Raw genomic sequence first — 172,724 nt, 5'->3', positions numbered from 1 at the left:
TGCCTATTCATTTCACACGGCTGCAGACCGCAATGGTTTTGTGCTAGGGTCGATTGTAACACCTGGAAATACGCATGCAAAAGAAAAGCATGGTATGCGTTGGACTACTTTAAGGGGACTTAAAAAATTGTCGATGCAGGCGATGCTTACTTTCAATGCCATGAATATAAAGAAGATGGCCAATTGGACATGGCAAGGTCCAAAAATGGCCTAACATAGTGGGTTCCAAGAAAATATCAAAAGGGGTTCGGAATTAATTCATTCCGAACCCCTTTTGTCGACAAACTGAAAAACAGCCCTAAGGCTGTTTTTCTGCTTACTTATATTAAGATTGAAGCGTCGGCAAAACCTCTTTAAACGCTTTTATGACTGTATCCACTTCATCCAAATGTATAGTCAATGACGGCTCGATCCTGATTGTTTTGGAGTTTATAAGCGTACCTGCCACCAAGATGCCTTTATCAAAGAGGGCTTTAGAAAATTCATAACCCACTTCGTCTTTATGGAACTCAATACCAATCATCAATCCTTGTCCGCGAATCTCCAATACCTTATCTTTGTGCTCTTTAGCCACTTCCTTTAACCCATTTAAGAAGTATTCACCAACTTCTGCAGCACGCTCCGGTAATTTTTCCTCCAAAAGCACGTCGATCGTAGCAATGGCAGCAGCACATGCGAGTGGATTTCCTCCAAATGTCGTAGTGTGCATGAATGGATTGTCGAACCAGCTTTTAAACACTTTCTCATTGGCTACAACGGCCCCTGCAGGCATTACTCCGCCGCCAAATGCTTTCGCTAAACAAAGAATGTCCGGTACCACATCATAAAGCTGGGATGCAAACATTTTACCTGTACGTCCCATTCCTGTTTGAACCTCATCCAATATCAATAACGCATCATATTCGTCACATAGTGCCCGAACCTGCTTTAAATAATCTTGCGGAGGGAGGATGACCCCTCCTTCACCCTGGATAGGCTCCAACAGCACAGCAGCAACGTCTTCACCGACCAACGCACAACTTTCAAACGTTTTTCTCATCATATCCACATCACCGAAAGGTACATGACGCACACCTGGAATCAGTGGAATGAACGGTTTTCGGAACATGCCCTTTGCTGTTGCTGATAAGGAACCAAGACTTTTACCATGGAATGATTTTGTCGTTGAAATAATCGTGTATTTGTCACTGTACATTTTGGCCAACTTAAGCGCAGCCTCCACGCTCTCCGTACCGCTGTTCGTAAAGAATGAGTATTTTAAATCTCCCGGCGTGATATCGGCTAGGATCTTTGCAAGCATTGCACGCAATGGATCAAGTAAGTCCTGGCTATGAAGGGCTTGTCTTTGCAATTGATCGGTTACGGCCTTTACTACTTTAGGGTTACGATGGCCAACATTATAAATGCCAAACCCACCTAAACAATCAATATATTTTTTTCCATTAACATCCGTAAAACATGAATCTTGATCAGACCACTCTACCGCAGCGAATTGTGTGTCTTTAGTGACCGTCTTCCGATATTCCAAAAACCCTGGGTTTACATGGTTACGGAAATTCTCGACCGTTTCTTTCGTTACCCATTGGGCATCTTCTTTTGAAATTTCTTTTTGCTCAATTAATTGAAGCACCTTTTTAATATAATCCTGGGTTTCTGATTGGTTGGCTTGAGTTTTACTTTCTACGTTAATTGACATTTTATACTCTCCCTTTTTTATAAATTTATTGGATGGTTAATTAAGGATGCTTTTGATGAATCTTTAATGCTTACCTCCCTTTTTTCTTATACTTACTTACCAAGCAAGTACCGTGCCAAGATAATTAACCAATAAAATCGCATTTTTTTTAATAAATACCACTAAACCTATGCAATTTTGCATATCATTATTTTACTTTGCATAATCTATCCTTGGAAAACCATTAAAAAAGCTTACCAAATTCCTTCATAAAAACAGCCGTTGATAAGTGAATAACATCACTCGTCAACGGCTTTTTTTCAATATGCATTTTTTTCGATCCTCTTACTCTGTTCAGCCAAGACTTTTTGATACTTCCTGCTCACTGATGATTGACTTATCCCCAGCGCTTTTGCCGCTTTCGTCGTAGTTTTATACTGTTTCATGGCCAGCATGATTAATTGCTCTTCAACATGATCCTGGGCTTCCTGCAGCGGAAGGATTCTCGTAATGATGGGTTTTGTTTGTTTAAAGTCACTGCCGACCGGAATGAACCTTTGAATGAAGCCGGCATCTATCATCTCTTCATCTGCAGAAACAACCAATCTTTCAATCATGTTCTGCAATTCACGAATGTTCCCCGGCCATGTATAGACTTCCAGTATATTCAAGGCATCAGGGGAAAAGTGGTAATTCCGCTGATACCTTTCATTCAGTTTTTGCAGAAAATGAAAGGCTAGCGGCGGTATATCCTCCGGCCTTTCCCTTAACGGGGGCACATGTATGGGAATGACGTTCAATCGATAGAATAAATCTTCTCTAAACGTCCCCATCTCGACCATTTTTTCCAGTCTCTTATTCGTTGCCGCAACAATTTGAACATCGATGGAGACAGGTGTCGTACTGCCTATCGGGATCACTTCCTGTTCCTGGAGGACTCGCAGTAGCTTGACTTGCAGATGTATAGGCATGTCACCCACTTCATCAAGGAATAAAACACCGTTATTGGCCTGTTGAAAGTATCCTACTTTCCCATTTTTATCCGCTCCTGTAAATGAACCCTTCGTATAACCAAACAATTCACTTTCGAGGAGGTTTTCCGGAATCGCCCCGCAATTTATCTTCAGGAAAGGTTGCTTGGAGCGCCTGCCCATTTTATGGATGGCTTCGGCTATCACTTCTTTACCCACTCCCGACTCCCCGTTGATTAATACAGTAGATGAAAAATGAGCGATTTTCTGGACTTGGCTGATTATCTGCTCCATTTTAGGACTGGCAAAAATCAACTCTTTATAAAATTGATCTTGCTTTTTGAATGAGTCCAGTTCTTTCTTCATTTCATTTAGTTCCGATTTCAATTGTGCCGTTTCCGTTATATCCCTAGATGCAATGACTATACGCTCTATATCCCCTTTTTCATTGAATACTGGAGTACCAACGGAAAGTACTTTTTTATTCATTTTCGTATCTTGGACAATCGATACTTTCTTTTTTTGTTCAAGGACTAACCGGGGGACCGAAGGATTGAAAATCCCTTCATCTTCTAATTGCAAGAGATTCTTTCCGATATAATCTTTTAAATCCTTTCCCCAGAAACCTGAGATGATGCTGTCACTATAGCGTAATAGCTCCCCTTTTTGATTGACGACCAGAATTTCATCATAGATATTCGCTAAAATGGCATTCAAGTCTTTATTCGAGCTTTTTATCAAATCTATTTCCATGGCCATTTCCTCAACCATCGGTAAATCCTGAACGATGATGATCAGGCCTTCGACTTCTTTTTCATGATTTAAAATCGGGCTATAATCGACAAGCACACTCATGACATCAGTAATCTCCAGCTGATTAAGAATACTGCTCCCGCTGGCAAACACGTTATGTATATGCTGCTTATCGAAGATGTTTGCAGCAGGTTCATTAAGGACTTGTTCTGAAGGTTTTTTTATCATTTTCAAGCCAGATTCATTGAAGTTCACGATATTTTTTTCTTTATCAGCCACAAAAATCCCCATAGGAATGGATGTTAAAATCACATTTAGCAGGTCTAAGTTTTGTTTGCTGTCCTGCTTGAATAATTCAGCTAAAACATCTTCCCTTTTTACATAACCGGTAAGCAGGCCTTCATCCGTTTTTATCAGTACGATAGGTTCACCGATAATTTGAAACAGGAGCGGCATGGAAATGTTTGGATGCAATTTACAAACATTTTCAATCGAGAAAGCATACTGTAAAAGCTGATCGACTGTCGTTACTCTTTCATTTAACGGGAGGTCATCCATGCGGATATAGGCAAATACTTGATTATCCTTCATAAGAAAAAAGAAAGGTTCCTGTATCTCATCAATTTTTTGCTCTGAAAATGTTGGCTGATCAATTTCTATAGATATGAATGGTCTAATTTTATCATCCGGAATAGATAACACAGTTTCACTCTCCTTTTGTAACCCAACCTATATTTTAACACAATTCTGAATTGCAAGATAAAAAATAAATATGTCCAGCTTCTTATACCCAACATTTACCTTTATTCGATCCATAATAAAAGGGGTTCCTTCTACATGTTAAAACAAAGTGATTGGAACGGGTGCGTGAGACTCCTGCGGGAAAAGCCCGTCCAAGGGGAGACCCCGCAGGCGCAAAGGGCCGAGGGCGGACCGTCCGTGGAAAGCGAGTGCCCTACGTTCCAATCAACGTTCTATTTTACAAACCCTCAAAAAGACTGTAGACAAACTCAATTATTATCGAGTTTGTCTACAGTCTGAAGAGTTCTTTATTGAACCCTTTTGACCTAAAGATCAGTTATACATCTTTTACTTATTTTTCATTGGACAAAGGGGCGTTCACCTTTTCGTATTTAATATCCTCCACAACATTGATAATCGTCGAAATAATCAGTAAACTCAAAGCCCGTACAGAAGGAAAGCTGCTGAAAAGAACGGCTGAACAACAAATAATTGACCATTGGAATGAATAAAACCCATTAGTATCGACCAACCCACCAGAAAACCGGCATATGGATTAATCGACTTTTGCGTAGGCATATGCTGAACCTGCCGATGGAATGACCTTCGCCATCTGTCCATAACTGTTTTCCGTGAAAAGCATCACCATTAAAGCGAGTATGTAGGCTCCAGGAACCACATGTGACATTTCTGCTGCGATGCCATATGTGCTGAACACCGTTGCTAAAGCCATGAATGAAAAACCGAATAGAATAACAGGCATGAAACCTCTCCATTTTCTCATCAGACTTATAACCCCCCCCTTCGTTACATCAATAGAGTGGATTCACTGGGCTTCTTTAAAATGAAATAGCGGAGGGGATTCCGTAAACCATTTTGTCCGGTACAGAAGATAACAAATTCCAATTAACGCCCAGACAACCCCTAGGATCAATGAACTCATATCGAGATTAAGCCACAGAATGAATACCGATGCCCCTCCAATAACCGGGGACAGAATAGTTGAAAGAAATCCTTTCATCGTTCGGAAACTTTTGTTTCTTATTGCATGGACGATTACACAAATATTCACGAAAGTAAAAGCAATTAGAGCCCCAAAGTTAATGAGGGAAGCGGCCGTAACCAAATCAAGGAATAAGGCAATCATTGATATGGCCCCGACAAAGATGACATTAAAAAATGGCGTATTGTATTTGGGGTGGACAAACCCAAAAAGTTTTTTTGAGATCATTTGGTCACGCCCCATGACATATAACAACCTAGAAACACTAGCATGGGATGCAAGACCGGAGGCAAGGGTACCGGATAAAGTTCCAGCGAGAAAGAAAGCTTGAAATAACTTCCCGCCCACAAAAAGGGCAATTTCCGGGGAAGCCGCCTCAGGATCGCCAAAACGGGAAACATCAGGGAAAAATAACTGTGTAAAGAATGCAGCCGTCACAAATAAAACCCCACCGATCAGGGCAGTCAAAAAGATGGCCCGGGGAATCGTTTTAGATGGATTTGGTGTTTCTTCCGATAATGTAGTGACAGCGTCAAACCCCAGAAACGAAAAACAAAGGATTGTAGCGCCTGTAATGAGTGTCGACATTTCCATATGAGGCCCGATGAATGGCTTAACTGAAAAAACGTCACCTGTTCCTTCTCCACCCATGACCCCTTTGACCACAAGAGCCACAAAAATAATGATGACCAACATTTGAAAGAAAACTAGAAAGCTATTAAAGTTGGCAGCAAAATTAACATTGAATAAGTTAATCCCTGTCATTAAAAGAACAAATGCCACTACCCATATCCACGGGTATACTTCAGGAAAAAGAGCTGTTAGGTATATTTTTGTTAAAATGGCGTTCACCATCGGTAAAAATAAATAATCAAGCATCGATGACCACCCGACAAGGAAGCCTAAATGTGGATTTATCGTTTTTTGAGTATAAGTATAGGATGAACCTGCCTGCGGATAAATTTTCACCATTTTTCCATAGCTGGCTGCAGTAAACAACATCGCCATAAGAGCAATGACATAAGCTGTTGGCACATGCCCCCCCGTTTCTTCTGAAACTATCCCGAAAGTATCAAAAACAACCATCGGCGTCATATAACCAACACCAAGCAATACGATATGCCATAAGTTTAAAGACCTTTTCAGTTGACCTGTTTGCATGTATCCTTCCCCTTCCTTGTTTAGCCAGAAAAGTTAACCAACTTTCCTGGCCTCCTTTATAATTTTTTTGTTATATTACACTTCGCAATTTTCATACCAAAAAAAAAAGTCGATTTTTAACAAAAAACAAGGAAATAAGTAGAATATTTCATGCAAATTTGAATAACTCATGCAATTATTCATAATCCCTAAAGTTAGCTAAAAGAGAATCAATGATTTTTGCCCATAAAAAAAGCAGAAGATATAAAGATACCTTCTGCTCATTTGACTAAATCCCCCGTGCCGAGGTCAAATTACTAGTTTACTTTCGTTGCATTGTATGCTGATACACGGCAAGGCGCATCATCGAATGCCTAATTTAATGAAATTCTTTTATTAAAATCAACAAACGCGAGGTTAATCCTGCTGTCTGCTATCCAATATGTTAAAAAGTTCTTCCATTTCATTCGTTTTTGAACGATTCATTAAAAGGTCAACTGCCTTTTTCACTTCTTCCCCATTGAATAAAACATCGTACAAGGCTTCTGTGATCGGCATGTTCACTTCGTACTTTTTAGCTAGTTGATAGGCGGCTTTAGTGGTTCTGACACCTTCAACGACCATACCCATGTTTTCCAAAACTTCTTCAAGCTTTTGCCCTTTACCAAGCATATTCCCAGCTCTCCAATTACGGGAATGGACGCTTGTACAAGTGACGATCAAGTCGCCAATCCCAGCTAAACCTGAAAACGTTAGTGGGTTGGCCCCCATGGCCACCCCCAGGCGGGATATTTCAGCCAATCCCCGTGTCATTAATGCAGCCTTGGCATTATCACCATAGCCTAAACCATCCGTAAGGCCGGCACCCAAAGCAATGATGTTCTTCAATGCCCCACCGATTTCAACACCAATCAAGTCGGGATTTGTATACACACGGAAATTATTATTGATAAAGATGTCCTGAACCCTTTCGGCTGCCTTCATATTCTTTGAAGAAACGGCAACTGTTGTCGGGTGACGCAGACTGACTTCTTCTGCATGACTCGGGCCTGAAAGAACCACTATATCTTTAAGCCAATCCGCCGAAGAGACTTCTTCAATCATTTCCGATATACGAAGCAGTGAATCAGGTTCAATTCCTTTACTCACATGAACGATCGTCAATGGTTTATCATGAGCCTCTTTAATCTGACCAAGCACTTCCCTGTAGGCTTTGGTCGGCACCGCCAAAATAATTATTTCAATCCCGGCCAACGCTTCTTTAATGGACGAATATCCTTTAATCCCCAAAGGCAATTCAATCCCAGGCAAGTATTTTTCATTCGTATGATTTTGATTCATTTCATCAATTTGTTTCTGATTGTGTCCCCATAATCTCACTTCATGCTGGTTATCAGCTATTACCATCGCTAAAGCAGTTCCCCAGCTCCCTGCACCAATCACAGCGATACTTTCTTTTGCTTTCACCATTGTATAACCACCTTTACTATTTCCTTTGGCGTCCAAAAATTCGTATCGGTGTTCCTTCAAAACCAAAGGCATCCCTAATTCGATTTTCTAAAAATCTCTCATATGAGAAATGCAATAACTCCGGATCGTTAACGAATACAACGAAAGTAGGCGGCTTAATCGCAACCTGAGTCGTATAATAGATTTTCAAACGGTTGCCATTATGAGTCGGTGTCGGATTCATCGCCACGGCATCCATGACCACTTCATTCAATACATTTGTCTGAACACGGATAGCATGATTCTCACTAGCCTGATCGATGACTGGTATTAAGGTATGTGTCCTTTTTCTAGTTAAGGCAGAAAGATAGATGATTGGCGCATAATCCAAGAATAGGAAATGGGCACGGATCTTTTCTTCAAAATCCTTCATCGTTTTTTCATCTTTCTCGATGGCATCCCACTTATTGACGACGATGATGACCGCTCTACCCGCTTCATGGGCATATCCGGCAATTTTTTTATCCTGCTCACGAATACCTTCTTCAGCGTTCAGGACCACAAGAACAACGTCTGAACGTTCAATTGCCCTTAATGCACGAAGAACGCTATATTTCTCCGTACTTTCATACACTTTCCCTTTTTTCCGCATCCCAGCAGTATCAATAATGACATATTCTTTACCATTATATTTATAAGGGGAGTCAATCGCATCGCGAGTCGTTCCTTCAATTTCACTTACAATGACACGATCTTCACCTAACAATGCATTGACCAGTGAAGATTTACCTACATTCGGTCGTCCAATCAAACTGAATTTAATGACATCATCAGCATAATCCTGGCCGCTGAATTTAGGGAAGTGTTTGGCCGCTTCATCCAGTAGGTCACCAAGACCAAGTCCATGAGACCCGGAGATCGGGAATGGATCGCCAAAACCTAACGCATAGAAATCATAGATTTGATCTCTCATTTCTGGGTTATCGACTTTATTTACCGCAAGGACAACTGGCTTTCTCGATTTAAAGAGAATCTTAGCGACCTCTTCATCTGCAGACGTTACCCCTTCACGACCATTCGTCATAAAAATTATCACATCGGCTTCATCGATGGCAATTTCAGCCTGCTGGCGAATTTGTTCTAGGAACGGCTCGTCACCGATATCAATTCCACCTGTATCAATAATGTTAAAATCATGTGTCAACCATTCACCTGAACTATAAATCCTGTCACGTGTTACTCCAGGAACGTCTTCGACAATCGAAACTCGTTCTCCCACTATTCTATTAAAGATTGTCGATTTTCCCACGTTCGGACGACCGACTATCGCAATTACCGGTTTTGGCATTGCTATTCACCCTTTCTGCTACTATATCTCTGTCAAAGTCACGAAATTCATGAATGCATTTATTAAGGTTGCTTTTTGCATTATTGATTTTCATTATTTCCTTTTAAAGGAAAAGGCTGTATCCATCATCATATAAAGGAAAATTTCATCAGTAAGAGAACTCCCTACTGATGTTCAGTTAAACGTATCAAGTATTTACAGGCAGTTTGTCCACTTTACTCCCCAGTTCCTCAGGTGACGTGAAGCTGAACCCTCAGCATGCTAAAACGTGATTATAAACAGCCCAAAAAAATGAAGAAGCTTTCGGCACACTGCTTCCTTTTAATTTTTTAGAGCATTTTACGATTTATCTACAGAACTCTAACTATCCTATAGTAACAAATTTCTCGCCAATCAACAATGATTGTATGCATAAAAGCCTTCCACTTCCAATTGATTCCATTTAAACCTGCAGCATTTTGGATAAAAACGGATAACACCCCATATCTTTTTTCCTTAATCTTTCCCAATACTCCTCATTGATTAAAATTCTCTTTTCTTTGTTTTGATAACAATCTCGATTGGGATGATGAATAAATGTATTGGCCAACAAGCTCCAACATTCTCCACAGTATGTTCGTGCCCAATATCAGCACTGCATTATCGTGCCATGCGTATGCAAGGGCCACATAAGACAAAGAGTGATAAACAAGCAATCCAGAATATATGATATCACCCATTATCAAACCGATTAAAAGGACGAACAATCGATGTTTCCAATTTTTAAAAAGTAATAGGATAAGATAATTCAGGAAAATACACAAAAGATAAGAGGGTTTCATGATGAGCCATATCGGATCAAGTAAAGAAAAAAGTTGAAAACTGGCATAGGCGAGAGTGATAATAAGACTTCCGCAGATCAGTTCCATCACCTTGATGATTGATTGTTTCCTAATATACACACATAGTATAAAGAAAAGATATGGACCGCTCAAATGCATGGAAAATAAGGAAACCTCCAGTTTATACCCCGTTAATACCATTACGGCTAATAGATGAAAAAGAAAATCAAAACGAAATGGGACCGTTTTTGGAATAAAATACATGACAATGACCCAAACTATCCATGACATCCAATAAAACAAAATTCCATCCATGCAGCATCCCCCTTTTAGGAACATTATGGCTTGTTTATTCAAAGAATAAACGTAAAGGCGGGGATTAAAATGAGGAACTGCAATATTCATCCATAAAACCGTCCCCCTATCATTTTAAAAAGGAGGTGTAAACATGGGTAAAGATCGACAAGAAAAGAAATTGAAAGAAAGTAGACGGGTGGAGTCCGATAGGGACCAATCCTTGGGTCATAAAGGGGCAACAAGAATGGAAAGTCCCGAAGAGGCACGAAAAAGGAATAGCTAAGTTATCCCGAACAAAAAGAAGCATCTCAATGGTTTCAATTGAGATGCTTCTTTTTGTGGAATTCATTTAGCATATGCCGAACAATTTATGCCTCTTTGAGATAACCAATGATAGGTGTTGCCTTTGATGACTATTTTCGCGTTCCTTAATTCTGAGATATTACCGCACCCTAGTGCAGTCATGATGATCTTTAAATCTTCATGTATGTAGTTTATTTCTTTAATCAATTGTACCAGGCCAAACTCTTTATGCAGCTTGAGGAAATGTCCGGCTAACCCGACACCTTTCGCTCCTAAGGCCAGGCTTTTTGTAATTTCCAAAGGGCTTTGAATGCCCCCCGATCCAATAACTGAAAGCTGAGGTGAAACATTAACGGCTTCGACTATCGAAGCAGCTGTCGGTATGCCCCATTCATTAAAATATCCGAGTATTTTCGCTCGTCTTTCATTTTCGATTTTAGCAAAATTCGTTCCGCCAAACCCGCCTACATCAATGATCGATACACCAACGGAATGTAATTGCTGCACCGTTTCCTTACTCATCCCAAATCCAACCTCTTTTACGATGACAGGAATTCCGATACTTCTGTTGATTTTCTCTATTCTCGAAAGGGTACCCGCAAAATTCCTATCCCCTTCAGGCATCGTCAATTCCTGAATGACGTTAAGATGAATCTGCAGGGCATTTGCCCCGATCATTTCGCTGGCTCGCTTTGCCTGTTCGACTGTTGCTTCACCGCCAAGATTACCAATCAGCACCCCATCAGGATTTTCCTGTCTTACCACTTTAAAGGAGTCTTGCTGACAAGAATCCTTGATGGCTGCCATTTGTGATCCAACCGCCATAGCGATTCCTGTTTCCCGGGCAGCAATGGCCAGGTCACCATTCAATTTTTCAGTTTCAGGGCCTCCGCCACCGGTCATGGCATTTATAAAAATTGGCGAACTTAATTCAAGTCCGCCAACTTCCGCTGATAGGTTCACATTATTCAAGGAAATTCCTGGTAAGCTTTGGTGAATAAACGAAATATCCTCTAGCCCGGTTTTATGCTGCTGACCTGTTTTTAACGCAAATTCTATATGATCTAATTTTCGTTGTTCTCTCTCCAAGGCCCTCACCATTATTATCTTATTTTAGTTTTTTCAATTGATCACCAATCATTTCACCTAGCTGAAAGCCCTTCGATTCTTCAGGAAGCTCATAATCCGATGTGTTGTATTTGGATTGAGGTTCTTCAAGTTCTTTAATGCTCAATGATAGACGTTGATCCGTTTCATTGACATCCAGGACCTTCACTTCGACAGACTGGCCTTCTTTAAGAATTTCTTGTGGTGTTGCAATATGCTTGTGCGAGATCTGTGAAATATGGACAAGACCTTCTACCCCTGGGAAAATCTCAACGAATGCACCAAAAGAAACAAGGCGTTTAACGATACCATCTTGTGTAGAGCCCTTTGCCGCTTTTTCTGCAATTCCTGACCATGGTCCTGGAAGAGTATCCTTTATGGAAAGTGAAATCCTTTCATTATCACGATCAATGGATAGCACTTTCACCTGCACATTATCCCCTTCGGAAACCACATCGGATGCCTTTTCGACATGCTGATGGGATAGCTGGGAAATGTGGACAAGACCATCTACGCCGCCAATATCCACGAATGCACCAAAATCGGTAATCCTTTGGACCACACCTTCAAGCACCTGCCCGCTTTCAATCTTATCCAAAACGTTTGCTTTTTGTTTTTCCTTTTGGTCTTGGACGACTGCCCGATGTGAGAGAATTAAGCGATTCTTGTCTTTCTCAAGCTCAACGATCTTGAATGTTAAAGTTTTGTTTTTGTAATCAGAAAAGTCTTCAACGAAATAGTCTTCTACTAGAGAAGCTGGAACAAAACCACGTACGCCTAGATCTACAACAAGCCCGCCTTTGACGACATCTTTAACTTCAGCCTCAAATACGTCTCCGTTTTCAAATTTCAATTCCAGGTCATCCCATGCTTTCAGAGCGTCAATCTTACGTTTAGATAGAATGAGAGCTTCTTCTTCTACTTTAATGATTTCCAGCTCCAATACATCACCTACCGAAACGGCATCTGACGCCTTTTCGACATGAAGGCTCGATAACTCACTGATAGGAATGATTCCATCTGTCTTGCTGTTTTCACAATCGACAATGACCTGTTTTTCTTCTACCTTTGAAACGGTACCTTTAACTTGATCCCCAACTTTGTAATTGTTCACTTCTACCTGGTTCATATCTTCTGTCATTACTAACTCCTCCTTAACCCATGACTGATCAGCAAACTTCCTCTTCATCGGCCACATATTTTATTTAAAGTGGTTCAATAAAAACACTTTCCTAATAAAGATAAAAACAGTTTTTTTAGAGTAATAAGGTTATATTCCTTTTCATCCCCAATAAGGAACAATACCCTTATTTTATAAATTCTAACAAAATCAGAAAATTGTCAAGTATCATGAACTATTTATGCTCGGAAATCAATTTTCCAATTTGTTCCATGATGATTTTAGTAGCTTCATCAGCTGATATTTTCCGTTCCCGATATTCGGTAAAATTTATAGGAGGTCCGTAAACCACCTTCAAAGGACGCAAAAGTTTATATGGGCCGATAATCGCACATGGTATGATCACGGCATCAGATCGCAGTGCGAAAAATCCGGCACCAGCCAAACCTTCTCCCAATTCACCTGTCTTACTCCTGGTTCCCTCGGGAAACAGCCCAATAGCCTTGCCCTCTTTCAATAGCTTTAAACCTTTTCTAAGGGATTCCCGATCGCTATTGCCCCGCTTCACGGGAAATGCATTTACTCTGGGTAATATCCCCTTTAAAATAGGTGCTTGAAACAACTCTTCTTTCGCCATGAAATGGATGTCCCTTGGAGATGTCATGCCAACTACAGGCGGATCAAAATTATCAATGTGATTGGCACAAATCAATACTCCGCCCTTTTTAGGGATATGTTCCTTTCCAAGCGTCTTAACCCTATACGCTGGCATTAACACGGCTTTTACGACGTTTTTGCCAAATGTGTAAAAATCCAATTTCATCTTTTCCTCTCTTCTATTAAAGACATGATACTTTCTGCCACTTCTTGAATCGATAATGAAGTCGTATCAATTTCGATGGCATCCACTGCCTTTTTCAGGGGCGATACCTCGCGTTCCGAGTCCAGCTTGTCCCTTGTTGCAATTTCTTCCCTTAACTTTTCGATATCGGATGGGAAACCTTTCAATATATTTTCCTGATGTCTCCGCTGTGCCCTTTCATCTACAGAGGCGACTAGAAATACTTTTACTTCGGCGTTGGGAAGAACGTGCGTTCCGATATCCCTGCCATCCATGACCACTCCGCCATTTTCACCAAAGATTTGCTGCCTGCAAACCATTTCTTCCCGGATGCTCCGGTGCTTTGCCACCTCCGAAACAGAACCAGTCACTTCATTGTTTCTGATTTGGGCTGTCACGTCCACATTATCCACGAACACCAACTGCCCATTTTCACTTGGTCTTAATTCGATATCTGTATTGATGAGAACTTCGGATAGTGCTTGTTCATCATTCAGTCGAATCTGTTGGTTAATGGCCTTATAGGTAAGGGCCCTGTACATTGCACCTGTATCCACATATATGTAATTGAACTTTTCTGCAACAATTTTAGCAACCGTGCTTTTTCCAGCAGCAGCTGGTCCATCGATTGCAACTGATAATTTTTTTTCCATAAATCCTCCCAAGAATCCTACAATCATGCTGATTATTTAGTACCCTTATATTTTATCACATCTAGCGGGAAAATCATTAATAAAAGGGAAGTGTACGTTCAAAATCACCTAGTTCATCTCTCGATCATACATCCATCAATCATTTCCCTTTACCCAAAATCTTCATACAAAAAAAAGCGGATCACCGCTTTTACTTTGAGGTCCCATTGAATGTTTCAATGATTTTCGTATAATTATTGCTAGTGACACCTTCATACCTCGAAAGCTTGGTCAAATCAAAGATTTGATCCTCCCTGCTCAAAAGGAACTGGAAAAAAAATAAGCAGGCTAATTGGATGATTATCACTTTAATTAATAGTCTTTCAAATGTTTTCATAAGCCGCACCTTCCATACTGTTTATATTAGCAGTATGGATGGAATAGCTGTTTTTCATTCAATCATGTCAAACTTACAAGCCTTTTTTTCTTTAAATCGACCTGCTTTTCAAAAATGAATCTCATTAGTGTCTGTACTTCATTTTTAGTCAGTCCAAGAAATTGACGGACAGTAGCTTATCTCCATGCTCTTTCTCCGTTACACGAGTGACTTTACTTTTAAACGTAAATAATGGATCTCCCTGATTTTAGTGTAAGCGCCATCCACAGGTATAATTGCGAAACCGTATGTATATGAGAAAGGAAGTACACCAGGAATGTTCTGGATATATGCCATATCAGGGCTACAACCATTCGCACGTATTTGAACATATCAGGAAACAACATAACATTACCAATGAATTTTCCCATATAATTCAAAAAACATTTAATTTATTATGTCATGAAATAAAAAAAGGGAAAGTGACTGAGCACATTTCCCTAAATGAATGAAACATCCTGACAGTTTAAATTAAATTCTCGTATACGGGTTCGGAGTTCTTTAATTTTTCCACCTTTTCTTCTTGACCAGTATCTGCATTAATGAAAATACGGTAGGTATCCTCTTTAATCGTGCCGAGAAATTCATAACAAAGTACTTCTTCACCAATATCATTGATGATTAACGCCTTTCCTTCTTCCATTATTTTCACATTCAAGTTGATTTTGTCCTTAGCTTCTTTCTCGGATATTTTCGGATTTCCTATTTCCCTGGTTTTATGTGATTTTAAATACTCGTCAGCTGAAAATCCTATAACGGATCCGTCATCCAATGCGATTTTGACCTTGACTGATTCAGGATAAATTTTGACTCCATTTTCAGATGATACGAAATTAAGTAAAGCGATATTATCGTACTGAGCACTTTCAAATAATTCAAGTGAACTGAAATCATGTTCCTTTAAAAAATCTATGGCTTTTGTATTGGCTTGATTCAAATCAATATTTGTTTTGTTCACGTCCCTATTATTGATATACCAAATAGGGTAACCGCCTTTTTTTGTTAAATCCATATTTAATTCGGTACCGGAGTCCTTATCGAGGATGCTCACACTATAAAATCCATAATTGGAACCTTTGCCGTTTTCTTCAACATTCACCTTCAAATTTTTGCTTTTTGAATGAGCATAGCTTTTTGCTGTCGCAATCGCTTCTTGTTTTGTAATCGTTGCACCTTGCAAATTTTTGAAGTTTTCATCCTTCTGTGGTGCAGTAGTAAACGTCGGATTCATCTCATTTGTTTCCCCATATCCAGAAACTTTTTTCTCTACAGTTTTTAATCCGTCGATGATCGTGTTATCTGAATTTTCTTTTCCAGATGCAAGAGCCATTTCGACATCCATCCATCTTAAATTGTTTTTAAGGACTAGATATTGGACTCTTCTTAACTCGTCCTGGATGTCCCCTGCCTGCGTGTACAAGGATTGCAAAGTCGAATATTCCTGATCATTCAATGGTTCTTTTTCAAGGTCACGTACAGCTGTTTTATAACTGAAGTCCGCAATTTTTGATAAAAATTCTTCTGTCTTATTAAAAGGAAGCAAGGTCAATGGCAATTGCCCTACATCACTTTGGGCTTCGGAAGTGATACGCCAAACATCTGTTAAAGCTGGACTTAATGAATATCTTGAATTCATCGCCAAAGTACCGCCGACCTTATCGTGCAATAAATCTACTTGGTAGCTTAAATCATGAAAGGCTCGCTGATACGTATTTTCCGCGTTGATTAATATGGCATTTTTTTCCTTATGTTCTTGATAGCCCCAGAATGCAGTTCCTGCAACAACTACAACAAGCAGGGCAATCACTATATTCCTGATCATTTTCCTTCACCTCTTTACTTACAAAAGATATGTTTTCCGATTCTTTTAATTTGTTGTCTTGACCAGATCCATTTACTTGTTGCCGTATCGGGATTAAAGTAATATTCTGCATTACTGCTTGGATCCCAACCATTGATGGCATCCACCACGGCTTCTTTTGCCCTTTCGTTTGGAGTCAGCCAAATCTGTCCATCCGCAACAGCCGTAAAGGCCCCAGGTTCAAAAATTACTCCTGAAATCGTATTCGGGAAAGCTGCACTTTCCACCCTATTCAGTATTACTGCTGCAACAGCAACCTGACCTGCATATGGCTCCCCTCGTGCCTCTCCATAAACGGCATTGGCCATCAGCTGTATATCGTTTTGAGAATATCCTCCCGGAAGATTGGCTGATGTCGCCGTTTTGGAAGGGGCATTTCCGGAAGTGGCATTGCCTCCACCTGACTTGGATCCATTTGCATTTCTTTTCACTTTCACCTGTTTTTCAATGGGAACCCCCCCATAATAGGTGAACTCGTTCCCTTTATTGATCTGTTCGTGAACAAATTTTTTATTGAAGTTAGAGGCATTGGTCAACTTCTGTTTTGTTGAAGTTCCTGCTAAACCATCGATAGGAAGCCCGAAATCTTGTTGAAAGTTTCGAAGTGCCCAATAAGTTCCCCATCCATAGGCTCCATCAATCTTTCCATTATAGTAACCGATGTTTTGTAATCGTGCCTGCATTTCAATTACATCATCACCAACCGCACCTTTTTGAATGACTTGGCTCGAAAAGGCATTTGTTTTTGTTTCCGGGTAAATTCCGAAACAAATAGTTATACACGAAAACAGCAATAGCCATTTCCATTTTGACGAAATTCCTTTCATCAAAAACACTCCTCTTTTTCTTGAATTAATGTAATACTATTTTCTTCTTAACTGGCTTTTTTATTCCATACCATAAAAAAACGGAGCGGGCAAAATATGCCAGCACTCCGTTTTCGAAGTATTTATCATTTGCTAATAAAATGTTTTTGAGAAAGTTTTTCTGCGTGAAAGTCAGACAACAAACGTGCTTTTTTTACTTTTTTCATACCTAACCACCATAGGTAAATCATAAATGGCATAATGAAGTATACCCAAAATTTTTGGGAAACTAAAATATAGTCATAAACCCCATGTAAAGCAATTGGGATGACCAATGCCAATAATAAATAGAACCTATTATTCGAAGCTGAAAATTTCGCCTTGCCCAAATAATACCCCATGAGCACACCGAACAAAGCATGACTGGATACAGGGAGAACCGCCCTGAGAAAAGCATGTTCCACCCCGTTGGCCAGCAGGTATAAAATATTCTCCATCGTAGCGAATCCAAGGGAGACTGCAGCGCCGTACACGATTCCATCATATGGCTCATCGAATGCTACGTGCTGATAAATAACATAAATGAGAATGAACCACTTGAAGAATTCCTCAAGCAGTGCAGCCCATAAAAATGCATTAGCTAAGTCGGTATTCAAGATATGTTCCGTTTCGAGCACATACTGTATGAACATTATCGGCAAAACCAGAAAGACACCGAATAAAAATGTTTTGACAACAACCGATATAGGCTCGGTTTCATATTGATCTTTCAAATAGAAATAGCTAAGTAGCGCCAACCCTGGCGCAATAGCCGCTGACAACATGACCAGCATTAGCTGACCCTCTTTTCCTCTTCTTTTCCTTAATCGTACCACGGAATGAAGAAAAACTGAATCCAAGAATCAAGTCTTCCAGCATTTATTTACTTAAAGAAGGTTTCATCTACAGAGTTTTCGCTTGCCAGCACGACAGCTAACTTAATTCTAGCCTTTTTGCTGTCATAATCAGCACCTAATATCACGCCGCGCTGTTTTAAATCAAATGCGCTGCCTACATAATCATATGCCGGGTAAACTTTACCTTCTTCGGCACTTGTTGTCATGACGACCGTAATGCCATTATCGATAACATTTTGTATGGAAGTTACCATTTCAGGGGTGCCTTGTCCCCTTCCTACACCCTCGAGCACGATGCCTTTTGCACCATTTGCAACCGCTGCATCAATAAAGATGCCATCAGCACCTGTGTGGCACTTGATGATATCCACTCTGGGAATGCAATTCTGAATCTCATAATACTCCCTATGTAAAGGTTTTTGATAAATGCTTACGACATCATTATCAATTATCCCCAAATATCCATATCCAAAGGATTCGAATCCCTGCAAATTGGAAGCATGGACTTTTTTAACATACTTTGCTGAATAGATCCGCTCATTAAAAACGACAACTACGCCAACATCCCTAAGCAAATCACTCGCAGCGCATAATATTGAATTCCTTAGATTGGAATATACATCGGTTCCCACGTCATGGGGAGACCGCTGGGAGCCGGTTAATACAATTGGACGTTGATCCTTATTCGTGACATCAAGGAAGTAAGCCGTTTCCTCTAGTGTGTCCGTACCGTGGGTCACAACGATTCCCGTAACTTCCGGATCTTCCAATTCCTTATGAATGGCTAATTTAAGCTGTTGCATTTTCTCAAAGGACATGGACATGCTTGAAATCTGGAAAACATCCACCACTTTAACCTCGATATCGTTGGGTAATTCGCAAAGTGATGCCAACTCCTGGCCAGTCAATGCACCTGAGGCCAACATACCATTAATGGTTTCTTTACTGGCAATAGTCCCGCCTGTCGTTATCAATGTTATTTTATCCATATTTACCCATCTCCTTTTCATTCCATTCACTTTTCTTTAACAGCCAAATGATAGGCAATCAAACCACCATGGAACCTGCCATTTTCAATGAAGATTTCGTTCGCATTATTTCCTGCTGCCAGAACTCCTGCAATATAAAGGCCCTTAACGTTCGTTTCCATCGTTTCCTCGTTATATTCGGGCCTTCCAGTCTCCTTATCAATATTTATGCCCATTGAAGCTAAAAAGGTATGATCAGGATGGTAGCCAGTCATGGCAAACACAAAATCATTTTTAACAACTTTTTCCTCTTCACCTACATGATATATGACACTATCTTCAGTTATCTTATCAACATTCGCATTAAACTCCATCTTGATCGTTCCATTGCGGACTAATGATTCAAATTCCGGAAGAATCCATGGTTTGACTTTTGAAGAGTAATCCGATCCTCTATAAAGGACTGTAACTCTTGCGCCTGATTTGACCAATTCCAGTGCCGCATCCACACTTGAGTTTTTACCACCGATGACTGCAACATCACAATTAAAGTAGGGGTGGCCCTCCTTGAAGTAATGAAACACTTTAGGAAGCTGTTCGCCTGGAATGCACATATAGTTAGGATGATCATAATATCCGGTCGATACGATCACATGTAGAGCAGTATAGTCACCTTTTGATGTCTTGACCAAAAATTTCCCATCTTCACGTTTTTCCACTTTTTCTACTTTTTCAAATTTATTGATCCGCAATTCTTTCCTTCTGACCACTTCCCTATAATAGGCTAGCGCCTGATTACGGACCGGTTTACGATTTTCGATAATAAAAGCGGTATCACCAATCTCCAGTTTTTCACTTGAACTGAAAAATGTTTGGTGAGTTGGATACCGGTAAATGGAATCCACCACATTACCTTTTTCAATGATCAGGGACTGTATTCCCACTTCTTTAAGAGCGATAGCAGCAGCCAATCCACAAGGCCCCCCGCCTATGATAATGACTTCTTCAACATTCATCTATACTCCACTGCCTTTCCATTCACTATATAATTCGTTCGTCTAAAAATAAAAACTCCTATCAATACATGATAGGAGTTTTTACAAATCATTTCAATGATAAAGCAATGAACATGATTTTAATTATAATCAATACATGATCTGAATCTTTTAGATCCAACCACGGAAGCGTGAAGCTTCAGCCATTTTTCTTACACCGATCATATAAGCCGCAAGACGCATATCAACACGTCTGGATTGTGCAAGTTCATATATATTATTAAAAGATTTGACAAGGATTTTTTCCAGCTTTTCGTCCACTTCTTCTTCAGACCAGTAATATCCTTGATTATTTTGTACCCATTCGAAGTAGGAAACCGTTACTCCACCAGCAGAAGCAAGAACATCAGGAACAAGAAGGATTCCACGATCCGTTAGGATTTGTGTCGCTTCAATTGTTGTAGGTCCGTTTGCTGCCTCGACAACGATCGATGCTTTGATATTAGCAGCATTTTCTTCAGTGATTTGGTTTTCAATTGCAGCCGGAACTAAAATATCACAATCTAATTCAAGCAGTTCCTTATTTGAAATTGTGCTTTTAAACAATTTCGTAACGGTTCCGAAACTATCTCTCCGATCGAGAAGATAATCGATATCCAAGCCTTCAGGATCATGAAGAGCACCATATGCATCTGAAATCCCAATAACTTTAGCACCTGCATCATGCATGAATTTAGCTAAGAAACTACCTGCGTTACCAAAACCTTGAATGACGACACGTGCACCTTTAATATCAATGCCGCGTTTCTTGGCAGCTTCATTGATACAAATCGTTACACCCTTGGCAGTGGCTGATTCACGGCCATGAGAACCACCAAGTACAAGCGGTTTACCCGTAATGAATCCTGGTGAGTTGAATTCATCCATACGGCTGTATTCATCCATCATCCAAGCCATGATCTGAGAATTTGTAAATACATCAGGTGCCGGGATATCTTTAGTCGGCCCAACGATTTGACTAATTGCGCGAACATAGCCACGGCTTAGCCTTTCCAGCTCACGGAAGGACATATTACGAGGATCACAAACGATACCGCCTTTACCCCCGCCATATGGTAAATCAACGATTCCGCATTTCAAACTCATCCAAATGGATAATGCCTTCACTTCACGTTCCGTTACATTTGGGTGAAAACGGATACCACCTTTTGTAGGCCCAACAGCATCGTTATGCTGTGCACGGTAACCAGTGAAAATTTTAACTGATCCATCATCCATGCGGATTGGCATCTTCACCGTTAATAAACGCAATGGTTCCTTCAAAAGCTCATAAACTTCTTCCGGGTAACCCAGCTTATCTAAAGCTTTATGTATTACTGTTTGGGTAGACCTCAGTACGTCGTGTTTTTCCTCTTCATTTACATGGCTATTGCCTTTTGCCGATTCCATTAAAAGTACCTCCTAGAAAATCTCATCCATATATCAAATTATAATCTTCAAATAGTCCTCTTCATGTGCTAGTATACACCTTCGTTATATTTATGCAAGAGTTAAAATGGGAATTTAAAAGTTGGAAATATTCTAAAAATGAAAACGTTATCATATCAACTGTTTTCTTACCCTTTTATCATATATTTTCTTCTGCAGGAAAGGTGAGACAAGTAAGGCAACCCGCATTGATTTTCCATTATGTGGCTGCCTTGTCTCTTTCGGTTTACATCTAACTAAAGTGTGAGATCAAAACATGTATCGCTTCATTTTCGATTATACATGTTCCATATTCATTGATGCGGCAGAGTGTCAGTGTTGATGCATGGCCATACTCAGCCGCTAAAGAGATGATCGTGTCATATGTCGCGTCTATAATATTTTCGATAAGTAAATAGTATCTTCCCTCATAATGATAAAGATTACTCTTTATCAAACCTTGAAAAGACAATCTTTGAGATAATTGGACGATATCTTCAAAATCATCGAAAACATACAGAATATGGGGATGGTCATCAATTTTCACCTGTAAATCCAAAAATTCCTCTTCGTCTGTCAATAACTCCTCTTCTTCCTTCGTTACAATAATTATTAACCCTTGAGCAGGCAGGGAAAAAATTTCGATTGCAATGGAACCACTCATTTTAAAGCTGAGTTCTTCGCACGCTTCTTCGACCATATCCTGAAATAACTTGTGGACCTTTAAGGAATTCCCTAAAATATCTTCTTTTGTTATACCTCTATCAATCAAATCATCAAGGGTCAAAAAAATCTTGATTTTATTATTAGTTAATCGCTCCAGCTTCATAAAAAAATGCCCCCTGGTTACCATCTTCATACATCATATGAAGCCTTGGTCTTAGAGTGCATATCCATTATTTCTCCAAAGCCTGCCGCTAACCTTTCAGCCATTCCTCCCATTCCGATTGTGTATCCCCCATTAAAACTCCGCTGAAGGAAGTACGGATTTCTTCGGATACAAGGCTCAGCGCCGCACCCCCAAGACCCACCTTCAAATCCGGAAAATCCTTTATTAAGGCTTCAACCAGCCTGAATGTTCCATCGAGATTCTCTATCAGTGAACATGACATGAATAAGTATGAGGGCCTTATGATGTTTAAAACAGTAAAAAGATCCTTATCGACGATGGATTCTCCCAAATAAATGGTTTCATATCCTTTCCGTTTCAAAAAAACGGTAAAGACCAACAGTCCGAATTCATGTTTTTCACCAGGGGCACAAACGGTAAGGGCTTTCGGAAGAAAACCGTTAGTCGGAATCGTATGCATGACTGAACTGATCCTGGATTTTAGGATGTTCGAAGCAAAGTGTTCATGGGCGGAAGTAATTTCTCCCCTTTCCCACTTATCCCCTACCTGAACCAATATGGAACCGAGTATATCAACTATGGTATGTTCGAGTGTATACATACTGAATGCTTGGCTTATCAGCATGTGTGCTTTATTTTCATTGAAATTCAATAGGGCCTCGATTAATTGATCCGATAACTTAATCGTTTGTTCGTCCTTACGGGTCATTTCAGGAACTTCAGTCGCTAGAGTGCCAGTACTTTCAAGAAGTGAAACGGCCTGGCTGATTGTGAAACCTTGCTCTGTTTTATTGATGAGCCATTTTAGGATTTGCAAATGTTTTTCTGTATACAGCCTGTGCCCTGATTCATTCCTGACAGGTTCGATAAATTTATAGCGCCTTTCCCATGCCCTCAAGGTTCCCGGCTGAATGTCTAGCAGTTTTGAAACTGCCTTTATATTATATTTACCTTCTTGCATGGTTTTACAAGGCCTCCAATAACTGTACGTTCATTTGTTGAAATTATAGTTGATTATTTTAAGTCTGTAAAATCCAGATATGCTAGATTAAAAGCAGCTTAATAGGTCTTCTCCACCGCAACGCCCACCTCCGTGCTCGTCCCCCTTTTCAGGTTGAATAGATGCGTTTCCGGCTTAGCCTCAAGCCTTAAAGGGACTGTGCTTGTCCCATAACCATTACTCGTCATAAACAAACACTCCCCCTCCTTTTTAATGCTGCCTATCTTATAGGGCCCTAATCCGAATATGCGGATCTGTCCGCCATGCGTGTGACCGGACAGGACGAGACCTATCTGGTGTTCCGGAATCAATTGTTTCATTATCAAAGGGTTATGACTCACCAAAATTCGAAAAGCCTCATTCCCGCAATCCGACAGAGCAAGGTCAAGCCTATCTCGTTCCTCCGTTATATCATCAATGCCCAGAAGAGCGATTTTGCTGCCATTTTGAGACTCAAAAGAAACAGCTGTATTATCAAGCATTTTTACTCCATGCTTCAGAAGAGTTGCATCAAGCTCATGGAAATCCCCTTCATAATCATTATTTCCCCAAACAAAATAAAGGGGACCAAGTTCTTTTAATTTTAATATATTTTTTTCCACACGTTCTATGGGGACCCCTCTTTCCCTTATGTCCCCGCCTATGATTACCAAATCTGCCTTGTCACGGGCACCCTCAATTAATTTATCCGATATGATCCGTCGATGAAGATCGGATATGAAGAAAATCCGCATATCGCCAAACCCTTCAGGAAAGTCTTTGAAATATAAATCTTGAAAAATCAGCCTATTTTGCTTAGCCGTACGCCACATATAAATGATCGTGGCAACTATCAGTAAAATGATGACTAATAGTAATCCAGATACCAATAACATCCTTTGTTAAACCTTCTTTCCATCCTAATCCCAAGAGTTACCTTCATATAACCATAAAACAAAATTACTCGCAATCAAATATGATTTTTAACGTGATCATTCATTTATTTTCATGATATAAGTTAATATCATAATTTTTTTTCATCATTTCAAATACTTTATGTCGATTTTTCCATTCTTCCTCTTTTTCCCATAACTGCTTGCTTTTATTAATAATTTCGCAGCGAAGAAGCTGAAACTCCTTTTCTGCTTTATCAAGCTTTTTTTTAATTAATACCATATATCCATATAGGCCAATGGCGGCCGCCAAAAAAAGGAAATGGCTAAAATGGTCGACGAAAACACTAAACATACTAAAAAAGGAATAGGAATAAGGTACAACGATATAAAAATAAAGATACACAAAAAAAAGGGCAGCAACAATCATGGTTGCCCACAAGCTTTGAAGATGCTTCTTTTTAAGAGCCTCGAACTTTTTTTTTCGACCCACAACATTCTGAAGCATTTGTTTTGTTGCTTGATCCGTTTTTTCATCCAATAAAATGATTGTCGATTCCATCGCATTTCCTCCTCTACTCTTACAAATCATGATATGAAGCTGTCCAGGAAAAAATGATAAAGTACCTGTCAAGTTTATATACTAAAAACAAGCCAAACATTTAACAAAAACACCCTGCCTCTAAAGACAGGGTGCCATCATTATTTCTTGATCGGTATTTTTAACACCTGACCCTTGGAGATTTCATTGCCATTCAGCCCATTCCACTCCCTGATAAGGGCAATGCCTTCCTGTGATTTGTAGTAGTTCATGGAAATGCGGAATAATGTTTCCTCACCTTGTACAGTATGTAAGAGAACCTTGTAATCATCTTTATTCGGTTTCGCGTCTTGAACGCGTTCGGCTGCCACTTTCTTTTCGGCTGCTTCCCTCTTTGCTTTTTCATCAGCTATTTGCTGTGCTTTTGCTTTTTCGTCAGCTATTTGCTGTGCTTTTGCCTTTTCTTCTGCTACTTGCTGTGCTTTTGCCTTTTCTTCTGCTACTTGCTGCGCTTTTGCCTTTTCTTCTGCCTTTTTCTTTGCTTGCTCCTCTTTTGCGACTTTCCGCTTTTCTTCTTCCTCTGCTTTAGCTTTAGCTTCTTCTTTTTCTTCTTTTTCTTTTTTTTCTTTCTCCGCTTCAGCCTTTGCCGACGCTTTCTCTTTCTTTTCCTTTAAATCAGCTGCAGTTGCTGTAGTTGGAATCGTTTCTTTATCCTCGTCTCCCTTGTTTTCATCAATGACGACTTGGTCACTTTTTGTATCATGTACAGGTCTATGCTGAAGATATGTATAAAGGCTGTAAAATCCAATTGGAAGCAAAATAAAAAATAACGCTAATAATTGTATCATTGGAAACTTAATCTTCACTTTACTTTTTTTCTTTTTATTCTGGTGGACTTTACTGCGCTTGGGCAATGATGACTTAGCCTTCTGACGTTCAATTCGCGAACGAAGTTCACCAGCCTGGTCGTTTTCTTTTTCATTCTTTTGGACTCGGCTCATTCAAGTCACCCCCTTTCTTGCTCAACCCTCTTTGCTTTTTGCTCCTGATTAGAACACCAAGGATAAAGTCAATCAAAAAGTGGGCCGTAATCGTCACGATGATATTATTAGTCATTTCAAATAGAAAACCGATAAAGAAGCTCAAAACCAAAACATTTAAAAATAAAAACCAATTAAAAAGGTAACGATAATGAACGGCTGCAAAAATCAGGCTCGTCCATAGCAATCCAAAATGTGTTTGCAACACTCCACGAAATAATAATTCTTCGCTTATAGCTACCACTAAAGCAACGACAAAAATCATCTGGTATGACAAGTTACTGAAAATGCGTTCGTTAATACCACCATCATCCTGATAGGAAGATGGTGTCACTCTCATCAATAAAATGTCAAATAACAAGACAATGACTCCAGCGGGAATTCCAATCAGCAAAATATTCAGGTCATCAAAGATAAATAAGTCGAAAAAAGCAGAACGGTCCTCAAATAAAATAATACCTAAAAAAGCGGCTAACGTTAAGAGAATAATTTGTGTAAGAAACAAATTATATAGCAACTGCTTGTCTGTTAGTTGTTTAATTAATTCAGCTTGCTTATTTTTCATTCCCATTTTCCTTCTTTAATAAGATTAAAGCCAATTCATTTTTCCACGTGGAAAAGGGATTAACTGGATCAACCTTAACTTCCGGCCATACATCAGCCATTTTTTCGGCATCCATCCCACAGATATCACAGCAAATGGGGTTCACTACTCGCTGCTTTTCTTCAAAGTAGTGCAGTATCCCTATACGGCGACATTCACGTGCATATAACCAATGAAGGAATTTATGCAGCTTTTCTTGATTACCGGATTTCCTCTTTTGGCAATACTCTTTCATTTCTGACATTTGGTCTAAAGGATTTTTAGTTCCATTAATCAGCTGGGTAAAAAAACGAAGTTGGATATCATTCAAAGAAAAAGATTGAGACAGCTGTTCTTTTTCTGATAGGGTGAAATTCGCCAAACCCTTTTGTGAAGCATTAAGGAAAGAACAAACACCCTCGATTTGCATATCCGTAGGTAACTGTTGTTCCATCAAATGCAAGGGAAGCCCTTCATCCCCTTCGCAATATAATAAGACAGCGACACTTTGCTTCCGATCTCGTCCCGCCCTGCCTATCTCCTGAAGATATGCTTCCATCGTGGATGGCATATGAAAATGGATAACGTATCTGACATCCGATTTATTTACACCCATGCCAAAAGCACTTGTTGCACATATAATTTTCAACTGACCAGAAATGAATTGCTGCTGAATGAGCATCCTTTGTTCCTGTTCCATGCCACCGTGATAATAATTGACACTGTCAATCCCGTTTTCCTGTAAAAACCCAGTGACCGATTCCGCAACCTTTTTAGATGAAAAATAAATAATACCGCTCCCTGTAAATTTCCTTACAAGCTCCAGTACACGGGATAGCTTTTCATCGTAACTGATCAGGCGCTCGACAATTATTGCAATATTTTCTCGATCAACAGATGAGACGATTTCTTCGGCTTGACCAATTTCGAGTTTACTTACGATGTCCCTTCGGACTTCAGTGGTTGCAGTTGCTGTCAGGGCAAGCGTCAACGGATTGTTCAACTCACGCCTCACTTCTCCTAAATTCAAATAATCCGGACGGAAATCGTAACCCCATTGTGAGATACAGTGTGCTTCATCTATGACGAACAAACCGATTTCTATCGATTTCAAGGATTTTAGTACACTCTCAAGACTTAGCATTTCAGGAGATAAAAAGATAAAACGATACCTATGTAAACGATCGAGAGCTTTCCTTTTTTGATTTAGCGTCAAAAAAGAATTGAGGGTCAATACGCTTTTTTCGCCACTCATCTTTAGCTGATCTGCCTGATCCTGCATTAATGATAATAATGGGGAGACAATTAGGACAGTCTTATTTAAAAGGTAAGCCGGCAGCTGATAACACAATGATTTACCGGATCCGGTAGGTAGCATCGCTAATGTATGACGTCCGGACATCAATGATTCGATCACTTCTTTTTGTCCAGGACGAAATTCATCAAATCCAAATTTTTCTTTTAGGACACGTTCTATATTCATCATCCATCACCTATTTTCGCAAGTACAAGCCTGATCTGGAAAAAGCTTATCTGTTTATTATCGACCATCTGCTTGATGGCCTTAAGCTTTTTCGTACCAAGTTCATTAATAGCGGCTGCAATTTCCCTCTCATCGTCGAGAGACACATAATCGGCAATCGGAAAACTTTTATCCGATAGGACAATTTCGACTAGGTGATCCTCAATGGTGTTGACTTTCAATCGGCGGACCTCAGCTATTTCCCCAAGGTTTTTCCCTTCTTGGATGTATCGTAAAGTAGTTTGTGTAGATTGTGTCAAATGAGGATTTTCACCCCTTTGCCAATCATAGATCAACGTTGACAAAAGGGGGTAATCCGTTCCCGTTTCCATTTCAGAAAGCATTTGATGCAACGAGTCAAGGAAAGTAAAGCGGATAAACTCTTCTTCTAGATCTTTCCTTTTTGCAATCTGTTCAAACGTAAGCCCAATCCTGTTTGTCCCAGTTAATTTCATAATGAAAACATCTCGTTTCAAATCACTTTGACTTTCTAAAAGGGATATCAGTTCTTCATATAGATGTTGCGCAATCAACTCTCGGTCCTGACGATTGGCATGTAAAAATTCCTTTACGAAAAATTGGATTTTGGGATTTCTTTGTATCGGATAAAAACGTCTTTCATTGTGGACAATATGGGATATGGTTTGAATGAGTAAGTTTAACCTTCCCCAGAAAACCGGGGTGATATTGTGATACTTCCAACCATTTATAAAATTCGGAAAAGGATTATTATTGAAGTAATCGACTAACATCCCCTCACCTTGCATACTAATTTCAAATGCATCTGATTTATCCGTTAGATTTATGTATTCATGGTCAAGGAACTGTTCAATGTTTTGATTTAACTGCTGACGGGTAAATCGTGGTATTGTCCCAAATATATTCGTCAACCCGAATAAATGGGCATCCTGGATTGTTTGTGACGACTTCTTCCCCTGAAGCATATGGTATATAGCATAAATGGAACGTTCACCTTGAAATTTTTTTATCGCATATAGAATGATTGCCTGTAGATAATTATTCATGGGACTCACATCCTTGTTTCATTTATCCAATAAACCTATTGTAACAAAAAACTGCAAAAACCGCCGTTATTATTGATGAATACAAGGAAAATTATGTGACTAAATGACGAATCATGGAAAGGGCCATGTTAATTATTTCGATGATTTTCGTTGACATCCTGCTACATGATAGTTATTATCAATACAATTTCTATTGAAAAGTTTGGCATTCGGTCTTACAATAAGAAAGAGATAATAATCTGAAATAAAAAGATTATCAGTTGTCTATCAACTTAGGAGGGGTTATATTCATGGCTAAATTTACTATTGTGGATAAAGAAACATGCATCGCTTGTGGCGCTTGCGGAGCAGCAGCACCAGATATATATGATTATGATGACGAAGGGATTGCATTTGTTACCCTTGACGATAACGAGGGAATCGTTGAAATTCCAGATGTACTTATAGATGACATGATGGATGCATTTGAAGGATGTCCAACGGATTCTATTAAAGTTGCTGATGAGGCATTTGACGGGGATGCACTAAAATTCGAATAAAGGTACAAGCCATTTTCAATCGGGAATGGCTTTTTTTTTGGACAATTTCATTGCATCTTCCCCTGCCAAATTAAACGGACATAAAAAACAACCGAATTTGGATATCGGTTGTTTTTATGTTTCTATCGTAAATGCCATTAAGCATTTTTATATAATGTTTGCTTATTGATCCATGCCTGTAATTTAATGAACAACAACATGAATACAGATGTTATAAGCACGCCTTTAATTACATTGAAAGGCAAGATTGCCGTCGTGATTAACTTTCTTGATTCGGGTGCCGACATTGCATCCCATCCCATAAAGAAGGTATAAGCCGGTAAAAAGACATAATAGTTTAAAACACTCATAAATACTGCCATGGAAACTGTTCCCGCAAGTAAAGCGAACGTCATCCCTTTTTTTGAATTGATTTTCTGAAATACATAATAAGTTGGCAAGACAAACAGTATTCCGGCTATAAAGTTAGCAATATGCCCCACAGGTACAGCTGTCAAGGTCCCTGTCATGACTAAATCCAATAGGTTTTTAAGGAATTCAACTAGAATTCCTGCCATAGGACCAAAAATCAATGCCGCCATCAATGCTGGTATGTCGCTAAAATCAACATTCAGAAAAGGTGGAAATCCTGGAAACGGAAAATTCAAAAGCATCAATAAATAAGAAATGCTTCCCATCATTGCCAGCGTGACCGTTTTTTTCACTTTATTCTTTTTCATAGTTCTCTCTCCTTCTTTTCCGATCTACCTGAAAAGAGGTTAGTGTTCCTTAATGATGTCGATGCTCAATAAAAAAACCTTTAATTCCAATAGAATTAAAGGGATAAATTAAAGGTTACATCAAACAAACGTATCAGCAAATGACTGTTGAAACGCACTCAGGAACCTCCATCTTCTCCCATCCAGACTATACTGTCGGCTTTGGAATCACACCAAATCCTGCCCCGTAAGGCTCGCGGGCTTAGAAGGAGAACTTCCTTCATCACCGCCGGTGGGGAATTGCACCCCGCCCCGAAGATAGACCTATAAATTTTTTAGTTTCCTTTCGTTTCCGAAAGGTGCGTTAAGTAGCTTTGTATCAGCAGTTTATTCGTATAGGCGATTTAATGTGTTTCCACTAATCCCCTTTGAAAACCCGCTTTTCCAACCAAGTTTCCTACCAAAAACCTACCGTTTCTCCACCACTTAATTTATTTGATTTTATCATGCAAATTTAAAAAAGCAAGAAATAAATTTCCGCCTTTAACCTTTGGTTTTAATTTAAGGATAATTTATCCAACGGATTTTAGTGTATGTTTTTTCAGCAATAGGTAATTGGAATTTAAAACAATACACGTTGCAATCAGTCAAATTTTCCGATTCCTCCTGCATGTATCTTTCTTTGATCAGAGGCCTTTTCTCTTAGGCAAACGGCTGACAACGCGTTTTAATCGCTCCAGAAGTTTTTTCTGTTTATCCTGTTGATCCGCATTATAAATCGCTATACTTCCTGTCTGGCCGCCAATTGATTAGTGGGACCAAAGATCTTACATTTCTCTTACGCAATGCCATGAGTTCACCTTGCCGCATTCGAAGCCAATATGAAGATCAGCTTGTTACGGTACTCAAATCCGCTAAGATTTACTTACTTTATCTTTGGTCCAGTAATCCACTTTGGGCTTACCAGAGCGTGGTTTTGAGCTTTTATCCAACAGGAAAAAAGGATTCTTTAGTATTCAGCTGAATCGTCAGAAGAGCAGAGGTCATAGTACTTGTCTACTCGAGAAGATAAGGAAGGTCCGAAAAGTATTTTTTCTCTGTTAAATACAGTTAGGATGAATATCTATCGTCATGGTGAATGTCCATTTATAGATTAAAAGGTTTAAAACAATAATTGGATATACAAAATGATAATTCGGAATAATGTAAATAATTTTTCTTTTTTAAGCAATCGATGAGGAAGCCATTATTATGGCGGCCTTCCACACACGATCAGGATGATAATTATTGTTTTAAGCGCTTACATCCATTTAAGTCAAATTGACATAATTACCATTTCAATTGTAAAATTAACTGAAATTTAAGATAATTACTCTCCCCTAGGAAGGTGTTTAGCATGTATCGGATTTTAGTGGCAGATGCCATCAAACCAGAAGGACTCGGACCGCTATCAGAGGCATCCCATATTCTTCTTATTCAGAAGACAGTAGAGGAAGCGGCAAATGAACTTGATCGGATTGATGCAATACTTGTAAGAAGTGCAACGAAGGTAACGGAAGATTTAATGAACCGTATGCCGCAGTTGAAAATCATAGCACGCGCTGGTGTCGGCGTCGATAACATAGACATCCCCGCAGCGACAAAACGCGGGATTGTCGTGGTTAATGCACCCGACGGAAATACCATTTCAACAGCAGAACATACATTTGCGATGATGGCTTCCATGATGCGCCACATTCCGCAAGCTTATGCTTCATTAAAGAATGGGGAGTGGAAACGTTCTTCATATACAGGAACGGAACTTCGCGGTAAAACATTGGGTATAGTCGGCTTTGGACGTATCGGAGGGGAAATTGCCAAACGTGCTAAAGTGTTTGGTATGGATGTCATTGTCTACGATCCGTTCCTTACTGCCGATCGTGCAAAGAAAATGTCCGTTACATCCCTGCCCTTAGATGAATTGCTTCCTAAAGCAGACATCATTACTGTGCATACTCCCCTAACGAATGAAACCAGAGGATTGATCAATAAAGAAAAACTGCTTACCTGTAAAAAAGGCATATATGTACTGAACTGCGCCCGTGGCGGTATTCTGGATGAAGATGACTTATATGAAGCGATAGTTGAAGGACATGTTGCGGGAGCGGCACTGGACGTTTTCGTCGAAGAACCTCCACTTGGCCATAAACTGCTTGAACTGGATAGCGTCATAGCTACACCTCATCTAGGTGCATCTACGAAAGAGGCCCAATTAAATGTGGCCGTACAGGTTGCCCAAGAAGTATTGACCTATTTCGAAGGAAATCCAGTCTCAAGTTCCATCAACCTTCCAGCCATTTCTAAAGAAGTCTTTGAAAAGGTACAACCATTCTATCAACTTGTTCAGCAAATGGGATCCATTGCTTCTCAGTGCATGAAAGAAGGAATTCAGGAAATCTCCGTTACGTATGCTGGAGAATCATTGGACTTCGATACAGCGATTCTGACAAAAAGTCTGATCTCAGGTTTCTTCAAATCAAGAGTTGATGCAGCCGTCAATGAAGTGAATGCCCTGCTGATCGCAAAAGAGCGTGGCATCACAGTTGGTGAAAAAATCTCTACGGACTCTTTAGGGTACTCTAACTTGATCAGCCTTAAAGTAAAAGGTGACAACCGTGAATTAACAATCAGTGGAACTTATATCGAAAATTACGGTTCTCGAATTGTTAGTTTGAATGATTTCAAAATCGACTTTCATCCGGAATCGAATTTACTTTATATCCAGCATACCGATAAACCTGGTGTTATTGGTAACGTAGGTAAGATCCTTGGTGACCACGGAGTGAATATCGCCACAATGCAGGTAGGTCGTAAAAAAGCTGGCGGGGAAGCCATCATGGTTCTGAGCTTTGATGAACCCTTAGAAGACAACATGAAACAATTTTTAATGGAAATAGATGATATTACGTTCATGGCCCGTATTTCATTATAAGAAGAAAAAAAGTGCCTTCATGCGCGGGCACTTTTCTTTTAGGGTGTTTATTATGTACGTTCTTTTCAGCACCATTACATGTACTTCTCCCCATCATTTAGCCTAACTCCCTGCATCAATTGACTTGGTTCGGTGCTTTGGGCACCACTATGTCTTCAGTTAAATTCAGCTGGCCTACCTCTTCAATAGGAGCATTTTCAAATTTCACTTTTTCAAAACCAAAATCCTTAGCAATGAAGAGAATGGCTTCTAAAGCTTGAAGGGATTCCTTGCTATTTTCAATAGCAGCTTGATCTGATAGATTAATGATCACAAGATCTCCTTTTGAACGTATACTTTCCCAATTCAGGTCATCCGGGATTGCAGGTGATATTCCCTCAATGTCCGGCTTCCCTTTTCCAGCTTGAAGCGCCTCTTCGAAGTCCTGATAATCCAGATTGCTTGGAACAAGAAACCTTGGAGAGGATTCATCTCTTTGGTAAAGAAGGTATGTGCGTTTTTTTTGATGAGGAATATCCGCCTCCTTTAAAAATCCTGCATGTGCAAACATTGCACCTTGCTTACCACCTGTAGAAAAAGTCATCTTCTCTATATTATTATAGGAAAGCGTTTCTTCCATCGAGTGGAGAAAAAGTGTATCATCATCCAATAGCCGGCTGTTTTTTCGAAAGTCAATATGAGCAGTGGTCATATCTTTTCCTTGGCTAATCTTTATATCAAGCGGAAAGTAGTCAAATAGCCCATATTGCTCTTCATCGATATCGGACATTTGGTTAACTAACCGATTCAGTGTATTCGATTCGTCATTATGTTTGAGTTTTATTGAGATGGGAACGATGAAATTCATTTGATCATCCGGTATACCCATGGTAATGAACGAAGCATTTTTCAGGTCGTCTTGATAAATCGCATGTACAAAAGTTTTTTCCTTTTCACCTTTTAATGGTTCTATTTCTGAAACCCCGTCGTTAGATTCAATTTCCACTCGCTTACCCAAAAACTCTTGATTATCCTGTTTATCTTCTGATGTATCTTCTTTGATACCCTGCCGTTCATGTTCTGTCATTTCCTTATTTTCAGAAATGGAAAATTTCCCATTACTGCCGGTCTCCTCTTGACTTGTAGTTCCTTTTTTCCCATTAATTAATGATGACGCAAAAGCAACCAATAAGAATAAGGAGGTAACACCCGCAATTAGAGGCATCCAGTGTTTCTTTCTCTTTTTATCATGTATTCCCGCAAACACCTCTGCCTTTGTTCGGTCATCTTTTAATTTTGGAAGTTCGCGCAGCATGTCTTCAATTTCGCTTTCTTTCCAACGGGATTTTCTCAATGCGGTGGCCCTCCTTCCCTGATGAATCTTCCATCAATTTTTTGATTGCCTTTAAAGCACGGTGCTGGGTCGTTTTCACCTTACTTTCACTCCAATTTAATACTTCAGCAGTTTCCGTAATGGACATGCTCTGAATATATCGTAAAATGATGACGGACCTTTGATTCGTGGTACACCGGTTTAAGCATTGATAAATATCTTGGATATCATCGTTCATGATAGCCACTTCTTCCGGAATGGGCTGTGAATCTTTAATCAATTGCCTATCCCAATCAAAGTTAGGGAAGATTTTGTCTTTCCACCCTTTTTGTTTCCGAAAAAAATCAATTGTCACATTTCTTGCAATCGAATAAATCCACGTTTTTTCACTGCTTTTTCCTTCGAAGCGTTCATAGGCCTTCAATACCCGGATATAGACCTCCTGAACAAGGTCCTCAGCCGTTTCACGATTTTTAGTCATATAATAAATGAATTGATAAATTTCCTGATGATATTTTTCATAAAGATCGTGGAAAACGGAATCCTTCATTTCCCCACATCCGTTCATAAATATAGTCGTCATTCCTAAATAAAAGTTACATACCTCGGCTTTAATCTTATTATAAAATTCCGTAAATTGCCACATATCCGAGGCTTCTCATCTTTCTCCTAAAAAAAAACAAAGACAAGTTGGAAATGAATCCAATTGCCTTTGTCTTCACAGTTTTGTATGAAACAAGATTTTTTGGCAAGCTACCCGTCATTCATTCAGCATTTTCCATAATTCGAGGCAGGATAAAACTGAACGTTGTCCCTTTATTAGGTAAACTGTTTACCGAAATGTAGCCGTCATGGGCATTGATTATATTTTTTACGATTGCCAAACCCAATCCGGTACCTGATCTGCCGCGGGTCCTTGCTTTATCCGCTTTATAAAACCTCTCGAATACAAAAGGTAAATCCTCTTCGGGAATACCTGATCCAGAGTCCCTCACATCAATGATCAGACCCCTTCGATCACTAGTCCTCTGGATGACATCAATGTTACCGCCTGAAGGAGTATGACGAATCGCATTATCAATTAAATTAGTCAAAACCTGTTCAATCCGGTCAGGGTCAAATTGCCATTCGATTTCATTGTCTTGAAGACTGGCTGATATTGTGATCCCCTTTTCTTTGGCAAGTCCGGAAAACTTACTTGTTATCCGCTTTAAATAAGGAGATATAGGCACACATTCAAAGCTAAGGTTCATTTTTCCCGATTCCAATTTAGCCAGATCAAGCAGGTCATTGACTAAACGTCCCATTCTCAAAGATTCATCATAGATGATTCGGGCCATTTCCACCTTTTCCTCTTCACTGCTCGCAATGTCATCTACGATCGCTTCAATATATCCTTGCAACATAGAAATTGGCGTTCTTAACTCATGGGAGACATTCGCTATGAAATCCGTCCTAAGTTTGTCCATACGTCTTTCATCACTCATATCCCGTATGATGGCCACCGCTCCCCGGATATTGTCGGCATTTGTATATAGCGGGCTGACAATCAAACCCCAATCACGGCCTTGCAAGGTAATTTCACCGACTCGCTCCTTATCGAAGGACTCTGATTCATCAAAAAGATTCATCAAAACCAAGGGGACATTCACGTTATCCTCCCGGTTATAGCCTTTCTCAAAGTACCAGGATTGCAGAAACCTTTCCGCTGGCGGATTCGTTTCAAGGATTGTGCCATCTTTATTGAAGGTAATGACCCCATCAGCCATACTGCTAAGAATGCTTGAGAGATGTTCTTTTTCCTGACTAAGTGCATTCATATTGAATTTCAGTTGCTTTCTCATCTGATTAAACGCTATGGCCAACTCACCAATCTCATCTTGAGTCAAGATAGGAACCTTTGTATCAAATTTTCCCCGGGCAATCGCTAGCGCGGCTTCCCTCATCTTCACCAATGGGGCATTGATTCTTGTAGATAAAAAGAAAGCAAAAATCGTTGTCAATATGATGGCGATGCCCGCTGCCAATAAAATGAACTGTGTAGTGGACTTTGTGGTTTCTTCCATGGATTCCAACGATTGAAATAAGAAAACTTCATCCTGTTCCCCATTCAATTCAAGTGGAATCCCTACAACAATTGCGGATAATTCCTCTTTACCCGCATCATCGGATAACGCGATTTCCTTTTTGACTGTCTTTCTATCCGTAAAAACCTTGAGCAATTCGGGATCATTCTTAATGAATTCCGCCGTGATTTCAAACTCCTTTTCTCCTCCGATGGATGAGAATACCATTTTTTCATCGTTAAGAATGATCATTTTCGTTTCGTTGCCTATTAATTCCGAAGCTATTTGTAAAACCTCATTGTTAGATCCTTGATGGTCATTGGTTACCTTAATGATTTGTTCAGCCGTTTTGGTTAAATTATTTTCAATATTTTCAATTTGGAAGTTCTGAAAGAATTCGACCAGCAGAACGGTTAAAACGATTAATACAAACGACACGAGCAATAGGATCGTTGCCCATAGCTTCCCAACAACACTGCCCCATAGCATCAGTCATTAATGACTTCGAACTTGTAACCTACACCCCAAACAGTGACAATCATCTTGGCTGCGTTTTCGGATATGCGGTTTAATTTTTCACGTAAGCGTTTAACATGCGTGTCTACAGTTCGAAGGTCTCCAAAGAATTCATAGTGCCACACTTCTTTTAACAATTGCTCTCTATCGAAAACTTTATCGGGGGATTTCGCTAAGAAATATAATAATTCATATTCTTTTGGTGTTAAAGAAACCTCTTTGCTATCAGCAAGTACACGGTGGGCATCATTATCGATCGTTAGATGTGAGAAGACGATCACATCTTTTGCCGTTGTTTCCGTCTGCATGTAACTCGTGCTTGAAGAGCGACGTAATAAAGCTTTTACCCTTAACACGACTTCACGAGGACTGAACGGCTTTACGATATAATCATCGGTACCCACTTCGAACCCTTGAACGCGGTTCACTTCTTCCCCTTTAGCAGTCAGCATGATAATAGGTGTCGTTTTCTTCTCCCTTAATTCACGGCAAACTTCGATTCCATCTTTACCAGGCATCATAATATCCAATAAAATTAAATCATAATCATTATCAAGGGCTTTTGATAAAGCCATATCTCCATTTTCAGCTTCATCGATTATGTATTCTTCTCTTTCCAAATACATCTTTAACAGCCGGCGGATTCTTTCTTCATCATCCACCACGAGAATTTTAATAGCATTATACATTATGTAATCAGCCTCCTATCATATATTCTACAAAATGAAAACTTCAATGACTAATACTTTTTCCTTTCAAAGTACGATAAGATACCATTTCGTATAGATTCTTTGGACTTTTTCACCATTTTGTCACAAAAAAAGACTTCAACCGCTCACATAGAATTCATGATGGCCATTTCACCGAAATATCCTTTTAAAGTGAGAGGCACGTAAAAAGGGATCATTCTCCAGAAAAATCGATTAGCCAACTCCTCGACGTTTCTATCAAAAGACCCCCTTCATCTAATTATTACAATACAGATTCAAGCATATGAATGCAAACCAGCAATTACAAGATTAACGAATATCAAGTTAAATATCATTATGGCAAAACCGATGACGGCAAGCCAAGCTGATTTTTCCCCTTGCCACCCCTTTGACATGCGCAGATGCAAGAAAGCCGCATAAAACAACCAGGTAACCAGTGCCCATACTTCTTTCGGATCCCAGCCCCAGAATCGTGTCCAGGCCACTTGAGCCCAGATCATTGCAAAAATGAGGGCACCGAGTGTAAAGACCGGAAAGCCGATAAGGACCGAACGATAACTAATCTCGTCCAATAAATTCAAATTCACGTTTTTAACGATCGGTTTAATCAATGCCGCCACTCTTTTGCGAGCAATCAGCCTTATTAGGCCATAGAGGACGAGCCCCATACCGATTGACCAAATGACTGTATTCAGTTTCTTAGCATTGATCAATGGAGGCATGTTGACCAGTGGTTCAAACCGATCCGCCTCGGTTAGTTTCCCTTCATTTGGACCCACTAACGCCGGGAGATTGAATTCCTGTTTAACCTCAGCACCATGTTTATCGACCCAATCAAAATTCGCCTTATAATCCATGGCCGCAAAAGTAGAAGTGATGATGACAAAACCGATAGTGCTGACTAATGTGAACATGATGACTTCAAGCCAGAACGTTCTTTTGCTTGATTTTGCCTGATCGACGAATTTGACTAAGTAAATGATGGCTGCAACGAAACTTATGGCTAGGATCGACTGTCCTGCCGCTGCAGTCGTTACATGGATATGGAGCCAATCGCTCTGCAATGCAGGAATGAGTGGCGAAATTTCTGTAGGGAACATACTTGCATATGCGATTATCAATAACGCAATCGGTAAAGCGAATAACCCAAGGGCGGGTGTTTTATAAAGGAAATAAATTAATATGAAAGCACCGACCAGCATCATTCCGAAAAAGGTCGTAAATTCAAACAGGTTACTTACCGGGGCATGGCCGGCAGCGATCCATCTAGTGATGAAATACCCAATTTGCGCAGTGAAACCGAGAATGGTAATGAAAATGCCCAGTTTAGCCCATTTATTTTGTTTCTTTTCCTCCGCTCCACTTTTATCCTTTATCGATCCCCCGAATAAAAAGGTAGCGAGCAGATATAATAAGAAAGCTGCATATAAAAAGTTACTGCTTAATTCAGCCATTTAAAACTTCCCCCTTAGTAGAAGATTTCTCCTCCTCAAGTTGATCCGTTGGTTCGCAAAGAGATGTTGATTCTATCGCTTGTTCTATATCTCTTTTAATACCGTGCCAGTTTTTGTTTGTATGGCCGGCCATTAATATTTCATCATCCTTCCTCTTGATCCATATACGCCGGTGATTCCAATAAGAGCCTTGGACAACGCCTATCATGAAAATGATTCCACCTGTGAATAGGATCCAAAGCGTTAAATCCTTCCTTACGGTCAAAGCCGTGACATCTTGGGTTTCCACACCATTAAAAGCCATTTTATAAGTGTTTTCCCCTAAAGGCTCCACAGTCTCTTTAATCGCAACGAAACTGACTTCACCCTCTGGCTTATCCGGAGTATGCATTTTAAAGATAAATGCTGGATTATTCGGAATCTTCGATATCGTTCTAGGTACACCTTTTTCATCGAATTCGAAATCAGGGAAGTAACTGATCAAATCAACAGAATATCCTTCCTTCAACTCGTATTTCTTTTGAGGATTATTCAAATCAACCTTTAAGCTGCCATATTTCTCCTCGGTTTTTTTATTTATTAAATTAAAAGCCATCGTACTGAGCTCATCAAGCTTATAATCTACTTGGTAAAGGGCATAATGATCATATTTCAGAGGTTCATTGACTTTGATTTTATAATCTTTTACCTTATCAAGATCCACCTTTTCCCCTGGTATTGATTCTCCCTTGCGCTCATAGAGCGTAACATCAGATTGATAGGTTTTGGCTATCGTACCGGTTTTATCTATTGCAGCACTGTATTGTTCATCTTCTTCATTTCCTTTGTCATACACCTCTAAGGTGAATTCATTATTCTGAAGATAGTATTCACCATTTGTACCCGGGATTTCTTTTCTCTCACCTTCCCGTAGCCAAAGTACTTTGTCGATATACATCCCGGGGACAGAACGCAATAATGCTCCAATTAAGAAAATGATAAGTCCAATATGATTTACATAGGGTCCCCAACGTGAAAAACGCCCCTTTTCGGCAAGTATATGACCGTTTTCCTCGCGAATATGATAACGCTGCCTTTTTAATCTATTCTTTACTTCTTCAAGGTTTATATCTTGGTCTTCAAGCTTTGTCACTCCATAAAGCCTCTGACGCTTCATGAAACCGTCATGACGTGTGACCCCTTGTTTTTTTAATGATCGATATAATGGAAAAAAACGATCGATACTGGCAATCAGGAGTGATGTGCCCAGCATGCCTATGATAATCAAATACCACCATGAACTATATAAATTATGGAACCCGAGTTCATAATACACCTTCCCGAACCAGCCGTATTCCAGTTCATAATGTTCTGCAGGCGTCGCGGTTGAAGGTATATACATTTCCTGGGGTAAGATCGTCCCGATAGCTGAAGCGACCAAGGCAATGACAATGAGCGTCACCCCTACTTTAACGGAAGAAAAGAAGTTCCATATTTTATCGATGATCGTTTTTTTATATGTTTGTGAACGCCTGGCAGTTCCTTCATATCGCATATCAATAAGCTTGTTTTCTTTTTCGTTACCAAGGACCATCCCGCATTTCCCACAAATCTTTGTGCCAAACGGATTTACATGACCGCAATCGCATTTTACTTCTTTCATGTCAAAAACTCCCCAATATTATGGTTTAATTCTCTCCATATGCTTTTGGATGCTCTCTTCTGTCAAAGCTCCGGTGATGATATCTACCACTTTCCCCTCTTTATCGACCAAAAAGGTGACTGGCAAAATATCCACGCGATAGGCATTTTCCACTTCCCTGCCTTTATCGATCATGACTGGAAAGGTAAGATTATGCTTTGTAATAAAATTATTGACAGCATAGTCAGATTCCCCGACATTGACCGCTAATATCTCAACGCCCTGGTCCTTAAAGTTTTTATATTGATTTTCCATATAAGGCATTTCATATTCACACGGCTTACAATATGTACCCCAAAAGTTCAGGAAGACGCCTTTTCCTTTGTATTCAGAAAGTTTATGCTCTTTGCCTTCCATATCAGTCAAAACGAAATTGGGTGCATCTGATCCTTTTCTCAGACTTTCATTCTTATCTTTAGTGAAGTTCGTATAAAGGGCAAACACTAAAGCTGCACCTAAAAGCAGAAGAATGATGGTCCTGCTTATTAGGCGTCGCTTCTTCTTATCCATAGAGATCCTCCTAATGCCACACTAAATTTAACCATACCATTATACCATTCAACACCATGCCCATTTTATTTACATTTCTGAAGGTTTTGTGACATTCATTCCCGATTCATGAAAGAAAAGGTATTTACAGGTTGTTTTCCACCACCCATTCTTCCAGAGGAAGAATGGGGTAGTGGTTTCAACCTATTAATAAAGGAAAAATTCTTTTTTACATTCTCCGCTGTTTAGGTTCGGTCGATGCTAAAGTCCTCATTAATTTAACTTCATGTGGAGTCAGCTCCCTGGAATCTCCTGCTGTTAAACCGTCCAAAGTCAAGAAACCATATTGTTCCCTCTTCAATTTTATGACGGGATGGCCGATTGCTTCAAACATCCTGCGGACTTGCCTGTTCCTGCCTTCATGTATTGTGATTTCAACAATGGCCGTTTCCTTTTTTTTGTCGGTAGACAATACCCTAGTCTTGGCTGGAGCAGTCTTCCCATCCTCCAATTTGATACCTTTATCCAACTTTTTCAAGCTTTCACGCAAAGGCATCCCTTTTACTTTTGCAACATACACTTTATCCACTTCATGCTTCGGATGCATTAACGTGTTTGCAAATTCTCCGTCATTGGTTAAAATCAACAAACCTGAAGTATCGTAATCCAAGCGGCCAACTGGATAAATCCGCTCATTGATGTAAGGGAAATAGTCCGTTACGACTTTTCTATTCTTATCATCCGAAACTGCCGAAATGACGCCGCGCGGTTTATAGAATAGGAAATAAACAGGAGCTTCTTTTTCAAGCGGGACTTCATTAACCTGAACCTTATCATTAGGACCCACCTTCACGCCTAATTCCTTCACTACTTTGCCGTTCACTTTTACCTTGCCTTCTAAAATCAACTCTTCTGCTTTACGGCGGGAAGCCAGTCCAGCATGTGCTATCACCTTTTGTAATCGTTCCATCTATCTTCACCCCATAGTATAATCATTCGTTTGTTATTGTCTATACATACACAATCATACAATTATTACATATAGAGAGGCAAAAACAAAAGGTTTTTCGCGATTAAGAGCTTTTCTTTTATCAATACACTAATAATGAGACTGTTAAATGGTCTGGTTTCCATAATGAGTGTAACATAGCTTATTTTTCCATACAAAAAAATGTTTCTTTTAGATGAAAGTTTGGACCCCATTTAAAATCGATAGCCCATCATAGCCGTTAGTTTAAGAAAAAGACAAAAAAAAAAGAAATGGGATGCCCATTTCCTTCCTTTTACTTCATTCCGAAAACTAGTGTGACAACGATAACGGCAGCTATGATTCCGATCAGGTCCGCCAAAAGACCGACCTTAAGGGCATCACCCATTTTTTTGATCCCGACCGCTCCAAAATAAACGGTCAATACGTAGAATGTGGTGTCTGTACTTCCCTGAATCGTGGCAGCCAGGCGTCCAACGAATGAATCCGGTCCATAAACCGATATAAGGTCGCTGGTCATGCCTAAAGCGGCTGTTCCGGATATTGGTCTAATAATCGCAAGGGGTAAAACCTCAGACGGAAAATGAAGAAAGGAAAGCAATGGGTTTAATAATTGTACAATGAAGTCCAATGCCCCTGATGCCCTAAATACCGAAATCGCCACAAGCATGCCTACCAGGAAAGGGATGAGGGAAAAGGACATGTTGATCCCTTCTTTCCCACCCTCGACGAAGGTCTCATAGGTGGGAATCCTTTTCAATGTACCGTACAGTAATATACAGAGGATCAAAATCGGTATCATCCAAATTGATATGGTGGTCATCCAGTGCAACATCCTATTCCCTCCCGCTTCTCTTTCTCCTGTAATAAAAATATCGGTCTATCGCTATTCCTCCAACGGCAGAAATGGCTGTTGCTATTATGGTCGGGAAAACGATGTCCGTCGGGGAGTGGGCATCGTAATTCATGCGGATTGCAATAACAGTCGTCGGAATCAACGTTACGCTTGAGGTATTGATCGCTAAAAAAGTGACCATCGAGCGGCTTACCGTTGCTTTTCCTCCATTTAGTTTCTTTAGCTGCTCCATGGCTTTAATACCAAGAGGTGTAGCTGCATTCCCTAAACCGAATGTGTTTGCCATCATATTCGAAAGGATATATCCCATAGCCGGATGATTAGGCGGTACTTCAGGGAACAGCCATCTCATGAATGGCTTGAACAAGTTGGATAGTTTATCAAGCAGTCCCGATTCTTCCGCTATTTTCATCAAACCCAGCCAAAAGACAAGAATGCTCATCAGTCCCAGACAAAGGGTTACCGCTTCCTTTGCACTGACAAAAAGAGCTTTATTCACCTGATCCATGGTCCCATTAATCATGCCAAATACAATACCGATCACAAACATCCCAACCCAAATGTAATTAACCATTTTGTTCGATTCCCAATACCGCTTCAAATACCTCGGCCCATGATGATTGGAACGATTGTTGCTTGAAGCTTTCTTTTGATTCCCCATAAAAAATTGAACGCGTACCTATTTTCTTTCCATCGAGATAGATGGATGCCCTGCCGACCACTTCCGGGATTTTCCTTTTATCTTTCCAAACCTTCTGAGGCTTCAACAATTTCATTTTCACATTGACCAACTTTGTCTCTTCTTTTGTTAGTGGGTATGAAAAATCCTTTTTAATGTAGACATGCCCTTTATATATTTTATTTTCCATATTCTTTACCATGCCTTCAGGTAAAATTTCTGTTGGCTTATAATCCTTAAAGGCAGATTCGTACATTTGAATATGATCATTCCAATCATCCGGACCATTCAATGTCACTGCAATCAGGTCATGCCCGTTTTTTGTTGCCGTCGTGACCAAGGTACGTTTTGCTAGTTTGGTATACCCCGTTTTCCCCCCTGTGCAATACTCATATAATTGTGTAAGTAGGCGATTTTTGTTTTTCCATACATAATCCCATTGTTCTGTGGAATTAGGTGCCCTATGTTCCTTTGTGCCGGCAATCTTGGCATACGTTTCATTTTGCATGGCATAACGAGTGAGTATGGCCATATCATATGCGGTTGAATAATGATTTTTCGTATTATCCAAACCATGTGGATTTGAAAAATGAGTATTTTTCATCCCGATTTCTTCCGCCTTTTGATTCATCATCCAGACGAATCCATCCAGGCTTCCGCCAACCTTTTCACTGATTGCGACTGCTGCATCATTGCCTGAACGAAGCATCAAGCCATAAACCAAATCTTCGAGCTTAATTCTTTCACCTTCTTTTAAATAAAGGGATGATCCCTCCGTCCCGAAGGCAGTACTGCTCACCTTCACTTTTTCATCCATTAGTCCCGATTCAATAGCCAAGATAGCCGTCATTATTTTCGTAATGCTTGCTATACGATTCTTTTCATGGGCATTCACTTCATAAATGACCCTTCCGCTATCCTCATCCATTAAAATCGCACTATGGGCACTTACGGAAACCTTTGCTTTGGCGCTTTGTAAGGGTGCCATAAAAGACAACAGGAGAATGACGATACACAAACTTGATAACCCTTTATATGAAAAACGCATAAGTGCCCCCTCGTCTCTTTACTTGTTTTTGTACAAGTTTATGCAAATGGACAAGGGTTATGAATAAAAAGAATGTAAACCTTCATGATATCTCCATATTTTCAAAGTTCATTTCCAATAAATAAAAAAATCGATAGGAGGACAGTCCCCTATCGATTTAGTGTTCTATCATACTAATAATGCAGCGATTTCATCTATTTTCTTAGCGCCGAATACCACTTCTTCATCATTGATGATCATAGCCGGCACGCTCATGACTTTATATTTCTTCTTAATTTCCTGGAAATTGCTTATATCGACCATTTCAGCTTCAACGTTAGGGTTTTCAATCGCTATGCGCTGTGCACCCACTACAACGTCTGGACAGTAGTGACATGCCAATGAAACCATAACCTTAATGTTCGCTTTTTTACTGATTCCCTTAATTGAATTCAATACGGCTGAATCCAATGCCTGACCTGGTCCGGCCAGGTTATAGATAGCCAAGATGAAGGAATTCAGCTCATGGCCGCCTGGTACACCGTGGTATTTGACGCCGCTGTATTCACCATTTGAATTTAAGAGGGAAACGACTGGGAACTTATCTGCATTGATTTTTGCTTCAATTTCCGTATTTTCCCCCTTGTTGTATAACTCAAGATGAAGATTTTCTCCTAATTCCGCAACATCCAACAAGAAGTCTCGCAATTCGACTGATTTTGGCAAACTTTCATCGACGATGGACACCAATGTAACGTCGCTCTCCATCTTGCCGAAGATTCCCTTCAGTTGGCCACGTAACGCATCACTTAATAAAGCGCTCTTTCCTGCTGGGACAGCGGCCTGTTCTTTTTTCGCCGGTTTTTCAACTTCAGGTTCATCTTTAATGCCTAAACGATCTTTTTCTTCAGCAATATATTTGCCGGCATCCGTTGCTGCAATCGCTCCGTCAGATACAGCGGTGATAATCTGGCGCAAAGATTTTGGCCTTAGGTCGCCCGCCGCATATACACCCTTCACATTAGTATTCATATCATCATCCGTGAGAATGTAACCAGCATGGTCCATTTCGATATGGCCAGTGAAAATCTCTGTTTTCGGCTCGTAACCAATGAAAACGAATACTCCAAACGTACTGTCTTCTTCCTTCGCCTTATATTCAAATTCTTCTTTAGTCTCGTTATTGATGAAGCGGGCACTTTGAATCATCCCGTCCCCATATACCCCAAGGATCTCCGTATTGAATTTCACTTCAATCTTATCATTTGCCATCACTTTATCAACGATGGACGGGGCACACGAGAAGCTTGATTCCCGGGCGATGATTGTAACCTTTGTAGCAAAGCGTGTCAGGAATATAGCTTCTTCAGCGGCTGCATACCCTGCCCCGATAACGAAAACTTCCAACCCTTCAAAGAATTCGCCATCACAAGTTGAACAATAAGCTACACCGCGTCCAGTGAATTCCTCTTCACCCGGAAAGCCCAATGTTCTTGGAGTAGCACCCGTTGCAATGATGACGGCGCGGGCCTGGTAGTCCCCACCAAGGGTTTTAACGACTTTTATCTCACCGGAGAAATCCACGCCCGTTACATCAGCTTTGGCGAATTCCACGCCAAAATCTTCATTTTGAAGCTTCATTTCTTCAACCAACCTTGGACCCGAAATATGGCGGATACCAGGATAATTGGCTATTTCCGATGTAGTTGCAGCTTGTCCGCCGCCAGTTCCTTTTTCAAGAATTATTGTCTTTAGTTTAGCTCTTCCTGCATAAACGCCCGCTGAGAGGCCTGCAGGACCGCCGCCAATAATTAATAAATCATATATTTTTTTCATATTTGTTCTCCTTGCTGAAAGAAAATGCGTGCTAAACTGATTATTTTGAAAAACAAAAGGCACTTATTTTAGGTAAGTGCCTTTTGTCATTAGATCTTGTCGGACGAATTGTCCCAGTAATCGTAATCAATTGCTGGATATATCCATTAATCAAAGAAATGGATCATCCCATTAAAAATTAAAGTTTACCTACAAGGTCTAGGCTTGGTTCAAGAGTAGCTTCACCTGGAGTCCATTTTGCAGGGCAAACTTTATCTCCGTGTTCTGCTACGAATTGTGCAGCTTGAACTTTTCTCACAAGTTCTTCTGCATTACGGCCAATCCCTAAGTCATTAACTTCGTATGCTTTAATTTGTCCTTCTGGATTTACGATGAAAGTTCCGCGTAGAGCCAATCCATCCTCTTCGATTAATACACCGAATTGACGGGATAAAACGTTTGCTGGGTCAGCTAACATTGGATATTGAATTTTACCGATTGTATCAGTAGCATCAGCCCAGCCTTTGTGGCTGAAATGAGTATCTGTTGAAACTGAGTAAACTTCACAACCAATTTCCTTGAATGTTTCATAGTTATCTTGAAGATCAGCTAATTCAGTTGGACATACGAATGAGAAGTCAGCTGGATAGAAAAAGAATACTGCCCATTTTCCTTTAACATCTTCAAGTGTAACTTCTTTGAATTCTCCTGCATGGTAAGCTTGTACTTTAAAATCTTCAACTTGTTTATTGATCAATGACATAATAAATTCCTCCAATAGCTATTTTTTTATATGCTCCTATTTATAATAATTATTAAATAGAAATTAGTCAATAAATATACCTTAATAATTTTCAAGTTCACAAATTAGTCACAGTTTTTATATTGATATAAATCAATTATTTTAAAAAACCCATGGCACTTCAAAATCGCCTCTTTAACACATTTTAAATGTTATTTCAAGGTTAAAAACAAGACACATGCTCATTATTTCGGAAATTGATATCATCCCCTTTCCAATCAAATAAAAATATTCAAATGAGAATCAATGGCCGTTTCAAATAAAATTGTCAGTCATTCCTTTATATCATTGCCATATTTTCCCTAAAAGATTCTTAATACAGGATTTTCTGACAAAAAAAACGAACCATCACGGCTCGTCTGCGAATTGGTTTTCCTTAGACATTTCTTTATTTTATCAATTATTGTTTTTTCCAAATAAGCTTCTTCGCTTCTGTGAACCTTACCGCTGTTTGCGGCCAGTTTACAACGTCCCACCATTTGTCCACATACCCTGCCCGATTATTTTTATATTGCAGGTAATAAGCATGTTCCCATACATCAAGAACAAGGATCGGGATCGTATCCCACTGGGTCAACACCATATGCAATTCCGATTGAAGTATTTCTAGCCGCCGCGCACGTGGAACCCAGACTAAAATCGCCCAGCCAACACCTACTACCTGTTTGGCCGCTTCACTAAAATGACTTTTAAACGCTGCAAAGCTTCCAAAATCCTTCTCAATCTGTTTAAGTAAATCTCCCTTTGGCTGTCCGCCTCCTCCTGGAATCATCACTTCCCAAAACAGCGTATGGAGATAATGGCCTGACCCATGAAAAGCTGCTTCCTTTTCCCAATGCTTCAACAAGGAAAAATCTTTCGTCTCCCTCGCTTTTTGCATCATCAATTCCGCTTTATTCAGCCCATCGACATATGCTTGATGATGCTTATCATGGTGCAGATACATGATTTCCCTTGAAATCGTCGGTTCCAACGCTTCATAGGCATAAGGTAATGGCGGAAGTGTATGCCTCCCAATCGGCACTGATTGCCTTTCCTGTATACTGAATTCTCTAGCGAGTTCTTCAATTTCTTCGTAGACCCGTGCCATCTCTTCCTCAATCAGGACCATATCCTCATCATCCATTTCTTCCTCATTCAAATCTTTTGTCAACTGGGAAAGTCGTTCAATATTTGACAACAATTGCGAATCGGTGATATCGATCTTCTCAAGATATTCCATGACTCCATCAACCCATTCACTTACGTCTTTTGCATACTCTTCTACATCAGACATCTTCGAACCTCCTCTTAACCTTCATGCACTTTTAATCATCAAAGTATTTTATGTTTCGATTAAGCGGAGATTCCATTTATAGCTAAAAAAACAGCTAGGCCTGTTAAGCCTAGCTGCTTCTCTATCTTGACTGTAACATTTTCGTCCGGTAATCCGTTTCATAAAACTCCAATTCTTCACGCATGGTCTGGAATCCACTTTCCACGGCCTTCAGAATGGAGATTATGCTGTCAGGTACACTTTGGTGAAATTTAATCGAGTTTTTGCCTGTATAGGCAGATCTGCTGTCCTCAAACCACCGATCTGATTTTGGGGAAAAGTATTCTTCGATACATTGATGATAAACTCTATAAAGCGTCTTTTCAGCTGCAGCTTTATTGAAAACATCATTTTTCAGAACGATTTGGCAAGCCTCCAAGCCCTCTTCACAACTTACAAGCATTCTTCTTAAACTAGAAAGGATCCCTTTATAATAGGTTTCATCCCCGCTTTTTTCCTCTTGCAGCTTAGAATAGGTCGTCTCATTTATAAATTCTTCTAGTTGAGCCACTGTCGTTTCTAAAAACCCTTTTACATCCTCAAGCTGAGATTTTACCAATGTATTCCCCAACCGTGAACCCTCCTCAAAATGATTAAGATTGAATATAATAGTCAACATGTGATTCTATATCATATGGTTTAGCTTGGTCAATAGATATAAACACTTTCTCCAATTTTTCAAAATCTATATTTTCGAAATAACCAGCCAGCTCTTTTTCTGCATTTATATATATACGTTTTCGGTTAACCAGGCTCGGGTCTTTGAGTAGACAGACCATGGCAATGATATCGGCCATATAAATATCCCGGTTAGGGCTTTTGAATAGAGGATTGGCGGGATATGGGGTCCAAAGAGTGACCATCTCATCAAAATAGCGAAGATACAGTACATTCAGCGTCTTTTCTTCTCCATCCTTTATGTATTGTATAACGGATCGATTAAAGAAGTCCTCAGGTGAATTTGACTTTTCCTTTTCAAGCCCAAATCCATTGCATGCCACAATTCGCACCCGCAATCCCCCCGCATTCATTTTTTTCTATATTATCACAATTCAGGAAAAAATGTTATTCGATTGTTTGCTGAAATTTTTCAAAAAACAGATCGGCTTCACCATTTTCAAAGCTATCATCCGAATTATCCGCGAGCGGCGGTAATTCATCTATGGAATTCAGGCCGAAGTAATCCAAAAACTCTTTTGTTGTCCCATATAAATAAGCCCGGCCGGATCCTTCAGCACGTCCGACCTCTTTTATTAAGACTTTCGTGACAAGTGTATGGATGGGGCGTTCCGTTTTGACCCCGCGAATTTCATCAATTTCAGCTCTAGTAATCGGCTGCTTATAGGCAATGATTGCGAGTGTTTCCAAAGCTGCCTGGGACAAACCTTGTGTGCTTGTCGTTTCCACCAGTCTTTTCAGGTAATCCGAGTGTGCTTTTTTTGTCGTCATTTGATAAACACCCGCTATTTCGATCACTTGAATCCCGCGTACATCCGATATATATTCTTCCTTTAAACTTTCAACGATGTCTCTTGCTTGATATTCCGTAATTTCAAGGACAGAGGCAATTTGTTTGACGGAGAGTCCTTCATCTCCTGTTGCAAACAATAATGCCTCAAGAATCCCTTTCCAATTAATAACTTCCAACTTGCTCTACACCTTCCTTAGCAGCAATCATAATTTCCGAAAAATTATCTTCCTGTTCAACGATGATTTCATTTAGTTTCATTAATTCCAGTACTGCCATAAAAGTGATGACGATATGCTCTTTAACCGGAAGCGAAAACAGTTCAAAAAAACTTTTCTTCCCTTTAATTGATTGTAACTCAATCATGATTTCATCCATTCGTTTTTCTATCGATATCTCTTGTTTCGTTACTTTCGTGTAAAGCGGCTTTTGTATTTTTTGCCTTCGGAGCAGTTTTTGCAGAGCTCCGAGCATATCGTATAGACTTATATTCAACTCTTGTTTATCACTTTCCGCTTCTTTAACATATACAGATAAATCACTTGGGGGTTTAGTGAACATCAGGCTGCGTTCTTCTTCCATCCCTTTAAACTCTTCAGCTGCATACTTATACTTTTTATATTCTAATAGTTTCTCCACAAGCTCATCCCGTGGATCTTCTTCAAATATTTCCCCATCTTCATCAATCAATTGTTCATCTTCATGCTTTGGAAGCAGCATTTTACTCTTGATGGCAAGCAGTGTTGCAGCCATCACCAAATATTCGCTGGCCACATCCAATTCCAGGTGCTGCATCGTATGGATGTATCCTAGGTATTGATCTGTAATATCAGCCATCGGAATATCGTAGATGTCTATTTCAAGGCGATTAATCAAATGCAGGAGTAAATCCATCGGACCTTCGAAAGCGTCAATTTTTATATTATAACCCATTAAATTACCCCATTTAAATCTAATTGGCCGATAATAGGCCTATTTCTTTTACTAATCAAGTATAGTGGATTGCCGCCCTTTATCCAATAATAATAATTTAGGACCTTAGAAAAGTTCTTAAAAGGGATTTGTGAAATTGGGTCAATGCCCAATCACATTCTCAAATCCTACATAGTCTAGAAATGTAAGAACAGCAGAACAAAGGAGGTACTTATTATGGGTGCAGGTGGTTTTGGGCACGGCGGCGGTTTCGCGTTTATTGTAGTATTGTTCATTTTATTAGTTATCGTCGGTGCTAGTTGGTGTTAATTGACTTATTAGTCAAGCTGATTGCCTTGCAATCGGCTTTCTTTATTTTCCAAGAAAAAATTCTATGCTAAACTTAGGGAGTATACATGGCGGATATTTAGCTATGGAAAATGGCTTTTAGCCTTACCTTGGATGATTTCATCAAACAAAAGGGGTGCTCTTATTGAATTACGCGGAAGACTACCTTTATTTCCTTGTCCATTTCCATGGAACAAGGGATTACTTCGAATGTCATGAAATTCTTGAAGAATATTGGAAGGAAACCGCTCCAAAAGAACGTGACTCCCACTGGGTCGGGCTCATCCAAATTGCGGTTGCCCTATACCATGATCGCAGGGAAAACAAAAAAGGGGCTGCAAGGACACTTGCTAAAGCCCTTGCAAATCTCCACTCTAAACAAGCCGAGCTCCTGAAATTGGGGCTCGATCCAGAAAAACTGTTCAAATTGCTCGAGGACACACATGAACGGATGTTATCCCAAAAGCCATATGAAAGCATTAATCTTCCAATAGCGGATCAAGGGTTGATCGAAAAATGCCAATCCATGTGTTTGCAGGAAGGGTACATATGGGGCGAAGGTAGCGACATGGCTAATTTATCAATTGTTGATAAACATTTATTGCGCGACCGTTCGGATGTCATTTCTGAAAGGGCTCGGCAGCTATCCCTTCGAAAAACAGGAATGGAGGACCGCCCTTAAAGGTGATCCTCCATTCCCACTTTCATATTAGACTTCTTCACACCTGTCAAGAAAGCTTTCCGTAAACTCATTTGCTTTTAGTTCTTTATCAGGATATTGCTCCTTGATGGCCCTTACCATCGTTTTACCGATACCTTGCTTCCGAAAGGATGGATTTACAGATATATGCTGTATCTCAATGTGGGTTGGAGAGACTTCTATTCCGATCAAGCCCGTAATCTCTTCATCTTTCCATAAGAACAGCTGTAGGTTTTCATCCGTTTCATAATTCTTCATCGTATTCCGAAGCGTTTTTATCTCTTTTTCATTTGGCATGAAAGATAATAATCCCATGGCAAACTTCTCATAACTTTTCTTATACTTAATCAACATAATATCCCTCGTTACTAAATAACGTTTTTATTATCTACCTGTTTCTAATTAATTCGCTTAGAATAATAAGCTCACATATAACATTTCCATCATACATAAAAAATTCGTTCGTTTCAACATCACTTTCAGCACTTGATTTATCGATGTGCTATGTGCTAAGCGATAAACAGCCAATATATGATTCCCCACATCAAAGCGATAATAAGCATCATAAGTAAAAGAGTTTTATTGCTTTTCCTCATCCCATACTCCTTTTATGAATGGTCCAAATATTTAAATAACGAATTCATTCTACTATAACTTAACACAATCTGACAAATATCCTTGCAATCTTGCTTCGATTTTACTACATTGGTAAAGTGACCTTAGATTCATAGAGTGCATAATAGGTATAAAAGACAAGATGCAATCACTTCCTCCTTTGAAAGAGCTATAGCTATTTTGTGCTATATAAATATTTTTCAGGAAAATATGTATCCTTTTTATCCTTTGTTTCGTCAAATACTATGAATCTTTATTTAAAACGCCGCTCTTTTAATGAAAGATCTCAATTCAGCAGGAAAAGTTAAGGAGGATTATCATGAAAAAAACGAATAAATGGGTCTTTTTAACCATTTTTTTATGTCTATTATTGCCATATAAAGCTTTTGCAGATGCAGCTGTTGGTGAAATGACCGTCACACTAGGAGAAAATTTGACAAGTGAACAAAAAAATATGGTTTTGTCAGAAATGAAAGCCCCTAATGATGTTGAGGTTCTAACGGTTACAAATGCGGAGGAACATGAATACTTAGGAGACTATATCGCCAGCCGGCTGATTGGTACAAAAGCTATTTCATCCTCTGCCATTACTTTGGAGGAAAAAGGCACTGGCCTTAAACTGGAGTCGAAAAACATTAACTGGGTCACAGACGAAATGTATATCAACGCATTGGCAACTGCTGGAGTAAAAGATGCTACCGTTTATGTCACCGCACCTATACCCGTTTCCGGTACAGCAGCTTTGACAGGGGTCATTAAAGCCTATGAAATCTCTTCAGACAAGAAGATTCCGGAAGATGTGAAGCAGGCAGCGAATGAAGAAATGGTAAAAACAGCTAAATTGGGTGATGAAATCGGTACAGAGGAAGCCTCTGCACTGGTAACGAAAATCAAAGAGGAAATGGCTGAAAATCCTCCGGCCAACACTGAAGAGGTCCGCGAGGTTGTCGAGTCTTCAGCAAAAGAACTGGGAATTGCCTTAAATGATAATCAAGTTCAAAGTTTAATTGATTTATTCAATAAACTAAAAGAATTGAATATTGATTGGAACTCTGTCGGGGATCAGCTTACTGCCGCTAAAGATAAGCTTTCCAATTTTCTTGAGTCCGAAGAGGGTCAATCATTCTTAGATAAATTGAAAGAAGTCTTCAGCAGTTTAATAGACGCGATCAAATCTTTTTTCAGCTGATTTGAATAAAAAAAGGATGGCACATGCCATCCTTTTTTTATTCTTTATTGACGACGGCCGCTTCATGAAGGGCCAAATCCAAATGGATAAGATCTTCGTACGTCTCACGTTTGATGACCAATCGGGCTTCTCCTTTTTCGGCAAAGACGACAGCCGGTCTCGGAATCCGATTGTAATTATTCGACATGGAATATCCATATGCCCCTGTACAAAAGACTGCCAAGACATCACCGCGTCCGGCTTTTGGCAATGGTAAATCCCAAATCAACATATCTCCGCTTTCGCAGCATTTCCCAGCAATGGACACTGTCTCTTCTACAGGGTCAAGTGGGCGGTTTGCAAGAATTGCGTCATACTTCGCTTCATAAAGAGCTGGACGTATGTTATCACTCATGCCCCCGTCAACGGCAATATATTTACGGACATTAGGCACTTCCTTTTCAGAACCGACCTTATACAAGGTCACCCCGGCGTCTCCGACTAAAGAACGGCCAGGTTCAATCCAGATTTCAGGCATCACTAAATCAGAGTCAGCAATCAGGTTCTGCACTTCCCTAACGATTTCTTCTACATATTGAGATGCCGGAAGCGGGTCGTCCTCTTGTGTATACCGAATTCCGAATCCCCCTCCAAGATTCAATACCTTTGGTTGAAACCCTATCGAACCATGCCATTCATTTAACTTGCCGATAATTTTTTGGGCCGCCAGAAGGAAACCGGTCGTTTGAAAGATCTGGGAACCGATATGGCAGTGGAGTCCAAGCACTTCCAGAAACTCACTTTTCAGCGCTTGTCGAAGGGCGCTTTCCGCCTGTCCGTTAATAAGATCAAAACCAAATTTCGAATCCTCTTGCCCTGTCAAGATATAATCATGCGTATGGGCTTCAATTCCTGGTGTTACACGAAGAAGGATTTTCACCTTTTGTTCACGGCTTGTACAAATTTCTTCCAAAAGTGCCAACTCTGAAAAATTATCGACTACTATACAGCCAATTTCATAATCCAAAGCCATATGAAGCTCTTCTTCACTTTTGTTATTTCCATGAAAGTGAATGCGTTCAGTTGGGAAATTTGCCTTAATTGCCGTATACAATTCCCCCGCTGAGACAACATCGAGAGAAAGTCCTTCTTGATCAGCCAACTGAATCATGGCAATCGAGGAGAAAGCCTTACTTGCGTATGCAACTTGTGCTGAGATCCCCAATTCTTCAAAAGTTCTCTTGAACCCTCTTGCCCGTTCACGAATTAGCTCTACATCATAAACATATAATGGAGTGCCAAATTGTTCGATCAGTTCGATCGTGTCCACTCCGCCAATCTCCAGATGTCCACGTTCATTGACACCACTGGTTCCGTACAAATGCATGATAGCCTCACCTTCCTGACTTAAAACTAAAGATTGATAAGAATGAGGCAGCCTCAAATAAAGCAACCTCATGCAAGTGAAAAAGGGGTGTCCATATGAACAAGCCTCATCCGAATCAATCGATATATCCCATTGGATATTGTTCTCTATGACTGCTTCGTAGTTCGAAGGGAAAGACAGATTGGTTTAACTTCAAAGAGCCATAAGCGCTCTATCTCTTTGTGAAGCCTTAACTTTACCGCTTTTTCCGAATAAAATTAAATTACCACAACTTTTCGACAACATCAACCTTAAGATTTTCTCGGCTGCCTATATTTATCCTGGGGATGCACAATACTAGGACGCTCCACAGCTCCTGGATAAGGTCTTCTTAATAGCATATGTGACATACCCTTTGGCTGAAAGGGGATAAGCGGCCATAAATAAGGTGTATTTAACGTTTTTATACTAGTAAGCAAAATAATGTAGAGTGTGATGCCTATGATTAAGCCAGGCACTTTAAAGATAGCAACCAATACTAGCAATACTAAACGGGAAATTTTATTCGCAACCCCCAATTCTAAACTTGGAGTGACAAAAGTGCCGATTGCCGCTACGGAAGCATAGAGAACCACTTCAGGAACAAATAGGCCAACATCTATCGCTATCTGTCCAATCAAAACTGCCGCAACCAAGCCCATAGCCGTAGAAAGCGGGGTCGGGGTATGAACGGCTGCCATCCTTAAGAATTCTATTCCTATATCGGAAATGAAGATTTGGACCACAATTGGTATATGCGTTTTATCATTTGGTCCGATAAACTCTAACTTATCCGGTAAAAGCGATGGTTCCAAAGCAAACAATAACCATATCGGCAACAAATATAACGAAACGAATATCCCTAGAAAACGTGTCCAGCGCACCAACGTTCCAACAGCAGGTGCCTGCCGATACTCCTCAGCGTGTTGCATGTGATGGAAAAGAGTGGACGGAGTAATGATGACACTCGGTGACGTATCCACATAAATCAGGACATGACCCTCAAGTAAATGTGTTGCCGCTACATCAGCCCGTTCCGTATACCTTACAAGCGGGTATGGGTTATATCCTTGCTTGACGATGAACTCTTCGATCGTTTTATCAGCCATCGTTATGCCATCAACCTCAATGCTATTCAATTCCTTACGAACGATATCTATTAAATCAGGATCGGCAATATCTTCTATGTAGCCGATGGATATATCCGTTTTCGAACGCTCCCCTACGTGCAGCATTTCAAATCGTAATCTTTCATCCCGGATTCTTCTTCTTGTTATCGCTGTATTAATGATGATGTTTTCGACAAAACCATCCCTGGATCCACGGACGACTTTTTCCGTATCGGGTTCTACTGGCTGTCTTCCGGGATAACTCCTGACATCAACAACCAATCCTATTGGTTTACCATCGACAACGATGACTATTAATCCTGATAATACCTTATCAACCAGCTCATCCATCGTCGCTAATTCTTCAACTGATTGGTGTACGAGCAAGCCTTTGATTACATCAAAAACTTTTCCACTCATGATATCAGAATTCTTATTATGGATTAGCGAGTCCAAGATTCCAATGATGTACTCGGTATCCGTCAGGCCGTTTATATAGTAAAGATGAACATCTTTTCTTAAGACCTTTACCCTTCTTACTCCTAAATCGAAGCTGACGCCCAGACCTACTTTCTCTTCCATATACGCGTCAACTTCCGCTACCCTATTCGGAATCGGTTTCATGTTTCGAGGTTTTTCTGAAGTCATCATGACCACTCCTTTCCAATATGATTTCGACCGCTAACTTCGTGATCGGTGCTCCTCTTTTAAAATCATCCTGATGGGACATTTTTCCGATATCCCCTATCCCTACAACTATGGGAACTTGTAATTGATCGATGCAATACACTGTATCTCCTGTAATCTTGCCCAGTTCAAATTCCTCAGCGCCGTATTTATCCACCCCGTTCGGTGTCAAATTACCATCCCGGTCAATACAGATATCCACCTTGGTCCATTCTTCCCTTCTAGTCTTTGAAGCGACCGCTATCACGCCAAGGACATTAATATCAGGATGTCCGGCAACTACCTTCATTGCCTGTTCGCCTGATCCTTCACCGATAAAACCGCTATCATCAAACATGACCAATACGGGATCATACTTTGCCTTTTTTATTAATTCAACAAGCTCCAAGCCAGTATATCGTGATGGATTACCTTGGGACATGGAGATACATCTTCCCCCAATTTCCTTGGCTACAAGCTCGACAGCCCGTTTAGCATACTCATCTCCATCCGTAATCAATATCACTTTTCGTTTGGTCACCATCTTGGGCCTACCTTTCATCATCAGGAATTGTTACCTCATAAACTTATAAATCGCCAAAATAAATCCATTGGAATAATGATCCGGCTATTTTCCCCAATACGAGTGCCATTAACAGATAAATGATTTTCTCTTGAATACCGATTCGCTTAGACAGAATCGGAAATACATTCAGGACTTCAGTTAAGGCAGCAGCAAGCATCCCATTAAAGATCCCGTCAGCCAAGCCGATCGGAATTAACAAAAGTTTCGGGAGGGAAAGTTCCGTTTCCTGTAATCCGAACCATGTTCCTGCGACAACGCCGGCAATGATGGCCCCTTCGTAGAAATGTATCATTTTCATTGTTTTTGTCAGCTGAGTCAGTCTCGGAATCACCCCAAGTACAGTTAAAAACGCTACAAAACCGGCACCTGTCGCGAAACCTCCAGCTAAACCGACAAAGATTCCGAAGATAATTTTACCTGTCATCAAGATGGCGCACGTTCTCCCTATTTTCATTCATGGTTACATAATTGTCCAAATCCTGCTGATAGTTGAACATTTCAACCTCGAGCGGACTAGGTTCCTCATTGAAGCGTTTTTTAAAAAAGTGATTAAAAAATAAGATCATGCCTATACCAAGGCCGAAACTATATGGGATTTGGATCAGCAACGGCTTTTCTTCCACTTTTCCCGTTATAATAGTAAAGATTTTTTGGTGTACTTCCCCCATACTTACATCCACATGAAAATTCATGATAGTCATCCCGCCGCCGACAAACAACAGGAACCAGACTAAGGCGAAAGTTAGGAATGACATTTTCTTTTTCGAGAGAATGACTTCGATGATCGTTTGGGAGGGCCCGAATGTCTCCACTTCAATAGTTGGATCCATTTTGCGAATGGCCATGATAACTTGAGCCAAATCAATGACAATAATATTCTTATCTTCCTTCTTGACCGTTAATAATATGATGTCCTCGATTATTTGAATTACTTCTTCAGGTCCGATTATCCTTGCAATATCTTTTATCCTCACCGTTTGATTTCCATTTACTTGTACACGGTTCCTCATCCTGATATATACAACTGCCACTTCCATCACATCCCGACCTTTTATTTCCTTATGCTAGTAGTATGGATTGGAAACAGATTGAAAATGCAGGAAGTGACCCATGTCCAGATATTACTAATTGAACAAAAAAAGACACGCTGCAATGACAGCGTGTCTTTTTGATTTTCATTCATAAATTAATGAGTGGGGAAGAAAATCAGCTGAACCAAAAATATCAATCCAAAAATATAAATGAGCGGATGTACCGATTTTCCTTTTCCACTGAATACCTTCATAAGTGGATATGTTATGAATCCGATCGCAATCCCTGTAGATATGCTTGAAGTAAGCGGCATCGTTAAAATGATCGCAAATGCCGGAAATGCTTCATCGAAAATTTTCCAATTGACTTTAGCCAGGCCTTCCATCATAAAACATCCTACGATGATCAATACGGGAGCTGTGATTGCTTGAACTGAAGAAATTGCCGATATTAATGGAGAAAAGAAAATCGATACAGCGAATAGGATTGCCACAACAGTAGCAGTTAACCCCGTTCGTCCGCCTGCGGCCACTCCTGTGCTCGATTCAACGTAAGCTGTTGAAGGACTTGTTCCAAACATCGAGCCGACTGTCGTCGCAATCGCATCACCTAAAAATGCTTTCTTTGCACGAGGGATTTTCCCATCCTTCGTTAATCCTGCCTGTTCCGTCACACCAATCAAGGTACCTGTCGTATCAAAGATCGTCACAAGTAAAAAGGCGAAAACAACTGAATATAAAGAATGCGTGAAGACCCCGGCAATATCGATATCGAAAAATACCGGTGTTGGAGGTACAGATAAGATTCCATCAAAGTTGAGCAAACCGATAAAGTAGCCAATGATTGCCGTAATGATCATACCAATAAAAATTGCCCCTTTAATATTACGGGCCATAAAAATCAAGGTAATGAATAAGCCTGCTAACGCTAAAACGGTTCCAGGCTGATGCAAATCGCCAAGAGTCACCATCGTTGATTCATTAGGTACAACGATTCCAGCGTTTTTCAATCCGATGAACGCAATGAATAAACCAATACCGGATGTGATTCCATATTTTAATGAGTTAGGAATCGCATCAATTATCATTTTACGCAAGCTTGTCACGCTAATTAATAGAAATAGCAAACCTGCTATGAAAACCGTACCGAATACGGTCTGATATGAGAGGCCCTGAGCCCCCACTACGCTGGCGAAATAAGCATTCAAACCCATCCCTGGCGCTATTGCAATCGGGTATTTTGCTACCAGCCCCATGATAAGGGTACCGATCACCGCTGATATGACTGTTGCCATGAAAACCTGTTCAAATGGAATTCCGATTGAAGACAATAAAGCCGGATTCACAATAAGGATATAAACCATAGTTAAAAATGTCGTAACACCCGCCATGACTTCTGTACGGACATCCGTCCCATTTTCTTTCAGGGAGAAAAACTTTTCCATAAACATATTTAGACCTCCAGATCTAAAGGAAACACCGACAACCGTTTGCACGTAAAGACAAGGTGTCCTAATATTGTACTGCATCAACGCTTTTCCTTATAAATTATTCGTTGAAAGAAGATAAAAAAACGAATGAAAAACGCGACCTTTACTATAATATTCGTTTTCAATTCTAAATTCAACTAAAAAATGAATCCACTCATATTTTCATTTTTATCTACCCGGATCACTGAGGGAATTACTATTACTTTTTCCTAAAAACAAGATTTATCTCCAGCCCCAAAAAAAACCACATGAATCACTGATTCATGTGGTTTTTCATTTGCTGAAGAATCTTCTTTTCCAGCCTTGACACCTGAACTTGGGAAATACCAAGCCTTGCCGCTACTTCCGATTGCGTCTGATCTTTGTAATACCTCAGGAAAACAATCAGCCTTTCGCGCTCATTCAATTCATGTATGGCTTCTTTCAAAGCGATTTGATCAAACCAAGATGTTTCGTTATGATCGGCAATCTGGTCAAGAAGAGTAATGGGATCTCCATCATTTTCGTAAACCGTTTCATGGATGGATGAAGGGCTTCTGCTAGCTTCTTGGGCCATGATGATCTCCTCTGGCGACAGCTCAAGGTGTTCCGCCAATTCATTGACAGTCGGAACGCGGCCATACGTCTTGGAAAGCTCCTCCTTGGCCCTGCGAATTTTATTCGCCATTTCCTTTAAAGACCGGCTTACTTTAACCGTTCCGTCATCACGGATAAAACGTTGGATTTCACCAATGATCATTGGTACAGCATACGTTGAGAATTTCACTTCAAACGATAAGTCAAATTTATCCACGGACTTCAACAAGCCTATACAGCCAATTTGATAAAGGTCGTCCGGTTCATAACCTCGATTGAGGAATCTTTGCACGACTGACCATACAAGCCTAAGATTGCTATTGACAATCAGGTTCCTTGCATCTTGGTCACCGCTCTGGCTGCGTTGGATTAAATTCCGTAATTCCTCATCTTTTAAATGGGGCTGGCCTTTCTTGCTCTTCTGGTTTTTAACCTCCACATCCATATGCAAGTCTCCCTTAATTGCACAAAGCTCTACTTGTAGTTAAGTGCTTTTTTAATCGAATGATCGTACCTTCGCCCTTATGGGAAATTATATTGATTTCATCCATGAAGTTTTCCATGATGGTAAATCCCATACCGGAACGTTCAAGTTCGGGTTTTGTCGTAAATAACGGCTGTTTAGCCTCCTCGACGTCCTCAATGCCCAGTCCTTCATCACGGATGGTCAATTCCACAGTATCGCCTTCGATGACCACTGAAATGTAGACCCAGCCTTCCGGGTCACTCTCATACCCATGGATAATCGAATTCGTAACGGCCTCTGACACGACAGTCTTGATCTCTGTCAATTCATCCATCGTCGGGTCCAATTGGGCAATGAAAGCCGCAACAGTTACCCTTGCAAATGATTCGTTTTGGCTTAGTGCAGAAAATTTTGTTTCCATTTTATTTTTCATCTTAGGCAACCCCCAGTCTTTGCAAAGCGTTTTTTTCGGATAGTTCCATTTTAACAATTTTAAACAACCCTGACATCTCAAATAACCGCTTTACCGCTGGAGAAATTGCACAGACCACCATTTCACCTTGCTTTTTGTTTACCTGCTTATACCGCCCTAAAATAACTCCGAGCCCTGAACTGTCCATAAAATGCAATTCTTCCATGTTAAGGATAATATGCTTGATGTTATGCTTTTGAATAGCTGCCTCTGCCTGGTTTTTCAATTTTTCTGCTGTATGATGATCTAAATCACCTTTGAGACGAATGCACAATACGCGATTTTTCGCCTCCATATTAATCGTAAGACTCACTATATACAGCCTCCTTCACTGTCTTATAAGGAGTCAAATTCTCTTTTTCACCTGCCAATTCCTTCTTACAGGCAAAACTAGTGGTGTTTCGCCTAAATTAGTACGATTAACAGGCATTGCGACAATTTATTCTATTTAGCTTGGGTAAACATGCCGAAAGCCCTTTTATACAATTGCCACCAACTGGCATTTTCAACAGTTTCCTTCGCGACAATCGGAGATTCGACATAAACCTTACCCTTTTTCTTCAATTCAAACGTACCAATTTGATCACCTTTTTTAATGGGGGCATTCAAATCTTTATCAATAGTGATTTTTTTTGTAAAATCCTTTGCCGTTCCGTTCTTGGCTGTCAAGACTGAAATAGGTTCACTTGTCACTCCCACCACGGATTTCTTGTGGCCTTTACTTACCTTTGCTTCACCTAACACCTCGCCGCGTTTGTAAATCGGATATGTGATGTAATGTGAAAATGCATAATCTAACATCTTAGTAACCTGAGCGTTTCGTTCCTTTGGAGAAACAGCTCCGAAAACGACGGCAATGACACGCATATTCCCTTTTTTTGCTGTTGCTGTCAAACAATACTTCGCTTCATTTGTGAATCCTGTCTTCAGTCCATCCACTCCAGGGTAAAATTTCACTAATCTGTTCGTGTTGACAAGCCAAAATTTCTTTTCGGTATTTTCACGGAGATAATCTTCATATGTACCCGTGAACCTTGTAATCGTATCGTATTTCAATAGTTCCTTCGCCATGATCGACATATCATGGGCCGAACTGTAATGATCTTTAACAGGAAGGCCTGTTGCGTTTTGGAACTTTGTATTTTTCAGCCCGAGGTCTTTCGCCTTTTTGTTCATTTTCCTAACAAACTCTTCTTCCGATCCAGCAAGACGTTCAGCCATCGCGACCGATGCATCATTCGCCGAACCAATCGAGATGCCCTTAAGCATGTGTTCTGTAGTCATCTCTTCACCTGGCTCGAGGAAAATCTGGGAACCGCCCATCGATGCCGCATACTCACTAGTCCTGATTTTCTCCTTCATGCTAAGTTCGCCTTTATCGACCGCTTCCATGATTAGCAGCATCGTCATAATTTTTGTCATGCTTGCCGGTGAAAGGCGAACATCTGCATTTTTGTCATATAGAACAGTACCTGTATCCCGTTCAATCAAAATAGCGGATTTAGCATTTGCCGCCAGCTCGACACCTTTTTCTTCAGCTGCCTCTGTATGCGGGATGCTAAAACCCATTGCTACTAATACGGTTAAAAATAGAGAAAGAATCCGCTTCATCTCCATACCCTCCAATCTTTATATGATTTATTTTTTCCATCAAACCCATTTTTATACAAATAAAGATGAATTTAAGATCATATAATGGATATCAAGTAATAAATTAACAAAAAAATAAAAGAGGCTGCGCATGGGCATCCTCTTTTAAACATTCATTGGGACAGACAAAAAGACCGCTCTAAATAATGAGCGGCCTTTTTTTGAAAAAATTTATTCCATAATCTCTTTATAGATCAAAGTAGGTTTTTCTACTTTCTCTTTTGAAATCGCAATGCTTTCATATAATTTTTCCTTTACCTTTGAAACATCTTCAAAATTACTGTAAATCGTCACAAGGGATTCACCTTTTACAACGGTTTCTCCGATTTTTTTACGGAGTACCAGCCCGACTGCCAAATCTATCTCTGATTCTTTTGTCGCCCGGCCTGCTCCTAAAAGCATAGCTGCCGTTCCTACTTCATCAGCGATGATTTCCGATACATACCCGTCCACTTTCGCTTCCAGCTCGAAAGTATGAGCAGCCTGAGGAAGTTTTTCCGGCTGATCTACAACCGAACCATCGCCTCCTTGCGCTTCTAGGAAGACCTTGAATGAGTTAAGTGCAGAACCATCTTTAATCGCATTTTCAAGCAGGGTTCTTGCTTCTTCCAGCGAGCTTGCCTTTTTGGCAAGGTATACCATATGGCTTCCTAGCGTTAAAGAAAGTTCCGTTAAATCTTCCGGCCCTTCCCCTTTAAGCGTATCGATGGCTTCTTTCACCTCTAAAGCATTTCCGATTGCGTAACCCAGCGGTTGGCTCATATCGGAAATGACAGCCATCGTATTTCGTCCCACATTGTTCCCAATGCTCACCATCGCGTGCGCTAACTCTTCGGAATCTTCGAGAGTTTTCATGAAAGCGCCTGCTCCCGTTTTAACATCGAGTACAATCGCATCTGCACCAGCAGCGATTTTCTTACTCATGATCGAGCCGGCAATCAAACCGATACTATTAACGGTAGCCGTAACATCGCGCAATGCATATAACTTTTTGTCAGCTGGGGTCAGGTTGCCACTTTGCCCAATGACAGCTATCTTATTTTTATTTACAAGTCGAATGAACTCGTCATTTTCTATTTCGACATGAAAGCCTTTTACAGACTCCAACTTATCGATCGTACCGCCTGTATGGCCGAGGCCGCGTCCTGACATCTTTGCCACTGGAACACCTACAGCAGCAACCAATGGTCCAAGTACTAGTGTTGTGGTATCACCCACACCGCCTGTTGAATGTTTATCGACCTTAATTCCTTCAATCATCGATAAATCAATTTGATCGCCCGACTCGACCATTGCCATGGTTAGATCAGCACGTTCCTGCTCATTCATCCCTTTGAAATAAACAGCCATCGACCAAGCACTCATTTGGTAATCCGGAATCGATCCATCGGTAAACCCTTTGATAATGAACTGTATTTCTTCAGTAGAAAGAGCCTTTCCATCACGCTTTTTCTCGATTAAATCTACCATTCTCATATTAGAATCCCCACTTTTAAAGACACCGCTTCTATAAAGGTGTACTTGTATTTTTTTGGATCGTTTTATATGTCTTTAACGATGTGCTTAACAAATTCCAGAAAACTGCTTTTCACTTTTTCCGTTGTTTCAATTACCTCTACATGCGACAAAGGCTGATCCAGAATGCCTGCGGCCATATTGGTAAGGCATGATATTCCTAGCACCTTCATATCGCTATGTCTAGCTACGATAACTTCAGGAACTGTTGACATTCCAACTGCATCCCCGCCAAGGATCCTTGCCATTTTCACTTCAGCAGGTGTCTCATAAGTCGGTCCTGAATTCCCGATATATACACCTTCTTTAATATCCAACCCGAGTGTTGATGCTATTTTTTTAGCTTGTGCCCGAAGGCCTTTATTATAAGCTTCTGACATATCAGGGAATCTAGGGCCGAAACGCTCTTCATTAGGACCAATCAATGGGTTTGCCCCCATTAAATTAATATGATCCGTAATGAGCATCAAGTCACCAGGTGCGTAGCTTTCATTAACGCTTCCCGCAGCATTCGTTACAATTAACTGCTCAACTCCAAGAAGTTTCATTACACGTACTGGAAATGTGACTTTCTCCATGGAGTATCCTTCATAAAAGTGAAAACGCCCCTGCATTGCTACAACTTTTTTGCCACTTAATTGACCAATGACAAGCTGTCCAGCGTGTCCTTCAACAGTCGATACCGGAAATTCCGGTATTTCGTGGTATGGGATCGTTATGGGATTTTCAATTTCATCTGCCAGTACTCCAAGTCCAGAACCAAGAATCAGTCCTATCTCCGGGGAGCCTTCAATCTTATTTTTTATAAATGACGCAGCTGTCTCTATTTTATTAAACATCTTTTTAATCTCCCCTTATTTTATATCGCCCAATATATTTTTCCCGAAGGCAGGCATTTTCACATCAAAATTGGCAGCGACCGTCGCCCCGATATCAGCAAATGTATCTCTAATTGGGAGCTCGGCACCTTCTGTAAATTGTTTGGAATAGACCAATAATGGCACATATTCACGTGTGTGATCGGTTCCTTCATGTACCGGATCATTCCCGTGATCGGCAGTGATGATCAATAAATCATCCTCTTTCAGTTTTTCAAGGACTTCCGGCATCCGGGCATCGAATTCTTCCAATGCCTTTCCGTATCCCTCTGGATCGCGGCGGTGGCCGTATAAAGCATCGAAGTCGACTAGGTTCAGGAAACTTAACCCTTTGAAGTCCTGTTCTATCGTTTGGATTAATTTATCCATTCCATCCATATTAGATACGGTCCTTAATGATTCAGTGACGCCTTCCCCATCAAAGATATCCGAGATTTTCCCGATTGCGAGAACATCATATCCAGAATCCTTCAATTCGTCCATTACTGTCCGGTTAAAAGGCTTCAATGCATAATCATGACGGTTAGGCGTTCTTTTGAAGCTGCCTGGTTCACCCGTGAAAGGTCTGGCAATCACTCGCCCAACCTTGAACTCATCAGCCATTGTCACCTCACGAGCAATTTCACAAATCTTGTATAATTCGTCTATCGGAACGATATCTTCATGTGCAGCAATCTGTAAAACGGAATCAGCTGATGTATATACGATCAACGCACCCGTTTTCATATGTTCCTCACCAAGTCTTTCAATGATTTCCGTTCCGCTTGCCGGGACGTTCCCAATTATTCCACGTCCCATTTTCGTCTCAAGTTCATTGACTAATAATTCCGGAAAACCATCGGGAAATACACGGAATGGGGTGGATATATTCAACCCCATTATTTCCCAATGTCCAGTCATCGTATCTTTCCCTGTAGATGCTTCTTTCATTTTCGTATAGTATGCGAGAGGTTGCTGAGCCTTATCAATCCCTTTTATTTCACGGATATTTCCTAAACCCAATTTTGCGAGAGTCGGCATTTTCAATCCATTCATTTTTTCAGCGATATGGCCGAGTGTATCCGCCCCTTTATCACCGAATAAATCGGCATCAGGTGCTTCGCCAATTCCAACTGAATCCATAACCACAACAAATATACGTTTAAACGCTGAATTTCCTTTCATGAGTCATTCCTCCTAAAATAGTAAATCACTTTTTATACTCCCTATAATACCCTTATTCTGCTCAGATACTCTTCAATTAAATGAAATCACAAGAACGTCAGAAGTCTGACCTCTCTACATTGTAAACGATTACCCTTGATTGAGACAAATAATATATTTCGAAATGAAACAAAGTGCCATCAGATGGCGCGAGAATCGTCAGCATCCATTTTGCAGCCCGGTCCATAAAAAAAAAGGCTGCTCCCTTTAACTGTCTCGCAGTTAAATTCACAACCTTTCTATCATTCTACTATTTTTTTAAGCTCGCGGATGGAATTTTGAATATACATCCTTGATCCGTACGTTCGTAATATGTGTATAAATTTGAGTTGTCGAAATATCCGCATGACCCAGCATTTCTTGGACGGCACGTAAATCAGCCCCATTCATCAATAGATGTGTCGCGAAAGAATGACGCAGTGTATGTGGTGTAATTTCTTTTTCTATTTGTGCCGATTTTACAAGTTTTTTTAGAATTTTCCAAAATCCCTGTCTTGTCAGCCTGTTGCCATGATGATTCAAAAAAAGTGAATCCGTCCTGTGCTTGGGGCTGGCCAATCTCCCTCGAGCCCCTTCCATATAATGTTCAATGGCACTCAATGCCGTTTGCCCAATCGGAATGATCCTCTCTTTTTTTCCTTTCCCTACGCAACGGACAAACCCCATCGATCCATGGACATCCCCCACATCCATGGATATCAATTCACTGACACGCATACCTGTCGCATACATCAGTTCCAGCATCGCCTTATCGCGTAATCCGAATTCATCCAATATCTTCGGGGCTTCCAATAATGCTTCAACCTCTTCCATGCTTAATACTTTTGGAAGGCTTCGTTCCGGCTTTGGCGTTTCTATATGTATGGACGGATCTTGATCGGTTACCTTTTCCCTTAGAAGAAATTGATGAAAAGATCGAATGGAGGCAATATGGCGCGCTACCGTCTTCGATGATTTCCCTTGATCCTTCAAATGGACGAGAAAATGCAAGATGTTCACCCGCCGTGAATCATTCCAGTCGTTAATGGTTTCAACATCTTTCAGATAGCTCCAATATGATCTTAAGTCGCGCTCATAGGAAACGAGCGTATTCTTGGCAAGTCCTTTTTCAATGGTTAAAAAATGAATGAAATCCCTAATTTGATTCTCCATATTCATTACTCCCCGTTTAAATAAAACAACATTAAGCGTTCAAGCCATGCATCATCACCCGTATCAACTGCCTTTGATACTTTTACAGCCATACCTTTGGGCTCATCATAACGATGATAACTTTGATATTCCTGATTCAACCATACCATTCCTATATAAAAAAGAACAGTGAAGCTAACAAAGAGAATCATCACTTTAGCCGTATGCAAAACAAGCGATAAGGATGTTTTCATCATCTTTCCCCTCCCATTCGATCCTTTGTATCAATCTATGCCCAACAGGACAAGTTTTATACGTGTTTCGGCAAGGAGAAAGCAAAAATAGCCTTTACATGAAAAAAATCATTCTTCATCCTGATATTTTTCTTGAGATGCCTCGCAATAGGTTTTTAGCCTTTTAAAAATGCAAAAAACCTTCTCCATCAAATGGAAAAGGTCCGACTTCATTCACCTTTATTTTCTTCTTTGCCATGACATCGATGGCAAATGCCATGAAAGGTTAATCTATGGTCTTTTATCTTGAAGTTCCAGTCGCGTTCCACAATGTCTTCTACGTCTTCAAGCAGGTCTTCTTGGATCTCATCTACCGCGCCACATTCCACACAAACAAGATGATGGTGGAAATGCGCAGCTCCTTCTTGTCTTAAATCATAACGGGAAACCCCGTCTCCAAAGTTAATTTTATCTACTATCTTCAATTCAGTCAGCAACTCTAGCGTACGGTAAACTGTTGCCAATCCAATTTCCGGCGACTTTTCTTTAACAAGGAGGTAAACGTCTTCTGCGCTTAAATGATCCTCTTCATGCTCAAGTAAAACGCGGACGGTCGCTTCTCGCTGAGGCGTTAATTTGTAGCTGGACGAGTGCAACTGCTTTTTTATCCTATCAATTCTATTTTCTATTTCCATACCTAATATTCCCTCCCGCGCCGCTATCTTATCCATTATATCAAAAGAGGGAAAACTGTCAAAATAGATTTCTTGTTAATGATAAAAAAAATTACGGGAAGGGCAATTTTCCATCAATTACCCAATAAGCTTACGACATTTTTCATTAAAGAAGGGGATAGGTACGCTTCAAATGCAGCAGCTGTTATCAAAAATAACCCCGACAAAACCAACGAGAAAATATACCGTGATATTATCGGCTTAAGCGGCTCACGGACCTGCTTAAGGAAAATCCGGCTGATCATTTTCATTGATAGTGAGACGGCAAGGACGGTTATCACGATGAATATCGGGACTATGAATATATTTTGGGGCAGAATGGCGACGAACGATAATAAGAACCCACTCCATCCCATTTGATTGACTAAAAAGCCGACTGTGAATCCAACAACCATTCCTTTTATAAATAACAAAACCAAGATGACCGGCAAACCTATGACCGATATTCCGAGAATCCAGATGACGCCGATATATTTTATATTATGCATAATACTTTGGCTGAACATATCATGCGAAGATGCAAATTCACCTTTGGAAACTTGTCCGAAAAATTGCGATAAATAATAGAACAAGTCCTCCTTTTGGGTAAAGCTCAAACTATTCACCAGTACTGCCCCAAAAATGACACCCATCAAAAAAAGCACGGTGATAAAGACATATAATGAGGAATGTTCGTTAATATGTTTCATTACGGCATTTTGTACGACAGATTTTTTTTTCATCTTTCATCCTCCCAACTCCGCTTACTAGAATCTATGTTTTCACTCTCTCATTTATGCTAAGAAAACTTTCCCATCAGCAGAACACCTTTAACTGTATTCGTGTTATAATTTTCCATATTAATTATATGGAGGCAGGATATGAAAGCTATATTAATGGATTTCCCAGAGAAGATTGAAACCCCTCGATTATATCTAAGGCCTTGTCAGCCTGGTGATGGCATTGACGTTTACGAAGCCATTGTCCATTCTAAATATGAATTGAAACAGTGGCTGCCCTTTGCCCATCAGGATGCCTCTTCGGAAACTTTAGAACGGAATGTTCTGAAGGCTTTTGCGGACTTTATTTTAAAAGAGGATATTAGACTTCATATTTATAGGAAAGAAGACGACCAATTCATCGGCTCCACTGGTCTGCATCGAATTAACTGGGATATCCCTAAATTTGAAATTGGCTATTGGATTGATACGAGGTACAGTAAACAAGGGTACATAACGGAAGCGATAGAGAAGTTAACCAAATTCGCTTTTTACCATTATGGTGCTAAGCGGGTCGAAATCCGCTGTGACCCTAAGAATATTGCCAGCAGACGGATTCCCGAGAAGCTAGGTTATACCTTTGAAGGAACTTTGCGGTATGACTGTCTTAGTGCAGATGGCAAGGAATTGCGGGACACCTCAATTTATGCAAAAACAACATACTAAAAAAAGTCCTGACAGTTAACCATCTCATCTGTCAGGACTTTTTTTCAGGTTAGCTTTCCTTTTTGACCTTTCCATACTTGCCTCCGCCCCCCACTTCAAAAGAAAGCGTCCCTTTCCTTGCAGAATCGATGTAGCCCGCCAATTTTTCAGGAACGATTTCCATGAGCTGTTCAAGCGTAACTTCATGAAGGATATTCATCTCGGTTCCAAATGCCACCAGCAGTCTTTCCATGGATTTAGGTCCAAGGCCTGGGATGAAATCAAGTGGTACTTGGTGGATATATGGCGGTCTTTCCCTCCCATATCTTCCGTTCATTTTGGAAATGGAGAGTTCTTTGATCCGGGATGACACCCCTTTTATAATGGACTTATTACCACACTCAGGACATTTTTCACTATCCCTCAATACCTGGTGTAAACACCCTGAACATACGGTTTGATGATACTTTCCCAATAAGGGGTTCAAACCATAATTGACGGTTACTTTTCGATTTTCCTTTCCTTGAAGGGCTTTTGCCAACTCATTGAAACTTGGTTCTTCAAGCTGGATTTTTTGATATTCACGAGCGATTTTCCCAAGCGAATGCGCATCAGAATTTGTCACGAATACATAGGATTCCAACTCTTCGATATCCTTGACCATTTCTGTATCTGAACTTAAACCAAGTTCGATGGCATCAATTAGCTCCTGGTCTAATACTTCAGTCAGACTGGATCGCACCCCTTTCCCGTATAAGCTTTTAAATGGGGTGAAAACATGTGCCGGGATAAACAGGCCGCCCAATGACTTCACCATCTTTTGTAACGTTCTTCCATCACAATAAATCCTTTGCGAGCTTAATGTGATATTTTTAACATGGCCGCTCATCCATGATGAGAATTCCTTCATCGCTTTTAAAGTGGGAAAATAGGCGAGGACATGGATTGGTCCATTACAATTCTGATCATAAATTTCTATCTCCGAGCCTGGAATGATGGTTGTATTCTTGTATTGAAGACCGCCTTCAATCTTTTCCGTGATTTTGCCATCCTGAATTCCCGCTTCGATCTCTTCGATAATTTCAGGAGAATGGCAATCGATTATCCCGATTAGATCAAGGCCCTTCCTTTCACTTGCCACTTGCAGCACATTGCTGAAGGTTAACGTTTTAGCACCTGTTATTTTCACGGCCCTTCCGCTTCTCGTTCTGCCAATATGGATATGGAGGTCAGCGTAAAACTCTTTCATTTATGATGTCGCCTTTTTCAACATCAGATACTGAACGGCATATGCCGTTTTGGCATCCTGGATCTTTCCTTCAGCCATATAAGTTTGGGCTTCCTCCAACGTGAGTTCCATCATCTCGACAAATTCATCTTCATCCAGCGGGGCCGCATTTTCTTTCTTTTTCAAATTGTGGGCCACATACAGGTGAACCAATTCATCGGCGAAACCTGGGGATGTATAGAAGGATATGATGTGCTCCATTTTTTCGCATTCATAACCTGTCTCCTCTTCAAGCTCCCGTTTTGCCGATAGGACCGGTTCTTCGCCTTTTTCCAGCTTTCCTGCAGGGATTTCCACCAAACTTCTCTCCAGCGCTTTACGGTACTGTTCAACCATGATGATTTTATTTTCTGCCGTAAGAGCTATGATGGCAACTGCTCCCGGATGTTTCACTATTTCACGTTTACCCGTTTTCCCATCAGGAAGCTCTACATCATCCACTTGCAGGCTGATTACCTTTCCTGTGAAGATTTTTTCCGAAGACAGCGTTTTTTCTTCAAATTTTTTCATCCTGACCACTCCTTGTTCTAATTTCAGCATGATTCCTCATACATTTTACCATAATAGAGAGGGAGGGCGATTTAATGAAGGTTTACGTATTGGAAAAAAGCGTTACTTTATCCGGAAAGAGTTGGGAAATCATTCAAAAACTAAAACAATTGCAAAATCAATATGTCTATATCAATGATTGGATTGCCGACATACACCATCAGGTGCCACCCACTCCTTTAAAACGGATCAAGTGAATTCTTTGAGTAGAATGGATTTCTCCTTTACAATGAATGTAAAGGGAGTGGATAACATGAAAAAACGCAAACTAGGGAATTCAGAAATGCTAGTATCTGAAATCGGGCTTGGATGCATGTCATTGGGGACTGTTGAAAATCAGGCATCCGAAATCATACAGGCCGCTTTAGATGAAGGAATCAATTATTTTGATACTGCTGACTTATATGATTTCGGTATGAATGAAGAAATCGTCGGAAAGAATTTAAAATCGGTCCGCGATAAGGTATACATAGCCACCAAGGTTGGAAACCGTTGGAATGAAAATAAGGATGCCTGGAGCTGGGATCCATCTGGCGCTTATATTAAAACGGCAGTAAAAGATAGCTTAAAACGATTGGGCACTGATTATATCGACCTTTATCAGTTACATGGAGGCACCACTTCAGACAATATCGAAGAAACGGCAGAAGCATTTGAAGAGCTAAAAAAAGAAGGATATATCCGATATTATGGAATTTCCTCAATTCGTCCGAATGTGATCAAGGAATTCACTGAAAAGTCTGAGCTTGATTCCGTTATGATGCAGTATAATCTACTCGATCGCCGCCCAGAAGAGTGGATATCCCTTTTGGCCAACAATCAGATAAGCATCATCGCCCGCGGGCCGCTTGCTAAAGGGCTGCTTAGTGAGAAAATGCTTAAAAAGGCAAACGAGGATGGATACCTTGACTATAGCTATCACGAACTTAAAGATTTGCTTCCGCAAATAAAGGACAAACTTTCTGATAGGAAGCTTAATGAAACGGCACTTCAATATGTTTTGTCCCATCAAAGCGTCGCTACCGTTGTACCAGGCGCAAGCTCGGTACAGCAACTCCGGGAAAACTGCCAGGCCGCTAACAGCTCCTCACTGTCCAAAACCGAGCTTGATATCTTGAAGCAGTTGACCAAAGCGAACAAATATGAAAGTCACCTGGAATAAAAAATGATGAACTGAACTGATTGTTTCAAAGGACGTTTTGTAGGCTGCCTTGCCTCGTTAAACCAACGGGAGGGGCAGCCTATTTCCGTTCCATCGTTTTATCGTTTACTTGGCCATACTGCTTCTGTACCGTTTTCAAGTTTCCCATCATTATTGTTTTTCAACTTTTTTCATTGCCATTCTATAAATGATGTTGTACAATTCAATTGTGCACAATCTAAGGATTAAATAGGGGGGAAAATGATGACAAAAACATTATTTACAACGTCTGTAACAGTTGATGGCGGAAGAGAAGGAACGGCAATTTCTGCTGACGGCAACTTCACGGTTGATATTGCGATGCCTGGAACACCTAGGGCTAAACAGATGCCTGAAGCATCTAATCCGGAACAGCTTTTTGCTGCTGGATATGCTGCATGTTTTGATAGTGCTTTGCAATCAGTTGGTAAAATCGAACACATTTCTTTCGATTCCAAAGTCACTGCAAGCGTCAGTCTTTTGATGGGTGAGATGCATCAGTACAGCTTGGCTGTAACTTTGGCTGTGAAGGGATCCGGGATTGATAAAGAGACATTTGAAACCCTTGTTCATAAAGCACATCAAATGTGTCCTTATTCAAAAGCAATCAATGGCAATGTGGACGTCGCCTTTGAAATAGATGTAGATTAAAATCCGACAAAAAGACGCTTGGGGTTCCCAAGCGTCTTTTTCCTACAATTCCTGTAATGTTTTCAATAGTTGGAGCAGCGAAGCTTTCAAATCTTCAACCACCCTCTTATCCTCACCCGATATAGCCGAAATGCGATCGGGAATGAAACAGGCCTCTTCCTGTAAACCAAGCCCCTTTTCCGTCAACTTAATCATGACAGACCGTTCATCTTCAATGGAACGTTCACGGACAATCAAGCCATTCTGCTCCATTCGTTTCAACATGGGGGTAAGCGTTCCTGAGTCGAGGGCAAGCAGCTCCCCTAGCTTTTTTACTGTAAGTGTATCCTGTTCCCATAGTAGAAGAAGAACGAGATATTGAGGATATGTCACTTCGAGTTTATCAAGCAGAGGTTTATATTTCTTCGTCATTTCCCTTGAACTTGCATAAAGAAGGAAACATAATTGATTTTCCAGCATTTTACTTTTCATCACATCACCAGCTAGTAGTAGTCCATCCGATATGAATGCATACCGAACTTACCTTAAATATAATCGTTATGCTTTATAAAATAAAGGAATATCAGTAAGGGATGTTCCCCTATCCGTTTAAAATGATTCTTCCTGTGGATGGGCTACACTGCCCCCTTTTTTCTTTATTTATAGTTCTTCCAGTTCATATCGCTTTCACCCAATAGCTCCTCGAATGATTTGTTCTTCTCCCGCTGCTTTCTTTCTTCGCGTTTTCTTTCTTCCTCCGCTGCCCTTTTCTCCTGTTCAGCCTCATTCAGTTCCTTTTGCTTTTGACGAAGCTGGGACATGATATCTTGATTGATCATATCACCAAGTTTCAATGATGATGAATCTTTATCTTGGTTTTTGCTTTGATTTTGATTTCGCGGCTGTTTCTTTTTCATCCTTAAAACCTCCTGGCCATTTATTTGAAATTATTATATCACGACTGCCGTTTTCCTCGTTATGGTTTTCAAACAGTGTTTTCCCATTTCCCTCATGGTAAAATAAAGAAAATCAACCGAGGAGGACCCTTCATGAAAAAATGGTGGTTTGCAATAGCTGGAATCCTAACCTATATCATCGGCGTCGGCATTTATTTTTCCAATCGGATCATGTACATGAAAAAGAAGGAAACCGATTATATCCAGAATCGTGAAATCATGGCTAAACGCCTGATCAGGGAGGATTTTGATAATCTGCCTAAAACGGAAATTTGGGTACCCTCACCATCCGGATATTCCTTGAAATGCTTGTTCATCGAACCGCATGACACCAATAAATGGGTGGTCATTTCTCATGGTGTGACGGAAAACAAAGTCAATTCGATTAAGTACATGAATATTTTTCTTAAGCGCGGATTCAACGCCGTCATTTATGACCACCGGCGGCACGGGGATTCTGGTGGCAAGACGAGCAGTTATGGACATTATGAAAAATTCGACCTGAAGGCCGTAATCGATGAATTGAAAAGACGTAAAGGTTCCGATCTTCATATTGGCATTCATGGAGAATCCATGGGGGCCGTAACCCTGCTTTTATATGCCGGAATGCTTGAAGATGGTGCTGATTTTTACATTGCCGACTGTCCATTTTCAAATTTCGAGGATCAGATCAAACACCAGCTCAAGCTTGAAATCCCATTTCCCTCTTGGACCGTGTTTCCGCTTGGGCGTACGTTCATCAAACTCCGTGATGGATATTGGACAAATGAAGTGTCCCCCATCGATTATATGAAAAACATCCGAAACCCTGTGCTCTTCATCCATAGTGAAAACGACAGCTTCATTCCCGCTTCCATGACAGCGGAATTATATGCAGCAAAAGAGGGCCCAAAGCAGCTGTACATCGCTAAAAAAGGGGCCCACGCTCAATCTTATAATGAAAATCCAAAAGAATATGAAGATCAAATCGATCAGTTTCTCAAACTTGTCTGAACAGAAAAAGAGAGGGTATCCACGATTCCCTCTTTTCTAGTTAGATTTTATTAAAATAGCTCATCCTCGGATTTAAGATTTGATTCGGACTTTTTAATTGAAAGCTGTTCGCTTCCGGAACAAAGTCTATTTTCATGACTTCATCCAGAAAAATCATTTTTGATTTCTCAACATATAGGGGAATTCCGTTCGTTTCCGCTTTTTCGGTACCTTCTTCAGGTTCGTTGACCAGCCATAGCGCGGTCACACCACTTACCACGCAGCCACAGCCATCAGTATCATATTTCAACTGTAAATATCCTTCTTTTCCCTGAACCTTATCGGCTATTTTCTCAGCGGCTCTTTCCGTCCATTCAATATACATGATCCATGCCTCCCGATATCTTTGCATTCCCCTATTATAAACGATAAAAATGTTTCTGTTAATGATACTGCTTCCTTCTGCAAGATCGCCCAGATTATCTTTTGCCCCGATGATCCCCTTTCACCAAGAAGAAAATACATTAAAAAGAACCGATATCGTTTCGAATATGAAAGGCTGTCCCTCGAGAACAGTCCTTCCGCTCATCATTCCATTATCCTTACATCCGCTATATCGGAAAGCTTGATATAGTGAGCCTGCTGAAAGCGATCGACGATATGAAGCTTTTGGGTGAGCTCATTATAATAATGGATCCTGCCGATTAACAGCTGATACCGGTTTCCTTCATAATGAGCGATCGTGACATCCTTTCTTTCCTCCATCGCTTCCCCCATTACCACATTCATTTCTTCCAGTTGCTGCTCATCAAGGATGCGCTTCGTTTCATGGCCATCCTCCACCACCCAATCCCGGAGCATCTTCACATGCTCCGGCAACATCATCGATGTCCATTTGATACGGCCGCGATCACGAATCATTCTTTTCCCTCCCTTCAAAGTCGACCTTACGCCTTATGCCCACCAAGCAGCCTGCTTCGGTAAACGGCTGTACCCGCTTCCGTATACGAAACTGCACGCAATAACGATTTGGGTCCATATTTATGGCGGATTCGATCAACCGTGTAACTCAATTCCCGCTTTTTCCAGCGCGAAGCATCAAATAAAGTCAGCTGCATTTCGTTATCATCCACAATATTCGAGAGTGTGACCGCTATGCTCCGAACCGTTTTTTGCTTATAGTTCTCATGAAAAAGCTCCAGGCAAACTTTATATAACTCCATCGTAATGTTAGTCGGTTCACTAATCGAACGCGAACGATGGAAACCTCCGCCAAACTCATCCTTGCTGTAACCAATGCTTAAGCTGACCGTCCTTCCTGCCTTGCGGTGGGTACGTGCCCTTCTTCCAACCTCTTCGCAAATTTCCAGCATGACCTGCTTGACCTCATGCTCCTCCTTATAATCCCTTAGCAGGATTTGACTTTTGCCAAAGCTGACTTGCCCTTCGATGATTGTTGCCCCCATATCCGATAAATCGATTCCCCACGCATGGTGGTAAAGCTGATTGCCCATAATTCCGAACTTCGCTTCAAGTAATTCAAGATCATAATTGGCAAGCTGCCCGACCGTGAATATGCCCATTCCATGAAGGGTTTTTTCTACGCGCCTGCCGATTCCCCACATTTCACGAAGCGGGGCAATCGGCCAAAGTTTGTTCGGCACATCCTCATACTTCCATTCCGCAATCCCTTTATGCTTGGCTTCCAAATCAAGGCAAAGTTTTGCCATAAGCATGTTCGGACCAATTCCAATGGCACAGGGGAGCTGTAATTCCCGTTCGATTTCATCTTTTATCTTTTCAGCTATCACCTGGGCATCTCCCCATAAAGAAGCGGCACCATCGACTTTCACAAAACTTTCGTCCACACTATACACGTGAATCGCTTCTTTGGGCACATAACGGTTGAACAAGCGGGTGATTTCCGTCGAGACCCTTAAATAGGTCGCCATTTTGGGTTCAACGACGACAATCCTTGGATCATTCGGAATCTCAAACCTCCGCGAACCTGTCTTGATGCCAAATTCCTTCTTCATCTTTGGGGAAGCCGCAAGCACAACGCTCCCCGTCCTCTTCAAATCACCAACCACCGCCAGATAACAATCGAGTGGGTCCAGACCAAGCATGACCGCTGAACAGCTTGCATAAAAACTTTTCATATCGATACACATAATTGATTGTTTCGGCATTGTCCCATAATCCATCATTTCTTCACCCTAACAAGAATATACGTTCGCTTTTATTATATTCATAACTTTAACCGAATATACGTTCTTGTTCAATGGAAGTTTTCATACAATTTTCTACTTTTTAATGCAATTTCCTTCAAAAATATAACGAACCCTAAAAACGGATTAAATACCAATTTTAAACTGATTATCCATATAGTTTTTTTAAAAACAGATCAATTAGGAGCTTGAATAATCTAGAATGAGTCAAAAGGCATAGTTTTTTAAATTCCCCTCACTGCTTTCAACAGTCTTTCGTCCATTTAATTTTAGTCTTACTACTCATTTTTTGTAATGAAACTGTAACCAAAATTATGTCTAATTGTCATAATGGTATTGTAGGATAATATTGTTAAGAATAAAAGAGAGATAGATAGAGAGGAAATGAACATTATGAAGAAATGGATCGCTTCAGCTGCTGTTGCATCTGCCATGATGCTAACCCCACTGCAAGCCTTTGCAAATATCGGAGATCAAACCCTCAGACCCGGAATGACACATAGCGATGTCAAACAACTACAACAACTTTTAAAAACCAAAGGTTATTTCACATATTCAGGTTCACTGACTACATATTACGGCACGTATTCCACATCTGCAGTAAAAAAATTCCAAAAAGCTAAAGGATTAACTGCCGACGGAATTGCTGGCCGAGGCACATTTAATGCGCTTGGTGTTTATAATGTCAATAATACAAGCCTAATCAGCTATGCAAAAACCTTAATCGGCAAGCCCTACAAATGGGGCGGGACAACACCAACTGGATTCGACTGTTCAGGCTACATTTATTATGTATTCCAGAAATCACAAGGAATTACCTTACCACGTACAACATCATTGCTCTATTCAAATACAGGGTTAAAAGTATCTTCACCATCTAAAGGTGATCTTGTATTCTTTGATACTTCTTCTGGAAGAACAGGAGTATCACATGTTGGGATCTATATCGGAAATGGTCAATTCATTAGTGCTACATCTTCAAAAGGAATAGCCATCGCGGATATGGATAATTCTTATTGGAAACCAAAGTATTTAGGTGCGAAAACTTTATAAAATCCAGGACGTGAGCTCATTCTTGTGAGCGGATTCCCATAAAATAACCGGACAGAATTCATAAATGATTCAGTCCGGTTTATTCATTTCTTTTATTTTATATATAGTATTTCATCCGTTAAATCCTCAACCGTCACCATGAATGAAGAATCTAAGTTGGAACGATTCATCATTTCGATATTATATACATGTTCTGAGGGCAAATGGCTGACCTCGAGAATCATGAATCGCTGACTTTCCGCTTTGCTGACATGATCGATGGCAGCAGTGACCGCCCTTTGTTCGGCTAAGCTTTTTGCATCCGTCAAAACAAGAATCAATTCCGCTTCCGCTTTCCCAGGAAATGTTTTCTTGACCCCGCCCCGGTGCCATGGTTTCACTTTCATCCCGATTTCCAGGTCAGCATAATCGAGATCATTCCCATGTTGATCTTGAATATATGTATCATTGGTCACCTTGTAGTACGTCCCTTTAACCAAAATCCTTTTATCGTCAAGATCCGTAATGAAACCTTTTTCCCCCTTATCAATGGCCTCATGCATATTCCTATCAGAAGATTGACAGCTAGCCAGAATAAAGGCAACAATTATATATATATAAAGGTTTACGATCATCTTCATGAAAATCCCTCCTAAAAAATAGACGGTTTTCCTAATGAAACGGTTACCAATTTATTCAAATTTTTTTCAAACAAAGGGGGAATGTCATTGGACATTCCCCTTTTGTTTTATCTATTGCTGACCTTATTCGCCTTGTAGCGCTATAGAAAGTCTGGCCTACTTTTTGAAGAATGCTTTTTTCCCTAAAGATTCGGTGATCTTTGGAAACATGTTATACCATTTCCCAGCTAAATTCATCCAGCCAGGGAGATTGATTTCCCTCTTATTGGTCAGCATCGCTGCTACGATTTTGGTCGCGACATCTTCAGGGTTAAGCATGAATTTTTCAACATTCTTTAAATATGTCCCTGATTCATCCGCAATGTTAAAGAAATTCGTTTCTATGGGCCCAGGATTGACGGTGGTCACAAAAACATGATCTTCCATTAGCTCGAGCCGAAGTGCGTTTGAATAGCCAAGAACTGCGAACTTGGTCGAAGAATACAATGTTGATTTAGGAGTGGCAATTTTACCGGCCTGTGAAGCGATATTGATGATATGCCCCGATTTTCTCCGCTTCATATACGGAAGAACCAGCTTTGTGCAGGCCATTAATCCAATGACGTTAACAGCAAACATTGCTTTCGTTTCATTTAATTCCGTATCCTGCGCTTCTTTAAACGTGCCGAAACCGGCATTATTGACCAATACATCCACTTCACCTATTTGTTCATGGATGTCATTGAATACCCTTGTCACCTGATCAGTATCTGCAACGTCAAGCTTATAGGCATATGCGTCAACCCCATATTGGTTGATTAGTTCATTCTTTAGCTGTTGTAATTTATCCAGGCTTCTGGCCAAGAGGACGAGACGGCCTCCCTGCTTTGCACTTTGGATTGCAACTTCCTTGCCAATCCCTCCGGAAGCACCGGTAATAACAATAACTTTCCCTTGTAACTTATTCAAAAAAGTGAGCCTCCTTGAGAACATTAAGCGATTGAATACAGAATGACCCCTGATTGGATTTCTGTTTCGACTTCACCCAAATCTTCTAAATAATCCAGCTGACCAACCGTTTCCGAAAGTGTCAGGCCCACTTCCTGAAGGTAAACTTTCGGAAAAAGCTGCTGACACACTTCAAAGACCGATAAAGGTTTATCTTGAAGCATGCTTTTCACCTGCATGGCTCGGTTATGCTGCCGCTCGAATCTATATTGAATCAAGTCAGCAACCGCATCTCCTTCCACTTCAGTTCCATGTCCGGAGTATACAGTGGATATGGAAAAATCCAATAATTTCTGAAGTGATGCATTATATTGCAGTAACGGACGAGGCCTCTTACCGCCCAGAAGTAAAGGCGGTTCCATTAAAGGATTAGGTGAAATCTTAGCAAGCAAGTGATCACCCGCGATCATGACACCGTCACTTTCCCTGTAAAAGGATAAATGGCTTTGCGCATGCCCTGGAGTCTCGATCGCTTTCCAGCCTGGAAGACCAGGAAGCTCATCCCCCTCGGCCAAATATCCATGCAGCTTCCGTTGACTAAGGAAGCTGATTTCATCGCGGTTATGGATCAGTTTATTTTTCAGCTCTTCTGCCACTCCAAACTTCGTGGCATAATCAAGAAAAAAACGATTATGGGTTTCAAGGAACTCATCACTGATAGTCAGCCAGCGCTGATTGTTTTTATGTCCATAAACAGGGATATCCTTTTCAAAGAAATCGAGTGCACCTGCATGATCAGGATGATGATGGGTTAAAATGATTTGTTCGATATCAGTCAATTCCAGACCCAAATCACCAAGTCCATTAGTCAAGGCTTCCTTTGATCGTTTTGTTTTAACTCCAGTATCAATTAGCGTTAAAGCATCCCCTTTAACAACATAAACATTTACATCGCCCACTGCAAATGGCGTGGGCAATGCAAGTTTTGCGATATCTCCATTCCAATTCGCCATAATCTTTTCCACCTTAGAAATTATATTTATATAAATCTTTTTATACGCTAGACAGGATTTTTAGTACACTTATCAATAAAATATAGGTATAATTACCATTTTACATGTATTTTTAATCACTGTCATTATTTTCACATAATTCATGTCTATTTTTTGTCGTCCATGCATATATTATCATTGACAGAGTACTGATATATCCTTCATAATCACAAGTAATTAAAGACGGATGGCTTTGATTAAGGCCAAGTAAATTTATTGATGGCGTAAAGAGAGTGAAGCTCGGAATGTGCTGAAAGGCTTCATCGCCCCCTCATTATTGAACCTACCTTATGAGCCTTCAGGAAAACCTGACGTAATTCCCGCGTTAGAGGAATCAAGTGCAGCTTTTCTGTTTATTTGTTATGGAAAAGTTGAACAAAGGTGGTACCACGGAAGCTAGACCTTTCGTCCTTTATTGGATGAGGGGTCTTTTTGTTTTTAAAAAAAGACCGAAAATTTAAAAGAAAAAGGAGCGAGAAATATGAAAAAAATCGCATTTATCGGGGCTGGATCGATGGCAGAAGCAATCATTTCGGGGCTGGTGACTCAACAGGTGATTGATCCAGCAAATATTTTTGTAACAAATAAATCCAATGATGACCGGTTAAATTATTTAAAGAAAGAATACGGGCTAACTGCCACAAGATCGCTGCAGCAATTAGTACAGAATGCAAACCTTGTCGTACTGGCGGTGAAACCGAAAGATATTTTAGAAACGATGCAATCAATAAAAGAATACATTCGCGAAGAAATGCTGTTCATTTCCGTGGTGGCCGGGGTTCATACAACAAGTTTGGAAGGAGTCGCCAACAAACAGTTCTCAATCGTCCGAGCCATGCCTAATACATCGGCAGCTGTAGGAAAATCAGCAACTGCCCTTGCGGCTAATGGTCACACGAAAGAATCGCAATTACAAACGGCGATTACCCTTTTTGAAACGGTAGGAACCGTAGCTGTCGTTGGCGAAGCCCAGCTAGATGCGGTAACAGGCTTATCAGGAAGCGGGCCGGCTTATATATATTACTTGGTCGAAGCATTGGAAAAATCAGCAGAAAAAATAGGTCTCGATTCCGAAACAGCGAAGCAATTGATTCTCCAGACACTGATGGGTGCGGCCGATATGTTACAGAAATCACCTAAAACGCCTGCCGTACTAAGAAAGGAAGTAACTTCACCAGGCGGAACGACTGAAGCAGGTCTGAAAGCACTTCAAGCACATCAAGTGCAAGAAGCATTCATTGCCTGTGTACAAGAGGCGACTGAGCAATCGAAGCGAATGGGCGATCAAATAAGTAAAGAACTTGCCAAGCATGTAGTTTCACAGTAAAAGGCACATGATGATTACCAGCTGTTGCCTAGCCACTCCCGTATAGGCAGTGGCTAGGCAACAGCCCTTTTTTTATGATCCAACTCCTGAAGGCATAGGGAAGGTCCAAGTCTTTTGATTTTCCAGCCCTTCCGCAGTGCGCGTTACTTTATAATGAGCATATCCGTTTCATCAAAACTCCAATCCTTCGAATACGCAACCTCCCAATAGTAACCATCGGGGTCTGAAAAATATCCGCTGTATCCTCCCCAAATAACATCTTGAGGTGATTTCTCGATCGTTCCCCCGGCCTTTTCAGCCTTGTTGATCACTTCATCCACTTCTTCTATTGATTTAGCATTATAAGCGAGCGTAAGCCCCGGGAAACCATGTTTCTTAGGCGGTGCTTTCTCATTGATGTCCTTTGCTAGCTCCTCTAAAGGATACAAAGCAAGTTTCGTTCCTGCATTATTAAAAAAAACGATTGCTGGTTCTTCCTCTTTTATCGATGTGCGGAATCCCAACCCATCCCGATAAAACCTTAAGGATTCATTGATATCCTTAACACCTAAAGTTATAAGGTTAATCCTGTTCATACTATTCCTCCTTTTTTCTTCTTCAAAGGGTAATTCGACATATGAATCATTTTCCCTTTATAGTTTTGATTGACCATCAAGCCACACCATCACAAATGCTTCTTCTTAAATCTCCTAACAAGGCTCACCATTTGCCAAAATCGGTTCCAAGAGTATTCCTTCTCGGATTGGTCCTCATGCAAATTACGTAGGAAATCCACTTTCTTTGCCGAATGAATACTTGTTTTGTCATCTGTAAAGGAATTGCCTCATACTTATCGAATTCAACAACAAAAGGGGGAATCTCGATGAATACAAGTGCAGTTGCCCGGTTACTGAATGTTTCCCATAGTACGATTCAACGCTGGGTCACCCAATTGAACATGGAGGTAGAACGGAATCAGCTTGGCCACTATCAGTTTTCAGATGAAGACATTGCATTATTGAGAAAAATCCAAGATCAGCTGAACGAGGGCATCATTCTCCAAAAGGTCAGTATATCAGAGAAAAAGATTAGAAAAGCAACCGGCCAGAAACACTCCGAAACGAATAAAGAACATGATCAACTGATAGAACGAGTCGTCAGGCTTGAAAATGGACTGAAAACAAAAGCGGACGATGTTGTATCCTATCAACTTTTACAGCACAGAAGTGAAATGGAAGAAATGCACAAGCTCGTTAAAAAGCTCGAAGCTCGTATCGAAGCGTTAGAAACACCAATTGTCCAGCCATTTGATTATTTCCTCGCGGCTGAAGAAGCTGCTGCCACTAAAAAGACGAAGAAAAGGCCATTCATAAAAATGATTTTTGGAAATAACAGAAGGAATGATAGTTCATCATGGAGCACAGCCGACAGCGATTAACATCGATTATATTCAAGATCGTTAATGAGCACCCCACCATAACCATTTTTCCTAGGCTCAAGTACTTCTTCGACATTCGTGCAGTAAATAAAGACCTGATCTGATTAATTACCCCAAAAATAAAAAGGCCAGGACCCAAGATTTATCTCACCTGGGTCGGGCCTTTTCATCATCTTAAATCAACACTGCACGGTCATTGAGCATTTTTTCGCCTTTAATGCGCTGGAATTCGTTAAGCAGTTTTTCAACGGTTAGCTTCTGCTTTTCAGCGCCTCTAGCTTCAAAAATGATCTGTCCCTTATCCATCATGATCAAGGAATTTCCAAGATCGATGGCCTGCTGCATATTATGGGTCACCATCAACGTCGTTAACTGGTTCTTTTCAACGATTTCCTTCGTCAGATTTGTCACAAGCTCTGCCCTGGAAGGATCAAGTGCTGCTGTATGTTCATCAAGAAGCAGGATTTTAGGATCGGTGAAGGTCGCCATCAGCAATGAAAGTGCCTGGCGCTCCCCACCTGATAATAACCCCACTTTTGCAGTCATCCGATTTTCCAAGCCTAAATGAAGGGTACCCAAACATTCTTTAAAAAGCTCTTTCCGTTTTTTTGTCACCCCGAAGCCCAAACCTCTTCTGTTGGTTCTGCCATATGCAATCGCCATATTTTCTTCAATCGTCATATGTGGTGCCGTCCCCAGCATCGGATCCTGAAAAACGCGGCCAATCATTTTAGCACGAGCATGTTCCTCAATGGCCGATACGTTTTCCCCATCAATGATGACTTCACCGGCATCAGGGAGAATCTTGCCGGATATCATGTTCATCAGCGTCGATTTACCTGCTCCATTACTCCCGATGACTGTTACAAATTCGCCTTTAGTCATCTGCAGTTCAAGATTCCCAAGGGCTAGCTTTTCATCTGGTGTCCCTTCATTGAAGACCTTATAAATCTGATTTAACTGAAGCATATCCTTCTCCCCCTTTCGATGAAGTCCCACCATGGCGCATCTGTATTTCTTTGAGCCGCCTTTTCTTTCGGCTTTTTTCCTTTTGTTTATCGGTAATTTTCGGAATGACAAGTGCCCCGACCACAATAAGTGCCGTAATTAATTTAACATCACCTGTATCAAGGAAATCTACGCGGAGTGCCAAAGTTACGACGATTCGGTAAATGATCGCTCCTCCAATGACCGCAAGTGTCGCACGTGCAATCGTTTTTGAGCCAAATAATGCTTCGCCAATTATAACGGATGCCAATCCGATGACGATGATTCCAATCCCCATGCCAATATCGCTAAACCCGTTATATTGGGCAACCAAGGATCCCGAGAAAGCCACAAGTGCATTTCCGATTGCAAGTCCCAGGATTTTCATGTTTCCTGTATGGGCGGAAAAACTCTTGACCATAGCTTCATTATCACCCGTCGCACGTAAAGCAAGACCGATTTCCGTTTTTAAAAAAGCTGACATTCCAGCTTGAATGATTAAAGCCACAATCAACATAACAATTAGTATGGCCCACGTTTTGGGCATGCTATCACCGAGGCCCACTATCGTTAAAAGACCATTCAACACATTGTCCACCCCTGTGCCAGCCCAGGCATCCTGAATATTCGTGATGATGGTTGTTTGGGAAAGCAACGGAATGTTGGATGCACCCATGATCCTTAGGTTGATGGAGTAAAGTGCGATCATCATTAAGATACCTGCAAGGAGTGGATTGATTTTCCCTTTCGTATGAAGGAAACCCGTTATTGTGCCAGCAATGAACCCGGCAACCATTGCACTCAACGTGGCTATGATCGGCGAGAAACCGTTAACGATCATAATGGCGGCAACAGAGGCCCCTGTCACAAAACTGCCTTCCACTGTCATATCCGGGAAGTCGAGAATCCTGAATGTTAAATATACACCGAGTGCCATGATCGCATAAATCATTCCCGACTCAAAAGAGTTGAATAAGGCTGAGAACATATTTTTCTTCCTTCCCCGAACAAAAGCAGAGTTTATTTTACAAACTCAGCATCTGCTTTCCATTCTTCTTTTATTTCAACACCCATATCTTTTGCTGCCTTTTGGTTGATGACCAATTTTAGTTTTTGTGGATATTGAACCGGGATATCTCCGGGTTTTTTGCCATCCTTCAGGATTTCAACCGCTTTTTGCCCCGCTTCATAACCAATATCATAGTAACTGAAGCCATAGGCTGCAAAACCACCCGCATTCACGGAATCCAGCTCGCCAACAAACAAAGGGATATCTTTATCATCTGCCACAGAAATGACCGATTCCAGTGCCGAAACAACTGTATTATCAGTAAAGATATAGAAAGCATCCGCTTTTCCGATTAATGATTCCGCTGCCTGTTTAACATCTGCAGAAGTTGAGACAGATGCCTCCACAACTTTCAATCCCGCTTTTTTCGCTTCCGCTTTCACATTTTTTATTTGGACGACGGAATTTTGCTCCCCTGTATTATAAACGGTTCCAATTGTCTTGGCGCCAAGTTCATCTGCTAGGAATTTCATTGACTTGGCAATTGCTTCAGGATGGGAATCCGTCGTACCCGTCACATTTCCGCCTGGCTTATCCAAAGATGTAACAAGCTCCGCCGCAACAGGATCGGTAACCGATGTAAAAACGATTGGAATATCCTTGGTCGCATTTAAAGCGCTTAGGGCACTAGGAGTGGAATTCGCAAAAATCAAATCCACTTTATCCCCAACAAAGTTATTGGCGATCGTTTGACTGTTATTTTGGTCACCCTGTGCAATTTGAAGATCATATTTGGCATTGATGTCGCTATCCTTCAATGCCGCCTGGAATCCTTTATATGCTTGATCCAGGGAATCATGCTGTACGAATTGTGATACCCCAATGTTGAATGTATCTTTTCCGCCTTCATCCTTCGCCGCATCTTTTTCCTTGTCATTTCCACACCCAGCCAATAATAACCCTGCGACCAATGTCATAGCTGCAGTTGAATATAATTTCTTTTTCATATTTTCCCCCGCCTTTTTTCTTATTTAAGACTATGTCTTTCTAACGAAGCCAGCATTTTCGCTTTTATGTCCTAAATTATAATCGTTTAGTCCCAATTATCCAATATATATTTTAACTTTTTAGAATTTTTCGAGTTTTTAATGTAAAACATCAAAAAAAGCTGCTGTGAAAGGTATGATAACTTTCACAGCAGCTTAATGGAATATCAGTGTTCGACTACTTGATTAACAATTTCGGTAACTGTAGCACGATCAATTTTTTCTTTGCCTTCTTTTAAGGCCTTCAATGTGGCTTTTGCCAATTCCAAAGGTATTTTACAGAATTGGATGATCTCTTTCGTTTCAATTTCCCCAATGTACGCATCGGCTAATGCAAGATTATGTTCCGTATGGGCAAGCATCTCATCGAAACCCCAGCCATCCGGATAAAAGTTCACACCACGTTCTGCATCCTCCTCACGGTTACGCAGGATATTGACCGTTTGGAGTCCACGGCCAAATGCGATGGCAAGTTCACGGTCCGTTTCCGTTCCATCGTACCAGTTCCACATATCGGACAGCATGACGCCAACTAAACCCGCAACATAATATGTGTAATCATCGAGCTCTTCTTCATTATGAATTTGCCAGTCCTTAGTAACCCATTTTGCCATGCCTTCGGCCATTTCCTTTGTCGATTCCAAGACTTTGGCTTTTGCACCGGGAGGACAAAATTGAATCCAGTCCGAAAGAAGCAGGGTCACTTCGGGCAGAAAATCCTTATATGGTTCAAATAACGATTGAAGTTCTTCTTCCCTATGATCCGCCCCAAGCAGCTCGCTTAGAGCATGTAACAGGGTAACCTTAGTATCTGCAGGCAGATCGGGGTGGTCTTCGATCTCATCGATGGCGCGCATGCAAAGGTATGCAGCTCCAATTGCCTCCTGTAATCCCTTCGGAAGATAGCTGATTGGAATGAAAAAAGTCCGGCTTGTTTTTAAGAGAAAATCCATTGCTTTAGTATGTAGGTTACTTTGGTCAGTCATATTTACACTCCTTTAAATATCCAATGAACAATTGATTAATTATATCAAACATTCTCTTTGATTTCAGCTACCCTATTCCTTTGAATATAAAGGAACTTTAATGGCCATTAGATCTTCAGCCATGATCGTGTTTGCGAAGATAGCTTCGCTTTCCTTCCTTAACCTCTCCGAATCCTCTGGAGTATACCGTGAGCTGATATGGGTAAGGATTAGATGCTTAGCTCCCGCTTTCAAAGCCGTTTCTGCAGCCTGAACGGTGGTCGAATGATAATAGGCGGATGCCATTTCAGATTCTTCTGCTGAAAATGTAGCTTCATGAACAAGGTAGTCCGCTGAATCAGCAAGAATGAGAGCATTGCTGCACACACGCGTATCACCCAGAATCGTGATGATCCGGCCTTCTTGCGGAGCACTTAGATAATTCTTCCCATTTAAGATACGGCCGTCATCAAGACTGACCGTTTGTCCATTTTTCAATGCTTTAAAAAGCGGCCCCGGCTTCACACCTTCTTGCAGCAGCCGATCGACGAGCAAGCTTCCCTGGCGATCCTTTTCTACAATCCGGTAACCGATACTGTAGATGCCATGATCCAGCGCCATGGCCGTCACGGTGAATTGTTCGTCCTCAAATGCCACGCCTTCCTCTATTTCAATGATTTCCAATGGATATTTTAAATGAGTGCCACTCACCTGTAAGCTCGTCTTAATAAATGCATCAATGCCATGCGGACCATATACGGTCAATTTATCCACTCCGCCCTGAAAAGATCTGCTGCTTAAAAACCCAGGGAGTCCGAAGATGTGATCACCATGCAAATGGGTGATGAAAATTTTTTCAATCTTTCGCGGTTTGACTGCCGTTTTTAAAATTTGATGCTGTGTTGCTTCACCACAATCGAATAACCAAACCGTCCCGCGCTCTTCCAATAATTGAAGAGCGATTGATGTCACATTACGCGCTTTAGCCGGAACGCCAGCGCCTGTACCTAAAAAAACAAAATCCACGATACTACCTCCGTTGCAAATACTTTATGACTTAACTATAGCATAATCAAAGGTGCTCTTTCATTTATGACTCATTAAAACCGAAACAACATTAAACTTTTAATGAAATATGAGAAAAAAAATGCGCAAATTGATTGCTTTGAGGGAAAGCTAAACGTAAAATTAGAAATTGGTACACAATCGGGAATTCCAACTTTATAGACAGATTTAACGGAAAGTTGAGGTTTTAACATGACAGAAAACAATAAACCCACAGCATTGATTATGATTTTTGGTGCTACCGGAGATTTAGCGAAAAGGAAATTGTTTCCTTCCATATATCGACTATTTCAAAAAGAGAAAATCAATAAATTCGCCGTCGTTGGAGTAGCAAGGAGATCATTGACGAACGAAGAGTTTCAAACAAGTGTCAAGGACTCCATACTTAAGTTTGGACATGCGGAAGAAAAGGTAGACGAATTCATTTCCCATTTCCATTATCACTCCCATGACGTAACTAGCTCGGAATCATACCTGCAGTTAAAAGACATTGCCGAAAATTTAGACGGGCAGTACCATTTAGAAGGAAATCGGATCTTCTATTTAGCGATGGCACCTGAGTTTTTCGGAACGATTGCCGAACAGATTAAAGCTCAAGGCCTGACTGATTCGACTGGATATAAGCGCTTGGTCATCGAAAAGCCATTTGGGCACAGTTTCGAAACTGCCCAAAAATTGAATGAGCAGATTCGAACTGCATTCGCTGAAGATGAAATCTACCGTATCGATCATTATTTAGGAAAAGAAATGGTTCAAAATATTGAGGTCATACGTTTTTCAAATGCCCTATTCGAGCCGCTTTGGAATAACAGATATATATCTAACATCCAGGTTACTTCAAGTGAAACACTTGGCGTTGAAGAACGTGGGCGTTATTATGAAACTAGCGGTGCCCTAAGGGATATGGTCCAAAACCATCTGCTGCAAATGGTTGCCTTGCTTGCCATGGAACCCCCGATCGCTTTGACAACCGAAGAGATCAGAAGCGAAAAAGTGCGGGCATTGCGTTCACTTCGACCTATGAAGGTGGACGAAGTCAATCAATACTTCGTCCGTGGCCAATATGGTGAAGGAACGATAGGCGGTCAAGCACTTCCGGCATACCGCAATGAACATAACGTAAATCCCGAATCCAACACAGAGACCTATGTTGCGGGTAAATTGATGATAGATAACTTCCGTTGGGCCGGTGTACCTTTTTATATCCGTACCGGTAAGAGAATGGATGTCAAATCAACGAATATCGTTGTACAATTCAAAGATATCCCAATGAATCTATATTATAAAACAGAAGAAACGTTGAACCCAAATCTTCTCGTTATCCATATCCAGCCAGACGAAGGTATCACACTGTACTTAAATGTTAAGAAATCCGGGACGACATCCAATACAAAGCAAATGAAGCTGACCGTATCCAACAAAGGGATCGAACACATAAATTCTCCTGAGGCATATGAAAAGCTATTGTTTGACAGCATGCGCGGAGATGCTACAAACTTCACTCACTGGGACGAGGTTGCCCTCTCATGGAAGTTCGTCGATACCATTTCCGATGCATGGGAAAATACTAAAGAAGAATCTTTCCCTAATTATGAAGCAGGATCCACAGGTCCACTTGCATCCGATGAACTCCTGGCAGAAGATGGACATATTTGGTGGCAAATCAAGAAAAGCGAAAATAATGATGATTGATAGGATATCAAGAAGGGATGCAGATTTGAATTCTGCATCCCCTTCTTCATTCATGAAACATTCTTCCTGACCAATTTCTCCCGGATAATATGAAACATTTCCTTGGGCTTTGACATTTCTTCATCTCTTTCTAAATTAAGCCAAAATGAAACACCCAGTTCTAAGACAATGAATAATAAAAAAATGGCTACAGCCAACCAGATGATGAACATTAGTCATCCGCTCCTTCTCTCTTATCTGCCTACTGTATCCTATGGTCCGTCCATGGCTTTCAATGTTTATGTTTCCTTTTCCGCAGGTGTTTAAACCTAAAAAGATGGATGAATGACATACATCATACTACATTTCCATAAAAAAGGAAATAAACCAGCACTATTTACACCTAGTTCATTTTTACCCTTTCCAACCTTTTGGACTCTTTATAGAAAAAGAATGGTAAGGTCTTGCTGAGGTTACACTAGAAAAGGTGCCAGTAATGGCACCACTAACTTCGATGTGGGGGGATTATCGAATGGACATTCGTGAAGGACTAATTCCAACAGCGTTGGGCACAGCCGTGACAGCTGCTGGTTATGCAATGAAGCAGAACCGGCGCTCAAACAAAATGGTGGCTAATACGGTATTTGGTTTCGGTTTGGCACATATTGTATTAGGGGTCATTGACCTTGTGGAGCATCGGAGATAGTTTTTTTAAAAAAGCCGGCTTAAAAGGGAATTCCCTTTTAGCCGGCTTGAACTTATTATTTTTCCATCCATTCGGTATGGAATGTTCCTTCTTTATCAATGCGTTGATACGTATGAGCTCCAAAATAGTCACGTTGGGCTTGAATAAGGTTAGCTGGCAGCGTTTCTGTACGATAGCTGTCGAAATAGGCAAGTGCCGATGACAAGCAAGGAACCGGAATTCCGTTCATCACTGCCGTTGACACTACCTCACGTAGAGCTCCTTGATAGCTTTCGGCAATCCCTTGGAAATAAGGATCAAGAAGCAGGTTGTTCAAGTTCGCTTTACGATCGTACGCTTCCTTGATTTTTTGAAGGAATTGTGCACGAATGATACAGCCGCCACGGAAAATCATTGCGATTTCGCCATATTGCAAGTTCCAGTCATTTTCTTCTGATGCTGCTTTCATTTGTGCAAATCCTTGTGCATATGAACAGATTTTGCTCATATAAAGTGCTTTTCGGATACTTTCAATCAAAGCCTTTTTGTCGCCTGTAAATGATTCGGCTTTTGGACCACGAAGGATTTTACTCGCTTCAACACGCTCGTCCTTGATTGCTGAGATAAACCGGGCGAATACGGATTCCGTAATGATTGGAAGCGGAACACCAAGATCAAGCGCACTTTGACTTGTCCATTTCCCTGTTCCTTTTTGGCCCGCTTTATCTAAAATGATATCGACCATCGGCTTGCCAGTTTCTTCATCATATTTTTTGAAAATATCAGCAGTAATTTCAATTAGATAACTATCAAGTTCCCCTTCATTCCATTCAGTAAAGACTTCATGGAATTCTTCAGCGGACAGTCCAAGAAGATTTTTCAAAAGGAAATAAGATTCGGAAATCAACTGCATGTCCCCATATTCAATACCATTATGTACCATTTTCACATAATGACCTGCTCCATCCGGTCCGATATACGTACAGCAAGCATCACCATCGACCTTAGCTGAAATATCCTTCAAGATCGGTGCAACCAGTTCATATGCTTCTTTTTGACCCCCAGGCATGATGGATGGACCTGTTAGAGCCCCTTCTTCCCCTCCTGAGACGCCTGTACCGATGAAATGGATGCCAAGCTTGCTTAATTCGTCATTACGGCGCTGAGTGTCCTTGAAGAAGGTATTTCCTCCATCAATAACGATATCCCCTTTTTCAAGTAACGGTTTTAATTGCTCGATTGTCGCATCTGTTGCAGCACCAGCTTTAACCATCAATAAAATTTTGCGTGGTGTTTCCAAAGAATGGACGAATTCCTCAAGCGTGTAAGCGGCCGTTACGTTTTTACCTTCCGCTTCCTTCATCATTTCGTCCGTTTTTGATCCTGAGCGATTATAGACGGAAATTGAATATCCTCTGCTTTCAATATTAAATGCAAGGTTCTTGCCCATTACCGCTAGTCCGATAACGCCAATCTGTTGTTTTGTCATGATCATCTTTCCCTTCTCTATATCTTTACACAGCTTATACGCTATTCTTTTTCAAAAGAAGGATCATTCCTCCTGGATTGCTCAAAGAAATCTTTGCTGAAGCTAGTGTCTGTTCCAATCGAACGGTTCTTCAAGGGTAATCCCTTTTTAATAATATTTTCTCCGTACTTATTTTGCAAGTGTTCCATCGCTTCATACAGAGGTTCTTTTGCTGCATCCTCTTGAAAGGAGAAAATATCCAGCTGTTTGAAGGCTGACTCTTTCTCTATGACATCATAGGCAGTGACACCAAGGAGTCTGATCCCTTCCCCATTCCAATTTTTCATAAAGAGATCTGTAGCTCCATCCAGGATATCCTTTTTTTCAAAAACAGGATTAGGAACCGTCCTGCTTCTCGTTATAGTGCGGCGGTCTTTGTAACGGATCGTCACACCTATTTTTTGACCAAGCAGGCGTTTATTTTTCAAACGGATGGCTACCCTCTCAGAAAGCTTTTCCAATACACCGATCAGTTCTTTTTGATTTGTGGAGTCATGTGGCAGAGTTGTTGAGTTCCCAATGCTTTTATGATCAAAAATCGCTTCGGGATCCACAATCCTGGGGTCAATTCCATTAGCCCTATCTTTCAAACGGATGCCATTGATCCCAAGAAGCTGTTTCAGTTGACTATCATTGGCAATTGCAAGGTCCCTGATCGTCATTATGCCGATGGTTTTAAGCTTTTCCGAGGTCTTATCCCCGATTCCATGCATTTCGTTCACTTGTAAAGGCCAGAGCTTTTCCGAAATATCCCTTTTCCTTAATATGGTGATTCCCATTGGCTTCTTCATATCAGAGGCAGTTTTGGCCAAAAATTTATTAGGGGCAATCCCGATGCTGCAAGGGAGATCCATCGTATTCAAAATTCTTTCCTGAATGCTATTGGCTATATCTAAAGGTGAACCCAATTCGGCGCATTCACTAATATCCAGATACCCCTCATCTATCGAAACCGGTTCAACCATCTCTGTATATTGCCTCAATACATCGAAAATAGCCAGTGATGCCTTTCGATAACGCTCGAAATTCGGTTTCTGAATGACTAATTGAGGACATAGTTTTTTCGCCTGCCAAATTGGCATGGTCGTTTTAACCCCGAACTTCCTCGCCTCATAGCTGCAGGTGACGATTATGCCTCTTCTCTCTTCAACATTGCCTGCAATCGCAAGCGGTTTGCCTTTCAATGAAACATCATATGACATTTCAACTGAAGCATAGAAACTATTCATGTCTACATGGAGAATGACCCTGCCATTTTTGGGATACATGTCCTTCATGTTTGACCGTCACATCCTTGTAAAAATAAAAAACACCGGATAATAGGGCCAATAAAAAACCATTTCTTTTAAGATACCCCTATTTATCTTTGGTAACCACAGTGAAAGATGATGCAAATCCAAGAAAAACAGCCATCATGTCATTGATGACTGTACATAAATTCCAGCAATACTTGAACAAAGATGATACGAGTTTTTGAGGATCAATGATTGTAATCAAACGGCTACCCCATTGGCAACACCCTGCATATATTCAGTTTATTGATTGCCTGGCTGGACTATGTGTCCGGCGGGGAGGACATCCGTCCATATTGCAATCCACCTCTGTTCATCATTGCCGAGAGCTGATTTACCTGGATATTACCTCATTCATATCTATCAGTGGTAACAATTCATTCCTGACCTTGCCCATTCCAGCAACAAATCCTTGCTAGGGGGAATCAATTATATGGCATCAGATTTCTCGATGGAAATCACGGATTAAAATCGGTAAAGCACATTCCTCATTTCCAACAAGAAATACGGCCACCTTCTTTAGATTTACTCAGGAAACTCTCTTCCGGATCTATTTTTCGATTTAATTATTCCCCGGATACTTCTTTGATGATACTGACAACCATTTCAGCAAGCTTCGTTAATTCCTCAACGGGTATTCTTTCATTCGTAGTATGGATATCTTCATACCCCACTGCGAGATTGACAGTAGGAATCCCAAAACCTGCAATGACATTGGCATCGCTTCCGCCGCCGCTTTTAACCAACTCGCATGGACGACCGATTTTCTCTGCTGCCTTTCTTGCGACTTCGACTACATGATCGCCAGCCCCATATTTAAAACCAGGATACATGACGTTAACTTCAACTTCAGCACGTCCGCCCATTTCAATGGCGGCAGTCTCGAATGCCTCTTTCATTCTCGCCACTTGTTTTTCCATTTTTTCAGGAATCAAGGATCTTGCTTCCGCAAGGATTTCAACATGGTCACAAACAATATTGGTTTGCTGTCCACCTTGGAAACGTCCGATGTTGGCTGTCGTTTCCTCGTCGATCCGGCCTAACGGCATTCTTGAGATCGCTTTGGAAGCGATCGTAATTGCCGAAACTCCTTTTTCAGGAGCGACACCAGCGTGAGCAGTCTTGCCTAAAATTATCGCAGACACTTTCGCCTGAGTAGGTGCAGCAACGACGATATTGCCAACTTTTCCATCACTATCAAGAGCAAAACCGAATTTTGCCGTTACAAGTGAGCGATCCAATGCCTTTGCCCCTATCAAGCCAGATTCTTCACCGACTGTTATGATAAATTCGATTGTCCCATGCTCGATATTCTGTTCTTTCAACACTTTAAGCGTTTCTAACATGACCGCTAATCCAGCTTTGTCATCCGCTCCTAAAATGGTCGTTCCGTCTGACACTATGTATCCATCTTTGATGGAAGGCTTGATTCCACTACCTGGTACAACCGTATCCATATGGGAGGTGAAATAAATGGTATCTACGCCTTCTTTCATTCCTTTTAAAGTACATACTAAATTGCCTGCACCATGACCAGTAACTGCTGTTGTATCATCTTCAAAAACCTCTACACCCAGTGCCTCGAATTTTTCTGTCAGCACTTTGGCGATGGCTGCTTCATTTTTCGTTTCGGAATCAATCTGGACCAATTCCATAAATTCACTAACTAAACGTTCTTCATTAATCATAAAATAAAACCTCCAAAAAAGTTTTCCTCTTTAATTATACTTCTAAAAGCGGCGCCCCGGCAAATAATGTGAAATTGAGGAACCGTGCTTAAATGGAATGCTGGTCATCCCCCGTCCAAAGTTCCCCTTAAAAAGGGTGAATGATAACATATAAATGGTTTTCGAATTCTTCCCAGTATGGAAAAGAGCCCAAAATAGATATATTTCGGGCTCCTTGCAGTTGGATCATAACGGGATATTGCCGTGTTTTTTCCATGGACGTTTTTCTTTTTTGTTGCGAAGCATTTCAAGTGATTGAATGATCTTAATCCTTGTTTCCCGGGGATCAATTACATCATCTACCATTCCAAGACTTGCAGCAACATATGGATTAGCGAATTTATCACGGTATTCTTCTATTTTAGCTGCACGAGTCGCTTCAGGGTCTTCACTATTTTGAATTTCACGGGCAAAAATGATATTTGCCGCTCCAGCAGAACCCATTACCGCGATTTCCGCATTTGGCCATGCAAATGTTAGATCAGCACCGATGGATTTACTATTAAGGGCCACATAAGCTCCTCCGTATGCTTTACGCAGGATGATCGTCAATTTTGGTACTGTTGCTTCTGAATAAGCGTATAGCAGCTTTGCACCGTGACGGATTATCCCGCCATGCTCTTGTTTAACGCCCGGGAAGAAGCCTGAAACATCTTCAAACGTAATTAACGGAATGTTAAACGAGTCACAAAAACGAATAAAACGGGCAGCCTTATCAGATGAATCAATATCCAGTCCCCCTGCCAATACTTTTGGCTGGTTACAGACAAGTCCCACTGATTTCCCTTTGATTCGGGCTAAGCCGACCACTATGTTTTTCGCAAAGCCCTCTTGCACCTCCATGAAGGAACCCTCATCGACAATTTGCTCCAATACTTTCCGAACATCATATGGACGGATCCCTTCATAAGGGACTACATCCGTTAAGTCCGGACGGTAGTCATCTCCATCGTCCGTTTCCAAAACAGGCGGCTTCTCTTCATTGTTTTGTGGAAGATAGCTCAGGAGACGTCTAACGTCGGCCAATACTTGTTCTTCTGTCGCTCCCTTGAAATGCGCATTACCGCTTATGGTATTATGTACAGTCGCTCCACCCAACCCTTCAGATGAAATCTTTTCACCCGTAACCGTTTCAATGACTTTAGGTCCTGTTATGAACATTTGGCTCGTTTTTTCAACCATGAAGACAAAGTCGGTTATGGCTGGAGAATAAACGGCTCCGCCTGCACAAGGTCCCATAATAACGGAAATTTGTGGAATGACGCCTGAATAAATGGAGTTCCGATAAAATATTTGTCCATAACCGTCAAGGGAAACAACACCTTCTTGAATACGCGCTCCACCAGAATCGTTCAAACCTATGAAGGGGGCCCCATTTTCCGCTGCCAAATCCATAACATTGGCAATTTTCAGAGCATGCATTTCCCCTAGTGCACCGCCAAATACAGTAAAGTCCTGGGAAAACAGATAAATGTCGCGGCCGTTTACCTTTCCATAACCGGTGACAACCCCTTCTCCCGGTCCTTCTTCCTTTTCCATGCCAAAATTAGTATTACGGTGTTTGATGAAAGGATTAAGTTCAATGAAAGTTCCCGGATCAACTAAAAGCTCGATTCTTTCCCTTGCAGTAAGTTTGCCCTTTTCATGCTGCTTATCGATTCTTTCTTCACCGCCGCCCATTTCCACTTTGCGGCGTCTGTCATATAAGTCATTGATCGTTTCATATATGTCTGTCATTCCTGCTCCTCCTTTGATCCGGCTCGTTCACAAAGCTCAAACAATACACCTGAAGTAGACTTGGGATGAACGAAAGCAACATCTGCTTTGTGTGCTCCCTTTCTTGATGAATCATCAATCATGCGCAATCCTGATTCTTTAATTTCTTTAATTCGATCTTCGATACTATCGACACCAAGGGCCACATGATGAATCCCTTCACCGCGTTTATCAATGAATTTGGCGATTGGACTTGACGGTGACAACGCTTCCAATAACTCCAAACGGGTATTGCCTGCCAAGATAAAGGCCACTTTTACGCCTTGGCTCTCCACTGTCTCTATTCCTTCAAGTTCCAAGTTCAGCGTTTCCGTGTAAAGTGGTAAGGTTTCATCAAGTGACTTGACGGCAATACCAATATGATCGATATTTTTAATCATCATTCATCCCCCCATGTTATGTATTATGGATGACTCTATTAAAATACTATTAATCTTCCATTGAAGCCTTTCAAGATTCGGAATAATATGAACATTGTACTTTTACTTGTTTCTACTAAACGTTCAAGTTAAAATAAAACCAATTAAACTGTTTGAGGGAGAGAGAGCATATGGGAAATAAAAAAATAAGAAAGATCGTCGTGTATTTAATGCTTATCTCGATGTTGATGACGACCTTATTATCAGGTATCGCATTTCTTTTATAATAAATATCGGAATGAGAGGGAAGCAAAGACTTCCCTCTCTTTTTTATTTTATCGCTCCGTTTTTCTTTGCCAAAGTTTTGAAATCATCATTCGACTTGGTGATTAACACCTTTGTGCCGATAGGGACTTTTTCATACAAACGCTCTACATCGGCTTTATGCATCCGTACACAGCCATTTGAAATGAATTTACCGACTGACGACGGTTGATTCGTACCATGTATCCCGTAAATCCTGCCATCGGTATTTCGTGCATCAAATCCAATCCACCTCGATCCCAAAGGGTTCCTGGGATCGCCGCCCGGAATATTCTTTTTTCGATAATAGGGATTGACCGCTTTTATTTTAACCGTGAAAATCCCTTCAGGTGTCAATTCCTGACTCTTCCCAGTGCCGACCGGCAGAATCTCCTTGACCTCGTTATCATCAATGAACGCCAATTTATTGTTGGCTTTATTGATGATGATAAAAGGATCTCCCGGCTTAACCGATTGAGGTTGAGCTTGTACCTGTAGCGGCCACAAAGATAGCATAAGCAACAAAGAAAGGATCCATTTCATTTATATCAATTCCTTTACTTTTTTGCTTAGTTTAAGCCATGTGCCTCTTTTTCATTCGGTTATTGGCCAGCTTGGGTAGCCCCTTGAAGGAATGCTTCAACAATAAATAGCGTTCCATTTCCTTCATGAGCTGCAGTAATGCGGCCCTTGATTCAAACTCTTCCCGTGTCTGTGGAAGTGCCATTCCCCTAAAATGCATCTCCATTTCTTCAAGCTTCTTCAGATAAAGAATGGCCGTATTTTGTGGATGGACGTTTTCTGCCAGGTCCTCAATAAAATCAGCCACTATCCCGCTTTGCTTGACGACCAATGGAATATTCGTGACTAGAGGAAGAATGCGTTCAATTATTTCAAATTGCTTTTCACGCATTTTGAAATAATGGTAATACAGGTCTTCTTCCCTTAAGAAATGATTTTCCACGTCCCTGAAGGCAAGGCTTTTGGCTTGGTTAAGAAGATTGGCTGTTTCAGTAATTTCCTTACCATCCCATGTGTGGTCATTATCCCTTAAATAGCGGACAATCCCCATTAAGATCGCACTAAAGTTAGTTTCGATACTTTCCTGATAGGCAAGCAGTTTTTCTTCGACACTGGGCATGTACAGATTCATGACAAGTGCAACTCCAACTCCAACGGCAATTAATATCGTTTCATTGATCAGCAGGGAAAAAGTGATGTTGCCAGCTCCATAAAGATGCATGATGATGACACTGCTCGTTACAATTCCCTCATTAATCTTCAAGGCAACTGTCGTAGGAATGAAAATCAAAAGGATCAACCCTATTGTCAGCGGATGGAACCCGATGAAATGAAAAAATAGGGATGCATAGACCATTGCGATCAAACAAGCTAAAAACCGGTGCCAGGAGGCATCCACCGACTTCTTTTTTGTAACTTGAATGCATAAGATCGTTATGATTCCCGCAGCCGAAAAATATTCCAGGTTAAGCATTTGTGCAATAATAATTGCCAGGGTAACCCCCAAAGCAGTTTTAATCGTCCTGTATCCGATTTTAAACATTGTTATGTATCACCTGGCTCTTTCGCTATCTATTATAATACTATCAGGATTTCTGATGTTTTTACAGTCCTTTGTGAATGAAATTTCCAATTTTTCAAAATCCATTCACTCAAAAATACATTATAGGAATAAAATAAAAAAAGGTAACCTAGTCGTTACCTTTTTTTTATAATTATATACTATTTGCCTTGGCTTATAAAACTTTTTCCAAGAAGTCTTTTGCACGCTGGCTTTTCGGATTGGAAAAGAATTCTTCCGGAGCACTTTCTTCGACGAGAAGACCCCCGTCCAAGAAAAGTACACGATCGGCCACTTCTTTGGCAAATCCCATTTCATGCGTTACGATAAGCATGGTCATCCCAGTATGTGCCAGTGACTTCATTACCTCGAGCACTTCTTTTACCATCTCAGGATCAAGAGCTGAGGTCGGCTCATCGAAAAGCATCACTTCCGGATTCATTGCCAATGCCCGCGCAATGGCGACCCGTTGTTTTTGTCCGCCTGATAGACGATTCGGATATGACGATTCTTTATCGGCCAAACCGACTTTAGTCAAGAGCTCCCGGGCTTGTTTTACTGCTTCAGCTTTTGATAATTTTTTCACCTTCATCGGTGCATATGTCAGATTCTCCAGGACAGTTTTATGAGGAAATAAATGAAAATGTTGAAAAACCATTCCGACATTTTCACGCACTTTCATGATATTGGTCTTTTTTTCAGTGATGTTTTGATCTTTAAACCAAATTTGACCATCAGTTGGAGTCTCAAGCATATTGATGCAACGCAAGAAAGTTGATTTTCCCGAACCGGATGGGCCGATGATCGCTAACACTTCACCCTGCCCTATCTCGGTGCTGATGCCTTTTAATACCTCGAGCTTACCATAATTTTTTTTGAGCTCATCAATTTTAATCACTGCGTCTCATTCTCCTTTCAATCACCTTGCCTAAGATGGTAAGAACCATAACCATCACATAATAAATGAGACCGGCAAATAAAATCGGCTCGAAGAATTTATATGTCTCACCGCCGACAATATAAGAACGGCGCATGATATCCCCCAACCCAATAATTGTGACAACGGCTGATTCCTTCGTTAAGGAAATCACTTCGTTCACAAGGGACGGCAGGATATTCTTGATGGCCTGCGGAAGTATTATATTAAGCATCATCCCTGAATAGGGTACCCCAAGTGCAAGTGCAGCCTCACGTTGCCCTTTATCTACCGCTAGAATGCCTCCCCTGATAATCTCAGAGATGTATGCGGCAGAGTTTAGCCCGAATGCTAAAAATGCTGCTTGGAATGCTTCGATTTGAATCCCTAATATTTGTGGTGAACCAAAATAAATCAGCATTAATTGCAGCACTAAAGGGGTACCGCGGAAAATGGATGTATAAAAGTCAGCAATCCAATTTAAGGGCTTGATTCTACTGATTTTAAGTATAGATAATAATATTCCCAAAACAAAACCGATTACAGCCGCAACCGCTACAACCTTTAATGTAGTCGGTATTCCCTCCAGGATATATGGAAGGGAGGGTATAATCCTATCAAATTCCAGATTCACTCCATTCATCCTCTCTTATGAAGGCCGTTCTCATGGGCCTTCCTCCTGCTTCATTTAATGTCAATAAAGCGCGGAAAAACGTTCAGAAGGCATATTGCATCTCTTCTGAACGCTTTTCCTCTCTTGTATTATTCAGTTTCGCTGCCACCGAACCATTTTATTATTAATTTTTCCATTTCACCATTCTCTAACATTTTTTTCAATTCGGCATTGAATTCGTCAGTTAACTTGCTTCCTTTTTGGAAAGCGATTGCCGAACCGGCATCTTCTTCACCAGATTTGATCACATAGCCCACCAAATCTTTATTATCTTTCAAATAGCCTTTTGCCACAGTATCTTCCATGATTGCGGCGTCAAAACGTCCTGTGGACATTTCTTGAACAACCTCTGGAATACGATTCCGTTTTTCAATTTTCATCCCGGTCTTTTTGGATTTATTCAAGTCGTTTGCCAATGTCTCCTGAATGGATGCAAGCTGTACCCCTACCGTTTTCCCTTTTAAATCTTCAACAGTTTTGATCTTACTGTCCTTTGTCGTGATGATCATGTTTTTAGCTGTATAGTATATATCACTGAAATCAACGGATTGTTCACGTTTTTCTGTTGGAGTCATTCCAGAGATAACGAAATCGACCGATTTATTTTCCAGAGCCGGAACAAGACTATTAAAGTCAATGTCCTTCACTTGAACCTCATAACCTAATTTTTTACCGATTGCTTTAGCGATATCAATGTCAAATCCTTTTATTTGATCACTTTTAGATGTTTCAACATATTCAAATGGCGGATAATCCGCAGATGTTCCCATTACCAGGACCTTTTTGTCTTCTTTGCCAGCTGTGTTTTTATCTTTTTTCTCAGATGTTCCGCATGCTGCTAAAATACCTACTAATAACACAGAAGTAAGCAACAATGCTAACTGCTTTTTCAACTTCATTATTATTCCTCCAAAATGATATTTTCAATTCTCTTGTTATTAAATTTGGTTTTAGGTTACATAAATTAATTAATTCGCATAACTAATATTCATACACTAATGTGTATTTTAACACACTCTAATAATTATTCAATAACGTAAAAAATAGATTTACTTTTCGAAATATTCACTCAATTAACCTTCCCCATTTCGCACTTTTTCTCCAGAGGGGATATATCTGGCTTCCTTATCTATCTTCTTTCCTAAATGTTCCTTATTTATGCAAGTTCATGAATAAAAAAAAACCCGTCGATTGGCGGGTTTTTTTGCTTATGGCTATAGCTTACACTTCTTCGCAATATTGATCGAAGTAGTCTTGTAATTTTTCAACTACGGACATCGGGTGGTGCCCTTCAATTTCATGGCGTTCTATCATAGTGATGATTTTTCCATCTTTCAGCAATGCAAATGATGGGGATGACGGTGGATACCCTTCGAAGTAATCACGGGCTTTTTCCGTCGCCTCCTTATCTTGCCCAGCAAAAACAGTTACAAGCTGATCAGGGCGTTTATCATTATGAATCGCATGAGCTGCTGCAGGTCTAGCTATTCCCCCAGCGCAGCCACAAACGGAGTTGACCATAACAAGTGTCGTTCCTTTTTGTGCAAATACCTCTGCTACTTCCTCGGGAGTAGTCAATTCTGTATATCCAGCAGTCTTAATCTCATCGCGAGCCTGTTTGACTACGTCGTTCATTAAAAAATTAAAATCCATATTCATGGTATGTGCCCCTTCCAAGTTTTCTCTTCAATCCTATCATAACAATTGCCACTTCGTGATTCAATAAATTTACCTGCTAAAGGTGGATAAAGGGATCTGAAACATGTTTAAAACGAAAAGGAAGCGGGAACCATGTGTGTAACAACAAGAAAACTTCTTACAAAGGGATGGGGCATGAGAAACAATTCAAGCCCCACCCCTTTCCTGTTTAATTTGACTTAAACGTATCAGTAAAAAATTGAAAGACTTGCTTAACAGCAGTGGTGACCGTTTTATTCCCTGACATCACTTCATTCTCCAGAATAGGGAGAAGACCTTTGACGGTTTCATTTTTATAGAACATCGTTTTAAGCTGGTGATCCATTAATGAATAAAGCCATTCCTTAGATTGCATTCTTCTCCGTTCTTGAAAAACACCAGATTCCTTGGTCATAGCGGAAAATTCATTCAATACATCCCAAAGCTCTGGAATTCCTTTACCGGTTATGGCAGAACAAGTATATGCCTTTCCTGCCCATCCCTTTGTTGCCGGCTGAAGGAAGTGCAAGATTCTACTATATTCGGACTTTGTCCTAATCGCCAACGGAATGTTCTCCCCGTCCGCTTTATTGACCACAATTCCGTCCACAAGTTCCATGATCCCTTTTTTCATCCCCTGTAATTCATCCCCGGCACCGGTTAGGACAAGGAGCATGAAGAAGTCGACCATACTTCGTACTATAGCTTCACTCTGGCCGACACCAACAGTTTCTATCAGGATGACATCAAATCCTGCCGCTTCACAAAGCAACATCGTTTCCCTTGTTTTGCGGTGAACTCCTCCTAAGGTGCCTTCGGATGGTGAGGGCCTTATGAAGGCACGGGGGTTTCTTGCCAGCTCCTCCATCCTCGTCTTATCACCTAGGATACTTCCCCCGTTGATAGAAGAGCTTGGGTCGACGGCTAGAACAGCAACCTTATGGCCCCTTGCACATAAGTAGGATCCAAACGTCTCGATAAACGAGCTTTTCCCTGCACCTGGCACTCCGGAAATCCCGATTCGAATCGAGTTCCCTGTATGAGAAAGGATGGAATGTAATAATTCCTGTGCAGGATCGAAGTGGTGGGGTGCATTGCTTTCAATCAGTGTAATCCCTTTAGCAAGATTGGCCCTATCCCCTTTTATGATTCCCTCTTTAAGTTCATGGATCGGTATGCTTACATTTTGTTTTTTGACGAATTTGCTTTTTGAAGCTTTGTTATGACTGGCTGTTAATTCTACACCTGGCTTTAATGAAGAAGCAAAACCTTCCTGATTGTTAAGATCGACCCATTCCGGCTTCTTGTCTTCACTCATTATTGGACCACTTCCTCATATCCGAGGCGATTGTATATTTCCTGAAGCACTTTTTTCGCTGCCTGTGGAATGACTGTACCAGGTCCAAAAATGGCTGAAGCGCCATTTTCCATTAAGTAATCATAATCCTGTGCAGGGATGACGCCGCCGACGATCACTATGATGTCTTCACGGCCCAATTTCTTCAGTTCCGACATTAGCTGCGGTAACAATGTTTTATGACCGGCAGCAAGCGAACTCATTCCGACAACATGCACATCATTTTCCACGGCCTGTAAGGCGGTTTCTTCCGGTGTTTGGAATAATGGACCGATATCGACATCATAGCCTAAATCCGCAAACCCCGTTCCTACTACTTTAGCTCCACGATCATGACCGTCCTGACCCATTTTAGCCATTAACAAACGCGGTCTTCTTCCTTCATTTTCAAGGAACTCTTCCGTCATGCGGACGACTTCCTCAATTTCCGCTTCTTTTGAGTATGCCGAGCTATATACACCGCTGATAGAACGGATCGTTGCTTTATGACGTCCAGCCACCTCTTCGACCGCATCGGAGATTTCACCTAGTGAAGCCCGTACTCTTGTAGCTTGCACAGCCAGTTCAAGCAGGTTACCTTCGCCTGTTCTAGCAGCCCTGGATAGCGCCTGAAGAGCTTCATCCACCTTTGCCTGATCACGCTTCGCTTTTAATTCGCCCAAACGCTTTAGCTGACTTTCTCGAACTGCGGTATTATCAATCTCCAGTATTTCAATCGGATCTTCTTTTTTCAAACGATATTTATTGACGCCGACAATCGTTTCATCCTGAGAATCGATTTTAGCTTGACGCTTTGCAGCCGCTTCCTCGATCCTCATTTTTGGAAGGCCGGTTTCGATTGCCTTTGCCATTCCTCCAAGACCTTCGATTTCTTCTATGTGAGCCCAAGCCCTTTCGATTAATTCATTAGTGAGCGATTCTACATAATATGAACCCGCCCATGGATCGATTACCTTTGTGATACCGGTTTCCTCCTGCAGATAAAGCTGTGTGTTACGTGCAATGCGGGCCGAGAAATCAGTTGGCAGTGCAATGGCCTCATCCAGTGCGTTCGTATGCAGGGACTGTGTATGTCCCAGTGCGGCCGCATGAGCTTCAATCAGGGTCCTTGCGACATTATTAAACGGATCCTGCTCGGAGAGGCTCCAGCCGGAGGTTTGGGAATGAGTCCTTAATGCCATCGCTTTATTATTTTTCGGTTCGAACTGTTTCATCAGTTTTGACCAAATGAAACGAGCCGCCCTCATTTTCGCCACCTCCATGAAATAGTTCAATCCTACAGCCCAGAAGAATGACAGGCGTGGTGCAAACTTATCGATATCAATACCTGCCTTCATGCCGGTACGTGCGTACTCAAGACCATCAGCCAATGTATAGGCCAGTTCGATATCCGCCGGCGCCCCCGCTTCTTGGAGATGATAACCCGAGATGGAAATGGAATTGAATTTCGGCATATATTTGGAGGTATACTCAAAAATATCAGCTATGATTTTCATGGACATTTCAGGTGGGTAGATATACGTATTCCGAACCATATATTCCTTTAAGATGTCATTTTGAATCGTGCCCGAAAGCTTATCCTGTGTAACGCCTTGTTCTTCAGCTGTCACGATATAAAAAGCCAGGATAGGTAATACTGCACCGTTCATAGTCATTGATACGGACATCTGATCTAGCGGAATCCCGTTGAAAAGGATTTTCATGTCAAGGATGGAATCAATGGCAACTCCCGCTTTCCCCACATCACCGACAACGCGTGGATGATCGGAGTCATAACCACGGTGTGTGGCTAAATCAAAGGCAACTGAGAGCCCTTTTTGCCCCATCGCCAGATTACGTCTGTAGAACGCATTGGATTCCTCAGCAGTCGAAAAACCTGCATACTGGCGTACCGTCCAAGGACGATTGACATACATCGAAGGATAGGGCCCCCTTGTAAACGGAGCGATGCCTGGGACACTTTCCATATGCTCCAATTCGCGATTATCTTCTTTAACATAAAGCGGTTTGACTTTTATTTGTTCATTGGTTTCAAACAGAAGGCTATCGATATTTTGCCCAACGGCTTTTTCGGCTTCTTTTTTCCATGCTTCTACCGTCCCTTTAATCTTAGCCTTGGCAGGATTTATAGCAGAAAAATTCGGTTTTTTCATTTCAGTTCACCCCTAGCTCATGCAATAATTCCAATAAAATTGCTATTACGTTCGTTTTAACATGGATAGAATCTTTCATTCCGGCTTCACTTAGTGTGATTTCCAATTCTTCTTGCTGCTTGCCAGCCAAATAAATATTGATTTCAGGGAATTGCTTTTTAATTTCTTTAATTGTGATTGGGGCTAATTCCGCGTAGTCACCATCACTGCCGCAAATACAATAGATAGGGAAATTGGTCGAAGCTACGTAATCGACTGCTTCCTGAATGGTTTGACACCCCTTACTACCTACTGTTTCAATACCTCCTGCTGCAGCCAGACTTTTAACGAAATCTGCACGGGGTTTATAGGATTTAAGGTTTTTCAAATTAATCAAACCGATTGTTGGAGCTGTTCCATTTATTTCTTTATAACTTTCACTGCGCAGTCTTATTTGTTCGAACTGAATGGATACCCGTTCCAAGGCGATTGGCGTAATGCCAACCGGCTTCTCAACTTTCATGTATGACACATGTTTATCCAGTGTCGGGGTTTTAATCTTATCAGCTGGATTCGGATAAACATTCGTTCCGATAATACTATCTTTTCTGAAAGCCGCATTTTGAACTCTTCCTAGGTATACTTCAGCTATGTCTTTCTGTAGGGTGCCTTGCTTAATCAGCTCTAAAATCCCCCCGGCTTCATCGATTTCAAGGAATTTCGCCCAAGCCTTTTCAGCCAATTCATCCGTTAATTGTTCAACATACCAAGAACCGCCAGCAGGATCGACCACGGTGGTGATATTTGTTTCCTCTTTTAAAATCAAATGAGTGTTACGGGCGATTCTTTCTGAAAAATCATCAGATTCACCAGTTGCATGAGTAAATGGATGAATTTGAAGATATTGAATGCCACCGATAGCTGCAGCAAAAGCTTGGTTTGTGGTCCGAAGAATATTGACGTGCTGGTCATATAGCGTTTCTGTCAGTTCGGAAGTAACAGCATGTATGGCCATTTTAAAATGATCCGGAGCTGTATCGAAGGCTTCAGCAAGACCTGCCCAAAGCCTCCTGGCAGCCCGCAGTTTGGCGATGGACATGAAGTAATTGGAATCGACTGCAAACGAAAATACTATTCTTTCGGAAACTGAAGAAATGGAAAGCCCTTGTTTTTGCCCTTCCAATAGATATTGGACGGCTGCCGATAATCCGTACGCGATTTCTTGAACGGCATTGGCTCCTCCATTATGATAGACTGCCGTATTAATCAGGACTGTCTTTAAATCCCGGCCTACCTTCTGATAATCTTGGATCGTCTTAAGCCATTCTGCAAAATAATGATCCGTATCCTCTGGCAGCTGACCGCCAATGAGCCATTCTGCAATGGGATCTTCTGCAACTACGCCTGTCAATTGGGCATTTTGCGATTCAGCAACGGCTTTGAATTGCGGGAATAATCCTTTTTGTTTTCCCTTAAGGTCAATGAAAACCGGGATTTCCCTTAATGGGATATCTTTAAACAATTTTTCAGCCCTTGCTCCCTCAGCAAGCAAACTTGCAGGGTATGCCACGACATTTTGACCGCGCTTGAATGACACCTTCATCTTTTCATTTGCCTCTTCAGCCGTGACACCGCTTACAGGTTGAACGACCAGCCAAGGTTTTTCATAATAACCCGTTGGAAACGTTCCTCGGGTATAAGGGAAGAACCCTGGCAATTCAGCTACATTTGCCGTTGAATCCGCCGTTTCTGTATAAAGTGGATATAAAGTGATGCCCTCATATGTATTCGTTTTTAATTTTTCTATACTTTTTCCTTTTAAACTGACTTCCGCAGCTTCTTTCCACTCTTCCAAAGAAGGCTTAGGAAAGGTTATGTTTTTTACATCTTTCAGTTCCATCTGTAATCGCTTTCTTATCGTCTGCCGCCTCAATCGCCATATCCATTCTTCGGGAGAACGAACGCTCAGTCAGTTCAGATAAGAAAACCACCCTCCCATCAATTTGATCTGGATTATACTAACATTCTATCATAATTTTCTTGAAATTTAAGCCAATAGAAATTAGCAAAGGAGTTCTAAGAGAAGCTGATAGCCTTTTTCGTCTCTTTGAAATAAAGTACAGCCCTGTTCTGTGCTAGAACAGCTCTCAATAAAATAATAGCAAAAATAAAATTTTTGTCGATGTTTTTCTAAAAAGAAGTACAAAAAAAGGAAGGAACCTACTGTCCTTCCTTTTTCTTCATTTTAGTATATGGAAGTGTTTTCTTTGGAAATCTTTTCGATGATTTCTTTAACTCTTGCGAGGAATCGTCCACATACCAGGCCGTCCAAAACACGATGATCTAGGGATAAACAGAGATTAACCATATCCCGTACTGCAATCATGTCATTTATGACCACTGGCCGTTTCACAATTGTTTCAACTTGTAAAATGGCTGCCTGTGGATAATTGATGATTCCCATGGATTGGACAGAACCGAATGAACCAGTGTTATTAACAGTGAACGTGCCACCTTGCATATCCTCTGCTTTTAACTTACCCGCCTTCACTTTGGATGCGAGTTCCTGTATCTCCCTTGCAATACCTTTGATTGATTTTTCATCTGCATTTTTTATGACCGGTACAAATAAGGCATCTTCAGTTGCAACGGCTATTGATATATTGATTTCTTTCTTTTGTATGATTTTTTCGCCTGCCCACATCGAATTGAGCTCTGGAAATTCCGTAAGGGCTTGAGCAACCGCTTTTACGAAAAAGGCAAAGTACGTTAAATTATAACCTTCTTTTTGTTTAAAGTCGGATTTTAGATTATCACGCAACTTCACCATATTGCTTGCGTCAACTTCCACCATCGTCCAAGCATGCGGAATTTCGTGCTTACTTTTCAACATATTGGACGCAATTGCCTTACGGATGCCGGTAACAGGTATTTCCTTGTCACCAGCCGCAGTCGTAGCGTTTGTTACTGGGCTGGTTTGACGATCAACTTGAGGAGCGAGCACTTTAGGAGCCGAATCGGGCATTGCCGAAGGCTCATCCGCCTTAGGAAGATTCCCTGATTCAACAAGTTTAAGTAAATCTTTACGGGTGATCCGTCCCTCATTCCCCGTTCCTTTCACTTTTGAAAGATCGATTCCATGCTCCTGGGAAAGTTTTAACACTGCTGGCGAATAGCGAGCTTTCCTTGATGGTTCGGCCGCTTGCTGTACATTTCTTGTAACAGGTGCATCAACTTTTTCTACGCTATGAGAAACAGCTTGCCCTACATTATCGTTATCCGTCTTTGCCGTTTCAACTTCAATCGAGCAAATGACTTCCCCGACTGCTAACGTTTGATTCTCATCCGCTTTCAATTCCTTGATGATGCCGGTGAAGGAAGAAGGAACCTCAGCATTTACTTTATCCGTCATCACTTCAGCTAACGGGTCGTATTTCGTGACATGATCCCCAGGCTTTACAAGCCATTTACTGATGGTTCCCTCTGTGACACTTTCGCCTAGTTGAGGCATCTTCATTAATTCCATAGCCATAAATCGTTCCTCCTTCTTAACAGTCATTAATACTCAGCCAATTCCCTCATAGCTTTTTCCACCTTATCTGGATTCACCATAAAATGTTTTTCCATCGTAGGCGCATATGGCATGGCAGGTACATCAGGTCCGGCCAACCGTTTTACAGGAGCATCCAAATCAAAAAGGCAATGCTCGGCAATGATGGCTGCGACCTCACTCATAATGCTTCCTTCTTTATTGTCCTCCGTAACCAGTAAAACTTTCCCCGTTTTAGATGCCGCTTCTATGATAGCATCTTTATCTAAAGGGTAGACGGTGCGCAAGTCAAGAACATGTGCAGAGATTCCATCTGCAGCTAATTTTTCTGCTGCCTGAAGGGCAAAATGCACACAAAGGCCATAGGAGATGACAGTAATGTCTTCCCCTTCCCTTTTCACATCCGCCTTACCGATTGGAAGTACATAATCTTCAGTGGGTACCTCACCCTTGATCAAGCGATATGCGCGTTTATGTTCAAAGAAAAGCACTGGATCTTCATCGCGAATGGCAGCTTTAAGCAAACCCTTTACATCATACGGAGTGGAAGGCATCACAATTTTCAAACCCGGCTGATTGGCAAAGATTGCTTCAACCGATTGTGAATGATAAAGGGCTCCATGAATTCCTCCTCCATATGGGGCACGGATCACCATAGGACAGCTCCAGTCATTATTGGAACGGTATCTAATCTTGGCTGCCTCTGAAACAATTTGGTTAATGGCAGGCATGATGAAATCAGCAAATTGCATCTCAGCTATCGGCCGAAGCCCATACATGGCGGCTCCAATTCCCACTCCTGCAATTGCAGATTCAGCGAGCGGTGTATCGATGACCCTGGCTTCACCGAATTGGTCATATAAACCATGAGTCGCTTTAAAGACCCCACCTTTTTTTCCAACATCCTCTCCCAATACGAATACACGGGAATCACGTTCCATCTCTTCCCTCATTGCCATTGTTACAGCATCTATATAAGAAATCACTGGCATTCTATTACCCCCTTACTTTTGTGCATACACATGATTCATTGCACTTTCAGCCTTCGGATATGGAGCATTTTCAGCATAATCAGTAGCTTCGTTGACTATCTTCATGACTTCATCATTCATTTGTTTCTCAAGATCCTCATCCATGATTCCCACTTCTTTTAAATACGCTCCAAATGTCTTTATGGAATCCTTTGTTTTAGCTTCGGCCACTTCATCCGCTGTCCGGTAGCTTCTGTCATCATCATCACTTGAATGTGGAGTGAGCCTATATGAAACGGTTTCTACAAGGGAAGGCCCCTCTCCCCTTCGTGCACGGTCAGCCGCTTCTTTCACTGCTGCATACACTTCCAATGGGTCATTGCCATCCACCGTTATTCCAGGCATCCCATAGCCAATCGCCCTATCGGAAACATTTTCACACGATAGCTGTTTCTCAATAGGAACGGAAATCGCATATTTATTATTTTCACACATGAAAATGACCGGTAGCTTATGCACACCTGCAAAGTTGGCCCCTTCATGAAAATCGCCCTGATTTGATGAACCTTCCCCAAACGTTACGAATGTTACTAAATCCTTACCTTCCATCTTCCCAGCAAGGGCAATTCCAACTGCATGCGGGACCTGTGTCGTTACAGGTGACGAACCGGTGACGATTCTATTTTCCTTTTGACCAAAATGTCCAGGCATTTGACGTCCCCCGGAATTGGGATCTTCCTCTTTCGCAAAACCTGAAAGCATCAAGTCTTTTGCGGTCATTCCGAAGGTAAGAACCACACCAACATCCCGATAATAAGGCAGTACATAATCCTTTTGCCTATCCAGCGCAAAAGCTGCTCCAACCTGTGCAGCTTCTTGCCCCTGGCAGGAAATTACGAAGGGAATTTTCCCGGACCGGTTTAAAAGCCACATACGCTCATCAATCCTGCGGGACAAAAGCATTGTCCTGTACATATCTAAAACCTTTTCCTCAGTTAAGCCTAATTGTTCATGACGTTTTTCTACCATCATAAAACCTCCTGACCTTATTCTTATGAATGAATGGCAAGTCCATCGATAGCAAGCGCCGCCTCGCCGATTGCTTCAGAAAGACTTGGATGTGGATGAATTGTCTTGGCTACCTCCCAAGGTGTCGCATCAAGTACTTTTGCAAGTCCAGCTTCTGAAATCATATCCGTAACATGTGGTCCGATCATATGAACGCCAAGTATATCATCCGTTTTCTTATCTGCAATGATTTTGACAAAACCATCTGCTTCCCCGAATACAAGGGCCTTACCAACTGCACGGAATGGGAATTTCCCAATTTTAAGTTCATAGCCTTCCTTGTTTGCCTGCTCTTCCGTCAAACCTACGCTGGCAGCTTCAGGGCTAGAATACACACATTTTGAAATTAGCGAATAATCCAACCGTTCTGGTTTTTGGCCTGCCATATGCTCAACGGCTGTAATACCTTCATGGGAGGCAACATGAGCCAATTGAAGACCGCCGATACAATCACCGATCGCATAGATATGTGTTTCCTTCGTTTGGAAGAATTCATTGGTTTCAATAAAGCCTTTTTCTTTCACAATTTCCGTATTTTCAAGGCCGATCCCTTCAACATTTGCTGATCTGCCCACGGAAACCAGCATTTTTTCAGCTGTGAATTCCTCTACCGATCCATTTACTTCAGCAGAAATAGTTACTGAAACATCCGTTTTCAGGGTTTCAGGCAATACCTTGGCACCTGTAACGAATTTGACGCCTTTTTTAGTTAGGAGACGAAGCATCTCACTAGAAATATCATGATCTTCTGTCGGGATGATTCTATCCGCATATTCAAGTACTGTTACTTCAACACCAAAATCATTCAGCATCGAGGCCCATTCAATTCCGATAACTCCCCCGCCTACAATAATCAATGATTTTGGCAGGCTCTCAAGCTTTAGGGCTTCATCCGATGTTAAGACCAATTCCCCATCAATTGGTAAACCTGGCAGTGTCCTCGGACGCGAACCGGTAGCTATGATAATATTCTGAGGAATAAGCATTTCATTTTCACTGCCATTATTCATTTCCACGGAAATTGTCCCAGGCATCGGTGAAAATATAGATGGACCAAGTATACGTCCTAATCCTTCATAAACGGTTATCTTCCCTTGTTTCATCAAGTGCTGAACACCTTTATAGAGTTGATCAACCACTTTATTTTTTCTTTCCTGTACCTTAAGGAAATCCAACTTTACATCCCCGGTAATAATACCGAATTCCTCGCTCTTCACTGCAGTCTGATAAACTTCTGCACTTCTTAAAAGTGCTTTTGAAGGGATACAGCCTTTATGTAGACACGTTCCGCCGAGCTTGCCTTTTTCCACGACAGCCGTTTTCAATCCTAATTGTGCAGCCCTTATTGCTGCCACATACCCACCTGTTCCTCCTCCGAGGATAACGAGGTCAAATTCTTCAGCCAAAACCACTCCTCCTCATAATTACAGATTGTCACCTTTTTACTTGCACTATGTTTATTACGTTATCCATGTTGAAAATTCCTGTGTTTATTTAAAAAAAACACAGGAATCTATAACTTGTATAACTACATTCATTTTCTTCCATTCAAGATATGCTTTTCATTTTGTAAAAATTGACTTCTTGAATTCCTCATACGAGCAATGCGCTCCTCTGCCATCCTGTCCGCTGCTTTGTAAGTTGGAATTTGATCACGTTTTGCAATCTCCATGACTCGTTCAATGGTATCATAAACCGTTTCCACTTTCTTAAGCGCTCTTTCCCGATTATACCCTAAAAGCTCATCAGCCACGTTTATGACTCCACCTGCGTTAATTACATAATCAGGAGCATATATAATACCTTTTTCATGAATTTGATCGCCATGAACAGGATCCTTCAATTGATTATTGGCTGCACCTGCAATGACTTTCGCCTTGATTTTATTGATTGTTTGATCATTTATGACAGCCCCTAATGCACAAGGAGCATAGATATCACATTCAACCCCATAAATTTCATCTGGATCCACTGCTGTCGCCCCAAAGGATTCAACTGCACGGGCCACGCTTTCTTTATTGATATCAGTCACGATCAGTTTAGCGCCCTCCTCATGAAGGTGGCGGCATAAGTTATAAGCTACATTCCCGACGCCTTGGACTGCAATTACCTTGCCTTCTAAAGAATCATTGCCGAATGCTTCTTTTGCAGCAGCTTTCATACCGCGGTATACCCCATAAGCAGTTACAGGGGAAGGGTTACCTGAAGAACCGAATGCAGGGGAAATCCCAGTGACAAAATCCGTTTCCTCGTGGATGAGATCCATGTCTTCAACTGTCGTCCCTACATCTTCAGCTGTTATATAACGCCCATTCAGCCCTTGGATATACCTTCCGAACGCACGGAACATTTCTTCATTTTTATCCTTGCGCGGATCGCCGATGATGACGGTTTTTCCCCCGCCTAAATTCAAGCCGGCTGCTGCATTCTTATATGTCATTCCTTTCGAAAGCCTTAAAGCGTCTTCTATGGCATCTTCTTCAGAAGCATACGTCCACATCCTTGTGCCACCAAGTGCAGGTCCCAATGTCGTATCATGAATGGCAATAATCGCTTTCAAACCCGATTGTTTATCCTGACAGAATAGCAGTTGTTCGTAATCATACTTCTCAAGATATTTAAAAATTTCCATAAAGGAATCCTCCCTAGATGTTTTAATCGTTTGTGTCAGATATGAGGATGCTAAATTACTCCTCATTCTTACTGGTTACTACGTTCATTTTAAATAAATTCCGCTAAACACATGATATTTTTCCCATTTGGAATGGTTCCCTTGAAAAATCCATTCACTTTTAAATATGCAAATAACATGCCAATAAACTGAAAAGTGAGAGCCTTTTTAACCAAAAAAAGGAGATGCTGGTTCATAAGTTGGACAACTATAGCCTATAACAAATTTAAAAAAATTTCATGTTAGAAGTGGACTCTCACTCAAATTAAAATAAATCAGAAAATTCCGTGCAGTTTTTTTCATAGTGCGCAAATTTTAACGTGCAAAGAATTTCATAGTTCGAATTTTTCCATTTTGTAATACAGATTTCTAACTGATATCCCCAGCGCTTTTGCTGTAAGTGTTTTATTTCCATTGTGTGTATAGATCGCTTGCTGAATGATTTCGGCTTCATACTGGTCTATTATCTCCGAGAGCGGTTTACCCGATACGTAGCCAGAAGAAGGCCTCATTAATTTCTCCTGTTTTAATGGAACCTCTTCGATAAAATCGGGAATATGCTGTATATCAATGATCGTCTCGTTCAATTTCATGAAAATGATCGCCCGTCCTAAAATATTCTCCAGTTCCCTCACATTCCCTGGCCAGTTATAGATTTGCATCTTATGTATAGCATCTGCAGTGATTCCCTCTATGCTCCGTCCATACTCCTGATTGATTTTATGAATTAAATGCTCCGCCAATTCTTTCAAATCTTCTTTTCGCTTTCGTAAAGGAGCAATGAAAATGGGCATGCGGTTCAGCCTGAAATATAAATCTTCCCTGAATGATCCGCTTGATATTGCCTGTTCAAGGTTGATATTCGTAGCTGCTATGACACGGACATTGATGGGAATCGGCTTTGTTCCCCCCACTCTGATGATTTCCCGTTCTTGTAAAACCCGTAGTAATTTTGCTTGGATGTTGGCTGGTAATTCACCAATTTCGTCCAAAAAGATACTCCCTTGATTTGCCTCTTCGAAAAAACCGACCTTTCCGCCTCTGCTTGCCCCTGTAAAGGCTCCCTCATCATAACCAAACAGTTCACTTTCAAGTAATGATTCTGAGATGGCCGCGCAATTTACACGTACGAATTTATTGAATTTCCTATCGCTCGCATTATGGATGGCGTGGGCAAACAACTCTTTTCCTGTCCCTGATTCCCCTCTCAATAAGACAGTAGCGGGTGTCCTTGCCGATAATTTCGCCTGTTCAATCGGAAGCTTCATCTCTTCGGAAGCTCCTATTATATCATCAAAGGAATATTTAGCCTGCAATGTCCGGATAATTTGTCTCGCCCGATTCAATTCGTGAGTCAATGCTTGAATTTCGGATACATCATGAATGACGCCAACACTGCCTTTCAAGCACCCGTCCACAATGATTGGAGCTACATTCACAATCACTTCCTTATGTTTTGGGCCGACACGCATATTGACACCCCGAACAGGCTTTTTTGTCTGGAGCACTTTCATATGCATACTATCACCTTCGTAAATATCGATGGAAGCCGGCTTACCAATCACTTGGTTCTTTGTTAAGCCAGTGATTCTTGTATATGCCGGATTGATCAATAGTCCCCTCCCTTGATCATCCACGACCGATATGGCTTCATCACTGGATTGAATGATTGCCTGGAGCATCGTCTGTATCTCTTTTAAATCAGTGATCTGCTCCGCCAATTGCACAGCTTCCGTTTTATTCCTAAACACAGAAAAAGCCCCTATGATTTCCTTATCGGCATTTACCAGAGGAATCCTTGTCGTTATAAGCTCCATCCCATTAGTAAGCGTGATCTCCTGATTTACTTCTTTTTTGTTCATTTCCATCACTCGAAGTAATCCAGTTGAAGGGAAGAGATCTTTGATATGTCTGCCAATCACATCCTCGCGCTTTGTGTCAGATGCTCGTTCCGCACTATCATTGAACATGATGATGAATCCCTCATGATCAATCACCACCATCCCTTCACTGGTCGTATTCAGGATCAAATCCATTTTTGCCGAGGCATTCTCCAATTTATTTATTAAACGATTTTTCTCTTCAAACAGCTTAGTCATAATGAGGGCGACACTTCCAGGAATGAGTATCGTTTGATCATCCATATCCCTTTTTATCTTTTTATAGACGGACGGGTCTCCAGTCGTATCAAAAATGATGTCCAAATCCCAATCCAATCCCTTGCTCCAATTAGTCACTGTAGGAATCCTTCGCTCTTTTGCAGCAAGCATTCCTTCAGCCGATTCATTTGTATCAGCCATACAAACAATTGAGAATACTTCACTTTCCGAAAGGAGTTTCAACACGGTTGTCCCTCCCACTCCTCCCCCCACTATCATGACTTTTTGCATGAGCCATCCCCCTTAAATAATTACCCATTTATTATATCTATCTCTGCAATTTTTTTCATACTCCACATCTCATCTTACCATATTGGTATCCTTTAAAAAAAGCCACCAACTTCCAGTCATTTTCTAGATTCCCGAAACTTGACAAATATTTTATATCTATTATCATTTTTAAAAGATGGAATTTTCGGAAGGGATTTGACAGCATGAAACGTTTAATCGCTTTTTTGATTCTTTTTATACCCGGGGCCTTCGCTGCCTATGGCATAAAAATAATGAGGGACATGGTGTTCGGTATTTTACAGCCTCCCTATCCAGTCCTTTGGCTGCAATTTTTAATCGGACTGCTTTTAGCGATTGCCGGGATAGCCTTTATCGCAGGCTTCGTCCTTCATCGAGATCGAAAACAAAATAAGGTCCAAAGCAGGTTCAATAAATTTTAAACACTAAAAAGAACACAAAAAAAGAAGGTGCCATATAATTATGACACCTTCTCAGGCTGTCGACAAAGTCGACAGCTGTTTTTTATAAAAAGTTTAGCAACAATATATTGTGTCCTTCTTTCAAATTTACAACTAAATATGCTAATTAAAAGATAAAAAAACCCCTTTTTCTCCAACAATTCTTTTGGAAAAGGGGTTTGTCTACACTCTGAGAAGGTGCCATATAATTATGGCACCTTCTTTCTTTATCTCGATTTAAGTCCTTCTCTGGCCCGTACGGCTGCCTCAGGAAAATCGGTTATGATGGCACTGCACCCCAATTTGAATAATCTTTTCATCTCGGCTTCCTCATTGATGGTATATGGCCGTACAGCAACACCCATGCTCAACGATGCTTGAATAACAAAATCAGGGGCAGCCCGGAAATTTGGATGGATTGCGCTCCCGCCTATTGCTTTGGCATATATCCACGGCATGTACAGACCATCCCTATAAAGCGGTGCCGTCTCCAGTTCCGGTGCCAATTGATGGCATTTAACCAAACTGTAATGATTGAATGATGAAAGGATAATCCTTTCATCCATTTCATAGGCACGGGTGAGCTGTATGACTTTCTCTTCTAAACCTGGATACAGAAAAAGCGTGTTTTTCAGTTCAATATTGCAATAAAGCTGATTGTCGTTAAGCCAGATAAATAGTTCTTCAAGCGTCGGAATGTTTTCTTTACTCAATTTCCCCTTAAAGTTTGGGGACGCATTAAGTGTTTTCAACTCCATCAAGGTCCTGTCTTTTACATACCCTGAGGCATTCGTGGTCCGATCGAGCTTTTCATCGTGAATGATGACCACTTCTCCATCTTTCGAGAGCTGGACATCCGTTTCGATTCCGTCAGCCCCCACACGTGCAGCTTCTTTGAACGCAGACATCGTATTTTCCGGATGTGTTCCTGACGAGCCTCGATGTGCAAAGATTAAGGTCATGATGAAATCTGCCACCTCTCCCAAAAATCGTTATATCCCAATTTTATGAACAGACACAGCAAATTATTTTCATCTAGATCAATCATTTATCGGAAACTTTCAAAATGCAGGTGATTATTTTCGGCATAGAAGGTTCCTTTCGTCAAACAACTCAATTTCTTTTCCAAACTTTTGATTTGCCAGCAGGTATCCGGAAAGGCCATTTGACCAATCGTTATTTCACCTTCCCCTTTTGATTCAAGCATATCTATGATTGACTTCCGTTTCTCATCCAATTGAAGTATTGCGCCATCAATTTCTTCAATCAACATTTTGTTTGTTCATATTCCTTTATTGATTCGAGTTCCTTTATTTTTGATTCATATAAAAGCAAAGTATCATTCAATCCTTTTTTTAAAAGATTACGGTCAAACCCCTTGCCATTAATTATCGTTTTCCCTCCATACGAATCCCGATAACTGCCGCTCTAACTTTTCCATCCGCCTCAATAACGACGCCGATTAATTTTCCATCTTTTCATCCGTGAAGATATTCTTGGCTTTTTAGGAAACTCCCCGGCGAATATGTCGCTAAACTAAAAAAAATTAATGATTCAGATAATGAATCCCGCTTTTTCCACCAAACAAAAACGCCTTTTATTTATTGGATTCTTCCTGCAAAATCCAATAAATAAAAGGCGTTTAATTTTTTTTAATCGGCAGCGTAAAAAATTGAAGTTGCCGATTATAAAAAATCACAAAGCAACTTCTTCCTGTCCCCTTACCACCAGACGGAGAGTTCTTATTTATATTTAGCGGCTCTAGCCTTTATATGGTCAATGGTTACCCTGAATCTTAACAACCGTTTCCCCCTACCCCTGTCAAGATGCTTTATGCTCGAGACGGAGCTTATCGGCCACCATAGCAATGAATTCGGAATTTGTAGGTTTTGCCTTAGTCATGCTGACGGTATAACCGAAAAGGGATGAAATGGATTCTATATTGCCACGGCTCCAAGCCACTTCAATCGCATGTCGGATAGCACGTTCCACACGGCTTGCTGTAGTATTGTACTTTTTTGCAATATCCGGATATAAAACTTTGGTGATCGATCCCAATAGTTCAATATCATTATATACCATGGATATGGCTTCCCTTAAATACAAATAGCCCTTGATATGTGCAGGCACTCCAATTTCGTGAATGATGCTTGTGATGCTGGCATCGAGGTTTTTAGGCTTGGGTTCATTTTGGGGACGATAGCTAAACTGACTATGATTTTTTAAAACCGCCTGCCCTTTACCGCTTACCTGACGAATATGATTGGCTAGATTTTCCATATCAAAAGGTTTTAGGATAAAGTAAGACGCGCCCAAATCAACTGCTTTTTTCGTGACATCTTCTTGACCAAAGGCAGTAAGCATAATTACATTAGGCATAGCACCCCGTTTTAACTCACGAAGTTTTTCAAGTACACCTAACCCATCTAAATGAGGCATGATAATATCGAGGATCAATATATCCGGATCAACGCTTTCAAGCATCCCCAGGCAATCTTGACCGTTATGTGCCACCCCAATTACTTCCATGTCTTCCTGTGCAGAAATGTATTCTTCCAGAAGGCCAACAAGTTCTCTATTATCATCTACAACGCACACCTTAATTTTTTTCACGCTTGATTTCCTCCTCAACTACAATTGGTCTTTTTTTCTATATGACTAAATTCTATTGTAATTGAACTTTTCGACAATGGAAACTAAATTCCTTTTATTTTTGAAAAAATATAAGGAATTCAATATTATTCTCCGGATATCTCTTGTTTTCGACTTCGTTTGCTATTCGAATGAACCGATTGTCGAAAAATCTTCATTTCGTTTTCATTTTATCACATCGTTTTAAAAAAACATCTATTTTTTGAAGAAATCATATTTAATTCCTACCCATGACCTGCGTTTTATAAAAAAAGGGCATCCAAAAGGATACCCGGTTTCATTAGCTTGCCTTTTCATAATTATCTTTGTCATATATATTTATACCGGCTTCGTTTAACATCCATTCGATATGAACTCCATACCCACTTGTAGGATCATTAACAAATACATGGGTGACTGCACCGATTAATTTCCCATTTTGTATGATGGGACTGCCGCTCATTCCCTGAACGATCCCACCCGTTTTTTGAAGCAATTCTTTATCCGTCACTTTTAAGACCATTCCTTTAATCGCAGGAAACTTCTGTGGTATGGAACTGACGATTTCCACATCGAATTCCTCTACTTTGGAACCATCCACCACCGTCAGGATTTTAGCTGGTCCTTCCTTTACCTCATGGGAAAGGGTGATGGGGAGCGCCTTGTCATTTATCCCATTTTTAAAATCTTGATTTAATTTCCCAAAGATCCCAAAGGGACTATTGCGATTGATATTTCCTATTTTTTCTTTATTAGAAGAAAAGCGTGCCAATTTTTCTCCCGGATCACCATTGCTTCCCTTTTCGATGGACGTGACAGTCGATTGAACGATCTGTCCGTCCTTTACAACAATCGGCTTTTTTGTATCCATATCGGAAATGACATGTCCCAATGCCCCATATTTTTTCGAGTCCGGGTGATAAAACGTCATCGTTCCGATGCCGGCTGCTGAATCACGGATATACAAACCTAATTTGTAAGTTCCTTCATTCTTATCTTTCAAAGGTAAAAGGGTACTATGAAGCACTTTATTCTCTCGGTTAATGACCAAATTCAACGCCTGACCCTTTTCACCTGCCTGTTGAACAAAAGGGGTTACATCCCCCATCTTCTTTATCGTCTGACCATTGATTTCTGTAATAATATCACCTATTTCAATTTTCGCTTTTTCTCCTGGTGATTTTTTTCCCTGCGCAGTATCAATAAGATGATGACCTACTACGAGCACCCCAAGAGTATTAAGCTTCACTCCAATGGATTGGCCTCCAGGCATGACTTTAAAGTCTTTTATCACTCTAATGTCGACCTTTTTGGCAGGCAGGCCTGCTACATCGAGTAACACTTCATTCGTCCCTGGTTTCTCAGCACCAAGCGTAATTGAAGTTTGCTCATCATGAAGCGAAATCCCATCACTGGATCCCGAAGCTTTTGCAGAAACAGGCAATGATTTGGAAATACTATATTGACTTCCTTCAAATAGTACAAGATGATTTGGAATTAAAAAATATTCACGAGATGGCTGGTATAACCCTAATGTTAATAGCGAAACAAGGAGAATTCCACCGATGATTCTGTTTATCCATACAAATTTCAATCCATTCACTCTCCTCGCTCTCTGAAACTTTATGGCTACACCTTTAATTTAGCCCTCAGGACAGTCATTTATAACAGGTACACAAAATAAAAGCTATCCGTTTTTGGATAGCTTTACAATGAATGCTTATGATAAAAGTTTAAATAATCTTCTTACTGGCCCATCAAGATGTAATCTTCAGCCTTTTGGCCAGCTGAATTAATTCATTGGCATGCTGCTTCGTCAAATCCGTAATCTCGACTCCTGAAATCATCCTGCCGATTTCTTTTATTTTTTCAGTTTCAATTAGAGGCTTTACCGAGGTATTCGTACGTCCAGCCCTTACATTTTTCGCTATGAAAAGGTGGATATCCGCCATAGCTGCCACCTGTGGTAAATGGGATATGCACAGCACTTGAGACCCCGTTGCCACTTTATAGATCTTTTCAGCAATCGATTGTGCAACCCGTCCGCTCACACCCGTGTCCACTTCATCAAATATAATCGACGTTATGCCTTGGTGCTTTGAAAAAATGCTTTTCAAAGCCAGCATGATCCTCGACAGCTCTCCACCCGATGCAATTTTAGAAAGGGGTTTTAACGGTTCCCCCGGATTGGTGGAAATATAAAATTCCATCGAATCCAGCCCCGATTGATTAATGCCCCTATCTGATAACTCATCGAAAGTATAAGCCGTTTGAAGGAAATGGGGTTCGAAAATTGTCTTTTCCATGTATAAATCTTTTAATTCCTGATGGATCTTTTTGGTTAACTGCTGAGCGAATGTCTGACGAAGGTCAGACAAATTCTTTGCTTCAACAATTAAATCAGCCTTTATTGATTTCATTTCCTTTTCAAGCTTTGCTATGTGTGTTTCCCTATTTTGCAGTTTTTCGACTTCTTCTTCTATGCCTGCACCATATTCCAGGATTTCCTCGATGGACCGCCCGTATTTACGTTTTAATTGATTTATTTCATTTAGGCGACTTTCAATGAATTCAACACGTTCTGTATCAAAATCCAAAGAGTCTAATTGATCTCGGATGTTCGATACGGCCTCTTCAAGAAGGAAGTAACTATTTGATACGGTCTCGGAGCTGTTTTTTAAACCTTCATCAAGCCCTGCCGCCTCTTCCAGGTTATTCATGGCTACGGAAAGCCAATCAATTGCATGCTGCTCACCATTTAAAGCATTATAACTCGTTTGCAGCGCTTCATGAATTTTTTCGAAATTATTAATTTTCTTCCGCTCTTCCATCAATTCTTCATCTTCGCGAAGTTTTAAATCAGCTTTTTGGATTTCATCGAATTGAAATTGGATCAAGTCAAGGCGATGGACCATTTGCTGTTCATTTTGACTCAAACTATTTAATTGTTTAGAAGCGGTTTCATAACGTTTATATAGCTTTTGGTATTCCGTGAGTGCCGATGCGATTTTTTCTCCGCCGAATTGATCCAGCAGAGGAAGGTGGAGCCGTTCATCCATTAATTCCTGATGTTCATGCTGACCATGAATATCTATCAATGTCCGTCCTATCTCGCGTAAAATGGCAATCGTTACAAGTTTTCCATTTACCCTGCAAACGCTTTTGCCGCTCAGTGAAATATCCCTACGAAGAATGGCCATACCGTCATTCATATCCAGGCCAAACTCCTCTGCCTTGGCAAAGACCGGGTGTTTCTCATCTTCAATTTGAAATAATCCTTCTATTTCGGCCTTCGACTCACCATGCCGTATGAACTCGGCAGAACCACGTCCTCCAACCAAAAGGTGAACGGCATCTATAATAATTGATTTCCCTGCCCCTGTTTCTCCGGTCAAGACAGTCAAGCCTTTCTCAAATGAAACGGACAGGCTGTCTATGATCGCAAAATTCCTAATCGATAGTTCTGTTAACAAACTAGGTCACCTCACAAAATTATTAGAGCATGTCCAAGAATTTGCCGGAAATGATCTTTGCATCTTCCTCAGAACGGCAGATAATTAAACAAGTGTCATCGCCGCCGATCGTCCCGAGTATTTCTTGCCAATTTAAATTATCAATCAATGCACAGATTGCCTGGGCATTACCCGGGAGCATCTTCATTACCAGTAAATTATTGGCTGCGTCAATGCGTACAAAAGCATCAACCAGGATTCTCTTTAATTTTTGAAGTGGATTGAAACGTTGATCGGCTGGCAGGCTATATTTATACCTTCCATCAGTTAAAGGGACCTTAACAAGGTGAAGCTCTTTAATATCCCTTGAAACAGTGGCCTGAGTTACATTGTATCCAGCTAATTTCAGTTCTTCAACTAGCTCATCCTGGGTTTCTATATCATTATTCGTTATAATGTCCCTTATTTTTATATGTCGTTGTCCTTTATTCATAAGTAGAAGCACCTCTTCTCAACTGTTGCTCATTTAATGGAGTATCACTTTTATATCATACTTAAGCAAGCTGCCCAAAATGGGATTGTTTCAAGTATCATCCGTACGTGCAAATAGACCGCTTTCTAAAGTGGCTAATATTAATGTTATCGGATTTTTATGCAATTGTACAACTTTTTCTCTAAAAAGCATAACAACTCTATTTTTTGTTCATACCTATTTTATGTATTCCCCTTAAATGATTCAAGTGCATTACAGGACCATTTAAAATTAAAAAGCTCCTTTTAGCCAACCATCCAGCCAAAGGAGCCATACAAAAAGTTCTAGCTATTCTTTTTTAAATTGGGCATGGGCTTCCCTAACGATGTCATCAACCGTTTTCGAAAGCAATATCGCTCCATCGTCTTTTGACCCTTGCCAGTATAAATGAAGTAAAAATTCAATATTTCCATCACCGCCGGTAATCGGTGAGAAAGAAGCATCCTTAATATCGTAGCCTTCCTTTTTTGCAAAAGAAATGATCTTATCCAACACTTGTTTATGGATTTTGGGATCACGAACAATCCCCTTTTTACCCACTTGATCCTTCCCAGCTTCGAATTGCGGTTTAACTAAAGCAACGACGTCGCTATCCGGAACGAGGAGCGTCTTTAACACCGGTAAAATTAACGTTAACGAGATGAAAGAAACATCAATGCTTGCAAAGTTTGGCATCTCCCCATCGAGATCGGCGGGTGTAACATAACGGAAGTTCGTCCGTTCCATTACTTTTACCCGTTCATCCTGCCTAAGCTTCCATGCAAGTTGATTATAGCCTACATCAAGTGCATAAGACATTGTGGCTCCATTTTGCAGGGCACAATCGGTGAACCCTCCAGTTGATGATCCGATATCAAGCAGGATTTTTCCGTTCATTTGTAAATCGAATTCCTTTAAGGCCTTTTCAAGTTTAAGTCCGCCTCTTGAAACGTAAGGCATTACTTTTCCTTTGATCGTAAATTCAAGATCGACCGGCACTTTTTCACCCGGTTTTTCGTACCTCTCTTCATTCGCGTAGACAAGACCAGCCATAACCATACGCTTCGCTTTTTCACGTGTATCGGCCAAACCTTGTTCTACAAGTAATATATCTACTCTTTCTTTCATCACTTTCATATTGTCAGGCCCTTTTTTCTTTTTTTGGTGTTATCATTTTAATCTTTTTGATGGCTGTCTCTGTCGTTAAACCGATTTCTTCAAGAAGTTCATCGACACTGCCATGTTCAATGAAATAATCAGGTATTCCCATTCGATCTATAATTGCCCCATAAAAACCTTGATCATGAGCATATTCAAGTACAGAACTACCAAAACCACCTTGTAGAACCGCTTCTTCTATAGTCAAGATAGGCATTTTTTCACCAAGAAGACTGCTTAGCATGTTCTCATCCAAAGGCTTAATGAAACGGGCATTGATCACCTTAACTGAATAATCCTCTTTCTCAAGCAGTTCTGCAGCTTTAAGAGCCATGGGGATGGTTGTACCGAACGTTAAGATGGCAGCATCCGTTCCTTCTTTAAGAACTTCCCACGTACCGATTGGAATCTGCTGTAAGTCAGTATCCATTTCAACTCCCGAACCATTCCCACGAGGGAAACGCATAGCGATCGGACCATCATTATAGCTTAAGGCCGTATTGACCATATGTTGGCCTTCGTTTTCATCTTTCGGCATCATCAACACCATATTTGGAATGTGGCGTAAGAAAGCAATATCGAAAACCCCTTGATGTGTTTCACCATCGGAACCAACCAATCCGGCACGATCGATCCCTATGAATACGTTTAGATTCTGTCGGCAGATATCATGGACCACCTGATCGTAAGCCCTTTGCAGGAAGGTTGAATAAATAGCCAGGAATGGTTTCATTTTTTGCGTTGCCAATCCAGCTGCAAAAGTTGCTGCATGCTGCTCGGCAATCCCTACATCATAGAAACGTTCTGGGAACTCTCGGGAAAACCCCACCAATTTCGAACCTACAGGCATTGCAGGTGTAATCGCGACAATCCGTTCATCTTCACGAGCGAGCCTGCTGACAGTATCGCTTACGAGGGCACTCCAAGCAGGAGCTTTACTAGTGGATTTCACGAAATCGCCTGTCTCGATCTTGTATGGGCCTGTCCCATGCCAATTTCCTGTTGTATCCAACTCGGCAGGTGAATAACCCTTGCCTTTTTTCGTGATAACATGAAGCAGTACGGGTCCTTTCGTTTTCTTGGCATATCTTAAATTCTCCAGCAATTCTTCATAATTATGACCATCAACTGGTCCAAGGTATGTGAACCCGAGTTCTTCAAAAAAGATTCCTGAGACCAATAAGTACTTCATGCTATCCTTCAAGCGTTCAGCGGTAGCCGCAAGTTTACCACCGACTGCAGGAATTTTTTTCAAAAGCAATTCCAATTCATCTTTTGCCCAGTTATATTTACCTGCTGTCCGCAATCTTCCCAATATCGTGTGTAAAGCACCTACGTTAGGGGCTATCGACATTTCATTATCATTCAGGATAACGATCATGTCCTTTTTTTCATCACCGATATGATTCAAAGCTTCAAGCGCCATTCCGCCTGTTAGGGCCCCGTCCCCGATGACAGGTAAAATAAAACTTTTTTCACCTTTGATATCACGGGCAGCCGCCATTCCCATTGCAGCTGAAAGAGAAGTCGAACTGTGACCGGTTTCCCAAACATCATGAGGGCTTTCAATCATTTTAGGAAAGCCGCAAAGACCTTTATATTTCTTTAAGGTATTGAACTCTCCAGCTCTGCCAGTCAGGATTTTATGGACATAGGATTGGTGACCGACATCCCATAAAATTTTATCGTTCGGACTGTCGAATTCTTTATGCAAGGCTATAGTCAACTCGACTACACCTAAATTGGGACCAATATGCCCACCGGTCACCGATAATTTTTCCACAAGAAATTTTCGTATTTCCATACTTAACTCAACTAGTTCTTCATTATTCATATTCTTCAAAAAAGAAGGGTCTTTTATAGATAGAAGATCCAAACAGGACCACTCACTTTCTGTCATTTTCGGTTGTAAGCAAAAACAAAGCCTCATAAAAGAGGTCTATATGGAAGACTTGACCGAAAAATTGGTTTTAAGTTAAAAAATAGCCGCCAACACCCAGGTGATTTCGGCGGCTTAATATACCTATTTATCACGTATCTCAATTAAAAATCCCATTTGGGTTTTCACATATTTTTGCACAATGAGTATACCATAAAACCTCATTTGATAACAAATTTAGCCACAATCAATGGTTACGGTTCGCTATTAAATCAGTTAGATCATTCAACAGACCCGTTTGTAATGTTGTTTTTCCTAAAGCGGCATGAGCAAGTTCAATATGATGTTCCAACTTTTCCTTTGCCCCTTGAAGAGTAAGTAAAGAGGGGTATGTGCTTTTGTGATTTCCCACATCACTGCCAACCGGCTTGCCGATCAACTCTACTGATCCTTCAATATCCAGAATATCATCCCGAATCTGAAAAGCAAGCCCCAGATGGTATGCAAAGTCACGTAAATGCAGTCGCTGTTCTTCATTCGCCCCGGCCAATATAGCTCCGGAAAGGATGCTAGCAGTCAATAATTTCCCTGTTTTATGTTCATGGATATACTCCAATTCCTGGAGCGTCAACTGTTTATTTTCACCTTCCATATCGGCAACTTGACCGCCAACCATCCCTTCGGCTCCGGCGGACCTGGCAATTTCACATACAAGGTTCAGCTTCATTTCAGCCGTCACCTCGGGATCGATCATTTCCGTCACCAATTGAAAACTATATGTAAGGAGGGCATCACCTGCCAGTACTGCTACCGCCTCACCGAATACTTTATGGTTCGTCGGTTTTCCCCGGCGAAGATCATCATCATCCATCGCCGGGAGATCATCATGGATCAATGAATATGTATGTATCATTTCAATGGCAGCGGCTGCAGGTATCCCCATCCTCAAGTTTTTCCCAAAGGCCTCTAGAACCGCAAAGACCAATAAAGGGCGAATCCGTTTACCGCCTGCTTCCAATGAATAGATCATGGATTCTTTGACCACAGCCGGAGCTTTCAACTTATTGACATATTCAACGATTTCTCTTTCTATAATCGCCTTATATTCTTTAGAAAACATATCAAAGGACGCCGTACCCATGTTATTCTTCCTCCTGGACAGCGAAGTTTTCAAGTTCCCCATCTTCGCGTAAAATTTGAGTCAATTGATCTTCAACTGCCTTAAGTTTTGAGTGACAAAGCCTGGATAAATCCATTCCTTGTTTATATATGGAGAGGGCTTCTTCTAAGGGCACATCCCCCTCTTCCAACTGTTCCACAATTTTCTCGAGATTCTCCATCGCTTCTTCAAATGTAGCTTCCTGTTTTTTTGTCATGGTTCCATTCGCTCCTTTATTTCTTTAATTTCACATTCAAGGGTTCCATCTTTTATGGAAACGGCTATTCTATCCCCTTCGGTTACTTGCTGTGTACTTTTCACTAATGTCTCATCCTCAGCAAAAACCAATCCATAGCCCCGTTCCATGATTTTTAATGGGCTGAGGGCAGACAACGTGGCTGTAATATGAACGAACTGCTGTGATTTTTGCCGATAGATGGCTTCCATGGCCCTCCGTAATACTTTTGCATGCTGCCGCAATTCATCTTTGGATTTTTTCACAGCTTGTTCAGGATGCTGCTTTTTCAGAATATCGTTGATCTGATTAAGCTCATCTCTCTTTTTCATGAAATAACGCGTGCTGGACCTCCCTAGCCTGTCCATCGTCTTGTCTAGCTGTTCAAGCTTCTGTTCATACATTTTATGTGGATAACGAAAAGCATAAGACCTCTCCATCCTGGTCAATCGGGTGCGTTCAAAATTCACCGCTTCACGAATGGATCGGGTCAAGCGATTCTTACGGTTCATCAGACGTTCGTGTATTTCATTAAGATGGGGAACTGCTAACTCTGCTGCACCAGTCGGCGTAGGGGCCCTCATATCGGCGACAAAATCAGCGATTGTAAAATCGGTTTCATGACCGACAGCAGAAATTATCGGTATATCAGAATCATAGATCGATTCAGCCACTATCTCCTCATTAAAGGCCCATAGCTCCTCGATCGACCCGCCACCCCTTCCGACAATGAGCACATCGCTTTCCGCCCTTGCGTTAGCCATGGAAATTGCCTTGGCAATCGATTTAGCGGCATTATTCCCTTGCACAAGTGCAGGGTAAACGATAATTCTGGCAATTGGATATCTTCGCTTGATTGTTGTCAGGATATCTCTTAGTGCGGCTCCGGTCGGTGAAGTTATGACTCCCACAGACTTAGGGTACTGTGGAATCGGTTTCTTATGTTCGGCCAAAAACAAACCTGCCGCCTCCAGCTTTTTCTTCAGCTGTTCATAAGCAAGATACAAATCCCCAACGCCATCAGGTGCCATGCTTTTCACATATAGCTGATACTGTCCGCCAGCTTCATATAATGATATATCGCCCTTAACAAGTACCTTCATTCCATTTTCGGGGAGGAATTTCATCCCTTTGTTATTGGCGGCGAACATAACGGATAGGAGTCGGGCCTTCTCGTCCTTTAGAGTAAAATACATATGTCCGCTTGTATGTTGTTTAAAATTCGAAATTTCGCCTTTTATGTATACATTTTGCAAATGGGGATCGGCATCGAACTTCCTTTTGATATATTTCGTTAAAGCCGATACACTCAAATATTGTTGGTTGCTCATATAATGTCTCCTTCCGATGGAAATCGGATATAAAGAAAACTTACCTATAGGTTACACTTAAAACTTGATTAAATCTATGAATGGAAAAAAGCGGTCTCCCGTTATTATAAAACAAGAGGTCCGCTTCTTTAAAATAATTTAACGCTTTTTTCAGCTTTTCAATGCTTGCTTGTTCTGTTCAAGTGCTTTTTGAGCAGATTTGACCGTATTCTTCATAAGCATCGTAATCGTCATGGGACCAACGCCTTTAGGAACAGGTGTAATGAATGAAGCCTTATTTTTCACTTCATCAAACGCCACATCACCGCAAAGCTTCCCTTCTTCATTCCTGTTCATTCCGACGTCAATGACGACTGCACCTTCTTTGATATGTTCACTCGTGATCGTGTCCCTCTTGCCGACAGCGGCCACAACGACATCAGCTTGCTTGGTATAATACGCAAGGTCCTTTGTCTTTGAATGACAGTAAGTAACGGTTGCATTCGCATTTAAAAACATTTGTCCGGCTGGTTTTCCAACGATATTACTTCTCCCTACGATGACAACATGCTTACCTTCAAGGTCATAGTCGATATACTCAAGCATCACCATGACACCGTATGGCGTACAAGGTAAAAAGGCATCCTGCCCCGTCATCATCCGCCCAATATTAATCGGATGAAATCCATCTACATCCTTCTCGGGGGAAATCGCTTCAATGATCGCTTTTTCCTGAATATGTCCAGGCAACGGCAGCTGCACCAATATACCGTGAATACTGTTATCCTGGTTTAATTCATCAATGCTCTGAATTAATTCCTCCTGAGATAGTTCCGCAGGCTTTTTAATTAACACAGAATGCATGCCCAAATCTTCACAGGCCTTTTGCTTATGGCGTACATAGGTTTGTGAAGCTTGATTGTCGCCCACCAGGATTACAGCCAAACCCGGAACGATATTTTTTTCACGTAACTGCTGCACTTCCTTACTCATTTCCTGCCTAACTGACTCTGCAATTTCTTTACCATTAATGATTTGAGCTGACATGTGTATATTCCTCCCAAGATAATTTGCTAAAGAAATTGCTGAGAAAATCCTCGTTCAAGACTGCAGCTTTAGCTGCCGCTTTTCACCTTTACTTTGGATAAAACGGCATTTACAAAGCTGCTTGATTGATCATCACCGAATTTCTTAGCAATTTCAATAGCTTCATTCATTGCAACACTTACAGGAACATCTTCACTGTGAATCATTTCATAAACCGCGATCCGCAGTAAATTCCGATCAATGTTCGCCAGTCTTTCCAACGTCCAGTTCTCTAAATTGTCCCTGATCATTGCATCAAGTTGTTCACGATTTTCCGTTATTCCCATTACTAATTTCTTGAAATATTCATCAGTAGGAGCACCATCCAGTACGCTTTCCATTGCTTCTTCTGCATTCGACTTGGCAATATCTATCTGATATAGTGCTTGAAGGGATTTTTCACGGGCTACTCTTCTTTTCATAATCTTACTCCTTTAACATCTACTATTATATATGAAAATGCTAGAACAAACGAACATTAAATAATATTTTTTGAAAAATATTAAGATTTTCGCTGTTTTTTTTATCAATTAAGCTAATCTCACTAAAATTAAGGCCAAAAGACTCAAACACCTTGATTCAAGACAACATCTCAAGATTCATTTCCAGTTAAACGGCCAACAAAGTCCCATACTTTTTTTAAGTGTCAAAAAGCTCTTGCCTAGCTTTCATGCTCATATTTCACCTTTTACACTCTAACAGAAATCACCCTTGAATTAAAGGGAAACTTCCAGACACCGCCTTATTATGTTCATTTTACGTAATATTATAAGCGGGGTATCATCAAGTCAAAAATTCCAAAAACAAAAACCCGGCTTTTTGCCGGGTTTTTGCAGGTGTGAATCGAATGAAGCCACTTACACTTCTTGTTCGTGGTCCGCTTCTTGTTTAGCGTTTTCAAACGCAATGCCTACTACATGAATGTTCACTTCGCCCGCGTCGATAGCGGTCATATTCAACAAAGCTTCACGAATGTTATCTTGAACTTCCTGAGCAACTTTCGGAATCGAAACACCAAATTTCATGACACAATAAAGTTCGACTTTGATGGATTCTCCCGATAAGTCCACTTTAACACCTTTACCGTGATTCTTTTTACCAAGCTTTTCAACAACACCTGTAGCGAAATTCCCGCGCATATGTGCAACACCTTCAACTTCCGATGCAGCGATACCCGCAATTACCTCTATCACCTCAGGTGCAATCTCCACTTTACCCAGCCCATTATAATCATTCATTTCGAGTAATTGGCCTTCCATTTCATTCATTCAAAAGCACCTCCTGTCTTCCTTTACATTATGAGTTCATTACATCATATATTTCAAGGAATTTGGTATTAAATTCTCCGGAAACAAATTGTTCATGCTGAAGTAACTTAATATGGAAAGGAATTGTCGTATTGATCCCCTCAATGACAAACTCTCCTAAAGCGCGTTTCATCTTCTCAATCGCCTCGTCCCTCGTCGGTGCATGGACAATCAATTTAGCGATCATGGAATCGTAATACGGCGGTATCGAGTACCCAGGGTATGCCGCAGAATCCACACGCACTCCGTAGCCGCCTGGGGGTAAATACATGTGAATTTTACCTGCGGAAGGCATAAAATTCTTTTCTGGATTTTCTGCATTGATCCGGCATTCGATAGACCATCCGTTAAAAGTCACATCTTCTTGTGAAAGTGATAGTTTGTCACCTGAAGCAACTTTGATCTGTTCCTTAATCAAATCCACGCCCGTTACCATTTCTGTAACTGGGTGCTCAACCTGGATACGTGTATTCATTTCCATAAAGTAGTATCTTCTATTCACATAGTCATAAATAAATTCAACTGTACCTGCACCTGAATAGTTAACGGCAAGAGCAGCCGTAACTGCAGCCTGCCCCATTTCCGCCCGTGTTTCACCATCAAGGGCTGGAGATGGAGTTTCTTCAACAAGTTTTTGCAAACGACGCTGAACCGTACAATCACGCTCGCCTAAATGTATGGCGTTGCCATGATTATCTGCCATGACCTGGATTTCAACGTGACGGAAGTCCTCAATGAACTTTTCAATATACACGCCTGGATTCCCAAATGCCGTCGCGGCTTCCTGTTGCGTGATGTTTATGCCTTTGATGAGATCCTCTTCGGTCCTTGCAACGCGGATACCTTTACCGCCACCGCCGGCAGTAGCTTTGATGATGACTGGATAGCCCATTTCGTTAGCTAGGGCTACACCCTCATCCGTATCTTTAATTATGCCTTTAGAACCGGGAACGATCGGTACACCAGCTTTGCGCATGGTTTCCCTTGCTACGTCCTTTGTTCCCATTTTATTGATGGCTTCTGGGCTAGGACCGATGAAAATGATATTACATTCACGGCATAGCTCAGCAAAGTCGGCATTTTCAGCAAGGAATCCATATCCAGGGTGAATCGCATCAGATCCCGTTTTCTTGGCTGTACTGATTATGTTCGTTGTATTTAAATAACTGTCTTTTGATAATTTAGGACCGATGCAATATGCTTCATCAGCAATTTGAACATGTAATGCTTCTTTATCCGCTTCTGAATAGACCGCTACAGTCTCGATCCCTAACTCTTTGCATGCCCGGATGATTCGGACTGCAATTTCCCCACGATTGGCAATCAATACCTTTTTAATCATTTAGAAACAGCTCCTCATTCCGGCTTTACTAAAAATAATGGTTGGCCATATTCTACAAGTTGACCTTCTTTTACAAGGACTTCAACGATTTCACCGGTTACTTCGGCCTCGATTTCATTGAAAAGTTTCATAGCTTCCACGATGCAGACAATGGAATCCCCTGTTACTTTATCGCCTGCTTTTACGTATGCAGGAGAATCCGGTGCAGGAGATTGGTAGAAGGTCCCTACCATCGGAGAAGTGATTTTATGTAAATTTTCCTGTTCCGTGACGGCAGCAGCCGGTTTTGCAGGTTCAACAGCTTTTGGCACTACAGGGGCAGGGGCCGCTGCGGGCTTGACCTCTACAGCTCCATTGGCTTGAACAACTTCTGGAGCAGCTGCTGGGTGTAATACTGTACCCGTTTCAGTTTTTTTCAATTTAATTTTCGTTCCTTCATTTTCAAAAACGAATTCACTGATATTTGATTGATCGACTAGCTTAATTATTTCACGAATTTCTTGCACTTTCATTTTGTGGCACCCCTTGTCTAATTTAATATGAGTTTGTGAGGCAATAATATTTTATGTAACCTTTTACCTTTAGCTTATCCTACCTTGTCCATTTATGCACAAAGTAGTCGCTTTCTCCATGCGAAAGCGAATAAACTGAATACACACCTCATCTGTATTATAACAGATATTTCACTTTCTCAAAATATTGTTTCCTTTAGAAAATTGAAAAGTTTATGACCAGCTTCTAACATCATACAATATTAGCTTATACAAATTCAATGATAGATTAGTTGCAGCTTGAAATCCATACTTCTATATTACACCTTTATTATAATATTGTGAATAATTTTAAACTGGATCCCCTCAGCGTTTTCACCTGATTTTTGCGAATTACCCCTGAAATACCAGCTATAAATTTTAGTATAATTACTTTTCTAGAATATTACTGAGAATTATAGTCACCATTTCTATTTGAGTTCTTGATATAAATAGACATAAAAAAAACTTTTCCTCTAAAGTTTCCCGATTGGATGATCGCGAAAAAAGCTTAATAAAAAAAGCCACCCTTTTTTTATTAAGGGGGACTTTCACATTTTCATGATTATGAACTGTTGTGTATCAGCTCTTTCATCTGTATGTGAGATTACTTTTCCGGTTGAAAATCGACCACTACATTTTGTGCATCGCTCACTTCTTTCCTTACGAGGCGGATAATGTTATTGGCCTCTGTTTTCGTCTGTTTATCGGCCTTGACACTCACCTTTACATCCGTTCCATCCACACGGACAAGTGCGGCATTGTAATCCATGGCCACTATTAAGTTTTCGATGATATTTTCTTTTACCTTCGTTTCACTTAATTGTTCGATTTTCGCATAGGCCTCGTCTCTTTCCTCAGAGGAAAGCTCTGTGTTGCCCATCTTTGCAGTCAATTCTTCATTCAGCTTCGCCCGTTCATCTTCAATCTGCAACCTTAACGATTCAAATTCATCCCCTGATGCAATGGTTACAGAAGAACCTTCTGTATTTTTGGCCGTTTCTTTTTCACTTTTATTTTCCCCTTTTGTATCAGCTTTGCTTTCTGTTTTATTTTCTGCCTTTTCCATTTGTTCTGTTGCCGTCATATCGGCGGCATTTTCCTCAGGAGCGGTTAAATAATAGACTGAAAGTACAACGACCAGACTTAGCATAGTCAATAACCAAACGGTTTGTTTTTTTAATAACATGTAGATTTTCCCCCTTATTTTTTAGGCATGACAGAAACCCGGTGACTCGGTACATCCAGTGAACGTGTGACAGCTTCGATGATCCACTTCTTTATTTGAATGTTTTCGGCTCCTTTAGCGACTACGAGGACTCCTCGTACACTAGGCTTTTTCGTTTCCGAAATGATCGGTCCTTCTTTTTCACCGCTTTTGACCAAAACGAGCTGTTCATCAACCGATGTGTCTTCGACCGTCCTTTTGCCGCCTTCCTTGTCGGTTTCTTGTGTGACTTGTTTTTGGGTGACTTTGTTTCTTTCATATACTTTTTTCTCGGATGCATCCACATAGATTACGACTTTTACATCCTGGACGCCTGCGATGGATTCAAGCGCTTCCTTCATTTCATTCTGAAGATATATTTCATAATCTTTTGTCGTCTTGAATTCGGATTTCTTCTGGCCGAATGTTTCAACCTCCCCTTCATCGTCCTGTTTATCATTATTGAATACAGTCTTCACTTCAGGTGTTTGTCCCGTCTGGTTGGTGGTTAACAAATTCCCGGCCATCATAATTCCCGCTCCCAAAAGGACAACTATTAGTGCATAGACATACAGGGAAGGTTTTTTTTCCTTAGGTTCTTTTTGGTCAGGGTCTTTATTTAATAGTTTTTGCAGCCAGGATAACGGACCTTTGTCTTTGTTCAATACTCAGTCACTTCCTTTCCCCGGCGATTTCAATGATCTCTTCATCAACGGACCAACTTGTTGCCAGAAACCTTTTCACAGCATCAAGATTGGCATCATTCGAAGAGGATAGTTTCTCTGCATTGATATCAACCTTCGCTACTGCCTCTATCCCCGAGTCTTCTTTCCCTTCTGCCTTTTCCAATGATATCGTTATGTTTTGCAAATCATCAGCGCTCGGTTCTTCCTCATTTTTGACCCCTACATCAATTGAACTAATCTTCATGTTATAATCCACCATCAGCTCCTCTTCCACTTCTGCCTGTAAGTCAACAGCCATTTGTTTTAAAATATATGCACCCTGGGTAGCTTGTATTTCTTTTTTCTTCATTTCTGTCAAATTTCCTAAATCTTTTTTTTTCTGATCTTGAAATTCACTTGTAGCCGCAGAGAGGATTTCGTCGAAATCCTTATTGAATAATCCCAATATAGGAGTGATGATGATCGCAATCAGTAAAAGTCCGATTACCATTTTGGCATACTTCTGTAAAGCTGAATTCGGAAGAAGCATATCGATCACAGTAGCCAGCAATACAAATATGATGATGTTAGATACCCAGCCAGCTAAAAAACTCACCAAAGCCCTCCTCCTTTCTTAACGAACCATCAGTGTAATGTTTCCAGAAGCGATAATTACAGTGATACTTAAAAAGAACATGAGTGAGACAATGGCCAGTGCTGCGAAAATATAGATCATGCTTTTACTTATAACGTCAAGACATTTTATTACAGGCCCTCCGCCCAGCGGCTGCAAAAGACTCGCTGCCAACTTATAGACAAAAGAAATCATCAAGATTTTTATTGCTGGAAATGTGGTTATGAGCAAGAGAATTATGACACCTGACAAGCCCACTGTATTTTTCAGCAGAACGGAGGCACTAATGACCGTATCCGTTGCATCAGTAAACATGCGCCCTATTACCGGTATAAAGTTACCTGTCACGAATTTGGCCGTCCTGATCGTCACTCCGTCTGCTACAGCGGAGGATGCTCCTTGAACGGATATGACACCAAGGAATATGGTCATGAATGCACCTAGTATCCCGATAGCAAAATTTCGGAGAAGTTGTGCCATCTGTGTCACTTTGTAATGTTCGGTCAATGTGCTGACAATGCTTAAAATCGCTGCAAAGAATAAAAGAGGGAGGACGACAAACTGGATCAAGATTCCGCTTGTATTCATTAAAAACATTAAGACCGGGTGAAAAAAAGCTGCTGATACAAGTCCTCCTGAAGCGGCAATTAAGGCCAAGAGTAAAGGGATGAGCGCCATTAAAAAGGAAATCATCAAATCTATCGTATCCTTTGTATATTCAATCGCCACATGAAAACTGTTAAGTGCCAAAATGATCAGCACCATATAAACGATTGCATAAGCGACCTTACTAACGGAGCTTTGTTCGAACGCGTTCTGCAAAGACTGCAGGAACATGCTGAAAACGGTTAATAAAATGAGTGAGCCCAGCAGCTTACCATTCACAAGCAGTTCATGAAAAATGAATTTTGTAATTCCCTTTATCCATTGGTCAAAGGAGAATTTCTTATCACCGCTTACAAAATCCATGAAGCTCCCCTTCTGGCTTTCCGGTAAGAACCCTCCATATTCCGTAACGATGTCATCCCAATATTGTTTGAGCTCATCGACACCCAGCCTGTCTATTTGGGCTTGTACCAATTCGGTCTGCATGATCGGCTCTTGATCGATTTCACCATTTTCAGGATTTTCGGCGGCTTGTCCAATAGATGTATGCAAAAAAAAGAGTAAAACGAATAGAATGGATAAGTAAGGCATCCGCTGCTTCATACATTCACCTCATTGACTAGTAGGAGTGATCCGTTAACTTGGGAGCATCTGTAAAATCGTTTCGATAATGACCGTCAAAATCGGAATCGCCATGGCAAGAATCAAGATTTTCCCGCTCAATTCTATTTTGGAAGCGAGCGACCCTTGCCCTGCATCTTTTGTAATTTGAGAAGCGAATTCAGCAATATAGGCAATTCCGATTATTTTTAAGATGGTCTCTAGATACACGCTATTTACATGTGCATTCACTGCAATTTTTTCTAACATTAAAATAATTTCGTATATTTTATCCGCTAAAAAAAGAAAAATGGAGCAGCCTACAAAAATGACGAGCAGGAATGCGAAATTTGGTTTTTGCTCTTTGACGATCAAGGCCAAAAAGGTGGCAACTAGGGCAATGGCCACGATTTTTATGATTTCAATCGCGAATCCCTCCCTTACTGAAATAGGAATACAGATTTAATTTTTTGAAATAAATCCTCCACTACAGAAGCTACCATGAATAAAATATAGATAAATCCGAAAAGTGTCACCCACTGGGCATATTCCTTCTTCCCAACCTGATCGAGTATTGTGTGAAGAAATGCCACAACTAGCCCCACACCTGCTATTTTAAATATGATGTCCACATCAATGCCCATTTTCATTCCCCCCACATATTCCTACATCAGCAAAATGATCAATAATAGCCCTGATAAAAAACCAAGACTTTTCATCATTTTTTCATACTTTACCTGTCGGTCGAGCGCATCGCTCTCTTCTCTTTCCAAGTGTGCCATCGTTAGCATGATTTGCTTTTGCTGATGATATTTATCGCTTCTTCCAAGCGTCTCCCCAAACTGTGAAAGTATCTCGAATTCCCCCTGTTTTAAAGCAAGGGATTGCCATATTTTCTTCAAACTATCAACCCATGCTTCTTTGACGGTGGTCTCACCTGACTCGAGTCGAGTTGCAAAGGTCTCGAAAAAGATGGATAAAGGTTTGGCCATCTGCTTAGACAGTTTCCTCGCTGCCTCTTTCAAAGGTGTATGACCATACATGATTTCAGCTTCGAGCGATTGCATGGCGACTTTCAGCTGTCTCAGTTGACGAGGCCTCATACTTAATTTTTTCGCAGCTTCGAAACCCGCCCATGTCGTTGCTATAATGATTATCGCTGCTCCAATTATCTTAAACATGCGGGTTCACACCTTCTCCCAAGAAAATAGGAACCCCCGCTGCATCAAGGACTTTATAGCTCCTTTTTCCGGATTTGCTTCTCTGTAATTCTATAAAACGTTCAAAGATGTTTTGCTTTAATATTTCGGCGATAAAAGGCCGCTTCTTAATTTCATCCAAAGTATGGCCATGTGTAGTTATCATGAGTTTAATACCTGCATTAACTGCTTCGAGCACAGCTTGTGTATCCTCAGCGCGGCCTATTTCATCCACGATCAATACATCCGGGGACATCGAACGGATCATCATCATCATCCCTTCCGCTTTAGGACATCCATCGAGCACATCCACCCTTGTTCCAAATTCAAGCTGCGGCACGCCATGAACACATCCGGCAATTTCTGAGCGCTCGTCCACTATTCCCACCTTTTGAGGGGGAATTCCCCGTTTTTCATTTCCACTGGATATCATTCTTGCAATATCACGCAATACGGTCGTTTTTCCTGTTTGCGGAGCACCGATCAACATTGTATGCTGCCATTCCCCATTATATAAATAAGATGTTAGCGGTTCAGCAGCACCTATTTTTTCACGTGCAATCCGAATATTGAATGAGGAAATGTCCCTGATCGCTTTGACCGACCCATTTTCCAGGATCACCTTGCCAGCAAGACCCACCCGGTGTCCGCCCGCTATAGTTATATATCCCCGCTTTAATTCTTCCTCAAGTGTATATAACGAAAATTGACCGATTTGATTCAATAATTGATCTGCATCCGAATGGGTCACTTCATAGGAAAAGAAGAAAGGTTCCCCACCCACAATGACCTCAAGCGGCCTTCCAACGCGAATCCGCAGCTCTTCCATCTTCTCGATCATCATCGGTGTCATGCTCCGGAGTTGCTCGTATAATTTTTTCGGTAAAAATGAAAGAATCGTTTCCATTTTGACAATCCTCCTGTATACACCACTTTCAATAAAATATATGCCGACCAGACCGTAATGATGACAGGCTAATAAAGAAACAGACCATTTATTGAACTTTTTTATATCCTTCGGAATCTAAAAAAAACCAAAAAAAGACCGAGAAATTAATCTCGATCTCAAGCTGTAGACAAATTCGAAGAAAGCGAGTTTGTCTAAGTTTTTTATGGCTTGTACAATTTGGACGTTGATTGGAAAGTAGGGCACTCTCTTTCCGCGGGCGGTCCGCCCTCGGCGCCATTGCTCCTGCGGGGTCTCCCTTGAACACACTTTTCCCGCAGGAGTCTCGTACCTTCCGTTACCAATCAACTTTGGTTTAACATTAAGATAGACCTACAGTCTTTTAAAATAGAAAAAAACTTGAGGTGATAAGGATTCTTTTTAAAACATGATTCTATTCAGCGGCATAAGCTTGAAATGATTACTTTAGACCGGCTGGTGCCAGCTTGTAAAATGGAGATTAAAGAGGGCTATCGTGAGTACAAATCACATATCCTTTTGTACAACTTGTTCATTTTTATCACAGTGTACAGAAAGTAAAGACCATCAGAAAGTAGTGACACGCCATATTTGGCAAGAAGAAGCAGATCATCTGCGTCATCATGAAGTCAAATCCAATAAAAAATCAAAAAGGTTTCGGAATGAGACCATTCCGAAACCTTTTTGTCTACAACTGAAACCGAGATATTAATCTCGGCCTTCTTTCATTTATGCACGTGATACGTAAGAGCCTTCATTTGTATTGATCAATAATTTGTCACCTTGGTTGATGAAGAATGGAACTTGAACCGAAAGGCCCGTCTCAAGTACGGCTGATTTCGTTCCGCCTGAAGATGTATCGCCTTTTATTCCCGGCTCAGTTTCCGCCACTTCCAGTTCTACAGTGTTTGGAAGCTCTACCCCAAGTGTTTCGGCTTGGAAAGTCATGATATGGACTTCCATATTTTCTTTAAGGAATTTCAATTCACGTTCAATGCTTGAAGCTGGCAGCTCGATTTGGTCATATGTTTCGTTATCCATGAATACATGGCTATCACCACTTGCATAAAGGTACTGCATCTTGCGGTTTTCGATATGTGCTTTAGCGACTTTTTCACCAGCACGGAATGTTTTCTCTTGGATTGAACCTGTACGAAGATTACGAAGTTTAGAACGTACAAAAGCTGCACCTTTACCAGGTTTAACATGTTGGAACTCAATAACCTGCCAAATTCCATTATCTACTTCAATCGTAACACCCGTGCGAAAATCGTTTACAGAAATCATAAATTTGTCCTCCTACATGTACATGTTTACAGAATGATTAACTCTTTCGTTGAATGAGTAAGTGCTTCGTTACCTTCAATTGTAACGATTGTATCATCTTCAATCCGAACTCCGCCAACACCCGGTAGGTAAATGCCCGGCTCGACGGTTACGGCCATACCTGGTTCTAAAATGATATCAGACCTTAAGGATAATGCAGGACCTTCATGGACTTCCAGACCGATTCCATGTCCAGTCGAATGTCCAAAATACTGCCCGAATCCCTTTTCTTCAATTAAATTACGAGTTAGTGCATCCGCTTCCCTGCCCGTCATCCCAGGTTTAATCCCAGCCATTCCGCGCAGTTGCGCTTCTAAAACAATGTCATAAATGTTAATAAGTTCTTCACTCGGCTTGCCAACTGCTAATGTCCGAGTTATGTCAGACACATACCCGTTATAGTATGCTCCGTAATCCAATGTGACAAAATCGCCTTTTTCAATGATTTTATCCGTAGCAACTCCATGCGGGAGAGCTGACCTTACGCCAGATGCTACGATAATATCAAAGGAAGAGGAAGTTGCCCCCTGTTTCCTCATAAAGAATTCAAGTTCATTGGATACATCCAGTTCTGAAATCCCTGGACGCATGTAATCCAGAATATGTGTAAAGGCAGCGTCAGCAATAGCAGCCGCTTCCTTTAATATCTTAATCTCTGATGAAGTCTTTATCAAGCGTAAATTCTCAATAACTCCAGACACCGGCAAAAGTTGTCCTTCAATGGCCGCTTCGTATGCCTTATATGTGGCAAAAGTCAGATGATCTTGCTCAAAGCCCAGTGTGCCGATCTTCATTTCTTTTACTTGCTTACCGACCTCTTCGGTGATGGTTCCTTTGTGCTGGACGATTTCATAGCCCGTAGCCTGCTTTCCTGCTTGTTCCACGTATCTGAAATCAGTGATGAATTTAGCTTCATTTTGGGAAATCAGGACGACGCCTGCACTTCCGGTAAAATTGGTCATGAATCGGCGGTTATATGTACTGGTGATCAATAAACCATCAATGCCCACCTTTTCCATTGAGGCTCTTAAGCGCATTAGTTTATTCATTTACTTTCTCCCCTTTGCAATCTTTGTGATCGCCTGCAACGCCAATTCATATCCGTGTATCCCCAAGCCGACAATCTGTCCCGCCGATACCGGCGCGGTCACCGATTCATGCCGAAAGCTTTCACGGGCATGTATGTTCGAAATATGCACTTCCACAACTGGAACATCAATTCCGGCTATTGCATCACGAATCGCATAGCTATAATGAGTAAAAGCTCCAGGATTAATGATAATCCCGTCGATCCCCTGATCCTCTGACCAATGGAGCTTGTCGATAATCGCCCCTTCATGGTTAGTTTGAAATGAGGTTAGTTCCACATTTAACCCTTGAGCTTGCTGATGTAATAGAGCTTCCACATCCGCAAGTGTCAAGGATCCATAATGCGCAGGTTCCCGCTTCCCCAAGCGATTTAAATTCGGACCATTGATTAGTAAGATTTTTGTCATCATCAAACACCTGCTCATCATTAAAAGAATGCTTTCCATGAACATTCTATCATAATTACAAATTGTCTTACTACTTTTTTACAACCAAGAAGCAATCAGCTTTCCGATTGCTTCTCGGCCTTGTTTTTTTGACGTAGATATTCCTGATGATCATATGATATGGAATACCCTACAAAAAGACCGTATAAAATAAAAATGCAGACACTGGTTATAATCGTATTTGACGACATTTTTGAAATGGTTGGCAAATCGGCGAACATCGGTTTCAGGACAAATACCAGCAAAACCCAGCAAACCACTCCAAAAAAAATACCCGAAAAGATACTCTTCATCCTTTTAAAAAGACTATAGTAGATAAAAGCGATCCCCACGGATAAAATTCCGAACAAAAGTATGGTCATTACCGTACCAAGCCAGTGATCGATCCAGACCATATTCGACCACGACGTAAGTATGAATTTTGGGCTAAACCCCATAAAATTAACATAATGGGCTATGATTCCAATTAAACTGGCTACAGCCCCCCCAACAAAACCGATAGCTAGTACATTGTAGATCGCACCTTGATTTTCCTGTTGAATTTGTCCATTTACATTAGAAGACATATCAAGCACCTCCGCTACGTAGTATGCCCTTTGTTAAATAGAACTATTTTTTTTTATTCTTAGGGAGGAGAATCACTAGAGGTTTTGTGATTTATTCTGTATGATTAAATCATAAATAATGTACTTTTTTCAGAGGAAAATACCCATCCTCTGTTGAAGTTTATAATGTACACAGGATACTACCTTCCTGTGATTCAACATTCATAAAGTAATTGCAGGGATAAAGCCGCCATTTAAATTTTGGAGACCGACTTTATCCCTTGTGATACTTGATAATAAACATGTTAGCACCCAAGAGAGAGCTACGTGAATAACTATTAGGTTGGTGTAGAAATGTCTGAGGTCCAAAAACCCGTTTATGGAGGGCAGGCTGTTGTGGAAGGCGTCATGTTTGGCGGTAAACATCACACAGTCACTGCGGTACGCCGCAAAGATTCAACGATTGTATATTATCATCTGCCGCGTGAAACGAAACCTGTTGTCAACCGCTTAAAAAAAGTACCGTTTCTAAGGGGTCTCGTATCACTGATACAGTCAAGTGCCATCGGTTCAAAACATCTGAACTTTTCCACTGAACAGTATGAAGAAGAAGAAGGGGAAAAGCGGGACGAAAAGAAAAAAGAAACTAAAGAATCTTCTAAATTAAGTGTATGGCTTGGAGTTGCCGTAATCGGTGTCCTTTCCTTCCTATTCGGGAAGCTGCTTTTCACTTTGATTCCCGTATTTCTTGCCGAATTGACAAGACCCATCTTCAGCGGCCATATGGCCCAGGTTTTAATCGAAAGCTTGTTCAAGTTGATATTATTGCTGGTATACATTTACTTAGTATCCATGACTCCATTGATCAAGCGGGTCTTTCAGTATCACGGTGCAGAGCATAAGGTGATCAATTGCTTTGAAAGCGGAAAAGAATTGACCGTAGCAAATGTGCAGGCAAGTTCACGCCTTCATTATCGCTGTGGCAGCAGCTTTATTTTATTTACAGTCATTGTTGGCATGTTTGTCTATATGCTTGTTCCAATCGATCCATTATGGCTCCGTGTCGTGGATCGCGTTTTGCTTATCCCCGTAGTGCTTGGCATAGCCTTCGAGGTATTGCAGTTGACCAACAAAGTAAGAGATATTCCAATTCTGCGTTACCTTGGCTATCCTGGCCTTTGGCTTCAGTTATTGACAACCAAAGCCCCTACCGACGATCAAGTCGAAGTTGCATTGGCATCCTTCCATGAACTGTTGAGGATGGAAAAAAAGACCGAAAAAGGTTTAGAATCCGATGTTATTGTGTAAAACACCTATACACATTTTGATGATGAAAAGTCATATACTAAATTAAGGGAATAATCTTCATTAATTTCTAGTATTTTACATGGGTAATGTTTAAAATAAGCAAAAAATGCTTATGATGCTCTTAAGGAGGTGTCTTTGTTGAAACGTTTCATATCTTTCATGATATACGGAATCATTGCCCTCGGAGTCCTCGGACTAATGAGCCGACTATTTAATGACCCGATTGGCTTTTTTAGAAACATTCTCATAATAGCCATTGTCGCAGGGATTATTTATATGATTTATACCGGATTAACAAAGGGAAAACCAGTAAAAAAAGAGCAGCAAGCATTCCGAAAGGCTGCACGCCAATCGAAAAAAAGGCTAAAAAACCGAACTTCGAAAAAGGATAATGTGGCTAGCTTTTCTGCAGCAAAATCATCAAAAAAAATAAAAGTGAGAAAGAAAACGGATAGTCACTTAACCGTCATTGAAGGAAAAAAGAATAAAAAGAAAAATCGGGCTTCTTTTTAAGAGCCCGATTTTTTATGATTATTAATATGACCATCTCTTAAGGAATTCTTTCGTACACTGTCTGCCCTGATTCATCAATTCTCCCTTTTTTTCATCATTCAGATTGAAATCCATTGCAGATATTCCCCTCATCGGGATAAATACAATATTCTGGACGTGTTTCTTGGAAATATAACGTGCATCATGGGCATCTTTCATCGTTTTGAATAGTGCGGAGAACAATTCAAGCGCATTATCCACCACATGCGGTTTCCATATCTCATCGACACTTAGTCGCAAGCCTATGACCGGCCGTTCCTTTCTTACATGATCTGAATTGAATAACCACATTGGAAAATTGCTTAACACACCTCCATCAACAAAAAGGACCCTGCTTTTTCCGACATCAAGTTTGACTGGCTCAAAGAAATAGGGGATGCTACAACTCATTCTTACTGCCTTTGCCACTGGAAAAGTCATCGGATCAATTCCATAGTTAGATAAATCATCAGGCAGTACCACCAATTTCCCATGTGTAATGTCAGAGGTTATGATACGGAGAGATTTCGGCCGAACATCCTTAAAGGTGACTACATTCCTTTCGGCAAGTTTAGCGGCAATCCATGCTTCCAAAGCGTCACCTTTATAAAGGCCCAGTTTCCAGTATAAAAGGAGCCACTTGGCAAGCGGGATAGGCAAAAGACCACGCCTTTTATCCAGCATGCCGATTAAATCTATATCAAGAAAAAGCTGTTCCATTTCTTTTCCTGTGTACCCAGCGGCTACGAAAGCTGCAATTATGGAACCTGCACTTGTACCGGCTGTCCTATGGAATACAAATCCTCGCTCCTCTAATTCCTGCAGGGCACCCACTAAACCGTAGCCTTTTATCCCACCTCCGGAAAAAACGCCGTCAATAATCATAGCTGCCCTCCCCTAATCCGGTCTTTACATTTCTAAGCAGGATTAGAGCGATTTATGACAGTTTTATATGGAAAATGCCTTCATCAGGTAAAATACTGAATTTCCGCTTTAGGGAAAAATTCCGCTATATACCCACGAATGGTCGTTTCCAGTTCTGCGGCTTCTTCGGTTTGGTAAACATATTTGCCAATTCCATATCGGCCCCATTTATATTTGCGCTTCGTTTCGTCCAGTTCCAATTTTGTTTTCGGATAGTTTTTTTGAATTACTTTTTTAGCAGGGCCCGTAAATCGATGCTGGATTAGTTCAAAAGTCAAGTCAGGGATATCCACCCCTTTTAACGCCTCACTTAACCGTTCGAATAATTCATGGTAGCCCTCCTTCCATGCTTCATGACGATATATTGGAGCTACGATAAAACCTAAGGGATACCCGGCACCTGCCACTTTACGTGCCGCTTCCATTCTTTCCTCGAAACTCGAAGTTCCGGGCTCGAAATTCTTTATTACGTAACGTGAATTTATACTGAACCGAAATCTCGTTTTTCCATTATGTTCAGCATCCAACAGGTGGTCGACATGATGAAATTTAGTTACGAACCTTAAAACCCCATATTCACTTTTTCCAAAATACTCTATAGCCCTTTTTAACGAATGTGTCAAATGATCAATTCCAACGATATCTGACGTACAGGCCGCCTCAAAACGAGTAATATCAGGCTTTCTCTCATTGATATATTTTTCAGCTGCCTCAAAAATCTCCTCGAGATTCACATATGTCCTAATGTATGGCTTTGTTCCGAGTGTCGTCTGTAAATAACAATAATGACAATGCCCCATACATCCGGTAGCAAGAGGGATGGCATATTCAGCAGATGGCTTTGAAGAATCGAATTTCAATGTTTTTCTGATGCCCACCACAAGCGTCGACTTGGCGACACGATATTTTTGCTGATCATTTTCTCCAGGAAGATCCCTAATTTGGTTATGTGATGTTGTCTCACGGATTTCAATATTCAAATCCTCGAATTTCTTTTTCAATTCCCGGCCAAGCGGGTATTCCAATGCCCTAGGCTCGATATATACTAACTGTGGCATAAATGGTTTCATTTCGTTCTCCATTCTTTTATGGATTTGTTCATACTTTCAATCGAACTAGACAATCTTATTAATAAGGATAGTTTTTCTTTATTCTGTTATCCTCATGATTGTTTTTAATTGGAAATCCAAATGAAGGAGATGCAAAATGGCTAATAAACGAGAATTCTTGACAAACGGGATGGGGAAACAAACGATTACCGTCCAAACAGATAATAAATATCCTAATCCTAGGAATATCCCTGGAGACTCGGTCGATGAATTTTCGGTATTGAAGGATGGAAACCAATACCTGGCCGAAAAGGAAATAGGCCAACAAAATGAAAATGGTTGAATGAACTTAAAAGAGAAAGCCGGATTCGGCTTTCTCTTTTAATAAGTTTAAAATCTACTCGCCCGATCTATTTAAAAAAAAGCCGTTAAGATTAGCTTTTCAGCACACTTAACGACTTCCCTTCTAATAGCTTATAGCCCACATTTTAATTGTGCTCCGCAATTCGTGCAAGTATTACATCCGCCCATTTCCTGGACTTCGCCTTTACGGCAGACCGGGCAAGTATTGCCCACTTCCGACCCAATCGTAACATTCGTCGAACGCAGTTCATTTATCGTATCGACCAATACGACTTTTTTCTTTACTTCCACATCTGTCAATTCGTCCATTTCAAGCTGCTCGTCCATTTGGTTTTCTTCCGCTTTGAGCGTGAGAACCTGACTGTCACGGCTGCCATCCACATATACTGTACCGCCTTTTGCTCCGCCTTTATATAGACGTTCATATACTTTTTCAACTTGTTCGACAGTATATCCTTTTGGAGCATTGACCGTTTTACTGATCGAGCTGTCAATCCAGCGTTGAATGATACATTGAACATCTGCATGGGCTTCAGGAGCTAATTCCATAGCGGAAATGAACCATTTTGGAAGCTCTTCTGGATCAGCTTCTGGATGACGGTCCAAGTATTCCTGAACAATATCAGCCTTAACTTCAATGAATTTGCCAAGACGGCCACTGCGGAAATACGTGAAGGAAAAATATGGTTCAAGACCTGTTGATACCCCAACCATCGTTCCTGTGCTTCCTGTAGGAGCCACTGTCAATAAATGAGAGTTACGGATGCCATATGCAGCAACGCTTTCCCTGATATCTTCCGGCATTTTTTCCATAAATCCAGTTTGTGTGAAACGTGTTCTAAGCTCATCGGTTTCTTTATCCGTTGATCCGATCAGGAACGGGAAACTGCCTTTTTCTTTAGCAAGTTCCACGGATGCCTTATAAGCTGTAGTCGCAATCGTTTCAAACACCTTGTCAACCAGAATATTTCCTTCTTCAGATCCGTATTCCGTTTCACAGTAGATCAACAGGTCATGCAGACCCATTACACCAAGTCCAACCCGTCGCTCGCCCAGTGCCTGTTTTTTGTTTTCATCCAAGAAATAAGGAGTTGCGTCAATGACATTGTCCTGCATACGCACACCGACTTCGACGGTCTGCTTAAGTTTCTCGAAATTAACGGTTTTGCTATCTTTATCAGCCATTTCAGCCAAATTGACAGCAGCAAGGTTACATACTGAATATGGGGCCAATGGCTGTTCGCCACATGGGTTCGTAGCTACGACCTGTTGACCGTAGGCTTTGGCGTTTGTCATTTCATTAGCATTATCGATAAAGAAAATACCTGGTTCTGCAGAGTATGTTGCACAAATGTTTATTAAGTTCCAAAGTTCTTTAGCTCGGATTTTACGGTAAACACGGACTTTGTGCCCCATTTCCTCCCATTTACGAACATCACCGACTTTATGCCATTCTTGATTATAAGTAGCCATTTCTTCGGCATCATAGCTTTCAACATCAGGAAAACGCAATTCGTATTCCGCATCTTGTTCTGCCGCTTCCATAAATTCCTTTGTCAAGCATATCGAGATGTTGGCGCCCGTAAGAAATTCAGAATTATGGACACTGTACGTTCCGCCTGTACGGATCTTTTCCTCTGCATCCCTAATGATTTTTTCGCTAAATCCACCTAGACCGGGAATTTCCTTATAGTTGATGATTCCTTGATACATAGCCGTTTCCTGTTCGGTGTGCGGCGTGAATTTCAATTTATCCGTTGCATATTTCTTGATTGCTTCATCTTTAGTGTTTTCCACTAGGTATCGAAGGATCCTTGGATTTTGCATTTTAGAAATGATGAATTCTGCAATATCCGGATGCCAATCAGCCAGCATGATCATTTGTGCACCTCGTCTGCTACCGCCCTGTTCAACAAGATGCGTCAATTTCGCGATATCATCAAGCCATGATACTGAACCAGAGGATTTTCCATTAACCCCTTTGGCCAAAGTGTTTCTTGGACGCAGTGTCGATCCGTTCGTACCCACTCCGCCTCCGCGGCTCATGATTTCCATCACTTGTTTCCTATGTTCTGAAATCCCCTCACGTGAATCCGGTACGAATGGCATCACATAGCAGTTGAAATAAGTAACATCCGTATTGGAACCCGCACCATATAATACGCGTCCTGCCGGAACAAAATTAAGGTTCTTTAGTTCTTCATAGAATTTATTGAACCATTCCGTTCTTTTTTCTTCCGTGGTTTCCACTGAAGCCAAGCCCGTTGCATTACGTTTCGCAATTTGTTCATAGTATATTTCAAGCGGCTTTTCGATAATATCCAGCGGACGGTTTACAATCCCCGTCTCCACTTCTTCCGGATTATCCAATACGCCACGGAATTCTTCATCCACCAATACTTTGGCTTTTTTCGTTTCCCAATCTATTTCAACGATGTAACCGAGACCCCTTGCCGGGAATTTCGGATCTTCCTTAATCGTCAACACTACGAAATCGCCTGCCGAGAGTGTGATTTTTTCAGTATCCTTAAAAGAATAGCGGTCAAGCATGACTAGACGGGACACGCCCTTATGCGCCATTTTCATATCAGCAGTTACAGGGTGAACCTGGGGAAATAAAGAAATATCCTTATTCAACCTTTCTAGATCAACCTTTAAAGCTTCTTTTATTACAACCGACATAATTCCCTCTCCTTTATATGTTTCAAGATCCGTTCTTGCTGCCGCAAATCTATATGTAGCCTTACATGTCCGTTTCGCTTAACAAGTACCCTAAATTTATCATAGCGAAACCCAAAAATCAACATATAGTGTCGCATTAAATATTTCAACTACTATATATTGTGTTTGTTTTGAATAACATTTAATTTTGTCAAACGATAAATCAATTAATATAGTTAGCAAAAGGGAGGAAAATGTCGATTTATAATAATTTTTCATCAGATTTCAATTAATTTGGACCTTGCTTTTTCCCCATGCCTTTTAGGGCTTATCCCTGCAAGGAATAGCTTATTTGGTCAAACAAATCTGAAAAAACTTTTTTATTATCCACTTTAATTATCCTGCTTTTTCTATCTCATGAAATTCCATTCATCGCTTTCATATTTGCTTTCTGCAATGGCCTTCACTTCCTGCAATTGCTTTTCAGTTAGGACGTATGGCTCTAACTCGATCGAAAGTCCTTCGGCAAAACCTTTTTCAAAAGCTTCTTTCGCTTCAGGGATGGTAACCTTTCTTCCGGCAATGTCATTTATGGCCACAGCTTTATTTTTTAAGCTTTTTTGCATTCTCTCCTTAACCCTGTCATTTGAGAATTTAAATACGCTAAAGAGCTTATCATCATCAAGTTCAAGCAAAATGGAACCGTGCTGAAGGATGACGCCCTTTTGCCTGGTTTGAGCGCTGCCAGCGACCTTCCTGCCCTCGACGACCAGTTCATACCAGCTTGGAGCATCAAAGCAGACGGAAGACCTGGGCGTTTTTAAAGCTGCTTTTTCCTGATCGGTTCTAGGCACGGCAAAATAAGCATCCAATCCCAGATTCCTGAACCCCATTAATATTCCTTCAGAAATGACACGATATGCTTCAGTAACGGTAGTTGGCATCCCCGGATAGGATTCTGGAACGATTACACTATAAGTCAATTCATGCTCGTGCAGTACCGCTCGTCCTCCTGTTGGTCTGCGAACAAAACCAAGGCCCTGCCTTTTGACCTCTTCCATATCGATTTCCGCTTCTGCCTTTTGAAAATAACCAATCGACAATGTCGCTGGGTCCCAACCGTAAAAGCGTATGATTGGCGGAATTTCCCCTTTGCTTTGCCAGTTTAGCAGTGCTTCGTCCAGCGCCATATTAAACGCCGGTGAACAATATCCAGAATCTATAAAACCCCATTTTTCTTTAGTCATCCTTACCCCTCGTTTCAATAGACTGTTTTTCAATACCCCACAAAAAACTCACATGTAGTAGTTTAACAGACTTTAACACTCTAAAAAAGAAAGTGCTATCAAGTCGATGAAGAATTTGATGAAAATTCTTTTTGATTATTGGGTAAAGCAATTATATAATAAAGATTGTCTGTATTCGTTAAGGTAGAAGGGAGTTTTTATGTTTGGAAATATTATATACACTGCTCATCATCTTAGGAGTGGTTATTGCGTATTCACTTTTTAATTGGTACCGCCAGCGTAAAATCGTTAAAACATTAACACAGGACGAATTTATCGCTAACTACAGAAAAGTGCAGCTAATCGATGTGCGGGAACCGAATGATTTCGATAATGGTCATATCTTAGGCGCAAGAAACATCCCTATGACGCAAATGAAAACCCGCTTGGTCGAAATTAGGCCGGACAAGCCTGTATATTTGTACGCTCAAAGCGAAATCATCAGCGGAAGAGCTGCAGCCATGCTATACAAAAAGGGCTACAGGGAACTTTTTCACTTAAAGGGCGGTTTCAAGATGTGGACCGGGAAAATCAAAGCAAAGAAATAAGACCCCATCTCCGCATGGGCTCTTTTAAATTAAAAAGCCTTCATATGCATCATGCGGGCTCTAGGAAAATGAAAGTTAACTGTTCGACTTTAATGAATTCTTACATAAACATGAAAAATCCCCGCCGGCAGGCAGGGATTTTTTTCGTGTAAGCTATCAGTCTATGCTTGATAACGCAGAATAGGTTTTCTTGCAGCAAGAGTTTCATCAAGCCGCTTAATAACGGTTGTATGCGGAGCTTCCTGAACGATTTCCGGGGTTTCTTCCGCTTCCTTGGCAATCTGGATCATTGCATCGATGAATGCATCCAGCGTTTCTTTTGACTCGGTTTCAGTCGGTTCTATCATCATTCCTTCTTCCACGTTCAACGGGAAGTAAATGGTTGGAGGATGATACCCGAAATCCAGCAATCTTTTTGCTATATCGAGGGTCCTTACCCCTAATTTCTTTTGCCTGCGTCCGCTTAATACGAATTCATGCTTACAATGACGATTATATGGTAAGTCAAAAAATGGTTCCAACCTACGCATCATATAATTGGCATTGATGACCGCATTCTCTGTGACGGCTTTAAGGCCATCAGGACCCATTGAACGAATGTACGTATAAGCTCTAACATTTATCCCGAAGTTCCCATAGTATGGTTTTACCCTGCCAATGGATTGCGGGCGATCATAATCAAGAACGAATTGCTCATCTTGTTTAACAACAAGCGGTTTAGGCAAGTAGGGAATCAAATCCGACTTTACCCCTACAGGGCCGGAACCCGGACCGCCGCCGCCATGCGGACCTGTGAATGTTTTATGGAGATTTAAGTGAACCACATCAAAGCCCATATCACCCGGGCGTGCTTTTGATAGGACTGCATTCAGATTGGCTCCGTCATAGTAAAGCTTCCCACCGGCATCATGGACAAGTTGTGCCATTTCCAAAATGTTCTCTTCAAACAATCCCAATGTATTGGGGTTCGTCAGCATCAAGGCCGCCGTATCCGGTCCGACAACACGCTTTAAATCTTCAAGGTCGACTAACCCATTTTCATCGGACTTCACTGTAATCGTTTCAAGTCCGGCAACAGTCGCAGATGCAGGATTCGTACCGTGTGCAGAATCAGGTACAATCACTTTCGTCCGTTCTGTATCGCCATTCGCTTCGTGAAAAGCGCGAATCATCATCAACCCTGTCCATTCACCGTGTGCACCTGCTGCAGGTTGTAATGTCACTAGATCCATCCCTGTGATTTCCGTTAAATGTTCCTGCAAATCAAATAATAGTTCCAAGGCTCCCTGGACTGTAGTCGGGTCTTGATATGGATGGATATGGGCGAAACCGTTAAAGCGTGCCACATTTTCATTTATTTTCGGATTATATTTCATCGTGCATGAACCCAGCGGATAAAAACCCGAATCCACCCCATGATTCCGTTTGGAAAGTGCTGTATAGTGACGCATGATATCCAGTTCGGACACCTCAGGAAGCTCTGCCTCTACTTCACGGATGTAGTCGGCAGGAAGAATTTCTTCGAGCGGAATAGTTGCAACATCCATTTCTGGCAGACTGTACCCGATTCGACCGGAAGTGCTGATTTCAAAAATGAGTGATTGATCTTGATTATTCATGTTGATCCCCCAATTCCTGCGCAAGTGCATCGATTTCTTCTTTTGTTCTAAGTTCCGTTACCGCAACCAGCATATGGTCTTTCAGCTCAGGATAAACCGTCCCTAAATCGAAGCCGCCAATCATCCCTTTTTCAAAAAGGTTTTTATTGATTTCTGAAAACGAAGCAGGCAGTTTAATGACAAATTCATTAAACGAAGGACCGTCGAACATCACTTCTATCCCTTTTGCCTTTATAGCTTTTTTCGCATAGTGCGCTTTTTGAATATTTTGCACGGCCATTTCTTTGACACCCTTTTTCCCAAGCGCCGTCATTGCAACAGAAGCTGCCAAGGCATTCAACGCTTGATTGGAACAAATGTTGGATGTGGCCTTATCACGGCGAATGTGCTGCTCACGAGCTTGAAGTGTCAACACAAACCCCCTTTTTCCATTTTCATCCACCGTTTGACCGACGAGCCGGCCCGGAACTTTCCGAACAAGTTTATTAGTAACGGCAAAATATCCACAATGAGGTCCCCCAAATGCCGCTGGAATGCCGAATGGCTGAGCATCTCCCGTTACGATATCTGCACCGAGTGAACCTGGGGGTGTCAAAGCCCCCAGTGCAAGCGGATTACTGGAAACGATAAACATGGACTTGACGCCATGAATGATTTCTTCCATTTCTTTCAATGGCTCTATCCGGCCAAAAAAATTCGGATATTGCACAATCACTCCTGCAATGTCATCTTTCATTAATTCCTTTAAAGCAGCCATGTCCGTCACACCGTCTTTATAAGGAATTTCAATCACTTCCACGCGTTGCCCTTTGGCATATGTCTTCACAACTTCTCTTGATTCAGGATGAACTGCTCCTGAAATGAGAATCTTCTTGCGCCGTGTCTGACCTGAAGCAAGCATGGCCGCCTCAGCCAGCGAAGTCCCGCCGTCATACATGGAGGAGTTAGCTACATCCATACCCGTCAATTCACAAATCATCGTTTGATATTCAAAGATGGCTTGCAGCTCACCCTGTGAAATTTCGGGCTGATAGGGAGTATAAGCCGTATAAAATTCAGAACGGGAAAGAACGTGATCGACGATGACCGGTGCATAATGGTCATAGACACCCGCACCAAGGAAGGAAGCATAATTTTTAAGATCCGCATTCTTGGCAGCAAGCCTTGATAATTCTTTCATTAATGCAGGTTCCGATTTAGCAGGCTTGATATCGTATTCTCCTTGAAAGCGAACACTTTCAGGGATATCATTGAAAAGTTCTTCAACAGCAGGTACCCCTATAACTTCCAGCATTTCTTGTTTATCTTGCTCTGTCATGGGTAAATAACGATGTTTCATCTAATGACCATTCCCCTCTATTTACGTGGTTTTTTATAAAAAGGTGTTTGTATTATAACGGCTTTCAAACGTTTGGAACGGATTTCCACTTCAATTTCCGCATCCAGCACCGAATATTCCTTATCGATAAGTACCAATCCTACGTTTTTCTTCAACGTTGGTGATTGGGTACCAGTCGTGACCTCCCCAATGACTTTGTCCCCGCTGTAGACCTTATACCCATGACGAGGAATGCCACGGTCAATCATTTCAATTCCCACAAGCTTCCGGGGTGCCCCTTTCTCCTTTTGTTCAGCAAGAACGGCTTTCCCGAAAAAATCGGCTTCCTTATCCACTTTTACCGCAAAACCAATCCCGGCTTCTATTGGAGTAATGTCCGCTGAAAGCTCCTGCCCATACAGCGGCAGTTTCGCTTCAAAACGCAGGGTATCACGAGCACCTAAACCAATCGGCTGTATCCCTTCTTCCTTTCCGGCATCCATTATCGCCTTCCAAAGGGCAGGGCCGTTTTCACTGTCGCTATATATTTCAAAACCATCTTCACCAGTATATCCAGTACGGGATACCAACGTGGAGATACCATTTATCATGACATTCTCCTTGAACTTGAAAAATCCAATTTCACTTAAGGCAGTATTTTCTGAAAGTTTTTGCAATATCTTCTCTGCAGATGGTCCTTGAAGTGCAAGCTGTATATAGTCACTCGATACATTCGTAATTTGGGCATCTTCCGTTAGATTAGCTTGCAGCCAATCGAAATCTTTTTCTGTATTCGCTGCATTGACCACGAGCAGATAGTCGTCTTCCGCCCTTTTATAAACGATGAGATCATCAACCGTCCCGCCGTTTTCATAACACATGGCCGAATATTGGGCACCGCCCGTTTGCAGCTTTGATATATCATTAGTCAGCATCTTCTGTAAAAAGGAAAGGCTCCCAGGACCCTTAACATCAACTTCCCCCATATGCGATACATCGAACAGACCCGCTTTTGTACGTACGGCTTCATGTTCGTCCTTTATACCCGAAAATTGGACAGGAAGTTCCCAGCCGCCAAAATCAATCGTTTTCCCTCCGTATTCACGATAAACCTCAAATAGTGGTGTTCTTTTTAAATTGGTCAAAAAATGACCCCCCTCAGATTTTTTAAAATTAAATTGGCTTCATTATCAAAGCTTTTTGACCTTACGCATCAGATATTCTGATTCATGATGTGAAAAAAGCACAAAAAAGGACAGAGAAAGCCCGTTTGAGCTTTTTCTCTGTCCTGAAACCTGAAAGTTTACCTATATAATAGGTTTTCCCCTTTGGTGGCCGTCCCAAACGGGCGGCGCTCTCCAGAGTTGCGTCCAATAAGAGTTCTTTTGCCTGAGAGATTCACTGCTAAGTTTGCTCCTTCGGCGCTACATCCGTAGTCTCTCCCCTTATCTTCACCCGCATATTATGGTCTACCAATGAAATTAAGCGAATAAGCCCCACCCATTAGTAAAACCTTTGAGCATCATAGAATGCATTCTCTGCCAAATCTCCAAAAACTCCAGAAAAACGTTTAAATGATCTCCTTCGGTAATCATGGATAAAGCAGGTACCTATAGCCCATACTAAGAAAACGCGAACTGCAAAATCGATACAAAAATTCTTTTTAGCGTTTGGAAATTGGAATTTTCTAAATATACTTATATCCTACCCTAAGAAACTTATCTCTGCAATATCTTTTGAAGAGAAATATTTTTCTTACTTCACATATGAAATGTTCGGTTTTTGACCTTATATTAAGGAATTTATGATTTAAGAGGGAGTTATTTCTATGAAAATCAATATATCCTTCAATTCTGAATGGAATGACGAGTTTTTACAAAAAGTGGAAAATGATGGTCCATGGGGAAATTGGGAGCTTTATAAGTTGGCGGTTAAAATGGAGGAAAATCTCATCATTCCTGATTTTGAAGGTTTACAGGCACCCAAGCACCTTCCTCAGTTAACCCCGCTTCCCCATCAATTGGAAGCTGCAAAGCAAGTGGTGGAAAAGATGAATGGAAAGGCCATTTTAGCAGATGAAGTAGGTCTCGGAAAAACAATTGAAGCCGGCTTGATCCTAAAGGAGTATATGATCAGAGGCCTTGTAAAGAAGGTATTGATCCTTGTACCAGCTTCCCTTGTAACACAATGGGCTTTTGAATTGAATACGAAGTTTCATATTCCGGCAGTCGTTCAGAGAAAAAGTTATGTATGGGACTCCTGTGATGTGGTCATTTCATCCATTGATACAGCGAAACGCGCTCCACATCGTGATATCATTTTCAATCAGGAATATGACTTCATCATCATTGATGAAGCTCATAAACTTAAAAATAATAAGACGAAGAACTATGAATTCGTCCAAAATCTGAAAAAGAAATTTTGTTTACTCCTGACAGCTACTCCCATTCAAAATAAAGTCGAGGAAATTTTTCACCTCGTTTCGTTATTAAAACCAGGCCACTTGGGAAATGCCTCACTCTTTTCGGAAAAATATAAAGGGAAAGGCCGGAACATAATTGAAGATGAACACCTAAAGGAATTGGTCAACACTGTGATGATTCGAAACCGGCGGGCCGATACTGGTATTGAATGGACAAAAAGGCATGTGGAAACCATCACCATTGAATTTTCTCCAACCGAGCAGGCATTGTACGATGCAGTTTCAAAATTCAAACCTATTTCTGATGGAACAAAAGGAAGCGCCTTTTCAGCTCTCACTCTCCAAAGAGAAGCCTGCAGCAGCAGAGAGGCGGTCTTTTATACTTTAAAAAACATGAAAGCCAAATACGACCAGCCTACCCCTGACTTTTTGGCAAAGCTTGATGATTTATTTACAAAAGTGAATGAAACGGTTCAGAATTCAAAAGCTGAAAAAGCTTTGGAACTGATCAAGAAAATTGATGACAAAGTGATTATCTTTACCGAATACCGAGCTACTCAGCTTTATCTACAATGGTACCTTCAACAGAATGGAATTTCTTCAGTCCCATTCCGAGGCGGATTTAAACGTGGAAAGAAAGACTGGATGCGAGAATTATTCCAAAAGAAAATTCAGGTATTAATTGCAACAGAAGCTGGCGGGGAAGGGATAAACCTTCAGTTCTGCCATCACTTGATTAATTTTGACCTGCCATGGAACCCCATGAGGCTTGAACAAAGAATTGGGCGGATTCACCGCCTTGGACAGGAAGAGGATGTCAGGATTTATAACTTTGCCACGAAAAATACTGTTGAAGAACATATTCTAAAGTTACTATACGAAAAAATTAATTTATTTGAAAAAGTAATTGGTGAATTGGATGATATTCTAACCAAACTGGATATTAACAACATTGAAGAATATTTAATTGATGTGGTCGGGGAGTCCAAAACAGAGGGCGAAATGAAAATCAAGATGGATAATTTTTCATCGATGATTCAATTCGCTCAATCCATGAAGGAAGGTGAGGTTCATGCAGCAACAGGAAATTCATGATTTTTTAATAACTTACTTTAAAGCCAATGAATGTGAAATATTGGATAATAAACCAACCCACCTTACAGTTCAACTAACGATAGAAATGGATAAAGAATTAATGAACCGGCCCTTTTATTGGCACTACCTGGAAAAAACGGGTGGCATTCCGAACCCAGCCCAGATGACTTTCATTACCGATCCGGAACAAGCCCCACCCGACCTAAAGGGAGAAATGATTCATTTTGGCTCCCCTCGGCTCCATCAGATTATTCAATCAACAAAAAAGCTGGCAGGGTATACTAGACTTTTTGAGGATACTCCTCCATTAATGGGCGGGAATAATCCATTGTTTCCATGGCTTACCCTGAATGTGAAAATATCCTACCAATGCGATCGTAAAAAAGATACTTTTATGTCCATCGGATTGAATTTAATTTCGGGCGAGATCATGGAAGGATTTCACCATCGGGTTTTACCAATTAAGGTCACCCCAAAAATACCGGATTACTCGTTTACGCTTTCACCGCTCATCATGCCGAAAAGTGGATTGGCAAGACTGGATACATACATTAGAACGAGTTTCGAGAATGATGACCATTCTTGGGCGGAAGAAGCCATGCTGCGCTGGCAGAATGACTTGAACTTATTGGAGCATTTTTACAAGGACATGGACGAAAAAAGTGAGAGTTATTTTACCGAAAAAGAAGCATTAAAAGCTCAATACGAACCGAATATCCGAATATCCATCATCAACGGAGGTTTGTTTTACCTTTCAGATAGGGCGTTGGGATAGTAAAAACGATACTTAAAAAAACAGATGTCCTAAGTTTAGGACATCTGTTTTATTTTTTGATATTTTTCCTTACGAACATCGACAAAGCAAAAGGGACAATGCCAAACCAATGGGATATACCATGATTTTTATCCTCTTTTCTATGACGGCGCTTTTCTTTTCGTTCTTTTTTGGTCAAATTAAAATACTCGACAAGCTGTTGCGTCAGATATTTAATATAAGCGTTTGTAGACATTTAAAATCACCCTATGCAAAGTATGCCCGGCTAGCGCTTCTTTTAATCCTTCACTTGTTAGTTAAACACGTAAAATCGTTGAAAATGGGTCAGCGTTTTAAAAAGAGAGTTGATCTTTGAGTATTACATAGCCTGCTTTTCTATCCATTCTATCACTCTCCCCGCTTCTTTATCATATTGAATGATGACCCTGCCAACGCGGCCATTTTTAGTTGTGGAAGAAAATTCGAGATAGACGTAAGGACCGTCTTGCTTTGTTAAGGAATACCTCACCACACCATTTGGGTATGAGATTTCCCCCTGAATGATGTCCGGGATCACCTCCCCCAGCTCTTCCGTCACATCCTTAACGGCGAGATGTACAAGATGGTCGGCCACAAGCGATTCTTCCACTTCTTTATAAAACCTTTTATCGAGGATAAATTGATCGATCATCAATATCGTCAACATGATGAAAACACTTGCTACAATCATTACCATCGGGAAAACGACTCCTTTTTGATTATTCATCGACTTTCTTCACATTTTTAAAGAAAGGATGAAATCTTCGACTGAAAGTAGTCCCTGCTTTATCCGTTATATTTAAAACAATGACACCGCCATCCTTCTCGACCTGGAATTCCGAAATGTTCTGCAAGATGACCTCATGCCCCATACCATTCACTCGCCTTCGGACCTTATCCTCATATTGTTCAATGGATGATAATTGCTCACCTGAAAGCAAATATAATTTATTTCCCATTACATCCTGATCTATTGAACTCCGGACCTCCTGCTGCATTTGCATAGTAAAGACCTCCCACTCTTTAGGATGTAACTTGTCAATGGACCTCACCTGGGTATGAATGGTTGAAAAAAGTTCTAATACAAAAAGAGACGTCGTCATTAAGATCATTAAAGAAAAAAGCATTTCGATCATCGTAAAACCATCATTTTTTCGCAGCATCACAAATGGATTCATATTTACCAGATTCATCTTCATAACATACACACCCTTCAATCATCCCAGGGAAATCGCCATGGTCCCTCCATATCAATTCATAGGATTTTCTTCGGTAAATGATATCCTGTCCAACAGCTTGTATCTCCCCATCGATGAACGCCGTCAATCTTTCATATAATAAATGGTGGGCTTCTGTCCTTATGACAATATTTTTACGATGTGTCATCAACTCTTCAAGAATCGGTAAAATGGAAAGGACCACGAAAATACAAATGGAAAATGCGGCAATAATCTCAAGGTAGACGTAACCCTTACAATTTCTCAATCCTGAACCTCCCTTTACCGATATTGAGGACCAATTTGTACTTTCCTTTTGAAGTGTCAAGCATCATCGTTCCAGCTTTTGAAGCATTTCCATACTGATTAAAATGAAAGCTGAACCCTAATGTTCCACTTAAGAACTGTATATCCTCTGGTATGCTTCTCTCTAGAAGAGTTCCCTCCTTATAAGACGAAACACTATAAAACTTATTGGTATTATCAATATGGAGGTAAATCAAGCCCTCATGACTGATGGCATACTGTTGTGCGTAGAAAAGATCTTCATGGAATTGAGAAAGAAATAACCTGATTTCCATCCCTTTAGTGAAGCTTGGATATAAATTTGGGCTGATGGAAATCAGGAGTATAAAAATAACAAGGACAATAAGGGTTTCAGACAGGGTATACCCCCCATTGGAATGCCGTATATTAACTTCTCTCCTACTCAACGACCGTTACCTTTCCTTTGTTATCCAAACTAATATCATTCCCATTAGGGCATGATGTCTGTTTGAGATAGCCTTGACTTTCCAATTCATCGATACTTGCGGGCAATTTAGCATTGTCGATCTCATATGCCTGAACCTGTGCTTGAGCCATCTTGTCAGTAAAACACAGTTCATCCTTCATTAAATAAACAGCTCTGACCTGTCACAGTTTTAGAAAACACTCTTAATGTTAATAAGAGAGGACTATAAATCAGAGCATTAATGGAGGAGAAATCAAGATGGTACAAACAGCAACAAAATTAAAGGTAGCTCTTTATGTGAGAAAATCTAGAGAGGAAGAAGGAGGAGCAGAGGAAACCCTCCATAATCAAAGGGAAACATTAGTTAGAATAGCTAAGCAAAAAGAATACAGCTATGACCTGTTTCAAGAGGTTGAAAGCTCAATTAATTGGAATAGACCTGAGTTAGCTAAGATGCTTGAGGGTATATTACAAGGTAAATACAGCAGAGTCCTTGTTACTCATACTGACAGACTTAGCAGAGATGAAAGAGACTCAGCAGAGCTAAAGGAAATCTTTATAGAAAATGACATCATTATTGAGACACCAGACAGCACAATAGACCTTTCAGATGAAAATCAAGAGCTAATGTTTGGCTTTACCTCTGTCCTTTCAGCTTATGAATATAAGAGGATTAGACACAGATTAACTAAAGGAAAGTATGATGCTGTTGCAATTAAAAATAGATGGATTGGCTCTACTCCTCCATTAGGTTATACATGGGATAAAAACACTAAGCAGTTATATGTAAATCCTGAGGAAAAGAAAGTAGTAAGAAAAATGGTTGAATTAGCTTTGTTAGGCTATTCCTCAAGACTTATTGCAGATAAAATAAACAAGTTAGGATACAGTTCTAGAAAAGGCAACCAATTTAAAACTGACAGAGTATTAGGCATCTTACAAAATAGAGTGTACCTTGGAGAGTCAAAGTATAATTCTAAAAGGCTGAAAAAGACTGCTGTAGCAAAGGATACTCATGAGGCAATAATAACTGAGCAGGAATTTAATCAGATACAGGCTCTTTTTAAATCTAGAAAGTCAAAAGAAAATCTGCAATCCTTAGGTATTAAATCTCCTGTCAATAAGCTTTTAGTTTGTGGGGTTTGTGGAAAAGGGATGACAATACAGCTCAATAATAAAGTCAGAAAGACAGGGAGAAATTACTCCTTTTATCAGATTAGACCTTGTAGGCATCAGATTGACTTTGATACTAAATGCCATAATGGAGGAGTATCCATTTATAAAGTTGAAAATGCAGTCCTAGATGCATTAAATCTGTACAAACAAGAGTTACAGCAGTCCTTAGTAAGTCTGTTAGCTGAGGATACATCAGGCTTAGAAAATAACCTAACCTCTACTTTAGAAAGTCTAGAGACTGACCTTGCTAAGCAGGAGAGAAAAGCTAAAAGGCTTTTAGACCTTTATCTAGATGAGGAATTAGACAAGCAATCATATCAGCAGAAAAAACAGGCCTTAGAGGATACTATCTCAGCTCTTAAAAATGAGATAAACATTGTAAAACATAAATTAGAGAGTATGGATGCCTCTGTTCAATTAGGCAAGGTAACAGGAATTTTAGAAATGATTGATAATTTTGAGGAGATGGAATTAGAGGAGCAAAATGCTACATTAAAGCTCATAATTTCAGGGATTGTCTTTACTAAGACTGCTGAGACAAACAATGAGCCAAAATTAGATATTCACTGGAGAGAGTTGTAAGGGAGAGCTGTAAAAGCATCTCCTTTTTTGTCCTTTCTTAAAAGAATAACAATTGGTTTTAAAGTGAAATAATGTTAGGATAAAATTGTTGAAAAATTCTAAATAGGGATGATAATATGAGTTTTTTTAAAAGGTTATTTTCAAGTGAAAAAGACACTGAAAACAAACAGGATAATCAAAATGTTAATAAAATTGTTAAACAGGCAAGAGATTATAATAAATGGACTAATGATGTTTTTGAATTATCACAAAAAGCAAGTGAGTTACATAAAGCCAATAGAAATCAAGAAGCAATAAGTATTTTAGAAAAAGCTATATATGAATTAGATTCTGACATCCCTTATAGCTACTCTCTCTTAATTGAGATATATGAAAAGGATAATAATAAGGATGGATTAACAAAGTTATTAACAAAAATAACAAAAGAGATTAATAGAAGTAGAAATGAAATTAATGGTAGCAGTGTAAAATTCCAAAGATTATCAAATGAAATACAGTTAATTCTTAATATGGAGAAATATGCAGAGGAAATATCAGAGTATCTTAATAAAAATAATGAGCTTAACAAAACAGAGGTAATATCAAAGATTCAAGACCTTGTTGATTTAGACCCTTCCCAAGCAAACCAAATTTATAAATATTGTTTAGAAAATAAATATATCACAAGAGAGAAAATAAAAGGTGTTTATAGGCATAAAGGAGCATAAAAAAGGAAAAGCTTCATTGCTCCTCCTTTTAACTTGCTGTTTTATTTTGCTTTGAATTGTACAACTCTATCATTTTCTTTGCCCACATATCAAAGCTTGGCTTACCATGTACATTAACTGTAACCTTATCCTTAGTCTTAAATGCAATAACCTCTATATTTTTTTCCTGCTTGCTAAATTGATCCATTCTTTATCTTCTCCCTATTGTTTTTTGTTGGTTTCACATAACTTTCATTAGATGTTAATATTAAAACTGTGACAGCTCAGCTAATAGTTCTGCTCTCTCCTGTAAAGCCTCTTTACTCCCTTTATGCTCATCTAGCATTTTCTGCATCTTTGCTAAATCCTTAACATATCTGCTTTTCTTCTGTACCATCTGCTCCAATGTAGATACAAACTTTATATACTCATCTAGCTCCTTAATCAATGCCTCTAGCTTTTTAATAGTTGCTGTTTTCATCCTTCAGTCTCCTCTTTGTTTTATTGGCTTACATCTCTATTGTTAGATGCTGTTTCTCTATCTGTGACTGCTTAGCTCCTAACCTGCTGACATAACTAACATTAGAGGTTGTTGCTGATACTGTGACATCCAGAGTTATTCCTGCTACATAACTATATTTAGAGGAGTTTTCTAAACTGAGACAGATAGACAAAAATAAAAGAGGAGACAGCCTCAGCCATCTCCTGTTATCTCATATTAATTTTATCTTTATTTCTCTTAACTTGTTCCTGAGCTTTCTTTAATCCCTTGCTTATTTTCCATAGGGATGAGGCTTGGTTACCCTTGCTCTTACTGTAGTCATGCTCTGCCTTAAAATCTTTCCTACTCATTATCCTTGTCCTCCTTTTGTTGCTCAGCCTCTGACATCTTTTTAAATGCTTGAGACAATGCTATCAATCCTGAGCCTTTTGCTTTTGGAGTAGTAGCCTCTACATGCTTTACTCTTAGACCTGACTTAATAAACCCTGCCATTTGCTCATTATTAAACTCTGCCATTATATAGCCTCCCTTGTTATATTAGCTTTCCCTCTAGGTTTAGGATGGATTGTCCTCTCTTTTCTGTACTCAAGTACATACTGCTTTACTACAAACATGGGTACATTGTAAACATCTGCAATAGCCTGATAGGAGTTACCTGTATCCCTTAATGTATTCCACTCTTTAATTAGCTGAGGAGAGTGTGACCTAAGCTCTGCCCACTCCCTAATAAGCTCTTTATGCTGTCTGATGTACTTAGTTACTGTAGGCTTTGATACTCCTACCCTCTCAGCTATTTCAGCAGTAGAGTCTCCTCTGTTATAGAGCCTTATAATCCTTTTTTTCATATCCTCAGTAACTTTTACAGGTTGCTTTCTAATATACTTTTTTCTTATTTTACAACCTTTTGCATTATCAATATCCTGCTGTAGCTGATAGTACCTCTCCAGTAATGCCTTAGGTAGCTGTTGCTCTACATTGTACTTGTAAGGCTTGTAAACAATCTTACTAACCCTGTGCCAAGTGTCTAGGATTGGATGGGGGTATACATCTACAATACCTCCTGTCTGAACATCTATAGATTATTTCTCAGGCTTTTTAACTGCCTCCATAACTGCATAGAGCTTATTGTCTAGATCATCCTCAATACTCATTTGCTTTTCTCTCTCTGCTTTTACATTTGCTTTTGTCATCTACAATCTCCTCCTCTGTATAAAAGAAAAAGAGCAGGTCTAAGACCTACCCTTATTTCTCTATTGAAAATACTTTGTTAGCAATGCTCACCATTAAAACTGCTCCCAAAACTTCTAAAACAATCATTATGCATTTACCTCCTTAGTAAGTTATCTGTGCTAAAGTCTCCCTACTAAATCAGGCTCTCTCTGTACCTGTACTGCTTAAATACTTAATCTCCTTTGTAGCTGAACCATTTCCCTCTTTAATGCTCCACCTTTAGACACTAGGATTGATTGTCCTAAATGTACTTTGCCATAAAACTTAGCTCCCTGAGGTACAAGACCTGCATCAATCAATAAGCTGTTAGCTACTCCAAAAGATGTATTAAGTTTACATGCATATCCTTCTACCTTAGCTGTATCCTCATCTACAGACCTAATAGACATTGTTTCAACATATTCCTTATCTAGTACATTAAAGATTGTTCTAGCTCCTGCATGTACTGCAAAGAAAGCCTTAAACAGCTCATCCATCTCTCCTGCTTTTCTTACAGCTTGTCCATTGTTAATGGCTGTCTGCAATCCTTCTTTTCTCTCAATGTCCTCCACTTGCTGTAACAATAGCTCAGCCTCTCCCAAGTCTGTAGCTAACTGCATTTCCTCTTGAATCTGAGCTTTCTTAGCCTGTAGTCCTGCTACTGCCTCTGCTCCTGATCCCTTAACATCCTCTAGCTCTACAAACTTAGCTTGAATAGCCTGTAATGCTGTCTCCATATCTTTAATCTTGCTTTCCATTCCTTTTGTCATTTCTACTCTTTTGTTTTCCATTTGTAATCAATCTCCCTTTTATGTGTTTTAGTTTTTATTAGTCCTCATTAATTTCATTTACAAATTGCTTGTACTTATCTTTAAACTGCTTATCCTGCTGAGCATCTAACTTAGCTAACAATACTCTGAATGGCATGGCTGTCATCTCAGGATATACCTTTAAATGAGCCTGATAATCAAGAGTTACATCCTCATATCTAGGCATTTTAACAGCAGTATTTTTATCTACATTCTTTTTCATGTTGTTAAACTTAGAAAACAACTCTTTACCTTCCTCAGCTCCAAAAGTGTCAATCAGGTCTTTCTCTGCAATAGGCTTTCTAGGAGGTACTTTACCATCCATTCTGTCAAAGTCCTTATGAGCCTTTTCCATATCCTTAACAGACTTACCTGATGCAAGTTTTAACAGCCTTAAAGCCTCAGCATGATTAACATAAGCCTCTGTTACCTGACCATTAAACAAGCTGACAAACAATAAACCTAAAGTTTGTACCTCAAGTCTTACTAAAGGATGATCTAAATCCATTGTCATAGCATTGTAAGTGTTACCTGCTGTTTTCTCTGTACCCTGATACAAGAAAGGACTCTCAGCAATGATTGCTTTAATCAATAAAACCTTATCCTCCTCAGGTACAATATTAGTCAAATTATCAGACATAAAGCCTCTCATAGTAGAATTTCTGAAGTCTGTAAACCTCTTAAACTCCTCTTTAGAAATACCAAAATACTCAAGGATAATAGCTAAGTCCTTTGTAGATGTTTTAGGACTCTTTAGCCTTGCTAGTAAGTTCTCATAAACAGCCTCTAATGCTGACTCATCTAGCTCTCCCTCTACATCCATTAGCTCAGCAGTACCTGAGTACCTCTCAAAAGCTGATACATACAGGTCTAGATATTCTTTCTTGTAAGTCCTTACCTGCCTTGTACTGATGGATACCTCAGGATGATTAGAGAATTCTTCTTGAGTACAGTCTAGGATTGCCTGAGCATGTCCAAGAGCTTGCACTAATTCATTTCTATTACTGACAATATATTTACTGATAATCTCTGAGAGCATTTCCTGCTTTCTCTCAGGAGTAGAATCTTTAAATTCATATTTTAATACTGACATTGTGTTACCTCCTTTTGATATGGGATGAGGATATACTGCCTATTTCACTTCCTCCTCCTTCTACTTATATATACTTCTGTACTGAGCCATCTAAAGTACCTGGGAGGAAGTAATTTAGGAAGTAGGCATTTATTTTTAAAGGACAGTAAAACTCAATACACTTGTGAGGTTTTTTACCTGTTTTGAGTAGATATGTGACCTTTTTTACCTTTTTCAATATCAGCTACTGCATCAATAATCCAAGAAAGGCCAACAAAAACTACTCTAACACTTGAGCATTTTTCACTCTTTTTGTTCTAACACTTGAGCAAAATTCACTTTTTTACCTAAGGCTAAAAATTGCTATATCCCTTGCAGGAGTAAGGATCATACCACTTTTTAAGCAAAAGCTATCCCTCTTATATCTTTAGAAACAAAGACCCTTAGGCTTATCAGCCTTAGTCCTTCCTTACAGTCAGTCCTACCTACAATAATTAAGAAATCCTAAGTAATCCTTTTATGTCTACAATAGCTCAGCCTTATCCTCAGCTAGAGCATTTAGGACAGTTGGGAGGCTCTTAATCCTGTCCTGTTGTATAAATCCTTAAAAATCCCTCTAGTCCTTTAAGTTTTTGTAGGGAGCTTTGCTCCAAGCCTCTAGGCTTTAGCTCTTTTAGGCTCCTAGCATCAGTTGAGGAAACTATTCTAAATAAGTTAGGCAGCCATATTGAAAAAATAAAACAGAATATGATCCAGATTACTTTAATCCCTATTACACAGTCAGACATATAGGAGAGAAAGGCTGATGACTCAGCTTTAATACTTAAATAATCAGGGGGAAAAGAAAATGGCACAGGAGTTTATGAATGTTGAGACAGGAGATGTAGTAAAGATTGCATCATATAGGACAGAGGCACAGCAGGAAGCTTATCAGAAACATCAAAAGGCAAAGGCAGTTATTAAAAAGTCAGGTAGTCCTTTTGTATTCTCAGAAATGGAAGCATTTAAGGGAGGCTTATCAATGTTGAATAATAAAGAGCTAGGATACTTTCTATTGTTACAGACATATGTAGACTATAAAAACATGGTTAAAGCTAATGCAGATGCTAAGACTCCAATGAAAACAAAGGAAATAGCTGAGGCTTTAGGGGTAACTGCTCAGACTACTAATACTGTATTGAAAAAGTTTGAAAAGCTAAGCCTAATCTACAGGGACAAGGTAGAGGTAGCAGGTAAAAGCTATAAGGCTGTATTTATTAGCTCAGACTACTGCTTTAGAAAGGGAGTAGGAGCTGAGTACAGTAATAAGAAAACAGATAAGGCTGTAAAAGTATTCATTAATAGCTTACAGGAGGCTTTTAAAGAAGGATTACAACCTGCTGACATTGGCTTTATTTATAAATCAATTCAATTTATCCATTATGAGACTAACTTGCTAGTAGCTAATCCTACTGAGAGAGACTTGCATCAGGTACAGACTTTAAGCCTTGAGGCATTGGCTGAGGTTATGGGATTATCTGTAGAGGAGACAAGCAGAAAGCTAGGAAACTTACAATGGACTAATATGTATGTGTATGGAAAAATTAGAGTAGGTAGGGAGTTAATTATTAAAGCTAATCCTAATCTATTGTACAGAAAAGCAGGAGAATTTGATGAGACTCTAGGAGCTGAGTTTGTAGTAAACAGCAGTAAGTAAGCCTTTAAAACAGTAGCAAGAGATGACTAATAAGGGAGTCCTCTTTAAGTAGCAATACTTTAGAGGCTAAATCTCCTTTTCTCAGTTATGGAGTGAGACAATCATTCTGCTAATTCTGTGCTATGAGCCTTATTATCAGTAGGTAGACCTCTATTATTGTAGAGCTTTATCTGTTGGTAGTAAGACTCTCCTTTTTTGTCCTTTTTCAAGTATAGGGGGTACTGTTTTAAAGGGAGGGGTAGGGTACTACTTTTGGGGTACTCTTTATAAGTACAGTAAGGATACTGATAGGATTAACAGTATTAACAGTTAGGAAATAGAGAGTAATTTTGTAGGCAGTTATAGGAGGGATAACAAGGCAGTAGGAATACAGTTAGAGGACAGACAATGATACCAAATAGAGTAACATTAAAGGACAGTAAGGAGGCTTAAACCCTTGCTGTATAAGCATTTACAAGGGATACAGATAGGATACTGTACCAGTAGAGTAAAGAGTAAAAAGTCCATGACTCAGCCCCTACTCCTCCCTCCTTCCTCTAGTACTTTGTAGAATTACAGACAAGAGGCAGTATATTGCAGTAAATGAGCTTTTTCTTCCCCCTTCTCCTGCTCTCCCTTTGTAATTGAGAGGATAATAGAGCAGTATAAGAGCAGAAATAAGGCTGACTGTGACTGATTCCATTGGACAGAAAGTTTGTACAGGCTTATCTGTATTTATGCAGGATATTGTATAGATAGACAAAGCCTTGATACTACTGCATTTCTAGAGGTATTGACATACTAATCAATTTATGTTCAGTAGTCTACTGATGCTCCTGCTGTTGCTGTGTAAGATGTAGTTGAGACTGCTGAGAGCTGAGCCAAAGAGTAAAAAGAATTAAATGATAAAGCATACAGTAACAGAGCTATCAGCTTTCAATGGTAAATACCCCCATCCATAGGGGGAGTACCCCACAGAATAGTATGCAAGTAGCTACTCTAAAATACATAACCTATTTTTTGCAGTTCGAGAGGAAATGGACTCAACATGATACTGTACTGATACTGAGCTTATTTTAGAGATACCCTATCTGTAAAATGGGCAAAGCCTTTTAAAATTTTATTAGCCTATTTTTAGAAACTAAGTAGGAAATCTAATTGATCCATTTTCAGACAATTAAAAAGGAGCAAAGCCATCAGCTCTCCTCCATATATTTAATGCTACAATTTATTGAAAGACTCATACACATTAAATTAAATTTTCTTTATAATACATCCTTAAACAGTAGCTTACCCACTCCCCTAAATTTTTTAAAGGTATTTTAAAAGGAAAATCACAACCATTTATTCCATCAGGGTCTAAAAGGGGAATACTACTTATTGTAGGTGTCTCAGTAACAAGTTTTTGACCTGCATGTAGATATTTTGACCTTTTATTATAATAATCTACAAATTCTTTAACTAGGTCAGAAGGTAGGTATCTAGAGGTAAGCTCCTTTACCCTTCTACCAATTTGAAACTTTGGCTGTCCACATGAATCACATTTATCCTCTGTAAAGCCAATTAATGTTACTACCTCTAATGCTGATAAATAGAGAGTTGTGGCTATCTCTGTTTTGTTCCCTCCATGCATTGAAACAAGTTTTCCATCAGGTCTAATATATATCTGTTCCTCTAAAGCTCTTGCACTATGATAATGACTACAAGCCTTTAGAAATAATTCTAACTCTGGACTCATTTCCTCATTACTAGCTATCTGTTCTATTAGCTGTTTACCCTCTTTAGATATTACTAGGTAATCATCTACTAGAGATAAATCATCCATAAACTCCCTATCATCCTGGTATATCTCTTTTTCTAATGTGATAGTCTCCTCACCAGGTCTAGTGTTTGGTCTCCTAAAAACAGCATTAGTTTCAACAGATAAAAAATCCATAACTTGATTAACTTTTCTAGCAAAATAACCTGAGGCTTGGTTAACATCATATGCTTTAATAATGCAGGAAAACTGACTATCCCCATCAACCATAGGAAGAATTACAAAGCTCTCACCAATATAAGACATGATAGGAAAATATGCTTTTATTGTAGCTTGCATAAGGATAGCTTGATACTTACCAACACTTTCTTTTGTTACATTAATTACCTTTTTTAGTCTGTTATATAGCTCTGTACCCTTTTGAATATCTTCCTTACCATTATTCTGTAAAAAATAGATATTGTTTATAGAACCTTTCTCTTTATATGTAATACCAACCTCTAAAGCTGTTCCTTGATTGATATTCATAAAGCCAAAAGTAATTTTATTCTTTGAGCCATCTTTAATAGGAATGTACTGCCAACCACATGTCCCAAACTCCTTAGCCATTTCAGACCATAAACATCTTAGAAATTCATTAGAATCTTTTACATCACTTATGGACAGGTTACACTTAGTTGGACAATAAAAATAAGGGCATGTAGAATCATACACAATAAGTGAGGAGAATCTACTATGTCTAGAAAAA

The 172,724-nt window shown here is 40.6% G+C and carries 177 protein-coding genes and 3 riboswitches; of the genes, 28 read left to right on the top strand and 149 right to left on the bottom strand.

Features of this window, described 5'->3' with window-relative positions:
• Positions 1–214 (top strand): transposase (locus ACFX4L_RS03795; protein WP_377383016.1); only part of this gene is annotated, 214 nt, incomplete at its 5' end.
• A 111-nt stretch (positions 215–325) separates the two neighbouring features.
• On the opposite strand, the gene ACFX4L_RS03790 is transcribed toward ACFX4L_RS03795, so the two are convergent.
• From ACFX4L_RS03790 to ACFX4L_RS03760, 7 genes are all read right to left on the bottom strand, one after another.
• On the bottom strand, positions 326–1,696 hold the full coding sequence (locus ACFX4L_RS03790) for a putrescine aminotransferase (protein ID WP_284470310.1): 1,371 nt from the start codon (positions 1,694–1,696) through the stop codon (positions 326–328).
• A 299-nt stretch (positions 1,697–1,995) separates the two neighbouring features.
• Positions 1,996–4,101 (bottom strand): sigma 54-interacting transcriptional regulator, encoded by a 2,106-nt coding sequence (locus ACFX4L_RS03785; RefSeq protein ID WP_377383014.1) that lies wholly within the window; start codon positions 4,099–4,101, stop codon positions 1,996–1,998.
• 595 nt (positions 4,102–4,696) lie between these two features.
• Entirely contained in the window at positions 4,697–4,924 is a 228-nt protein-coding gene (locus ACFX4L_RS03780; protein ID WP_061463887.1) for an APC family permease, read from the bottom strand.
• A gap of 42 nt (positions 4,925–4,966) precedes the next feature.
• Positions 4,967–6,304 (bottom strand): APC family permease, encoded by a 1,338-nt coding sequence (locus tag ACFX4L_RS03775; protein WP_377403950.1) that lies wholly within the window; start codon positions 6,302–6,304, stop codon positions 4,967–4,969.
• 396 nt (positions 6,305–6,700) lie between these two features.
• Positions 6,701–7,753, bottom strand: coding sequence for an NAD(P)H-dependent glycerol-3-phosphate dehydrogenase (locus tag ACFX4L_RS03770; RefSeq protein WP_089364787.1), 1,053 nt, complete (start codon positions 7,751–7,753; stop codon positions 6,701–6,703).
• 16 nt (positions 7,754–7,769) lie between these two features.
• A complete protein-coding gene (gene der / locus ACFX4L_RS03765) occupies positions 7,770–9,080 on the bottom strand; it encodes a ribosome biogenesis GTPase Der (RefSeq protein ID WP_089364788.1) in 1,311 nt (436 codons plus the stop codon).
• A 515-nt stretch (positions 9,081–9,595) separates the two neighbouring features.
• Positions 9,596–10,216 (bottom strand): YphA family membrane protein, encoded by a 621-nt coding sequence (locus ACFX4L_RS03760; protein ID WP_089364789.1) that lies wholly within the window; start codon positions 10,214–10,216, stop codon positions 9,596–9,598.
• Positions 10,217–10,349: 133 nt separating this feature from the next.
• Between ACFX4L_RS03760 and ACFX4L_RS03755 the strand changes: the two genes are divergently transcribed.
• Positions 10,350–10,481, top strand: coding sequence for a YpzI family protein (locus tag ACFX4L_RS03755; RefSeq protein WP_284470308.1), 132 nt, complete (start codon positions 10,350–10,352; stop codon positions 10,479–10,481).
• 62 nt (positions 10,482–10,543) lie between these two features.
• On the opposite strand, the gene fni is transcribed toward ACFX4L_RS03755, so the two are convergent.
• The 19 genes from fni to ACFX4L_RS03660 form a co-directional block, all read right to left on the bottom strand.
• Complete coding sequence (gene fni / locus ACFX4L_RS03750; RefSeq protein WP_377383008.1) at positions 10,544–11,590, bottom strand: type 2 isopentenyl-diphosphate Delta-isomerase; 1,047 nt, start codon at positions 11,588–11,590, stop codon at positions 10,544–10,546.
• A 19-nt stretch (positions 11,591–11,609) separates the two neighbouring features.
• Positions 11,610–12,749 carry a 30S ribosomal protein S1 gene (gene rpsA / locus ACFX4L_RS03745; RefSeq protein WP_061463893.1) on the bottom strand — a complete coding sequence of 380 codons (1,140 nt, stop codon included), beginning with the start codon at positions 12,747–12,749 and terminating at the stop codon, positions 11,610–11,612.
• A gap of 214 nt (positions 12,750–12,963) precedes the next feature.
• Entirely contained in the window at positions 12,964–13,545 is a 582-nt protein-coding gene (locus ACFX4L_RS03740) for a lysophospholipid acyltransferase family protein (protein ID WP_284472035.1), read from the bottom strand.
• Between the two features lie 2 nt (positions 13,546–13,547).
• Positions 13,548–14,222 (bottom strand): (d)CMP kinase, encoded by a 675-nt coding sequence (gene cmk / locus ACFX4L_RS03735; RefSeq protein WP_061463894.1) that lies wholly within the window; start codon positions 14,220–14,222, stop codon positions 13,548–13,550.
• A 190-nt stretch (positions 14,223–14,412) separates the two neighbouring features.
• Entirely contained in the window at positions 14,413–14,598 is a 186-nt protein-coding gene (locus ACFX4L_RS03730; protein ID WP_061463895.1) for a YpfB family protein, read from the bottom strand.
• Positions 14,599–15,103: 505 nt separating this feature from the next.
• Positions 15,104–16,459, bottom strand: coding sequence for a germination protein YpeB (gene ypeB, locus ACFX4L_RS03725; protein ID WP_377383006.1), 1,356 nt, complete (start codon positions 16,457–16,459; stop codon positions 15,104–15,106).
• Between the two features lie 14 nt (positions 16,460–16,473).
• Positions 16,474–17,325, bottom strand: a complete 852-nt coding sequence (gene sleB, locus ACFX4L_RS03720; RefSeq protein WP_284470304.1) for a spore cortex-lytic enzyme — start codon at positions 17,323–17,325, stop codon at positions 16,474–16,476.
• A gap of 125 nt (positions 17,326–17,450) precedes the next feature.
• A complete protein-coding gene (prsW, locus tag ACFX4L_RS03715) occupies positions 17,451–18,137 on the bottom strand; it encodes a glutamic-type intramembrane protease PrsW (protein WP_089364793.1) in 687 nt (228 codons plus the stop codon).
• 89 nt (positions 18,138–18,226) lie between these two features.
• Positions 18,227–19,189 (bottom strand): asparaginase, encoded by a 963-nt coding sequence (locus ACFX4L_RS03710; protein ID WP_061463899.1) that lies wholly within the window; start codon positions 19,187–19,189, stop codon positions 18,227–18,229.
• 26 nt (positions 19,190–19,215) lie between these two features.
• Positions 19,216–20,184: a YpdA family putative bacillithiol disulfide reductase gene (locus ACFX4L_RS03705; protein WP_061463900.1), complete on the bottom strand. Its 969-nt coding sequence runs from the start codon at positions 20,182–20,184 to the stop codon at positions 19,216–19,218.
• A gap of 150 nt (positions 20,185–20,334) precedes the next feature.
• Positions 20,335–21,612 (bottom strand): Glu/Leu/Phe/Val family dehydrogenase, encoded by a 1,278-nt coding sequence (locus tag ACFX4L_RS03700; protein ID WP_061463901.1) that lies wholly within the window; start codon positions 21,610–21,612, stop codon positions 20,335–20,337.
• Between the two features lie 271 nt (positions 21,613–21,883).
• Positions 21,884–22,459, bottom strand: coding sequence for a genetic competence negative regulator (locus ACFX4L_RS03695; RefSeq protein ID WP_284470302.1), 576 nt, complete (start codon positions 22,457–22,459; stop codon positions 21,884–21,886).
• Positions 22,460–22,547: 88 nt separating this feature from the next.
• On the bottom strand, positions 22,548–23,441 hold the full coding sequence (locus ACFX4L_RS03690) for a MerR family transcriptional regulator (RefSeq protein WP_377383000.1): 894 nt from the start codon (positions 23,439–23,441) through the stop codon (positions 22,548–22,550).
• A 98-nt stretch (positions 23,442–23,539) separates the two neighbouring features.
• Positions 23,540–24,355: a metallophosphoesterase gene (locus ACFX4L_RS03685; protein WP_284470300.1), complete on the bottom strand. Its 816-nt coding sequence runs from the start codon at positions 24,353–24,355 to the stop codon at positions 23,540–23,542.
• 100 nt (positions 24,356–24,455) lie between these two features.
• Positions 24,456–24,914 carry a YpbF family protein gene (locus ACFX4L_RS03680; RefSeq protein WP_284470299.1) on the bottom strand — a complete coding sequence of 153 codons (459 nt, stop codon included), beginning with the start codon at positions 24,912–24,914 and terminating at the stop codon, positions 24,456–24,458.
• A 140-nt stretch (positions 24,915–25,054) separates the two neighbouring features.
• A complete protein-coding gene (locus tag ACFX4L_RS03675) occupies positions 25,055–25,894 on the bottom strand; it encodes a LysM peptidoglycan-binding domain-containing protein (protein WP_377403946.1) in 840 nt (279 codons plus the stop codon).
• Entirely contained in the window at positions 25,872–26,498 is a 627-nt protein-coding gene (locus ACFX4L_RS03670; protein WP_377403943.1) for a CPBP family intramembrane glutamic endopeptidase, read from the bottom strand. Before ACFX4L_RS03670 ends, ACFX4L_RS03675 begins: the two co-directional genes overlap by 23 nt.
• A complete protein-coding gene (locus ACFX4L_RS03665; RefSeq protein ID WP_284470297.1) occupies positions 26,488–27,999 on the bottom strand; it encodes a RecQ family ATP-dependent DNA helicase in 1,512 nt (503 codons plus the stop codon). The genes ACFX4L_RS03670 and ACFX4L_RS03665 overlap by 11 nt, the downstream gene beginning before the upstream one ends.
• Positions 27,999–29,063 carry a YpbB family protein gene (locus ACFX4L_RS03660; protein WP_284470296.1) on the bottom strand — a complete coding sequence of 355 codons (1,065 nt, stop codon included), beginning with the start codon at positions 29,061–29,063 and terminating at the stop codon, positions 27,999–28,001. The genes ACFX4L_RS03665 and ACFX4L_RS03660 overlap by 1 nt, the downstream gene beginning before the upstream one ends.
• 290 nt (positions 29,064–29,353) lie before the next feature.
• Here ACFX4L_RS03660 and ACFX4L_RS03655 point away from each other — a divergent pair, with 290 nt between their 5' ends.
• Positions 29,354–29,602: a ferredoxin gene (locus tag ACFX4L_RS03655; RefSeq protein WP_034308087.1), complete on the top strand. Its 249-nt coding sequence runs from the start codon at positions 29,354–29,356 to the stop codon at positions 29,600–29,602.
• A 137-nt stretch (positions 29,603–29,739) separates the two neighbouring features.
• Here the strand turns inward: ACFX4L_RS03655 and ACFX4L_RS03650 are convergent, their stop codons facing one another.
• Positions 29,740–30,321, bottom strand: coding sequence for an ECF transporter S component (locus tag ACFX4L_RS03650; protein WP_061463910.1), 582 nt, complete (start codon positions 30,319–30,321; stop codon positions 29,740–29,742).
• Between the two features lie 166 nt (positions 30,322–30,487).
• Positions 30,488–30,624: riboswitch (FMN riboswitch) on the bottom strand.
• Between the two features lie 1,072 nt (positions 30,625–31,696).
• Here ACFX4L_RS03650 and serA point away from each other — a divergent pair.
• Complete coding sequence (serA, locus tag ACFX4L_RS03645; RefSeq protein WP_061463911.1) at positions 31,697–33,271, top strand: phosphoglycerate dehydrogenase; 1,575 nt, start codon at positions 31,697–31,699, stop codon at positions 33,269–33,271.
• A 115-nt stretch (positions 33,272–33,386) separates the two neighbouring features.
• On the opposite strand, the gene ACFX4L_RS03640 is transcribed toward serA, so the two are convergent.
• The 18 genes from ACFX4L_RS03640 to ACFX4L_RS03555 form a co-directional block, all read right to left on the bottom strand.
• Positions 33,387–34,604: a hypothetical protein gene (locus tag ACFX4L_RS03640; protein WP_377403940.1), complete on the bottom strand. Its 1,218-nt coding sequence runs from the start codon at positions 34,602–34,604 to the stop codon at positions 33,387–33,389.
• The gene (gene sigX, locus ACFX4L_RS03635) at positions 34,570–35,151 is read right to left on the bottom strand and encodes an RNA polymerase sigma factor SigX (RefSeq protein ID WP_377383022.1); all 582 of its coding nucleotides are present in this window, start codon (positions 35,149–35,151) and stop codon (positions 34,570–34,572) included. The genes ACFX4L_RS03640 and sigX overlap by 35 nt, the downstream gene beginning before the upstream one ends.
• A gap of 196 nt (positions 35,152–35,347) precedes the next feature.
• Positions 35,348–37,141 (bottom strand): ATP-binding protein, encoded by a 1,794-nt coding sequence (locus ACFX4L_RS03630; RefSeq protein ID WP_377403956.1) that lies wholly within the window; start codon positions 37,139–37,141, stop codon positions 35,348–35,350.
• The gene (locus ACFX4L_RS03625) at positions 37,138–37,854 is read right to left on the bottom strand and encodes a response regulator (protein ID WP_089361435.1); all 717 of its coding nucleotides are present in this window, start codon (positions 37,852–37,854) and stop codon (positions 37,138–37,140) included. Before ACFX4L_RS03625 ends, ACFX4L_RS03630 begins: the two co-directional genes overlap by 4 nt.
• A gap of 296 nt (positions 37,855–38,150) precedes the next feature.
• Positions 38,151–39,329: a c-type cytochrome biogenesis protein CcsB gene (gene ccsB / locus ACFX4L_RS03620; protein WP_284470293.1), complete on the bottom strand. Its 1,179-nt coding sequence runs from the start codon at positions 39,327–39,329 to the stop codon at positions 38,151–38,153.
• Positions 39,322–40,971, bottom strand: coding sequence for a cytochrome c biogenesis protein ResB (gene resB, locus ACFX4L_RS03615; RefSeq protein ID WP_377382993.1), 1,650 nt, complete (start codon positions 40,969–40,971; stop codon positions 39,322–39,324). Before resB ends, ccsB begins: the two co-directional genes overlap by 8 nt.
• An 18-nt stretch (positions 40,972–40,989) precedes the next feature.
• The gene (resA, locus tag ACFX4L_RS03610) at positions 40,990–41,520 is read right to left on the bottom strand and encodes a thiol-disulfide oxidoreductase ResA (RefSeq protein ID WP_061463917.1); all 531 of its coding nucleotides are present in this window, start codon (positions 41,518–41,520) and stop codon (positions 40,990–40,992) included.
• Positions 41,521–41,728: 208 nt separating this feature from the next.
• Positions 41,729–42,469, bottom strand: a complete 741-nt coding sequence (gene rluB, locus ACFX4L_RS03605; RefSeq protein ID WP_061463918.1) for a 23S rRNA pseudouridine(2605) synthase RluB — start codon at positions 42,467–42,469, stop codon at positions 41,729–41,731.
• A 313-nt stretch (positions 42,470–42,782) separates the two neighbouring features.
• On the bottom strand, positions 42,783–43,310 hold the full coding sequence (locus ACFX4L_RS03600; protein WP_375166287.1) for a spore maturation protein: 528 nt from the start codon (positions 43,308–43,310) through the stop codon (positions 42,783–42,785).
• A gap of 13 nt (positions 43,311–43,323) precedes the next feature.
• Entirely contained in the window at positions 43,324–43,917 is a 594-nt protein-coding gene (locus tag ACFX4L_RS03595; protein ID WP_061463920.1) for a nucleoside recognition domain-containing protein, read from the bottom strand.
• Positions 43,910–45,070, bottom strand: a complete 1,161-nt coding sequence (locus ACFX4L_RS03590) for a D-alanyl-D-alanine carboxypeptidase family protein (RefSeq protein WP_377382990.1) — start codon at positions 45,068–45,070, stop codon at positions 43,910–43,912. The genes ACFX4L_RS03595 and ACFX4L_RS03590 overlap by 8 nt, the downstream gene beginning before the upstream one ends.
• Before the next feature lie 168 nt (positions 45,071–45,238).
• On the bottom strand, positions 45,239–46,885 hold the full coding sequence (locus ACFX4L_RS03585) for an FAD-dependent oxidoreductase (RefSeq protein ID WP_284470290.1): 1,647 nt from the start codon (positions 46,883–46,885) through the stop codon (positions 45,239–45,241).
• 178 nt (positions 46,886–47,063) lie between these two features.
• Positions 47,064–47,627, bottom strand: coding sequence for an alkyl hydroperoxide reductase subunit C (gene ahpC / locus ACFX4L_RS03580; RefSeq protein ID WP_057217417.1), 564 nt, complete (start codon positions 47,625–47,627; stop codon positions 47,064–47,066).
• Positions 47,628–48,066: 439 nt separating this feature from the next.
• Positions 48,067–48,942, bottom strand: coding sequence for a superoxide dismutase (locus ACFX4L_RS03575; protein WP_284470289.1), 876 nt, complete (start codon positions 48,940–48,942; stop codon positions 48,067–48,069).
• Between the two features lie 121 nt (positions 48,943–49,063).
• The gene (locus ACFX4L_RS03570; RefSeq protein WP_034308117.1) at positions 49,064–49,552 is read right to left on the bottom strand and encodes a YpuI family protein; all 489 of its coding nucleotides are present in this window, start codon (positions 49,550–49,552) and stop codon (positions 49,064–49,066) included.
• 22 nt (positions 49,553–49,574) lie between these two features.
• Positions 49,575–49,991, bottom strand: a complete 417-nt coding sequence (locus ACFX4L_RS03565; RefSeq protein ID WP_061463924.1) for a hypothetical protein — start codon at positions 49,989–49,991, stop codon at positions 49,575–49,577.
• A 55-nt stretch (positions 49,992–50,046) separates the two neighbouring features.
• The gene (scpB, locus tag ACFX4L_RS03560; protein ID WP_061463925.1) at positions 50,047–50,628 is read right to left on the bottom strand and encodes an SMC-Scp complex subunit ScpB; all 582 of its coding nucleotides are present in this window, start codon (positions 50,626–50,628) and stop codon (positions 50,047–50,049) included.
• A complete protein-coding gene (locus ACFX4L_RS03555) occupies positions 50,615–51,382 on the bottom strand; it encodes a segregation/condensation protein A (protein ID WP_061463926.1) in 768 nt (255 codons plus the stop codon). Before ACFX4L_RS03555 ends, scpB begins: the two co-directional genes overlap by 14 nt.
• A gap of 216 nt (positions 51,383–51,598) precedes the next feature.
• Here ACFX4L_RS03555 and ACFX4L_RS03550 point away from each other — a divergent pair, with 216 nt between their 5' ends.
• The gene (locus ACFX4L_RS03550; RefSeq protein ID WP_081108854.1) at positions 51,599–51,691 is read left to right on the top strand and encodes a YjcZ family sporulation protein; all 93 of its coding nucleotides are present in this window, start codon (positions 51,599–51,601) and stop codon (positions 51,689–51,691) included.
• A 163-nt stretch (positions 51,692–51,854) separates the two neighbouring features.
• Positions 51,855–52,391: a DUF309 domain-containing protein gene (locus tag ACFX4L_RS03545; protein ID WP_377382983.1), complete on the top strand. Its 537-nt coding sequence runs from the start codon at positions 51,855–51,857 to the stop codon at positions 52,389–52,391.
• A 27-nt stretch (positions 52,392–52,418) separates the two neighbouring features.
• Here the strand turns inward: ACFX4L_RS03545 and ACFX4L_RS03540 are convergent, their stop codons facing one another.
• Positions 52,419–52,763 carry a GNAT family N-acetyltransferase gene (locus ACFX4L_RS03540; RefSeq protein ID WP_061463928.1) on the bottom strand — a complete coding sequence of 115 codons (345 nt, stop codon included), beginning with the start codon at positions 52,761–52,763 and terminating at the stop codon, positions 52,419–52,421.
• Between the two features lie 580 nt (positions 52,764–53,343).
• Here ACFX4L_RS03540 and ACFX4L_RS03535 point away from each other — a divergent pair.
• On the top strand, positions 53,344–54,213 hold the full coding sequence (locus ACFX4L_RS03535) for a DUF1002 domain-containing protein (RefSeq protein ID WP_377382981.1): 870 nt from the start codon (positions 53,344–53,346) through the stop codon (positions 54,211–54,213).
• Between the two features lie 37 nt (positions 54,214–54,250).
• On the opposite strand, the gene lysA is transcribed toward ACFX4L_RS03535, so the two are convergent.
• The 17 genes from lysA to spoIIM form a co-directional block, all read right to left on the bottom strand.
• Entirely contained in the window at positions 54,251–55,579 is a 1,329-nt protein-coding gene (gene lysA / locus ACFX4L_RS03530; protein ID WP_317777349.1) for a diaminopimelate decarboxylase, read from the bottom strand.
• Between the two features lie 290 nt (positions 55,580–55,869).
• A complete protein-coding gene (locus tag ACFX4L_RS03525) occupies positions 55,870–57,354 on the bottom strand; it encodes a spore germination protein (RefSeq protein WP_377382977.1) in 1,485 nt (494 codons plus the stop codon).
• Positions 57,311–57,916 carry a stage V sporulation protein SpoVABEA gene (gene spoVAEA / locus ACFX4L_RS03520; protein WP_377382975.1) on the bottom strand — a complete coding sequence of 202 codons (606 nt, stop codon included), beginning with the start codon at positions 57,914–57,916 and terminating at the stop codon, positions 57,311–57,313. The genes ACFX4L_RS03525 and spoVAEA overlap by 44 nt, the downstream gene beginning before the upstream one ends.
• Positions 57,917–57,959: 43 nt before the next feature.
• Positions 57,960–58,382, bottom strand: coding sequence for a stage V sporulation protein AB (locus ACFX4L_RS03515; protein ID WP_377383020.1), 423 nt, complete (start codon positions 58,380–58,382; stop codon positions 57,960–57,962).
• The gene (locus ACFX4L_RS03510; protein ID WP_061463934.1) at positions 58,372–58,995 is read right to left on the bottom strand and encodes a stage V sporulation protein AA; all 624 of its coding nucleotides are present in this window, start codon (positions 58,993–58,995) and stop codon (positions 58,372–58,374) included. Before ACFX4L_RS03510 ends, ACFX4L_RS03515 begins: the two co-directional genes overlap by 11 nt.
• Before the next feature lie 149 nt (positions 58,996–59,144).
• Positions 59,145–60,434 (bottom strand): NCS2 family permease, encoded by a 1,290-nt coding sequence (locus ACFX4L_RS03505; protein ID WP_377403953.1) that lies wholly within the window; start codon positions 60,432–60,434, stop codon positions 59,145–59,147.
• Positions 60,435–60,732: 298 nt separating this feature from the next.
• Positions 60,733–61,500: an RNA polymerase sporulation sigma factor SigF gene (gene sigF, locus ACFX4L_RS03500; protein ID WP_061463935.1), complete on the bottom strand. Its 768-nt coding sequence runs from the start codon at positions 61,498–61,500 to the stop codon at positions 60,733–60,735.
• A 13-nt stretch (positions 61,501–61,513) separates the two neighbouring features.
• Positions 61,514–61,954: an anti-sigma F factor gene (gene spoIIAB / locus ACFX4L_RS03495; RefSeq protein ID WP_034308139.1), complete on the bottom strand. Its 441-nt coding sequence runs from the start codon at positions 61,952–61,954 to the stop codon at positions 61,514–61,516.
• Between the two features lies 1 nt (position 61,955).
• Positions 61,956–62,306, bottom strand: a complete 351-nt coding sequence (spoIIAA, locus tag ACFX4L_RS03490) for an anti-sigma F factor antagonist (protein ID WP_061463936.1) — start codon at positions 62,304–62,306, stop codon at positions 61,956–61,958.
• Between the two features lie 131 nt (positions 62,307–62,437).
• A complete protein-coding gene (locus ACFX4L_RS03485; protein ID WP_377382972.1) occupies positions 62,438–63,604 on the bottom strand; it encodes a D-alanyl-D-alanine carboxypeptidase family protein in 1,167 nt (388 codons plus the stop codon).
• Between the two features lie 210 nt (positions 63,605–63,814).
• Complete coding sequence (locus ACFX4L_RS03480; protein ID WP_061463938.1) at positions 63,815–65,119, bottom strand: pyrimidine-nucleoside phosphorylase; 1,305 nt, start codon at positions 65,117–65,119, stop codon at positions 63,815–63,817.
• A 65-nt stretch (positions 65,120–65,184) separates the two neighbouring features.
• Positions 65,185–65,997 carry a purine-nucleoside phosphorylase gene (locus ACFX4L_RS03475; RefSeq protein WP_377403936.1) on the bottom strand — a complete coding sequence of 271 codons (813 nt, stop codon included), beginning with the start codon at positions 65,995–65,997 and terminating at the stop codon, positions 65,185–65,187.
• Positions 65,998–66,012: 15 nt separating this feature from the next.
• Positions 66,013–67,200 (bottom strand): phosphopentomutase, encoded by a 1,188-nt coding sequence (gene deoB, locus ACFX4L_RS03470; protein ID WP_284470280.1) that lies wholly within the window; start codon positions 67,198–67,200, stop codon positions 66,013–66,015.
• 297 nt (positions 67,201–67,497) lie between these two features.
• A complete protein-coding gene (gene xerD, locus ACFX4L_RS03465) occupies positions 67,498–68,391 on the bottom strand; it encodes a site-specific tyrosine recombinase XerD (protein WP_089361449.1) in 894 nt (297 codons plus the stop codon).
• A gap of 5 nt (positions 68,392–68,396) precedes the next feature.
• Positions 68,397–68,627 (bottom strand): YqzK family protein, encoded by a 231-nt coding sequence (locus ACFX4L_RS03460; RefSeq protein WP_375166215.1) that lies wholly within the window; start codon positions 68,625–68,627, stop codon positions 68,397–68,399.
• Between the two features lie 206 nt (positions 68,628–68,833).
• Complete coding sequence (fur, locus tag ACFX4L_RS03455; protein ID WP_061466137.1) at positions 68,834–69,292, bottom strand: ferric iron uptake transcriptional regulator; 459 nt, start codon at positions 69,290–69,292, stop codon at positions 68,834–68,836.
• A 119-nt stretch (positions 69,293–69,411) separates the two neighbouring features.
• Complete coding sequence (gene spoIIM / locus ACFX4L_RS03450) at positions 69,412–70,059, bottom strand: stage II sporulation protein M (protein WP_061463942.1); 648 nt, start codon at positions 70,057–70,059, stop codon at positions 69,412–69,414.
• 138 nt (positions 70,060–70,197) lie between these two features.
• Here spoIIM and ACFX4L_RS03445 point away from each other — a divergent pair, with 138 nt between their 5' ends.
• Positions 70,198–70,761 (top strand): GNAT family N-acetyltransferase, encoded by a 564-nt coding sequence (locus ACFX4L_RS03445; RefSeq protein WP_089361450.1) that lies wholly within the window; start codon positions 70,198–70,200, stop codon positions 70,759–70,761.
• Positions 70,762–70,810: 49 nt separating this feature from the next.
• Here the strand turns inward: ACFX4L_RS03445 and ACFX4L_RS03440 are convergent, their stop codons facing one another.
• Both ACFX4L_RS03440 and ACFX4L_RS03435 read right to left on the bottom strand, forming a co-directional pair.
• Positions 70,811–71,989 carry an endonuclease Q family protein gene (locus ACFX4L_RS03440; RefSeq protein ID WP_377382966.1) on the bottom strand — a complete coding sequence of 393 codons (1,179 nt, stop codon included), beginning with the start codon at positions 71,987–71,989 and terminating at the stop codon, positions 70,811–70,813.
• Positions 71,990–72,538, bottom strand: a complete 549-nt coding sequence (locus ACFX4L_RS03435; RefSeq protein WP_061463945.1) for an NUDIX hydrolase — start codon at positions 72,536–72,538, stop codon at positions 71,990–71,992.
• A 74-nt stretch (positions 72,539–72,612) separates the two neighbouring features.
• Between ACFX4L_RS03435 and mciZ the strand changes: the two genes are divergently transcribed.
• The 3 genes from mciZ (at position 72,613) to ACFX4L_RS03420 (ending at position 74,408) form a co-directional block, all read left to right on the top strand.
• A complete protein-coding gene (mciZ, locus tag ACFX4L_RS03430; RefSeq protein ID WP_089361452.1) occupies positions 72,613–72,774 on the top strand; it encodes a Z-ring formation inhibitor MciZ in 162 nt (53 codons plus the stop codon).
• Positions 72,775–72,830: 56 nt separating this feature from the next.
• A complete protein-coding gene (locus ACFX4L_RS03425; RefSeq protein ID WP_284470276.1) occupies positions 72,831–73,739 on the top strand; it encodes an aldo/keto reductase in 909 nt (302 codons plus the stop codon).
• 243 nt (positions 73,740–73,982) lie between these two features.
• Positions 73,983–74,408, top strand: coding sequence for an Ohr family peroxiredoxin (locus tag ACFX4L_RS03420; RefSeq protein WP_061463947.1), 426 nt, complete (start codon positions 73,983–73,985; stop codon positions 74,406–74,408).
• 42 nt (positions 74,409–74,450) lie between these two features.
• Here ACFX4L_RS03420 and ACFX4L_RS03415 read toward each other — a convergent pair whose 3' ends face one another.
• Together ACFX4L_RS03415 and ACFX4L_RS03410 are read right to left on the bottom strand one after the other, a co-directional pair.
• Positions 74,451–74,879 (bottom strand): MarR family winged helix-turn-helix transcriptional regulator, encoded by a 429-nt coding sequence (locus tag ACFX4L_RS03415; RefSeq protein ID WP_061463948.1) that lies wholly within the window; start codon positions 74,877–74,879, stop codon positions 74,451–74,453.
• 164 nt (positions 74,880–75,043) lie between these two features.
• Positions 75,044–75,304: a YqkE family protein gene (locus ACFX4L_RS03410; RefSeq protein WP_061463949.1), complete on the bottom strand. Its 261-nt coding sequence runs from the start codon at positions 75,302–75,304 to the stop codon at positions 75,044–75,046.
• A 132-nt stretch (positions 75,305–75,436) separates the two neighbouring features.
• On the opposite strand from ACFX4L_RS03410, the gene ACFX4L_RS03405 reads away from it, so the two are divergent.
• Positions 75,437–76,336 (top strand): alpha/beta hydrolase, encoded by a 900-nt coding sequence (locus ACFX4L_RS03405; protein ID WP_284470274.1) that lies wholly within the window; start codon positions 75,437–75,439, stop codon positions 76,334–76,336.
• Between the two features lie 40 nt (positions 76,337–76,376).
• Here the strand turns inward: ACFX4L_RS03405 and ACFX4L_RS03400 are convergent, their stop codons facing one another.
• From ACFX4L_RS03400 to ACFX4L_RS03390, 3 genes are all read right to left on the bottom strand, one after another.
• Entirely contained in the window at positions 76,377–76,700 is a 324-nt protein-coding gene (locus ACFX4L_RS03400; protein WP_089361456.1) for an iron-sulfur cluster biosynthesis family protein, read from the bottom strand.
• 203 nt (positions 76,701–76,903) lie between these two features.
• Complete coding sequence (locus ACFX4L_RS03395) at positions 76,904–77,236, bottom strand: YolD-like family protein (RefSeq protein WP_284470273.1); 333 nt, start codon at positions 77,234–77,236, stop codon at positions 76,904–76,906.
• A gap of 26 nt (positions 77,237–77,262) precedes the next feature.
• Positions 77,263–78,522, bottom strand: a complete 1,260-nt coding sequence (locus ACFX4L_RS03390) for a Y-family DNA polymerase (protein WP_377382961.1) — start codon at positions 78,520–78,522, stop codon at positions 77,263–77,265.
• Positions 78,523–78,936: 414 nt separating this feature from the next.
• Between ACFX4L_RS03390 and ACFX4L_RS03385 the strand changes: the two genes are divergently transcribed.
• Positions 78,937–79,596, top strand: coding sequence for a C40 family peptidase (locus ACFX4L_RS03385; RefSeq protein ID WP_061463954.1), 660 nt, complete (start codon positions 78,937–78,939; stop codon positions 79,594–79,596).
• 92 nt (positions 79,597–79,688) lie between these two features.
• Here the strand turns inward: ACFX4L_RS03385 and ACFX4L_RS03380 are convergent, their stop codons facing one another.
• The 3 genes from ACFX4L_RS03380 to ACFX4L_RS03370 all read right to left on the bottom strand — a co-directional run bounded on the left by ACFX4L_RS03380 (position 79,689) and on the right by ACFX4L_RS03370 (position 82,156).
• On the bottom strand, positions 79,689–80,216 hold the full coding sequence (locus ACFX4L_RS03380; protein ID WP_284470271.1) for a hypothetical protein: 528 nt from the start codon (positions 80,214–80,216) through the stop codon (positions 79,689–79,691).
• Between the two features lie 156 nt (positions 80,217–80,372).
• Positions 80,373–81,188 (bottom strand): SDR family NAD(P)-dependent oxidoreductase, encoded by an 816-nt coding sequence (locus ACFX4L_RS03375; protein WP_377382959.1) that lies wholly within the window; start codon positions 81,186–81,188, stop codon positions 80,373–80,375.
• Positions 81,188–82,156, bottom strand: a complete 969-nt coding sequence (locus tag ACFX4L_RS03370) for an MBL fold metallo-hydrolase (RefSeq protein WP_061463957.1) — start codon at positions 82,154–82,156, stop codon at positions 81,188–81,190. Before ACFX4L_RS03370 ends, ACFX4L_RS03375 begins: the two co-directional genes overlap by 1 nt.
• A gap of 520 nt (positions 82,157–82,676) precedes the next feature.
• Here ACFX4L_RS03370 and proC point away from each other — a divergent pair.
• Positions 82,677–83,522, top strand: coding sequence for a pyrroline-5-carboxylate reductase (gene proC / locus ACFX4L_RS03365; RefSeq protein WP_377382957.1), 846 nt, complete (start codon positions 82,677–82,679; stop codon positions 83,520–83,522).
• Between the two features lie 143 nt (positions 83,523–83,665).
• Here proC and ACFX4L_RS03360 read toward each other — a convergent pair whose 3' ends face one another.
• Complete coding sequence (locus tag ACFX4L_RS03360; protein ID WP_377382955.1) at positions 83,666–84,097, bottom strand: VOC family protein; 432 nt, start codon at positions 84,095–84,097, stop codon at positions 83,666–83,668.
• A gap of 287 nt (positions 84,098–84,384) precedes the next feature.
• On the opposite strand from ACFX4L_RS03360, the gene ACFX4L_RS03355 reads away from it, so the two are divergent.
• Positions 84,385–84,939, top strand: coding sequence for a MerR family transcriptional regulator (locus ACFX4L_RS03355; protein ID WP_284470268.1), 555 nt, complete (start codon positions 84,385–84,387; stop codon positions 84,937–84,939).
• Positions 84,940–85,113: 174 nt separating this feature from the next.
• Here ACFX4L_RS03355 and ACFX4L_RS03350 read toward each other — a convergent pair whose 3' ends face one another.
• From ACFX4L_RS03350 to rnz, 5 genes are all read right to left on the bottom strand, one after another.
• Entirely contained in the window at positions 85,114–85,908 is a 795-nt protein-coding gene (locus ACFX4L_RS03350; protein ID WP_061463961.1) for an ABC transporter ATP-binding protein, read from the bottom strand.
• Entirely contained in the window at positions 85,883–86,914 is a 1,032-nt protein-coding gene (locus ACFX4L_RS03345) for an ABC transporter permease (protein ID WP_377382952.1), read from the bottom strand. Before ACFX4L_RS03345 ends, ACFX4L_RS03350 begins: the two co-directional genes overlap by 26 nt.
• A 32-nt stretch (positions 86,915–86,946) precedes the next feature.
• A complete protein-coding gene (locus ACFX4L_RS03340; RefSeq protein ID WP_377382951.1) occupies positions 86,947–87,942 on the bottom strand; it encodes an ABC transporter substrate-binding protein in 996 nt (331 codons plus the stop codon).
• 206 nt (positions 87,943–88,148) lie between these two features.
• A complete protein-coding gene (locus tag ACFX4L_RS03335; RefSeq protein WP_284470265.1) occupies positions 88,149–88,967 on the bottom strand; it encodes a squalene/phytoene synthase family protein in 819 nt (272 codons plus the stop codon).
• A 72-nt stretch (positions 88,968–89,039) separates the two neighbouring features.
• Complete coding sequence (rnz, locus tag ACFX4L_RS03330; RefSeq protein ID WP_284470264.1) at positions 89,040–89,972, bottom strand: ribonuclease Z; 933 nt, start codon at positions 89,970–89,972, stop codon at positions 89,040–89,042.
• A gap of 231 nt (positions 89,973–90,203) precedes the next feature.
• Here rnz and zwf point away from each other — a divergent pair, with 231 nt between their 5' ends.
• A complete protein-coding gene (gene zwf, locus ACFX4L_RS03325) occupies positions 90,204–91,703 on the top strand; it encodes a glucose-6-phosphate dehydrogenase (protein WP_284470263.1) in 1,500 nt (499 codons plus the stop codon).
• A gap of 50 nt (positions 91,704–91,753) precedes the next feature.
• On the opposite strand, the gene ACFX4L_RS03320 is transcribed toward zwf, so the two are convergent.
• The gene (locus ACFX4L_RS03320; protein WP_155727338.1) at positions 91,754–91,915 is read right to left on the bottom strand and encodes a hypothetical protein; all 162 of its coding nucleotides are present in this window, start codon (positions 91,913–91,915) and stop codon (positions 91,754–91,756) included.
• Between the two features lie 299 nt (positions 91,916–92,214).
• On the opposite strand from ACFX4L_RS03320, the gene ACFX4L_RS03315 reads away from it, so the two are divergent.
• Positions 92,215–92,388, top strand: coding sequence for an asparagine synthase (locus ACFX4L_RS03315; RefSeq protein WP_089361468.1), 174 nt, complete (start codon positions 92,215–92,217; stop codon positions 92,386–92,388).
• A 55-nt stretch (positions 92,389–92,443) separates the two neighbouring features.
• Here the strand turns inward: ACFX4L_RS03315 and gndA are convergent, their stop codons facing one another.
• The 5 genes from gndA to mce form a co-directional block, all read right to left on the bottom strand.
• Positions 92,444–93,856, bottom strand: coding sequence for an NADP-dependent phosphogluconate dehydrogenase (gene gndA, locus ACFX4L_RS03310; protein ID WP_317778486.1), 1,413 nt, complete (start codon positions 93,854–93,856; stop codon positions 92,444–92,446).
• Positions 93,857–93,897: 41 nt separating this feature from the next.
• Positions 93,898–95,172, bottom strand: a complete 1,275-nt coding sequence (locus ACFX4L_RS03305) for a DNA polymerase IV (RefSeq protein WP_061463968.1) — start codon at positions 95,170–95,172, stop codon at positions 93,898–93,900.
• A gap of 581 nt (positions 95,173–95,753) precedes the next feature.
• Positions 95,754–96,875 (bottom strand): tripeptidase T, encoded by a 1,122-nt coding sequence (locus tag ACFX4L_RS03300; protein WP_377403932.1) that lies wholly within the window; start codon positions 96,873–96,875, stop codon positions 95,754–95,756.
• Positions 96,876–97,100: 225 nt separating this feature from the next.
• Positions 97,101–98,651, bottom strand: coding sequence for an acyl-CoA carboxylase subunit beta (locus tag ACFX4L_RS03295; protein WP_061463970.1), 1,551 nt, complete (start codon positions 98,649–98,651; stop codon positions 97,101–97,103).
• Positions 98,648–99,070 carry a methylmalonyl-CoA epimerase gene (mce, locus tag ACFX4L_RS03290; protein ID WP_284470260.1) on the bottom strand — a complete coding sequence of 141 codons (423 nt, stop codon included), beginning with the start codon at positions 99,068–99,070 and terminating at the stop codon, positions 98,648–98,650. Before mce ends, ACFX4L_RS03295 begins: the two co-directional genes overlap by 4 nt.
• Positions 99,071–99,240: 170 nt before the next feature.
• Between mce and prli42 the strand changes: the two genes are divergently transcribed.
• On the top strand, positions 99,241–99,336 hold the full coding sequence (gene prli42 / locus ACFX4L_RS03285; RefSeq protein ID WP_284470259.1) for a stressosome-associated protein Prli42: 96 nt from the start codon (positions 99,241–99,243) through the stop codon (positions 99,334–99,336).
• Positions 99,337–99,379: 43 nt separating this feature from the next.
• Here the strand turns inward: prli42 and ACFX4L_RS03280 are convergent, their stop codons facing one another.
• The 15 genes from ACFX4L_RS03280 to ACFX4L_RS03210 form a co-directional block, all read right to left on the bottom strand.
• Entirely contained in the window at positions 99,380–99,895 is a 516-nt protein-coding gene (locus tag ACFX4L_RS03280) for a L,D-transpeptidase (RefSeq protein ID WP_061463972.1), read from the bottom strand.
• Positions 99,896–99,926: 31 nt separating this feature from the next.
• Positions 99,927–100,916 carry an aromatic acid exporter family protein gene (locus ACFX4L_RS03275; protein ID WP_377382943.1) on the bottom strand — a complete coding sequence of 330 codons (990 nt, stop codon included), beginning with the start codon at positions 100,914–100,916 and terminating at the stop codon, positions 99,927–99,929.
• A 193-nt stretch (positions 100,917–101,109) separates the two neighbouring features.
• The gene (locus tag ACFX4L_RS03270; RefSeq protein WP_061463974.1) at positions 101,110–101,832 is read right to left on the bottom strand and encodes an amino acid ABC transporter ATP-binding protein; all 723 of its coding nucleotides are present in this window, start codon (positions 101,830–101,832) and stop codon (positions 101,110–101,112) included.
• Positions 101,825–102,484 carry an amino acid ABC transporter permease gene (locus ACFX4L_RS03265; protein ID WP_061466139.1) on the bottom strand — a complete coding sequence of 220 codons (660 nt, stop codon included), beginning with the start codon at positions 102,482–102,484 and terminating at the stop codon, positions 101,825–101,827. The genes ACFX4L_RS03270 and ACFX4L_RS03265 overlap by 8 nt, the downstream gene beginning before the upstream one ends.
• A gap of 128 nt (positions 102,485–102,612) precedes the next feature.
• The gene (locus ACFX4L_RS03260) at positions 102,613–103,416 is read right to left on the bottom strand and encodes a transporter substrate-binding domain-containing protein (RefSeq protein WP_445744651.1); all 804 of its coding nucleotides are present in this window, start codon (positions 103,414–103,416) and stop codon (positions 102,613–102,615) included.
• 328 nt (positions 103,417–103,744) lie between these two features.
• Entirely contained in the window at positions 103,745–104,182 is a 438-nt protein-coding gene (locus ACFX4L_RS03255; RefSeq protein WP_061463976.1) for a BrxA/BrxB family bacilliredoxin, read from the bottom strand.
• A gap of 208 nt (positions 104,183–104,390) precedes the next feature.
• Complete coding sequence (gene meaB / locus ACFX4L_RS03250; protein WP_061463977.1) at positions 104,391–105,518, bottom strand: methylmalonyl Co-A mutase-associated GTPase MeaB; 1,128 nt, start codon at positions 105,516–105,518, stop codon at positions 104,391–104,393.
• On the bottom strand, positions 105,518–107,710 hold the full coding sequence (gene scpA, locus ACFX4L_RS03245) for a methylmalonyl-CoA mutase (protein WP_061463978.1): 2,193 nt from the start codon (positions 107,708–107,710) through the stop codon (positions 105,518–105,520). Before scpA ends, meaB begins: the two co-directional genes overlap by 1 nt.
• 1 nt (position 107,711) lies before the next feature.
• Positions 107,712–109,589: a methylmalonyl-CoA mutase family protein gene (locus tag ACFX4L_RS03240; protein ID WP_377403929.1), complete on the bottom strand. Its 1,878-nt coding sequence runs from the start codon at positions 109,587–109,589 to the stop codon at positions 107,712–107,714.
• Positions 109,590–109,934: 345 nt separating this feature from the next.
• Positions 109,935–111,221, bottom strand: coding sequence for a dihydrolipoamide acetyltransferase family protein (locus tag ACFX4L_RS03235; RefSeq protein WP_377403926.1), 1,287 nt, complete (start codon positions 111,219–111,221; stop codon positions 109,935–109,937).
• Positions 111,222–111,247: 26 nt separating this feature from the next.
• Positions 111,248–112,231 carry an alpha-ketoacid dehydrogenase subunit beta gene (locus tag ACFX4L_RS03230; RefSeq protein WP_061463982.1) on the bottom strand — a complete coding sequence of 328 codons (984 nt, stop codon included), beginning with the start codon at positions 112,229–112,231 and terminating at the stop codon, positions 111,248–111,250.
• Positions 112,232–112,243: 12 nt separating this feature from the next.
• On the bottom strand, positions 112,244–113,239 hold the full coding sequence (locus ACFX4L_RS03225) for a thiamine pyrophosphate-dependent dehydrogenase E1 component subunit alpha (protein ID WP_377403923.1): 996 nt from the start codon (positions 113,237–113,239) through the stop codon (positions 112,244–112,246).
• A 23-nt stretch (positions 113,240–113,262) separates the two neighbouring features.
• Positions 113,263–114,684, bottom strand: coding sequence for a dihydrolipoyl dehydrogenase (lpdA, locus tag ACFX4L_RS03220; protein ID WP_125160628.1), 1,422 nt, complete (start codon positions 114,682–114,684; stop codon positions 113,263–113,265).
• Positions 114,685–114,812: 128 nt separating this feature from the next.
• Positions 114,813–115,910, bottom strand: coding sequence for a branched-chain amino acid dehydrogenase (bcd, locus tag ACFX4L_RS03215; protein WP_061463985.1), 1,098 nt, complete (start codon positions 115,908–115,910; stop codon positions 114,813–114,815).
• Positions 115,911–116,281: 371 nt separating this feature from the next.
• Positions 116,282–118,339: a sigma-54 interaction domain-containing protein gene (locus ACFX4L_RS03210; protein ID WP_284470252.1), complete on the bottom strand. Its 2,058-nt coding sequence runs from the start codon at positions 118,337–118,339 to the stop codon at positions 116,282–116,284.
• A gap of 203 nt (positions 118,340–118,542) precedes the next feature.
• Here ACFX4L_RS03210 and ACFX4L_RS03205 point away from each other — a divergent pair, with 203 nt between their 5' ends.
• Complete coding sequence (locus ACFX4L_RS03205; RefSeq protein WP_061463986.1) at positions 118,543–118,779, top strand: DUF2627 domain-containing protein; 237 nt, start codon at positions 118,543–118,545, stop codon at positions 118,777–118,779.
• Between the two features lie 245 nt (positions 118,780–119,024).
• Here the strand turns inward: ACFX4L_RS03205 and ACFX4L_RS03200 are convergent, their stop codons facing one another.
• The 28 genes from ACFX4L_RS03200 to ACFX4L_RS03065 all read right to left on the bottom strand — a co-directional run bounded on the left by ACFX4L_RS03200 (position 119,025) and on the right by ACFX4L_RS03065 (position 144,660).
• Entirely contained in the window at positions 119,025–119,759 is a 735-nt protein-coding gene (locus tag ACFX4L_RS03200) for a glycerophosphodiester phosphodiesterase (RefSeq protein ID WP_284470251.1), read from the bottom strand.
• Between the two features lie 86 nt (positions 119,760–119,845).
• The gene (locus ACFX4L_RS03195) at positions 119,846–120,070 is read right to left on the bottom strand and encodes a hypothetical protein (RefSeq protein ID WP_377381845.1); all 225 of its coding nucleotides are present in this window, start codon (positions 120,068–120,070) and stop codon (positions 119,846–119,848) included.
• A gap of 548 nt (positions 120,071–120,618) precedes the next feature.
• Complete coding sequence (spo0A, locus tag ACFX4L_RS03190; RefSeq protein WP_061463989.1) at positions 120,619–121,410, bottom strand: sporulation transcription factor Spo0A; 792 nt, start codon at positions 121,408–121,410, stop codon at positions 120,619–120,621.
• A 319-nt stretch (positions 121,411–121,729) separates the two neighbouring features.
• A complete protein-coding gene (gene spoIVB, locus ACFX4L_RS03185) occupies positions 121,730–123,022 on the bottom strand; it encodes a SpoIVB peptidase (RefSeq protein ID WP_061463990.1) in 1,293 nt (430 codons plus the stop codon).
• Between the two features lie 163 nt (positions 123,023–123,185).
• Positions 123,186–124,901: a DNA repair protein RecN gene (gene recN / locus ACFX4L_RS03180; protein WP_377403920.1), complete on the bottom strand. Its 1,716-nt coding sequence runs from the start codon at positions 124,899–124,901 to the stop codon at positions 123,186–123,188.
• A gap of 22 nt (positions 124,902–124,923) precedes the next feature.
• The gene (gene ahrC / locus ACFX4L_RS03175; RefSeq protein ID WP_061144401.1) at positions 124,924–125,373 is read right to left on the bottom strand and encodes a transcriptional regulator AhrC/ArgR; all 450 of its coding nucleotides are present in this window, start codon (positions 125,371–125,373) and stop codon (positions 124,924–124,926) included.
• Positions 125,374–125,700: 327 nt separating this feature from the next.
• Positions 125,701–126,528 carry a TlyA family RNA methyltransferase gene (locus ACFX4L_RS03170; RefSeq protein WP_061463992.1) on the bottom strand — a complete coding sequence of 276 codons (828 nt, stop codon included), beginning with the start codon at positions 126,526–126,528 and terminating at the stop codon, positions 125,701–125,703.
• Positions 126,529–126,532: 4 nt separating this feature from the next.
• Positions 126,533–128,425: a 1-deoxy-D-xylulose-5-phosphate synthase gene (gene dxs / locus ACFX4L_RS03165; RefSeq protein WP_061466140.1), complete on the bottom strand. Its 1,893-nt coding sequence runs from the start codon at positions 128,423–128,425 to the stop codon at positions 126,533–126,535.
• Between the two features lie 250 nt (positions 128,426–128,675).
• Positions 128,676–129,569: a polyprenyl synthetase family protein gene (locus ACFX4L_RS03160; RefSeq protein WP_284470247.1), complete on the bottom strand. Its 894-nt coding sequence runs from the start codon at positions 129,567–129,569 to the stop codon at positions 128,676–128,678.
• A gap of 1 nt (position 129,570) precedes the next feature.
• Positions 129,571–129,804, bottom strand: coding sequence for an exodeoxyribonuclease VII small subunit (gene xseB, locus ACFX4L_RS03155; RefSeq protein ID WP_377403917.1), 234 nt, complete (start codon positions 129,802–129,804; stop codon positions 129,571–129,573).
• Positions 129,801–131,153, bottom strand: a complete 1,353-nt coding sequence (xseA, locus tag ACFX4L_RS03150) for an exodeoxyribonuclease VII large subunit (RefSeq protein WP_089361485.1) — start codon at positions 131,151–131,153, stop codon at positions 129,801–129,803. Before xseA ends, xseB begins: the two co-directional genes overlap by 4 nt.
• Positions 131,154–131,303: 150 nt before the next feature.
• A complete protein-coding gene (gene folD, locus ACFX4L_RS03145; protein ID WP_377403913.1) occupies positions 131,304–132,179 on the bottom strand; it encodes a bifunctional methylenetetrahydrofolate dehydrogenase/methenyltetrahydrofolate cyclohydrolase FolD in 876 nt (291 codons plus the stop codon).
• Between the two features lie 68 nt (positions 132,180–132,247).
• A complete protein-coding gene (gene nusB / locus ACFX4L_RS03140) occupies positions 132,248–132,640 on the bottom strand; it encodes a transcription antitermination factor NusB (RefSeq protein WP_061463996.1) in 393 nt (130 codons plus the stop codon).
• A 435-nt stretch (positions 132,641–133,075) separates the two neighbouring features.
• The gene (locus tag ACFX4L_RS03135) at positions 133,076–133,477 is read right to left on the bottom strand and encodes an Asp23/Gls24 family envelope stress response protein (protein WP_375166286.1); all 402 of its coding nucleotides are present in this window, start codon (positions 133,475–133,477) and stop codon (positions 133,076–133,078) included.
• A gap of 37 nt (positions 133,478–133,514) precedes the next feature.
• Positions 133,515–134,867, bottom strand: a complete 1,353-nt coding sequence (accC, locus tag ACFX4L_RS03130; RefSeq protein ID WP_284470244.1) for an acetyl-CoA carboxylase biotin carboxylase subunit — start codon at positions 134,865–134,867, stop codon at positions 133,515–133,517.
• Between the two features lie 14 nt (positions 134,868–134,881).
• Complete coding sequence (gene accB / locus ACFX4L_RS03125) at positions 134,882–135,379, bottom strand: acetyl-CoA carboxylase biotin carboxyl carrier protein (protein WP_061463999.1); 498 nt, start codon at positions 135,377–135,379, stop codon at positions 134,882–134,884.
• 625 nt (positions 135,380–136,004) lie between these two features.
• Positions 136,005–136,586 carry a SpoIIIAH-like family protein gene (locus ACFX4L_RS03120; RefSeq protein WP_377381752.1) on the bottom strand — a complete coding sequence of 194 codons (582 nt, stop codon included), beginning with the start codon at positions 136,584–136,586 and terminating at the stop codon, positions 136,005–136,007.
• A 14-nt stretch (positions 136,587–136,600) separates the two neighbouring features.
• On the bottom strand, positions 136,601–137,269 hold the full coding sequence (spoIIIAG, locus tag ACFX4L_RS03115; RefSeq protein ID WP_061464001.1) for a stage III sporulation protein AG: 669 nt from the start codon (positions 137,267–137,269) through the stop codon (positions 136,601–136,603).
• A 7-nt stretch (positions 137,270–137,276) separates the two neighbouring features.
• Complete coding sequence (spoIIIAF, locus tag ACFX4L_RS03110; protein WP_089361761.1) at positions 137,277–137,885, bottom strand: stage III sporulation protein AF; 609 nt, start codon at positions 137,883–137,885, stop codon at positions 137,277–137,279.
• 18 nt (positions 137,886–137,903) lie between these two features.
• The gene (gene spoIIIAE, locus ACFX4L_RS03105; protein WP_061464002.1) at positions 137,904–139,112 is read right to left on the bottom strand and encodes a stage III sporulation protein AE; all 1,209 of its coding nucleotides are present in this window, start codon (positions 139,110–139,112) and stop codon (positions 137,904–137,906) included.
• Positions 139,113–139,145: 33 nt separating this feature from the next.
• Positions 139,146–139,526, bottom strand: a complete 381-nt coding sequence (gene spoIIIAD / locus ACFX4L_RS03100) for a stage III sporulation protein AD (RefSeq protein ID WP_089361491.1) — start codon at positions 139,524–139,526, stop codon at positions 139,146–139,148.
• A 23-nt stretch (positions 139,527–139,549) separates the two neighbouring features.
• Positions 139,550–139,753, bottom strand: coding sequence for a stage III sporulation protein AC (spoIIIAC, locus tag ACFX4L_RS03095; RefSeq protein ID WP_034308319.1), 204 nt, complete (start codon positions 139,751–139,753; stop codon positions 139,550–139,552).
• A gap of 21 nt (positions 139,754–139,774) precedes the next feature.
• A complete protein-coding gene (gene spoIIIAB, locus ACFX4L_RS03090; RefSeq protein WP_284470243.1) occupies positions 139,775–140,290 on the bottom strand; it encodes a stage III sporulation protein SpoIIIAB in 516 nt (171 codons plus the stop codon).
• A complete protein-coding gene (gene spoIIIAA, locus ACFX4L_RS03085; RefSeq protein ID WP_377403910.1) occupies positions 140,283–141,215 on the bottom strand; it encodes a stage III sporulation protein AA in 933 nt (310 codons plus the stop codon). The genes spoIIIAB and spoIIIAA overlap by 8 nt, the downstream gene beginning before the upstream one ends.
• Before the next feature lie 747 nt (positions 141,216–141,962).
• Entirely contained in the window at positions 141,963–142,520 is a 558-nt protein-coding gene (gene efp, locus ACFX4L_RS03080; protein WP_034308328.1) for an elongation factor P, read from the bottom strand.
• Between the two features lie 26 nt (positions 142,521–142,546).
• Positions 142,547–143,608, bottom strand: a complete 1,062-nt coding sequence (locus tag ACFX4L_RS03075) for a M24 family metallopeptidase (protein ID WP_061464006.1) — start codon at positions 143,606–143,608, stop codon at positions 142,547–142,549.
• On the bottom strand, positions 143,609–144,055 hold the full coding sequence (aroQ, locus tag ACFX4L_RS03070; RefSeq protein ID WP_284472033.1) for a type II 3-dehydroquinate dehydratase: 447 nt from the start codon (positions 144,053–144,055) through the stop codon (positions 143,609–143,611).
• Between the two features lie 95 nt (positions 144,056–144,150).
• Positions 144,151–144,660 carry a YqhR family membrane protein gene (locus tag ACFX4L_RS03065; protein WP_377381742.1) on the bottom strand — a complete coding sequence of 170 codons (510 nt, stop codon included), beginning with the start codon at positions 144,658–144,660 and terminating at the stop codon, positions 144,151–144,153.
• A 333-nt stretch (positions 144,661–144,993) separates the two neighbouring features.
• Here ACFX4L_RS03065 and ACFX4L_RS03060 point away from each other — a divergent pair, with 333 nt between their 5' ends.
• Both ACFX4L_RS03060 and ACFX4L_RS03055 read left to right on the top strand, forming a co-directional pair.
• Positions 144,994–145,947, top strand: a complete 954-nt coding sequence (locus ACFX4L_RS03060) for a DUF1385 domain-containing protein (RefSeq protein WP_377381739.1) — start codon at positions 144,994–144,996, stop codon at positions 145,945–145,947.
• 138 nt (positions 145,948–146,085) lie between these two features.
• Entirely contained in the window at positions 146,086–146,460 is a 375-nt protein-coding gene (locus ACFX4L_RS03055; protein ID WP_061464010.1) for an SA1362 family protein, read from the top strand.
• A gap of 21 nt (positions 146,461–146,481) precedes the next feature.
• Here the strand turns inward: ACFX4L_RS03055 and ACFX4L_RS03050 are convergent, their stop codons facing one another.
• Positions 146,482–147,363, bottom strand: a complete 882-nt coding sequence (locus ACFX4L_RS03050) for a patatin-like phospholipase family protein (protein ID WP_061464011.1) — start codon at positions 147,361–147,363, stop codon at positions 146,482–146,484.
• Between the two features lie 83 nt (positions 147,364–147,446).
• Positions 147,447–148,472, bottom strand: a complete 1,026-nt coding sequence (gene splB, locus ACFX4L_RS03045; protein WP_377381736.1) for a spore photoproduct lyase — start codon at positions 148,470–148,472, stop codon at positions 147,447–147,449.
• A gap of 136 nt (positions 148,473–148,608) precedes the next feature.
• Between splB and ACFX4L_RS03040 the strand changes: the two genes are divergently transcribed.
• Complete coding sequence (locus ACFX4L_RS03040) at positions 148,609–148,794, top strand: hypothetical protein (protein ID WP_061464013.1); 186 nt, start codon at positions 148,609–148,611, stop codon at positions 148,792–148,794.
• A 131-nt stretch (positions 148,795–148,925) separates the two neighbouring features.
• Here ACFX4L_RS03040 and ACFX4L_RS03035 read toward each other — a convergent pair whose 3' ends face one another.
• Positions 148,926–151,496 (bottom strand): vitamin B12-dependent ribonucleotide reductase, encoded by a 2,571-nt coding sequence (locus ACFX4L_RS03035; protein ID WP_284470240.1) that lies wholly within the window; start codon positions 151,494–151,496, stop codon positions 148,926–148,928.
• 389 nt (positions 151,497–151,885) lie between these two features.
• On the bottom strand, positions 151,886–152,722 hold the full coding sequence (locus tag ACFX4L_RS03030) for a lipoate--protein ligase family protein (protein WP_089361497.1): 837 nt from the start codon (positions 152,720–152,722) through the stop codon (positions 151,886–151,888).
• A 203-nt stretch (positions 152,723–152,925) separates the two neighbouring features.
• Here ACFX4L_RS03030 and ACFX4L_RS03025 point away from each other — a divergent pair, with 203 nt between their 5' ends.
• Positions 152,926–153,309, top strand: coding sequence for a rhodanese-like domain-containing protein (locus ACFX4L_RS03025; RefSeq protein ID WP_076365383.1), 384 nt, complete (start codon positions 152,926–152,928; stop codon positions 153,307–153,309).
• A gap of 161 nt (positions 153,310–153,470) precedes the next feature.
• Here the strand turns inward: ACFX4L_RS03025 and gcvPB are convergent, their stop codons facing one another.
• The 3 genes from gcvPB to gcvT are packed head-to-tail and all read right to left on the bottom strand — an operon-like array spanning position 153,471 to position 157,391.
• Positions 153,471–154,928: an aminomethyl-transferring glycine dehydrogenase subunit GcvPB gene (gene gcvPB / locus ACFX4L_RS03020; protein WP_284470239.1), complete on the bottom strand. Its 1,458-nt coding sequence runs from the start codon at positions 154,926–154,928 to the stop codon at positions 153,471–153,473.
• A complete protein-coding gene (gcvPA, locus tag ACFX4L_RS03015; RefSeq protein WP_377403907.1) occupies positions 154,921–156,267 on the bottom strand; it encodes an aminomethyl-transferring glycine dehydrogenase subunit GcvPA in 1,347 nt (448 codons plus the stop codon). The genes gcvPB and gcvPA overlap by 8 nt, the downstream gene beginning before the upstream one ends.
• A 17-nt stretch (positions 156,268–156,284) precedes the next feature.
• A complete protein-coding gene (gene gcvT, locus ACFX4L_RS03010) occupies positions 156,285–157,391 on the bottom strand; it encodes a glycine cleavage system aminomethyltransferase GcvT (RefSeq protein WP_377381726.1) in 1,107 nt (368 codons plus the stop codon).
• 136 nt (positions 157,392–157,527) lie between these two features.
• A riboswitch (glycine riboswitch) is annotated at positions 157,528–157,610 on the bottom strand.
• Positions 157,611–157,613: 3 nt separating this feature from the next.
• A riboswitch (glycine riboswitch) is annotated at positions 157,614–157,701 on the bottom strand.
• 373 nt (positions 157,702–158,074) lie between these two features.
• Between gcvT and ACFX4L_RS03005 the strand changes: the two genes are divergently transcribed.
• Positions 158,075–159,763: a DEAD/DEAH box helicase gene (locus ACFX4L_RS03005; protein ID WP_089361501.1), complete on the top strand. Its 1,689-nt coding sequence runs from the start codon at positions 158,075–158,077 to the stop codon at positions 159,761–159,763.
• Positions 159,741–160,538, top strand: coding sequence for a YqhG family protein (locus tag ACFX4L_RS03000; protein ID WP_377403904.1), 798 nt, complete (start codon positions 159,741–159,743; stop codon positions 160,536–160,538). Before ACFX4L_RS03005 ends, ACFX4L_RS03000 begins: the two co-directional genes overlap by 23 nt.
• A gap of 49 nt (positions 160,539–160,587) precedes the next feature.
• Here ACFX4L_RS03000 and ACFX4L_RS02995 read toward each other — a convergent pair whose 3' ends face one another.
• The 6 genes from ACFX4L_RS02995 to ACFX4L_RS02970 form a co-directional block, all read right to left on the bottom strand.
• The gene (locus tag ACFX4L_RS02995) at positions 160,588–160,773 is read right to left on the bottom strand and encodes a YqzE family protein (protein WP_061464022.1); all 186 of its coding nucleotides are present in this window, start codon (positions 160,771–160,773) and stop codon (positions 160,588–160,590) included.
• A 123-nt stretch (positions 160,774–160,896) separates the two neighbouring features.
• The gene (gene comGG, locus ACFX4L_RS02990; protein ID WP_061464023.1) at positions 160,897–161,283 is read right to left on the bottom strand and encodes a competence type IV pilus minor pilin ComGG; all 387 of its coding nucleotides are present in this window, start codon (positions 161,281–161,283) and stop codon (positions 160,897–160,899) included.
• On the bottom strand, positions 161,276–161,755 hold the full coding sequence (gene comGF, locus ACFX4L_RS02985) for a competence type IV pilus minor pilin ComGF (protein ID WP_061464024.1): 480 nt from the start codon (positions 161,753–161,755) through the stop codon (positions 161,276–161,278). The genes comGG and comGF overlap by 8 nt, the downstream gene beginning before the upstream one ends.
• Positions 161,703–162,041: a hypothetical protein gene (locus ACFX4L_RS02980; protein WP_089361505.1), complete on the bottom strand. Its 339-nt coding sequence runs from the start codon at positions 162,039–162,041 to the stop codon at positions 161,703–161,705. The genes comGF and ACFX4L_RS02980 overlap by 53 nt, the downstream gene beginning before the upstream one ends.
• A complete protein-coding gene (gene comGD / locus ACFX4L_RS02975) occupies positions 162,028–162,486 on the bottom strand; it encodes a competence type IV pilus minor pilin ComGD (protein WP_284470234.1) in 459 nt (152 codons plus the stop codon). The genes ACFX4L_RS02980 and comGD overlap by 14 nt, the downstream gene beginning before the upstream one ends.
• Entirely contained in the window at positions 162,479–162,667 is a 189-nt protein-coding gene (locus ACFX4L_RS02970; protein WP_377403901.1) for a competence type IV pilus major pilin ComGC, read from the bottom strand. Before ACFX4L_RS02970 ends, comGD begins: the two co-directional genes overlap by 8 nt.
• A gap of 97 nt (positions 162,668–162,764) precedes the next feature.
• Here ACFX4L_RS02970 and ACFX4L_RS02965 point away from each other — a divergent pair, with 97 nt between their 5' ends.
• Both ACFX4L_RS02965 and ACFX4L_RS02960 read left to right on the top strand, forming a co-directional pair.
• Entirely contained in the window at positions 162,765–164,264 is a 1,500-nt protein-coding gene (locus tag ACFX4L_RS02965; RefSeq protein WP_377403898.1) for a recombinase family protein, read from the top strand.
• Positions 164,265–164,380: 116 nt separating this feature from the next.
• The gene (locus ACFX4L_RS02960) at positions 164,381–164,971 is read left to right on the top strand and encodes a hypothetical protein (protein WP_377403895.1); all 591 of its coding nucleotides are present in this window, start codon (positions 164,381–164,383) and stop codon (positions 164,969–164,971) included.
• A gap of 28 nt (positions 164,972–164,999) precedes the next feature.
• Here the strand turns inward: ACFX4L_RS02960 and ACFX4L_RS02955 are convergent, their stop codons facing one another.
• From ACFX4L_RS02955 to ACFX4L_RS02925, 7 genes are all read right to left on the bottom strand, one after another.
• Entirely contained in the window at positions 165,000–165,158 is a 159-nt protein-coding gene (locus ACFX4L_RS02955; RefSeq protein WP_377403892.1) for a hypothetical protein, read from the bottom strand.
• Between the two features lie 60 nt (positions 165,159–165,218).
• Positions 165,219–165,431 (bottom strand): hypothetical protein, encoded by a 213-nt coding sequence (locus ACFX4L_RS02950; RefSeq protein ID WP_377403889.1) that lies wholly within the window; start codon positions 165,429–165,431, stop codon positions 165,219–165,221.
• Positions 165,432–165,658: 227 nt separating this feature from the next.
• Positions 165,659–165,802 carry a hypothetical protein gene (locus tag ACFX4L_RS02945; RefSeq protein WP_377403886.1) on the bottom strand — a complete coding sequence of 48 codons (144 nt, stop codon included), beginning with the start codon at positions 165,800–165,802 and terminating at the stop codon, positions 165,659–165,661.
• Complete coding sequence (locus ACFX4L_RS02940; protein WP_377403883.1) at positions 165,795–165,968, bottom strand: hypothetical protein; 174 nt, start codon at positions 165,966–165,968, stop codon at positions 165,795–165,797. The genes ACFX4L_RS02945 and ACFX4L_RS02940 overlap by 8 nt, the downstream gene beginning before the upstream one ends.
• Positions 165,968–166,297, bottom strand: coding sequence for a helix-turn-helix domain-containing protein (locus ACFX4L_RS02935; RefSeq protein WP_377403880.1), 330 nt, complete (start codon positions 166,295–166,297; stop codon positions 165,968–165,970). Before ACFX4L_RS02935 ends, ACFX4L_RS02940 begins: the two co-directional genes overlap by 1 nt.
• 549 nt (positions 166,298–166,846) lie before the next feature.
• Positions 166,847–167,452: a hypothetical protein gene (locus ACFX4L_RS02930; protein WP_377403877.1), complete on the bottom strand. Its 606-nt coding sequence runs from the start codon at positions 167,450–167,452 to the stop codon at positions 166,847–166,849.
• Positions 167,453–167,489: 37 nt separating this feature from the next.
• Entirely contained in the window at positions 167,490–168,563 is a 1,074-nt protein-coding gene (locus ACFX4L_RS02925; protein ID WP_377403874.1) for a hypothetical protein, read from the bottom strand.
• 826 nt (positions 168,564–169,389) lie between these two features.
• Between ACFX4L_RS02925 and ACFX4L_RS02920 the strand changes: the two genes are divergently transcribed.
• The gene (locus ACFX4L_RS02920) at positions 169,390–170,238 is read left to right on the top strand and encodes a hypothetical protein (protein ID WP_377403871.1); all 849 of its coding nucleotides are present in this window, start codon (positions 169,390–169,392) and stop codon (positions 170,236–170,238) included.
• A 1,228-nt stretch (positions 170,239–171,466) separates the two neighbouring features.
• Here ACFX4L_RS02920 and ACFX4L_RS02915 read toward each other — a convergent pair.
• Positions 171,467–172,724 (bottom strand): hypothetical protein (locus tag ACFX4L_RS02915; RefSeq protein ID WP_377403868.1); only part of this gene is annotated, 1,258 nt, incomplete at its 5' end.

This window comes from Peribacillus sp. YIM B13482 (assembly GCF_042787975.1).
GTDB classification, from domain to species: Bacteria; Bacillota; Bacilli; order Bacillales; family DSM-1321; genus Peribacillus; species Peribacillus simplex_A.
The sequence above is the reverse complement of the archived record's forward strand: the minus strand, read 5'-3'. Positions and strand labels throughout refer to the sequence as shown.

What these genes read in the sequence shown, in the direction of transcription:
- ACFX4L_RS03790 (WP_284470310.1), bottom strand. Translation starts at nt 1,696, where the DNA reads ATGTCAATTAACGTAGAAAGTAAAACTCAAGCCAACCAATCAGAAACC.
- ACFX4L_RS03780 (WP_061463887.1), bottom strand. Translation starts at nt 4,924, where the DNA reads ATGAGAAAATGGAGAGGTTTCATGCCTGTTATTCTATTCGGTTTTTCA.
- ACFX4L_RS03775 (WP_377403950.1), bottom strand. Translation starts at nt 6,304, where the DNA reads ATGCAAACAGGTCAACTGAAAAGGTCTTTAAACTTATGGCATATCGTA.
- ACFX4L_RS03770 (WP_089364787.1), bottom strand. Translation starts at nt 7,753, where the DNA reads ATGGTGAAAGCAAAAGAAAGTATCGCTGTGATTGGTGCAGGGAGCTGG.
- der (WP_089364788.1), bottom strand. Translation starts at nt 9,080, where the DNA reads ATGCCAAAACCGGTAATTGCGATAGTCGGTCGTCCGAACGTGGGAAAA.
- ACFX4L_RS03760 (WP_089364789.1), bottom strand. Translation starts at nt 10,216, where the DNA reads ATGGATGGAATTTTGTTTTATTGGATGTCATGGATAGTTTGGGTCATT.
- ACFX4L_RS03755 (WP_284470308.1), top strand. Translation starts at nt 10,350, where the DNA reads ATGGGTAAAGATCGACAAGAAAAGAAATTGAAAGAAAGTAGACGGGTG.
- rpsA (WP_061463893.1), bottom strand. Translation starts at nt 12,749, where the DNA reads ATGACAGAAGATATGAACCAGGTAGAAGTGAACAATTACAAAGTTGGG.
- cmk (WP_061463894.1), bottom strand. Translation starts at nt 14,222, where the DNA reads ATGGAAAAAAAATTATCAGTTGCAATCGATGGACCAGCTGCTGCTGGA.
- ACFX4L_RS03730 (WP_061463895.1), bottom strand. Translation starts at nt 14,598, where the DNA reads ATGAAAACATTTGAAAGACTATTAATTAAAGTGATAATCATCCAATTA.
- ypeB (WP_377383006.1), bottom strand. Translation starts at nt 16,459, where the DNA reads ATGATCAGGAATATAGTGATTGCCCTGCTTGTTGTAGTTGTTGCAGGA.
- sleB (WP_284470304.1), bottom strand. Translation starts at nt 17,325, where the DNA reads ATGAAAGGAATTTCGTCAAAATGGAAATGGCTATTGCTGTTTTCGTGT.
- prsW (WP_089364793.1), bottom strand. Translation starts at nt 18,137, where the DNA reads ATGCTGGTCATGTTGTCAGCGGCTATTGCGCCAGGGTTGGCGCTACTT.
- ACFX4L_RS03710 (WP_061463899.1), bottom strand. Translation starts at nt 19,189, where the DNA reads ATGGATAAAATAACATTGATAACGACAGGCGGGACTATTGCCAGTAAA.
- ACFX4L_RS03705 (WP_061463900.1), bottom strand. Translation starts at nt 20,184, where the DNA reads ATGAATGTTGAAGAAGTCATTATCATAGGCGGGGGGCCTTGTGGATTG.
- ACFX4L_RS03700 (WP_061463901.1), bottom strand. Translation starts at nt 21,612, where the DNA reads ATGGAATCGGCAAAAGGCAATAGCCATGTAAATGAAGAGGAAAAACAC.
- ACFX4L_RS03695 (WP_284470302.1), bottom strand. Translation starts at nt 22,459, where the DNA reads ATGAAGCTGGAGCGATTAACTAATAATAAAATCAAGATTTTTTTGACC.
- ACFX4L_RS03690 (WP_377383000.1), bottom strand. Translation starts at nt 23,441, where the DNA reads ATGCAAGAAGGTAAATATAATATAAAGGCAGTTTCAAAACTGCTAGAC.
- ACFX4L_RS03685 (WP_284470300.1), bottom strand. Translation starts at nt 24,355, where the DNA reads ATGTTATTGGTATCTGGATTACTATTAGTCATCATTTTACTGATAGTT.
- ACFX4L_RS03680 (WP_284470299.1), bottom strand. Translation starts at nt 24,914, where the DNA reads ATGGAATCGACAATCATTTTATTGGATGAAAAAACGGATCAAGCAACA.
- ACFX4L_RS03675 (WP_377403946.1), bottom strand. Translation starts at nt 25,894, where the DNA reads ATGAGCCGAGTCCAAAAGAATGAAAAAGAAAACGACCAGGCTGGTGAA.
- ACFX4L_RS03670 (WP_377403943.1), bottom strand. Translation starts at nt 26,498, where the DNA reads ATGAAAAATAAGCAAGCTGAATTAATTAAACAACTAACAGACAAGCAG.
- ACFX4L_RS03665 (WP_284470297.1), bottom strand. Translation starts at nt 27,999, where the DNA reads ATGAATATAGAACGTGTCCTAAAAGAAAAATTTGGATTTGATGAATTT.
- ACFX4L_RS03660 (WP_284470296.1), bottom strand. Translation starts at nt 29,063, where the DNA reads ATGAATAATTATCTACAGGCAATCATTCTATATGCGATAAAAAAATTT.
- ACFX4L_RS03655 (WP_034308087.1), top strand. Translation starts at nt 29,354, where the DNA reads ATGGCTAAATTTACTATTGTGGATAAAGAAACATGCATCGCTTGTGGC.
- ACFX4L_RS03650 (WP_061463910.1), bottom strand. Translation starts at nt 30,321, where the DNA reads ATGAAAAAGAATAAAGTGAAAAAAACGGTCACGCTGGCAATGATGGGA.
- serA (WP_061463911.1), top strand. Translation starts at nt 31,697, where the DNA reads ATGTATCGGATTTTAGTGGCAGATGCCATCAAACCAGAAGGACTCGGA.
- sigX (WP_377383022.1), bottom strand. Translation starts at nt 35,151, where the DNA reads ATGAACGGATGTGGGGAAATGAAGGATTCCGTTTTCCACGATCTTTAT.
- ACFX4L_RS03625 (WP_089361435.1), bottom strand. Translation starts at nt 37,854, where the DNA reads ATGTATAATGCTATTAAAATTCTCGTGGTGGATGATGAAGAAAGAATC.
- ccsB (WP_284470293.1), bottom strand. Translation starts at nt 39,329, where the DNA reads ATGGCTGAATTAAGCAGTAACTTTTTATATGCAGCTTTCTTATTATAT.
- resB (WP_377382993.1), bottom strand. Translation starts at nt 40,971, where the DNA reads ATGAAAGAAGTAAAATGCGATTGCGGTCATGTAAATCCGTTTGGCACA.
- resA (WP_061463917.1), bottom strand. Translation starts at nt 41,520, where the DNA reads ATGGATAAGAAGAAGCGACGCCTAATAAGCAGGACCATCATTCTTCTG.
- rluB (WP_061463918.1), bottom strand. Translation starts at nt 42,469, where the DNA reads ATGGAACGATTACAAAAGGTGATAGCACATGCTGGACTGGCTTCCCGC.
- ACFX4L_RS03600 (WP_375166287.1), bottom strand. Translation starts at nt 43,310, where the DNA reads ATGACCACCATATCAATTTGGATGATACCGATTTTGATCCTCTGTATA.
- ACFX4L_RS03595 (WP_061463920.1), bottom strand. Translation starts at nt 43,917, where the DNA reads ATGGTTAATTACATTTGGGTTGGGATGTTTGTGATCGGTATTGTATTT.
- ACFX4L_RS03590 (WP_377382990.1), bottom strand. Translation starts at nt 45,070, where the DNA reads ATGCGTTTTTCATATAAAGGGTTATCAAGTTTGTGTATCGTCATTCTC.
- ACFX4L_RS03585 (WP_284470290.1), bottom strand. Translation starts at nt 46,885, where the DNA reads ATGAAAAAAATATATGATTTATTAATTATTGGCGGCGGTCCTGCAGGC.
- ahpC (WP_057217417.1), bottom strand. Translation starts at nt 47,627, where the DNA reads ATGTCATTGATCAATAAACAAGTTGAAGATTTTAAAGTACAAGCTTAC.
- ACFX4L_RS03575 (WP_284470289.1), bottom strand. Translation starts at nt 48,942, where the DNA reads ATGTCTGATGTAGAAGAGTATGCAAAAGACGTAAGTGAATGGGTTGAT.
- ACFX4L_RS03555 (WP_061463926.1), bottom strand. Translation starts at nt 51,382, where the DNA reads ATGGGTTATAATATAAAAATTGACGCTTTCGAAGGTCCGATGGATTTA.
- ACFX4L_RS03550 (WP_081108854.1), top strand. Translation starts at nt 51,599, where the DNA reads ATGGGTGCAGGTGGTTTTGGGCACGGCGGCGGTTTCGCGTTTATTGTA.
- ACFX4L_RS03540 (WP_061463928.1), bottom strand. Translation starts at nt 52,763, where the DNA reads ATGTTGATTAAGTATAAGAAAAGTTATGAGAAGTTTGCCATGGGATTA.
- ACFX4L_RS03535 (WP_377382981.1), top strand. Translation starts at nt 53,344, where the DNA reads ATGAAAAAAACGAATAAATGGGTCTTTTTAACCATTTTTTTATGTCTA.
- lysA (WP_317777349.1), bottom strand. Translation starts at nt 55,579, where the DNA reads ATGCATTTGTACGGAACCAGTGGTGTCAATGAACGTGGACATCTGGAG.
- ACFX4L_RS03525 (WP_377382977.1), bottom strand. Translation starts at nt 57,354, where the DNA reads ATGACTTCAGAAAAACCTCGAAACATGAAACCGATTCCGAATAGGGTA.
- spoVAEA (WP_377382975.1), bottom strand. Translation starts at nt 57,916, where the DNA reads ATGGTGACCAAACGAAAAGTGATATTGATTACGGATGGAGATGAGTAT.
- ACFX4L_RS03515 (WP_377383020.1), bottom strand. Translation starts at nt 58,382, where the DNA reads ATGACAGGTAAAATTATCTTCGGAATCTTTGTCGGTTTAGCTGGAGGT.
- ACFX4L_RS03510 (WP_061463934.1), bottom strand. Translation starts at nt 58,995, where the DNA reads ATGGAAGTGGCAGTTGTATATATCAGGATGAGGAACCGTGTACAAGTA.
- ACFX4L_RS03505 (WP_377403953.1), bottom strand. Translation starts at nt 60,434, where the DNA reads ATGGAAAAGTTTTTCTCCCTGAAAGAAAATGGGACGGATGTCCGTACA.
- sigF (WP_061463935.1), bottom strand. Translation starts at nt 61,500, where the DNA reads ATGGATGTGGAGGTTAAAAACCAGAAGAGCAAGAAAGGCCAGCCCCAT.
- spoIIAB (WP_034308139.1), bottom strand. Translation starts at nt 61,954, where the DNA reads ATGAAAAATAAAATGGAAACAAAATTTTCTGCACTAAGCCAAAACGAA.
- ACFX4L_RS03485 (WP_377382972.1), bottom strand. Translation starts at nt 63,604, where the DNA reads ATGAAGCGGATTCTTTCTCTATTTTTAACCGTATTAGTAGCAATGGGT.
- ACFX4L_RS03480 (WP_061463938.1), bottom strand. Translation starts at nt 65,119, where the DNA reads ATGAGAATGGTAGATTTAATCGAGAAAAAGCGTGATGGAAAGGCTCTT.
- ACFX4L_RS03475 (WP_377403936.1), bottom strand. Translation starts at nt 65,997, where the DNA reads ATGTTTAATAAAATAGAGACAGCTGCGTCATTTATAAAAAATAAGATT.
- deoB (WP_284470280.1), bottom strand. Translation starts at nt 67,200, where the DNA reads ATGAAAGGAAATTCAGCGTTTAAACGTATATTTGTTGTGGTTATGGAT.
- xerD (WP_089361449.1), bottom strand. Translation starts at nt 68,391, where the DNA reads ATGGAGAATCAAATTAGGGATTTCATTCATTTTTTAACCATTGAAAAA.
- ACFX4L_RS03460 (WP_375166215.1), bottom strand. Translation starts at nt 68,627, where the DNA reads ATGATGAAAACATCCTTATCGCTTGTTTTGCATACGGCTAAAGTGATG.
- spoIIM (WP_061463942.1), bottom strand. Translation starts at nt 70,059, where the DNA reads ATGAAAAAAAAATCTGTCGTACAAAATGCCGTAATGAAACATATTAAC.
- ACFX4L_RS03445 (WP_089361450.1), top strand. Translation starts at nt 70,198, where the DNA reads ATGAAAGCTATATTAATGGATTTCCCAGAGAAGATTGAAACCCCTCGA.
- ACFX4L_RS03440 (WP_377382966.1), bottom strand. Translation starts at nt 71,989, where the DNA reads ATGAAAGAGTTTTACGCTGACCTCCATATCCATATTGGCAGAACGAGA.
- ACFX4L_RS03435 (WP_061463945.1), bottom strand. Translation starts at nt 72,538, where the DNA reads ATGAAAAAATTTGAAGAAAAAACGCTGTCTTCGGAAAAAATCTTCACA.
- mciZ (WP_089361452.1), top strand. Translation starts at nt 72,613, where the DNA reads ATGAAGGTTTACGTATTGGAAAAAAGCGTTACTTTATCCGGAAAGAGT.
- ACFX4L_RS03425 (WP_284470276.1), top strand. Translation starts at nt 72,831, where the DNA reads ATGAAAAAACGCAAACTAGGGAATTCAGAAATGCTAGTATCTGAAATC.
- ACFX4L_RS03420 (WP_061463947.1), top strand. Translation starts at nt 73,983, where the DNA reads ATGACAAAAACATTATTTACAACGTCTGTAACAGTTGATGGCGGAAGA.
- ACFX4L_RS03415 (WP_061463948.1), bottom strand. Translation starts at nt 74,879, where the DNA reads ATGAAAAGTAAAATGCTGGAAAATCAATTATGTTTCCTTCTTTATGCA.
- ACFX4L_RS03410 (WP_061463949.1), bottom strand. Translation starts at nt 75,304, where the DNA reads ATGAAAAAGAAACAGCCGCGAAATCAAAATCAAAGCAAAAACCAAGAT.
- ACFX4L_RS03405 (WP_284470274.1), top strand. Translation starts at nt 75,437, where the DNA reads ATGAAAAAATGGTGGTTTGCAATAGCTGGAATCCTAACCTATATCATC.
- ACFX4L_RS03400 (WP_089361456.1), bottom strand. Translation starts at nt 76,700, where the DNA reads ATGTATATTGAATGGACGGAAAGAGCCGCTGAGAAAATAGCCGATAAG.
- ACFX4L_RS03395 (WP_284470273.1), bottom strand. Translation starts at nt 77,236, where the DNA reads ATGATTCGTGATCGCGGCCGTATCAAATGGACATCGATGATGTTGCCG.
- ACFX4L_RS03390 (WP_377382961.1), bottom strand. Translation starts at nt 78,522, where the DNA reads ATGATGGATTATGGGACAATGCCGAAACAATCAATTATGTGTATCGAT.
- ACFX4L_RS03385 (WP_061463954.1), top strand. Translation starts at nt 78,937, where the DNA reads ATGAAGAAATGGATCGCTTCAGCTGCTGTTGCATCTGCCATGATGCTA.
- ACFX4L_RS03380 (WP_284470271.1), bottom strand. Translation starts at nt 80,216, where the DNA reads ATGAAGATGATCGTAAACCTTTATATATATATAATTGTTGCCTTTATT.
- ACFX4L_RS03375 (WP_377382959.1), bottom strand. Translation starts at nt 81,188, where the DNA reads ATGTTCTCAAGGAGGCTCACTTTTTTGAATAAGTTACAAGGGAAAGTT.
- ACFX4L_RS03370 (WP_061463957.1), bottom strand. Translation starts at nt 82,156, where the DNA reads ATGGCGAATTGGAATGGAGATATCGCAAAACTTGCATTGCCCACGCCA.
- proC (WP_377382957.1), top strand. Translation starts at nt 82,677, where the DNA reads ATGAAAAAAATCGCATTTATCGGGGCTGGATCGATGGCAGAAGCAATC.
- ACFX4L_RS03360 (WP_377382955.1), bottom strand. Translation starts at nt 84,097, where the DNA reads ATGAACAGGATTAACCTTATAACTTTAGGTGTTAAGGATATCAATGAA.
- ACFX4L_RS03355 (WP_284470268.1), top strand. Translation starts at nt 84,385, where the DNA reads ATGAATACAAGTGCAGTTGCCCGGTTACTGAATGTTTCCCATAGTACG.
- ACFX4L_RS03350 (WP_061463961.1), bottom strand. Translation starts at nt 85,908, where the DNA reads ATGCTTCAGTTAAATCAGATTTATAAGGTCTTCAATGAAGGGACACCA.
- ACFX4L_RS03345 (WP_377382952.1), bottom strand. Translation starts at nt 86,914, where the DNA reads ATGTTCTCAGCCTTATTCAACTCTTTTGAGTCGGGAATGATTTATGCG.
- ACFX4L_RS03340 (WP_377382951.1), bottom strand. Translation starts at nt 87,942, where the DNA reads ATGAAAAAGAAATTATATTCAACTGCAGCTATGACATTGGTCGCAGGG.
- ACFX4L_RS03335 (WP_284470265.1), bottom strand. Translation starts at nt 88,967, where the DNA reads ATGACTGACCAAAGTAACCTACATACTAAAGCAATGGATTTTCTCTTA.
- zwf (WP_284470263.1), top strand. Translation starts at nt 90,204, where the DNA reads ATGACAGAAAACAATAAACCCACAGCATTGATTATGATTTTTGGTGCT.
- ACFX4L_RS03320 (WP_155727338.1), bottom strand. Translation starts at nt 91,915, where the DNA reads ATGTTCATCATCTGGTTGGCTGTAGCCATTTTTTTATTATTCATTGTC.
- ACFX4L_RS03315 (WP_089361468.1), top strand. Translation starts at nt 92,215, where the DNA reads ATGGACATTCGTGAAGGACTAATTCCAACAGCGTTGGGCACAGCCGTG.
- gndA (WP_317778486.1), bottom strand. Translation starts at nt 93,856, where the DNA reads ATGACAAAACAACAGATTGGCGTTATCGGACTAGCGGTAATGGGCAAG.
- ACFX4L_RS03305 (WP_061463968.1), bottom strand. Translation starts at nt 95,172, where the DNA reads ATGAAGGACATGTATCCCAAAAATGGCAGGGTCATTCTCCATGTAGAC.
- ACFX4L_RS03300 (WP_377403932.1), bottom strand. Translation starts at nt 96,875, where the DNA reads ATGATTAATGAAGAACGTTTAGTTAGTGAATTTATGGAATTGGTCCAG.
- ACFX4L_RS03295 (WP_061463970.1), bottom strand. Translation starts at nt 98,651, where the DNA reads ATGACAGACATATATGAAACGATCAATGACTTATATGACAGACGCCGC.
- mce (WP_284470260.1), bottom strand. Translation starts at nt 99,070, where the DNA reads ATGATTAAAAATATCGATCATATTGGTATTGCCGTCAAGTCACTTGAT.
- prli42 (WP_284470259.1), top strand. Translation starts at nt 99,241, where the DNA reads ATGGGAAATAAAAAAATAAGAAAGATCGTCGTGTATTTAATGCTTATC.
- ACFX4L_RS03280 (WP_061463972.1), bottom strand. Translation starts at nt 99,895, where the DNA reads ATGAAATGGATCCTTTCTTTGTTGCTTATGCTATCTTTGTGGCCGCTA.
- ACFX4L_RS03275 (WP_377382943.1), bottom strand. Translation starts at nt 100,916, where the DNA reads ATGTTTAAAATCGGATACAGGACGATTAAAACTGCTTTGGGGGTTACC.
- ACFX4L_RS03255 (WP_061463976.1), bottom strand. Translation starts at nt 104,182, where the DNA reads ATGAATATGGATTTTAATTTTTTAATGAACGACGTAGTCAAACAGGCT.
- meaB (WP_061463977.1), bottom strand. Translation starts at nt 105,518, where the DNA reads ATGAGTGAAGACAAGAAGCCGGAATGGGTCGATCTTAACAATCAGGAA.
- scpA (WP_061463978.1), bottom strand. Translation starts at nt 107,710, where the DNA reads ATGAAAAAACCGAATTTTTCTGCTATAAATCCTGCCAAGGCTAAGATT.
- ACFX4L_RS03240 (WP_377403929.1), bottom strand. Translation starts at nt 109,589, where the DNA reads ATGGAACTGAAAGATGTAAAAAACATAACCTTTCCTAAGCCTTCTTTG.
- ACFX4L_RS03235 (WP_377403926.1), bottom strand. Translation starts at nt 111,221, where the DNA reads ATGGCTATGGAATTAATGAAGATGCCTCAACTAGGCGAAAGTGTCACA.
- ACFX4L_RS03230 (WP_061463982.1), bottom strand. Translation starts at nt 112,231, where the DNA reads ATGCCAGTGATTTCTTATATAGATGCTGTAACAATGGCAATGAGGGAA.
- ACFX4L_RS03225 (WP_377403923.1), bottom strand. Translation starts at nt 113,239, where the DNA reads ATGGTAGAAAAACGTCATGAACAATTAGGCTTAACTGAGGAAAAGGTT.
- bcd (WP_061463985.1), bottom strand. Translation starts at nt 115,910, where the DNA reads ATGGAAATTTTTAAATATCTTGAGAAGTATGATTACGAACAACTGCTA.
- ACFX4L_RS03210 (WP_284470252.1), bottom strand. Translation starts at nt 118,339, where the DNA reads ATGCAAAAAGTCATGATAGTGGGGGGAGGAGTGGGAGGGACAACCGTG.
- ACFX4L_RS03205 (WP_061463986.1), top strand. Translation starts at nt 118,543, where the DNA reads ATGAAACGTTTAATCGCTTTTTTGATTCTTTTTATACCCGGGGCCTTC.
- ACFX4L_RS03200 (WP_284470251.1), bottom strand. Translation starts at nt 119,759, where the DNA reads ATGACCTTAATCTTTGCACATCGAGGCTCGTCAGGAACACATCCGGAA.
- ACFX4L_RS03195 (WP_377381845.1), bottom strand. Translation starts at nt 120,070, where the DNA reads ATGTTGATTGAAGAAATTGATGGCGCAATACTTCAATTGGATGAGAAA.
- ahrC (WP_061144401.1), bottom strand. Translation starts at nt 125,373, where the DNA reads ATGAATAAAGGACAACGACATATAAAAATAAGGGACATTATAACGAAT.
- ACFX4L_RS03170 (WP_061463992.1), bottom strand. Translation starts at nt 126,528, where the DNA reads ATGAAAGTGATGAAAGAAAGAGTAGATATATTACTTGTAGAACAAGGT.
- ACFX4L_RS03160 (WP_284470247.1), bottom strand. Translation starts at nt 129,569, where the DNA reads ATGGGTACGGCGTCCTTTGATATGTTTTCTAAAGAATATAAGGCGATT.
- xseB (WP_377403917.1), bottom strand. Translation starts at nt 129,804, where the DNA reads ATGACAAAAAAACAGGAAGCTACATTTGAAGAAGCGATGGAGAATCTC.
- xseA (WP_089361485.1), bottom strand. Translation starts at nt 131,153, where the DNA reads ATGAGCAACCAACAATATTTGAGTGTATCGGCTTTAACGAAATATATC.
- folD (WP_377403913.1), bottom strand. Translation starts at nt 132,179, where the DNA reads ATGTCAGCTCAAATCATTAATGGTAAAGAAATTGCAGAGTCAGTTAGG.
- nusB (WP_061463996.1), bottom strand. Translation starts at nt 132,640, where the DNA reads ATGAAAAGAAGAGTAGCCCGTGAAAAATCCCTTCAAGCACTATATCAG.
- ACFX4L_RS03135 (WP_375166286.1), bottom strand. Translation starts at nt 133,477, where the DNA reads ATGGAAGGCCAATTACTCGAAATGAATGATTATAATGGGCTGGGTAAA.
- accC (WP_284470244.1), bottom strand. Translation starts at nt 134,867, where the DNA reads ATGATTAAAAAGGTATTGATTGCCAATCGTGGGGAAATTGCAGTCCGA.
- accB (WP_061463999.1), bottom strand. Translation starts at nt 135,379, where the DNA reads ATGAAAGTGCAAGAAATTCGTGAAATAATTAAGCTAGTCGATCAATCA.
- ACFX4L_RS03120 (WP_377381752.1), bottom strand. Translation starts at nt 136,586, where the DNA reads ATGTTATTAAAAAAACAAACCGTTTGGTTATTGACTATGCTAAGTCTG.
- spoIIIAE (WP_061464002.1), bottom strand. Translation starts at nt 139,112, where the DNA reads ATGAAGCAGCGGATGCCTTACTTATCCATTCTATTCGTTTTACTCTTT.
- spoIIIAC (WP_034308319.1), bottom strand. Translation starts at nt 139,753, where the DNA reads ATGGGCATTGATGTGGACATCATATTTAAAATAGCAGGTGTGGGGCTA.
- spoIIIAB (WP_284470243.1), bottom strand. Translation starts at nt 140,290, where the DNA reads ATGTTTAAGATAATTGGAGCAGCGATAATCATTATAGCAACGACATGG.
- spoIIIAA (WP_377403910.1), bottom strand. Translation starts at nt 141,215, where the DNA reads ATGGAAACGATTCTTTCATTTTTACCGAAAAAATTATACGAGCAACTC.
- efp (WP_034308328.1), bottom strand. Translation starts at nt 142,520, where the DNA reads ATGATTTCTGTAAACGATTTTCGCACGGGTGTTACGATTGAAGTAGAT.
- ACFX4L_RS03075 (WP_061464006.1), bottom strand. Translation starts at nt 143,608, where the DNA reads ATGAATAAACTAATGCGCTTAAGAGCCTCAATGGAAAAGGTGGGCATT.
- aroQ (WP_284472033.1), bottom strand. Translation starts at nt 144,055, where the DNA reads ATGACAAAAATCTTACTAATCAATGGTCCGAATTTAAATCGCTTGGGG.
- ACFX4L_RS03065 (WP_377381742.1), bottom strand. Translation starts at nt 144,660, where the DNA reads ATGTCTTCTAATGTAAATGGACAAATTCAACAGGAAAATCAAGGTGCG.
- ACFX4L_RS03060 (WP_377381739.1), top strand. Translation starts at nt 144,994, where the DNA reads ATGTCTGAGGTCCAAAAACCCGTTTATGGAGGGCAGGCTGTTGTGGAA.
- ACFX4L_RS03050 (WP_061464011.1), bottom strand. Translation starts at nt 147,363, where the DNA reads ATGATTATTGACGGCGTTTTTTCCGGAGGTGGGATAAAAGGCTACGGT.
- splB (WP_377381736.1), bottom strand. Translation starts at nt 148,472, where the DNA reads ATGAAACCATTTATGCCACAGTTAGTATATATCGAGCCTAGGGCATTG.
- ACFX4L_RS03040 (WP_061464013.1), top strand. Translation starts at nt 148,609, where the DNA reads ATGGCTAATAAACGAGAATTCTTGACAAACGGGATGGGGAAACAAACG.
- ACFX4L_RS03035 (WP_284470240.1), bottom strand. Translation starts at nt 151,496, where the DNA reads ATGTCGGTTGTAATAAAAGAAGCTTTAAAGGTTGATCTAGAAAGGTTG.
- ACFX4L_RS03030 (WP_089361497.1), bottom strand. Translation starts at nt 152,722, where the DNA reads ATGACTAAAGAAAAATGGGGTTTTATAGATTCTGGATATTGTTCACCG.
- gcvPB (WP_284470239.1), bottom strand. Translation starts at nt 154,928, where the DNA reads ATGAATAATCAAGATCAATCACTCATTTTTGAAATCAGCACTTCCGGT.
- gcvPA (WP_377403907.1), bottom strand. Translation starts at nt 156,267, where the DNA reads ATGAAACATCGTTATTTACCCATGACAGAGCAAGATAAACAAGAAATG.
- ACFX4L_RS03005 (WP_089361501.1), top strand. Translation starts at nt 158,075, where the DNA reads ATGAAAATCAATATATCCTTCAATTCTGAATGGAATGACGAGTTTTTA.
- ACFX4L_RS03000 (WP_377403904.1), top strand. Translation starts at nt 159,741, where the DNA reads ATGCAGCAACAGGAAATTCATGATTTTTTAATAACTTACTTTAAAGCC.
- ACFX4L_RS02995 (WP_061464022.1), bottom strand. Translation starts at nt 160,773, where the DNA reads ATGTCTACAAACGCTTATATTAAATATCTGACGCAACAGCTTGTCGAG.
- comGG (WP_061464023.1), bottom strand. Translation starts at nt 161,283, where the DNA reads ATGAATAATCAAAAAGGAGTCGTTTTCCCGATGGTAATGATTGTAGCA.
- comGF (WP_061464024.1), bottom strand. Translation starts at nt 161,755, where the DNA reads ATGAAGATGAATCTGGTAAATATGAATCCATTTGTGATGCTGCGAAAA.
- ACFX4L_RS02970 (WP_377403901.1), bottom strand. Translation starts at nt 162,667, where the DNA reads ATGAAGGATGAACTGTGTTTTACTGACAAGATGGCTCAAGCACAGGTT.
- ACFX4L_RS02965 (WP_377403898.1), top strand. Translation starts at nt 162,765, where the DNA reads ATGGTACAAACAGCAACAAAATTAAAGGTAGCTCTTTATGTGAGAAAA.
- ACFX4L_RS02960 (WP_377403895.1), top strand. Translation starts at nt 164,381, where the DNA reads ATGAGTTTTTTTAAAAGGTTATTTTCAAGTGAAAAAGACACTGAAAAC.
- ACFX4L_RS02955 (WP_377403892.1), bottom strand. Translation starts at nt 165,158, where the DNA reads ATGGATCAATTTAGCAAGCAGGAAAAAAATATAGAGGTTATTGCATTT.
- ACFX4L_RS02950 (WP_377403889.1), bottom strand. Translation starts at nt 165,431, where the DNA reads ATGAAAACAGCAACTATTAAAAAGCTAGAGGCATTGATTAAGGAGCTA.
- ACFX4L_RS02945 (WP_377403886.1), bottom strand. Translation starts at nt 165,802, where the DNA reads ATGAGTAGGAAAGATTTTAAGGCAGAGCATGACTACAGTAAGAGCAAG.
- ACFX4L_RS02940 (WP_377403883.1), bottom strand. Translation starts at nt 165,968, where the DNA reads ATGGCAGAGTTTAATAATGAGCAAATGGCAGGGTTTATTAAGTCAGGT.
- ACFX4L_RS02935 (WP_377403880.1), bottom strand. Translation starts at nt 166,297, where the DNA reads ATGAAAAAAAGGATTATAAGGCTCTATAACAGAGGAGACTCTACTGCT.
- ACFX4L_RS02930 (WP_377403877.1), bottom strand. Translation starts at nt 167,452, where the DNA reads ATGGAAAACAAAAGAGTAGAAATGACAAAAGGAATGGAAAGCAAGATT.
- ACFX4L_RS02925 (WP_377403874.1), bottom strand. Translation starts at nt 168,563, where the DNA reads ATGTCAGTATTAAAATATGAATTTAAAGATTCTACTCCTGAGAGAAAG.
- ACFX4L_RS02920 (WP_377403871.1), top strand. Translation starts at nt 169,390, where the DNA reads ATGGCACAGGAGTTTATGAATGTTGAGACAGGAGATGTAGTAAAGATT.